The following is a 198415-nucleotide window of genomic DNA, read 5'->3' as shown; positions in this document are numbered from 1 at the left end:
ATATTACTGGCTGTGTTTCGGCACGCTGTTGAGTTCTCAAAGAACACGCGCTCACCGGTTCCAGTCTCCGTTTCCGGAGGCTTTCTCTCGGGGCTGTGTTTGAAGCTTATTTGGTCTTGCTTCCCGGTGTCAAATCGGCCTCTCGGAGGCTCTTTCTCTTCCGGTTTTTTGGCCAGGCCCGTTCCGGTCTGTATTTCCCGGCCCGCTTCGCTCTGACATGGAGAACATTACACGGGCCTGTTTCGATCTCCAAATCGGGGGGTCCTGGTAACCGCCACACGGGCGGCTACCAGGACAAATGCGTTCGTCAGGGCGCGGAGACCCCGACATCGGCCTTCGTCAGCGGCTTCCGCACCGCCGACGAGTTGTACTCATCCGCCCCGACATCGGGCTTGCCTGCGCGCGCCTGCGGATCGAAGTCACGTGTCACATAGGAGTAGGTGCCCGCCGACGCGTCGATGGCCGGGCTACCGGAGGACAGCCGGAACAGTCCGTTGGCGTCCTTCACCAGCTTCGGGTCCACGGACTTGTAGCCGGACGACGGCATGCTGCCGCCGCTCCCGCCCCAGATGACGTTGCCCTCGTACTTCACGGTCGAACCGGAGTGCATGGAGACGACTCCACCGGAGGAACCGCGAATGACGTTGTTCGCGAGCACGCAGTCCTTCGGCTTGAAGTCACCGCCGTCGCTCTCGACCACCGCCCCGGTGCCGATCAGCGTGTTGAACGCGACCGTCACGCGGTCCGGCCGGTCGTGCAGCTTCGAGTCGGGGCCGCTGTCGGCCTCCTTGCCGGAGCCGAACACGATCGCGCGGCCCGTGCTGCTCTCCACGTAGTTGTTGATGACCTTGTGGTCGTTTCCGTGGAAGCGGATGCCGCTGTTGAACAGCAGGTTGCCCTCGACCGTGGTGCGGTTGCCGTGCCGCAGGACGATGTAGCCCTTGCTGTTGCGGATCGTGTTGTAGCGGACGATGTTGTCCGACGACTTGATCGAGATGGCCTCGGCGTCGCCGTCCGCCTTCTCGAACAGGTTGTGCTCGACGATCGCGTTCGCCGACTTCGACTGCTTGTGGCTGTAGCCGAGCCGGATCGACTCGCCGCCGTTCGCGCCGGTGAACTGGTGGTTGTAGAAGTAGTTGTGGTGAATCCACGACCTCTTGGCGATCTCGCTGCCGGGGCCGGTGATCTGCAGGTAGACGCCCTCGTTGGTCCGGTTCTGGAACGTGTTGTGGTCGATCTGGACGTCGTCGGCGCTCACGCTGAGCGAAGCGCCGTCCTTGTTCCCCGAGTACGTGTTGCGGGTGATGCGCGTGGCCTGCGCTTCCGCGGGGACCGAGAGCGTGCTGGTTCCGCTGAAGACGAAGCCCTCGATTGTCACGTCTCGAACGGCCCCGAGTTCGAAGCCGCCGCGGGTGAACACCGTGCCGCCGACGGTCTGCGCGGCGACGGTGATGCCCGACTTGGTGATCTTGATGGGCTGCTCGGCGGCGTGCAGGCCCCTGGCCAGCACGATGCGCTGACCGGCTCGCGCGGTGTCGAGGGCGGCCTGCAGGGAGGACACGCTCGAGACGCTGACGACGGCCGCGTGGGCCGGCACGGCAACGAAGGACGACAGCAGGGCGGCCGCGCCGAGTGCGGCCAGTGATCGGATCATTCGCCAACTCCATTGGAGGCAAGTTGGCGGCGGTACAAGGGAATCTACCGCAAGATTCCGGCAGGTGGGGCAGTCCGATACAAACCAAGGGCCGTATCGAGGGACGGCACGCGGTCCAGTTGTCCGACCTCTGCCACGGGGAACCACTGCGCGAGGTCGGTCGAGCCGCCCACCTCGTTGCGCAGTTCGCCGCCCACGATCCGCACCTCGTACATGATGCGAAGCGCGTGGTAGTCGCGGTCCGGCTCCTCGCGGAACTCGGAGTCGATGCCGAGCAGGCGGAGCACCTCGACGGTGTGGCCGGTCTCCTCCTCGAACTCCCGGATGACCCCGTCGTACGGGTGCTCGCCGTGGTCGATGCCGCCTCCGGGCAGGATCCAACGTTTGCCCTTTGGGCCAATCCAGCGCGCGAGCAGGATCTCGTCGTCCTCGTTGATGCACACCCCGTACGCGGCCACGCGCTGCTTCTTCGCCCTCATGCGACGCAGCGTAACTTGCGATCACGCTCAGAAAAGTGATATCACTTAGATACTACTTCGCTAGGGGTCCTGGATGAGTGCATCCATCGAAACGACGGTCCAGATGCCGGCGCCTGTCGTCCGCGAGAAGCAAGCGCGGGAACTGCCCGGTCTCCCGATGTTCTTCGCTGGGTTGGCGGTGCTCGCTGTGGGCGTGTGGACGATCATCGAGGGGATCAAGGCGACCGACGCTGCCGACGGCGACCCGGCGGCCGGGCTGCTGCTCACCGGAGTGCTGGCGTTCCTGGCCGCCGCGGTGATCTGGAAGGGACTGTTCACAGTCGCACCCGGCGAGGCGCGGGTGCTGCAGTTCCTCGGGCGTTACGTGGGCACGGTGCGCACGGACGGCCTGCGGTGGGCGAACCCGCTCACCACGCGGGAGAGGATCTCGACGCGGATCCGCAACCACGAGACGCAGACGCTGAAGGTCAACGACGCGGACGGCAACCCGATCGAGATCGCGGCTGTGGTCGTGTGGCAGGTCGAGGACACTGCGCGCGCACGGTTCGAGGTCGACGACTTCGTGCGGTTCGTCGGCATCCAGACCGAGACCGCCGTGCGGCACATCGCGAACAGCTACCCGTACGACAACCACGAGGAGACCGGTCTCTCGCTGCGCGAGAACGCGGACGAGATCACTGAGACGCTCGCGATCGAGATCTCGGCACGCGTGCAGTCCGCCGGTGTGAAGGTGATCGAGTCGCGGCTCACCCACCTCGCGTACGCGCCGGAGATCGCCCACGCCATGTTGCAGCGGCAGCAGGCGAGCGCGGTCGTCGCGGCACGGACCCGGATCGTCGAGGGCGCCGTCGGCATGGTCGAGCTCGCGTTGGACCGGCTCGCCGCCCACGACGTCGTGGAACTCGACGAGGAGCGCAAGGCGGCGATGGTGTCGAACCTGCTCGTCGTCCTGTGCGGTGACCGTTCCACCCAGCCCGTGGTGAACACCGGTTCGCTCTACACCTGATGGCCGAGCGTAAAAGCGTTCTGCTCAGGCTTGATCCGGCGGTGCACGACGCGTTGAGCAGGTGGGCGAACGACGAGCTGCGCAGCACCAACGCGCAGATCGAGTTCCTGCTGCGGCGTGCGCTGGCGGAGGCGGGCCGGCTGCCCGATGGGGCAAAGAAAATGCCGCGTCGGGGCAGGCCACCGAAGAATCCAGAGCAGAACGCCGAGGACTGACCGGACGGTCCGTGCGTACGGTGGAAATCGATGACGGATCTCCACACATCTGACGCACGATCGCTTGCGTCGGCTCTGCAGGGGTTGTTGGAGGAGGCCAGGAAACTGGTCTCCGACGGCGCGGAGTCGACGCTGGTCCGGAAGGTCTCCGGGCACATGGGCATTCCGATGGCACAGGTTCCCACCGTGACGGCCAAGTTCATGGCCTGGGAGCACGTCAACGTCCACCGCGGGATCGAGACGTACCTCGCCGAGCACTCTCCCGAGGCGGAGTGGTTCGGCATAGCGGGGAAGCGCGCGTTCCAGTACCTCGTGGACATGTTGAGCGGGGCGGTTCACGACGGCAGCTTCGGGCTCGGGCCCGTCGACTACGCGACGGTGGCCACCGGTCCCGACACCGCGGTCGAGGCGGTACAGCTCGGACTGGTCCTCTCGCGGTCACCGGACGGCGAACCGGTGGTCCTCGCGTTGCAGGGTCCGGGAGAGGACTGCGACTCCCAGTGTTCGTTGCAGGTGCTGGCAGGGTCGAGAGAGATCGCGACGGCCACGCGTGAGGCGGTCGAACGGCAGATCGCGCGGCACAACCTGTTCCAGGGCAAGGTGATGGCGTTCGGACTGAGCGAGCACCGGCGCAATCAGCTCCTCACCTTCCTGCCTCGACCGTCCTTGCGACCCGAGGACGTTGTTCTGCCAGAGGGCGTGCTGGACGCGATCGAGCGCCACGTCGTGCGCACGGCCGAACAAAGCGCACGGCTGACGGCACACGGGCAACACCTGAAACGCGGACTGCTGCTCCACGGACCGCCCGGCACCGGCAAGACCCACACGATCCGGTACCTGACGGGACGGCTGGAGTCCTCGACGGTGATCGTGCTCAGCGGCATCGCGATGTTGAAGCTCCTGAAGGTCGCGACGTCGATGGCGCGGAAGCTCGCGCCGTCCGTGATCGTCGTCGAGGACGTCGACCTGATCGCCGAGGACCGGCGGCACACCGAGTCGGGTAGCCCGGCGTTGTTCGAGCTGCTGAACGAGATGGACGGCATCGGTTCCGAGGCGGACGTGACGTTCGTGCTCACCACGAACCGGGTGGACGTGTTGGAGCAGGCCCTCACCCAGCGGCCCGGCCGGATCGACCTCGCGACGCACGTGCCGTTGCCCGACGCGGGCGCCCGCGAACGGCTGTTGCGGCTCTACGCCTCCGGCACCGATCTCGATCTCCCGGACGCCTCGGCGGTCGTGGCGGCGAGCGAGGGCGTGACGGCGTCGTTCGTGAAGGAACTCGTGCGGCGGGCGACGCTGATCGCGTTGGACGAGCAGCCCGGCGTCGGGCGCGTGCGGCTCGACGAGGCCACGATCTCGGCCGCGCTGGCCGGCCTGACCGCGGAAAAAGAGTCGCTGACGCGCACTCTCCTGGGCGGCTGAACAGGCGTTTCACCAGCATGAAAACGCTGTCATTGAGTTCAGCCGTTCGGGGGTGTTTTGTCTGACTCCTCCACGCGATCGTGTGCGACGGGCGCACCGGGAACGTGGAGGAGTCTTGTCTTTGTTCTCCCGCAAGCGCGCTGGTCTCGGCGTGCTGGGCGTTGCTGTTGTGATCGCGTCGCTGACACCGGCGGGTGGTCTGGCGGCGGGTAAAGAGATCTATTTGGACAGTCGGGCGTCAACGGAGCGGCGGGTCGAGGACCTGCTGCGCAGAATGACGGTCGAGGAGAAGATCGGGCAGATGGCCCAGATCCGCGTCGGGAAGCTGCGTGGTGACTGCAACAACGTCAACGGGCCGTTGGTCGACTCCTGCCTGAAGGCGGTGCTCGCGGACGCGCACGTCGGCTCGATCCTGTCCGGCGGCGGTGACGCGCCGCTCGACAACACGCCCAAGGCGTGGGCCGAGATGAACAACGCGATCCAGCGCTATGCGTTGGAGAACAACAGGTTGAAGATCCCGATCATCTACGGCGCGGACGGCGTGCACGGGCACAACAACGTCATCTCCGCGACGATGTTCCCGCACCAGATCGGGCTCGGCGCGACGTGGGATCCCGGGTTGCAGGAGAAGATCGGTGTGTCGGCGTCGAAGGCGTTGCGCGCCACCGGTGTCTTCTGGAACTTCGCACCGGTTTCCGACATCGCGCGGGACACGCGCTGGGGCCGTTTCTACGAGACCTACGGCGAGGACCCGTTCCTGTCCGGGCAGCTGGCGGCGGCGAACGTGCGCGGGCAGCAGACCAAGGTGGACGACACCGCGCAGCTGACCGCCACGGCGAAGCACTTCGCCGGGTACTCGGCGCCGGCGAACGGGCACGACCGCGCCGCGGCGCAGATCCCGATCCGGCAGCTGCAGGATCTCGTGCTGCCGTCGTTCCAGGCGCAGTTCGACGCGGGCGTGAAGACCGTGATGATCAACTCCGGCTCGATCAACGGCGTGCCGGTGCACGCCTCGAAGTACATGCTGCAGACGCAGCTGCGCGACAAGATGGGCTTCAAGGGCGTCGCGGTCTCGGACTGGCAGGACATGAAGTACCTGGTGGACCGGCACAAGGTCGCGCCCGACTACAAGACCGCGATCGCGATGAGCGTCAACGCCGGTGTGGACATGGCGATGGAACCGTCGAACGCGGCCGAGTTCACGTCGTTGCTGCTGGCGAACGTGCGCGACGGTTCCGTGTCGCGCGGGCGGATCGACCAGGCCGTGCGGCGGGTGCTGAAGCTCAAGTTCGACCTGGGGCTGTTCGAGAAGCCGTACGTGGACCCGGCGAAGGCCGACGGCAACGTGGTGAACGTGGATCGCTCGCTGGCTCGCCAGGCCGCCGCCGAGGGCACCGTGCTGCTGAAGAACGACGGCGTGCTGCCGTTGTCCTCCGCTGCCAAGAAGATCGTCGTGACCGGTGAGACCGCGGACGACGTGCGTCGCCAGCTCGGTGGCTGGACCGTCGAGTGGCAGGGAGTGCCGGACGACTCGCCGTTGCCGCCGGCCGCGACCGTGCTGACCGGTGTGCGCGAGGCCGTTCCCGGTGCGTCTGTCGTGCACGCTCCGACTCAGGCCGCGGCGGTGGCTGAGGCTGACGGCGCGGACGCGGTCGTCGTCGTCCTGGGTGAAAAGCCCGGTGCGGAGGGTCCCGCCGACACGGAGAACCCGGTGCTGACGCCTGAGCAGCAGGCGTGGGTGGACGCGGTGCAGGCGACCGGCAAGCCGGTGGTCGTGGTGCTGCTGACCGCGCGGCCGCAGGTGCTCGGTGCGGCGGCGGACGCGAACGCGCTGGTCGCGGGCTGGTTGCCGGGCAGCGAGGGTGGCCGGGCGATCGCCGACGTGCTGTTCGGCGCGGTGAACCCGAGCGGCAAGCTGCCGGTGTCGTGGCCCAAGGCGCTGGGCGACCCGACGCTGACCTACGACCAGCTGCCGGGCGCGAACACCTCGGCGGGCGCGAAGTACGACCCGCTCTACGCGTTCGGGCACGGGCTGTCCTACACGTCGTTCACGACCTCGGGGACCTCGGTGTCCGTTGATCGGCAGAACGGCGTGGTGAAGTTCACGGTGGCGAACACCGGTGGGCGCGCGGGCACCGCCGTGGTGCCGGTCTACGTGCGGCAGCCGGCCTCCCCCGTGCTGACGCCGGACGCCCGGCTGGTGGGCTTCACGCGGGTGGAACTCGCGGCCGGCCAGTCGAAGCAGGTCGAGGTGTCGTTCAAGCTCTCGCAGCTGGCCCTGACCGTCGGTGACGTGGACGGTGACGGACGGCGTGAGGTCGCCCGCGGCGGCTACGAGGCCGTGGTGGGTGCCGAGAAGGCCACCTTCACGGTGCGCTGAGCTGGCCTGATATCCTTCGTCGTCGTGAACGCGCGGCTCTCCGCCGTGGAGGAGACCTGGCCCTTGTGGCCGGTGCCGACATAGCGCGTCACGAACTCCGGTTTCGACAAGAAGGGTGATGTCGCATGGCGAACATCAAGTCCCAGCTCAAGCGGATCAAGACCAACGAGAAGGCTCGCCTTCGCAACAAGTCGGTCAAGTCGTCCCTGAAGACGGCTGTCCGCAAGTTCCGCGAGGCTGCCGAGGCCGGTGACAAGGCGAAGGCCCTGGAGCTGCTGCAGGACGCGTCCCGCAAGCTCGACAAGGCCGCCAGCAAGGGCGTCATCCACGCCAACCAGGCCGCCAACAAGAAGTCGGCGATGGCACTGCGCGCGAACTCCCTCGAGGGCTGATCTCGCTCGTAGAGCTTCGAGCTTCTGCAAAGGGCTCCATCTCCTCCGGGAGGTGGAGCCCTTTCGCATGCGGGCTCGCGCACGGTAGGCGTAGATCCATGGAATCGCTTCCGCGCATCGACTTCGTCGAGCTGCACGACCTCGACGGCACGCCGGCCGTGTTGCGCACGCTGCACACCGAGTCCATCACGACCATCTACCGGCTGACGGACGCCGCGCGTGAGTACGCACGCCCGTTGGCGCTGGCCCTGCGGTCGGGCGCGGACCACCGGATCGTCGACCTCTGCGCCGGTTCGGGCGGGCCGGTGCCGCTGATCCAGCGGCGGCTGCACGCCGCGGGCGTGCACACCCAGGTCACGCTGACGGACCTGGTGCCGAACGTGCCCCCTTTCGAACGCGTCGCCGCGGCGAACCGGCGACGGCTGCCCGACCCGTGCTGCTCGGTGGACCACGTGCCGTGGCCGGTCGACGCCACGGACTGCCGGTTGGAAGGGACGCGGACCATCTACGGCGCCTTCCACCACTTCCCGCCCGCACTGGCCACGCGCATGCTGCAGAACGCCGTCGACACCCGGCAGCCGATGGTCGTCGTGGACACCAGGCGGTCGTGGCTCTACGTGCTGGTCTTCCCGTTCTTCCTCACGCTGGCCGTGCTGCTGGCGGCGCCGTTCCAGCGCAATCCCCTGCCGCGCTACCTGCTGCGGCTGGCACTGACCTACGTCGTGCCGGTGCTGCCGTTCATGATGTTCTGGGACAGCGTCGTGTCGTTCCTGCGCATGTACGGGCGCGCGGAACTGCGACGGATGGTCGACGGTCTGGACGGCACCGAGTCGTTCGCGTGGACGATCGGCGTCGAACCCGGCTTCACCGGAGCCCAGTACCTGATCGGGATCCCACGCCCGCGGTGATCTCTTGGGATCAGCGGCGGCTGTGCGCGGCCACGATCCGGAGCACGGCACGTTCCAGCGCGTAGTCGGCGTCGGCCGCCACACCCTTCACGTCGGCGTTGAGCCCCGCGACCACCTGCATCGCGTCGGCGAGCCCGGCCTGGTCCCAGCCGCGCGACTGGGCCTGCGCCTTCTTGATCTTCCACGGCGGCATGCCGAGCGGCCCGGCCAGGCTGAACGGGTCGGCGCGCCCCACGGCGGACACCCGCGCGACCGTGCGCACCGCGTCCGCCAGCGCGTCCGCGACCAGCACGTGCGGCACGCCGAGCTGCATGGCCCAGCGCAACGCCTCCATGGCACCCGCCCGGTCACCGACGACGGCCTTCTCCGCGACGGCGAACCCCGTCACCTCGGCCTTGCCCTGGTGGTAGCGGCGGATCTCCTCGACCGTCACCTTGCCATCGGTGTCGGAGACGAGCTGTGACGAGGCAGCGGCGAGCTCGCGCAGGTTCGTGCCCACGGCGTCGATGAGCGTGGCGACGGCCTCCGGGTCGATCTTGCCGCCCGCCCGCCGCACCTCGTTGCGCACGAACGCCTCGCGCTCACCGGACTTGGTGACCTTGGCGCACTCCGTGACCGCGGCACCGGCCTTCTTCAGCTGTCCGGGCAGGTCCTTGGCCGCCTTGCTGCGACCACCGCCCGTGTGCACGACGACGAGCGTGACTCCGTCCGCGGGCGCCTTGACGTAGGAGAGCACCGTGTCGGCGACCTCCTTGCTGATGTCCTGCCCGTTCTGCAGGACGATCACGCGCCCCTCCGCGAACAGCGACGGGCTCACCAGTTCGGCCAGCTCCGGAGCCGTGAGATCAGTCACCTGGACGCGGGTCAGGTCGGCGGTCGAATCGACCTCGCGGGCAGCCTCGAGAGCCGCCCGAACAGCACGTTCGACCAGCAACTCCTCCTCGCCGATGACGAGGTGCAGTGACTCCGGTGCGCTCACGCTCCGCATCTTCCCACGTCCCGAATCGTGGACGATGGTGGCTGACCAACGGACAGGTGCCGTAGGTTGGTAGCCACAACTGAACACCGCTCATCCAGAGGGGCAGAGGGAACGGCCCGACGAAGCCCCGGCAACCGGCGTCACCGCTATGCGCAGAACTGTGCGTAGAAGACGATCACGGTGCCAATTCCGACCCGTTCGATTTCGCGGGAAAGATGAGGAGATACCTCGCGATGACTGCTGTCTCTGTGCCTACGAGCACCAAGTTCGACCTCGGCCCCGCCCGGGCACTGCTGTGCCGTGAGTGCGGAAATGAAACCCCTCTCGCTCCTGAGTACGCCTGTCTCGAGTGTTTCGGGCCGCTGGAAGTGGCCTACGACTTCGGGAAGATCCGGCGCGAGGACATCGAGGCCGGCCCCAGGTCGATCTGGCGCTACCGCGGCCTTCTCCCTGTTCCGTCCACTGTGGAACAGCACCCGAACACCGATCCCGGCGGCACCCGCCTGGTCGAGGCGCACAACCTCGCCAAGGCCCTGGGCGTCCGCAAGATCTGGGTGAAGGACGACACCGGCAACCCCACCCACTCGTTCAAGGACCGCGTCGTCGGCGTCGCGCTCGCCGCCGCCCGTGAACTCGGCTTCAAGGTGCTGGCCTGCCCGTCCACCGGCAACCTGGCCAACGCCGTCGCCGCGGCCGCCGCCCGTGCGGGCTGGAAGTCGGTCGTTCTCGTTCCCTCCAACCTCGAGCGCGCCAAGATCCTCATGAGCGCGGTGTACGAAGGCGACCTGATCGCCGTCGACGGCAACTACGACGACGTGAACCGCCTCGCCCAGGAACTCGCCGCGGAGAACGAGGACTGGGCGTTCGTGAACGTCAACGTCCGCCCGTACTACGCGGAAGGCTCGAAGACGCTCGGCTACGAGGTCGCCGAACAGCTCGGCTGGCGCCTGCCCGACCAGATCGTCGTGCCGATCGCGTCCGGCTCGCAGCTCACCAAGGTCGACAAGGCGTTCCGCGAACTCGGCCAGCTCGACCTGGTCGAAGCCACACCGTACAAGGTGTTCGGCGCGCAGGCCACCGGCTGCTCCCCGATCTCGGCCGCCTTCAAGGCGGGCCACGACGTCATCCGCCCGGTCCGCCCGGACACGATCGCCCGCTCGCTGGCGATCGGCGCCCCGGCCGACGGCCCGTACGTGCTCGACGCCGTGCGCCGCACCAACGGCGCCATCGACGACGTCACCGACGAAGAGGTCGTCGAGGGCATCAAGCTGCTCGCCCGCACCGAGGGCATCTTCGCCGAGACCGCCGGCGGCGTGACCGTCGCGACGGCGAAGAAGCTGTTCGAGTCGGGCCAGCTCGACCCGGACGCCGAGACCGTGCTGCTGATCACCGGCGACGGCCTCAAGACCCTCGACGCGCTCGGCGACACGATCGGCCCGCGCGCGACGGTCCCGCCGTCCGCCGAGGCCGTCATCAAGGCACTGGGTTCACCTCGTTAGTCACCTCCCTTCGGTTCGGGGACGCGCCCGCGTCCCCGAACCGCGTTGTGCTGCGAGGACATTCGTGAGCCTCGGCGTTGCGAAACCTTCCGAGCGCTCGAACGAAGAGGCCCCGGCGCGGTCCGCTCAGGTCCACTGAACGCGGTGGCTCACAGGGAGATCGCGTCCGTCCTGAGCCAGCCCGTGCGCGGAAAGCGTTGCAGGCCGTCCACGACGTGCGGGCCAACCTGCTCCACGTTCGCGCGCCACGCCACGATCCGTTGCGGCCACGGGGCTTCCGCCTTGAGCGCGTTGTAGTGGTAGTCGTGCCAGACGTCCGGCGCGATCCGCAGGCCGTCGTCGAACACGTGCTCAGCAACGAGGTCGTACGCCTCCTCCCGAGTCGCGGCCTTCGTCGGCGGCAACACATGTGTGGTTGTCGCCCGGTATGTGACGGCGCGTGTGCCGTCTTCGAGCGTTTCGCAGATGTAGTAACCGAAATCGGGCTTGAGCTCGTCGTGTGGCCACGGCGTCGCCGAGTAGTTCGTCTGCCACAGCGCCCATGCGAGTCCTGGCGTGCCGCCGGGAATCGGGTAGCGCGCGTTGAACAACCTGACCCAGACCATCTCTTCTCCTTCGTACGATTCGGTTTCCCGGCAACACCGCCAGGTCTCCGTCCTTGTCCGTGCGCAACACCAACGCACCTCCCGTCCGCAACACGTCGAGGACGTGCGGACTCGGATGCCCGTACCTGTTGCCCGTGCCGACGCTCACCAGCGCCACCTGTGGCCGCACCGCCTTGAGGAAGGCGGGCAGCGAGTACCGAGAACCGTGGTGCGGCACCTTGAGCACCTCGGCGTTGAGGTCCCTCTCCCCCAGCAACGCCGCCTGGCCGGCCAGTTCGACGTCGCCGGTGAGCAACACCCGGCCTGCTCTTGTGTGGGCCTTGAGCACGAGCGAGTAGTCGTTCACCGTTGTGTTCTCGTCCTGGGCGACCGGCGGCCGCCTCGGACCCAGCACCTCCAACTCCAGTCCTGGCAGGGCGAACCGCTCGCCCGCCTTCGGCTCCACGACCCGCACGCTCTGAGCGCGGGCTCGTTGGCTGACCTCCCTCCACGCCCACGCGGGCTCCTTGAGCGGCCCGACCGCGACCGCCCCCACCGCACGCCCGGTGAGCACGGCGGCGAGACCGCCGATGTGGTCCGCGTGCAGATGCGTCAGCACCACCAGCGGAATCTTCTTGATTCCCAACGTCTTCAGACACCGGTCGACCGCGCCGGGATCAGGCCCGGTGTCGACCAGAACCGCCGTGTCCGCCGTGTCGGTGGCCAGGACCAGCGCATCGCCCTGGCCCACGTCGCAGCTGACGACCTTCCACCCTTCGGGCGGCCAGACCGGCGCCACGACTCTCATGGGCACCAGCACCACGAACGCGCCGACGAGCACCGCGACGACCAACGTCCGCGTCTTCTTGAAGCGCAGCAACAACACGACCGCGGCAGTGACGGCGGTCAGCGCGATCGCACCGGCCCAGCCGGCGGGCCAGCCGACCGCCGCACCGGGCACGGACGCCGCCTGCCGTCCGACCTGGATCAGCCAGGTCACCGCGGGCCCGGCGACGTGGGTGATGACCTCGGCCGCCCAGGGCGAGAGCGGCGCGACGGCCGCCGCCAGCACACCCAGCACCGTCGCCGGCGCGACCACCGGCCCGGCGACCAGGTTGGCCACCACCGACACCAGGCTCACCTGCCCGGACAGCCCCGCCACCAGCGGAGCCGTGGCGAGACTCGCGGCCATCGGCACGACGATCGCCTCGGCCAGCCCGTTCGGCACACCGCGCCGTTTGAGCGCCCGTGCCCACCGCGGCGCGACGAGCACCAACGCCGCCGTCGCCACCACGGACAACGCGAACCCCGGATCACCACCCAGCGCCGGATCGTGCAGCACCAGGACGAGCACCGCGGTCGCGAGGCTCGGCACCGCGGACCGTTGCCGGCCCAGCACCAGCCCCACCAACGCGACGGCGCCCATGACCGCGGCCCGGAGAACACTCGGTTCCGGCCCTGCCAGGACGACGAACCCGACCAGCGCCGCCAGAGCTGACAGCGCCGCCGGACGTGGGCCGAGCCGCCTCGTCAGGAGGTAGACCGCACCGCAGATGATGGCCAGGTTCGCCCCGCTCACGGCGAGCAGGTGAGACAGGCCCGCCGTGCGGAACTCGTCCACGATGCGCGGCACCATCTGCTCGGTGTCGCCCACCACCAGCGCCGGCAGGAGACCGGCTTCCTCGGCGTCCAGCACTGTGCTGGCTTGCCGCAGGCCGTCACGGAGTTCGTCGGCCCAGCTCTGCCAGGCCGGCGGCGGTTGCGGGTCGCCCGGTGGGCCTCGCACCCGCAGCAGTGCCGACGCCAGGTCGCCACCTCGGGGCGGGGCGAGCGTGCCTTTGACCGTGACCTTCTGGCCTGGCAACAGATCCCGCCACCTGTCCGCCGGGGCCAGCAACACGAGTTGGGCACCGTTCGCGGTCGCTCTGATCACGACGTTCTCCACGCCTGCCTGGGTTCCGCCGAAGCCCGCGGCCCGGATTCCCTTCGGTCTGGTGGTGAGCTCGACGGTGAGAGTGGTGCCGCGGCCTTCGCCGGCGGCCAGGCGAAGCGGATGGGACTCGGCCCGCAGGACGTGTCCGCCCACCCAGGCCGCCGCGAGCGGACCGGAGATCAGGAGGGCTATCGCGCAGGTCCTGGTCCACCACGCTCTTCGCCACGCGATCAGGCCTACGGCTCCTGCGGCCAGGCCGGTGATCGCCGCTGCCTGCCAGCTCACGAAGAGCCCGGCCACGGCGGTGGTCCAGACTGCCGCGGCCGCTGGGACCAGGCGGTAGTCGTGGGTCAGCGGGTGTTTGAGGGACATCGGGGCCTCCCCTGCGCTGTGGGAGGTCTCGGATCAGCGGTGGGGCTGCCCTGACGAGGTTGGGGCAGCTTCGGAGGACGGGGCCGGGAGTGGCGTGGGAGCGCTTGCGGCTGGATCTGGGGGCGTCGGGCCGCGGGGTGGTGCCAGGCGGTCTCGACGCTGGGGTGACGGGTGATGCGGACCGAGGGCATGGCCGGCTCCGATCGATGAGTGGGGCGCCCAGGGATGAGCGGGAATCGGGTGGCGGATCCGGGTGAGGAGTCACGGCAACCGGGTTCGGTGAAGCGGCGGCGGATTCAGGGCCGCAGCACGGTTGCCGCGCACATGCGGCAAGGACGCTGGCGGGAAGCCGGCGGGCGTGGGCTTGGTGGTGCAAGCGGAGCCGGTGGAGCTGGAGGCGGTGGGAAAGCGGCGGTCAGCAGGTGGCGGAAGGCTGTCCTCAGCGGGCGGGATCGGCGGCGAGGCGGGGTCGGGGAGCGGTGGACCGGGAACGCGACGGCCAGTGCGCGGGTGGCGTGGTTGTGGTCGGCTGCGAGGAACGGCGGGCCGGTCAGCTGGCGGTACTGCGCCCTGGTGCGGTGGTAGAGGGCCAGGGCTTGGGCGGCGAGGGTCATGCGTGGACCAGGTCGGCCAGCCTGGCCAGCTTCGATTCGCCGATGCCCTCCACGTCGCGAAGCTGGTCGACCGAGGCGAAGGGGCCTTTGCGGGTGCGGTGGTCGACGATGCGCTGAGCCGTCACCGGGCCCACGCCGGGCAGGGCGTCCAGTTCGGTCGCCGTGGCGGAGTTCAGGTTCAGCTTCGGCTGGGGCGCACCGGCCTGGGCCGCGCCGCCCTGGGGTGGAGGTGGGATCCCCACCGCTATCTGCTCGCCGTCGGTGAGTTTGCGGGCCAGGTTCAGGTTGTGGAGGTCGGTGCCCGGTTTCAGGCCTCCGGCCAGGCGGATGGCGTCGGCCACGCGCGCGCCGGACGGTGCGGTGATCAGGCCTGGGGTGGCCACCTCGCCGACCACGTTCACGACCAGTTCGGGCGCCGGGGCCGAAGTGCTCACCAGTGCCAGGTCCGGGGCCGGTTCGGCGGCGGGACTCTGCCACCAGCTGCCCAGGCCTATCACCGCGCACGCCACGGCCACGCCCAAGGCCAGCAGGCCTCGGCGTGGGAGGCGCGGCAGGGAGAAGCGGCGGCGAGGCGGGCCGTGTTCGTCCGAGTCCGCTGATCGTGCGTAGACCAGGGTCGGGTCGGCTCTCACCTTGTCGGCCAGGGCGGCCAGGCGTTCGGTCGGGAGGGTGTCCTGGTGGGAGCGGGGGAACATGCGAGCGACGTTACGGAGCGGGGTGGGCGGGGAGGTGGGGTTGGCTCCGGGGCTGTGGATTACTCGCGGGTTGTGGACAGGTCGCGATCACTCGGGCCGGGAAGACGGGGAATTGTCGGGGGTCTGTGGAAGACTGTCCGGTCCTCCCGGCAGCACCACGACGCCCAGCACGCCTGGGCCCGTGTGCGCGCCGATCACCGCGCCCACCTCCGAGATCACGCATCCCGTCGAGCCGGGCAGCCGTTCGTCCAGTCGGGTCGCGAGTTCCGCGGCGCGTTCGGGAGCGGCCAGGTGGTGCACGGCCAGTCCGACCGGCCCGTCACCCGCCGCGGCTGCCGCCAGGTCGACCAGGCGGCCCACGGCGCGGCTCATCGTGCGCACCTTCTCCAGCGGCACGATCCGGCCGTCGTCCATGTGCAGCAACGGTTTCACCGCCAGTGCGGTCCCCACCAGCGCCGCCGCCGTGCCGATCCGGCCGCCTCGGCGCAGGTGTTCCAGCGTCTCGAGGCAGAAGAACATCCGGGTCTGGGAAGCGGCCGAGGAAGCGGCCTCCTCCACCTCGGCGTGCGAGCCTCCAGCGGCCACGGCCGCGCACGCGCGCAACACCGAGAACCCGAGCCCCATGCCCGTCGACCGGGAGTCGACGACGCGAATCCGCGAGGGACCGACCTCCTCGGCCGCCAGCCGTGCGGCCTCCCACGTCCCGGACAGCTCACGGGAGAGATGCACGGACACGACCGCATCAGAGGACGACAAGGCCTCGCGGTAGACGGCGGCCATCTCGCCAGGCGTGGGACGGGACGTGGTCACCCGGCGGTGCTCGGCGAGGGCAGCGGCCAGTTCGAAGGGACCGAAGTCGACGCCGTCGAGGCGTCCGGCACCGTCCACCGCCACGTGCAACGGCACGACAGTGATCGCATGGCGCTTCGCGAACCCCTCAGGCAGGTATGCCGTCGAGTCGGTGACGATGGAGATGCGCACGAGCGACGAGCCTACGGGGCTCACTCCTCCGAGGGACTCAACGCCACGGGCGAGATGGTGTCCAAGGAAGAGATCAACTCCGCCATCGCCTTGCCCACCAGCTCGTGCCCTTCCCAGCCCCAGTGCATCCCGTCCGGATTTCCGGCACCGGACCGCACGTGCTCCCCGATCACGGCGGGCAGGTTCAGCAACGGCACATCCGCATCCGCGGCCCACCCCCGCACGGCGGCAACCGCAGCCGCGTGCCCCTGATGGGCGTACGCGTACGTAGCCGCGCGGTGCACCGACGGCACGATCCCGACCGCCGGCATCGTGTACTGAAGATTGCGGACCGACTGATGCATGTCCCGCAGATAGCGCGCGGTCAGCGCAGGAGGCAGCGACGCGCGCGTGTACGGCGCCAACCGCGGCTGCACGGCCTGATAACCCGCACGCACCCACCGCCGCAGCCAGTCCGGCCGCACATAACGCAGCCCCTCGCGCAGATACGTGGGCAACGGCGAGGGCAGCGTGTCCATGCTGCCCACCGCGAACACCAGCACGTCCGTGCGAGGCAGCAACGACCAGATCCGCGGATCCCCGGTCAACGCCCACCAGGCGTCCCGCGCCGTCCACCCGAACCCGGCCGCGAGCTCCGCCGATCCACCCAGCGCCTCGGCACAGATGTTGTGCCACAGGCGTGGATGATCAGCGGGCAACGGCCCGGAAGGCCCGAAGAACGACAGCGAGTCCCCGAGGACGAGCAGTCTCAACGCGTGGTGCCCGCGTTGTACGACGACAGCCGCCACCGGTCGTTGCGGCGGGTGAACACGGTCCAGTGGCAGTTCGAGATGCCGCCGAGCTGCGACCAGTTCGCCACCGGCAGTTCCAGCAAGCGGCCGGTCAACGCGCTGATCAGACCACCGTGCGCGCACAGCAGCACGGTCTCGGAGAACTCCGCGTCCACCTCGTTGACCACCTGGATGGCCCGTTCGGCCACCTCGACGCGCGACTCACCGTCCGGCGGCGCGAAGGTCGGATCGGTGCGCCACACCGTGACCGCACCCGGCCACTCCTGCTCCACCTCGGCCACGTTCAGGCCCTGCCACTTGCCCAGGTGGGTCTCGCGCAGCCGTTCGTCGATCCGCAGCGGAACGTCCGTCGACGAGGTGAAGACGCCAGCGGTGTTGCGCGCCCGTTGCAGGTCGGAGGCCACGACGATCTCCGGTTCGAACCCGGCGAGCACCGGCACGGCGAACCTGGCCTGGTTCAAGCCGGTCTCGGTGAGCGCCGAGTCCAGATGACCCTGCAGACGACCTGTCGCGTTGTAGTCGGTCTCACCGTGCCGCCACAGCACGAGCCTGGTCAGGGCCATCAGCTACCTCATTCAGCCGTGGAGTCCGCGGGAACGTCCGCTTCGAACTCGATGCGCGGGCAGTCCTTCCACAGCCGCTCCAGGCCGTAGAAGCTGCGCTCCTCGACGTGCTGCACGTGCACCACGACGTCGACGAAGTCCAGCAGCACCCACCGGCCCTCGCGGGCCCCTTCGCGGCGCACCGGCTTCGTGCCGGCCTCCCGCAGCTTCTCCTCGATGTTGTCGACGATCGCGCCGACCTGCCGCTCGTTGGGAGCGGACGCGATCACGAACACGTCGGTGATCACGAGCTGGTCGGAGACGTCGAGCACCGTCACGTCGTGCGCCTTCTTGTCGGCCGCTGCGTTCGCCGCGACCAGCGCCAGCCGTCGTGCCTCGTCGGTGGCTGCCACGTCACTCCTCTGACTTCCGGCGAGCGTCGATACGCCCACACGAGTTACTGAGGGTACCGGCGCACGCCAACGGGTACTTCACACCCACGCATGACGAAGGCCACCTCAGCGCCCTGAGGTGGCCTTCGCCGGTGCCGAAGCCTTAGAGCGGGCGGACCTGCTGGGCCTGCGGCCCCTTCTGGCCCTGTCCGACCTCGAACTCGACCTTCTGGTTCTCTTCGAGCGAACGGAAACCCTTGGACTGGATCTCCGAGTAGTGCACGAAGACGTCAGCCGAGCCGTCGTCGGGCGCGATGAAGCCGAAGCCCTTTTCGGCGTTGAACCACTTCACGGTGCCTGTAGCCAAAGTCTTGCCTTCCACGAACCAGCAACAACCCGCTGATTGTTGCTCCCCGAGCGCTCGGATGCACGCAAAATCCACTCGAACGTGGTTACGACTCGGAGTACAGGCCTGTTTTCGCGATGTATTGGACGACACCGTCGGGGACCAGGTACCAAACGGGCTGACCCGATGCGGTACGCGCGCGGCAACCGGTCGAAGAGATCGCCATGGCCGGGACCTCGACGAGCGACACGGACCCCGGCGGCAGGTGCCGGTCGTTCAACGTGTAGCCCGGACGGGTGACGCCGATGAAGTGGGCCAGTTCGAACGCGTCCGCCGCGCGTTTCCACGACAGGATCTGCTCCAGCGCGTCCGCGCCCGTGATGAAGAACAGGTCGGCGTCCGGGTACTGCTTCTTGAGGTCTGAGAGCGTGTCCACGGTGTACGTGGGGCCCTCGCGGTCGATGTCGACCCTGCTGACCGAGAAGCGGGGGTTGGAGGCCGTGGCGATGACCGTCATCAGGTAGCGGTCCTCGGCGGCGGAGACCTCCCGCGACGACTTCTGCCAGGGCTGTCCGGTCGGCACGAAGATCACGCGGTCCAGGTCGAACCTGGCCTGCACTTCGCTGGCGGCCACGAGGTGGCCGTGGTGGACGGGATCGAACGTGCCGCCCATGACGCCGATGCGCATCGAAACAGCGTAGACCGGCGTCGGGCCGCTCCCATGGCCTGACGCCGGTCGTGCTGATCACACCGCACGGCCCAGGGGGAGGACGGGCCGTTCGGGTCGCGGCTCACCCCGAAGCAAAGCCGCGCGCACTGGAGGAACGCGCGGACCGGTCCCCCATTACGCGGATCGGCCCAAGATTTTTTCTCACCAGGCCACGACGAGCCTCAGCGGGCCTCTGACCAGCGATCCCTTGCGGAACTCGACGGGTTCCGCGAGCCGCAGACCGGGCATCCGGCGCAGCAACGTGCCCAGGGCGACCTGCAGTTCCATCCTGGCGAGCTGCGAACCGAGGCAGAAGTGGATGCCGTGGCCGAACTGCATGTGCTGGCCGACCTCGCGTTCCAGGTCCAGCTCGGCGCTGTTGGCGTACATCGCCTCGTCGTGGTTCGCCGACGACACGACCACCAGCAGGGCGTCGCCCTCCTTCACCAGCGCGTTGCCGACCTGGACGTCCTCGGTCGCGATGCGGGGGAAGCCGGCGCCGCTGCCCAGCGGGATGAACCGCAGCAGTTCCTCGATCGCGTTCGGCAGCATCGCGGGGTCGTCTTGGAGGCGCTTCATGGCGTCCGGGTGGTCGAACAGCGTCACTACGCTGTTCGCGAGCATGTTCGCCGTCGTCTCGTGCCCCGCGACCAGCAACGTGATGCCGAACCGGACGAGTTCGTCCTCGCTGAGCCTGTCGTCGTTGTCGCGGGCGGCGACGAGCGCGCCCATCAAGTCGTCCGTGGGGTGCGCACGGCGTTTCGCGACGAGGTCGGTGAAGTAGGCGTGCAGCTTCATCACGCCGTCCATCGCCTCTTCAGGCGTGTAACTACCGACCGTGGTCAGCGCCTGGTTTGACCACTTGCGGAAGTCGGCGCGGTCCTCGAACGGCACGCCGAGCAGTTCGCAGATGATCGTGATCGGGAACGGCATGGTGAAGCCCTCGACCAGGTCACCGGGGTTGTCCAGGCGGTCGAGCAGCTCGTCGGTGATCTGCTGGGCGCGCGGCCGCAACTCCTCGATCCGGCGCACCGTGAACGCCTTGGACACCAACCGGCGCATGCGCGCGTGGTCCGCGCCGTCGTGCGTGAGGATCGATCCGCCTGGCGCGATGAGGGGCTGCATCCGCGGCACGTCCTGGTCGACCGTCCGCGCGCGGCTGAACCGAGGGTCGCCCAGGACGAACTTCGTCTCTTCGTAGGACGTGACGAGCCAACCCTCGCCGCCGTACGGGTACGTCACGCGCGTGACGGGCTCATCACGCCGTAGACGTTCGTAGGTCGGATCGAGGGTCAGGCCGTCAGTTTCGGAGAACGGGTAGGTGGGAGCCATGTCTCCGAACGTAGAGCTACGCCTTCGGGCGTGTGTGTCCTTCGCCCCACACGACCCATTTAGAGGACGTCAGCTCGGTCAGGCCCATCGGGCCGCGGGCGTGCAGCTTCTGCGTGGAGATGCCGATCTCCGCACCCATGCCGAACTCCGCGCCGTCCGTGAAGGCCGTGGAGGCGTTGACGAACACCGCCGCCGCGTCCACACGGGCCGTGAACCTGCGTGCCGCCGCCACGTCGTTCGTGACGATGGCCTCGCTGTGGCCGGAGCCGTACGTCGCGATGTGCTTCACCGCTTCGTCCAGCGAGTTGACGACCTTCGCCGCGATGTCGAGGCTCAGGTACTCGGTGCCCCAGTCGGCGTCGTTGGCCTCTAGAACGCCGTCCTGCTGTGCGAACTGATCGTCGCCGTGGATGGTCACGCTCTCCTGCTGCAACGCCTTGGTGATGCGCGGGACGAACTCGTGCGCGACGTCCTTGTGCACGAGCAGGGACTCCGCCGCGTTGCACACGCTCGTGCGCCGCGTCTTGGCGTTGAGGACGATCGCCTCGGCCATGTCGAGGTCGGCGTTCGCGTCCACGTAGACGTGGCAGTTGCCGACGCCGGTCTCGATCGTGGGAACCGTCGCCTGTTCGACGACGGCGTTGATCAGACCTGAGCCACCGCGCGGAATCACCAGGTCCACCAGGCCGCGAGCGGTGATGAGGTGCGTGACGGACGCGCGGTCGTGGCACGGCAGGAGCTGCACGCAGTCGGCCGGCAGATTCACGCTTTCGAGTGCGTCGCGCAGGACGGCGACGAGCGTGGTGTTGGAGTTCTCGGCGGTCGAGGAACCGCGCAGCAGTGCGGCGTTGCCGGACTTCAGCGCGAGGCCGGCGGCGTCGACCGTGACGTTCGGGCGGCCCTCATAGACCATGCCGACGACGCCCATCGGGACGCGGACCTGCTTGAGCTCCAGCCCGTTCGGGAGGATGCCGCCGGTGATCACCTGGCCGACCGGATCACCAAGGCGCGCAACGGTTTCCAGGCCGGTCGCGATGCTGTCGACGCGATCGTCGCTCAGGGTGAGGCGGTCCAGGATGTTGTCCGGGAGACCTGCTGCTTCGCCTGCTTCGAGGTCCTTCTGGTTGGCCTCGATGATCTCTGGCGCGCGCTTGCGGAGCGCGGCGGCCATCTCGTAGAGCGCGGTGTCCTTGCGCTCGCGGGTGGCGAGGACGAGTTCGTCGGCGGCGACACGGGCGCGGCGAGCTGCCGCGTGCACCTGATCGCGCAGGTCATCAGTCACGTCATACAGCTTACGACCTGCGACAATCACAATTGTCAGAGTGGCCTGGCAAGCTTGGCCCTCATGGACGACATCGCGTTGCGAGAACTGGCGGAGGAACGGCTCCGGGCACTGGCGGGCCCGGAGGCGGTGCTGCGCGAGGACCAGTGGACCGCGATCCACACCCTGGTGGCCCAGCGCCGCCGGGCTCTCGTCGTCCAGCGCACGGGCTGGGGCAAGTCTGCCGTGTACTTCATCGCCACGGCGTTGCTGCGTGAGCTCGGTGAGGGCCCCACGATCATCGTGTCTCCGTTGCTGGCGTTGATGCGCAACCAGATCGACGCGGCGGCACGGGCCGGTGTGCACGCGGTGACGATCAACTCGGCGAACCCCGGCGAGTGGGACGCCGTGCAGGAGCAGGTCGCGGCCGGCGACGTCGACGTGCTCCTGGTGAGTCCGGAACGGCTGAACAACCCTGATTTCCGCGACGCGGTGCTGCCGTCGCTGACGGCGTCGGCCGGTCTGCTCGTCGTCGACGAGGCGCACTGCATCTCGGACTGGGGGCACGACTTCCGGCCGGACTACCGCAGGCTGCGGACGTTGCTGACGGAGCTGCCCTCGGGCGTGCCGGTGCTGGCGACGACGGCGACGGCCAACGACAGGGTGGTCCACGACGTCACCGAGCAGCTGGGGCTCGGCGCCGACGAGGGCACCCTGGTGCTGCGCGGGCCGCTGGACCGCGACAGCCTGCGTCTGTCGGTCGCCCTGCTGCCCACGGCGGAGTCGCGCCTCGGGTGGCTGGCCGAACAGCTCGACCGCATGCCCGGTTCCGGGATCATCTACACGCTCACGGTCGCGGCGGCGGACGACATCGCGGCGTTCCTCGCCTCACGCGGCTTCGCGGTGGCCTCGTACTCGGGCAAGACCGACCCCGCCGAACGGGAACGCGCTGAGGAGGACCTGCTCGGCAACAAGGTCAAGGCGCTCGTCGCCACCTCGGCCCTCGGCATGGGTTTCGACAAACCGGACCTCGGGTTCGTCGTGCACGTCGGCGCCCCGTCCTCCCCGATCGCGTACTACCAGCAGATCGGCCGCGCGGGCCGCGGTGTCGAGCGGGCCGAGGTGGTCCTGCTGCCGGGCCACGAGGACCGCGACATCTGGGCGTACTTCACGTCGCTGGCGTTCCCGCCCGAGGTGGTGGTGCGGCAGGTGCTGTCCGCGCTCGACGGCGCGAGCAAACCGCTCTCCACGGCGGCGCTGGAACCGATGGTCGAGCTGTCGCGCGGCAGGCTCGAGGTGGTGCTGAAGGTGCTGGACGTCGACGGCGCGGTCCGGCGGGTGCGCGGTGGCTGGGAGTCGACGGGCCGGCCGTGGGAGTACGACGGTGAGCGGTACGCGCGCATCGCGCAGGCGCGCAAGGCCGAGCAGCAGGTGATGATCGAGTACCAGCGCACTGACGCGTGCCGGATGAAGTTCCTGCAGGACCAGCTGGACGACCCGACCTCGCACGACTGCGGGCGTTGTGACAACTGCACCGGCGAGCGGTTGTCGGTCGAGGTGTCCGAGGTGGCGGCGGAGGCCGCTCGCGAACGGCTGCTGCGCCCCGGCCTGGACGTGGCGCCGCGCAAGATGTGGCCGACGGGCATGGGCGCGATCGGCGTCCCGCTGTCCGGCAAGATCCCGGCGACCGAGGTGGCGGCGACGGGCCGGGCGCTCGGCCGCCTGACCGACATCGGCTGGGGCAACCGGCTGCGCGACCTGCTCGCCGACGGCGCCGACCGCGGGATCCCGGACGACGTGTTCGCGGCCTGCGTGAAGGTGCTGACGGCGTGGGGCTGGGACGAACGGCCGGTCGGCGTGGTGACGGTCGGCTCGCGCCGGCGCCCTGAGCTGGTCGGCAGTTTCGGCCAGAAGATCGCGTCGATCGGGCGGCTGCCGTTCCTGGGCACCGTGTGGCTCGGTGAGTCGACGCACCGGGCCAACAGCGCGCAACGGCTGGCCGGGCTGGTGCAGGCCGGCGAGGTACCGGACCTGTCCGGTGTGGACGGTCCGGTCCTGCTGGTGGACGACCACATCGACACCGGGTGGACGATGACGGTGGCGGCTCGGATGCTCAGGAAGGAGGGGGTGTCCGCGGTACTGCCGTTCGCGCTGGCGGTGACGAACTGACCCCCTCCGCCGAGGGACTAGCAGTTGTGGATGGCCGAGGTCGCGGACGACACCACCAGGTCCACGCCGGGCAGGGTGATGTGGGCGCCGTTGACCTTGAGGCCGCCGGGGACCGGAACCTGTTCGTTGATCACGATCTTGCCGCCGGGCAACGAGATCGTGGTGTTGGGTGCTGTCGCGACGGGAACGGCGACGCCGGCGACCGTCAGCGCGCCGATGGTGACGTTGCCCGTCGTGGTGCCGCAGGCGCTGCGGGAGGTTGCCACCACGTCTCGCAGGGCCACCAGGCTGATGCCCAGTTCCGCCACGGACGTGCGGGTGGTCGAGGTGCCGGGGGCCAGGGTCGTGGTCACCGACGTGCACAACGCCCAGGCTCCTACCGGGGCTGAGACCGTTGCGGCGCAAGGTGGTGCGGTGGTGGCGGCTTTGGCCGTGCGGACTTCGCCGGTGTCCGGCGTCGGCGCGACGGTGAGGCCCGCCGCCTTGCCGGAGAGGCCGAAGCCTCGGCCTGTCAGGTGGCGCAGGGCGAGCGTGGCAGAGGTGTTGCTCGGCTCGTAGAACTGGTCGCCGGTGAACATCGCTGTCACGGGCACGGTCGCCGCGGCGTTGAGCGGTTGGTCCGGGGAGGCGATCGTGCACTCCGCCAGGCCCGCGGCGTCGGTGGTGTCCACACAGGACTGGGTGCCGCCCAGGGTGAGCTGGATGCCGCGTCCGGCGACCGGGGTGGCGTCGTCCTCGGTCAGTTTGGCGGACAGACGGGCCGGTTCGGCGTTGGCCACCTTGGTGTCGCCCTGGTAGGTCAGGCTGGTTTCTTCTTTGGTCACCGCGAAATCTGTGGCGGCGTTGGACGGGAGGAGGCCCTTGCTGCCGGCGAACGCCGCGGTCAGCTGGTAGGTGCCTGCCGGTTCGCCGGGCGTCAGGGAGCAGGAGGCGACGCCGTCTGCGTTCGTGGTGCCGGTGCAGGTTTCGGCGTTGTTCAGCTTGAACTCCACCGGCTGGGACGCGACCGGGGTGCCGGGGCCGGTCAGGGTGAGGCGGGCGGACGTCGTTGCCGGGTCGTGGAAGTCGCCGGTCAGGGCGCCGGTGTAGGTGAGCGTGGTCGGTTTGCGGGTGACCGCGAACTGGACCTCGGTGCTCGACGGCTGGTGGGTCACGTCGCCGCCGTAGCCGACCGCCAGCGGGTAGGTGCCCGCGGACTCGGCCGGGGTGATCGAGCAGGTCGCCCGGCCGTCGGTGTCGGTGGTGCCGACGCAGGTCTCGTCGGCGTTGAGGCGGAACACCAGCTGGGCCTCCGGCACCGGGCCGGTCGCGGTGGTGAGGCGGGCGGAGAGGGTCACCGGGTCGCCGGTGAACCCGGACGTGGGGCCCGTGTAGGTGATCGTGGTGGATTCGACCAGGTAGCTGATGGTCACGGACGGCTCGTCTGCCGTTTCGCCGGTGGAGAAGTTCGACGTGCCGGCTCCTGCCCGGGCGGAGCCGTTGCCGCCGGAACCGCCGTCCACGGCGACGATCAGCGGGGTCGGCGCCTGGGCACCGGACGCGCCTCCTCCGCCGCCGTACCAGCCACCGCCGCCTCCTCCGCCGCCGCCACCGCCCGCGGTCGCGGGGTTGCCTGGCGCGCCCACTCCGGCGAGGCCGAGGATGCCTGGGAAGCCGGGGAATCCGCCTGGGCCGGGGATGCCGGGCGCGCCGCCGTTGTTGTCACCGCCGTTGCCTCCGTTGTTGCCGGAGAGGCAGCCGATCGCGAAGCAGCGTCCGCCGCCGCCTCCGCCGCCGGGGGCGACGAGGACCTTGTCGCACGACTGTCCTGAACAGATCCGGACGTCGCTCGCGCCACCGCCCGCACCGCCTGCGAACGGGGTGCCGAAGCCGCCGGACGCACCGCCGCCGTAGCCGGGGTCGCCGCCGGTCGCGCCGTTGCCGTCGCCGCCGTTCTGGCCCACGCCGACGACCAGTTGCGTCACGCCCGCGGGAACGGCCAGGTCCGCCTCGGACCGGTGGCCCGGTCTGCCGCTCGGAGCCGAGTCGTCGCCGCCGTCCGCGCCCTTGCCGCCGCGTCCGCCGATCGCGACGACGTGGAGCTTCCTGACGCCCGCGGGGATCGTGTAGGTCTGTTCGCCGCCGGTGGGCTGGAACGTCTTCGAGACGAAGTGGTCGGCGAGTGCCGATGGAGCGAACACGACGCTCGCGCCTACAAGGCCGATGGTGAGCGCCATCGCGAGCCTGGCTCGGGACATCGAGGATGCCTTCCGTGCAGAGGGTCCCCCGACCCGGCGAAAGGGTCTCGCAAAAGTAGTTCGGGATGACACGACCTTCACCCGAAAGCGAGTCGATGTGAGCCGTTTGGCCGTCAGGGCAGGAAACGCAGCACGGCGTCGCGGAACTCCTCGGGCCGCGTGCTGTGGATCCGGTGGCCCGCGTCGATCGTGATCAGCTCGGCGTGCGGGATCTCGGCGGCCATCGCGGCGAGCCGCTCCCCCGGAATGGTGCTGCGCGGACCGCCGCCGATCACCAGGGTTCGGGCCTTGATCGCAGAAAGGCAGTCCCACCACAGGGGATCGGAGGCGCGGAGCTGGGTCAGGACCGGGGACACCATGCCGCGGTCGAACTCGCGCCGGAGCAGGCCCTGCACGGCGAGGAACAGCGAAAGTCCGCGCCTCGGCGACCGGGACGGGCCTGATCGGGGCGGCACGGGCGGGTCTTCCAGGACGAGTGTGCGGACGCGGTCCGGCTCACGACCCGCCAGCAAAGCGGCGACGTGGGCGCCCAGCGAGTGGCCGACGAGGTCGAAGGCGGCGACGCCGAGTGCGTCGAGCACCCCCACGACGTCGCGCTGCACCGAGTCGAGGAGGTAGTCGCCGGTCCACGAGCTTTGGCCGTGTCCGCGCAGGTCCAGGGCGATCACCTCGCGACCGGACGCCACCAGGTCGCGGGTGAGCGAGGACCACGTCGCGGAACTGCTGGCCAGCGCGTGCAACAGCACGACGGCCGGACCGGATCCCTCACGGCGATAGGCGATGCGCACCCCACCGACGTCCACGGTGGGCAGTGAAACCCGTGCTGCCATTGCGAACCGTCCCCCGACGCGGTGTGGCACTGTCAGCGCCATGATTCCGGACGTCGTGCGGTACCGGCAGGCCGACCTCCTCTCCGGTCTGCACCGGCGGTTCGGACCGGTCGTGCGGGTGGGGCCGTACACCTACCTGCTCGGGCCGGAGGCGAATCAGTTCGTGTTCGGCAACTCCGAGCTGTTCGAGGTGGAACAGGCGTTCCAGTCGCTGGTGCCGGTGGACGGGCCCACGTCGCTGATCGTGAGCGACGGCGAGGACCACAAGCGGCGGCGCCGGTTCGTGCAGCCCGCGTTGGCGCACCGGCAGATCGCGAGCTACGTGCCGGTCATGCGCGCCAACGCCGAGGCCACGATCGACGGGTGGCGGCCGGGCGAGACCGTCGACGCGTACAAGGAGTTCCGCAGGGCGATCCGGCGCAGCACGATCCACGCGCTGTTCGGCGAGGAACTGGCGCAGGACTCGGACTTCTTCGGCGCGCACCTGCAGGTGCTGATCAACCTGATCGACCGCAACCCGGCGGTCGTCAAGGTGCTCAGGACGATGAAGTCCCCGACCTGGCGCAACGCGATGAGAGCGCGCCGAGCCGTTGACGCGCGGGTGTACAGGGCGATCGAGGAGACGCGTCAGGGCAAGACGGCCGGTGACGTGCTCACCTCTCTCGTGCAGGGCGACGGGCTGAGCGACCTGGAGGTGCGCGACCAGATCGTCACGCTGATCGCGGCCGGGTACGAGACGACCAGCGGCGCGATGGCGTGGGCGATGTTCAACCTGTTGCGGCACAACGGAGTCTGGGAGCGCGCACAGCAGGACGAGGACTACCTGGCCAACGTCGTCAACGAGACGCTCAGGCTGTACCCACCGGCGGTCGTGTCGGCACGGGTCGCCGCGCAGCCGTTCGAGTTCGCCGGCAAGAAGATCAAGCAGGGCACGTTCCTGCTCTACAGCCCGTACGTCACGCACCGGCTGGCCGAGGTGTTCCCGGACCCGCTGAAGTTCGACCCGGACCGCTGGGAGACCAAGCCGGCGCCGCACGAGTTCCTGCCGTTCGGCGGCGGCCCGCACCGCTGCGTCGGTGCCGGGCTCGCCACGACCGAGCTGACCGTGATGCTGAAAGTGTTGCTGGAGCGACCGAAACCCGAACTGCTCCCCCAGCGCCTCACGCCGACCGGCCTCGCCGCGATGCGCCCCAAGAACGGCCTCAGAATCCGAGTAGCAAGATGACCATCGACGCGAGACAGGCCAACGCGCGCACGTGGTTCCAGATCGTCCACATGCGCAGGTACTCGGGCCAGTAGGCGTCGTCGGTCCGTTCGAGACGGTTGTTCATCGGCACGTTGACGAACATCGTCAGCAGGAACGACCCGACGACGTAGAGCAGGCCTCCGACGATCCGCCCCTGGAAGACCTCAATGCCGCACAGGACGGCGGTGCCGAGGAACACCAGCAGGAACACCGGGTTCTGGATGCGGACGTTGATCCGGCGCATGGCCTCGCGGGCCTGCTCGGCAGGCAGGTCGGCCAGACCGGGCATGACGGCGACGGAGAAGGCGAAGAACACTCCGGCCATCAGACCGGTAGCGGCGGCTGCGATCAGCGTGATTGTCCCCATGGCACTCACTCTGACCTGCGAGCGTCGGACTCTCAATGACAATTCATCGCGCGGGCTTGCTCGTTCGTCCAGAATCAACGCCATGACGGACGCGCTGGGCGAGGCACTGCACCTGTTGAGGATGTCCGGCACCTTCTACTGCCGCAACGAGCTCACCGAGCCGTGGGGCCTGACCATGCCCGACATGGCGGACTGCCTCTGGTTCCACGTCCTCACCAGCGGCCGCTGCGACGTCGAGGTCGACGGTCAGGTCACCTCGCTCGAACCCGGCGACGTGCTGCTCGTCCCCGGCGGTCAGGGCCACCGGCTCTTCCACGGCGACGCCGAGTCGCCGATCGTCACGACGTTGCCGCACGAGTTCGAGACCGACAACTACGCGATCCTGCGACACGGCGGCGACGGTGCCATGACGCACCTCGTGTGTGGCGCGGTCCGCTTCGACCACCCAGCTGCAAAGCACCTCATCAACGTGTTGCCGCACGTGCTGTACGTGCAACGCGCCGACGACATGCGCGCCACGATCGACCTGATGGCCGCCGAGGCCCAGGCCGTGCGGCCCGGCGGCGAAGCGGTCATCACCAGGCTCGCGGACGTGCTGGTGATCCAGACGATCCGCTCGTGGCTCGCCAACGACCCGGCCGCGCGCACGGGCTGGCTCGGCGCGTTGCAGGACCAGCAGATCGGGCAAGCACTCGCGTTGATCCACCGCGATCCCGCCCAGCCGTGGACCGTAGAACGCCTCGCGCACCAGACGGCCATGTCCCGGTCGGCGTTCGCGGCGCGGTTCACCGAACTCGTCGGCGAACCGGCCATGCGCTACGTCACGCGGTGGCGCATGCACGTGGCGATGAACAGGCTGAAAGACCGCGACAGCACGGTCAGCGAGATCGCCCGCGGCCTCGGGTACGAGTCGGAGGCCGCGTTCAGCCGGGCGTTCAAACGGATCGTCGGGGTGTCGCCCGGTCAGGCGCGGGCAGGCTGAAGCAGATCCCAGCGGTTGCCGTAGAGGTCCTCGAACACGGCCACGCGACCGTAGACCTCGTCCCGCGGCTCCTCGCGGAAGTGCACGCCGAAAGCGACCATGCGGGCGTGGTCGCGGTCGAAGTCGTCGGTGTTCAGGAAGAACCCGACGCGGCCACCGGTCTGATCGCCCACTCGTGCCTGCTGCTGACCTGTGTCAGCCTGTGCCAGCAGCAGCGACGCCCCCTCCCCCGCCGAGACCACGACCCAGCGCTTGTCGCCCTGCGGAGTGTCCTCGACCAGCGTGAACCCGAGTCCCTCCACGTAGAAGCGGATCGCCTCGTCGTAGTCGCGGACCACCAACGTCACCAAACCAATAGATCGCACGGCGATGAGTATCGACGATCGGGAAGGTCTACCCGCACATGGCTGACTCACTCGTACTCCTGCATCCCGGTGGATTCGACCCTTCGGCGTTCGGACCGCAGCTCGACGCCCTCGCCGACTTCGCGTTGCACGCGCCCCATCGCGTGGATCAGGCCACTCAGGACCACACCGAGATGGCTCACGAGACCATCGAGTTCCTGGAAAGGACCGGACCCGCCCACCTGCTCGGCTGCAGCGACGGCGCCACGATCGCGCTCCTCACAGCCGTGCTCAGACCTGATCTCGTGCAACGGCTTGTGGTCGTGTGCGGCGTCTACCACCACGACGGCTGGGACCCGGCCACGGAACTCACGCCGATGCACCGCCGTTCGCCCGCCCTGACCGAGACAGACCTGACGAAGCTCCAGAACCGGACGCTGATCATGATCGGCGACGACGACGAAGTGACGTTGGAGCACGCCACGACCATGTACCGGGCGTTGCCGAACGCCGAGTTGGCGGTCGTTCCCGGCACGTCGCACGGGCTGCTGCACGAGAAACCCGCACTGTGCAACGCGATGATCGTCGACTTCCTGACCAATGAACCGGTTGAGACATACGCGCCGATTCGTCGCCGTATGTGATTGGGTGCGTCTATGGCGGTTACATCGCAGACGCATCGACTGCCCGTGCGCACGCTTGTCGCGTCGTCAGCCGGCAACGCGGTCGAGTGGTACGACTGGGGCATTTACACGGCCTTCAGCATCTACTTCGCCACGCAGATCTTCCCGTCCGGCAACGAGGCCGCGGCGCTGCTGAGCACGTTCGCGACGTTCGCCCTCGCCTTCTTCTTCCGGCCACTCGGCGGTTATCTGCTGGGCCGGTTCGCGGACATCAGAGGACGCCGGACCGCGATGCTGCTGACGATCGTGCTGATGTCCGGCGGATCGGTCGCGATCGGGCTGCTGCCGACGTTCGAGCAGGTCGGCTGGCTCTCCCCGGCACTGCTGGTGCTCGCCCGCATCGCCCAGGGCATGGCGCTGGGCGGCGAGGTGTCGAACGCGTCGGCGTATCTGGCGGAGATCGCGCCCGCTACCCACCGCGGCCGGTACTCGTCGTTCTTCTACATCTCGACCGGTGCGGCGGTGCTGATCGCGTCGCTGCTCGGGTTCTTCCTGTCGCGCAACCTCGACAAGGCCGCGATGGCCTCCTACGGGTGGCGCGTGCCGTTCCTGATCGGCGGCGTGCTGGGCCTGATCGGGTTGTGGCTGCGCCGGGAGCTCAAGGAGACGGAGCAGTTCGAGGAGAACAAGGCCAAGGCCGAGAGCCTGCGCAACCCGTTGATGATGACGCTCAAGGAGCATCCCAAAGCCGTCGGGCAGCTCATCGGCATCACGCTGCTCTCGACGCTGAGCTTCTACACGTTCTTCAGCGCACTGACGCCGTTCGCGGTGAAGACCAAGGGCGCCAACGACATCGACGTGTTCCTGGCGCTGTCGATCGGCACGGTCGTGTTCATCGCGCTGCAGTACCCGATGGGGTGGATGGCGGACCGCTACGGCCGCAAACCGCAGATGCTCGTGTGGTCGGCGGCGATGGCGTTGCTGGTGGTGCCGCTGTCGAGCCTGGTCAAACCCGGCCTGACGAACCTCGTGATCGTGTTCGCCGTGGGGCTCGGGCTCTACACGGCGATCACGTCGATCGCGCCCGCGATCATGAGCGAGCTGTTCCCGACCGAACTGCGCGGGCTCGGCATCGGCGCTTGGTACAACCTGACCGTCGCCGTGTTCGGCGGTACCGCCCCGCTGGTCATCCAGGCCGTGGGCGGCACCGTCTTCTTCTGGTACGTCGCGATCAGCGCGGTGATCACGTTCCTCGTCGTCCTCACGTTGCCGGAGACGAAGGGCGTGGAACTCACCTAGCCAGTGGCACCAGGTCATCCGCGTGCACGACCTCGCGGCGCTGCTCTTCGGGCAGGTCGTGGGACTTGCGGCCGATCAACGACGGGAGTTCCGCCGCGTCGTAGCCGACCACGCCGCGGGCCACGACCTCGCCGGCCAGGCTGACCAGTTCCACGACGTCGCCTGCCTCGAAGTCGCCGTCCACACCGGTGATTCCGGCGGCCAGCAACGAACGACGCCTGCCCACGACCGCGGCGACCGCGCCGTCGTCGAGGTGCAGGCGGCCGTTGGCGTCGGTGGCGTAGCCGAGCCAGAAGCGGCGCGCGGTGAGACGCGAACCCGTGGCGGCGAAGGCCGTGCCGACGTCGGCGGTGGTCAACGCGCGGCCGGCCTCAGCCGAACCGGTCAGCAGCACCGGAATGCCCGCCGACGAAGCCAGGCGAGCCGCGGCCAGCTTGGAGGCCATGCCGCCGGTGCCGAGGCCGGACGCGCCAACGGTGCCGGCCTGCACACCGTCCACATCGGACGCCGACGCGACCTCGGAGATGCGCACGGCACCCGGCTTGCGCGGGTCACCCGAGTAGAGCGCGTCCACGTCCGACAGCAGGAACAACGCGTCGGCACCGACGAGGTGGGCCACCAGAGCCGCGAGACGGTCGTTGTCGCCGAAGCGGATCTCTTCGGTGGCAACGGTGTCGTTCTCGTTCACGACCGGAACCGCACCGAGCGCCAGCAGACGCGAGAACGTGCGCTGGGCGTTGCGGTAGTGGGCGCGGCGCACCACGTCGTCAGCGGTCAGCAGAACCTGGCCGACGGTCAACGAGTAGCGGCCGAACGAGTTCGCGTAGGCGTGCGCGAGAGTCAGCTGCCCCACGCTCGCGGCGGCCTGCTGGGTGGCGAGGTCGCGCGGACGGCGGGACAGCTTCAACGGCGCCAGGCCGGCGGCGATCGCACCCGAGGACACGAGCACGACCTGGCTGCCTGCCGCCGCACGAGCGGCGAGGGCGTCGACCAGCGCGTCCAACCGCGCTGGGTCGAGGCCACCTTCTGCCGTGGTCAACGAAGAAGAACCGACCTTGACCACGATGCGGTTCGCCGAGGCGACCGCGGTTCGAGCTTGTGAGACCGCGGGGGCCGTCACTGTGTTACTCCTCGCTGAGATCACCGTAGTCACCGGGCGCGCGGCGGGCCTTCTTCAGGGCCTTGCGCTCATGGGCGCCGATGCGGTCGTTGTTCTCGAGACGGATGTCCGTGCCACGTCCGGTCATCGTCATCGCGATGCCGGCCGGGGTGGTCGGTTCCCAGTCGAAGATCAGGTCGCCGATGGTGACCTGGCAACCGGGGACGGCGCCCATCTTCACGAGCTTGTCCTCGACGCCCAGCCTGTTGAGGCGGTCCGCGAGGTAACCGACGGCTTCGTCGTTGGAGAAGTCGGTCTGGCGGATCCAGCGCTCGGGGCGTTCGCCCTTCACGATGAAGCCACCCTCGACCGAGGGGTCCTCGGTCACGGTGAAGCCCTGGTCGTCCACGGCGGTCGGCCGCAGCACGATTCGGGTCGACTCCTTCTTCGGCTGGGCCGCGCGGTACTCGCGCACGACCTCGCCCAGCTTGAACGTCAGCTCCCGCAGGCCCTGGCGGGACACCGTCGACACCTCGAAGACCGGCAGGCCGCGGGCCTCGATCTCCGGGCGGACGATGTCGGCGAGGTCCTGGGCGTCCGGGATGTCGACCTTGTTGAGGATCACCACGCGCGGACGGTCCTCGAAGTTGCCGCCCAGCGCGGGCGTGTACTCCGAGAGTTCCTTCTCCAGCGCGTCGATGTCCGCGATCGGGTCGCGGCCCGGCTCGTACGTCGCGCAGTCGACGACGTGCGCGAGAACGGCGGTGCGCTCGATGTGGCGCAGGAAGTCGAGGCCGAGGCCCTTGCCCTGCGACGCGCCGGGGATCAGGCCGGGGACGTCCGCCATCGTGAAGATGGTCTCGCCCGCGGTGATCACGCCGAGGTTCGGGACCAGCGTCGTGAACGGGTAGTCGGCGATCTTCGGCTTGGCCGCGGACAGCACCGAGATCAGCGACGACTTGCCGGCCGACGGGAAGCCGAGCAGGCCGACGTCCGCGACGGACTTGAGCTCCAGCACCAGGTCCCGCGTCTCGCCCGGCTCACCGAGCAACGCGAAACCGGGAGCCTTGCGGGCCCTGGACGCGAGGGAGGCGTTGCCCAGACCGCCACGGCCACCGGCCGCCGCGATGAGCTGCGTGCCCTCACCGACGAGGTCCGCGACGATCTCGCCCGACTCGGTCAGCACGACGGTGCCGTCCGGGACGCGCAGGATCAGGTCGTCGCCGTTGGCGCCGTCGCGGTTCGCGCCGGCACCGGCCTTGCCGCTGGTGGCGGAGGCGTGCGGGCGGAAGTGGAAGTCCAGCAGGGTGTGCACCTGCGAGTCGACGACGAGGATGACGTTGCCGCCACTGCCTCCGTTGCCGCCGTCCGGGCCGCCGAGCGGCTTGAACTTCTCGCGGTGCACTGAAGCACACCCGTTGCCCCCGTTGCCGGCGGCAGCGTGGATCACCACCCGGTCTACGAAGCGGGCCACGGAAATACTTCCTCTCAAAGACTTTGGACAAACAACGAGGGGCGGAGCCGGATGACCGGTCCCGCCCCTCGCAGAGGTCTATCTACGTTGCGGAAACGGTCCTCAGACCGCGACCGGAACGATGTTGACGGTCTTGCGACCGCGCTTCGAACCGAACTCCACCGCACCGGGCAGCAGGGCGAACAACGTGTCGTCCTTGCCGATGCCGACGCCGACGCCGGGGTGGAACTTGGTGCCGCGCTGGCGGATCAGGATCTCGCCGGCCTTGACGACCTGACCGCCGTACCGCTTCACACCCAGGTACTGGGCGTTGGAGTCACGGCCGTTGCGGGAACTGGATGCACCCTTTTTGTGTGCCATGAGAAGTCAGGTCCTCACTTACCGGTGATGCCGGTGACCTCGACACGGGTCAGCTTCTGCCTGTGACCCTGCCGCTTGTGGTAACCGGTCTTGTTCTTGAACTTGTGGATGCGAATCTTCGGGCCCTTGGTGTGCTCGACCAGCTTGCCGGTAACCGAGAACTCCGCCAGGGCCGCCGCGTCTGCGGTGACGTTGGTGCCGTCGACCACGAGCAGCGCCTGGAGGGAGATTTCGGTGCCCGGCTCGCCCTCGAGCTTCTCGACCTCGACGATGTCGCCGACAGCGACCTTGTACTGCTTGCCGCCGGTCTTGACGATCGCGTACATCAGGACGGAAGTCTCCTGCTACTCGATGGTGACGGGCCATGCGCCAACCCGTCTGCGAAGGAAAACAGCAGAGGGGGCACACGACAGGACCCGTCGGATGGCGGGCCGTCCACAAGGTTACGGGAGTGGGTACTGCCGGAGCAAACTGGGGTGCCCTGATCACGTTCCCGCAGGCTGTGCGGTCCCTCACAAGCGAAAACCGGGGCCGCCCGCAGGCGACCCCGGTTCTCACTTTCCTCGCGTCAGTCCTCCTGGACCGGCGGTCCCGCGGGCCGCGACACGGCGCGGCGCCTGCGGGTGGTGGTGACCACCGGTGCGGGCATCTGGACCTCGGGCTGCTTGGGCACCTCGACGACGACGATCGGCGCGGGCGCCTCCGCCGCGGGGGCACCGGCGGCGCGCTTGGCCGCACGACGCCGCGGGCGTGCCGCGGGAGGCTCCACAGCGGCCACGGGGGCCGCGGCGACGGGCTCGGGTGCGGAGACCGGCTGCGGGGCCGCCACGGGCTCCTGCTCGGGCTCGACCACCAGCACGGGCCGCTGGGCACCGATGCGTCCCGTCACGAGCGGCCTCGCGACCTCGACCGGCGCCTCTTCGACGACGACCGGTTCGACGAGCTCCTCGGCCGCCTCCTCGATCACCTCGGGCTCGGCGTCGGTGACGACGGGCTCGACCTCGACGGGCGCCGGGTCCTCCGCGACCTCGTGCGGCACGTGACCGTTGAGCGCCTGCTCCTCGACCACGACCGCGTCGACCACGGCCTGCGGCTCCTTGTCGCGGCCGCGGCGACGACGGCGACGACGGCCGTGGGCCTCGTGCTCCTGGTCGGCCGCGACGAAGTCCTCGGAGGTGTCCTCGGGCTCGCCGGGCTCGACGACCTCGGGCTCGACCGGAGCCTCCGGCGCCTCGACGGACGCCTCGACGACCTCGGTGGTCTCGGCCGCCTGCTCGCCGCCACCCTTGTTGCGGCGCGACTTGCGGCCACTGCTCTGCTGCTGCGGCTGCTGCTGGCCGCCACCGTTGCCACCGCCGTGCGAGTGCACGGGCTCGGTGGACACGACGACGCCACGGCCGCGGCAGTGCTCACACGTCTGGCTGAACGCCTCGAGCAGGCCGGTGCCGACGCGCTTGCGCGTCATCTGCACGAGACCCAGCGAGGTGACCTCGGCGACCTGGTGACGCGTGCGGTCGCGGCCGAGGCACTCGGTCAGGCGGCGCAGCACCAGGTCGCGGTTCGACTCCAGGACCATGTCGATGAAGTCGATGACGATGATGCCGCCGATGTCGCGCAGCCGGAGCTGGCGGACGATCTCCTCCGCCGACTCCAGGTTGTTGCGCGTGACGGTCTCTTCGAGGTTGCCGCCGGAACCGGTGAACTTGCCGGTGTTGACGTCGATGACCGTCATCGCCTCGGTGCGGTCGATGATCAGGTAACCGCCCGAGGGCAGCCAGACCTTGCGGTCCAGTGCCTTCATCAGCTGCTCGTCGATGCGGTACTCGACGAACGCGTCGTTGTTGCCGACGTGCTTCTTCAGGCGGTCCTGCAGGTCCGGCGCCACGTGGCGGACGTACGAGTCGATGACCTCCCACGCCTCGTCGCCCTGGACGACGAGCTGGGCGAAGTCCTCGGTGAACAGGTCGCGGACGACCTTCACCAGCAGGTCCGGCTCCTCGTAGAGCAGCGTCGGCGCCTTGGTGGAGGTGCTGTCGGACTTCTCCTTGATGACCTTCCACTGAGCCTGCAGACGCGTGACGTCGCGGCCCAGCTCCTCCTCGGCGATGCCTTCGGAGGCCGTGCGGATGATCACGCCGGCGTCCTCGGGGACGACGCGCTTGAGGATGTCCTTGAGGCGCTTGCGCTCGTTGTCCGGCAGCTTGCGGCTGATGCCCGTGGCACCGCCGCCCGGCACGTAGACGAGGAAGCGGCCGGGCAGGCTGATCTGCGTGGTGAGGCGGGCGCCCTTGTGGCCGACCGGGTCCTTGGTGACCTGGACGAGCACCGAGTCGCCGCTGGAGAGCGCCTGCTCGATCTTGCGGGACTTGCCCTCGAGACCGGCGGCGTCCCAGTCGACCTCACCGGCGTAGAGCACGGCGTTGCGGCCGCGGCCGATGTCGATGAACGCGGCTTCCATGCTCGGCAGCACGTTCTGCACGCGGCCGAGGTAGACGTTGCCCACGATCGAGCCCGAGCCCGACGACGTGACGAAGTGCTCGACCAGCACGCCGTCTTCCAGCACGCCGATCTGGGTGCGGTCGCCGCGCTCGCGGACGACCATCGTGCGGGCCACGGCCTCGCGGCGGGCCAGGAACTCGGCCTCGGTCAGCACCGGGGCACGGCGACGGCCGGCCTCGCGACCGTCACGACGGCGCTGGCGCTTGGCCTCCAGGCGCGTCGAGCCGCGGATGCTGCGCACCTCGCTCTGCGCGGCCTCGGAGTCGGCCTTGTCGTCGCGCGCGTCCCGCGTCTCGCGGACGTGCACGACCGTGTTCGGCGGGTCGTCCTCGGAGGTGACCTCGTCCTCCGCGCCGGTCTTGCGGCGACGGCGGCGCCGGCGACGACGGGTCGAGCTCTCGTCGCCCTCGTCCTCCGCCTCGGCGGCGTCGTCGCTCTCGGCGGGCTCGGAGGCGTCCTCGGCCGCGGCCTCGTCGGTCTCCTCGCCGCCCTCGGCGTCCGTGCCCTTGCCGCGGCCTCGGCCACGACGGCCACGGCGGCGGCGACGGCGGCTGTCCGCCTCGTCGTCACCGTCGACCTCCGCGTCGGCGTCGGTCTCGGCGGCTTCGGCTGCCTCGAGCTCGTCCGCGGCGATCTCGCCGACGGACTTCTCCTCGACGACCGGCTCCTCCTCGACGACGAACGGCGAGGGCGGTGCCTTCGGCCGTTCGATCGGCTGAGGCGGCAGGAACACCGCGCTCGGCGCGGCGAAGATCGGCGCGAGCGCCGGTGCCTCGAACGCCGGGATCGCGGGTGCCTCGTAGTCCTCGGTGACCTCACCGGTGACCACGTCGTCCCAGTCGACGAGCGTTTCGGCGACCTTCAGCGCGACGTCGCGGCTGACGCTCGACTGCGCGCTCTTGGGGACCTCACCGAGGTCCGCCAGCGCAGTCATCACGTCCTTGCTGCTGACGTCCAGCAGTTTCGCCAGAGCGTGGACCCGCAACTTGTCCGGCAGGTCCGCCAGTTCAGGGCGTGCGGCAACCACGCCCTGCCCGCCGGTGACACCGGCAGGCTTGTCCTTGTTCGACATGCAGCTCCTCCACCCCCGGGCGCGTCCCGTGAGGACGCGGCCGCGCAGGGGCCTCTCTTGTCTCTCTCCACCGCTGCTCGCGGCGGGAATCCTTGCCTCGCGCGCAGTGGCGTGGCGCCTCACTGGGCGCACGCTTGCGCAGGTCCCACGACGACGCCGCTGTCAGCGCCGCTCCTCCTGTTTGCGCGTCACGGTTGACGTTCCTGCGCTCGTCAGGACTCTCTGTCCTGCTGGAGCGGGTCCACCAGCCTGCCCTCGCCGTCGAGCCGTCCCTGCGCCATCCGGGTTGCTCTCGCAGGTACCGGGGGCACGAGATCGGCCACGACGCGAAGCGCATTCAGCACGTCGTCGGGTCGCACGGTAGGCGTTACCTGCCGTACAACCGTCATGAGTATCCCACACGGTCGTGACAAAGCGGTGTCATCGTGTCCGGCGTCGCTCGAACGTGGTTCGACCAGCGCTGACACGACGGCTGGCCGCACGTCGAGCATCTTCGTGCCGTTCTTGGTGAGCCGCTCGACCTCGACGGACTCCGCCGCGAGGAAGACGCTCACCGCCTTCGCGAGATCATCGGGCTCGACGCCGTCGAGCTCGATCCGCCATTCGCTCGCGTCGATGCGCTCGGTGAGGTTGCCACCGCGCGCCTGGACGATGTCGACGACGTCGATGCCGGGTGGCAACGCCTCGTCGAGCGCGACCTTGAGCGCCTCCGGGTCGAGCTCCTCGACCACCGACACCTCGACGTACTCCGCCTCGCTCGCGACACCGGTCGGCGCGGCGCCGACCCACGACACCTTCGGGTGAGGGCTGAACCCCTGCGAGTACGCCATGGGTACGCCTGCCCTGCGCAGCGCACGTTCGAACGTGCGAGCGATGTCGCGGTGCGAAGTGAAACGCAGCCTCCCCCGCTTGGTGTAGCGAAGGCGCAGTTTCTGCACGGCGACGGCCGACGGGTTGTTGGGCAGGTTGCGGCTCAGCGGGGCTCCCCTTGGTGTTCCGACGGGTGAGCGGTCCCATCGGCGCAGGCTGTTCGTCCAGTAGGACGGTACCGTGAACCCGATTCAGAACGTTCAGCTTGTCTAGATCGTTGCGCGTGGCTACGGTCCGGCTGACTGGACGCCCTGCCGACTGGAGGTCCCTGGTGCCTCTGCCCCACCGCGCTCGAGCGGCGGCGATGACCGCACTGCTCGTCGCCGGGTGTCTGGCGGCATCCCTGCCCGCCGGCGCGGAACCGGACCCCGCACCCGAGGTCCCCTCCTGCATCCAGCCTGGTCCGCTGCTGCGCTACCTGGTGGTGTTTCCGCAGTCCACGCCCGCTGAGACGGCGAACGCGGAGATCACCGAGGCGTGCGGCCTGACCACCGTCTACTACCCGCAGATCTCGGTCGCGGTGGCCACCTCTCCCGACCCTGGCTTCCTCAAGCTGATCGGCCCGGAGCGGGCCTACAGCGCCCAGGGCGAGAGCATCGCCAAGCGGTCGGTGAAGCGGAAGAAGGACGACACGGAGCTGTTCCGGCCCTCCGGCGTGCGCTCGGCCGAACAATGGGACATGGATCTCATCAAGGCGCCGGCCGCGCACGAGATCACGACGGGTTCCAAGTCCGTCGTCGTGGGCGTCCTGGACTCCGGCGTCGACGCCCGCCACCCCGATCTCGTCGGCGCGCTGGCCCCCGAACTGTCCGCGGGGTGCCTGACCGGCAAGCCCGACACGTCACCGTCCGCGTGGATCCCGACGACCTCCGCCCACGGCACGCACGTCGCCGGCACCATCGCCGCGGCTGACGACGGCCGCGGCACCACGGGCGTCGCACCGGGCGTGCGCATCGCGTCCGTGAAGGTCGTGGACGACGACGGGTTCATCTACCCCGAGTACGCGGTGTGCGGCTTCATGTGGGCCGCCTCGCAGAACATGACGATCACCAACAACAGCTACTTCATCGACCCGTACCTGTTCACGTGCCAGAGCGAGCCGGGTCAGCGCATCATCTACGAGGCCGTGCGGCGTGCCGTGGACTACGCGACCTCGCGCAACGTGCTGACGGTCGCCGCCGCCGGAAACGCCGCCGCGGACCTGTCCCGGCCGGGTCGCGACTCGATGTCGCCGACGAACGGCGAGGCGCAGACGCGGCCGGTGGACTCGACGTGCGTGGTGCTTCCGGCACAGCTCAAGAACGTGGTGGGCGTGTCGGCGGTCGAGTCGACCAAGACCAAGGCCGGGTACAGCTCGTACGGGCTGGGCGCGATCGACGTGACGGCACCGGGTGGCGACCCGCGCACCCCGACCGGCTGCGTGCTGTCGACCGTGCCGTCCGGCTACGACTACTCCTGCGGCACGTCGATGGCGACTCCGCACGCGACCGGGGTGGCGGCGCTGATCGCGTCGACACATCCGGAGACGGACGCGGTGTCGCTGGGCCGCATGCTGAACGCGCAGGCCGAGACGCTGGCCTGTCCCGGCGACTACGACCTGAACGGGACGGGTGTGCAGGACGCGTTCTGCACCGGGTACTCGGAGTACAACTCGTTCTACGGCCACGGACTCGTGGACGCGCTGGCCGCCGTCACGAAGTGATCGTCCACGCCTGTCCGCGCGACGGGCTGGGCGTTGAGGTTCTTCACGTCAAAGGGTGAGCTTCCTGGGTGCGGCACGGAACCGTTGCCGCGCTTGCGGTTCTGGCTGCGGACGCGAGTTCACGCTTCGAGCGGGCGGGCGGACGTTCCTCGGCACGGCGGCGCTGATGGCGGACGGGGTCGAGGCCGCCTTCGATACCGGGCCGATCCAGGTCCGGCCCGCCACGCCGAGCGAACACGACGCGATCGTGCGCGTGTTGAGGCACGGACGGCTCGTGCGCGATCGCGACGCTGGGACGGCCGCAGGTGCTCGTCGAGGTCTCCGAATTCGCCGCGTTGACCCCGGCTCTGGAGCTGCTGCGCGCGGTGACCGACGAGTTCGGCCTGCCTCGCGGCTCACCTGGCCGGGGACGTCGCCGTCGACGTGGGTGCCTCGCTCGGCCGGCCCGCCACCATCACGGCCACGGTCGCGGGACCGGGCGTGATGGTGGGCGGGATCTCGGCCGTTACGGCGTGAGAGCGGGGTTCTTCACCGGCGAGCCGACGCCGACCGGGGAGATCGGCAGCAGCTTGCGGCCCGTCGGACCGACCTCGATGTCCGTGCCCATCGCCGGGCAGACACCGCAGTCGAAGCACGGGGTCCAGCGGCAGTCGTCCTGCTCGCGCTCGTCGAGCGCGTCCTGCCAGTCGGCCCAGAGCCATTCCTTGTCGAGGCCCGAGTCGAGGTGGTCCCAGGGCAGGACCTCCAGTTCCTCGCGCTCGCGGGTGGTGAACCAGGCGAGGTCGACGCCGAGCGGCTCCAGCTGTTCCGCCGCCTTCGCGGTCCAGCGGTCGTAGGAGAAGTGCTCGCTCCAGCCGTCGAACCGGCCGCCGTCGCGCCACACGGCCTCGATGACCTTGCCGATGCGGCGGTCACCGCGGCTGAGCAGGCCTTCGATGAGGCTCGGCTTGCCGTCGTGGTAGCGCATGCCGATGTTGCGGCCGAGGCTGCGGTCGCTGTTCACGGCCTCGCGGAGCTTGCGGAGACGGTCGTCGACGACGTCCGGGTCGCACTGCGCGGCCCACTGGAACGGCGTGTGCGGCTTGGGCACGAACCCGCCGATCGAGATGGTGCAGCGGACGTCGTTGCGGCCGCTGGCCTGCCGGCCCGCGCGGATGACGTTCTTCGCCATCTCCGCGATCTGCAGGACGTCCTCGTCCTCCTCGGTAGGGAGGCCGCACATGAAGTAGAGCTTCACCTGCCGCCAGCCGTTGGAGAACGCGGCCGACACCGTCCGGATGAGGTCCTCTTCGGACACCATCTTGTTGATGACGCGGCGCATCCGCTCACTGCCGCCCTCGGGCGCGAAGGTCAGACCAGAGCGCCTTCCGTTGCGGGACAACTCGTTCGCGAGATCGATGTTGAACGCGTCGACGCGGGTGCTCGGCAGGCTCAGGCCCGTGTTCGTGCCCTCGTAGCGGTCCGCGAGGCCCTTGGTGATCTCGGCGATCTCGCTGTGGTCCGCACTGGACAGCGACAGCAGGCCGACCTCTTCGAAGCCGGTCGCCGCCAGGCCCTTCTGGACCATCGCGCCGATGCCCTCGATGGACCGCTCGCGCACCGGACGGGTGATCATGCCCGCCTGGCAGAAGCGGCAGCCGCGGGTGCAGCCGCGGAAGATCTCGACGCTCATCCGCTCGTGGACGCTCTCGGCGAGCGGCACCAGCGGCTGCTTCGGGTACGGCCACGCGTCGAGGTCCATCGTGGTGCGCTTGAAGACGCGGAACGGGACCCGGTCGCGGTTCGGCACGACGCGCTGGATGCGGCCGTCCGGCAGGTACTCCACGTCGTAGAAGCGCGGGATGTACACGCCGCCGGTCTCGGCGAGCCTGGTCAGCACCTCGTCGCGGCCGCCGGGGCTGCCCTCGGCCTTCCACGCCCTGACGATCTCGGTGATCTCCAGGACGGCCTCTTCGCCGTCGCCCAGCACTGCCGCGTCCACGAACTCCGAGATCGGCTCGGGGTTGAACGCCGCGTGCCCGCCGGCGACCACGATCGGGTCGTCCTCGGTGCGGTCCTTCGCGTGCAGCGGGATGCCGGCGAGGTCCAGCGCCGTCAGCATGTTCGTGTAGCCCAGCTCCGTCGCGAAGCTGATACCCATCAGGTCGAACGCCTTCACCGGGCGATGACCGTCCACCGTGAACTGCGGGACGTCGTGCTCACGCATGAGCTTCTCGAGGTCCGGCCACACGGCGTACGTGCGCTCGGCGAGCACGTCCGGCAGCTCGTTGAGGATCTCGTAAAGGATCATGACGCCCTGGTTGGGCAGCCCGACCTCGTACGCGTCGGGGTACATCAAAGCCCAGCGCACGGACGCCGCGTCCCAGTCCTTGACGGTCGCGTTGAGCTCCCCGCCGACGTACTGCACCGGCTTCGAGATCCGCGGCAGCAGTGGCTCCAACCTGGGGAAAACAGACTCGACACTCACACGACCAGAGTAACGGCCCCCACAGCCACAGGCCGAATCGCGCCTCAGTCCAGCAACAACTTGCCCAATCGGCGCGCCGCGACGACCGTTCCGACGGCCGCCAGCACCGCGAAGTAGGCGACGTGGCCGAGCATGCCCCAGCCGACAACGCCCAGCGTGAGGCCCCTCATCAGCTCGATGGCGTGGTAGAGCGGCGTCCACGTCACCACCGTCTGCAACCAGCCCGGGTAGACCGACAGCGGGTAGAACGTCGTCGAGAAGAGGAACAGCGGCAGCACCGCGAGCTGCACGAGGTCGAAGTCCTGCCACGACCGCATGAACGTCGTCGCCGCCATCCCCACCGCGGCGAACGCGAACGCCACCAGCAGCGCCGCCGGCAACGCCAGCACCGCCCACGGCGAGAAGATCAGCCCCATCCCGAGCATCACGGCCAGGAACCCGGCCGAGTACAGCCCGCCCCTGATGAGCGCCCAGGCGATCTCGCCGATCGCGATGTCCATCGGCCCCATCGGCGTCGTGAGCATCGCGTCGTACAGCTTCACGTACTTGAACTTGAAGAACACGTTGAACGTCGCGTCGTACACGGCCCCGTTCATCGCGCTCGCCGCCAGCAGCGCGGGAGCCACGAACGCCGCGTAGCTGATCGGCCGCCCGTCCGGCCCGGCCACCGCGGTCACCATCTGCCCGAACCCGAGCCCCAGCGACCACAGGAACAACACGGGCTCGAACGCCCCGCCGACCAGCACGAACCACGCACGCCGGTTCACGACCGCGGCCCGTTCGACGAGCATGCTCGCCTTGCCGCCGTAGAGCCCCGGCGGAATCACGCGCCACAACAGCCCCACGCTGGCGGGCACGGCCTTCTCGCGATCGAGGGTCTGCGTCATACCGCCAGCCTCCGGTGGAAGAACTTCACGCCGAGCGCGATGCCCACGGCCGTCAGCGCCGCCAGGTACGCGAGATGTCCCAACGCCGGTAAGAGGTCCATCGTGCCGAACGTCGTGCCTCTGGCGAGCTCGATGCCGTGCCACGCCGGCGTCAGCCACACCACCGGCAACAGCCAGTCCGGCAGCTGACTGACCGGGAAGAACGCCCCGGTGAACAACGTCATCGGCATCATCACGAACCGGAAGATCGTGGTGAAACCGTCCGGCTTGTCCAACGTCGCGCTGTAGGCGACCAGCGGCGCGCTGAACGCCAGCGCCGCCACCGTCGCAACCGGAATCGCCACGAGGATCCCGGGCCCGGCCGCCGCACCGAGAACCACCGCGATCCCCACGAACACAGCGGACCGCACGAACATCTGCGACCCGATCCACAACATCTGCCCGTAGAGCACCTGCGCGGGAGTGATCGGCGTGGCCACCATCCCGACGTACGACTTCTGCCACAGAAACGACGACATGATCGCGTAGGTCGACTCGAACGTGGCCCCTTGCAACGCCGTGACGACGACCAGCGCGGGCGCCAGGTACTCGAGATACGGCACCCCGCCGATCAACGCCGTCGACTGCACCTGCGACCCGAACCCGAGCCCGAGAGCGAGCAGGAACAACACGGGCGTCAGGAAGCTCGACACGACCGTGGCCCGCCAGTTGCGCCGGTACCACGTCCAGTGCTTCTCGAACCCGAACCAGGAGGCCCTGAGCGTCTGCATCAGTCCACCAACGTCCGGCCGGTGAGCCGCAGGAACACGTCCTCCAGCGAACTGCGCCGCACGAGACTCTGCACGGGCTGCACCCCGTTCTCGTGGACTCGTTGGAGGGTCGCCTCCCCGTCCTTCGTGTAGAGCAGCAACCGATCGGGCAGCACCTCGACCCGTTCCGCGAACCTCTCGAGATCCGGCTTCTCCGCCCCGGGCTGGAACCGCAGCTCCAGCACCTCCTTGGTGGAGTACCGGTTGATCAGCTCGCTGGGCGACCCTTCAGCCGCGATCCGCCCACCGTCCATCACGACGAGCCGATCGCACAGTTGCTCGGCCTCGTCCATGTAATGCGTGGTGATGATGAGCGTGACGCCGTCCTGCTTCAACCGGAACAGCCTGTCCCACAACAGATGCCGAGCCTGCGGGTCCAACCCGGTGGTCGGCTCGTCGAGCAACAACAACTCCGGATCGTTGACCAACGACCGCGCAATCGTGAGCCGCCGCTTCATCCCACCGCTGAGCGGCTCGACCTCGTGATCAGCCCGGTCGGCGAGCTGCGCGAACTCCAGCAGTTCCTCGGCCTTCTCCCGGCACTTCTGCCGAGACATCCCGAAGTACCGCCCGTAGATCTGCAGGTTCTGCCGAACCGTCAGTTCCGTGTCCAGGTTGTCGAGCTGAGGCACCACCCCGAGCCGAGCACGAATCTGCGGCCCCTGCGTGGCCGGATCCATCCCCAGCACCTTGAGCTCGCCACCGCTCCGCCCGGAAACGCACGAGATCATCCGCATGGTCGACGACTTCCCCGCCCCGTTGGGCCCGAGAAACCCGAACGCCTCACCTCTGCGCACCTCGACGTCGATGCCGCGCACGGCCTCGAACGACCCGAAGTGCTTGGTCAGAGCCTTGGCCTCAACGAGGTTGTCCACCCACCCGACGTTAACGAACAGGTCTGACAATTCTCGACGCAATTACGATCGCCCCATGCCCACGACGAACCTGCACTGGCTCTCGGAAGCCGACGACCACCTCCGCACCGAGATCCACACAGTCGTGCACGACGTAGTGGCGGCAGGCGGCGCAGTCGGCTACCACGAGCCCCCGACCCACGACCGAATCTCGACCTGGCTGGACACCGTCCTGAAGCAGGTCCGCGACGGCGACGCGGCCTTCGCCACCGCCACAGTGGACGGCGTAGTACGCGCCGTGGGCCTCTGGCGCCGAGGCTCGACCGCCGTCTTCCAGCACCGGGCCGAAGTCCAACAGATCATGGCCCACCCATCGGCCCGCGGACTGGGCCTGGGCAAGCAGGTGATGGAGGGCTTGATCGCCAACGCACGAGCCCAGGGCATCGAGATCCTCTCGCTGGGCGTACGCGGCAACAACCACGGCGCCATCGAGCTGTACGAGGCCTTGGGTTTCCGGGAATGCGGCCGCATGCCGAACGCGATCGCAGTAGGAACCGAACGCTGGGACGACGTGTGGATGTACCTGCCGCTCGGCTACCCGGAGGGCACCACTCTGAACGGCGCGACGGCAGGCGGCCTGGGCGCCAGCCCAAGGCGAGGAGCTTGACCCCCACGCGAAGCCGAAGGCGAGCCGTCCTTACCGTGCGGTCCGGGTGGGGTGGCTTCGTCACGAGTCGTGCCACAGCTCTTGCTGCAGGCAGAAGGGGATGTCAAACGGACACGCTTTTCGTCCGTTTGACATCCCCTTCTGCCTGTGGCCCGCTCTTGGCTCGACTCGTGACGAAGCCACCCCACCAACGCGCCCCTCAAAGCAACGCGCCTCCGCCCAACGCAACAGGCGTGCCATCTACCTACGCATGGCGTAGACCCCGGCTTTTGATCAGATTGGCGGGGTCTGGGGCGGAGCCCCAGGAATCAGCCGCCACATCCCCTCGCACGGCGACCACCTACGGACAACAAACCGCCGCCCGCCAACAAAACAGGGGGACGACCTGCGAAACGCAGGCGCCCCCCCAAACCCAGCAACCTCTCAGAGGTTCGGGAACCAGATCTTGATCTCACGCTCAGCAGACTCGGCCGAGTCCGACCCGTGCACCAGGTTGTACTGAACCTCGGTCCCGAAGTCCCCACGAATCGTGCCAGGCGTGGCCTTCTCGACGGGGTCGGTCCCACCGGCGAGCTGACGGAAGGCCGGGATCGCCCGGACACCCTCCACCACGATCGCAACCAACGGCCCACCGGTGATGAAGTCGACGAGGTCGCCGTAGAACGACTTGCCGTCGTGCTCCGCGTAGTGCTGCTCAGCGGTGGCGCGGTCGGCGGTGCGCAGCTCGAGGGCAGCGAGCTTGAGGCCCTTGCGCTCGATGCGGGCGATCACCTCGCCAACGAGACCACGGGCAACGCCATCGGGCTTAACGAGAACCAGGGTGCGCTCGGACACGACGGTGTGACTCCTTGAAGAACAGGTACGGGATGTGGGCAACAGGGTAGCCACTGGCCCGGCCGGCCCTGTGCCTGACCTCATACCCACGGCATCCGACCTACCTCTGGCATCCGGCGATCTGACCAGCCAGACCCGATGCGCCATAGTTCTGCGTCATGAGCGCAAAGCACACGGGGTCCGCTCTGACCGGCGCCGCAGTCCTCTTCGTCCTCCTGCGCCTCCTGGCCGTGAGCCACTACAACTGGCACACAGCGTTCGCGCTCCTCCACACCCTCGAACTGGACGACGCCCCAGGCCTGTTCCTCGGCACGTTCATGGCCGACGACCGCATCAGCACAGTCCTGCTGATGATCGTCACGCCGGCGACGTTCTTCTTCTACTTCCGCACGCGCAAGGACCCCGAGCGCGCGAACACCACGGCGCTGCTCACGCTGATCGTGCTCATCGCCCTGATGGTGTCCCACACGCTGACGTACCACCGCTGGTGGCTCGCGCTGGGAGCCGTGGCGATCGGCGCGGCCATGGTGCTCGCCATCAGGAACGCGCGGTGGCTGCTCAAGTGGTTCGCCTGGCTGCTGGCCGGGTCGGCGCTGGCGGTCGCCGCCATCGTCAGCACGCCGTGGGTGCCCAAGGAGCGCATCAACGACGCCGAGGAGGTCTACGTGTTCGAGACGAGCCCTGGCTTCCTGAAGGTCCTCGGCGCCCACGACCGCAAGTTCAGGATCCTGCGCACGGAAGACGTCCGGAAGCGCGAAGAGCTGGCCGAACACTGAAAACCGATTCCATAGGCATTAAATAAATAAACAACGCTATTGCCACACGATCTGGAATGCTTCACTCGATCGTGTGATTTCGGGCGTGCCCGTACGACTCCTGCGGGTAAGAAGTAACGACGGCGGTCGCTCTTCGGATGAGCAGTAGGTGCCCATTTAGGGCGATGAGTACGACACGATTCCGCCGAGTAAGCCCGAATTAACCCGGAGTGACTTCTGAAACGCGACTACCGAGCCGCATTCGACGTCCTCGCGCACGCCCTGGCGCAATGTCACATTGATCGGCTGACCGGGACGTTGCGCGTCACGGGCAACGCGGGCGGCGTGTTCCACCTGCGAGACGGCGCGGTGATCGCGGTCGACAGCGCGGGGTCACCCGGAGTGGAGGTGCTGCTGCTGGGCTCGGGCAGGGTCAGTGCGGAGGACTGGGACGCGGCGCTGGTGGAGAGCGTCGAGATGGGGTCGCTGCAGGCGGCGCTCATCGCTCGCGGGCACCTCGGGCTCGACGAGATCCAGGCCGTCGCCACGGCCGCCATGCAGGACGGTGCGTTCGCCGTTGTGGCTGGTGACGTCGAACGATGCGACGTCGAGGACAACGCGGAGGGACCCCTGCTGCCCTCAGCCGACGGTGTCGCGCCGGAGGTGTTGCTGGCGGACACGACCGCACGACTCGACGTGGTCGCCTCGCTGCCACACCCGTTGTCGCCCTACCTGGACCGCGTGGTGGCCGTCGGCGGAGCCGAGCCGTCCACCGCGGAACGACGGGAGATCATCGCGCACGCCACCGGACGACGCAGTGCGCGAGACATCGCTTTCGCGACCGGGCGGAGTCTGCACCCGGTCACCGTCGAGATCTCCCGAATGCTCGGTGAAGAACTGTTGCAAATCGCCCCGCCGGCGACCGCGTTCAGTTTTTCACACTGGGGCCTGCCCTCGTTGCGCCCCCGCGCAGAAACAGGGCAGAGCAGCGGAAAGGAACTGCATTGGACTACGACGCCCTGGCCGCCGAACTGCGGAAGCTTCGAGAAAACGTCGCCGGAGTGACCGACACGGTGTTGGCCGCGTCCGACGGAATTCCCATTCTCACCGACGTGGCGAAGAACGTCGAGCCCGCGCACATCTCCGCACTCGCCGCCGCCGACCTCGGCATCGCACGCCAGGCGGCGGAGGTGATCGGCCTGGGCAAGCTCAACCAGACCGTGGTGTTCGGCAGCAGCGGCTACATGGCCGTGTACGCCGTCAGCAGGACGGCGCTGATGGTCGTGCTCGGGGACAAGGGACTCAACCTCGGGCGTCTTCTCCACGAGTCCCGCCCAGCGATCGAGCGGATCGGCTCGATCATGGCGCCCAACGCACCGTCCACCGAATAAAAATGGTCGCAGCACATGTCCGAATTGGGTTCATTGCTCTCGGCAATGTGGAGACGTGTCCGCATGCGATCGAGGAGCGAGAAACCGGTCACGTCGCCTCGATCACCAGTTGACACAGAAAAGTGGAGTCTGATGAACATCGATATCGCTATGAAAGAGGCCATGTCCATCTCCGGCGCCGTCGGCGTCGCGCTGGTCGACTACGACAGCGGGATGTCGCTCGGCACCAGCGGCGGCGGTGACTGGCTGAACCTGGAGGTCGCGGCGGCCGGAAACACCGAGGTCGTGCGGTCGAAGCTGCGCGTGATGCAGACCCTCGGCCTCAGCGACACCATCGAGGACATCCTGATCACGCTGCACCGGCAGTACCACCTGATCCGGCTGATGAGCGGCATGAAATCCAGAGGCTCGCTCTTCCTGTACCTCGTGCTGGAAAGGGACTCGTCGAACCTCGCGCTGGCCCGCCACCAGCTCAAGCGCATCGAGTCCGAGCTGCAGATCTAGTCCGCGCAAAAATGGGGTGCCGAGGCCGGTAAAAGGCCCCGGCACCCCATTTTGCCGTCAATGCACCAGAACGGGTCCGGCATCCCGCGACACGGTGACCTGCCGCAGCACGAACACCGCCAGCCCCAGAGCCACCGCCACGAGCACGGCCGAGATCCAGAACGCCAGGTGGAAGCCCGAGGTCAGCGCCTCCAGCCGGCCGACGCCCGACGCCAGCAACGACGACGTGTAGGTGGTCGAGGTCGTGGCCAGCACCGCCAGACCCAGTGCCCCGCCCACCTGCGCGGTCGTGTTCACGAGCCCGGACGCGAGGCCCGCCTCGTCGTGGGAGGCACCGGACATCGCCAGCGTCATCAGCGCCGGGAACGACAGGCCCAGCCCGATGCCCAGCGGCGCGACGGCGGGCAGGATGTTCGCGAGGTACGAGCCGTCGACCGGCACCTGCGTGAACACCACCATGCCGACCAGCATGAACAGCAGGCCCACGATCAGCATGTTGCGCTCACCGAACCGGGAGTTCAGGCGCGCCGACAGCGACACCGAGAACACCGCGATCGCACCGGCGACGGGCATGAACGCCAGGCCGATCTGCAACGGCGTGTACTGCAGCACGAGCTGCATGTACAAGGTCCCGAGGAAGAACAGCCCGAACATGCCGGCGACCATGGAGATCTGCACCAGGTTCGCGCCGGTCACGTTGCGGGACTTGAACACCCGCAACGGCAGCAACGGCTTCGCGGCAGTCCGTTGGCGCAGCACGAATCCCACCAGCAACGCCACCGCCACGGCACCCAGCCCCAGCGTGTGGACCGAGCCGAAGCCGTAGTGCTCCGCCTTGACGATCGTGTAGACGCCGAGCATCACCGCGGCGACGATCAACAGCGCACCAAGTACGTCCGCGCCTTCACGCAGGCCAAGACCGACGGAGTCAGGGACCAGTCGCACGGCGGCGACAGCGGCCACGATGCCGATCGGGATGTTCACGAAGAAGATCCAGTGCCACGACATGCCGTCGGTGAGCACACCGCCGAGCAACAGGCCGAGGGACGCGCCCGCCGCCGCGACGAAGCTGAACACGCCGATGGCGCGCCTCTGCTCGTCAGGCTCGGGGAACATCGTCACGACCATGCCCAGCGTCACGGACGTGGCCAGCGCACCGCCCGCGCCCTGCACGAAGCGCGACACGATCAGCATCTCGGCGCTGAGGGACAAGCCGCACAGCAGCGAGGCGACCGTGAAGACGCCGAGGCCGAGCAGGAACACCTTCTTGTGCCCGATCAGGTCGCCCAGGCGACCCGCGAGCAACAGCAGACCGCCGTAGGCGATCAAGTACGCGTTCACGACCCAGGCCAGACCGGCCTGGCCGAACTTGAGGTCTTCTTCGATCGCGGGCAGCGCGACGTTCACGATCGTCTGGTCCAGCACGATCATCAACATCCCTGCGCACAGCACGATCAGCGCGAGCCAGCGCGAATCCGTCTTCGGTCCCCCTGAAGTCATAAGAGGAACCGTAGCAGATAGTTTTGTACGGGACTATCTTCTACCCAACGGCATGACGCAGAGCACGCTTGCGCGGCGGCTTCTCACACGGCACGACAGTGCTCAGGCGACCTTCGACCAGCCTCGTCAGGCCGTTGACCAGGCCCGCACGCTCGTCGTCCGGCAACGAGCCGAGCACGCTGCCCACGACTTCCGTGTACACGTCGTCGGCCTTGGCGACGATCTCGCGCCCCGAGTCGGTCACGACCACAACGCGCGCACGGCGGTCCGTCGGCGACGGCTTGCGCTCGGCGTACCCAGCGGATTCGAGCGCGTCCATCGTCACGACCATGGTCGTCTTGTCGATGTCGACCACGTCGGCGATCTCCGTCTGCGTGCGATCCGCGTCCAGAGCGACAGACAGCACGCAGCGGGCTCGCGGAGTCAGTCCGATCTCCGCGAGCCTCGCCGTCAGCTCTGTCTCCAGCGCGTGCGACGTCCGATGCAGCAGCATCATCAGGTCAGTACACCCCGTCGTGCCCATGAGCACCACGGTACCAAACTAATCTGGAACGAAACTATTTCTTGACGGGACTATCGCTCCAGCACGACCACCGAACGCGCGGCTCCGGCCTTCTTCTCACTGGTCACGGCCTTCCAGTCGCCCGGAGGCAGCGTCACGGCCTGGTCCGTCGGGTACGGGTTGATCACCACGACCAGCCCGCGACGAGCCGGGTCCACGTCCGGCCCGGCCGTGTCGTCGACGTGCATGACGATCACGCCGGAAGCCGCCGCCGGGAACGACACCTTCTGCTGCACCAGATCCGCCGACCCCAGGGAGAACAGGGGCGACGACTGCCGGATCCGCAGCAGCTCCAGGGTCGCGTCCAGCGAGGCCTTCATGTCCGCGGAGGACGGCTTCGGCCCGGCCAGCAGCGGCTTCGCGTACGGCCACTTAGACTCGTTGTCGGCCTTCGGCGGCAGGCCGCGGCCGAAACCGTTGTCGCGCAACGACGGGTCGTAGGCGTTGAACCAGTCCCCCGAGTCGTAGCTGTTGCGGTCCAACGACTTCGAGCGCAGGAACTCGGTGCCCGCGTGCACGAACGGCCGCCCCTGCCCGAGCAACGCCGGTGCCAGCGCCACCGTCTGCATCTTCACGCGGTCGGCGGCGGACGTCTCGGGCTTGAGCTTGTAGGTCAACGCGTCGAACAACGTCTCGTTGTCGTGCGCGTCGACGTACGTGATCGCCTCCAACGGCTGCCCGGTGTACCCGGCGGCAGAGCCGTTGTACTTCACGTCCCGACCGGCGACCACCGGCCCGGCCGTCGACTGGAAGCGGTACGACGCCATGTTGCCCGCCATGCCCAGCTTCACCAGGTCGCTGTAGTTCTCCAGCCGCGCGGCCACGTCACCGTTGGCGGGCGAGGAGTTCACGTCCCCCGCCAGGCCAGAGCCGAGACCCTGCACGCGCGGGTCATCGTCGAACGGCCCGCCGCCGCGCACGGCGTCACGCAGCCGGTCGCTGAACGTGCCGACGCCCGTGCCGGCCATGTTCGCCTGCGTGGCCTGCTCGAACCGGGCGTTGCCGGCGACCTCGCCGAAGTCCCAGCCCTCGCCGTAGACGCCGATCTTGCGCCCGTCCACGCCGTCACGTTCGACGGTCAGCGCATCCAGTGCCGCCCGCACCGCGAGGATGTTGGCCTTCGGGTGGTGGCCCATCAGGTCGAACCGGAAGCCGTCGATCTTGTAGTTGCGCGCCCAGCGCACCACCGAGTCCACGACGAGCTTGCCCATCATGGCGTTCTCGGTCGCGGTGTTCGCGCAGCACGTGGAGTTCGCGATCGAGCCGTCGAGGTTGAGCCGCTGGTAGTAGCCGGGCACGACCTTGTCCAGCACGGACGTCGGTGCGTCGCCGAACGCCGCCGTGTGGTTGTAGACGACGTCCACCACCACGCGGTTGCCGTTGTCGTGCAACGACTTCACCATCTCGCGGTACTGCTTCGAGCGCGCCTGGCCGTTCTGCGCGTCCGCCGTGGCGTACGAGCCCTCAGGCACGTCGTAGTGGAACGGGTCGTAGCCCCAGTTGAAGCCGTCCTTGCCCGCGACCGCGCCGACGCAGGCCTGCTGCTGGTCGGAGTCGGCCGGGAGCGAGGGCAGGTCGCAGGCCGGGGTGGCCTGGTCGGAGCGCTTCTCGGGGATCGTGGCGATGTCGAACGTCGGCAGCAGGTGCACGGTGTCCATGCCCGCCGCGGCCAGCGTCTTGAGGTGCTTCATGCCGGTCGAGTCGCGGTGCGTGAACGCCTTGTAGGTGCCGCGTTCCGCCGCCGGGACGGACTGGTCGTTGATCGAGAAGTCCCGCACGTGCAGTTCGGTGATCGCTCCGCCCATGCCCTTCGCGACGTCCTTCGACCACCCGGCGGGCATCGAACTGCTCGCCTTGAGGTCGGCGAACTGCGAGTGCGTCGAGTTCACCGACAGCGCCACGGAGTACGGGTCGGTGACCACGACCGTGCGCTGCCAGTTGGTGACCTCGAACTGGTAGTACTTGTTCTTCCAGTCACCCGTTCCGGTCCACGAGCCCGAGGCGTCGTCACGCTTGAGCTGCACGACCTTCTTCGGTTCGCCGGAAGGCTGGTCGAACAGGCGCAGCTTGACGTTGGTGGCAGTGGGCGCCCACAACCGGACCGACGCGCGGTCGTGGTCGAACGTCGGCCCGAACGTCAGTTTCGTTGCGGCGGAAGCGAACCGGTCATCGAGCACGCCCGCGATCTGCACGCTCGTGCGGTGCCGGATCGCACCACCCGCGTCGACGTGCACGGCGGAAAGCTTGTCCCGCAACGCCTCGTCCACAAACCCGCGCACGGCGAACACCGGCTTTCCGCGAAGGTGCGGGAACTGGGCCGGCACCTCTTCGGTCGTGGGAGCCATCCGCAGCACCCGTGAGCCGTATTCGAGGCGGTAGCCGTCGGACTGCACGGACGGCACGTCCCAGACGACCTCGTCCTTGGAGATCCAGATCGCCTTGGCCTTGGTCAGGTCGTCATCGGCGGCCGGGCCGACGCTCGACGGCAGCAGGTAGGTCTCGTTGCCCTGCAACTGCCACACCTCGTTGCCCTTCTGCCCCAGGTCGAGGAACTGGTCGGGACCGGGGTCCTTGGCGTCGCCGCGGTGGACGAGGTAGCTCAGGCCCGCCGCGCCGGCCGCGAGCGGCACCGACCAGTAGACGCCGAACTGGTCACGCCCGTCCGGCACCCGTGACTGGTTCCAGCCCGGTGACGGCTCCGCGGAACCCGTCCAGTGGTACATCGTCCAGTCGGTGTAGTCGCCGTCCTGGCGGTTGTAGTGGATCACCGCCCGGTTCTCGGCGGCGGCCTTCGTAGCGTGCACCTTCCCGCCCGCGATCCACGAGTGGCCACTCGTGAACTTGCCGGAAGCCTCCACCGTCGTGCCGCGCACGACGGAGAAGTCGGTGGTGGGCGGGAGTTCCGCGACTCCGTTGGTGAACGGCACGTCAGCCCGGCCGGCAACACGCACCACGGCACCGGACGCGTCGCCGACGTAGTGCACGACCGCCTTGCCCGTGGCCGCCTGCTCGGACGGATGAACGGCCGGGTCGCCCTGCTTCAACCAGATCTCGGGCGTCACGCTCGGGTCCACGAACCGGTCTACCGACGTGTCCTTCTCGTCGCCCTTGTGCGCGATGAGCCCAACGGACTTGGCGCCCGGCTTCAGCTTGATCCACGCGAAGCGCCCGTAGGCGTCCTCCCCCGCGAACGGCAGCGGGGCGTTCCACTCGGTCGGCGTCTCGACGTCACCCCAGGCGTGCAGGCCCCAGCCGTCGTAGTTGTCGCGCGCGTAGTGCACGACCAGCCAGTCCGGGTTCTTCGTGCCGGGGTCGGGGATCGGCGGCGCGGCCACGAGCGACACGAACGCGCCGTCCGCGCCGATCTCACCGGACTTCGCCACCACCCGCAGCTCGACGCGCTTGCCGACGGCCGCACCCGGAAGTGCCGACAGGTCAGCGAAAACGCGGTAGGGAGCGGCGTCGTCGGTGCCGAGCACGGTCCAGTCGCGGGTGCCCTCGACACGGGCGGCGAAGGTGGCGGCGGCGTTGGGCGCGCTGATGCCGTCCGCACGGAGTTCGACGCGCTTGTCCAGCAAGGTTCCGGCGGCCGGTGCCACCAGGACGGGCGCGGGCTTCGACTTCGCGACATCGCTGGTTCCCTTGAGCACCAGGGAGGACAGCGCGGGCACCGTCACCGTGACGCGGCCGTTCTGGACCTGTGCGTTCTCAAAGGCCGAGGACGACACGGGCACGGTGACGGTCGCGGGCGAGGTGCCGGCGTTCGCGACGACGAGGTGTTCGCGGCCGAGGATGCGGCTGAACGCGAAGACGTCACCGTCGGCGTACCGGAGCACCTGGTTACCGTCACGCCACACGGGATCGCGGTCGACCTGCGCGGCCAGGGCCTTGAGCTGCTGGTACAGCGGGTGGGACGTGGTGAAGTTGTCCTGGGCGCCGGTGCGGTCGCTGCCGACGAGCTTCTCCGCCATGTACTCCGGCGTCTTGGAGGCGAACATGTCCTGGCGCGCCAGCTTGTCGCCGCCCGTGCCCGCGAAGCCCTGCTCGTCGCCGTAGTAGACGACCGGGTTGCCGCGCCACAGGTACATCAGGGTGTTGCCGAGCTTGAGGCGCTCCAGCAGTTCCGCGTCCGAGATGCCCGGCTTGTCGTTGCGGATCATCCACGCGACGCGGCCCATGTCGTGGTTGCCGAGGAACGTGGGCAGCGAGGAGGCGTTGGAGTCGGCGTCGGTGTAGCGGTCGTCGTCCAGCAGCACTTCGCCGAGGCGCTGGGAACCCTTGCCGGACAGGAAGCTCAGCGCGCTGCTCTGGAACGGGAAGTCCAGCGTGGCCTGCATCTTGCCGGTGGTCGTGTACTTCGAGGTGTTCTCCGGGGAGGAGTCGAAGACCTCGCCGAAGACGAAGAAGTCCTTCTTGCCCTTGCGGTTCGCGTACTGCTTCACGTGCGGCGCGAGGGCCTGCCAGAACTCGAGGTTGACGTGCTTGACGGTGTCGACGCGGTAGCCGTCGATGTCGAGCGTGTCGATCCAGCTGGTGAAGATGTCCTTCATGCCGTTGACCACGCGCGGGTGCTCGGTCATCAGGTCGTCGAGGCCGGAGAAGTCGCCCTGCTCGCTCGACTCGCCGGAGAACGTCGAGTCGCCGCGGTTGTGGTAGAGCGTGGAGTCGTTGAGCCACAACGGGTACTTCGTCTGGCCGTCCTTGACCGGGGTGTACGGGAAGGACTTCTGGGCGTCGAGCTTGGGGAAGTCCTTCTTGCCCGCGTAGTCCGCGATGTCGAACGGCTTGCCGTCCGCGTCCAGGTACGGCTGCGCGCCCGTGCTCACGTACTGGGTCTTGTTCTCCGCGTACTTGATCACGTCGGCGGTGTGGTTCGCGACGATGTCGAAGAAGACCTTGATGCCACGCCGGTGCGCGTCCTTGATCAGGTCGCGCATCTCCTGCGTGGTGCCGAAGTGCGGGTCCAGCTTGGTGAAGTCGAGCGTCCAGTAGCCGTGGTACCCGGCGCTGTCGCCCTGCACCCAGCGGTTGAGGAACATCGGCGTCATCCAGATCGCCGTGATGCCCATGCCGTCGAGGTAGTCGAGCTTCCCGCGCAGGCCCTTGAGGTCTCCGCCGTGGTAGAAGCCCTTGTCAGCGGGGTTGAAGCCGTTCTCGGCGGCGTTCGAACGACCGCGGTCGTTGCTCGGGTCGCCGTTCGCGAACCGGTCGGGCATCACGAAGTAGAACCGCTCGCCCCGCAGGTCGTCCCGCTTGGGCGGCAACGCGAGTCTCGCGTCCCCGTCGCGCACACCGGGCGCTATGTCCACCACCTCCCCCACGGCCAGGCGTTGCGGTGGTGCGGCAACGGCCTGAACGGGTGTGAGGGGCAGCAGAACCAGTGCAGCGAGCGCGGCGACGACCCGACGCATCGCGACCTCCTTGTCGCAAACTCTTGCAGGGTTGCTGCACGAAACCACGACAAACAGCGGGAAACAATACGTCGGGCCTTGCAAATGTTTGCGATCAGCCTGCTGGACGCTTGTAGGTGATCGCCATCCGCAGCGGATGTGAGCGCCACTCGTTGACCGCCATCCCGGCGATCAGGCCGATGCCGACGACGGACTCCCGGGTCGCGGGAGCGCTGCGGCTCGGCGAGCCGGCGAGCGGTCCCTCGGTGGGCGTCGGCGAGAACTGGGCGATGGCCATCGGCTGGCCCTCGTGCGGCTGCACGGCCAGCAGGACGTGCGGATCCGCCTGCTCGCCCTGGTTCTCGATCGGTTCGAGCGAGAGGTACTCGCCGCGTTCCGCCGCCTCGCCGCACATCTGGCCGGCCCACCGGAAGGCGTCCAGGACGTCCTCGTCCGAGAGCTCTGCGTCCGCCTGGTGCAACGTGACCTTGGTCAGGCGCGTGCCGTGCGCGGTCATCTCGCCGTTGGTGGTGAAGCGGTCGGGAATCATGACCTCGCCCGTCTCGGGGTCGATCATGAGCATGTCGCGGAACCTGGTCTCGGCGAGCGGCGACCGCCCCATGAGGCCGCGGCCGAGCATCTCTCGCAGCTTCGAGTCGCTCGTCCGCCAGAACGTCGTCTCCTCACCGATCTGCAGGCCGACGAAGTCCTTGACCGGCAGGCTCGGCAGCGCGGTGACCAGCGTCTGGCCGACCGCGACCGGGGGCTGCGGCTGGACCTGGAACGGCGGCAGCGAGGCGAACTGCGGATCCACCTGTGCCGTGCGGACCACGTGATGCGCCCACGCCCGTGCGCGCGCCAATGGGTGGTCCGGGAAACGTGCGTCGTGGCGCGGATCGTCGCCCGCGTGGAACGGAAGCACGCCCTGGAGCTCGGGCGCGTACGGGTGCGGCTTGATCCAGTTCTGGAACCCGATCTCGGCGGCCAGGATGGCCTCGCGGGTGCCCGTCATGCCGCGTTCCATCGCGCCGAGCTGCAGCACCGCGCTGCAGTTCGACTTGGGGATGGTGAAGGAGCAGACGAAGCCCTGCCCGTTCGGCTGGTTCGGCAGCGGCATCTTGACGATCCGCAGCAGCGCGGGCACCCCTCCGAGCTGGACGACGTGCGCCTCGATCAGGCAGCCGGTCTCGCCGTGGATCAGGGCGAGGTGGTGCCTGAGCCTCGGCAGGTCGTCCAGCCCGGCGGGCAGATCCGGGACCACGCCGTAGTAGGTCAGTTCGGCCTGGTCACCGCTGGGGTGCTGCCAGGTGTTCTGGTCGAGCTGACGGAAGCCGGAGGTGTCGAACGAGATGGGCACCCACCGACACTACGTCTCGCGTCAGGAGGCCCTGAGCGTTTTGGACCAGAGCGAAGTGCCTGTCGCGTCACGCAGCCACACCGTGAGCTCGTGCTGCGACGCCTTGACCTCGCCGAAGTGCTGGAACCCGTCCAGCGGCGTGGTGTTGGCGGCGGGCGGGGCGTGCACGAACACGGCCTGCGGTCCGAACGTCGGGTCGAGCGCGTTGGGTCCGAACGCGCCGGCGTGCAGCGGGCCGGACACGAACTCCCAGAACGGGTCGAAGTCGCCCACGGCCGCGCGGTCGGGTGAGTAGTGGTGCGCGGCGGTGTAGTGGACGTCCGCGGTGAGCCAGACGGTGTTCTTGACGCGGCGGCGTTTGAGTTCCCTGAGCACCCACGCGATCTCGTGCTCACGGCCGTTGGGCGCGCCCGGCAGGCCGTTCGCGACGCCCTCGATGTCGGTGCCGTCCGGCACGGTCAGGCCGATCGGCAGGTCCGCCGCGATGATCTTCCACGTGGCGGTGCTGCGGCTGAGCCCGTCGACGAGCCACTTCGCCTGCCGGGCACCGAGGATCACGCCCGGCTGGTCCTTGGGCGAGGTGTTCTTGTCCTTGTAGGTGCGCATGTCGAGCACGAAGATCTCGACGTTCCGCCCGTACGCGAACTTCCGGTGGACACGGCCGTCGACCGCGCGCTTCTGGTCGATCGGCATCCACTCGTGGAACGCCTGGAAAGCACGCTGTGCCAACACGTCCACGCGCTTCTCGGTGTACTGCGGGAGTTCCAGGATCTCGCCGGGGTACCAGTTGTTCGTGACCTCGTGGTCGTCCCATTGTGCGAAGACCGGGACCTGGGAGGCGAAGCGCTTCACGTTGTCGTCGAGGAAGTTGTAGGCGAACTGGCCGCGGTACTCGTCGAGCGTCTCGGCCACCTTGGACTTCTCGGGCGTGACGACGTTGCGCCAGATCCGGCCGTCCGGGAGCGTCACGCTCGCCTGCATCGGGCCGTCGGAGTAGACGCTGTCGCCGCTGTGGATGAAGAAGTCCGGCCTGCGGTCGGCCATGGCCTTGAAGATCGGCATGCCGCCGATGTCGGGGTTGATGCCCCAGCCCTGGCCCGCGACGTCACCGGACCACGCGAAGCTGACCTCGTCGCGGCCGATCGGTGCGGTGGTGAAGCTGCCCGTGACCGGTTCGCTGCGGGTGCGTCCGTGCAGGTCCTCGGCCGTGACGCGGTAGTGGACGGGGCGGCCCGGCAGCAGGCTCGAGACCCTGACCTGCCCGGTTCCGCCGGTCTCCGGGGTGAGCAACGGGCCGCGAACGCGCTGGGAGAAGCGGAACCGCGGGTCGTTGGACACCTCGACGAGCATCCGCGAGGGACGGTCGGCGCGCGTCCACACGATGCCGCCGTCCCAGGTGACGTCGCCGGACTGCACGCCGTGGGTGAGGGTCGGGCGGTCGGTCTTCGCGAGGCTGATGCCACTCGGCACGAGCGCGGCGGCCGTGCCGAGTGCGCCTGCCTTGAACAACGTGCGACGGTCGAAGGTCATGCGCGGTTTCTAGTCGCCGGTTCTGGCCAGTTCTGAAACCCGAGGTGAACTTCAGCAGCGCTTGTCGGTCCAGCCACTGACGTAGCCGCCGCCCGGCACGGTCACGCTGGAGACCGCCCGCGTGCACTTGTCGAGCGTGGCCGCACCGGCGCCCCACAACTCCTGCTTGGTGCCGCTGCGGAGGTCGCCGCCGGGGTACTCCTCGCTGCCGTCGATCACCGCGATCCAGTTCGAGACGCGGTAGGTGTGGTTACCGGCGTAGGAGTCCCAGACCCAGGTGTAGGCGAAGTTCTTGCCGCACCCGGCGAACTGCTTGACCGACGCGATGGTCGCGCCCTGGTACTTCACGTAGCCCGTGGTGCCGATCTGCTTGGCGGAGGCACAACCGGGGACGGTCTCGGCGTGGGCGGTGCCGACTCCGACGGACAGCAGCGTCGCGGCCAGTGCGGCGGCGATGGCGAATGGCTTTCTCACAGCCGCGACGCTCGCGCATTGTGGTTATGCGGCGGTAAATCCCTTCAGGTGAGGCGCTTGAGCCAGTCCGTGATGATCTGGCGCGACGCCGGCGTGGCGTGCACCCACGTCTGGTGGTTCTGGTCGGTGTACTTGACCACGAGCCAGCGGCCGTCCTCGAAGTCGATCGTGGTGAGGAAGGTCTTGGCGCGCTGCCTGCCCTCGCCGTTGCGCTTCGCCGCGTACAGCTTCGCCGTGCCCTGGCGGGGCTGGGCGAGAAGCTGGCGCAACGAGATCGACGGCGACGCCTTGCCCGGCTGGTGCACGTTGATCTCGGTCGCGTGCACGTTGATCGACGCACCACGCCCGGCCGGCACGTCCGGCAACTGCATCGCGAGGACCTCCGGCGCGTTGTCCGGCCGGATCGGATGCAACTGCACGAACCCGTTGTCGTGCACGGCAAGCACACCGTGCTGCGAGTTCGCCGCCACGACCACGGGCTTGGTCTCGTTCGGCGTGGCCGCGATCCAGGCCGAGTAGTCGTGCTCCGCCTTGGCGATCAGGTGCAGCGTTCCCCGGACGTCCGGGTGGTCGAGCCCGACCCGGCGCAGCTCACCGATGACATCGCGCTCGATGAGCACGCGTTCGTCCTCGGTCTCACCGGGCGAGTCGACGGAGAGCGCCGGGTGGTACTCCCCGAGCTTCTCCTGCTTCCACAGCACGTCGAAGGCGAGGTCGGACAGTTGGATGGACGACCGAAGCACGTCACCCCCCGATCGTCGGCGGTGCGACCATCGGCATGTCGCCGATGATCTCGTTCGTGTTCTCCTCGGTGATGAGGTAGTCGGCGGACTTGTGCTCCAAGTCGTCCTCGCCCTGGCCCTTCTGGCCCTGACCACCCATCCCGCCCATACCGGCACCGCCCGCGCGACCTGCCGCGCCTGCCGCACCACCCCGACCGGCCGCGTTCGCACCGGTCTCACCCATGCCGCCGAACACACCGGCCTTGCCGCCGGGCTGCTGGGCGGACGTGCCGCTGGCCGTTCCACTGCCTCCGAGGCCGCCGGAGCCGAACTTGCCCGCTCCGCCCGCACCCGCGCCTGCGCCGCCACCGCCACCGCCACCGCCGAACTTGCCTGCTCCGCCGGGACCGCCGATGCCCCCGGGACCGCGACCGGGGCCGGTGCCACCAGGTCCGCCGGGACCGCCGGTGGTGGGGCGGACGGGCACGCCCATGGGAGGGAGGCCCGTGTTGTTCGGCCGTTCGATCACGCTGCCGACCGGGGGCTTGCCGGTGAGGTTGTCACCGACGGAAGGCCTGCCGGTGTTGTTGGTGTTGCTCGTGTTCGTGGTGTCGGACGAACTGGTCGTGGTCTGGTCACCGTTGGTGCTGGGCACGGTCCAGCCTGTGCCGGTCGTGCTCTGCGGCGTGCTCGTCGAGGAACTGCTCGAGGAGCTGGACGACCGCGTGGTCGTGGTGTTGTTGTTCGACGTCTTGTCTTCACCGTTGTCACCGCCGGTGTCGGCGATCTCGACCACGAGGCTGTCGGTCGTGACGCCCGGGAACTCCTTCGGCAGCTCACCGCGGTTGGTGTTGCTGGCGCTCTGGAACTCCTTGTAGACCTCGCGGTTGTGCTTCTCTTCAGCGTTGTAGCTGTTGACCTTGTCCTCGGTGTCCGTGTCCCAAGGGGTCGCGTCGTCCCAAAAGCTCGTGTCCGGCTTGGACGCCGGCATGTCCTTCAGCTGCCCCTTGTTCAGGGTGAACTGGTAGACCTGGTTGGAGATCGAGTGATCGGCCTGCCGCAGGGCGTCCTGCATCTGGATCATGGCTTGATTGATCGGGTTGGCGGCGGTCTGAGCGGCGTTCGCACTCGCTCCGGTCCACGCCTCACCCAGCGTCTCGCCGACCCGCTTGAGCCTGGACTCGATGCCCGCGTAGCCGCGCTCCAACGCCGCGGCGGTGGTCGCCGCAGCCTGCGCCGACCCCGTACCGGGACCGCTGGTCATCTGGGAGTAGATCTGCGCTCCCGAGAACCCCTCGGCTCTGGTGTTGTCCTCGGTGAAGCAACTGGGCGCGGGCCGTGTCATTTCGCACCTGCCTTGATCGTGGTGATGGCGAGATTGGCGAACTCGGTGATAGCGGCACACGGGTCGGCGAACTTCGGACTGCCTTGGTCGCTCTGGAGCGAGATGAGCAACACCTTCTGCTCGGAGACCCCGACGAGCACGGAGCAGTAGCCGTTCTTTCGGCTGTCCGCGACCAGCGCCATGTAGGTCGGGTAGCCCTGGATCGCGGGCAGCGACTCGAACTTCTCGTACGTCGTGTCCTTGTTCGGGAGGATGGTGGAGAGGTTCGTACCCTCCGGCAGAATCGTCACGCTCGGGGCCATCTTCGCCGGAATGCTCAATCCCAACCAGGCACAGGAAGCACCGGGTGAGGTGGTGTTCACCCTTCCAGTCACCCCAGGCAGCCCGAACGCCTCAACCTGAGCCGGAGTGACCGTGCTGCACGGGTCGGCTTCGAAGGCCTTGACGTCGAGCGGGTTCTCGATCTTGGGAGCTCCACCGCTGTCGCTGGTGCTGCTCGGCTGAGTGGCGGTGGTCGGCGTGCCGGTCGTGCCACCGCTGTCGCCGCAGCCGGCCAGCAGTGCGAGTGCTGCGATGCCTACGACGATGGTTCGGATGCGCAACAGCTCAGTCCTTCTACTTGAGGTTGTCCAGGTTGCCCTGCTCGGTCTGCTCGTACTGCCGCAGCGTGGCCTTCAAGTTCTCGATCCGAGTGTCGAGCGTCTGCTGCAACTGCTCGTTGGACAGCTGGTGCCCCTTGCCGGCGGCGCTCGCCCAGTTCGCGTAGACCTGACTCGGCATGTCCTTGCCCGCGCCCTTGACGGCGATCAGGGCTTCGCCGGACTTGTGAGCCAGCGCGAGCTCTTCCTTGACGGACTCGTACTCCTTGATGGCAGCGCGCAGTGTCTCCAGATCGACCTTGGTCCCGCTCATCCCCAGTGCCCTCCCTGCAGAATCGTGCGTCTAGCAGCATAGCGCCAGGTCGCGGGACCCGTCCCGGTTTCAAAGCACGATCGGGTGAACAAGGCGAGGTGTCATCGCGGCATTGCGACGAGCAACGGTACGAAGTGCTGCATGCGTCGTTCTTCACTGCTTTTCGTCAGCGTCGCAATGCTGCTCGCCGCCTGTACCTCCGTCGAGCCGAGGGCGGTTCCGGCGAAGCTCAAGCCGCCGACGCCCGCCATCGGACCTCAGGGGAACTGCGAAGACATCCTCTTGGGTGATCCGGCGTCGTGTGTCGCGTGGACGCCGCCGGAGCCGCACAACTTCTCGTTGGTGTTTCCCATCAATGAGGAGGAAGCGGGAGTTGGGAAGGAGATGCAGTGGGGCCCGTATTACTGGTGCGCTGTCATCACCGATGATGTCGCGGAGAAAGTGTTCGGCACGAGAGCCGTCGTCAGGGTCGTCACCGGTAAGTATTCGTGCGAAATCGCGCAGGGCGGTTACAAGCAGTCCGGTCTCGACAAGAACCTTCAGATTCACCTGGCTCCCTATGAGCCCGGGAATGGCGCGTACGACTGGTTCGTGGAGCCGAACCCGCTCGGTCAGGTCACCGAGGTGAAGGGGCGCAAGGCGGTCCGCACCGACTGGCCGCGGTTTCCCTCGTCCGACCGCGCGTCGTACGTGGTCGAGATCCCCGATCGCGGCTCGGTGTGGAACGTCGAACTCCGGCGTCAGGGAGGCGGGAGGACGGAGTACGACGCCGACTACGAGGACGCCGATCGCCGCATCCTGCTGGCGATCGACGCCCTGATGGCCTACGACCGGACCTGACCGGTCAGGACTGCTGTTCTGCCTGCTGCTGTTGCTGCGCCGGCAACCGGCCCTCGGCCATCCGCTTGAGCAGGTCCTTGCGCAACCACAGCAGATAAGCCCAGACCAGCCCGAAGATCACGCCGATCACCCCCATGGCCGGCAACAGCAGCCAAGTGGCGATCAACAGCACGTGCAGCCCCACGACAGCCCCGATGGCCCAAGGCTTGCGGACGAACGCGCACATCGCGATGAACACCGCGATGAAGCCGAACGCGACCCAGCCGACCAGGGACGTCACGCCGCCGTGCAGTTTGGCGATCACCGGGAGGGCCAGGGCGACGACGATGACCTCGAGGATCAGCGTGCCGGCCATGATGCCCCGGAACGCCTTCATCGGGTCCTTCTTCAGAGGGGCCGGGGTGGTCATGCCGGCTCCTTTCCGAACAGCGCGCGGGCCTCGCCCGCGGTGACGACGGAGCCGGTGACGATGATGCCGCCGCCGGACTGCTCATCCTCGATGAGGTGGATGGCTTCCTCGATGGCGTCGACCAGGCGGGGACGCACTTCGAAGCGGTCCTCGCCGAAGATCGGGACGGCGAGGCCGGCCAGGACGTCCGGGTCCATGGCTCGCGGGGAGGAGTTGGTGGTGATCACCAGTTCCTGCACGACCGGCTCCAGCGCCGCCAGGATGCCTTCGGCGTCCTTGTCGGACATCACGGACACCACGGCCACGAGCTTGCGGAAGCCGAACTCCGACTCCAACGCGCGCGCCAATGCTGCGGCGCCGTGCGGGTTGTGGGCCGCGTCGACGAAGACGTTGGGCGCGGAACGGACTCGCTCGAGGCGGCCCGGCGTGACGACCGAGGCGAAGCCCTCGCGGACCATCTCGATGTCGATCTTGCGCTCGGGGCCCGCGCCGAAGAACGCTTCCACCGCGGCCAGTGCCAGGGCGGCGTTCGCTGCCTGGTGTTCGCCGTGCAGTGGAAGGAAGATGTCCTCGTAGATGCCGCCGAGGCCCTGCAGGGTGATCATCTGGCCGCCTACGGCCACCGCGCGCGACACGACGCCGAACTCGCTGCCGAAGCGGGCGATCATCGCGTCCACCTCGGCCACGCGTTCCAGGATCACCCTCATGACCTCGGGCGTCTGCTCGCCGACGATCGCCACGGCGCCCGGCTTGATGATGCCGGCCTTCTCCACCGCGATGTCCTCGGGACGGTTGCCCAGGTACTCGGTGTGGTCGATGCCGATCGGGGTGAGCACGGCGACGCGGGTGTCCACGATGGACGTCGCGTCCCACGTGCCGCCCATGCCGACCTCGACGACGGCGACGTCGGCCGGCGCTTCCGCGAAGGCCGCGTACGCCATGCCGGTGAGCACCTCGAACTTGCTCATCCGGATCTCGGACTGGGCGTCCACCATGGCGACGTACGGCTCGATGTCGCGGTAGACCTCGACGTAGCGCTCCGGGCTGATCGGCTGGTTGTCCAGGCTGATCCGCTCGGTCGCGAGCTGCAGGTGCGGACTCGTGAACCGGCCGGTGCGCAGGCCGATGCGCGTGAAGAGCGCATCGACCATGCGTGACGTCGACGTCTTGCCGTTCGTGCCCGTCAGCTGCACGACCGGGTACGACGTCTGCGGGTCGCCCAGCACGTGGGCGAGTGCCTTGATCCGGTCCAGCGACGGCTCGAGCTTGGTCTCGGGCCACCGCTGGTTGAGCTCGTTCTCGACGTCGAGGAACTCGTCGAGGTTCGTTTCCACGGTTCTTACGCCTCCGGCAGCGCGGCCAGGCGCTCGTTGATGCGGGCGATCTCGGACTCGGCGGTGGCCTTGCGCTCCTCGATCTTGGCCTTGACGTCGGCGGGCGCCTTGGCGAGGAACGCCTCGTTGCCCAGCTTCTTCGTCGTGCCCTCGAGTTCCTTCTGCGCCACGGCCAGGTCCTTCGCCAGGCGCTTGCGCTCGGCGGCGACGTCGATCGTGCCGGACAGGTCCAGCTCGACCTTCACCGCGCCCTTGGGCAGGCCGACCTCCAGCGTCGCCGAGACGGTGAACTCGTCACCGGGCTCGGTGAGCCGCGTCATCGCGCGCACGGACGGAACCTGGTCGATCAGGCCGACGCAGCACGCGCCGCGGACCTTGCCCGCGACCTTCTGGCCCGGCTTGAGGCCCTGCTCGGAACGGAACCGGCGGATCTCGGTCGCGAGCTTCTTCAGGCCCTCGATCTCCGCCTTCGCGTCAAGATCGCGCTCGGCGCCCGAAACGGACGGCCACTGCGCCACGACGAGCGACTCGCCGCCGGTCAGCGACGTCCACAGCGTCTCGGTGATGAACGGGATCGACGGGTGCAGCAGCCGCAGCAGGACGTCGAGGACGTGGCCCAGGACGGACTGCGTGGCCTCGGCGCGGCCGTCCGCGATCTGGACCTTCGCGATCTCCAGGTACCAGTCGCAGAACTCGTCCCACGTGAAGCTGTACAGCGCCTCGCAGGCACGGGAGAACTGGAACGCCTCGAAGTTGGTGTCCACAGTGGACACCAGGGCGTCGAGCTCGTCGAGGATCCAGCGGTCGGCGGCCGTCAGCTCGGAACGCTCCGGCAGCGGACGGGAGACCGTCGCACCGTTGGCCAGCGCGAAACGCGTGGCGTTCCACAGCTTCGTGGTGAAGCTGCGTGAGCCGACCGCCCGCTCCTCGGCGACGGCCATGTCCGAACCGGGGTTCGTGCCGCGCAGCAGCGTGAACCGGGTGACGTCCGCGCCGTAGCGCTCCATCCAGTCCAGCGGGTCGATGCCGTTGCCCTTGGTCTTCGACATCTTCTTGCCGTACTGGTCGCGGATCAGACCGTGCAGGAAGACGTGGTCGAACGGCTGAACCTCGTCCATCGCGTACAGACCGAACATCATCATCCGGACGACCCAGAAGAACAGGATGTCGTAACCGGTCGAGAGAACGGACGTCGGATAGAACTTCCGAAGGTCCTCGGTGGACTCCGGCCAGCCCAGCGTGGAGAACGGCCACAGACCCGACGAGAACCAGGTGTCGAGGACGTCCTCGTCCTGACGCCAGCCCTCACCGGTGGGCGCCTCGTCGTCCGGTCCGACGCACACGACCTCGCCGTTCGGGCCGTACCAGACCGGAATCCGGTGGCCCCACCACAGCTGGCGCGAGATGCACCAGTCGTGCAGGTTGTCGGTCCAGTCGAAGTACCGCTTGTTCAGCTCGGCCGGGTGGATCTTGGTGCGGCCGTCGCGGACGGCGGCCGACGCGGCGGCGGCGATGTTCTCGACCTTGACCCACCACTGCAGCGACAGGCGCGGCTCGACGACCGTGTCGCACCGCGAGCAGTGCCCGACGGCGTGGACGTACGGCCGCTTCTCCGCGACGATCCGGCCCTCCGCGCGCAACGCGGCGACGATCGCCGGACGCGCCTCGAAGCGGTCGAGCCCCTCGAATGGGCCGTGCGCGGTGATGGTCGCGCGGCCGTCCATGATCGTGAGGTTCGGCAGGCCGTGGCGCTGGCCGATCTCGAAGTCGTTCGGGTCGTGGGCGGGCGTGACCTTGACGGCGCCGGTGCCGAACTTCGGGTCGACGTGCGTGTCGGCGACGATCGGGATGCGCCGGCCGGTCAGCGGCAGCTCGACCTCGGTGCCGATGAGGTGCTGGTAGCGCTCGTCGTCCGGGTGGACGGCGACCGCGGTGTCACCCAGCATCGTCTCGGCGCGCGTGGTCGCGACGACGATCGAGTTCTCGCCCTCGCCGTAGCGGATCGAAACGAGCTCGCCGTCGTCGTCGCTGTGGTCGACCTCGACGTCCGAGAGCGCCGTCTGACAGCGCGGGCACCAGTTGATGATCCGCTCGGCCTGGTAGATCAGGCCGTCGTCGTACATCTTCTTGAAGATCGTCTGGACGGCGCGCGACAGCCCCTCGTCCATGGTGAAGCGCTCACGCGACCAGTCGATGCCGTCGCCGAGGCGCTTCATCTGGTCGAGGATCTTGCCGCCGTACTCCTCTTTCCACTCCCAGACGCGCTCGACGAACTTCTCGCGCCCGAGGTCCTGCCGGGACATGCCCTGCTTGGCCAGGTCGCGCTCGACGGCGTTCTGGGTCGCGATGCCCGCGTGGTCCATGCCGGGCAGCCACAGGACCTCGTAGCCCTGCATGCGGCGGCGCCTCGACAGCGCGTCCATCACGCTGTGGTTCATCGCGTGGCCCATGTGCAGCGAACCGGTGACGTTCGGCGGGGGCAGCACGATCGTGAACGGCGGCTTGTCGCTCTTGACGTCGGCCTCGAAGTAACGCCGGTCGACCCACCGCTGGTACAGCTCCGCCTCTACCTCCGCCGGAGTCCACGCGGCGGGGAGGTCAGGACGCTGGGTTGCGGTGTCGAGTTCAGTCACAGCCGTGAAGTCTACGGAGGCCAGGGTCTCGACTTGAAACGAGATACCTGATAACGCCCCCGCGGCAACCGCAAGCCGGTCGACAGCGTGGTTCGGAGTGACCGAAGATGTGCCCCGAACATCTGGGGGGAACGTTGCAGTACGACATTGATGACCATCCTGATCTGAAGGACGCGGCCTGGATCCGCGCCGCGAACAAACGCGCCAAGCGGGACATCCGCAGGCAACGCCGGAAGGCCAGACGAGGCAGACACAGCGGCAAGGTCGTGTCCGTCATCGCCCTGCTCGTCATCGGCGCGGTGCTGTTCGGGCTCTACAGGGCGGGGAAGTTCGGCGAGGCCTCGCTGCCGGACGTGAAGCTGCCGTACGCGGGGGCGAACGTCGAGGTCCCGTTCGCCGGCACGCCCGCGGAGCAGTGGCCCGACGGCGACAAGGGCATCGTCGCGCCGGACGCCAATCCGGCGTTCGAGCAGGTCCGGCAGGCGCTCATCGCCTCACGCCTCGACCCGGTGATGCTCGGCGAGCACAAACCGGACCGGTTCCTCGCGATGCTGGCGCCGGAGGTGCGCGAGCACGTCGTGAAGGAGATCGCGGGCTGGACCACCCGGCTCAAGCAGGGCACGAAGCTGCTCCCGAACGGCATCAAGGTGTCCGGGAGGATGACTCTCGGGGAGAAGGACGGCTACCCGGCGGTGACGGCGGACTACGTGTTCGCCTACGCGTTCGAGCCGCCGGAGCCGAAGAAGCTCCTCAGTCAGATGGAGATGGTCGCGGCGGTCCGCGAGAAGATCACCTACTCGATCACTCCCGAAGGACTGTGGCCCTCGGACTCGACGGGTTTCCAGTACTCGATCGCGTGCCAGGCGGCGAAGGACGGTTTCCTCGCGCCGCAGTTCACCGAGCCGCCCAAGCACGGTGAGGGCGTCGCCGGTGACGAGAAGAAGTACTTCTCCGTGGACGGACAGGTGCCGACGGAGAACAGCTGCGATTGATCACTCTTTCAGAGGTGCCGGACGAGAGTGACGGCGATCACAATGACCGTCACGGACCGTTCAAACCCCTTGGGGCCCGTGCCGACGGCGCCGCCGCGTTCTTCGGGGGCGCTGGCGGCGCCGACGTCTATCAGCGAAGAATGCAGCCATGAGCAGCAAGCCCCCGCAGAACGACGTCGACGAGTCCGCGCTCGAAGTCAGCACCCCCAAGACCTGGGCAGCGGGTATTCCCGGTGTGCTCGTGTCGCTCGACCGCGCGGTCGAGCAGATGGGTGTCGGGCGCACGGTCAAGACGTTGCGACTGCTCAACCAGCGCGAAGGTTTCGACTGTCCTGGTTGCGCGTGGCCCGAACCACAGGGTCACCGCAAGATGGCGGAGTTCTGCGAGAACGGCGCGAAGGCCGTCGCGGAGGAAGCCACCAAACGACGAATCGGGCCCGAGTTCTTCGCCGAGCACTCGATCGAGAGCCTGCGCACGAAGACCGACTACTGGCTCGGCCAGCAGGGCCGGCTCACCGAACCGATGGTGCTGCGGCCGGGTGCGACGCACTACACACCGATCAGCTGGGACGCGGCGTTCACGCTCGTCGCCGACGAGCTGACAGCGTTGTCGAACCCGGACGAGGCGATCTTCTACACCTCCGGCCGCACCAGCAACGAGGCCGCGTTCCTCTACCAGCTGCTGGTCCGCTCGTTCGGCACCAACAACCTGCCGGACTGCTCGAACATGTGCCACGAGTCGTCCGGCTCGGCGCTGAACGAGACGATCGGCATCGGCAAGGGCTCGGTGTCGATCAAGGACTTCGACCTCGCCGACCTCATCGTGGTCATCGGCCAGAACCCCGGCACGAACCACCCGCGCATGCTCAGCGCGCTGGAGGACGCGAAGAAGAACGGCGCGAAGATCATCGCGATCAACCCGCTGCCGGAAGCGGGCCTGATGCGGTTCAAGAACCCGCAGAACGTGGCGGGCGTCGTCGGCCGCGGCACCGCGCTGAGCGACGAGTTCGTGCAGATCAAGGTCGGTGGCGACCAGGCGCTGTTCCAGGCGATCGGGCACCTGCTGCTGCAGTGGGACAAGCTCGACAAGACGTTCATCGAGGCCAAGACGCACGGCTTCGAGGCCTACGCGGAGAGCCTGCGCGAACTCGACTGGGACGGCGTGCTCACCGCGACCGGCCTGACCCGCGAGCAGATCACCCGCGTGGCCGGGATGTTCGTCGACTCCAAGCGCACGATCGCCTGCTGGGCAATGGGTCTGACGCAGCACAAGCACAGCGTGCCCACGATCCGCGAGGTCACGAACGTCATGTTCCTGCGCGGCATGATCGGCAAGCCGGGCGCGGGCCTGTGCCCGGTGCGCGGCCACTCGAACGTGCAGGGCGACCGCACGATGGGCATCTACGAGAAGATGCCGGAGAAGTTCCTGCTGGCCCTGGAGAACGAGTTCAGCATCTCCGTGCCGCGCAAGCACGGTTTCGACACCGTCGACGCCATCAACGCGATGCGCCAGGGCCGCGGCAAGGTGTTCATCGCGATGGGCGGCAACTTCGTCAGCGCCACCCCGGACACCCCGGTGACCGAGAAGGCGCTGGAGCAGTGCTCGCTGACGACGCACGTCTCCACGAAGCTCAACCGCTCGCACGTGGTCCACGGCCGCACCGCGCTGATCCTGCCCGCCCTGGGCCGCACCGAGAGCGACGTCCAGCACTCGGGCGAGCAGTTCGTCACGGTCGAGGACTCGATGTCGGTCGTCCACCGCTCGCGCGGGCGGCTCAAGCCCGCGTCGGAGCAGCTGCTGTCCGAGGTCTCGATCGTCTGCCGGCTCGCGCGCAAGACGCTCGGCGCCTCGCACCCCGTGGCGTGGGAGGAGTTCGAGAAGGACTACGACGTCGTTCGCGAGCACATCTCCCGTGTCGTGCCGGGCTGCACCGACTACAACACGCGCGTGCGTCAGCCCGACGGTTTCGTGCTGCCGCACCCGCCGCGTGACTCGCAGGAGTTCGCGACGGCGACCGGCAAGGCGAACTTCACGGCGAACGAGCTGACGGTCATCGAGATCCCCGAAGGCCGCCTGATCATGCAGACCCTGCGCAGCCACGACCAGTACAACACCACGATCTACGGCCTGGACGACCGCTACCGCGGCGTGAAGGACGGCCGTCGCGTGGTGTTCGTGAACCCCGACGACATCAAGGAGCTGGGGTTCACCGACGGGCAGATGGTGAACATCGTCTCGGAGTGGAAGGACGACCCGACGGGCGTCGTCGAACGCCGCGCCGAGTCGTTCCGGATCGTCTCCTACTCGACCGCGCGGGGATGCGTGGCCACGTACTTCCCCGAGGCGAACCCGTTGGTGCCGCTGGACTCCAAGGCGGACATCTCGGGAACGCCGACCTCGAAGTCCGTGATCGTGCGTCTCGAGGCTATTTAGCCAGGACCGTGTAGTTGCTGGCACCGCCGTTGGGTCCCAGTTGGACCTCTCCCGCCCGGAAGCCCTTGGCGTACAGGCGGAAGGTCCTCGGGGACCCTTCGGTGTTGACCAGCTGCAGGCCGCTGTCGAGCCACAACGAGTCCATCCACGGACGCTTGCCGAGCCGCGTGTCGACCGCGACGTAGACCAGCGCGTCGCGGTTGATCGTGAAGCGCGCCAACGGGTTCTGCGTCGCCGACTTCGAGTCGTTGGCCGTGCGGATCCACTTCGCTCCCGTCACCTCGTCCGGTACGGCGCTGAACGTGAAGTCGCGGTCGCCGTACTGCGCGACGCCCGTGCGCAGGCCGGTCTGCACCGACCAGTCGCCCGCGTTCCCGGTGTCCGCCACCGACAACCCGCTCAGCTCCAGTTCCGCGGGCTGGTCGCCGACGGTCAGGATCGCGACGGCCGACCGCGTGATCTGACCGGCCGTGCCTCGGACGTTGATGTTCGTCGAGCCGTGCGGGGTGTCCGGCAGCGTCGCCACGGTCATCGTGGACGCCTGACCTGGGTTGATCGTGGCCGGACTGAACTGCACGACCGTCCCGGCCGGCACGTTGTCGGCGTCGAGGCTGATCGGCCCCGGCGAGCCGGTCGAGGCCGCGCTGACGGTGAACGACGCCGTGTCTCCCGGCTTGACCACGCGCGACGCGGGATCGACCGCGATGCTGAAGTCGTTGCCCACCCCGCACTTCTCGGTCGAACCGGTGTTCTGCACGCGCGGCGAGCCCGAGTTGCGGACGCAGAACCCGTTGGTGTTGCGGAAGAGGAAGTCCGTCGGGCTGCTGGTGCCGCGTTCCCAGCCGAAGGTGTCGAACGTCAGGTCGGTGGAGTTGTCGGCGATCACCGCGGGCCGGCCGTCGTTGTTCGTGAACGCGACGGCGCTGTTGAGGAACCTGACGCGGTCGGCGTAACGGATGTACCAGCCGTAGGCGGGCCGGGTGCCGATGCTGTTCGGGTTGTAGTTGGTGCGGTCGTTGCTCGGCGGGTTCGTCGACATCGTGCCGTTGCCACCGGGCACGTTGATCTTCACGTTGTTGAACGTCACGTCACTGATGTGGCCGTCGACGTCGCCCATGATCGTGGGGCTGAACGACGGCGAGGCGCCGTTGATCGTGATGTTGTCGTAGGTGATGTTCTTGATGGTGCCGACGCCCGGACTGTTGCCGCAGCGCTTGCGGGCGCCGACCTTGAGCATGATCGGCGACCGCACGCCGCTGACGGTGATGTCCTTGTAGTGCACGTCGGAGACGACCGAGCCGTCCATCGAGACGAGCCCGAGCCCCGACTTGTTGGAGCCCTGGATCTGGATGCGCTGGAAGTCGTAGCCGGTGAAGTCACCGCACGTCTCCGAGCCGAACATCAACGCGTTGCAGCACCCCGCGCTGAGCTTGGTGTCGTAGACCTTCACGTTGCCGTTGCTGAGCTTTTGACCGAGCGCGTAGTCGCTCTTGAACGCCAGCGCGTCGTCGTTGCCCGCGAAGTCGCCGTTGGTGATCGTGACGTTGGTGGTGCTGATGACGTTCCAGCCGTCGCGGTCGCTCGCGGTGTCGATCGTGAGCCGGTCGGACACGACGTTGCGGCACCCGTTGATCAGCATCGCGAAGTGGCCGCCGCGCCGGAGTTTGATGCCGCTGACCGTGAGGTTCTCGCAGCGCGTCAACGAGATGATCTTGTCGGCCTGCCCGCTGTCCGGGTTGCCGGTGATCAGCGCGCCACCGCCGTCGATGGTGCCGGAGCCTGCAAAGCCGATGTTGGTCAGCCGGTCGCCCCAGATCATGGCGTTGTGGAAGTGGCTGTGGCCGTAGTCCTGGTACTCGTCGTTGGGGTTGGGCTCGGGCTTGTCGTAGCCGCTGCCGCTCGCGCCCATGATCGTGGCGCCGGAGTCGAGCTGGAGCGTGACGTTGCTCTTCATGTGGATCGAGTTGGGCGAGCGGTACGTGCCGGACGGGAACCGCACGGTCCCACCACCCGCCGCGTTCGCCGCGGTGATCGCCCTGTCGATGGCCGCCGTGTCGTTCGCGCTGCCGTTGCCGGCGGCCCCGTAGTCCTTGACGTTGAAGTCCGCCGCCTGAGCGGGTTCCGCCAGCACCGTGATGCCCAGCAGTGCCGCGGTCACCGCCACGCCGAGTCTCCGTAACACGGATGTCCTCCCCGTTGTAACGTCCTGAAAACGTTTACGGCGGCGGGGAGTTCACACGCTACGCCGGTCGAACGCGCCCGAACAGCCTCCAGCGGCGACGGCCCGTCGCGAGTAAGCCTCCGCCTACCCGCTTCTCCGGTTTCGCAGCCTGCTCAGGCGCGCGAACGAGCCTGCGCGCGGCCGCGTCGGCCTCGATCTCAGACTGCCTCATCTTCGCGATAGCAAACGCTTGGTCGTGCGACAACATGACAGATCTCCCTCGGGTGGTTGTTACTCGGGTCCGACCGTGTGGCTCAGGAAGAACCTGACCGCCCGCGAGCCCTCCGGCCGCAGCGACGGATCCAGGCGGCGTTCGTCGTACTTGTCCAGCAGCGCCTGCAACTCCGCCACGTACTCGACAGCCTCAGCCGCGGTGATGAACTTGACGGTGCCCTCGGTGCCGACCGCCTTGCGCCATTCCGCAGGCAGGTGCTCCCACTGCCGCAGGCGCTCCCGCATGCGTTCGAACTCCTGGTCCAGGAACGCCATCGAGGCCGCCTCCGCGGCCATCGCCGCCTCGCCCTCAAGGCCTTCCGTCGAGATCGACTGGCGCTTGTGAACGATCTTCCACGGCTTTTGCCTGCCCGGACCCTCGACCTCGCCGACGAACCCGTACTTGGCCAGCATGTTCAGGTGGTACGAGCAGCTCGCGACGCTTTCACCGAGCGCCTCCGAACACTGGGTGGCGGTGCGCGGGCCCTGCTCCGTGAGCAACTGGAGGAGCTTCCACCGGAACGGGTGGGAGAGGGCCCGGAGCGCCTTGGTGTCAGTGATCGGATTCTCGGTCATGACACGAGGGTACCCACATCAACAAACCTTTAGCAAGGTTCCTTGATATATAAATCCTGATATAAAACCACCCAAGATCCGCCAGGCTGTGCGCATGACCTGGGGGAAGTGGTGGCTGCTGGGGGCGTTCGGCGCGCTGGTGGCGGTGACGTGGATCAACCCGCCGTGGCCCGCCGAGCAGGCGTTGCACAGCTCGTTGACGGCGGTGGCGATCTTGGCGCTGTGGCTGCTGAGACGCAGGCTGGACACCGCGCAGTGGGCGTGGGCGCTGGTTTTCCTTGCGCTGCACACGATCGCGGCGCGGTGGATCTACTCGTTCGTCCCGTACGACGACTGGACGAACGCGGTGTTCGGCGTGCGGCTGTCGGAGGCGTTCTCCTGGGACCGCAACCACTTCGACCGGCTCGTGCACTTCGCGTACGGCGTGTGCCTGACCGCGATCCTGCGGAGGAAGTGGGTGCGGTCGGTGGAGATCGTGCTCGCGACGAGCGCGCTCTACGAACTGCTGGAGTGGGCGATCGCGATGACGCTCGCCCCTGACGTCGCCGAGGCCTACAACGGCCAGCAGGGCGACATGTGGGACGCGCACGCCGACATGGCGCTGGCCGCGTTGGGCGCGCTCGTCACCAGTCTGGTGAGTTGCGCGCTACGGCGGTCACGAGCGGCAGCGACTCGATCACCGGCACCCGCAGCAGCTCCGCCGGAACGTCCGGGTCGCGCACCGGCTCGATGAGCTCGCGCAGCAACGCGCCGACGACGTCGTCCGCGGCCTGGTCGACCTCGTGGATGAGGTCGCGCAACTGGTCCGCGGCCTCGTTGAGCACCCGCGGCCGTTGCGGTTCCTCCAGCATCAACGCCGCGAGCCGCAGCACCCGGCGGCAGGTGCGCAGCCGAAGGCTCCTGCTCGCGGACTCGCGCGTGCCGGCGAGACCCAGCCGGCCGCGCGTGCGTTCGATCCACGGCTCGACCGTCTCGCGCCGCCAGATCGGGCCGGACGCGAGTTCCGCGTCCGGCTCGGGAATGCCGTGCGAGCGTCTCTTGCGCCAGACAGCCACCAGCTGCCGACTGAGCCCCATGGCGTCGGCGATCTCGGCGATTCCGTAGAAGTCCCCCACGCCGCCAACTGTAACCAGAGATGACGCGGAGTGTCATCAAAAATGTCTCAAATGCGTTCGAGAACAGCCCTCGCCGCGTTGTGGCCGCCGATGCCGCTCACGCCGCCACCGCGCCGGGAACCCGCACCGCAGACGAAGACGTTGTCCACATCGGTCTCCACGCCCCACTTGCCGACCTGGTCGTCGCTCTCGGCGAACGGCCAGTCGAGCTCCCCGTGGAAGATGTTGCCACCCGGCAGGCCGAGCTCCTCCTCCAGGTCCAGCGGAGTGCGCGCCTCGATGCACGGGGCGCCCTGGGCGTCGAGCGCCAGGCAGTCCTGGATCGGCTCCACGAGATGCGCGTTGAGCTGGTCGAGGTAGCGCTTCACCAGCTCGTCGCGCAGCTCGGTGTTGCGGCCCTCGAACAACGACGCCGGCAGGTGCAGGCCGAACAACGTCAGCGTCTCGTGGCCCTGCAGCGACGGCCCGAGGATCGACGGGTCGGTCAGCGAGTGGCAGTACATCTCGCCCGGCAGCACCGACGGCACGTGGCCGGCGGCGCTCTCCAGGTAGGCGGTCTCCAGCTGGTCGTAGGACTCGTCGAGGTGGAACGTGCCGGCGAACGCCACCCGCGCGTCGACGCCGGACTTCAGCTCGGGCAGCCTGCGCAGCAACATGTTGATCTTCAACTGGCAGCCCGGCGCGTCGTGGACTTCCAGTCCCCGCAACCGTCCCAGCACCGACGGCGCCACGTTGGACAGCACGAACCGGGCCTCGACAGTCGTGTCGCCGTAGGTCACGGAGGCGGTCTTGCCGTCCGACTCGACGGAGGTGACCTCGGCGCCGGTGATGATCCGCACACCGGCCTCGCGCGCGACCCGTTCCAGCTCGGCGGTGACCCCGCCCATGCCGCCGACCGGGACCTTCCACTCACCGGTGCCGTTGCCGATCACGTGGTAGAGGAAGCACTTGTTGGCGCGCAACGAATGCAGCGACGAGTGCGTGCCGATCAACGCGTCCGTGGCGACGACCCCGCGCACCAGGTTGTTGTCGAACAGCTCCTGCAGCGTCGCGCCGATCGGCCGTTCGAAGACCTGCTCCCACAACCGGCCGCGCACCACCTTGTCGACGTGCACGCGCAGATGTTCCCGTGACACCAACGGTTCCAAAAGAGTCGGCGCCAGCGCCTCCGCCATCAGTTCCAGGTCGGCGTACCAGCGCTGCCACCGCTCCCAGTCCTCCAGCGACCCGCAGACGGCCTCGAACGACGCCACCGTCGCCGCGCCGGGCGAGCGTTCGACCAGCAGCCCGCGCTTGCCGTTCGGCGTGTAGGACGAGGTCGAACGAGACTTCAAAGCCAGCTTCAGCCCCAGATCCGACACGATCCGGTCAGGCAGCAGCGACACGAGGTACGAGAACCGCGAGAGCCGGGCGTCGACGCCCTCCCACGGTGAGGCGCTCACCGCCGCCCCGCCGACGTGCGGCAGCTTCTCCAGCACCCTGACCGATTTCCCCGCTCTGGCGAGGTACGCGGCCGCCACCAGCCCGTTGTGGCCGCCCCCGACGATCACGACGTCGTCCATGCCCCGGAATCCCTCCCACGTAGCCTGGTCGGTGGGGAACATAGCGTTCCGAAGGAGATGTGCACATGGGCCGAGTGACGGTGCGCCGAGCGGTCGAACGCGTGTCGCCGAGCGGTCGGCGCCGCAGGGTGGACGCGCTCGCCGCCGAGGAGCCGCTGGAGCTGCGGGTCAACGGGAAGGCGTTGGCGGTCACGATGCGCACGCCCGGCCACGACGTCGAGCTCGCGCACGGCTTCCTGCTCAGCGAAGGTGTCATCGGGTCGCCGGAGGACGTCTCGATCGCGCGGTTCTGCGAGGGCACCGGGCCGGACGGGATGAACACCTACAACGTGCTGGACGTCGCGCTGGCCGAGGGTGTGCCGCCACCGGACACCGGGGTGGAGCGGAACTTCTACACCACGTCGTCGTGCGGGGTGTGCGGCAAGGGCGCGCTGGACGCGGTGAAGCTCAAGACCCGCTACTCCCCCGCGCTGGACGAGGTCAAGGTCACGCCTGAGGCGTTGACGGGCTTCCCGGACGCGTTGCGGGAACGGCAGAAGGTCTTCGAGAGCACCGGCGGGCTGCACGCGGCCGGGCTGTTCGTCGACGGCGAGTTGCTGGTCGTGCGTGAGGACGTGGGGCGGCACAACGCCGTGGACAAGGTGCTGGGCTGGGCGGTGCTGCAGAACCTGGTGCCGTTGCGCGGCGCGGTGCTGATGGTGTCCGGGCGGGCGTCGTTCGAGCTGGTGCAGAAGGCCGCGATGTCCGGGATTCCGGTGCTGGCGGCGGTGTCGGCGCCGTCGTCGCTCGCCGTCGAGCTGGCCGAGGAGCAGGGCATGACGCTCGTCGGCTTCCTGCGCGGCGACTCGATGAACGTCTACACCGGTGGGGAGCGCGTGGTTGAGACCGCTTGACGGTGTCGTGGTGGTGAGCCTGGAGCAGGCCGTCGCGGTGCCGTACGCGACGCGGTTGCTGGCTGATCTCGGCGCCCGGGTCATCAAGATCGAACGGCCTGGCTCCGGGGACTTCGCGCGCCACTACGACTCGTCGTGCGGCGAGGTGTCGTCGTACTTCGCGTGGACGAACGCCGGCAAGGAGTCGGTGTCCCTCGACATCAACCACCCCGACGGCCGTGAGGTGCTGGAACGGCTCGTGGCGCGCGCCGACGTGCTGTTGTGCAACCTGTCGCCACGGGTGTGGGAGCGGCTCGCGCTGGAGCTGCCCTCGACGTTGATCGTCGGTGAACTGTCCGGCTACGGCTGGGACGGCCCGTACGCGGACCGCAAGGCGTTCGACGCGCTGGTGCAGTCCGAGGCCGGGCTGGTGTCGCTGACCGGGGAGGGCGACGTGATGGCCCGCGCCGGGATCTCGGTCGCGGACATCGCGGCGGGCGTTCAGTTGCAGTCGGCGGTGCTGGCGGCGTTGTTGCAACGCGGCCGGACGGGTGAAGGCGCACGGCTGCGGTTGTCACTCTTCGCGGCGATGGCCGAGTGGATGCACCAGCCGATGCTCTACGCCGCCGGAACGGGTGCGGCGGCCCCGCGGTCGGGCGCGCACCACCCGAGCATCGCACCGTACGGGCCGGTGGCCTGCGCGGACGGCGCCGTGCACCTGGCCGTGCAGAACGACGGGCAGTGGCAGCGCCTGTGCGACCTGATCGGGCTCGCTCCGGAGGAGAGGTTCGCCACAGTGGCGTCCCGCGTGGAGCACCGCGGGGAGCTGCAGAAACTGCTCGAACAGGCGTTTTCGGACCTCACCGCGGCCGAGTTGCTGACCACTTTGGACGCCGCCGACGTGCCGGCCGCGCTGACCCGCCCGATCACCGACCTGCCGTCGCACCCGCAGCTCGACACCTGGGTTGACGTGCGCGTTCCCGGCGGAACGGCCCGGATGCTGCCGCCGCCGGTGGCCGGTTTCGAGTGGTCACCGGGTGCGGTCCCGGCACTCGGCGAGCACAATCAGGACGTGCTGACGTGGTTGGGCTATTCGAGTGAGGAACTGTCTGCCTTACGCGTGCGTTCCGTCCTCTGAGTAGGAAACGAGGAACGGTGCCCACGCGATGAGGTGAGCATGGGGGAACCGAGGTACAGCCGCCGCACCCTCCTGGCGGCGATCGGCGTGGTCATCGCGACAGCCACCGGCGTCGCGACGTACGTGTCGTCGTCGTCCAACGCCGTCGAGCAGCAGATCGCGACCGCGGACCGGGTGAGGACCGCCTCGGCCGCGAAACCGGCGATCCGCTTCGAGCGCGTGTACTCCGTCGCCCGCCACCGCGACGTCACCCTCGCCTTCTACCTCCCGGCCGGCGTGAACCCCCGCGGCCTGCCGATGTCGATCCTGCTGCACGGCCTGAACGGCGACGCCAAGCACGCGGCCGTGGGCAACCTGCCCGACGTCCTGGCCGCCGCCGTCGCCAAGGGCTCGGTGCCCGCGTTCGGCTTCGTCGCGGTCGACGGAGGCAACAACTACTGGCACGAGAACATCCCCGGCGACGACCCGATGGCCATGCTGCTCGACGAGGTCCCGCGCTGGCTCAAGGACCGCGGCTACGGCGAGCCGTTCGCGGTGACGGGGGTGTCGATGGGCGGCTTCGGTTCGCTGCTCTACGCGCGCCGCCGGGCCGAGCGCGGCGACCCGATCGCGGCCGCCGCGGTCATCTCCCCCGGCCTGATCACCACGTGGCCGGAGATGGCGAAGCGGCGGGCGTTCAAGGACGAGGGCGAGTGGACGTCGCTCGACCCGTTGCGCCACATCAGGTCCACCGGCCCGACCGCGCTGGGTGTGTGGATCGGCGACCGCGACAAGTTCATCGAGGGCACCCGCCGGTTCATCCGCGAGGTGCGGCCCGAGGCGAGCGCGGTGAAGGGCGGCGGCCACGACGACGGGCTGTACCGGAAGGTGACGCCCGACGTCGTGCAGTTCCTCGCCAAGTACGCGAAGCGCGCCGTCTAGACCCTCACGGCCGCACGGCCCCAGTGCAGGTACTTCACCCGGTCCTGCTCGTCGCGTCCGCACAGGACGAACACCGCGTGATACCCGTCCTCCTTCTCGACGGCGATCAGCGCGTCGTCGCGGAACCCGGTGAACTCGCGCTCCTCGTCGTCGACGAGAGCCTTGAAGACGTGGTCGAGGGCCACGAACCGCAGCTTCACCCTGCCCCCGTCTCCTTCGGTGACGTGCGCCTCCAGCCCCGCGGACCGGTACACGCCGACGACCTTCTCGACGTCGATCGGCACCGGTGCGAGAGGCGGCACGGGAAAGGCGGACGGCGTGACGCCGGCCAGGTCGCCCAGGACCTTCTGGAAGACGGCGCGCACCAGCGGCAGGCTCTGCCCGCCGTTGGTGAGGACCGCGATCGCGACTCCCGCACTGGGCACCACCCGCAGAAGTGCCTCGAAGCCCAGCGTCGTTCCGTTGTGGCTCACGCCGGTCTGGCCGTTGGCGTAGCGCTGCACGACCCAGCCGAGCCCCTGCTTGCCACCGAGTCCGAAGTTCGGGATCGGCGCCTGGGCTTCCCGCATCGCGTCGAACTCATCGGTGTCCAGGTGCATCCGCGCGAACGCCACCAGGTCGCGTGCGTTCATCGCGAGCACCGACCCCGCCGGGGCGTCCGCCTCGGTCATCAGCTTCTCGGCCGGCTTCGACTCCTTGCCCAGATGCCCCGTGGCGCACGTCTGCGCGGCGTACTCGGCGTGGCTGGTGGCCGCGGTGCGCAGACCGAGCGGCTCGATCAGCCGTTCCCTCAGGACGGTGTTGAAAGGCTTGCCGCGCAACACTTCCACGATCCGGCCGAGCACGACGAACCCGCTGTTGCAGTACGTGTAGAGCTCACCGGGCGCCACCACCTGCCGTGCGTCGGCCATGAGTTCGACGTACTTCTCGATCTTGTTGTCACCGCTCCCGGTGTCGTGCCAGAGATCGCCGTCGAAACCGCCGGTGTGGGTGAGGAGGTGGCGCGGCGTGATGATCCGCGCGGCCTGCTCGTCGGCGAGCCTGAACTCCGGCAGCACGTCCCGCACCGGGCGGTCGAGGTCGAGCAGCCCCTCGTTCACCAGTTGCTGGATGAGCGTCGCCGTCCAGACCTTGGTGATCGACCCGATCTGGAAGATGGAGTCGCTCGTCACCTTCTCGCCGGTGACGTTGTTCAGCACACCTGCTGCCATGTCGACGATTTCGCCGTTGTGCAGCACCGCGACCTGGGCTCCTACGACGCCGTGTTCCGCGATCAGTTCGTCCAGATTGATCATGCTTCTCCCCCAGGAGTTCTCAGATCCGGGCGGCTGCCCGCCCGAAGTGCAGCAAGCCGTTCTTGAGCACCAGCACGGTGTGCGGTTTCTCCACGGCGATCAACGCGTCGTCGCGGAGGCGCGCGAACTCACGCTCCTCGCCGTCGAGCCGGATCAGCACGCGTCCGTGATCTGCTTGCGTGACAACGACTTCGTGGCCCGCGCAACGGTAGGTGCCCGCCACGCGCCCGACGTCCACCGGCTGGGGATCGGCGGGCGGGACCGGCAACTCGGCCCTGCGCACACCCGCAAGTTCGCTGAAGACGTTCTCGATGACGGCGTCGAACACCGCCTGCGCCCGGCCACCACTGGCGGTCAGGGCGATGGCGACCCCGCGTTCCGGCGCGACCCGCAGGTACGCGCTCAGGCCCTTGTTGCCTCCGTTGTGGCCCACCACGGGGCCACCGGAGTAGTCGTGCAACTCCCAGCCGAGGCCCCACCTGGAGCGATAACCGAAGTCCGGCAAAGAGACCTGTGGTTCGCGCATGACCGCGAACGCCGGTGTCGCGAGGTGCATGCGCGCGAACGCGAGCAGGTCCCGGGCGCTCATCGCGAGCGCCGATCCGGCGGGCCAGTCGGACTCCGGTCCCGGATCGGTCACCGGCTGTCCGTCCACGTGCCCGGCGGCGGCGTGCAGTGCCGCGCCCTCCGCGTAGGTCGTCGCGACGGTGAGACCGAGCGGCGCGGCGATCCGTTCCTTCAGGACGGTGTTGAAAGGCTTGCCGCGCAACACTTCCACGATCCGGCCGAGCACGGTGAACCCGCTGTTGCAGTAGGACCACAGCTCGCCCGGCGGGAAGATCTGCTCAGCGTCGGCCAGCCGTGCCACGAACTTCTCGACGGCGTCGTCGCCGGAGCCGGTGTCGTGGAACAGATCGCCGTCGACGCCGGACGTGTGGGTCAGCAGCTGCCGCGGCGTGACCACCGGCCGGAAGCCCGGCAGGACGTCGCGCACCGGGCGGTCGAGGTCGAGCCGGCCCTCGTTCGCGAGCTCCTGGACGAGCGTCGCCGTCCAGACCTTGGTGATCGACGCGATCTGGAAGAGCGAGTCCGGCGTCACCGGCGCGCGCGTGCCGGCGTTCAGCACACCCGCGGCGACGTCGGCGATCTCGCCGTCGGTCAGGACGGCGAGCTGGGCGCCGACGACGCCGTGTTCCTCGACGAGCTCGTCAAGGTTGATCACGTTCCCCCCAAGGAAGTGATGTCTAGCGCGGTGAGAGCGGCACCGTCTTCGACCGCACCCACTTGAGCACCGCGGGCCACTCGCCGTAGCCCGCGTCGATGTTGATGTGCCCGGCACCCGGCAGCACGTCGATCTCGATCCGCAACGCCTCGGCGAGCTGCTTGGCGGCCTGCATCGAGCAGTGCGGGTCGCCCTCGCCCGCGATCAGGCGGGTCTCGGTGGCGGCGCGGCGCAGGCCGGCCGGGTCGAGCGGGGCCGGGAAGAACGACTTGATGGCTGGCTCCGGGTGGTCCAGCTCGGGCGGGGCGACCAGCAGCACGCGGTCGACGTGGGCGATGTTCTCGCGGGCCGCGTGGTGCAGCCACAGGTAGCAGCCGAGCGAGTGCGCGACGACGACCCGTTCGCGATCGGCCGGCAGGGCTTCGAGGTGGGTGTCGAGCTCACCGAGCCAGGTGTCGCGGTCGGGCGCCTCGGGGCTGCTGAAGTGCGGCAGGTCGGCGAGGCCGCCATGCTCGGACACCGTCTGGGCCAGCCAGCGCTGCCAGTGGCCAGGGCCGGAACCGGTGTAGCCGTGGAGCAGGAGCACGTGAGGCAACGACATGCCTCCACCTTAGGACCTCTCAACGACGAAGGGCGCCCGGTCGGTGACCAGGCGCCCTTTCGACTGTGAAGACGAACTCAAGCAGACTTCTCCCGACGCTCCCGGCGCGAGGGCTGCCGGGCCACGATGGTCGGGTTCACGTTCTCCTTCACCGTCTGCTCGGTGATGACGACCTTGGCGACGTCCGTGCGGCTCGGGATGTCGTACATCACGGGCAGCAGGACTTCTTCCATGATCGCCCGGAGGCCACGAGCACCGGTGCCGCGCAGGATCGCCTGGTCGGCGATCGCCTCGAGCGCGGTCTTGGTGAACTCGAGCTCGACGCCGTCCATCTCGAAGAGCTTCTGGTACTGCTTCACCAGGGCGTTCTTCGGCTCGGTGAGGATCATCACGAGCGACGGCTTGTCGAGGTTCGTGACGGAGGCGACCATCGGCAGACGCCCGATGAACTCGGGAATCAGACCGAACTTGATCAGGTCCTCCGGCATGGAGTCGGCGAAGAAGTCCGACGCCTCCACCTCGGCCTTGGAACGGACCTCGGCACCGAAGCCGAGACCGCGCTTGCCGACGCGGTCCTGGATGATCTTCTCCAGGCCTGCGAACGCACCCGCCACGATGAACAGCACGTTCGTCGTGTCGATCTGGATGAACTCCTGGTGCGGGTGCTTGCGGCCGCCCTGCGGAGGCACCGACGCCGTCGTGCCTTCCAGGATCTTCAGCAGCGCCTGCTGAACGCCCTCACCGGAGACGTCGCGCGTGATCGACGGGTTTTCACTCTTCCGAGCGATCTTGTCGACCTCGTCGATGTAGATGATGCCCGTCTCGGCGCGCTTCACGTCGTAGTCAGCGGCCTGGATGAGCTTCAGGAGGATGTTCTCGACGTCCTCACCGACGTACCCGGCCTCCGTCAGCGCCGTCGCGTCGGCGATGGCGAACGGCACGTTCAGCATCTTCGCGAGCGTCTGCGCGAGATAGGTCTTGCCGCACCCGGTCGGGCCGAGCATCAGGATGTTCGACTTCGCCAGCTCGACGCCGTCGTCACGACCCTCGCGCCCGCGGTCGCCCGCCTGGATGCGCTTGTAGTGGTTGTAGACGGCGACGGACAGGGTGCGCTTGGCGTCACTCTGGCCGATGACGTACTGGTCGAGGAACTCGTGGATCTCGGCGGGCTTCGGCAGCTCGTCGAGCTTCACGTCACCGGCTTCGGCCAGCTCCTCCTCGATGATCTCGTTGCAGAGATCGATGCACTCATCGCAGATGTAAACGCCGGGGCCGGCGATGAGCTTCTTCACCTGCTTTTGGCTCTTTCCGCAGAAAGAGCACTTCAGCAAGTCGCCGCCGTCACCGATACGCGCCATGACCGCTGACCTATGTCCCCTCCGGCGCACACCTGCTGTAGTGCGCCTGCTGACTTGCTGTGGCAGTCCCACTGGCTGTGGGTGCTGAGCCCGTTCTCCTGACGGTACCTGGCCGACCCCGTTTCAGGGGAGGACCCGCGGCCCCCCGACGCGCCGATCAGGCCAGATAACCGGTCACATCGGCGTGTCGGGTGGGCGCGCAGTGCCCGAGCTCTGGGGTTTCCCAGAGCATGGGCACCAGGCCCGGGGTCTGGGGTGGCCCCAGAATCACCGGGAGGCGGATGGGCGAGCGCTCTTCGCGAGCACACCTCGCCCGTCCGCCGTCGCTCAGGACTTGGCGGAAAGCTTGCGGTAGGGCAGCACCGTGTCGACGATGCCGTACTCCCTGGCCTCTTCGGCCGTCAGAATGCGGTCGCGCTCGATGCTCTCGCGAACCTCCTCCGCCGTCCGGTTCGTGTGCCGCGCGAGGGTGGATTCCATCAGGCGGCGCACGCGCTGGATCTCGTTCGACTGGATCTCCAGGTCGGACACCTGACCGTACGCGCCCTCCATCGAAGGCTGGTGGATCAGGATTCGCGCGTTGGGCAGTGCGTGGCGCTTACCGGGCGTGCCAGCGGCCAGCAGCACGGCCGCGGCGGAGGCCGCCTGGCCGAGGCAGTACGTCTGGATGTCCGGGCGGACGAACTGCATCGTGTCGTAGATGGCCATCAACGAGGTGAACGAGCCACCCGGCGAGTTGATGTACATCAGGATGTCGCGGTCGGGGTCCTCGGACTCGAGCACCAGCAGCTGCGCCATGACGTCGTTCGCCGAAGCGTCGTCAACCTGCACGCCGAGGAAGATGATGCGCTCCTCGAAGAGCTTGTTGTACGGGTTCGACTCCTTCATGCCATAGCTGGTGCGCTCGACGAACGACGGCAGCACGTACCGCGACTGAGGCATGTGGAACTGGCTCACTTGAGGTCTCCTAGCTGACGTCAGTTGTTCGAGTCGCCGACGGGCTGAGCCCTGGTGACGACCTTGTCGACGAAGCCGTACTCGAGCGCTTCCTGCGCCGTGAACCAGCGGTCGCGGTCGGAGTCGCGGGTGATGGTCTCGAGCGTCTGGCCGGTGTGCTCGGCGATGAGCTCGGCCATCTCGCGCTTGGTGCGCGTCAGCATGTCCGCCTGGATCGCGATGTCCGCGGCCGTACCGCCGACACCGGCCGACGGCTGGTGCATGAGGATCCGGGCGTGCGGAAGCGCGTGGCGCTTGCCGGGTGCGCCGGCCGAGAGCAGGAACTGCCCCATCGAGGCGGCGAGGCCCATCGCGTACGTGGCCACGTCCGGCTGGATGAGCTGCATCGTGTCGAAGATGGCCATGCCCGCCGTGACGGAACCACCCGGCGAGTTGATGTAAAGCGTGATGTCCTTCTCGGGGTCCTCTGCGGCGAGAAGCAGCAACTGAGCGGTGATCTGGTTCGCGATGCCCTCTTCGACCTGTGAACCCAGGACGATGATCCGCTCGCGGAGCAGCCGCTCGTACACCGAGTCGTTGAGGTTCATCCCGGCGGTGGCCGACCGCATCTCGGGGGTCGGGAAGGAGTGCTGCGTCACGTCTGCCTGCCTAACTCCAGGTGGAACGAATCTGGATGTCAAAACTCTCTGCGATCGACCTTAACGAAGACGGGCGGCGTCAGATGCCCGACACCGCCCGCGTTCGCTAAGGGCTTTACTTCTCCGAGTCCTCTTCGGACTTGGTCTCGCCGAAGAGCTCGTCGAGGTCCAGCTTCTGACCGGTCGAGTCGCTCACCTCAGCCTGGCGCACGACGCTCGCGAGCGCCTTGCCCCGGCGGACGTCGGCGAAGATCGCGCCGAGCTGACCGGACTGCTGCGCGCGCTTGACGTACTCGTCAGGCGAGATGCCGAAGCGCTGCGCCTGGTAGATGATCCGCTCGGTCAGCTCGCCGTCGGACACCGTGACCTGCTCGGCGTCGGCGATCGAGTCGAGCACGAGCTGCGTCTTGACGGCCTGCTCGGCGGCGGTGCGGAGCTCGGCGTCGAACTCCTCCTCCGACTGGCCCTGCTCGGTCAGCCAGGCGGCGAACTTCGCGTCGTCGTGGTCGAAGGCGTGCACGGCGTCGTGCTTGCGCGCGTCGATCTCGCCCTGGACGATGCCCTCGGGCAGCGGGACCTCGGTGGTCTCCAGCAGCGCCTCGAGGACCTTGTCGCGAGCCTGCACGCCCTGCTGCATCTTCTTGACGCGGCTCAGGCGGGTCTGCAGGTCGGCCTTGAGCTCGTCGAGCGTGTCGAACTCGCTGGCGAGCTGCGCGAACTCGTCGTCGAGCTCGGGGAGCTGACGCTCCTTCACGCTGCTCAGCACCACGGTGACCTCGGCCTCGCGGCCCTCGTGCTCACCGGCGACGAGCGTCGTGGCGAAGGTCTTGGTCTCGCCGTCGGAGGCGCCGACGAGGGCGTCGTCGATGCCCTCGACGAGCTGGCCGGAACCGACCTCGTAGGACAGGCCGCTGGTGCGCGCCTCCTCGACCTCTTCGCCGTCGACGGTGGCGGACAGGTCGACGATGACGAAGTCACCGGTCTCGACCGGGCGGGAGACGCCGGTCAGCGTGCCGAAGCGGGCGCGCAGCTCGTCGAGCTGGGTGGCCACGTCCTCGTCGGTGACCTCCTGCTCGTCGACCGTCACGGCGAGCTCGCCGAACGCGGGCACGGTGATCTCGGGACGAACGTCGACCTCGGCGGTGAACTCGAGCGTCTGACCGTCCTCGATCTTGGTGACCTCGAAGTCGGGACGGCCGAGCGTGCGCACCTCGCCTGCGTTGACGGCTTCCAGGTACTTGGCCGGGATGGCCTCCTGGATGACCTCGTCCAGGACCGGGGCGCGGCCGATGCGGTTCTCCAGAACCTTCGCGGGGGCCTTACCCGGACGGAAGCCGGGGATGCGGACCTGCTTCGCGAGCTTCCGGTACGCCTGGTCGAAGTTCGACTTGAGCTCGTCGAACGGCACCTCGACGTTGATCCGGACCCTCGTCGGGCTCAGGTGCTCGACGGTGCTCTTCAACGTGGACTCCTCGTAACGAACAAAGAACGTGCAAGACAGCCGGTACCACCACCTGGGCGCCCGGATTTCCAGCGAGTCTAGGCGAGACCCGTGCTGTGACCGCCGCCACCCCGGCGAGCACGGCCGCCCAGCGCTGTCGGCACCGTTCGCTAACGTCGCCTCCAGACGGCGGATTCGCGCCGTTATGGGGGCTTCACCCGACTTCCGGGAGCTGGACGTGCACCGTTCTTTCACCAGATTCCTCGCCGTGACCGCCGCGGGCGCCGCGCTCGCCGCCGCCGCGGTGGCACCCGCGTCGGCCGGCACCCCGGTCTTCCCGCAGATCGCCACGGCGTCCGCCTACGCGCTCACCGTCAACGGTCAGACCGAGGGTTTCAGCCGCACCTGGCTGCCCGGCGCCGAGCCGATCTCGTTCTGGGCGGACGAGGTCGTGGTCGGCCGCACCCCGCTGCATCCCGGCTGGGGCGTGCACCTGGCGGACGAGGACGCGGCGCCGCAGTTGCCCGAAAGCGGTGTGGCCCTCTACGCCGGCGTCGGCGAGGGCACGAACGTGATGGCCGAACGCGTCGCCTCGATCGCGCTCACGGACTCACGGGGCCCGTTCCTGGCGTTCGGCGAGATCAACCGCAGGGCGAGGTGCAACATCGACCCGGACGGCTACAACGCGATCGGCGACACGTCGAAGCTGGCCCTCTACCTCCGCGACGCGGCGGGCGAGATGGTGAAGGCCCCGTCCAACGGCTTGGGCGTGCACACCCTGACGAACGTCGACGCGGGTGACTCGGCGACCCCGGACGGCGCGCAACGGACCACCACGATCGAACTCCGCGGCGGGCAGCGCGCGTCGATCCTCGAAACGTGGCGCGCCGAGTTCCCCCACACCTACGAGTGGGCGGACGGCATCCGCCTCACCGTGACCCAGCAACTCGGCACCGAGCCGCCGGTCGTCTACAGCTTCCTGCTCGGCGGCGGAGCCTGCGGGGCCTGATCCACCACCCACAACGCCGGCACCTCCCCGCGGAGGTGCCGGCGTTGTTTTGTTCGCCTGGCGAAAGGCTTAACCGAAAAGAGTCGCCCAGCTACCGCCCGTCAAAGCGCCCGTCTCAATTTCACTCGTTCGGCCGAAACAGCCTTTCCAGACCGATCAAGATGACTCCATAAGCACCAATCGACCCGGCGCGGCTGACAGGTAGCGTTACTGCTCCCGCACCATCCGTAACAGGACCACGGGAACGAACGAGAAAAAGTCGTCGCACCGTTTTACCCCGAGGATCCGCCTGATGGAGACACGCCAGCTTCTCGCGTTCACGACCGTGGTTCAGACAGGGAGCTTCACCAAGGCCGCTGCCACGCTCAACTGCTCGCAGCCGACCATCACCACCCGCATCAAGGCGTTGGAGGAGGCCCTCGGGGTCGTCCTTTTCCGACGCCTTCCCAGAGGTATCCAGATGACCTCCGCGGGCGTGGAACTACTGCCGTTCGCGCGAAACATCATCAACCTCACCGAAAAGGCCCGAAAAGCCATCACGATGAACGGTGAGCCCCACGGCAAACTCGTCATCGGTTCCGCACAGAGTTTGACCGACTACCGTCTGCTACCGCTCATCGAATACATGTGCTGGCGCTACCCGTCGGTCCAACTCTCGCTGCACTCCCGCAACGCGCTGAACAACCTGAACTCGGTGCGCGACGGCCAACTGGACTGCGCGTTCTTCATCGGCGCGATCGAACCCCGCGAGGGTCTCGAGACCACGGTCCTGTGCCCGGAGCCCCTGGTGATGATCGCGGGCCCGAACCACATGCTCACCCAGCGCCAGTCGCTGTCCGAGGACGACCTCACGAGCAGCACGTTGATCCGCGCCGAGAACGGCGCCTCGTACCACGAGCTCTTCGAGCACTCCCTGGGCTACGACGACACCCGTGCCCCCGTGCTGGAACTGGACTCGGTGGACGCCGCCAAACGCGCGGTCGCGTCCGGACTGGGAATCGCGCTCATGCCGGAGGTCACCGTGTCCGCCGAACTCGCCGACGGCAGGTTGGTCCGCTTGCCCTGGTCCTCGACGTTCCGCGTCTACACGCAGTTCGGCTGGCGCCAGGACAACTCGACGAACCCGGCGGTGACGGCCCTGGTGTCCGCGGCAGCCCAGGTGGTGAGCGACCAGGTCGCCTCACTCACCTGACGCGTGGGGTGGGGTGATCCACACCCCACCTACACCGGTCCGGTGCTCCCCCGCACCACCAGTTCCGGCAGCACGTCCTCGACATCGGTCGGCGACGCCCCGTCGATCACGGCCACCAGCGCCCGTGCCGCCCGAGCGCCGAACGCGAAGGTGTCCCTGGACAACGCGGTCAACCGCCCGTGCTGGCACAGCACCGAGTCGTCCCAGGCCACGATCGACAGTTCGGCCGGCACGGCGACCCCGAGCGACGCGGCCACCTCGGCCCCGGCCACCGCCATCACGTCGTTGTCGTAGACGATCGCCGTAGGCCGGGCATCCATCGCCAGAAGTTCACGCGTGGCCCGCGCTCCAGTCTCGGCCGTGTAGTCCCCGGCCACCACCACACCGTCCACAACGGACGAAGCGAACGCCGCGTCCCGCCGGACGGTGTGCAGCAACGAGGCCAGCCCGGCCACCCGGGCGATCCGCTGATGCCCCAACGACTTCAGGTACTCGACGACCGAGGTCATGGCCGCGTAGTCGTCGGCCCACACCGAGGCCAGCTCCCCGTGATGCCCTGCGCCGCCCACCACCACGGCCGGCAGCCCCAGCGCGGACATCAGCTCGACCCGGGGATCCGACACCAGGAGATCCACCAGGAACACCCCGTCGACCCGGTGCTCGGCCCACCACCGCTGGTACAGCGCGATCTCGGCCTCGCGGGAATCCACCACCTGCAACAGCAGCGCGCAGGACATCTCCGACTGCATCCCGGCGATCAGCTGGAAGAAGAACGCCTCGTCCCCCAGCGCGCGGGGCGGCCGCACCAGCACCAGCCCCACGGCGTCGGCGGACGCGGAGGACAACGCCCGAGCGGTGACCGAAGGCCGGTACCCCAGGGTCGACGCGACCTCCAGCACCCGCGACCGGGTCAGCTCCGACACCCCGGACCGGCCGTTCAACGCCAAAGACACAGCGCCCTTGGACACCCCTGCCGCCGCCGCGATGTCCTTGATCGTTGGCCTCTTCACCGCACCCGCACCCTGTCCAGAACGAGACAACAAGACGTTCGGAGGCTAGCCGGAGATAAACCGGTTTAGCTAGGGTCCGCGACCAAGGAGGTGGGTGTCATTGGCTTCCTCCTCAGCTCAAGGCTGAGAAGTCCTGTCGGGCTCACGCCCGTCAGTTCCTGTTTCCTCACCCTCGGGAGGGAGGTTGCGACGGTTGCCTCGCCAGCGAATGCCGGGTCGGTCTGACACCATCTCCACAGGCTGCGACCGCCAGCCCGGCGGCCAGAACGTTCTTCGCGGCGTTCACGTCCCGGTCGTGGACCGCGCCACATCGGCACGTCCACTCCCGCACGCTCAACGGCAGGGAGTCGACCCGCAGGCCGCAGGCCGAACAGGTCTTGCTCGACGGGAACCACCGATCGACCGCGATCACTTCACGGCCGCGCCAGACAGCCTTGTACTCCACCATGGATCGCAGTTGCGACCACGAGGCATCGGCGATGAGGCGCGCCAGACGGCCGCTGCGGAGCATGCCGGAGACGTTGAGATCCTCGATCACGATCGTTTGGTTCTCACGAACGAGCCGAGTGCTCAACTTGTGCAGGAAGTCCCGCCTCCGATCGGCGGTGCGAGCACACAGGCGCGCGACCTTGCGGCGTGCCTTCTCGCGGTTGGCCGATCCCTTCCGCCTGCGGGCGAGCACGCGCCGCGCCCTGGCCAGTCGTTCCTGATCCTTTTGCTGATGTCGCGGGTTGGCGATCCGCTCCCCTGTCGACAGCGTCACCAACGCCGTGACACCCACGTCCACGCCCACCGCGGTTGCAGACGGCGGGTGGTGATCCACGCTGGTCTCCACCAGGAGAGACACGAACCACCGTCCAGCGGTGTCCCTGCTGACGGTGACGGTCGAGGGCTCCGCTTCCTCGGGCAAGGGCCGGGACCACACGATCGCCAGCGGTTCGTTCATCTTCGCCAGCACGAGCCTGCCGTCGCGCCAACGAAACGCCGACCGCGTGTACTCCGCCGACGCGCGAGACTTCTTGCGCGACTTGAAACGCGGATGACGAGCACGCCCTGCGAAGAAGTTTCCGAACGCGCCCTGCAAGTGCCGCAGCGTTTGTTGCAGCGGAACGCTGGACACCTCGCCGAGGAAGGCCAGCTCCTCGCACCGCTTCCACTCAGTCAACATGGCCGATGTCTGGCCATAGGTGACACGCCGCTGCCCACGACTCCATGCCTCAACTCGGGCAGCCAATGCCTTGTTGTAAACCAGACGCACGCATCCGAACGTGCGCAACAGCTCCACTGCCTGCGCACAGGTCGGGTAGAAGCGGTATTTGAACGCCCGCCTCACCAGCGTCTTGCTCATGGTTCACATTCTGGCAAGCGATCATCTGCAGCTGACTCCGCGGGTGTACGTCCCAGTGCCCGGCCCGGCACGTACGCGCGGGTCCCCTTCTCCCTGCCCTACGGCAGGACCACCCGGCGATTGGAGCTTCAATGAAGAGGCGCACGTTCCTCGCGGGCCTGGCGGCGGTGCCCGTGGCGGGATGCGGACTGTCCGGCACGTCCAGCACGTCCACGAGCGGAACCGGCCAGGTCACGGGCGAGATCACGTTCCAGACCTGGTCCCTCAAGCCCAAGTACACCGACTACGTCAGCGGTGTCATCGACGCTTTCCAGAAGCAGCACCAGGGCACCTCGGTGAAGTGGGTCGACCAGCCCGCGGACGGGTACCTGGCCAAGGTCATGGCGGACGCGAGCGCGGGGAGTCTTCCCGACGTGATCAACGTACCGCCGGACCTGAGCTTCCCGCTCGCCAAGGCCGGCCAACTGGTCGACCTCGACGAGTCGCTCAAGGAGGCCAAGCCGGAGTACCTCGGCAACGCCTGGCAGGCGTTCGAGATCCCCGGCAAGGGCGGCTGCTACGGCTTCCCCTGGTACCTCAACACCGGCCCGATCTTCTACAACAAGGCCCTGTTCAGCCAGGCGGGCCTGGACCCGAACAAGCCGCCCACGAACTTCAAGGAACTCGAAGAGCAGGCGTTGAAGCTCGCTGAGAAGAAGATCGCGATCCTCGGCCAGACCCCGAGCATCGCCGACTTCGGGCTCTACGGCGTGAAGCTGTTCGAGAACGACAAGTTCACCTTCAACGAGCCCAAGGGCATCGAGTTCGTCGAGAGCTACAAGCGGATGTACGACGCGGGCGCGCTGATTCCCGAGGCGCTCACGCAGAACTACACCGGCGCCGGCACGAAGTTCATGGCGCAGCAGACGGCGCTCAACCCCGGCAGCGCGTACGACCTCGGCAAGTTCAAGACCGACGCGCCCGGTCTCTACGCGAACATCGGCATCACCACGCCCATCACGAACACGGGCAGCGCCAACATGTTCCTGCACGGCGTGAGCGTGCCGAAGAGCAGCAAGAACCAGGCGACGGCGCTGGCGTTCGGCAGGTTCGTCACCAACGCCGAGAACCAGGTGAAGTTCGCCAAGCTCGCGTCGATCTTCCCGAGCACGAGCAAGGGCGGGGACGACCCGTACTTCACCACGGAGGACGGCACCGACGAGGCGCGCGTGCGGGTGGCCGCGGCCAAGCAGCTCAAGACCGCGGTGAACTACACGCCCGTGCAGTTCAGCGACCAGATGCGTGAGGCGCTTCTGCAGCAGCTGGCCGATGCCATGCTCGGCAAGAAGTCGCCGAAGCAGGCGCTGGACGACGCCGTCAACGAGTGCAACCGGCTCCTCAAGTAGGCGAACGATGACTCATCGCCCGTACACGCCGTGGCTGTTCCTGGCCCCAGGACTGGCCGTCTGCCTGCTGTTCGTCATCTTCCCGTTCCTGAACATGATCGTGCTCGCGTTCACGGACGCGAGTGCGTTGGGCGGCGGCCAGTTCACCGGCGTGGACAACTTCGTGCGGATGTTCCAGGACCCGAAGTTCTGGGCGGCCGCGCGCAACAGCGGTCTCTACATGGTGGGCGTGGTCCCGCCGCTGGTGCTGTTGCCGCTGCTGGTCGCGATGCTCGCGCAGAGGATGGTGCCGGGCATCGGGATCTTCCGGACGGCGTTCTTCACGCCGGTGATCGCGTCCACGGTCGTCGTCGGGCTCATCTGGACGTGGCTGCTCGACAGCCGCGGCCTGGTGAACAGCATGGTGGAGGCGTTGGGCGGCAACAGGATCCCGTTCCTGACCGACTCGACGCTGCTGCTGATCAGTTCGATGGTGGTGACGGTCTGGCGCGGCCTGGGCTACTACATGGTGATCTACCTGGCCGCGCTCGCGAACGTGCCGAAGGACCTGCACGAGGCCGCGATGGTCGACGGCGCGGGACCGGTCAGGAGGTTCTGGTCGGTCACCGTGCCGAGTCTGCGGCCGACGATGGTGCTGGTCGCGGCGCTGAGCGCGGTCAACGGGTTCCGCGTGTTCTCCGAGATCTACCTGCTGTCGGGCGGATCCGGTGGTCCTGGCGGGGCGAGCACCACGCTGGTGATGCTCATCCAGTCCGTCGGCCGCGGTCTCACCGGTGAGGTCGGGTACGCCTCGGCGCTGAGCGTCGTGCTGTTCGTGATCCTGCTGGGTCTGCTGCTGGTCACCCTCAAGCTCAACCGCAGGGAGGACCAGCTGTGAAGCGCGCGCACTTCTACCTGGCACTGCGCTATCTCGGGCTGCTCGGCATCCTCGCGATCAGCATCGGGCCGTTCCTCTGGCAGTTCGCCACGAGCGTCAAAGGGCCCAACGAGGACGTGTTCGTCCCCGACTTCATCCCGGACGACCCGACGTTCGGCAACTACGCGGCCGTCGCCGACGTGGTGCCCGTCTGGACGTTCGCGCTCAACTCGCTCGGCGTCGCCAGCGTCAACGTCATCACGAACTGCCTCGGCGCGGCCATGGCCGGCTACGCGTTGGCACGGCTGAAGTTCCGCGGCCGCAGGTTCGCCGCGGTGATCTTCGCCAGCAGCATCCTGGTGCCGTTCGAGGCGATCATGATCTCGCTGTTCCTGGTGATGCGCGGATTCGGGCTCACCAACACCCTCACCGGCGTCGTGCTGCCCGGCGCGATCGCCGCCCTCAACGTCCTGTTGCTGCGCAACGCGTTCCTCGCGCTCCCCGCCGAAGTCGAGGAGGCCGCGGTCATCGACGGCGCCAACGCCTGGCAGCGCTTCACCCGGCTCGGGTTGCCGTCGGTGAAGGGCACGCTGGTCGTGGTCGCGCTGTTCTCGTTCATGTTCAGCTGGGACGACTTCCTGTGGCCGCTCATCGTGCTGAGCGACCAGGAGAAGTACACGCTCACCATCGGCCTGGCGTACCTCCAGGGCACGTTCGTGCAGAACCAGCGGCTGGTGGCGGCGGGCACGATCATCGCCGTCGTGCCGCTGATCCTGTTGTTCCTGTTGCTGCAGAAGCACTTCTTCCGCGGAGTGGGAGAAGGCGCGATCAAGGGCTGACACCCCGAGGAGCTCAACCTTGCGTTTCGGCGTGAACTACACCCCGTCCCAGGGCTGGTTTCACCACTGGCTCGACTTCTCCCTCGACGACGTCAAAGCCGACTTCGAGTCCATCGCGGCTCTCGGCCTCGACCACGTGCGGGTCTTCCCGCTGTGGCCGGTGTTCCAGCCCAACCGCGGACTGGTCCGTCCCCAGGCCGTCGACCAGCTCTCCCGGATGCTCGACGCGGCTCACGAGACAGGTCTCGACGTCCAGGTCGACGTCCTGCAAGGGCATCTGTCGAGCTTCGACTTCTACCCGTCGTGGGTGCAGACCTGGCACCGCCGCAACATCTTCACCGACCCGGACGTCATCAGCGGGCAGAAGTTCTACGTCCGCACACTCGCCGAGGCGTTGCGGGACAAGCCGAACTTCCTCGGCTTCACCCTGGGCAACGAGGTCAACCTGCTGACCGAGTCGAACCCGTGCGCGCCCGAGCAGGCCGGCGAGTGGATCGACGCGTTGCTCGCCGAGTGCGAGAAGGCCGCACCGGGCCACCCGCACGTCCACTCCGAGTACGACGCCGTCTGGTACGAGAGCGAGCACGCGTTCCTTCCGGAGCACGCGGCCAACAAGGGTGCGATGACGACCGTGCACTCGTGGGTCTTCAACGGCACCGCGCAGCGCTACGGATCGCTCAGTCCGGAGAGCGTCCACCACGCCGAGTACCTGATCGAGCTGGCGAAGGCGCACGCCCAGGATCCGCAACGGCCCGTGTGGCTGCAGGAGGTCGGCGCCGCCCAGCCCGAGATCACCGCCGGGCAGGCACCGCAGTTCGCTGAGCAAACGCTTGCGAACGCACTGACCTGCTCGAACCTGTGGGGCGTCACGTGGTGGTGCTCACACGACGTCGACCGTGCGTTGGTGGACTTCCCCGAACGCGAGTACGAGTTGGGGTTGTTGACGACGGAACGCAAGGTCAAGCCGCTCGGCGAGGCGATCGCCCGGATCGTGCGCGAGGCAGCGCACGTGCCGGTCGAGCGCACGCCGATCAAGCTGCACGGCGACCGGCCCTCGTGGGGTCCGGGCGGCGCTTTCTTCGACGAGTGGATGAGCCTCGCGCGGCAGGGCGTGCGGGCTTCGATCGAGCTGGGGTGAACACGTGCACGACGAACGCGCGCTGCTGGAAGAACGACTCAACCGCACGCTGAAGGAACGCATCCGCCCGGCCGTCTACGGCGAGACCGCACCGCTGGAACTGGCCGTCTGGACCGTGCCGGACGAGCCCGTCCCGGTCGGCGAGGCCCTGGCCGCCACCTACGAACCGGCTGCTGTCGGCGACGCGTGGGGTGCGCCGTGGAGCACGAGCTGGTTCCGGTTGACCGGCAGCGTCCCGGAGTCCTGGCAGGGCAAGCAGGTCGAGGTCGTGCTGGACCTCGGCTTCACCCACCCCGGCCCCGGTTTCCAGTCCGAGGGCCTCGCGTACACGGCCGATGGCCTGCCCATCAAGGGCATCGAGCCGCGCAACACCTACCTGCCCGTCGACGGTCGCGAGGTCCTCTTCTACCTCGAAGCCGCGGGCAACCCGACGATCCTCGACTTCCACCCGTTCCTGCCGACCGCGCTGGGCGACAAGGCGACGGCGGGCACCGAGCCGTTGTACAAGATCCTCAAGGCCGAGCTCGCGGTGTTCCAGCCGCAGGTGTGGCACCTGATGCTCGACATCGAGGTGCTCCAAAGTCTGATGAAGGAGCTGCCGGACCACGACCCGCGCCGGCACAAGGTCCTGCACGCGCTGGACCGGGCGATGGACGCGCTGGACCTCAACGAGGTCGCCGCCACCGCCGACCTCGCGCGGGCGGAGCTGGCCGGCGTGCTGGCGTTGCCCGCTACCGCCTCCGCGCACAAGGTCTCCGCGATCGGCCACGCGCACATCGACTCCGCCTGGCTGTGGCCGTTGCGCGAGACGGTCCGCAAGTGCGCGCGCACGTTCTCGAACGTCACCAAGCTGATGGACGAGTACCCGGACTTCTACTTCGCGTGCTCGCAGGCGCAGCAGTACGAGTGGATGAAGGACCACCACCCGCACGTGTGGGACCGCGTCCGCGAGAAGGTCCGCAGTGGACAGTTCGTGCCGGTCGGCGGCATGTGGGTCGAGTCGGACACGAACATGCCCGGCGGCGAGGCGATGGCCCGTCAGCTCGTGCACGGCAAGCGGTTCTTCCTGGACAACTTCGGCGTCGAGACCGAGGAGGTGTGGCTGCCCGACTCGTTCGGCTACAGCGCCGCGCTCCCCCAGCTGATCAAGCTGTCGGGCTCGCGCTGGTTCCTCACCCAGAAGCTGTCGTGGAACCAGATCAACAAGTTCCCGCACCACACGTTCTGGTGGGAGGGCATCGACGGCACGCGGATCTTCACGCACTTCCCGCCCGTCGACACCTACAACTCGTCTTTGAGCGGCGAGGAACTGGCACGGGCGTCACGCCAGTTCGCCGAGCACGCCAAGGCATCGCGGTCCTTGGTCCCGTTCGGCTATGGCGACGGCGGCGGTGGCCCGACCCGCGAGATGATGGAGACCGCGCACCGCGTCGCGAACCTCGAAGGCTCGCCGACCGTGCGCGTGGAGCCGCCGCGGGAGTTCTTCCAGGCCGCGCAGGACGAGTACCCGGACGCGCCGGTGTGGGCGGGCGAGCTGTACCTGGAGAAGCACCGCGCCACCTACACCACGCAGGCCAAGACCAAGCAGGGCAACCGCCGCAGCGAACACCTGCTGCGCGAGGCCGAGCACTGGTCGACCGCGGCCGCCCTGGCCGGCGCCGAGTACCCGTACGACGAGCTCGACCGGTTGTGGAAGACCGTGCTGCTGCACCAGTTCCACGACATCCTGCCGGGCAGCTCGATCGCCTGGGTGCACCGCGAGGCCGAGGCCACCTACGCCCGCGTGGCGTCCGAACTGAAGGCGCTGACCACCCAGGCCATCGACGCGCTGAAGGGCGACGGCGACGACGAGCTGACGTTCGACGTGCTCGGCGGCGGCACCCCTCGCCCGTTCGTCGCACCTGCCGACGGCGTGCTGGACAACGGCCGGCTGCGCGTCACGATCGACGCCGACGGCATCGTCCTGTCCATTCTGGACCTCGAAGAGGACCGCGAAGTCCTGCCGCCGCACGGTTTCGCCGGAATGCCGCAGCTGCACCGCGACAACCCGAACCAGTGGGACGCCTGGGACATCGACCCGTTCTACCGCAACTGGAAGGCCGACCTGATCCCGTCCGAACGCGTCGACACCTCCGACGGCGTCGTGGTGCGGGCGAAGTTCGGCAACTCCGTCCTCACCCAGACCATCCGGTTGCGCGAGGGCGCCAAGCAGGTCGACTTCGACACCGAGGTCGACTGGCAGGAACGGGAGAAGCTGCTCAAGATCGCGTTCCCGGTGGACCTGCGCGCCGAGGTCTCCACGGCGGAGACCCAGTTCGGCCACCTGCACCGCCCGGTGCACACGAACACCTCGTGGGAGGCCGCGAAGTTCGAGATCTGCGCGCACCGCTACCTGCACGTCGGCGAACCCGGCTACGGCGTCGCGGTGGTCAACGACTCGACCTACGGCCACGAGGTCACCCGCACCACCCGTGAAGACGGCGGAACCACCACGACCGTGCGCCTGTCCCTGCTGCGCGCACCGAGGTTCCCCGACCCCGAGACCGACCAGGGCGAGCACCGCTTCCGCTACGCCCTCGTGGTCGGCGCGGGCATCCCGGAGGCCATCGACGCCGGGTACCGCATCAACCTGCCGCCGCAGGCCGTCCGCGGCTCTCGTGTGCCAGAACCCCTGGTGCGCACGGACAACCCCGCGGTCAGGGTCGAGGCCGTGAAGCTGGCCGACGACCGGTCGGGCGACGTGATCGTCCGGCTCTACGAGGCGCACGGCGGCCGTGCCCGCGCCTCGATCAGCACCTCCTTCGCCCACACCCGGATCCAGGAAACCGACCTGCTCGAACGGCCCCTGGCCGAGACGTCGGCAGAGGTGGTACTGCGCCCGTTCCAAGTGATCACCCTGCGATTCACGAGGTAACGCATGAAGAAGCTGTTCCTGGCCCTGCTGCTGGTGGCGCTCGCCGCGCCACCGGCCCAGGCGGCCACCCAGAAGCGCACCGTCGTCTACTACCAGACCCAGTACAGCAACGGCGCGACCGGAACGTACGTCTCGCCCAAGCCCCTGCTCGACCGCAACACCGGCGTCACGGACGTCCTGGTCGCCGCGATCCACCTGAACGACAACAGGATCGTGCACCTCAACGACCACCCGCCGTCGCACTCCCGCTACACCCAGATGTGGACGGACCTCGCCGCGATGCAGGCCCGCGGCGTCAACGTGATCGGCATGGTGGGCGGTGCCGCACAGGGCTCGTTCCAACGGCTCGACACGCAGTTCGACACCTACTACCCGTTGCTGCGCGACACGATCCGCACCTACAAGCTCAACGGCGTCGACCTCGACGTCGAGGAGCGCATGTCGATCGCGGGCATCCGGCGCGTGATCGACCAGCTGAAGACCGACTTCGGCGCGAACTTCATCGTCACGCTCTCCCCGGTGGCGAGCGCGCTGTGGGGTGGCGGCAACCTCTCCGGCTTCAACTACGAGGACCTGTACCGCAGCCACGGTTCGAAGATCGCGTGGTTCAACGGCCAGTTCTACAACGGCTGGGGCAACGCGGGCAGCACCTCGAACTACGACCAGATCATCAACCGGCGGCTGATCCCGGCCAACAAGGTCGTGCTCGGCACGCTCACCAGTTCGGCCAACGGCGGGTCGGGCTACGTGAGCATGACGACGCTCGGCAACACCGTGCGCAGTCTCAAGACCAAGTACACCAACTTCGGTGGTGTGGCGGGCTGGGAGTACTTCAACTCGCTGCCCGGCGGCACCGCGGCGCCCTGGCAGTGGGCGGCGGACGTGACGGCCATGCAGAAGTAGGCCTAGTCGAAGCGGAAGGTGGCTGTCTCGAGGTTGTCGAGCATCCACTGCCTCCGCACGAGTGGTGCGCCGGTCTCCCTGCGCAGCAGGGGAAGCCGGCGCACCATTTCCTCGAGCAGCACGCGTTTCTCCAGCCGCGCGAGTCCGGCGCCCAGGCAGTGGTGGGGCCCGTGGCCGAACGTCATGATCCGCGTCCTGCGCCGGATGTCGAACGTGTCCGGGTCGGCGTAGCGCGCGGGGTCGCGGTTGGCGGCGCTCAACCAGCCGCTGACCCACTCCCCCGCCTTGATCTCCTGACCGCCGATGGTGACGTCTCGCGTCACCTGCCTGCGTGGACCGGGGAAGACCGGATACCAGCGCATCGTCTCCTCGATCGCGCCCGGGATCAGCGACGGGTCCTCGCGCAGCTCGTCCCAGCAGCCGAACTCGGTCAGGAACAGCACGGCGTTCGGGATGGTCGCCGCGGTCGTGTCCACGCCGGCACCGAGCAGCATCGCGCAGTAGCCGACGAGGTCCCAGTCCGACATGGGCCTGCCGTCGACGAGGTAGCCGGAGGCCTGCACCGCCAGCAGTTCGGCGATCAGGCCGTCGCCCGGCTCCACCCGCTGCCGTTCGAGCTCGGCGGCGAAGAACTCCGCCATCTCGGCCTGCCTCGGCACGGTATTGGTCGTGACGGCGTCCTGGTACCACTTCTCCAGCCACTCGGTCATCCGCGCCTCCGCGCTGAGGTCGAGGCCGAGCAGGTGGCAGATCACCCTGGTGGGCAACGGCTTGCCGAGGGCGGTGACCACGTCGAAACCGCCGGGGTCGAGGCCGTCGACCAACTCGGTGGCGATGGCGCGGATCAGGGTCTCCAGCCGGGACATCACCCGCGGGCTGAACGGGTCGGCGACCGCCGCCCTCAGGTCGCGATGACGTTGCCCGTCCGCGGCCCACATGCCGCTGAGAACGGCGTTGGCGAGCGGCCTCGTCTCGTCGGTGAGGCCATAACCCGACGAGAAGCACTCGACGTCGGAGAGCACGCGCTGGACGTCCGCGAGGGAGAAGACGTGCCACGAGCCGAGTGCCTCGTCGTAGTGGACCTCGGTGGCGGGGTCGAAGAACTTCGCAGGTCGCGTGGGTAAGTGGGCGACAGTCATGCCCTCGATCGTGGCCCCTTACCCCGGCCGCGGGGATCCGCTGATCCAGCTATCCGAGTGCGACGTAAGGGGTCCGACGCCGATGCCTTAGGTGATCGTCCGATGTAAGGGGTCACCCCTCAGGAGCAATCTCATCGTTGTCAGCGAGCGAGAGAAACGCACTGAGGAGTGAGTTCAAGATGGAGTGGACGCCCGAGGCGATCAAGGCGGAGATGGACTACCGGCAGGCAGCCCTGCGGGAGGACGCCCGCCGTGTCCAGGAGTACTACCGCAACGGCGGGAAGCCGCGGTCGTGGTGGCACCGCATGACACACCGGCACGAGCCTGAGGTACCCAACGGTCACCAGGCCGCCTGATGCCGGGGGTAGCCGTGGGGGTGTGGTTCCTCTCGTCCAGGAACCACACCCCCACGGCTTCTTCATGTTCTAGGCCTTGGGCAGCCAGGCCTTCACCTTGTCGGCGTTGGCGTCCGCCCACTTCTTGGCGGCGTCCTCCGGCTTCATCTTGTCCTCGGCGATGTACTTCGCGACCGTGTTCTGGTCCTCGTTGGTCCACTTGAAGTTCTTGACCAGCTGGAAGGCCGGGCCGTTGGCGTCGGCGAACTTCTTGGACACGAGCTTGTCCAGGTCGTAGTCCGGGTAGTCGCAGGCGATCTTCTCGGCGTCGGCGTCACAGCCCGCCTTGTACTCGGGCAGCTTCACCTTCTCGAGCTTGATCTCGTTGAGCAGCCACTGCGGCGAGTAGAAGTAGCCGATGACCCACTTCTTGTCCTTCTCCGCCTGGCGGAAGGCCTGGATCAGCGCGGTCTCACTGCCGCCGTAGACGACCTTGTAGTTGAGGTTCAGGTTCTTCACCAGAGCCTCGTCGTTGGTCACGAACGACGGGTCGCCGTCGAGCAACTGGCCCTTGTCGCCGGACTCGGACGTCTTGAACTGGTCGGCGTACTTGTTGAGGTTGTTCCAGTCGAGGATGTCGGGGTGCTCCTTGGCGAGCCACGGCGGCACGTACCAGCCGATCTGGCCCTTCACGCCCGTGGACCCCGCGCTGACGGCGGTCTTCTGCTCGTCGATGTACTTCTTGCGCAGGTCGTCGTGGCCCCAGTTCTCGACCACGGCGTCGACCTCACCGGTGCCGAAGCCCTGCCAGGCCACCTCTTCCTTGAGCTCCTTCTTGGTGACCTTGCACTTGAGCTCCTTCTCGGCCACGTACGCGAGAACGGCCGCGTTCGCCTCGTAACCGACCCACGGGTTGATCGCGAGGTTGAACGTGCCGCAGTCGCCGGTCGCACCCGAGGAGGTGTCACCGACCTTGGCGCCACCGCAACCAGCAAGGGCGAGTGCTCCCACGAGCACTGCTCCCAGCACGCTGTGCCTAGCCACTTTCCAGACCTCCTAGTTGGTCCACCGCTTGGCGGCCGCCTGGGTGAGGCGGTCGAGCATGACGCCCAGCACGACGATCGCGAGACCTGCCGCGAGCCCCTTGCCGTACAACTGGCCCTGCGAGAACCCGGCCACGACGTCGTAACCGAGCGCGCCGGCGCCGACGAGACCGCCGACGACGACCATCGAGAGCACGTAGATCAGGCCCTGGTTGGCGGCGAGGGTCAACGCCCCGCGCGCCATGGGAAGCTGCACCTTCACGATCGTCTGCCACGAGCTCGACCCGAGCGCCGTGGACGCCTCGACGGTCGCGGGCGACACCGCGCGGATGCCGTCCGCGATGATCTTGATGGCCACCGGCGCCGCGAACACCACGGCCGCGATGATCGCGGTGAACCGGGACGCGGAGAACAACGCCAGGAAGGGCACCAGGTAGACGAACGCGGGCATCACCTGCGCCGCGTCGAGGATCGGCCGGATGAACCGGTCGGCCCGCCTGCTGCGTCCCATCCAGACACCGACCGCGATTCCCAGCAGCATCACCAGGATCGTGGCGACCAGGGTGGACGCCAGCGTGATCATCGAGTCCTGCCACAGGCCCGTCGCGATCAGCGCGGCGATGCACACGGCGGAAACGATCGCCGGCCGCAGGCCGCCGATCATGAACGACAGCGCGACGATCACCAGCGCCACCAGGAACCACGGCGACTCGGCCAGCAGCGCCTGCAGCGGGTTGATCAACGCGAACGTGACGAAGTCCTTGAAGCCGTCGGTGATCACCGGCAGCGAGTCCTGCGCCCACTCCGTCACGGCGGTCGCGCCCTTGCGGATCGCACTGCCGATCTCCACGTCCGACTGGAACTCCGCCGCCCACAGGTAGGTGTAGGAGAGGTAGACGCAGACGCCCGTGACGCCGAGGCCGCCGAACAGCGCCCAGCGCGGGAGCCTGCGACGCTCGCTCGCGGCGGCCGTGGTGACGCGGTCCAGCACGATCGCCAGCACCACGATCGCGAGACCCGCGTTGAACGCGGTGCCGACGTCGAGGGTCTGCAACGCCTTCACGACGGTCTTGCCGAGACCCGGCGCGTCGATCAGGGCGGCGATCGTGACCATGGACAACGCGGCCATGATCGTCTGGTTGACGCCGAGCACGATGGTCTTGCGCGCGGACGGCAGCAGCACCTTCACCAGCGTCTGCTTCTGCGTCGCGCCAAGGGACTCGCTCGCCTCGACGGTGGTGCGCGGCACCGAGCGGATGGCGTGCGCGGTGATCCGGATCGCCGGCGGCGCGGCGTAGATCAGCGTCGCGATCGTGGCCGACGCCGGGCCGATCAGGAAGAACAACGTCAGCGGCGCCAGGTAGACGAACGTCGGCATCGTCTGCATGAAGTCGAGCACCGGCGTCAGGATCCGGTGTGCCCGATCGGACAGTCCCGCCCAGATTCCCAGCGGAATGCCGATGAGCAACGAGATCACGACCGCGGCGAGCGTCAGGGAGAGCGTGTCCATGCTCTCCTGCCACAAGCCCTGCAGGCCGAGGAACACGAAGCCCGCGACGGCGAGCAGCGCGACCCGCCAACCGGCGACCGCGAGGCTGACGAACCCGGCGATCGCGACCACGCCGAGCCAGCCGATCACCGGCACGGGCCGGCCGAACGACGGCTGCGCGATCAGGGCCTGGATGAAGGTCACGAACTCGTCGATGACGAGCCGGATCTCGTTGAAGAAGTACAGGAACACGGGGTTCGAGTTCCTGGACGCGCCGACGGCGTCGTTGATCTCGTTGACCCACCGGTGCAGCGGGGTGAGGTCGGCGGCGCCGAGCGCCAGCGTCCCGACGTTGCGGAACACCAGCCACAGCACCAGCCAGGCCAGCACGATGCCGGCGAAGATCAGCGCCTTCTTGTGTTGCAACAGTCGGGGCAGTTGCCTTGGGGCGGCGACGGCAACCATGTTCACGCCTCCCCGGCCACGACCCCGAGGATCTCCTCGTCCGCGACCACACCGAGCAGTTCGCCGTCCCGCACGACCTTCACCGGCTTGTTGGCGCCGAGGACGCTGCGCACGGCTTCGCGCACAACGGTTTCCGGCGACAGTTCAGGCCCGTCGAGCTCGTCGTCGGGACGCGGCGGGCGCATGATCCACTTCAGCGTCAGCACGTGCGCCTTGGGCACGTCCCGCACGAAGTCGCGCACGTAGTCGTCCGCGGGAGCGCCGACCAGCTCGTCGCCGGTGCCGACCTGCACGACCTTGCCGTCGCGCATGATCAGGATGCGGTCACCGAGCTTGAGCGCCTCGCTCAGGTCGTGGGTGATGAACACCATCGTCTTGCCGACCTCGCGGTGCAGCCTGATGACCTCGGACTGCATGTCGCGCCGGATCAACGGGTCGAGCGCGGAGAACGGCTCGTCGAAGAACAGGACGTCGGGATCGCCGGCGAGTGCGCGCGCGAGACCGACGCGTTGCTGCATACCGCCCGAGAGCTGATCCGGATAGGACTTCTCGTTTCCGGACAGTCCGACCAGATCGATCACTTCCTGCGAGCGCTCCGCACGTTTCGCCCGAGGTACCCCGCGGATTTCCAGTCCGTAACCGACGTTGTCGGCGACTGTCCGATGAGGAAGCAGACCGAAGTGCTGGAACACCATGGAGAACTTGTTCCTGCGCAGGTCACGCAAACGCTTGGGGTCCGCCTCGAGAATGTTCTCGCCCTCGAACATGATCGAGCCCGCGGTCGGTTCCACCAGCCGCGTGAGACAGCGGACCAGTGTGGACTTTCCCGATCCAGAAAGTCCCATGACCACGAACATCTCACCGGGAGCGACGTCGAAGTCGACTCCCCGTACTGCGGCAACGGAACCTGTGCGGTCCATCAGCTCCTGCCGCGACAACGCCTTGAGCTCGTCCGAGGCCACCAGTTGAGATGCGTTGGGGCCAAACACCTTCCACAGGTCCCTGACCGAAATCACGGGATCCACGCCAAACCACTCCGACCTGTTGCGGACTGCGCACACCGTTTCTCGATGCGCGACAGCATTGACCTTCGCACGGGTACGGTCAAGGGCTGATACATATCTGATCCTTTGTGGACAACCAATCATCCCATGACTTGACTGCGTCTGATCGATCGGGAAAAGCTGAACTGAGCGGTCTCCTGCATCGCTCTTCCCCCCGACGAGGAGCTGTTCGTGCAAGCCCCCAGAATCGCTCTGGCAATGACGTTCGTGTTGACAATTGCCGGTTGCGGCGGTGGATCGACGGCGTCACCCCGCTCCAGTTCGGCAGCACCGACAGAGCCCTGCGACTCCGTCACCATCGCGGTCAACCCGTGGGTCGGCTATGAGGCGAACGCGGCCGTGGTCGCGTACCTCGCCGAGAAGCGGCTCGGCTGCAAGGTGACGAAGAAGGAAGTCGACGAACAGACGGCCTGGCAGGGCCTCGACTCCGGCGAGATCGACGTGATCCTGGAGAACTGGGGTCACGAGGACCTGAAGCAGAAGTACATCGAGGAGAAGCGCACCGCCGTGCGCGTGGGTCCGTCCGGCAACAAGGGCGTGATCGGCTGGTACGTGCCGCCGTGGATGAAGAAAGAGTTCCCGGACATCACGAACTGGCAGAACCTCAACAAGTACGCGGAGAAGTTCAAGACCCCGCAGTCCGAGGGCAAGGGTCAGGTGCTCGACGGCGACCCGTCGTTCGTGACCAACGACGAGGCTCTGGTGAAGAACCTGAACCTCAACTACAAGGTCGTCTACGCGGGCAGCGAGCAGGCGTCGATCAAGGCGTTCCGCCAGGCCGAGGAGAAGAAGACGCCGCTGATCGGCTACTTCTTCGAGCCGCAGTGGCTGCACCTCGACATCGAACTGGTCAAGATCGAACTGCCCGAGTACAAGGCGGGCTGCGACGCGGACGCGGCCCAGGTCGCCTGCGACTACCCGCGCTACGAGCTCGACAAGATCGCCGCCAAGAAGTTCATGGACAAGGGCGGCCCCGCTGCCCGGCTGATCCAGAACTTCCAGTGGAGCAACGACGAGCAGGACACGGTCGCGTCGTTCATCGCGAAGTACAAGATGTCGCCCGACGAGGCGGCGAAGCGGTGGGTCGAGGCGAACCCCGACCGGGTCGAGGACTGGCTGACGAAGGCCAAGCCGTAACTATTGGCACTAACTCTTGCCGCGCGACCACCACTTCTCGTCGGGGCCGGAGATGTCCTCGACGCTGAGCCTGCGCACGGACCCCGCTCGCTTGAGCCGGGCCACCAGCTGATCCTGTCTCTGCGCGAGCCGGCGGTAGATCTCCACGGCGGAGGTCTCCTGCCGGCTTCGCTGTCTTTCGACAGTTCGCCAGTTTCCGAGGAACTCGAGCGTGAGGTCGGCCACGGCCTGCCCGCCGTGCGCGGTCAGCGTGTCGGCGGGTGAGGCGAACCGTCCCGCGTGGAACGCCAGGTTCCTGGTGACGTAGAGCCACTCCAGCAGCGCGGCGGCGGTGTCCTCCTGCTCGCGCAACCAGCCCGCGAGGACCTTCGAGTCCGCGAGCCTGGCGCGCCAGAGTTCCGCGAGGTCCTGCACGAGACCGCCCTCGCTCTCGGCGAGCGCGGTGATGGCCTTCTGGGCGGCGTCGAGCCGTTCGTCCGGCCGGTTGTGGACGATCAACACCTCCAGCCAGGCGTCCACCGACTTCAGGTGGTGCTTCACGCCGGTGGTCGGCACGTGCTCGTCGAGCGGTTTGCGCAGCTCGGTGTCGTGGTTGGTGACCACGACGTGCAGGCTGACGAGGTGCTGCCGCAACATCTGCAGCGCGCAGGCCTTGGCCAGCCAGGCGATCTTGCTCGGGTCGAGCCCCGTCGCCTCCAGCGCACTCCACGCGAGCCCGGCGCTCGCCATCGGCGCGTCGACCTGCCGTGCCAGGTTCGCCACCCGCATCGCGCTGCGCAGTTCGGCAGGCCAGTACGCGGTGAGCGGATAGGCGTTGCCGACCGTGCGCTGGTGCTCGGTGCCGCGGGTGACCCGCCCGCCGGGCGCGCTGACCTGCCAGACCGGCGCGATGGTCAGTTCGGTGAGCCGCTCCCCCGCCGCGTACTGGTCGAGCACCTCGCTGAGGATCCGGCGGCCCCTGCGCGCGGCCGTGTGCACGTCCGCGGCCTCGACCGGCACGCGCACCAGCACCGACGACCCGGTGACCGCGTCCTTGAGGAAGTCGTCCTTGGGCAACCTGTTGCGGTGCAACGGCTCCTGCCGCACATCGGGTAGCAGCTCGTCCAGGTGCCTGAGCACTCGCGCGCCCCGCACCACGAACGCGACGACGTGCCGTTGCTCGCGGGGCCACAGCACCTCGGCCAGGTCGCCGGGCTTCTTGAGCCACCGCAGCAGGTCCGTGCGGAGCTGCCTGCCGTCCCGTCCGTGCATCGCGACGACGACGGCGATCTCAGCGATCATCCTGGTGCGCAACGGAAGCCCGACGCCGTTCCACAGTGGAGCGATCCACTCCTTCGCGGCCTTCTCGAGCGCCTCCGGGTCGAGCTTCGCGGCCGCGGCGGCCGTCACCTGAGGATCGAGCCGCTGCCCGTCCGCCACGATGGCCGCGTCGACGTCCTTCAGGACCTTGCGCGCCTCGGCGAGCTTCGTGGCGCCACCGTGGACGTACGCCGGGCGCGCCGCGTCCATGCACGCCAGCGAGGTGGTGATGATGCGGCGCAACAGGTTCCACCGCGGCTGGTCCTCCGCCGCGTGACTCTCCAGGGCCGTCCTGGCGCGCGTGACGGCGAGAACGGCGCTGTTGAGGCCCGCGACGTGCTCACCGAGGTGCGCGTCGGGGTCCAGTGCGCGCAGCACACCCTGCAGCAACGCCCGCTGCTCGCGGTCGAGCCCGGCGTCGTCGAACGCCTGCCGGAGCCGGTCGTCGAGGTACTGATAGCGCACGTGACGCACCATAGAGGGCATGGACAACCGGAAAGCGGTCTTCGCGGGCATCGACGGCCAGGCACTGGCGGGCCGGCTCGAACTGCCCGCCGGCGACATCACCGCCACCGCCGTGTTCGCGCACTGCTTCACCTGCGGCAAGGACTCGGTGGCGGCCACCCGGATCTCTCGCCGGCTCGCCGAACGCGGCGTGGCGGTGCTGCGGTTCGACTTCACCGGCCTCGGACAGTCCGGCGGCGACTTCGCCAACACCACGTTCACGTCCAACGTCGACGACCTCGTGTGCGCGGCGAACCACCTCCGCGACACCATCGGGGCACCGAGCGTCCTCATCGGACATTCACTGGGTGGCGCGGCCGTGCTGGCCGCGGCACGTCAGGTGCCGGAGGTGAAGGCCGTCGTCACGATCGGAGCGCCCGCCGACACCACCCACGTCGAGCACCTGCTCGGCCCGTCCAAGGAGAAGATCGAGGCGCACGGCGTCGCCGAGGTGCTGCTGGCCGGGCGGCCGTTCCGGATCAGCAACGACTTCCTGCTCGACATCAACCAGCAGAACCAGACCGCGTGCATCGCGGGCCTCGACCGCGCGCTGCTCGTCATGCACTCCCCGCAGGACGACACGGTCGGGGTGGACAACGCCAGGCTGATCTTCGACTCGGCCCGCCACCCGAAGTCGTTCGTCTCGCTCGACGGCGCCGACCACCTGCTGACCGACCGCGCGGACGCCGCGTACGTGGCGGAGGTTCTGGCCGCGTGGGCAAGCCGCTACCTGGTGAAATGAGCCAAAAGCCCCCGGCGAGGTTCCTTCGCCGAGGGCGTTCGACAACCGATCGGGGCGACAGGATTTGAACCTGCGACCCCCCGCTCCCAAAGCGGGTGCGCTACCAAGCTGCGCCACGCCCCGGTTGCAACCAGCTTACCGCCACCCGCTAAGGTATTAATCGCAGCCCCTCGCGGGGCCGCGAATGCGGGCGTAGCTCAATGGTAGAGCCCTAGTCTTCCAAACTAGCTACGCGGGTTCGATTCCCGTCGCCCGCTCTGACGAAGGCCCGAGTGCAGCCGCACTCGGGCCTTTCTCGTGAGCCAGGTCACGCCGATGCGACACCGATCTGAGTACGACGGTGCTTCGGGGTGTCGATCTCGTCCACCACGGCCACGGCGAAGTCCTCGTAGGTCAGTTCGTCCGCCGGATCAACCGGGGCCAGGCGGTAGGTGCCCGTGGACGTGCCGCCGAAGTTGCCGGACGGGCTCATCACCAGCCAGTCCGCCTCGGACTCGGCCAGCACCTCGACGCCCGCCGCGTGCCCCAGGCAGAACGGCTTGTACTCGTCCGGGAAGTCCGGGCCGTCGACGACCCGCACACCCGGCGAGGTCTCCAGCAACGTGTAGATGCCGACCACGATGATCCGCCCGACGCCCGATGCCACGAGCGCGCCGGCGGCCTCGCGGTAGAACTCCGCCGCGTCGCGCGAGAGGTCGGCCACCGAGCTCACCGCGACGTCGTGGCCCGCCGCCACCTCGGCCGCGGCCTGCACACCGGGGTCGCGCCCGATCCTGGTCACCGCGTGGCCGCGGGCCTCCGCGACGGCCGCGATCTCCTTGCCGGCCTTGCCGGACGCTCCGAAAACAACGATCTTCGCCATGAGCGCGAAGGTAGGGTGCGGGTGTCCGGTTTCCGCAACGATATCGGGGGTGAGCAGGTGGAATGCACGCATGGGGACCTGCCGTACCGCATCGGTGACAAGTGGACCGCGCACGTGTTGCGGGCGTTGCAGGACGGGCGGCGGCGGTTCACCGAACTCCGCGCCGCACTGCCGGGGGTGACGCCCAAGGTGCTCACCGAGACGTTGCGGGCGATGGAGCGCGAGGGCACGGTTTCGCGCGAGGCGTTCGAGGAGAACCCGCCGCGGGTCGAGTACGAGCTGACCGAGCAGGGCCGCAAGGTCCTCGGGCTGCTCGACCTGTGTTGTGACTGGGCCCGAGAGAACCTGGTGAAGACGTGAGGCTGCAACAGATCGTCGTCGACAGCAACGACCCGTCCCGGCTCGTCCGGTTCTGGGCCGAACTGCTCGGCGGCGAGCCGGTGAACCGCGAGCACGGGTGGGCGCACGTCGAACCGCCCGGTGGCGTGCGGATGTCGTTCCAGCCGGTGCCGGAGCGCAAGGACGTGAAGAACCGGCTGCACCTCGACATCGAGGTCGACGACATCGAGGCGGCGGTCGTGAAGGCGGTCAGTCTCGGCGGCACCCGTGAAGGTGTGGTCGTCACGGACGAACAGGGCAGCTTCCAGGTCATGCGCGACCTGGAGGGCAACGAGTTCTGCTTCGTCCACTGAGGAACTAGTGAACTGCCCGCCAGAGCGCCTCACCGAAGCGGATCGCGAGGATCAGCAGCAGCACACCGAACGCGAAACTGATGAGGCACCGCACGACGATCAGCAGCTTGGTGCCTTTCACGCCGCCATGATTCAACGTCGGCGGGCATGAACGACAGGGTCCATCGGTACCAATACGATGCGGGCGTGACCGACTGCCTGTTCTGCCGGATCGTCGCGGGCGAGATCCCGGCGACCCTGGTGACGGAGACCGACACGACGCTCGCGTTCCGCGACATCGACCCCAAGGCGCCCACGCACGTCCTGGTGATCCCCAAGGAGCACCACACGGCGATCGGCGACGTCGACCCGGTGCTCGCGGGGCAGATCCTCGCGACCGCGCACCAGGTCGCGAAGGCCGAGGGGATCGACGAGTCCGGCTACCGGCTCGTCTTCAACACCGGCAAGGACGGCGGCCAGACCGTCTTCCACGTGCACTGCCACGTCCTCGGCGGGCGCGGGCTCACCTGGCCGCCGGGATAGCCATCTCCCGCACGAACCGGGCGTCGACCGGCTCGCCGTGACCGGGCACGACGATCCGCGGGTCCAGTTCGAGCATCAGGTCCAGGACGTGGCGCCAGTTCGACGGCGTCGCGTCCGGGCCGGCCTGAGCGGGAGCGCCCTGTTCCACCAGGTCACCGGCGAACACGACGCCGGCGTCCGGCACGTGCACGACCACGTCGTGCGAGGTGTGCGCGGGGCCGAAGTGGTGCAGGTCGACCCGGCGGCCGCCGACGTCGAGCGTGACGGTGTCGCGGAAGGTGTGCGTGGGCGCGACGAGCGTGCCCTCGAACGGGTCGTCGTAGTGCTTGGCGCGGTCGTCGAGCAGGGTGTCGTCGACGACGCAGTCCTCGTGCGCCCACACCTCGCACGGCAGGAACGCCTCGGTGGCCAGCACGTGGTCGAAGTGGTTGTGCGTCAACACGATCCGCGACGGACGGACCTGCCGCGCGAGCGCCGGGTCCATGCCGGAGTCCACGAGCAGCGAGTCACCCGATCCGACGACGAGACCGAGTGTCAGGTCCAGCTCGGTGTGCCGGCGGACGAAGATCCCGTCCGCGATCTCGATCACCGCAGCACCCCGTCGACCAGCACGGGCACGGCGTCGCTCACGCCGATCCGCACGGCCAGGTCCACGTCCGCGGCGTGACCGTTCTCGATCAGCTCGCGACCGGAGCCGCACTCCCGGACGGCGGTCTCGACGTCGGTGTTGCGGAACGCCGTGGCCGCGAGCTGCGCCTCGGGCGAGGCCTTGCCCTCCAGCGCCGCGAGCACCGCACCCGCACCCAGGTAGTCCTCGATGCACGGCCGCAACGGTCCGAACTCGCGCGGACCCGAGTTGAGGATGTCGAGGCCCCACCGCTCGCCGCCCGGGAGCACGCCGATGGTCTCCCCCAGCTCCTGGGCGCGCCTGGCCACGGCCGAGGCGTTGCGCAGGCAGGCCGCGAGGACGTGGGCCCCGGTCTCGGCGGCGAGGAAGCAGAGGTTCGACCCGTTCGGCGACGGCAACTCGACCAATCCCGTAGCGCTGACGAGTGACGCTGGTCGCAGCGTCTTGCCCGACGCCGGCTTCCACCGGGACGGCCGCACCTGGCCTCCGTTGCCGACCACCAGGTCGACGGACGTCGTGAACGACAGCACGTCCACGACTATCAGCACGTCACAGTCCCGCAGAGCGCCGACGCCCTCGGGCCCCCATTCCAGCCTCAGCTGGTACCCCTCCTGGCTGAACACACCCACCAGCGTGTCAGACTCCGTGACGTGCGCGTTTATCTGGCAGCAGACCACGCTGGCTTCGAACTGAAGTCCCACCTGTCCACGGCTCTCACCGAGCAGGGCTACGAGGTCGTCGACGTCGGCGCCCACGAGTACGACGCTCTGGACGACTACGTGTCGTTCTGCGTCGACGCCGCGGAGAAGGTCGTCGCGGACCCCGGCAGCCTCGGCGTCGTGATCGGCGGCTCCGGCAACGGCGAGCAGATCGCCGCGAACAAGGTGAAGGGCGCCCGCGCCGCGTTGGCGTGGAACGTCGACACCGCGCAGCTCGCCCGCCAGCACAACGACGCCCTTCTGGTCGGCATCGGTGCTCGCCAGCACACGGCCGAGGAAGCGACCGAGATCGTGTCGGCGTTCCTCAAGACGCCGTTCTCGGGCGAGCCGCGGCACCAGCGCCGCATCGACCAGGTCAGCGCATACGAAGACCGTGCCTGAGGGCCACACGCTGCACCGCCTCGCGCGGCTGCACCAGCGCCGGTACGCGGGTAAGCCCGTGACCGTCACCAGTCCGCAGGGACGCTTCGCGGCGTCCCTTGTGGACGGTCGCAAGCTGGTTCGTGCCGAGGCGCACGGCAAGCACCTGTTCCACGTCTACGGCCCGGACGCGATCGTGCACGTCCACCTCGGCCTGTACGGCACTTTCACCGAGTCACCGCTGCCCGTGCTGGTCCCTGTCGGCCAAGTGCGCATGCGGATGGCCGGCGCGACGCACTGGACCGACCTGCGCGGCCCGACTGCGTGCGAGGTGTTGAACTCCGACGAGGTCAAGCTCATCCGGGAGCGCCTCGGGCCCGACCCGTTGCGCCGCGACGCCGACCCCGACCGCGCCTACGAGCGGATCATCCGGTCGAAGCAGTCGCTGGCCGTGCTGCTGATGGACCAGAAGATCCTCGCGGGCGTCGGCAACGTCTACCGCGCCGAGGTGCTGTTCCGGCACAACGTGAACCCGCTACTGGTCGGCAACAAGGTCAGCCGCGAGCTGTGGGACGCGATCTGGGCGGACCTGGTCGTGCTGATGAAGGACGGCGTGAAGGTCGGCCAGATCAACACCGTCCGTGCCGAGCACATGCCCCGTGCCATGGGCCGCGCGCCACGCGTGGATCGGCACGGCGGTGAGGTGTACGTCTACCGCCGTGCCGGGGAGCCGTGCCTGGTCTGCGGCACCGAGGTGCTGACCACGGAACTGGCGGCGCGCAACCTCTTCTGGTGCCCCGCCTGCCAGCCCTAGAAGTCGAAGCCGCCCATGTCGCCGAAGTCGAACCCACCGGCGTCGCCGACGTCGGCACCGCCCATGTCGCCCATGTCCCCCATGCCGGCGTCGCCCATGCCCATGTCACCCATGCCGTAGTCGCCGACCCCGTGCATGCCGGAGAACATGGCGTCCATCAGCAGGAACGTGCCCACGCCCCATGCGCCGGCCACGAGCGCGGGCTTCCACCACGGCTCGGAGTACCAGCCACGAGGCACCGGACGTCCGGCGACCATGCCACCGGGGTAGTAGTAGGGCGTGCCCGAACCGGAGTGCGGGGACGCGGCGTACTGGTGCCCCTCGACGGCGACCTGGCGGTCCTCGCTGACGGCGCCCGCCTGCTTCTGGCTCGCGCTCTCGGGCAGCGCGGGGCCGGGGTCCATGCCCATGGCCTCACGCGCGGCGCGCACGTAGTGCAGGCCTTCCATCGCGGTCTCGGTGACCAGCCGTGCCTGCGGGATCGTGCGGGCCTGCTCCATCTGCGAGCCGGCGGCGGTGAAGCGCTCGGACGCGTCGGCCATCGCCTGCGTCGACGCGGCGTTGCTGCCGGTGAGGCTCATCACCTGCCCGCCCAGCCGCTCGACCCAGCGGCGTGCTTCCGCCTTGGCGTCGTCGAGCTCCCGCGCTTTGCGCGCGTTGCTCTGACTGACCAGGTAGAACACCCCTGCGATCAGCAGTACCAGCACAACAATCCACACCACGGCGGCCACGGCTTTACCTCCCACACCAGGTGAACCGTCAACGAGCAACCGCGGCCATGAGTTCCGTCAGAACACCTCGGGGCAATGCGGCTCACGTGCGCCGAGGAACGCCATCGACAACGCGTCCACGTGACCGGGCGTGTGCTCGACCACGCGGTGTGCGCGCTTGAGCACAGAAAGCCGTACCCCACCGAGAAAAGCACTGCCGAGCGACGCGATGTCCAGCGACACGTCCGCAGGGTCCTCGGTGCGCGTGACCGTGGCCTCGCCCCCCTTGGCCGTGAAGCGCCAACGGCCGGAGTTCCACGGGCAGAAAGAGTCCTCGACCTCCAGCACGGTGTCCACATCGGACGAGTAGTGGCGCAGCGGCAGAGCCCGGTCGATGTCGACGATCCGCAGCCACAACGCGTCGCCGGCCTCGCGGCAGACCTTCCGCGGGTTGTCGACCATGTGCAGGATCGGGTCGTCCCAGGCGGTGTAGAAGGAGATCTTCTCCGCGAGATCCATGTCCAGCAGGAACCGGTAGAGGTCGGCGTACGCCTGCTCGGTCTCGCAGACCAGTTCGCGCACGTGCAGTTCGGTCGAACCACTCTCCGCCTTGACCCGGAACACCACGTAGCCCTCGGGATGCAGGCAGTAGCGGTACGAGGAGAGTCCACCGCGATCGATCTCGCGGTCGGCCAGGTGCACGTCCCAGGTGTGCTCGACCCTGCTCAGCCAGCCGACCCGTGTGCCGCGCACCCGTTCGTGGATCTCGCGCATGACCGGCAGGGCTTCTTCTCGCGACACCTGACGGATCCGTGCGTCGCTGACGTGCACACCGGGATGGAACGGCATACGCGTCGGCATCGTCAGCATGGCGATGCTGGTCGCGTATTCGCCATAGCCGAACCGGCGGTAGATGCTGCCCTCCGACGCCCACAGCATCGCGATCGGCTCGCCGGTGTCGTGCATGCCGTGCAGCTGCGTCTTCATCATCAACGACGCCACGCCGCGACGCCGGTGACCGGGCTTCACCGACACCACGGTCACCGCGCCGGCCGGTGCCTGGCGGCCACCAGGAACGGTGATCTCGCGAGTGAGCACCCCGGCGGTGCCGATCATCTCGTCACCGTCGAGGACAGCGTGCGCGCGGTCCTTCTCCAGGACCTTGAGCCACTTGCTGTCCTCCCCCATCACGTCGCTCAGAAACGCCCACGCCATCACCCGCTGGAACTCGGGGAGGTCGGAGTCGGTGATGGTCCTGATGCTCAGCGCCGAGTCAGCCATGGCAGCAGTGATACGCCGCCATGGCGTCATCCGCAGCCCAATTAGCGCTGGACCGACTTGACCTCGCAGAACTCGTCCAGCCCGAACCGGCCGAACTCCCGCCCGTTGCCCGACTGCCGGTACCCGCCGAACGGCGCGCTCGTGTTGAACGCGGCGGCGTTGATGTCGACCTGCCCCGTCCGCAGGCGCCGGGCGACCCGGAGTGCCCGGTCGGTGTCCGCGGAGAACACACCGCCCGCCAGCCCGTAGATGGTGGAGTTCGCGATCCGCACGGCGTCGTCCTCGTCGGCGTACGGCATGACCGACAGCACCGGCCCGAAGATCTCCTCCTGCGCGATCGTCATCTCCGGCGTCACGCCACCGAACACCGTCGGCGCGACGTAGAACCCCTGCGGCAACGGAGCTTCCGGCCCACCGGCGGCCAGCGTCGCGCCTTCCTCGACACCCTTGCGGATGTACCCGACGACACGATCGCGCTGCGCCCTCGACACCGCCGGCCCGATGCGCGTGGACGGCTCACTCGGATCGGCCGAGGTGTACTTCTTCGCAGCCTGAGCGGCCAACTCGACGGCCTCGTCATGCCGGTCCGCGGGCACCAACAGCCGAGTCCACGCGCTGCACGCCTGCCCGTTGTTCATGAACGCGTTGGCGACCGCGATCTTCACCGCCCGCCCGAAATCAGCGTCGTCGAGCACGATGCACGCCGACTTGCCGCCCAACTCGAGAGCAACCCGCTTGACCGTCTCGGCGGCGACGGCGGACACCCGGCGCCCGGCCTTCGTCGACCCGGTGAACGACACCATGTCGACGTCCGGATGCGCGGCCAACGCCTCACCCACGACAGGCCCGGTGCCGTGCACCAGCGAGAAGACGTTCTCGGGAACAGCGGCCGTGATGATCTCGGCGAGCAGATCGGCCGTTCCCGGCGCGAGCTCGCTCGGCTTGAGCACCACGGTGTTCCCGGCGGCCAACGCCGGCACCACCTTCGCGACCATCTGCTGCAACGGGAAGTTCCACGGCGTGATGGCCGCGACCACCCCGATCGGCTCGCGGAAGACCAGCGAGTTGCCGATCTCCTCGGGCTCGAAGTAGCCGCGCTCCAGCACGTCCGCGACCCCCTCAGCGATGGCGACGGGGTTCGCGACCTGCACCTTCTGACTGAAGGTGAGAGGCGTGCCCATCTCCCGCGTCATGGTCGCCGCGAGCTCGCCGGCCCGCTCACGCAGGCCGTCGATGATCGCCCGGACCACCTTCGCCCGCTCGTCCACCGAGGTCTCCGACCACGCGGGGAAGGCGGCCACCGCAGCCGCCACGGCCACGTCGACGTCGGCCGGCGTGCCCTCGGCGAGCGTGCCGATGACTTCCTCGGTGGCGGGGTTGACGACCTCGATCACGGGAGCCCTCCAGGCGGTTGTGACACTTGCGGCGCTGACAGCAGTCAGCCTGTCACATCCGCCGACGACGGTCACGCCGACCGGAGGGTGGCGTGGCAAGCGCGACGGTGGTGGATGCCGGGGTTGGAGGGGTTAGGAGGGCGGTGGGTTGGAGGGCGATGGGGTTGGAGAGCGGCGGGAGCCGGAGGACGACGGGAGCCGGAGGTGGCGCGGCGAACCAGACGGGCGGCGGATGCCGGGTGAGCCGGAGTGTGGCGGGGCAGGAGGGTGGAGCCCGTGGTGCTGCCGACCCAACTGGTCGCCATGAACTCCTGTCGAGCCCGTTAGCGGCGGAGGCCGGAGGTGACGTGCCTCGTGAACGAAGGCGCACACCGCAGGTGCCGTGTCAGCAGAACGTGCGTCGGCGACCCCGGCCTGCCGAGACCAGGGCAGGCAATCGCGGACAAGGTCAGGCACCGCCGGCGCCACCGCCGACGACCTGCGTCGACAGCCTCGGTCGCACGAACCAAGCTCAAGCACCGCCAGCACCCTCAGGCAGACGCCATCGCACCCCCAAGCCGCCGCTCACGCAGCACCCGCAGATGCACCGCCGCCCAAGTCCGATACGGCCGCCACGCCTCGGACACCTCGGCCAACGGCCGCCCGTACCGCTCAGCAACCTCATCACTCAGCCGGGACTCGTTGTGCGGCACGGCGTCCGGAGCGTTCGCCCCGCGCAGCACGACCAGCTCGGCCGCGAACGGCCCCAGCCCCTTGACCTGTTGCACCGCCAGCACCGCGGCCGCGGGTTTCAGAGCACGCAACGCCACCGCGTCCAAGGCCCCGTCCAGCGCGGCCTCGGCCACCGCGCGCAGGTACTCGGGCTTGCGGCCGGGCAGGTCGAGGTCGAGCCCCAGCAACTCCGCCGGTGCCGGGAACACGCCGTCCCGCAGCAGCGAAGCCTTCAACACGGCAGCCTGGGACACGCGGATCCGCTGCGACAGCACCGACCAGGCCGCCGCCTCGTACGGCGAGTAGAAGCCGCACGGCCGCAAGCCGGGTAAGGAAGCCTGCGCCGACGCGATCACCGGATCGCGCAGACCGACGTCCGGCCAGGCACGGCCGTCCACGTCCAGCGACAGGAAGCGGCAGACCTGCGCAGCCGCCAGGTCCAGGTCGCCCTCGCCGGACAGCTCCAGAACGGCAGAGGCGCCGCGCTGGGTCACGGAGACCGATGCGCGGCGCCACTCACCTTCGACGAGGAACGTCGCCTGCAGAGCCTCGCCCGCGAGCGCGGGCAACGCGGACGGCGTGAAGCCCTCCCAGAACTCCCTGGACGTCGCCAACGACCAGGGGCCCTGAACTGCGACTTCGACGCGGTGATCTGTCATGTCAGGAGACGCTAGCCAGCACCCCCGACAGAAAACTCAGCTGAACACCCCCGAAGGGCTCAGCTGAAGTCCAGGTCACCCGTCCGAGTGCGCTTCAGCTCGAAGAAGTACGGGTACGAGGCCAGCAGCCGGGCGCCGTCGAAGATCGTGCCGGCCTCCTCGCCGCGCGGGATCTTCGTCAGCACCGGACCGAAGAACGCGACGCCGTCGATGTGGATGGTCGGCGTGCCGACGTCCATGCCGACCGGGTCCATGCCGCGGTGGTGCGACGCCCGCAGCTCCTCGTCGTACTCGGTCGAGGTGGCGGCCTCCGCGAGCTCGGCCGGAAGGCCGGCGTCCTCGAGGGCCAGCGGGATGACCTCGTCGAAGTCCTTGATGCCCTCGTTGTGGATGCGGGTGCCCAGCGCGGTGTACAGCTTCGGCAGCACCTCGTTGCCGAACTTCTGCTCCGCCGCGATGGCCACGCGAACCGGTCCGAAGCCCTTGGTCATGAGCTCCTTGTACTGCTCGGGCAGGTCGCGGCCCTCGTTCAGCACGGACAGGCTCATCACGTGGAAGCTCAGGTCGATGTCGCGGACCTTCTCCACCTCGAGGATCCACCGCGAGGTGATCCAGGCGAACGGGCAAAGAGGGTCGAAGTAGAAGTCGACCTTCGCCTTGTCGGTCATGCGTGCCCCTTCAGTGACGGTCGGTGGCGTTATCGCCCCATCAGCCCAACCAGATCACCCTGTCATCTCTTCCCGTACGCCGGTTCCGTGATTGGATGCGGGAGTCATAACCATTCCCGACGACGTCAGCGCGTAACCACACGCGCGGCAGACGAGGTGACCAGTGGCCGCGCCCAACCTCACCCGCGACCAGGCTCAGGACCGTGCTGAGCTGCTGGAAGTGGAGTCCTACCGGATCGAGCTGGACCTGACCGACGGCGGCGGAAAGCCGGGTTCGGACACGTTCCGCTCCACCACCACCGTGGTGTTCCGCAGCCGGACTCCGGGTGCTTCCTCGTGGATCGACATCGTGGCGGCCACCGTGCACCGCGCTGTGCTCAACGGCAGCGAGCTCGACGTCTCCGGCTACCGCGAGGAGGACGGCGTCAAGCTGCCGGACCTCGCGGAGACCAACGAGCTCACCATCGAGGCCGACTGCCGGTACATGAACACCGGCGAGGGCCTGCACCGGTTCGTCGACCCGGTCGACGGCGGTGTCTACCTGTACTCGCAGTTCGAGACCGCGGACGCCAAGCGCATGTTCGCGTGCTTCGACCAGCCCGACCTCAAGTCCGTCTACTCCATGAAGGTGACGGCGCCGCACGACTGGAAGGTCATCTCGAACGGCGAGATCATCGCCACCGAGGACGGCGAGGGCGGTTCGGACGTGCACACGTTCGCCACCACCAAGCCGATGTCGACCTACATCGTGGCCCTGGTCGCCGGGCCTTACGCCGAGTGGCGTGACGAGTTCGTCGAAGGTGACTTCAAGATCCCGCTCGGCATCTACTGCCGCGCCTCGCTCGCTCCTCACATGGACCACGAGCGGCTGTTCACGGAGACCAAACAGGGCTTCGGGTTCTTCCACAAGGCGTTCGGCGTGCAGTACCCGTTCGGCAAGTACGACCAGTGCTTCGTGCCGGAGTTCAACGCGGGCGCGATGGAGAACGCCGGCTGCGTCACGTTCCTCGAGGACTACGTCTTCCGCAGCCGCGTCACCCGCTACCTCTACGAGCGCCGCGCCGAGACCGTGCTGCACGAGATGGCGCACATGTGGTTCGGCGACCTGGTCACCATGCGCTGGTGGGACGACCTGTGGCTGAACGAGTCGTTCGCCACCTGGGCGTCCGTGCTCGCGCAGGCGGAGGCCACCGAGTACCGCCAGGCCTGGACGACGTTCGCGAAGATCGAGAAGTCGTGGGCGTACCGGCAAGACCAGCTGCCCTCCACGCACCCGGTCGCCGCCGACATCTCCGACGTGCAGGCGGTCGAGGTCAACTTCGACGGCATCACCTACGCCAAGGGCGCCTCGGTGCTCAAGCAGCTCGTCGCGTACGTCGGGCTGGAGAACTTCCTGGCGGGCCTGCGGGTCTACTTCGGCAAGCACGCCTGGGGCAACGCCACGCTCGCGGACCTGCTGGGCGCGCTGGAGGAGGCGTCCGGCCGCGACCTGTCGTGGTGGAGCGCGCAGTGGCTGGAGACGACGGGCCTGAACCTGTTGCGCCCCAAGTTCACCGTGGACGCACAGGGCAGGTTCACCGAGTTCGCCGTGTTGCAGGGCGGCGCGCGTCCGGGTGCCGGCGAACTGCGCACGCACCGCATCGCGATCGGTGTCTACGACGACGACGGCACGGGCAAGCTCGTCCGCACGCACCGCCACGAGCTGGACGTGACGGGCGACCGCACCGAGGTTCCCGAACTGGTCGGCGTGCACCGCGGCAAGATCGTGCTGGTCAACGACGACGACCTGACGTACTGCACGATGCGCCTCGACCCGGACTCGCTGGCCGGGCTGATCGACCACATCTCCGACATCGCCGAGCCGCTCCCGCGCACGCTGTGCTGGTCGGCCGCGTGGGAGATGACCCGCGAGGCCGAGCTGAAGGCTCGCGACTTCGTGAACCTGGTGCTCGGCGGGCTGCACTCCGAGTCCGAGGTCGGTGTGGTGCAACGGCTTCTGCTGCAGGCGCAGACCTCGTTGTCGTCCTACGCGGACAACTCGTGGCGCGCGGAGGGCTGGCGCCGGTTCGTGGCCAAGGCGCTGGAACTGGCGCAGGCGGCCGAGCCGGGCTCCGACCACCAGCTGGCGTTCGTGAACGCGCTGACCTCGTCGGTGCTCGACGACTCCACTGTGGACGTTCTGCGCGGCTGGTACGACGGCTCGGCCGTGCTGGAAGGCCTGGACGTGGACACGGACCTGCGCTGGCGCCTGCTGCAGGCACTCGTCGCGCACGGCAAGGCGGACCTGCCGGAGATCACCGCCGAGGAGGAGCGCGACCCGACCTCCACCGGTCACCGCCGCGCGCAGTCGACCCGTGCGCTGCGTCCGACGATCGCGGCCAAGGACGAGGCGTGGGACCGGGCCGTGAACGACGACGACCTGCCCAACGCGGTCAGCGAGGCGATCATCGCGGGCATCTCGCACCCCGGCCAGAAGGAGCTGCTCGCGCCGTACGTCGAGCGCTACTTCGGCGACGTGAAGGGCGTGTGGGACCGCCGCACCTCCGAGCGCGCGCAGTCGATGGTCGTGGGCATGTTCCCGGCGTGGTCGATCGCGAAGTCCACTGTGGAGGCCGCTGACGCGTGGCTGGCGGACGAGCACCCGCCCGCCCTGCGCCGGCTGGTGTCCGAGGGCCGCGCCGGCATCGTGCGGGCCCTTGCGGCACAGGAGTTCGACCGCTCGTAAGCTGGAACCGGCGAGGGCCCCGTAATGCGTTCGCGCGTTGCGGGGCTTTCCCATAGCGTCGGGCGGCTGTCCTGGGGAGGTCCGGTGAGAGTTCGCTACGAGGTCGTGCGCTGGTGGCTCGAGGACGGGGAGTTCGTCGACGAGGTCCTGGCACGGGTCGTGGACGTCGACGGGCTGTTCGCCGATCCCGTGCCGCCCGAGCGCGAACGGCTGGTGCTGCGCGGATGCACGGTCACACCGGACGAGCTCACCGGAGACTTCCACCTCGGTGTCTCGGGCTCGCAGTGGTGGCTCCTGGGCGACCTGGTCGTGCACGCCGAACTGCCCGGCGGTGATCTCCTCGCCAGTGCCTGCGTGAGCCAGCTGATCGACGGCGGCGACTTCGGCACTCCCCCGGCGTACACCCTGTACAAGGACCTGCGGGAGACCGGCACATGTCGTGTCGTGGAAGGGTTTCCCCGCTCGTTCGAGAGCGTCTGGCCGCCGGTGACGCTGATCGGCTGCGACAACCCCGGCCGCATTCGGCCCTCGGCTCCCGTCGACGAGCAGGGACCGTGGGTGGGGTTGCGCGCCCTGGACCGCGGCGGCCGGATCGTGGCGCACGCCGGGGTCGCGCTGGACGTCGCGTCGGTGTCCCCTTCCGCTGCCGGTGAAGGACTTTTCGACGTCGTGCTCGACCAGTCCCGCTACGGCGACGACTGGATGGTGGCCGAACGGCCCACCCCTGCCGCCCGCGGCGCCTGGCGAGTCTGGATGGAAGGCGTTCCGGCGGAACGGAACCTGTGGGCGCCGCTGAGCCCCGAGGGCCGCATGTGGTGGAACGAAATCGCCGCCAAGGCACCCCGCACGCACCCCACGGCCGGCGTGCACCACGTCGACGGCAGGCACGCCACGGACGAGTTCGGCCTGCACCTGGCGCTGAGCGAGGCACTGGTCGGGCCCGGCCGGTTCCTGGGCAGCGTCTACGCCATCACCGGCATGTACGAGGAGTGGTGGTTCGTGCCGGGCATCACGCTCGTGTGGCACGAACCCGGCGTGGCGTTCGAGGCGATGCCCGACTACTTCCTCGGACTGCTGAAGAACCTGCGGCGCAACGGAGTCGACGTCGTGCTGGAATCGTCCACAGAGGACCTGGCGGACCGGCTCGACCGGTGCGTGGAACTCGGCTCGTTCGTCGACCGCTGGATCGCCGGCTGGGCCAGGGCGCAGGAGGTGGAGCCGCACGACCTGCTGGACAACTGGCACGTCTGGGCCGATCTGCCCGGCCGGGAGGAGGAACGGATCCTCGCGGGGGACGCGAACGTGGTGCAGCACGCGGAAGACGTCGAACTCCAGTCCGTGCCGACCTGGCTGACGGTGGCGACGGACTCGCCGGACGAGGTGACCCACGTGGTCGAGCAGGCCGGACTGGTCGCCCGCGCACCGGAGACGTTCATGCGGCGCGGCCTCTTCGACCACCCCGCACCGAAACCCCCCGACGGCTACTCGGTGCGGGTGATGCCGGGGGACGTGATCGAGGTCGTGGTGACGTTCGACGGCGAGGAGGCGGCGAGCGGGCTGATCGCGGTCGTGGGCGAAGACGCCGTGCCCCACCGCATCGAGACGAAGCCGGCGCATCGGCGGCGCGGGCTGGGCAGCGTCGTGATGGGCGCCCTGGTCCAGGAGGCGGTCAAGGCCGGCGCGAGTGACGGACTGCTGTTCGCGACGGAGGAAGGCCTGCACCTGTACCGGAAACTGGGCTGGGAAACGATTTCCGACGTCGTGATCGCGGCGAACGACAAGGGGGAAGCATGATCGGCGAACTGGTGGAGCGCTGGCACCGCGGCTGGATCGCGGCCGACGGACTGACGTCGGAGTACCGCGACGGCTACCTGGTGGTCCACGTCAACCGGCCGCACCGGGTGTTCGAGTGGATCGCCACGGACGACGCGGAAGCCGGTGCGCTGGCCGGAGTCGTGGCCGCGGAACGGGAACCGAGCTGGCTGAGCGTCCCCACGCACGCGCCGGGCAAGGTGATCGCGGAGATCGAGGCGGCCGGACTGGTCGTCGCACGCCCGGACGAGACGTTCATGCGCCGCGCGCTCGCCGGCCACCCGGCACCCGAACCGCCCGCCGGCTACCAGCTGGAGATCACCAGGGATCCGGTGATCAAGGTCCAGGTGCTGGCGGACGGCGAGGTGGCCGCCAGCGGGTTGATGGCCGTGGTCGGCGAAGACGCTGTCGCACACCGCATCGAGACCGCGGAGGAGCATCGGCGGCGCGGCCTCGGCAGCGTCGTGATGGGCACTTTGGTCCGGGAGGCCGCACGGGACGGGGCGACGACCGGGTTGCTGTTCTCCTCCACCGACGGCATCCACCTCTACCGCAGCCTCGGCTGGGAGAAGATCTCCGACCTGGTGGTGGCCCGCAACGAGGTCAGCGCGTGAAAAACGCCCCCGGCGAGGTGCCGGGGGCGTTCGAAAGCAAGATCAGGAACGCGGCGCGCTGCCTGCCTGGTCGGTCAGCATGCGCAGGCCCGACACGAGGCCGCCCGCGAGGTCGCCCTCCTTGAAGGACGCCACCATGCTCATCACCGCGAGCTTGGCACCGCGGTCGGCGAGACGGCGGTGGGACTCCTCGCCCGTCACGATCTCGACGACGCGCTCGCCCGGCGACACGGCCACGAGAACGTGGTGCGTCGGGCGCTCGGTGGCGCCGTGCAGCTCCTGCGCGCGCTCGTGAGCGTTCGCGCCGAGCTCGCCCAGGTACACGCTGAAGTCGAGGCCGGTGGAGCGGCTGGAGAGCGTCAGCGCCTCGTCCAGCTGCGCGAGTTGGGACGGCGTGAACGGCAGCTCTGGCGCATGCGGCTCGTACATCTTCGCCGCGGACACCCGGCCGCTGTTCGTCACGACGGCACCGACGGGCAGCGTCGACGGGTCGACGGCCTCGATCGCCTTACCAGTTGCCACGTGCGCCTCCCTTGGCGGTCGAGTCCGAGGCACCGGACTCGGCGGCGCTGTGGTGCTCAGCGCTCAACCCTGCCGGGTTCGCACTCCACCACACCGGGGCGTAGCCCCACTCCTGGCCGGGCCGGTACCGGGGAATCCGGGTGGCCTTTGGCCTCACCGTCAGCAGCGTGATCACGCCGTAGATCGCCAGCGGGATCAACGCGAAGACGAGAACGGTCTCCACGATGGTCACGGCGGGTACGGTAGCCGAACTCAGCCGCGCGCGAGCGGCCGGGCCAGCAAGATCGCGGTGAATCCCACGATCGAGCCCGCCACGACGTAGACGGTGCCCAGCGACGTCGCCTCGGCGAGTGGCCCGGCGAGACCCGCGCCCAACGGCGACAAACCCCAGGCGAGCACCCGATAAGCGCTGGTCACGCGGCCCATCATCGGACCTGGCGTGAGCCGTTGCCGCCGGGTCGCGGACAGCACGTTCCAGCCCGCGGACGCCACGCCGAACAGCACGCACGCGAGCACCGCCACCACCAGCCACGGCGTGAGGCCGAACAACGCGAACGCGGCGCCGAGCAACGCCAGGAACCCGACCATGACCCGTCCGGCACCCCACCGCGCCGCGAGCCGCAGGGACAGCCGGACGCCTAGCAGAGCACCGGCCGCCATGCACACGACGAGAACAGGAACCACCGGTTCGGCGAGGCCGAGTACCTGGATGGAGTAGAGCGCCAGCATGGCGTTGATCGCGGCCGCACAGACAGCTGTGATTGCAACGGCAACTACCAGTGACCGCAGGCCAGGAGTCCGCGCGAGGAACCGCGCGCCCTCGGCCAGCTGTCCGCGAAGATCACTGCTCGAACGTTCCGGAGCGACGTCCGGCACGCGCGACACGAGCACCGCGGCGACGACGAACGAGAGCGCGTCGAGCGCGAAACAGGCCGCCGGCGCCCACCAGAACAGCACCGCGGCGGCCAGCGGCCCCGCCAGGTCCATGCCGATCGTCTCGACCGTCACGAACCGGCCGTTGGCCGCCTCCAGCTCGTCCTGGCCCGCGAGCTCGACCAGCAGCACCTGGGACGCCGAGTCCGCGAACGTCTCCGCGGAGGTCAGCACGAAAGCCGTGGCGCACAAGACGACGACCGTCGCGTGTCCGGTGTGGACTGCCAGAGCGAGCACTCCGGTCACCCCGGCGCGCAGCCAATGTGCCACCACGACAACGGTTCTCGGTCTCCAGCGGTCCACAAGGGCGCCCGCGGGCAGCGCTACGAGCAACCAGGGCAGAGTGAGCGCGACGGCCACAGCGGACACCGCGAGCGGGCTGCGGGTGCTGGCGGCGGTGAACAGGGGCAACGCGACGATGCGCACGCCGTCGCCCACGAGCGACACCGCCCAGGCACCGGTGAGCGCTCGGAAACCCCGTCCATGCACGCCTTTTGCACTATGACGCATGTCACGTTCCATCAGATTGAACGCTACAGAGCGTGTCCATACCCGCCAGTAAGGGCAATGAGTGCTCTCGTGCGGCGCAGCGGTTACACCCGGTCAGGCCTCACCCGGTCGGCGGCGAACGGGTGCCGGTTTGGGGTCTTGTTCCCGGATCACCCACCTCTTAGCTTTTCACCTATACGGGTCTTGCGCACCCGCCCCGAGCGAGCTGGAGGACACAAAATGTTCACGATGACCCGCCCCCAGGCCGTGACCTTCACTCTTCCGAGCTACAAGGACGATTCAGTGCGTATCACGGCCAGTGACTCCGTCCGGATCACCATGACCGACTCCGTTCGGATCACCGCGAGCGATTCGGTCAGGATCACGGCCCGCGACTCCGTCCGCATCACGATGGCAGACTCGGTGCGCATCACGGCGAGCGATTCGGTCAGGATCACGTGCGCCGACTCCGTCCGCATCACCGCGCACGACGACTCCGTTCGGATCACCGCTCAGCAGGATTCGGTGAGGATCACTGCGCGTGAGGACTCCGTCCGGATCACCATGGACGACTCCGTGCGCATCACGGCGCACGACGACTCCGTGCGCATCACCGCTCAGGACTCGGTCCGCATCACGATGGACGACTCCGTCCGCATCACCGCGCACGACGATTCCGTCCGCATCACCATGGACGACAGCGTGCGCATCACGGCCCACGACGACTCCGTGCGCATCACCGCTCAGCAGGACAGCGTCCGCATCACCGCACGCGAAGACTCCGTGCGCATCACGATGGACGACTCGGTCCGCATCACCGCGCTCGACGACTCCGTGCGCATCACGGCGCGCCAGAACGAGTTCTCCCTCGCGGCCTGACCAGAACGACCAGCCTCAGGCAGCAGGTTCGCCCAGGTACGGCAACCACTGCGGATCAGCCTCGGCCACGCCGGCGAGCAGTCGCCAGTGCGGGCCGCGTGGCGCCGCGGGAACGACGCGCAGCCGCCAGCCCAGTTCGGACAGCAACTTGTCCGCCTTGCGGTGGTTGCACTTCGCACAGCAGGCGACGCAGTTGGTCCAGGTGTGAGGTCCGCCACGCGAGCGCGGCACGACGTGGTCGATCGTCTCGGCCCGCCCGCCGCAGTAGGCGCAGCGATAACGGTCGCGGTGCATGAGCCCGGCACGGGTCATCGGCACGCGACCGCGATAAGGCACGCGAACGTAGGAGCTCAGCCGGATCACGGACGGCACGAGCACCTCGGACTTCGACGAGTGCAGCACCAGCCCGGAGGCGTCTCCGTGCACGACTTCGGCTTTCCCGCACACCACCAGGACGACCGCGCGGCGCAGTGACAACGCCGTGAGCGGCTCGAACGTGGCGTTCAGCAGCAGGACCTTGCGTCTTCCCCAGGGGAAAACCGCCGGCGTCGGACCGGGACCTCCCCCATCTCGATCCCCATCCGGCACGACCCGGAGCTCGGGCTGATTTCGGCATGGGGGGACCGTCGGCGCCGTCTCGCCTGGTAGCGAGGTGCCGATAGGGGTCGGTTGTCGGTCTGGCACGCGACCACCTCCACCGGTTCAGCCATAGGAGACCACACTTACCAGGAAAAAATCACGTGTGATAAGTGACGCGTCACGGATGTGTGATCAAACCTGGGGTGAACCAACTCCCTATCGGAAGTCGTTTTCAAGAGCCCGGTACGCTTGACAAGGTGACAGAGGCTCCTTCCACTCCACTGCCTGCGACGATCACCTACCCGATCGCCGAGCGGCTAAACATCGCCGAGCAGATTCACGGGCGCGACGTCGCCGATCCGTACAGGTGGCTCGAAGACACCGCGGACCCCCGCACCGCGGAGTGGTCGCAGGCACAGGACGTGCTCGCGCGCTCCTGGTTGGACGCGATGCCCGGCCGCGCACGCCTGGGCGAGCGCCTGAAGGAGCTGATGCGCACGGGGTCGGTGTCCACGCCGACCTGGCGCGCGGGCAGGGCGTTCTTCAGCCGCCGCGGTCCCGAGCAGGACCACCCCGTCGTCGTGGTGCGCGAGACCGACGGCACCGAACGCGTGCTGCTCGACGTCAGCGCGCTCGACCCGTCCGGCCGGACCACCCTGGACGGCTGGTCCCCCAGCCTCGAAGGCACGCGCCTCGCGTACCAGGTGTCGATCGGCGGCAACGAGCACTCGCTGCTGCACGTGATCGACGTCGAGTCCGGCGAGCTCATCGAGGGGCCTATCGACCGGTGCCGCTACTCCTCGATCGGCTGGCTGCCCGGCGGCGAGGAGTTCTTCTACGTCCGCCAGCTCGACCCGGCGCTGCTGCCCGAGGACGAGAAGCTGTTCCATCGCCGCGTGTGGCGTCACCGCGTCGGCACGGACCCCGCCACGGACCTCAACGTGCACGGCGACGATCAGGCGCACACCTTCTACTACTCACTCACCGTGTCGCAGGACGGCCGTTGGCTGGTCGTGAGCGGTGCGCCCAGCACGATGAAGCACGACTCCGTGTGGATCGCGGACCTGCACGGCGACGGCGCGCTCAAGCCGGTGATCCTGACCGAGGCCGGCGTGCAGTGCTCGGCCTTCGTCGCCCGCGACGGCAGGCTCTACCTGCACACCAACCACGGCGCGCCCCGGCAGCGGCTCTGCGTCGCCGATCCCGCGAACCCCACCGAGTGGACCGAGCTGATCAGCGAGGAACCGGACTCGGTCCTGGACGGCGTGCGCTGGCTCAACGGCGATCTCGTCATCCTGCGCACCCGGCACGCGGTGTCCGAACTGCACCTGCACGACGCCGCGACCGGCGCGCACGTCCAGGAGATCCCGCTGCCCGGCACGGGTTCGTTGCACGGCATGTCCGTTGTGGACGCTCAGACGGACCACGACCAGGACACGCTGTGGTTCGGGTGGACGGACTTCGTGACGCCGCAGTCCGTCTTCCGGTTCTCGAAGACCACGGGTGAGACGGTGCTGCACGAGGCCGCACCAGGTCGCGTCGAGCTGCCGACCGTGACGACGCAGCAGATCGCGTACCAGTCCAAGGACGGCACGACGGTCCACATGTTCGTCGTCAGCGGAGAGCAGAAGCCCGACCTGCCCCGTCCCGCGCTGCTCACCGGCTACGGCGGCTTCGCGATCGGCCGCGGCCCCGGCTACAGCGCCACCACGCTGGCGTGGGTCGAGGCGGGCGGCGTGTGGGTGCACGTGTCGTTGCGCGGCGGCGACGAGGAAGGCGAGGACTGGCACGTCGCCGGTATGCGCGCCAACAAGCAGAACGTGTTCGACGACTTCCACGCCGCCGCAGAACGTCTGGTGCGCGACGGGTGGACGACACCGCAGCAGCTGTCGATCATGGGAGGGTCCAACGGTGGCCTGCTCGTGGGCGCCGCGCTGACCCAGCGCCCCGAGCTCTACGCGGCGGTGGTGTGCTCAGCGCCACTGCTCGACATGGTGCGCTACGAGAAGTTCCTGCTCGGACGGTTGTGGGCCGACGAGTACGGCAGCGCAAGCGTTTCCGAGGAGCTGGGCTGGCTGCTCTCCTACTCGCCTTATCACCGAGTGGTAACGGACGTTGAGTACCCTTCGGTCTTGTTCACGGTGTTCGAGTCGGATTCTCGTGTGGACCCCAACCACGCCAGGAAGATGTGCGCGGCACTGCAGCACGCTTCGTCCAGTGATCCGACCAAGCACCCCGTGCTGATCCGCCGCGAGACCGAGGTCGGTCACGCGGGCCGGTCCGTCAGCCGGACGGTGTCTCTCGCCGTGGACCAGCTGACGTTTCTCGCGAATGCCACCGGCATGGAGTTGTAGGAGGGCACGACCACGTGACCAGTCCCGTGGATGACATCGAGAACAAGACCGCGCAGGCGGTCGGCTTCTTCGAGAAGTACGGCCCCGACATCATCGCGGGCGGCATCAAGATCGTCGTGATCCTGATCGCCGCCTTCATCCTCCGGGCCATGCTGCGCAAGGTCATCGACCGGATCACGACGCCCGGCAAGGAAGGCAAGAAGCCGGGCCTGCTCAAGCCGTTGCGGGAACGCGCGCCCCAGGCGCTCGGGAACCTCATCTCCGAGCGCCGGGAGCAGCGCGCCCGCACGATCGGCTCGGTGCTGAAGTCGATCGTCACGATCCTGATCTTCGGAATCGCGTTCCTCGAGGTCCTGATCGTCGTGAAGCTCGACATCACGCCGGTGCTGACCTCGGCGGGCATCCTGGGCGTCGCGATCGGTTTCGGCGCCCAGAACCTGGTGAAGGACTTCCTGGCCGGCATGTTCATGCTGCTGGAGGACCAGTACGGCGTCGGCGACGTCGTGGACCTCGGTCCGGCGACCGGCACCGTCGAGGCGGTCGCGCTGCGCACCACCACGATCCGGGACACCGGAGGCACGGTCTGGTACGTCCGCAACGGCGAGATCCTGCGCGTCGGCAACTCGTCGCAGGGCTTCGCGGTCGCGGTCGTCGACCTGCCGCTGAGCTACGGCGCGAACCTCGCGGAGGCCACCCAGGTGCTGGAGCGCCGGGCCGGCGAGGTGGCGGAGAAGGACCCGCTCAAGACGGACATCACGGCCAAGCCCGAGGTGCTGGGCGTGGAGAAGTTCACGCCGGAGGGAATCACCCTGCGGGTCACCGTGAAGACGCGTCCCGGCCGTCAGTGGGCGGTCCAGCGCAACCTGCGCGCGCAGCTCATGCCGGCGCTGGAAGAGGCGGGCTTCACCGCCAAGTGAGTTAGAACACCCATTCGAGACGGTGATCATCAGGCGTCCTGCCAGTTCACACGCCTATGGCAGAGCCAACAGCCGGGGCGGCCTGCACGCGGTGGCTGTCGTGAGTCAGGATGGGTGTGTGGGAAACCCCGTGAGCTTCTTCGAACAGGTCGGTGGCGAGGAGACGTTCCACCGCATCGTCGCGCGCTTCTACAAAGAGGTGAAGGCCGACGAGATCCTCCTCCCGCTGTACCCCGAAGAAGACCTCGGACCTGCGGAGGAGCGGCTGCGGCTGTTCCTCATGCAGTACTGGGGCGGCCCCCACACCTACTCGGACAACCGGGGCCACCCGAGGCTGCGGATGCGGCACGCACCGTTCAAGATCGGACCGATCGAGCGGGACGCGTGGCTGCGCTGCATGAGGATCGCCGTCGACGAGGCCGGCCTCGACGAGGCTCACCGCAAGCAGCTCTGGGACTACATGGAGATGGCCGCGAACAGCTTGATGAACAGCTTTTCCTGAGCGCCCATCACCCGTTCGGGTCCTTTAGCAGCGAGACGAATGGCAGGATGACCCCCCGTGCGACGTTCCTCCGACCTCAGCCCCGAGATCGCCGAAGAGTCCGTCTGGTGGCGTGACGCCGTCTTCTACCAGGTCTACGTGCGCTCCTTCGCCGACTCCAACGGCGACGGCGTCGGCGACCTCGACGGCATCCGGTCCCGCCTCGGCTACCTGGAACTGCTCGGGGTCGACGCGCTCTGGCTCACCCCGTTCTACCGCTCGCCGATGGCCGACCACGGCTACGACGTCGCCGACCCGCGCGACGTGGACCCGATGTTCGGCGACCTGGCCGCGTTCGACCGGCTGGTGGCGGACGCGCACGAGCACAACATCCGCGTGACGGTCGACCTGGTCCCGAACCACACCAGCGACCTGCACGTGTGGTTCCAGGAGGCGCTGCAGGCCGGCCCCGGCAGCATGGAGCGCGCCCGCTACATCTTCCGCGAGGGCCGCGGCTTCGACGGCTCGCAGCCGCCGAACAACTGGACGTCCGTCTTCGGCGGTCCCGCGTGGACCCGCGTGCCGGACGGCCAGTGGTACCTGCACCTGTTCGCGCCGGAGCAGCCCGACCTCAACTGGGACCACCCGGAGGTTCGCGCCGACCTGGAGCAGACGCTGCGGTTCTGGCTGGACCGCGGGGTCGACGGCTTCCGCATCGACGTGGCGCACGGCATGGCCAAGCCCGACGGCCTGCCGGACATGGAGATCCGCCCGCAGGCCCCCGGTGTGCTGTCCGACGACGCGCACGACCCGCGCTTCGACAACGACGGCGTGCACGAGATCCACCGCATGATCCGCAAGGTCATGGACGGCTACCCCGGCACCATGGCCGTCGGCGAGATCTGGGTGCGCGACGACGAGCGCTTCGCCGCCTACGTCCGTCCCGACGAACTGCACCTGGGCTTCAACTTCCGGCTGGTCGAGGCCGGCTTCGACGCCGACGCGGTCCGTTCGGCCATCGAGCACTCGCTCGCCGCCGTCGCGCTGAGCGGCACCCCCGCGACCTGGACGCTGTCGAACCACGACGTGGTCCGCCACGTGACGCGGTACGGCGGCGGCGCGCTGGGCGAGCAGCGGGCCCGCGCGATGACGCTGGTCGAGCTGGCGCTGCCGGGCGTGATCTACCTCTACAACGGCGAAGAGCTCGGCCTGCCGAACGTGGAGCTGCCGGACTGGGCCCTGCAGGACCCGACCTGGGAGCGCTCCGGCCACACCGAGCGCGGCCGGGACGGCTGCCGCGTGCCGATCCCGTGGGAGGGCACCAGTCCGCCGTTCGGGTTCTCCACGGCCGTGAACACCTGGCTGCCGCAGCCGAACGAGTGGGACCACCTCACGGCCGAGGCGCAGCTGGAAGACCCGGGCTCGATGCTCTCGCTCTACCGCGAGGCGCTGGAGCACCGGAAGTCCAACGCGGGCTTCGCCGGTGAGGAACTGGAGTGGTACGGCGCACCGGCCGGCTGCTTCGCGTTCCGGCGCAAGGGTGGCGGGCTGATCTGCGCCCTGAACACCTCGGGCGCCTCCGTGCCGCTGCCTCCCGGTCAGGTGCTGCTGTCGTCCGGTCCGATGGACGGCGACCAGCTGCCCCCGGACACCGCGGTCTGGCTCGCCTGAGGACTTTCCCCGCTGCGGGCGTGCTTCACGCCCGCAGCTTGTCCTCCACGGCCAGCAGCGCACCGAAGACGAGCACGAGCGCGGCCACCTGAGCGATCGCGAGCCACAGCCCGATCGGCACGGTCGCGAGCGAGGCGATGGTCGCGATCACGCGCCACTTCACCGTGCCGATCCGCAGCAACGCCCGGAAGACCACCTGCCCGATCAGGAAGAGCGCCGCTCCACCGCCCAGCGCGAGCGCGCCGCTGAGGTAGAGGTGCTCCGTGGCGTGGCCGATGGTCTTCTTCACCCCGACCGCCACCACGACGACGCCGAGCAGCATCGGCGCGTGCGCCCAGCCGAACGCCGACAGCGCCGCTCTGGCCCGCTCCGGCGCCGGCATGGCGGCGAGGCTGTGCTCGGCGCGGGTGTCCTGCGCGCGGCCGAAGTAGCACCACCAGAGCTGGTAGACGAGCGTGAGGCCGAGCAGCGCGGCGATGACGAGCTCGAGGTTGAGCGGCAGGCCGGCCGCGCCGATGCCGATCGCGATGATCGACTCGCCGAGCGCGACGATGACGACGAGCCCGTGCCGTTCGACGAAGTGCGCCGGCCGGATGCGGAACTCGCCGTGCCTGCGGTTCACGTACGGCGAAACGATCATCAGCACGACCGCGGCCGTCCAGGCCGCCGCGCGCCAGGTGCTGGGCAGGAAGCCACCGACGAACACGAGGGCGGCGGACCCGAGGTTGAACGGCGCCAGCCGTGCCATCGCCGCGGCCGACCCCGGACCGCCCGCCGAGATGAACAGACCGGAGTGCACCAGGTTGACGATCAGGTAGCCGACGCCGAACGCCGGCCCGGCCGCCTCGAACGCGTTCGGGATCGCGAGCGCGATCACCAGGAACCCGCCCATGCCGACCATGAGCAGCAACCGCCGCACCGTGGTGTCCGGCGCGACGGAGTTCGTGAGCCAGACGTACCCGAAGTACATCCACAGGATCACGAACAGCATGATCACGACGTGCCCGAAACCGACCGGCGACGTGTCGTCGGCGAGCTTGCGGGTCAGCTGCGTGATGGTGAAGACGAAGACCAGGTCGAAGAAGAGTTCCAGGGTGGAGACCCGGTACTCGGCTTCCTGCTGCGGTTCGGCGGACACGCGCGACATCGTGCCACGCGCATCCGCTTGCTGCGCCACGAATTCCGCAGCGACGAACCTGGAGCTAACTCCAGGTCAGACGAGCAGCGGCAGCATCGAGTGACGCCGCCGCACGACCGCGCCGTAGCGGGCGTCGATCCTCAGCCACGAGTCGGTCGCGGTCACCCGCACCTCGCCGTCCTCTCCGAGGAAACCCATGCCCGACAACGCGAACAGGACCCGCAGCGCGATCTTCACGTCCAGTCCGGACCCGCTGACCGTGAGCACCGTCTGGTCCAGCAACGAGGCCGGCGGAGTGCCCTGCGGCCCGGTGTTCTCCCTGGCCACCTCGACGCCCTCGTCCGCGAGGGTCGCGACGACCTCGACCGGCAGCCGGTCGACCATCAGCCAGCCCTCGGCGGGCGGCAGGGCCGAGCGCCACATCAGGTCCTTGGCCGGGCCGGGGTCGATGCGTTCGTCGCGCATGACCGCGAGGCCCGTCAGCAGCTCCGACCCGGACACCGTGACGTCCGCCGGAGTCGCCTGTCCCGCAACGGTTCGCGTGGCGAGCGTGTCGAACGGCGTGGCCACCCACGCGTCGAGCCGCTCCTCGTCGCGGTTGCGCAGCCGCACGACGGACTGCGCGTCGAGCCGCACCGCCCGCGCGGCGAACGCCCCGAGGTCGTCTCTCTCGGCCGCGTCGGCCAACACCAGTTCAGGCACCGTTTCCCCCTGCCCGCCACCCGGCGAGAAAGTCGCGCTCGGCCTCGGTCAGCCGGCGCGGTCGTGCAGTCGTCACGTTGTAGGGCGCCATGAGCGTCTCCGCCTTGACCACCACCGGGCTGTTCACGTCGCGGCTGCCGCGCACCACGTAGTCGAGCGTCAGCGACGCGGACTTCAGTTCCCGCACCGACATCTCCACCAGGACGTCCTCGCCGGTGAACACGATCGGCGCGAGGTACTCGACCACGAGCTTCGCCACGACCATGCCCTCGGCCAGTTCCTTGACCCCGTGGCGGGCCGCCTCGGTGAACAACAGCTCGATGCGGGCCTCTTCGAGCAACGTCACCGTGTTCGCGTGGTTGACGTGGCCGAACGCATCCATGTCCGACCATCGCGGCCGCACACCAGTGACGAAGACACCCATGCAGGGACCCTACCGAACGGCAGCCGCCCGAACCTTCACAGGACCTCCACACCAACCGATTGAAAATCGATAGGCAGCTCTCGATACTCGATTTATGACTCGCGCACTGGTGTTCTTCCTGCAGGCACTGCTCGCCATCGCGGTCCTCGGCGGCCTGTTCGCGCAGGTGGTGGTGATTCCGACGACCGCGGCGGACGAGGTCGAGCTGTTTCCGCCCTACGAGTCCGTGCGGCTTCCGTTCGTGGTGTCGGCCATCGTCTTCATCGCGTGCCTTCAGGTCCTGGCGGTGGCGTTGGGCGGAATGCTGCAGCGGGCGGGAGACGGCACCGTGTTCGAGTCCGGCGCGCTCGCGTGGACGAACATCGCGATCGGCGCCATCGCCAGCGGGGGCCTGGTGCTCGCCTGGCTGTTCGTCTTCATCACGTTCGCCGACATCCCCTCGCCCGCGGACGGCATGGAGACCCTGGGCCTGTGGATGGGATCCGCCGTCGGCACGGTCGCGGCGGTCGGAGTGGCGTTGCTGGTCGTCGTCGGACGGCACTGGCTGCGGCGCGCGATCATGCAGCGCGCCGAGCTGGACCAGGTCGTCTGACCTGACGACAACGCCGGGGCGCCACGGACTTCCGTGACGCCCCGTCGTTCTTGCGTTCCGGTCTTACCTGACCATGCTCCGCACCTGGCGGGCGGCGACGGACAGGGTGGCCAGGTCCAGCTGGTGGACCCGGTTGATCTCCTCCAGCGCGCCACGCGAGCGAGCCAGGCGGGAAGCGTTGGCCTGCTCCCACTTGGCGATCTTCTCGGTCGCCGTGTCGCCCTCGTCGCTCGCCCTGAGGACGTCGACGGAGATGGCCCGCAGCGACGAGTAGAAGTCGTCGCGGAGAGCCAGCCGGGCCAGGGCGTGCCAGCGGTTGCCGCGCTCCAGGCTCGTCACCGAGTCCAGCATGTGGTCGATGTCGAGGTGGTCGGACAGCGAGAAGTACAGCTCGGCCGTCTCCCGGTGCGTGCGCTCCGGGCCCGCGCCGCCGGTCGGGCCGAACTCGCGTTCGGCGAGCTCGGCGATCTCGGTGACGTCGAGCAGGCCGTACATGTAGAGCAGCGCCGCGACCTTGCGGGCGAGCTCGGCGGGAACGCCCTGTTCGACGTACCGGTCGGCCTTGCCCGCGACGACGTCCAGTTCCTTGCCCTGCAACAGGTCGAAGGCGAACGGGCTGAGGTCTGCGACCACGCCGCGGAAGCGGTTGATCGTCGAGCCCACCGGCAGCGGCTGCGGGCGGTTGGAGAGCAGCCAGCGGGACGCGCGGTCCAGCAGGCGGCGGGTCTCCAGGACCATGCTGTCCTGGACCTCCGTCGGCACCACGTTGTCGAGCGCCTGGATCTCGCGCCAGATCGACGGCAGGTCGAAGACCTCGGTGACCACGGCGTAGGAGCGGACCGCGTCGGTCGCCGACGCGCTCATCTCCTCGGCCAGGCGGAAGGCGTAGGACACGCCGCCGCCGTCGACCACCTCGTTGACGACGACCGTGGTGATGATCTCCTTGGCCAGCGGGTGGTTCGGGATGGCCGCGCCGAAGCGTTCGCGCAACAAGGTCGGGAAGTAGTCCGGCAGCTTGTTCTTGAACGTGTCGATCGTCGGGATCTCGCTCGCCAGCAGCTCTTCCTTCAGCGTGAGCTTGGTGAAGGCGAGCAGCGTGGAGAGCTCCGGCGAGGTGAGGCCCTGGCCGTTCTTCTCCAGCGCCTTGAACTCCGCCACGCTCGGCATCGCCTCCAGCTTGCGGTTGAGAGCGCCGCGAGCTTCGAGGTCGGCCGTGAGACGCGCGTGCACCGACAGCATCGGGGCGGCGTGCGCCCGGCTGACGCCGAGGACGTTGTTCTGCGAGTAGTTGTCCGCCAGCACGAGCTCGCCGACCTCGTCGGTCATCTCGCCGAGAACCTCGTTGCGCTGCAACTGTTCCAGCGACCCCTCCCGGACCAGGTGGTCCAGCAGGATCTTGATGTTGACCTCGTGGTCGGAGCAGTCGACGCCGGCGGAGTTGTCGAGCGCGTCGGTGTTGACCTTGCCGCCGGTGCGCGCGAACTCGATGCGGCCGCGCTGGGTCAGGCCCAGGTTGCCGCCCTCGCCGACGACCTTGACCCGCAGGTCGGCGCCGTCGACGCGGATCGAGTCGTTCGCCTTGTCGCCGACGTCGGCGTGCGACTCGGTCGACGCCTTGACGTACGTGCCGATGCCGCCGTTCCAGAGCAGGTCGACCGGCGAGAGCAGGATCGCCTTCTTGAGCTCCGGCGGCGACAGCTTGACCACGCCCTCCGGCAGGCCCAGCGCGACGCGGGCCTGCTCGGAGATCGGGATCGACTTGGCCGTGAGCGGGAAGATGCCGCCACCCTCGCTGATCAGCGAGCGGTCGTAGTCGTCCCAGGACGAGCGCGGCACGTTGAACAGCCGCACGCGCTCGGCGAACGACGTGTCCGCGACCGGGTTCGGGTCGATGAAGATGTGCCGGTGGTCGAACGCGGCCACGAGCCGGATGTGCTCGGACAGCATCATGCCGTTGCCGAACACGTCACCGGACATGTCGCCGATGCCGACGACGGTGAACTCCTCGGTCTGCGTGTCCACGCCGAGCTCGCGGAACGAGCGCTTCACGCTCTCCCACGCGCCCTTGGCCGTGATGCCCATGGCCTTGTGGTCGTAGCCGACGGAGCCACCGGAGGCGAACGCGTCGCCCAGCCAGAAGCCGTAGCTCTGGCTCACGCCGTTGGCGATGTCGGAGAACGTCGCGGTGCCCTTGTCCGCGGCCACGACGAGGTACGTGTCGTCAGCGTCGTAGCGCACGACCTGCGGCGCGGGCACGACCTCGTTGTTGATCAGGTTGTCGGTGAGGTCGAGCAGGCCCGAGATGAACATCTTGTAGCAGGCGATGCCCTCGGACATGAAGTTCTCGCGGTCGATGCCGGGGTCGCCCGTCGGGGCGATCGGCTTCTTGACGACGAAGCCGCCCTTCGCGCCGACCGGCACGATCACCGCGTTCTTCACGGCCTGCGCCTTGACCAGGCCGAGCACCTCCGTGCGGAAGTCCTCGCGGCGGTCGGACCAGCGCAGACCACCGCGCGCGACGCTGCCGAAGCGCAGGTGCACGCCCTCGATCCGCGGCGAGTACACGAAGATCTCGAACTTAGGCCGCGGCGCGGGCAGGTCCGGGATGGCCTGCGGGTCGAGCTTGACCGACAGGTACGGCCGGGCGTTGCCGTCCGCGTCGCGGAAGAAGTAGTTCGTCCGCAGCGTGGCGTTGATCAGCGTGAGCAGGCTGCGCAGGATGCGGTCCGCGTCGAGGCTCGTCACGTCGTCGATGAGCTTGCCGGTCTCGACGACCATCGTCTCGGTGTGCGCGGCACGGGTCGTGTCGTCGAGCGCCGGGTTGAACCGGGCCTCGAACAACGCGACCAGCGCGATCGCCACGGACGTGTGGCTGAGCACGGCGTCCTCGATGTAGTCCTGCGAGTACGGCGTGCCCGCCTGACGCAGGTACTTCGCGTACGCGCGCAGCATCGCGGCCTGCTGCCAGGTGAGCCCGGCCTGCAGCACCAGCGAGTTGAACCTGTCGACCTCGGCCTCACCGCGCCAGACGGCGGCGAACGCGTCCTGGAACCGCACGCGCACCTGGTCGAGGTCGGACTCGGACAGCTGGGCGAGCGCGGCCTTGTCGATGCGCAGGCCGAAGTCGTAGATCCAGCACTGCACGCCGTCTTCGCGGGCGATCTCGTACGGCCGCTCGTCGACCACGATGACGCCCATGCGCTGCAGCATCGGCAGCACGTCCGACAGGGTGATGCCTTCACCGGTCAGGAACAGCTTGAAGCGCCGCTCGCCCGCCTCGGCGTCCTCCGGCACGTAGAAGACCATGTCGAGGTCGCCCTCGACGAGCGCCTCGATGCGCCGGTAGTCCTCCAGGCCGATCGCGGCGTTGAAGTCCTCCTTGTAGGCCTCCGGGAAGACCGCGGCGAACCGCTGGCCCTGCTCCGTGGCCGACTCGGCACCGAGTTCGCCGCTGTCGCCCGTCACGGCCTCGACCATGCGGTCGTCCCAGCTGCGGATGGCCTCGGCCAGCTTGCCCTGGATCGCGTGAACGTCCGGCTCCAGCGTGCGCGACGGCTCCGTGTGCACCATGAAGTGCACGCGGGCCAGCGCGGACTCGCCGATGCGCGCGCTGTACTCGAGGTTCAGGCCACCGAGCTCGGCGAGCAGCACCTCCTGCATCGCGAGGCGGCTCGTCGTCGTGTAGCGGTCGCGCGGCAGGTAGACCAGGCACGAGAAGAAGCGGCCGAACGGATCGCGGCGCAGGAACAACCGCAGCCGCCGGCGTTCCGCGAGCGCGATGACGCCCGTGGTCGTCTGGTAGAGCGTGTCCGCGTCGACCGAGAACAGCTCGGTGCGGGGGTAGTTCTGGATCACCTCGAGCATCCGCTGCCCCGAGTAGGACTGCAGCGGGAAGCCGGCGCGGTGGATGACCTGGCGCACGCGGCGCTCGATCACCGGGATGTCGAGCACGTCCTCGTGCAGCGCGGTGGTGCTGAGGATGCCCAGGAACCGGTGCTCGCCGGAGACGTTGCCCTCGCCGTCGAACGTCTTCACGCCCACGTAGTAGGGGTAGACGCTGCGGTGCACGCTGCTCTGTGCGCTCGCCTGCGTCAGCACCAGCAACTCGGGGCTGAGCGCCTGCTCGCCGTTGTCCGGCCCGGCGGTGAGGCTGCGCGCCGCGAGGCTGTCCTGGCGCAGCACGCCGAGCCCACTCGCGAGCACGGCCCGCAGCGCGGGTTCGCCGTCCTCCCGCACCAGCTCGTACTGCCGGTAGCCCATGAACGTGAAGTGCCCGTCCGCGAGCCACTTGAGCAGCTTCGAGCCGTCCGTGGTGGCCTCGGACGAGTCCTTCTCCAGCTCCTCGGCCAGCTGCAGCGCCGTCGTCACCATGCGGTCGGTGTCCTCGACGACCTCGCGGACGTCGGTCAGCACCGTCAGCAGGCGGGTCTCGAGCTCGCGGGCACGATCGGGGTCGGTGATGAGGTCGACCTCGACGTTCATCCACGACTCGGCCAGCGCGTCCGAGGGCGGATCGGCCGGATCGGCCGTCGGCAGCACCTCGATGCGCTCACCGGTGACCGGGTCACGCCGCACGACGACGATCGGGTGCACGACGCGCTGCACCTGCACACCACCACGCGTGAGCTCGGACGCGACCGAATCCACCAGGTACGGCATGTCGTCCGTGACGACCTGCACCACGGTGACGGGACACTGCCACCCGTCGGTCCCGCGGGTGGGGTTCAGAATGCGCACCGCGGCGCGTCCGGGAACGCGGCTCTCGGCGAGCTGGTAGTTCGACCGCACCGCTCCGACCAGGTCCACCGGGTCGTCGTCGTTGACTTCCTCAGCGGGCACGTGCCGGTAGAAAAGGCGGATCAGGTCAGCGAGTTCGGGGGCATTGGCGGCGGCCCGTTCGATCAGCTCGTCACGGACCTGCTCAGGACTGGCCGGTCGACTGTCATCGCCCGCGGCGGGGGCCGCGGAGACGTCGTCGGTTCGGGTCGGGGCTCCAGTCGAGGTCATCTTCAGGCGACTCCACGCTATCCGGCACCTCTGTGTGCCGGGTCCGACCCCACCCTAGATGGGGTGGCGGCCGTCACCGGCAACGGGAGGGGCACTGACGGACCACTGAATCGTGGGCTGAATCGAGTCACATCATCAGTGGCGACAAGGCTTTTCGCATCGTGCGACGCGCCGGGACACCAGCCGGATCCGGCAACCTCCACCAGACCCGGCACCCGGCCGATCCGCAGCATTCATCCGATCATGGGTGTGACCACCACCGAACCGCGGGAGATCACCGATCCGCCCGCTCCAGGTAGCCGTCCCGACGCTCCCGCGCCTCGTCCCCCGCCACCGGCCGGGCGGGGTTGGGCAAGGCTTGAGGTGTGGTGCTGGCCACCATCACGCCCCCGGCAACGTCCAGCCCGCTGGCCCGTCCGGACGAACGCGGCGAATGGGACCGGTGGTCTCGCTGTCGGGCGCAGCACCCACCGGTGCGATCGGCCCGGTCTTCTCCTGCTCGGACTCCGCGGGCGGCTTCGAGAGGAAGTAGGACTCCTGATTCGGCTGGGGGGTGCCGAACGACGGCGTGCTGTTGAAGGCGAGGTCCGTGCCCGGCCGGCTTTCGGGCTCCACCGGGGTCAGCGGAGACCCGAAGGACTGGCCGGGCCGGAAGGAGATGTCCGAACCGGCCTGAAGATCCGCCGGCTGCGTGCCGAACGGCGGGGTCGAGCCGAACAACGCGCTCGAGGAAGCCGCGGCCTCTGCCGGCGGCTCCTGCTGGGAGCCGAAGGACTGGCCAGGCCGGAACGACGTGTCCGAACCGGACGAGGTGTCCGCCGCCGAGTCCTGCTGCGAACCGAACGACAGACCGGTCCGGAACGACGCCTCCGCACCGGACGGGGAGTCCTGCGGAGCGCCGAACGACAGACCCGACGGAAACGACGTCTCCGCACCGGACGAGGCGTCCACCGCCGGATCCTGCTGCGAACCGAACGACAGACCCGTCCGGAACGACGCCTCCGCACCGGGCGAGGTGTCCGCCGCCGGGTCCTGCCGGGTGTCGAACCGGCCAGGCCGGAACAAGGCGTCCGAGCCGGGCTGGGTCTCCGGCGCTGACTCGTGCCGGGCACCGAACGACTCGTCCTGCCGAAACAACGCCTCCGAACCGGGCGAGGTGTCCGCCGCGGGGTTCTGCCGGTCGCCGGGCGGGACGTCCGCTGCCTGGTCGTGCCGCGCGCCGAACGACAGCCCCGTCCGGAACAACGCCTCCGAACCGGGCGGGTCCGCGGCCGCCGGCTCCTGGGAGCCGAAGGGCCGGCCCGGCTGGAAGAGCGCGTCCGAGGACGACGGGGACTCCGCTGACCGTCCCAGCTGCGGGCTGAAGGGGCTGCCTTGGCTGAAAGGGGTGTCCGAGCCGGCTTGAGAGTCCGTCGCGCCCTCTGCCGAGGGGCGTTGTGCGCCGAACGACTCTCCTGCCCCGAAGAGGGCGTCCGCGGTGGCGGACGGCTCGGCCTCGGCGGAGCGTTCGGGAGTGGCTTCCGGTTGTGGTTCGTCAGCTGACCAGTGCGGAGCGGCCAGGTCTGCCGCTTCGACCTGCTCCTCGTCGGAGCGACGGCCTGTCTCGTAGGCGACCAGTGCCTCGGCCAGCAGGTCGGCGAGGCTCAGGTCGCTCGGCCTGCGGCGGCTGCTGGGGCGGCCGCTTCGATCGCCAGAGTCGTTCGTGGCGGCGCGAGGTGCGTCGGCTGGGGCCGGCGTGGCCGGGTCGGGCTGGGCGACCGCGCGGAAACCTGTCTCGGTCGGCGCCTCGGAGTCTGCCGAGCCGGAGCCTGACTGGGCGCCGAAGGCCTGGGTGCCGAAACTGGACTGCGTGCCGAAAGCGGATTGCGTGCCGAAGCTGGTCTGGGTGCCGAACGTCGGCCGGGACTGCTCGGCCTGCGACTGCACCGGCACCGGGGTCGTGGGGATGTCCGAGGCGTCGTCGTCCACGTCCGCCGAGCTCAGGAACGTGGTCGACATCAGGTCCGGCTCCGGGGCCTGCGGGATCTCGGCCGGGGTCGGCACGGACGGGATCGGGTCCGGGATGGGCGGGAGCGGCTTGGGCTCGGGTTCCTCGTCCGGGTGTTCCGCGGGAGCCGGTGGGGTGGGGATGGAGATGACGGGCTTCGGCTTCGGGGTGCTGAAGTCGAGACCGCTGAAGTCCAGGTCGGGGAGCTTGCGCTCGTCCGGGTCCTCGGCGGCGGCCGGGAAGCCCGCTGCCGGGGTGTGCAGCGGGTAGGACGGCTCGTCGAGGTGCGGGCCGAAGTCCGGTGCCGCCGGTGGGCGGGAGAACGCCGCGGACAGGCCTGAGCGGGTCGGGCCGTCCGGGGTGTCCTGGTCCGCGAAGTAGTCCGGGCGGGCCGGGCCGGGCGAGTCCGCGAAGAAATTCCGGGGCTGCGCGGATTCTGCCGCCGGGTCGGTCTGGCGCAGGCTCGACGGGGGTTCCACGCGCCACGACGGGGTGTCGGACTGGGACTCGGCGTCGCGGGCCCGGCGACGGCCTCCTGCTCGCAGACCCTGGGCCTTGAGCATGTCCAGCACGCTTTCCGACTGGGAGTTCGACGCCTCGTCGCGCGCGGCGGCCTCGGCGCGGGCCGTTTCCTCGCGGGCGGCGGCTTCTCTGGCCGTCTCCTCGCGTTCCACGGCCAGGCGGGCGACCTCCTGGTGCGCCGCTTCCTGACGGGCGACGTCCCGGCGGACCGCTTCCTGGCGGGCTGCCTCGCGGCGGGCCTCCTCCTGGCGCACGGCGTCCTGACGGGCCGTCTCCTGCCGGGCCAGTTCCTGTCGCGCCGCTTCCTGGCGAACGGCTTCCTGCCTGGCGGCTTCCTGGCGCGCGGCCTCTTCGCGGGCCGCTTGCTGGCGCGCGGCCTCCTGGCGGGCCGCTTCTTCGCGAGCAGCCTCCTGGCGCGCGGCCTCCTCGGCGGCCTGGGCCTCGCGTTCGGCCTGGGCTCGCTGTTCGGCGCGGGCCTGGCGTTCCGCCTCGATCTGGCGGCGGGCCTCGCGCTGCAGCTCCATGAGCTGCTGCTCGACCTTGCGCTTGCGTTCCTGCTCGACGGTGAGCTGCGGCTGCGGCTCTGGATCAGGAAGTGCTGGGGTGATGGGGATTTCGGCGATCGTGGTGGGCCGGTCGTCGTCGATCTCACCGGCGGCCACGCGAGCGGCGCGGCGGCGGCCGCTCACCATGGCTCCCGCGGACGCGATCAGGCCGGAGGCGGGGACGGTGCGGTCAGAGGAGGAAGAAGAGGACGGCAGGGATTCGGGTGGCAGTTCCACTTGTTCCGGAGTCTTGTCATCGGGCTCGCCGAACGGCTGGACCATGCGCCACCGGTCGGCGGCGTGTTGTCGTGCCGCGGACAAACCTTCCACGGTCATGTCTTCGGCAGCGCGGCGGACGCGCTTGACCTTCAGCCCATCGCCCTTGCGGACCTGGACCTGACGCCACTGCCGAAGTTGTTGCTTCAGTGCGGCGGTCAGCACGCCGTCGGTGACCACCTGCATGCCCTCGATCGGGCGGAGCACGCTCGCCAGCTGCTGGTGCAGGTCGGCCGGCTGGCGGTGGACACCGGAGAACTCGGCGGCGAGCCGGGCGCGCACCGCGTAGACGGCGCGGGCGCGGCGGCGTTCGGCGGCGTGGGCTGAGCGCAGGTTCTTCAGCGCGTCGGCCAGTTCGCCGGACACCTCGTGCACGTGGGCCAGCGCGAGCAGGCTTTCGGCCAGCAACGTGTCGAGCTGGTGGCGTTCGGCGCTCGCCGCGGCCTCCCGCAGCATTTCGCGGGCCAGCGCGACCCTGCCCGCGGGCAGGTGCACGCGCGTGGCCAGAGCCAGGCGCAACCACCCCGTCGTGGACGCCGACGGCGCGCGCACCGGCAGGTCGAGCATCGGGCTGCCGACGTCGCTTGCGTCGAGCAGGCGGTTCGCGTCCATCAGCGAGAGCACCAGTTCCAGCGTGAGCCGTCCGACGCCCTGGCCGCTGTCCGCGGACGGATCGGAGAACCTGCTCAGCAGATCGAGGCCTTCTCGTGCGGCACCGATGGCGGCGGCGAGATCGCCCCACCGCCGGTGCTGCGCGGCCTGCACCGCGCGGATCAGGCCGCGCAGCAGCAGACGCGTGTCGTCGTCGAGCGTCGTGTCGGCGACGTAGAGCTGGTCCGCCTCGGCGAGAGCCCGCGTGGGCTCGTCGCCGCGGCCGACCGTGACGAGGCATTCGCTGGCCTGCACCAGCGCCGAGGCCCGCAGTTCCGCGGGCACGTCCGGCGCTTCGAGCACCGGCGTGACCGCGGCGAACCCCGTGAGGGGCGCTCCCACGGACCGCGCGCACGCCGCGAGTTCGACTCGCAGCAGCCACGCGGTCTCGTGTTCACCGGCGGCCTCGGCCGCCTTCAGCGCGTCGATCGCCCGATCGGCGATGCGGACGCCGCGGCCCACGCGGTTGCCCGCGAAGACCACGAGCGACTCCGCCCGCAGGCGGTCGGCTTCGTCGCGGCGGGTGGCTGCGAGCGCTACCGCGCGCTCGCCGAGCACCAGAGCGAGCTCCGGTGCCCGCCAACGCAGCATCCAGGCGGGCACGACCAGCGTGCTCACCTCGACGTTCGCCTGCGCCTCGCCCCTCGCCGCCACGACGTCGCCGTTGCCCTCTCAGTCCCGTGTCAGCTTGCGGTACGTGACACGGTGCGGCCTCGCGGCGTCGGCACCCAGGCGCTCGAGCTTGTTCTTCTCGTAGCCCTCGAAGTTGCCCTCGAACCAGTACCACTTCGACGGGTCCTCGTCCGTGCCCTCCCACGCGAGGATGTGCGTGGCGACGCGGTCGAGGAACCACCGGTCGTGGGAGATGACCACGGCGCAGCCGGGGAACTGCTCGAGAGCGTTCTCCAGCGAGCCGAGGGTCTCGACGTCCAGGTCGTTGGTCGGCTCGTCCAGCAGGATCAGGTTGCCGCCGAGCTTGAGCGTGAGCGCGAGGTTGAGGCGGTTGCGCTCACCACCCGACAGCACCCCAGCGGGCTTCTGCTGGTCCGGACCCTTGAAGCCGAACGCGCTGACGTACGCGCGCGACGGCATCTCGACGTTGCCGACGTGGATGTAGTCGAGTCCGCCGGACACGACCTCCCACACGTTCTTCTTCGGGTCGATGCCGCCGCGGTTCTGGTCGACGTAGGACAGCAGGACCGTCTCGCCGACCTTCACGCCACCGTCGTCGGGCTGCTCGAGACCGACGATGGTCTTGAACAGCGTCGTCTTGCCGACGCCGTTCGGACCGATGACGCCCACGATGCCGTTGCGCGGCAACGTGAACGACAGACCGTCGATCAGGACCCTGTCGCCGAAGCCCTTCTTGAGCTTGTCGACCTCGACCACGACGTTGCCCAGACGCGGGCCCGGCGGGATCTGGATCTCCTCGAAGTCGAGCTTGCGGGTCTTCTCCGCCTCGGCCGCCATCTCCTCGTAGCGGTCGAGACGCGCCTTCGACTTGGCCTGGCGGGCCTTGGCGCCGGAGCGCACCCACTCCAGCTCGTCCTTGAGACGCTTCTGGAGCTTCTGGTCCTTCTTGCCCGAGATCGCGAGGCGCTCGGCCTTCTTCTCCAGGTACGTCGAGTAGTTGCCCTCGTACGGGTGGGTCTTGCCGCGGTCGATCTCGAGGATCCACTCGGCCAGGTTGTCGAGGAAGTACCTGTCGTGGGTCACGGCGAGCACGGCGCCGGAGTACTGCGCGAGGTGCTGTTCCAGCCACAGGACGCTCTCCGCGTCCAGGTGGTTGGTGGGCTCGTCGAGCAGCAGCAGGTCGGGCTTGCTCAGCAGCAGCTTGCACAGCGCGACGCGGCGGCGCTCACCACCGGAGAGCTTGGTGACGTCGGCGTCCGGCGGCGGGCACCGCAGGGCGTCCATCGCCTGGTCGAGCTGCGAGTCGATGTCCCACGCGTTGGCGTGGTCGAGCTCCTCCTGGAGCTTGCCCATCTCCTCCATCAGCTCGTCGGAGTAGTCGGTCGCCATCAGCTCGGCGATCTCGTTGAAGCGGTCCAGCTTCACCTTGATCTCGCCCAGGCCCTCCTGGACGTTGCCGAGGACGGTCTTCTCCTCGTTGAGCGGCGGCTCCTGCTGCAGGATGCCCACCGTGTAGCCGGGGGCAAGGTAGGCCTCGCCGTTTCCGGGTGTGTCCAACCCCGCCATGATCTTGAGCACGCTCGACTTGCCGGCGCCGTTGGGACCGACCACACCGATCTTCGCGCCGGGGTAGAACATGATCGTGACGTCATCGAGGATGACCTTGTCACCGTGCGCCTTGCGCACCTTTTTCATGGTGTAGATGAACTCGGCCATGGTCGCGATCGTAGAGCGGTGCTCAGAGGCTCCTGACCTCGGTCGCCGACAAGCGGGCGCTCACCCCCGGAACGAGCGTCACGCGACTCGGTGACCAGCCCGTTCCGTTCGAACGTGAACGACTCTCGGCGATCGGTCCTCAGCGGCCCCGATCTACGAGCTTCCCTCCTTCTTCGTGGATCGCAGTACGTACATCTTCTCCGGCGGCACCGCCGGATCGGGCGGGTTCCCGAAGTCCGGCACGGGGTTGCCCCGAACGGCTCAGAACGGAACGGGGACCTCGGCGAGATCTTCGGCGGCCCGCGGTTCAACGAGCGGGGCGGAGCCCAGTGACTGCACCCGGCTCAAGTCCAGCCCGACGTGCAACGCGTCGAGGCTGAACGCCTGCCGTTTCACGTCGTCCTTCTCGTAATGACGAATGCGCAGCTTGCCCTGGACGATCACGGGATCACCCTTGGACAGCGTCGTCTTCACGCTGTCGGCGAGCTTGCGCCAGCACGAGACACCCAGCCACAACGTCTCGCCGTCCTCCCAGTCGCCCAGCGCCGTGTTGTACCGGCGCTCGGTCGAGTTGATGCGGAAGAACGCGTTCGTCCTGCCGTCCTCGCCGTGCTTGTAGGTGATCTCGCTGACGACTGTGCCAACAACGGTGATCACGGTGGAATTCCAGGACATCGGGCTTGCCTCCAGGTCGCGGGGTTCTGGTCCAGGTTGCTCTGGAGGCGGGCGGTGCGGCCGGGGTGGCGGCGGATCTGTGGACAACTCGCGGGTTGTGGACAGGTCGAGATCTTGAACGGCCTCGAACCGCGAAATTGTCAGGGGTCTCTGCTAGTGGCGTGGCCCGGAATGTCGGCTGGGTGATTCACGCTCAGCAGGCCGCCTCGCGGCGCCTGACCGCGAATTCGCCCGGCAACATTCCGGGCCACGCCACTAGTGCCACGCTGGAGCGAGCCGAGTGAGTGAGCGCCCACTCATTGACATGAGTGAGGACTCACTCATACAGTTGCGGACGTGTCAGAGGAACCACGCCGCCGCCGCGCCCCCGCGATGAGCCCGGAAGATCGCCGCGAAGCGATCGTCCAGGCCACGCTGCCGCTCGTCGTGAAGGCCGGCGCGAACGTCACCACCAGCCAGATCGCCGCCGCGGCCGGCATCGCGGAAGGCACCGTGTTCCGCGTCTTCAAGGACAAGGCCGAGCTGCTCGACGCGTGCATCCAACGCGCGCTGCACTCCGACGAGGAAGTCGCGAGCCTGGAAGCGATCCCGGCGGACGTACCGCTCGAAGAACGGCTCACCGCGGGAGTCGCGATGTTCAGCGGCTACCTCGACCGCATGTGGGGTGTCATCGGCGCGCTGCGCGAGTCCGGCTATCAGCCGCGCGACGAGGACCACAAGAAGCACAAGGGACCGCCGATCGGCATGCAGCAGCTGTCCGACGCCGTCGCCGGCCTGTTCGGCGACGCGGACCTGCGCGTCAGTCCCGACCTAGCCGGACGGATGCTGCTCGGCGCCGTCTTCACGAACCGCATGGGCTCGGGCTTCGGTCAGATCGCCGCCGAACCCGCCGCCATCGTGGAGCTGTTCCTGCACGGAGCACTCAAACCAGGGGGAGCAAATGACTGAGCTCATGATCGAAGCCCACGAGGTGAGCAAGAAGTTCGGTGACGTGACCGCTCTCGACAGCGTGAGCGTCACCGCGAAGAAGGGCTCCGTGCTGGGCCTCCTCGGCCACAACGGCGCCGGCAAGACCACGCTGGTCAACCTCCTCACCACGATGCTGCCGCCGTCGGGCGGCAGCGCGAGGGTCGCGGGGTTCGACGTCGTGAAGCAGGCACACGAGGTCCGCAGCCGCATCGGCCTGACCGGCCAGTTCGCCGCCGTCGACGAGCAGCTCAGCGGTCACGACAACCTCGTGCTGATCGCCCGCCTGCTCGGCGCCAGCCGCAGGCAGGCCCACCAGCGCGCGGACGACCTGCTGGAGCAGTTCGACCTCACCGACGCCGCCAAGCGCAACGCCAAGACCTACTCCGGCGGCATGCGGCGGCGCCTCGACCTGGCCGCGTCACTGGTCGGCAACCCCGAGGTACTGTTCCTGGACGAGCCGACCACCGGCCTCGACCCGGCCAGCCGCCTCGCGATGTGGGAGATCGTCGAGAAGCTCGTCGCGGACGGCACGACGGTGCTGCTCACGACCCAGTACCTCGACGAGGCCGACCGGCTCGCGGACTCGATCACCGTGCTGTCCCACGGCAAGGTCGTCGCGTCCGGCACGAGTTCCGAGCTCAAGGCCCAGGTCGGTCAGCGCACGGTGACCGTCACGCTCGACTCGGTGTCCGAAGTGGACATCGCGTTGACGGCCATCAACTCCGTGGGGCTTCATCCCGTCGCGGAGGGCCTCACGCTCACGACCCCCGTCAGCGGGTCACGTGACCTTGCGACGGTCGTGCGCGCGTTGGACGACAACGGCTTGGAGGCGCACGAAATCGGCCTCAAGGAGCCCACGCTGGACGACGTCTACCTCACTCTCGCCGCGAACTAGGGGGCAATCATGGCGACCTTGACCTGGCACGGCAGCAGTTACCCGACGCAAGTCCTCGTGCTGACCGGCCGTTCACTGCGCGCGCTGCTGCGCACGCCCGCACTCGTCTTCTTCAGCATCCTGCAGCCGTTGATCATGCTGACGCTGTTCAGCCAGATCTTCGGCAGCATCACGTCCACGGCGAACTTCCCGCCGGGCATGAGTTACATCAACTACCTGCTGCCCGCGATCCTCGTGAACACCGCGATGCAGTCCTCTCTCGCGTCCGGCATCGGGCTCGTGCAGGACATGTCGAACGGTGTGCTCGCACGGTTCCGTTCGCTGCCGATCCGTCCGAGCACGGTTCTGTTGGCACGCAACCTGTCCGACGCGGTCCGCACCGCGTTCCAGCTGGTGCTGATGATCCTGTTCGGCGTGCTGGTGTTCGGCTTCCGCCCGGACGGCGGCATGGTCGGCACCCTCGCCGCGCTGGGTCTCGCTCTGGTCGTCGGATGGGCGCTGAGCTGGGTGTTCATCGCGATCGCCGCATGGGTCCGCAAGGCGGAGCTCATGCAGACCGTGGGCTTCCTGGCGATGTTCCCGCTGATGTTCGCGTCCAGCGCGTTCGTGCCGGTGGGCGGCCTGCCGGGCTGGCTGCAGGCGATCGCGAAGATCAACCCGCTGACCTACGCGGTCGACGCCGCCCGCAGCCTGGCGCTCGCCCACCCCGTCACGGGCGTGCTCGGCGCACTGGTCACGAGCGGCTCGATCGCGGTGATCGGCGCGTTCTTCGCGGTCCGCGGATTCCGCCGCCCGCTGTCCGTCTAGTCCTTACCCGCCATCTTCCGCAGCATCGCGTTGTAGGCCTCGAGGTCGGCGTCCCCATCGGCGTCGGCCTTGCGGTCGTACCGCTTCGCGTCCCGGCCGTCCTGCCGCGCCCACTGCGTGAGCAGGGCGACCATGACCACCAGCAACGGGATCTCCCCCGCCGCCCACGCGATGCCGCCGCCGAGTCGTTGGTCCTCCAGCAGGTTCTGCACCCACGGCAGCGCCAGGCCGCGGTAGAACTGCTCGCCGATGACGGTCGCGGAGCTCATCAGCACCACGCCGAAGAACGCGTGGAACGGGATAGACGCGAACAACAGTCCCAACCGGCCGAGCGGCGGCAGCTTGTTCGGGGACGGGTCCACGCCGATCACGGGCCAGTAGAAGACGTAGCCCGCGAGGATGAAGTGCGCGTTCATCGCGAGGTGCGCCCAGTGGAACGGCAGCGCGGCCTCGAAGAGTCCCGAGAAGTACAGCGCGTAGAAGGACCCGACGAACAAACCCAGTGCCACGAAGGGATTCGTCAACAACCGTGCGACCGGTGAGTGCACGAAGGCCAGCACCCACTCTCGCGGACCCGGCACCTCCTTGTTGACCGGCAGCGCGCGCAACGCCAGCGTGACCGGTCCACCCAGGACGAACAGGATCGGCGTCAGCATGGACAGCACCATGTGCGCTTCCATGTGCACGCTGAACATCGCCGGCGAGTACCGGCCCATGCCCGACGACGTCGCGAACAGCAGCGAGAAACACCCGCACAGCCACGCGACCGTGCGTCCCACCGGCCATTTGTCGCCGCGCTTGGTCAGCCTGCGCACGCCCAGCACGTAGAAGAGGGCGAGGGCGAGCGCCGCGGTGCCGTAGATCAGGTCGAAGCGCCAGTCGAACAGGATGGCCGCGAGCGTCGGCGGGCCGTCGAGGTCGTAGCCGATCGCGATCTCCGTGCGGCTGGGCAGCTCGGTGCTGCCGCCGGGCGGAGGGGTGCGGGCCAGCGCCACGGCCAGGCCGATCGTGAACATCATCAGCAGGACTTCGAGGCCGGCGAGCTTGAGCAGCGCGTGCGGCTTGCCGTCGACCACGCCCTTCACGCCGCGTTCGCGCTGGAAGTAGCCGAACACGCCGAGCAGCAGCAGGCACGCCAGCTTGCCGAGCGTCAGCCAGCCGTAGGTGGACGTCACGAGGTCCACCGGCGTGATCCGCACGAGCGCGTTCACCACACCCGAGACGGCCATGACGATCCAGCAGACCAGCGCGATCTTCGAGAACCTCGTCGCGGCGAGGGGAAGGTGTGCGCCGCCACGCCTGCCGTGCGCGAGCAACGCGATCAAGCCACCCACCCACAGCACGGCGGCCACGAGGTGGAACAACAGGCTGTTCGTCGCCATGTCGTGCGACCCACCCGACGACGAGTGGCCCGTGACGGCGACCGGCACCAACGCGAAGATCGCCCCGAACAGCAGGACCGTCGTCCATCCCCACGACAGCACCAGACGGCAGCCCAGTGCGAGCAACGCCACGATGATCGCCGTGAACAGCCACGCCTTCGACTGCTCCAGCAGCATCGCCGTCGCGATCATCTGGCTGAAGGTGAACGAGCTCACCGGCCGGTCGATCGCGGCCGCCGTGGTGAACGGCACCGACAGCAGGGCACCGACCAGCCACACCAGTGCGAACCAGCCGGCGGTGCGCATCGCGGCATAACCGTCCGCTGCGAGAGTGCCGGACTTCTGCGGTGGTACGAGGAACGCCGCCAACAACAACGAGCCGATGGTCACCACCGCACCCGTCTCGGTCAGCACGCGCACGATCTGCACCCCTACCGGAGGGTTGCTCTCGATCGAGCTGAGCGCGACGGCGGCGAGGGACGCCACCGCGAAGCCGATGACGACGAGGGGCACCAAACCCGTCTTGGTGGAGCGTTCGATTGGCACGCCTGGAGCCTACGACCCTCTAGTGTTGCGCCGTGTGAGACGTTCTCTCCCCCTCCTGCTCGTGCTGCTCTCAGTGGCCGGCTGCGCGTACTCGATCCAGGGCGAACCCGTCGCCGCGCCGCTGCCGCCCCTGGCCATCGCGACGCAGCGCAAGACCGCGGGAGTGGACCCGTGCGCGCTGGTGACGGAGAAGGACCTCAAGCCGCTCGGCACGCTCAAGTTCAAGCCGGTGCCGCGCGCCGAACTGGCGAATTCGTGCCTCTACGCGCTCAACGAGGGCCCGTACGTGCTGGTGGCGGTCCCGTACCGGTCGTTCGACGAGTCGAAGAAGTCGCAGGCGGCAGGCCGTGAGATCGACACGGCCAAGCACGCCACCTGGCTCAGCTGCACCCGGCCGGCCGCGGACAAGGACATGGTGTGCACGGCCACCATCGCCGTGACGCGCGACGAGTCGTTGATGGTCGCGATCGGCATGGCCAGTGGCGCCACCGAGAGCAGGGTGACCACCGCGCTGGAGCCGATCAGGCGGGAAGCGCTCAAACGGATGCCGCCTGCCTAGCGGCCCTCCTGGCCAGCCACGTCGCCGGAATGATCAGCGCCGTGACGAGCGCCACGAACCCGAGCGACAGCACGAGAGAACTGACGTGCGCGAGCCCGCCCACGATCGGCGGTCCGGCGAGGAAGCCCGTGTAGGCGATCGTCGTGACGAGGCCCAGTTGACGTTCGCCGCCGCTGCCGTCCGCGCGTTTGCCGGTCTCGCTCGCCAGGTCCATGACCACCGGGAACGAGAACGCGAGTCCCAGCCCGGCCAGGCCGAACCCGGCGTACCCGGCCGCCGGCAACGGGACCACGACCGCGAGCGCCAGACCCGTTGCGGCGAGGCCACCACCCGCGGCGAGCAGGCGGTGCGGGCCGAGGCGGCGTTGGATCGGTTCGCCGAACCACCGTGCGAGCGCCATCGCGACCGAGAAGCCCGCATAGGCGTATGCACCGGCCGCGTCGCCCATTCCTCGCTCACGCACCATGAACAACGCCGACCAGTCCGCCGCCGCCCCTTCCGCGATGGCACTGCACAGCGCGACGCTCGCCAACAGCCAGAGGACCGGGCTCTTGAGCACGTTGGCGCGTTCGGCGACTTCTTCCCTATGACGCTCCCCTACTCCGCCGGGGATGCTCTTTGCGATGACCGCCGTGATGATGAGACCGACGAACGCAGCCACGAGGAAGTGCTTCATGGGCGTCCATTGCGCCTGAGCGGCGGCGGCGCTGCCCAACGACCCGATGAGACCGCCAACGCTGAAGCCCGCGTGGAACTGCGGCATCAACGGTCGTTGCAGGGCGCGAACGACGACGACCGCGGCGATGTTCATCGACACGTCCATCATCGCGATGCTCGCGCCCAGTGCGACCAGCGTCAGTCCGAACTGCAGCGGTGACTCCGACAAGGCGAGCACGGGTAGAAGCAGCGGACTGAGGAGGCTGCTCGCTATCAGGACTCCACGCGACCCGTAGACCGCGCAGATCCGTGCCGCCAACGGCGCCGTGAACGCCAGGCCGGCACTCGCCCCGAGCAGCGCCAGACCAAGGCTGCCCACCTCCGCGCCGATCTGCCCGGCGAGCGCGGGCACGCGGGACGCCCAGGTGCCGAAGACGGCGCCGTTCAACAGGAAGACGACGAACGTCGCCAGCCGCGGAGACATGCGATCCAGCATGACTGAAGCGCTTCAGCGGCGCCAGCGATTTGGGTCCGATCTCTCGCATACGATGCGTCCGTGGACTCCGACCGCCGACGCAGGCCGACGCTGGACACCGTCGCCGCGGCCGTAGGGGTCTCCAGGGCAACGGTGTCGAACGCGTACAACAGGCCGGACCAGCTGTCGTCGACGTTGCGCGAACGCATCCTCGAAACGGCGCGGTCCCTCGGCTACGCGGGCCCCGACCCGGTCGCCCGCTCACTGGCGACGCGTTCGTCCGCGGCCGTGGGTTTCATGCTGCCGCAGGGCCTGTCCGGCGCGTTCTCGGATCCGGCGCTGTCGATCGTGCTCGACGGCCTGGCCCAGACGGTCGACGGCCATGACCACAGCCTCGTGCTGATGCCCGGCGACTCCACGGGCGGCCCGCGCCCCTCGATCGTGTCGCGCGCACAGGCGGACGTGATGGTCGCCTACTCACTGCCGGACTCGGCGCCGGCCCTGGACGCCGTCGCCGCCCGAGGACTGCCGCTCGTCGTGATCGACCAGCCGGTGCTGCCGGGCTCGGCGCGAGTGGAGGTGCAGGACTACACCGGCACCTCGGCGGCCGCCGCACACCTCTTGGCGCTGGGGCACCGGCGGTTCGGCGTCCTGACGTTCGCGCTGCACCCGGACGGAGTATCCGGACCGGTCGCGCACGAGCGCCGTTCGGCCGTGCCGTTCCGAGTGAGCCGCGACCGCCTGGGCGGCTACCTGGACACTTTGGCAAAAGCCGGGGTGGAACCGGACAATGTTCCGGTGTGGGAGGCGCGCGGCAGTGATCGCGAGCTCGGACGTCTAGGCGCGCGGTGGTTGCTCACCCGCACGCCGCGCCCGAGCGCTTTGCTGTGCGCGTCGGACCAACTGGCGTTCGGCGCCCTCCAAGCGGCCCGCGATCTGACGTTGACCGTCCCGGGAGACATTTCGGTCGTCGGCTTCGACGACGTCCCCGAAGCGGCCTACAGCGACCCGCCGTTGACTACTGTGCGTCAACCCCTGGCCGACAAGGGCCGCCGAGCCGGCGAACTGGCACTGAAATTACTGGCCGGCGGAAGACCGCCACGGCCAACGAGACTCGATGTTTCCCTCGTGGAGAGAGCCTCAACGGCCCCACGGACGTGATCCCCGTCACGTTTAGACAGTTTTCGTCACCCTTTTGGACGTAGGGCGGAAACGGTCGATCGACTCCGGACGATGTGTCCGGTGGGGGCACCGGTGACCACGCGTTGTGGTCACTTTCGCACCCCTCCAGCCTCTGTAGCTCAGTGGAGAGAGCGAGGGACTTCTAATCCCGAGGTCGCAGGTTCGAATCCTGCCAGGGGCGCTGGAACGAGACAGGGCCGCTGACCTGCTAGAACAGGTCAGCGGCCTTCTTCTTTGATCAAGCTCAGAGTTGATCTCCGAGGCCTTCGTGGTGCGGCGCATGGTGCGAACTGTCGCTACGGTCGCACCATGACCGGTCGGAAGGCAGGCCCCAAGACCCGGCAGCGCGGCAGGATCGAGGAGCTGCCCAGCGGCTCCCTACGCGTGGTCGTCTACGCGGGCCAAGACGCGCTCACGGGCAAGCGGAACTATCGCCACGAGGTCATCCCCGGCAACTCGCAGGAGTCGTGGAATGAGGCTGAGAGGGCCAAGACGCGCATCCTCAACGAGGTCGATGAGCAACGCGCGCCCAAGACCAAGGCCATCGTTGACGTCCTGCTGACTCGCTACCTGGAAAACCTGGACGTCGACGTCAGCACGATGAACGGCTACGTCCGCAAGAACCGGCTCCACATCAGCCCACTGCTGGGCAAGCTTCAAGTCGGCAAGCTGGACGGCGAGACCTTCGATTCGTTCTACAAAGTCCTGCGGACCTGCCGCTTGCACTGCGGTGGCAAGGGCAAATTCATCGAGCATCGAACCAAGACGCAGCACGAGTGCGACAAACGCTGCAAGCCGCACGTGTGCACCGGCTTGGCCAAGTCGACCATTCGGCAGATCCACTTCATTCTCAGCGGCGCGCTCCAGGCCGCGAAGCGGTGGAAGTGGATCACGATCAATCCGCTCGAACAGTCGAAGCCGCCAAGCCCACCCAAGCCGAAGCCAAACCCGCCGAACGCCGCAGCTGCCGCCGCGCTCATCAACGAAGCGTTCCGCGACCTCGACTGGGGCATGTTCGTCTGGCTGTCGATGGTCACCGGCGCTCGCCGGGGCGAACTGTGCGCGTTGAAGTTCGAAGACCTGGACCTCGACACCGGAATCCTCACCGTCGCCCGCAGCATCGGCCAAGAAGGCGGCGAGACGTGGGAGAAGGACACCAAGGATCACCAACAGCGTCGAATCGCGTTGGACGAGGAAACCCTCGTCCTCTTCCGCGCTTACAAGCTGATCTGCGAAGAGAAGGCGCAGGAGTTCGGAGTGAGACTGGTCCTCGGGGCTCGGATCTTCTCGAACTCCCCGGACCACAGCACGTACCTCAAGCCAGACTCCGTGACCCAGCGATACGGCCGGATGTGCGCCCGTCTCGGACTGGAAACGCACCTGCACGAGCTTCGCCACTACTCGGCGACCGAACTGATTGCCAGCGGCGTGGACGTCCGCACGGTGGCGGGCCGTCTGGGCCACAGCGGAGGCGGCACCACCACGTTGCGCGTCTATGCCGCGTGGTTCTCAGAGGCCGATCAGCGCGCCGCTACAAGCCTTGGCGGCCGCATGCCGACGGCTCCCGTTTCTATCGACCAGGACGGCAGCGCAACCACCACGATCGAGCCCAAGTTGAGCGGGCCGTATCAAAAGATTGCGGCTGACCTTCGCGGCGCAATCACCTGCGGAGCGCTCGCACCTGGCACCCCTCTTCCACCGGTTGTCGAGCTAGCCAATCGCTACGGCGTCGCCCCTGCGACGGCTCACCGCGCGATCGCCGAACTGAGCGCGAGCGGTCTCGTGCGCGTCAGTCGCGGCAAGCGCGCCGTTGTACTTGCGCCGGGCGAAGAACCTGCTGTGGCCGACGTCGTGAGCATCAAGCGCAAGCGGAAGGTCGATTGACCTAGCCAACCAGCGCAGCAAGCCGTTTCTGCTGCCGCTGTGAACCAACCTGAGCCGCGAGCAGTCGCGCACGTTCAACGTGTGCGGCTGCTTCGTCGTTCGCGCCGTTCGCGGTGAGTACCTGAACGAGGTCGACTCGAAGCGTCGTCTCCGCACGAGCGAAAGTCGGATCGAGACGCGCCAAGACGTCCGAAAGCACCTCGATTGCGTCCAGATCTCCGAGTCGAGCGAGCGCGTTCCCCCGCCACCGCGCAAGGTGCGTCGGATCGAACACCAGGTAGGGCGTCTCCGATCCGTCAACCTGCGCCGGCATCGCCCGCAACGCGTCATCGAAGGCGATCAGGCAGTGCGCACGATTACCGCTCGCTGCGCACGCTTCGCCGTAGCCCGCAGACAGCCATGAATAGAGCAGGCGCGGCACCCGACCACGGGCAAGTTCGAGCGCGTGCCGCGTCAACTCCACAGCGGCATCCGCTTCACCGATGTCGAGCAGAACCACGGCCTGCCCGGCACACGCGTACGCCTCAAGCTCGACCGACCGGGCTTCTCGCGCGGCTGTCTTCGCGGTGTCGTAGCGGTTCCAGGAATCGTTGACCAATCCCTGGTCGAGCGACTGCCACCCGGCAAGCGCAGCCGCATCTACCAAGAGTTCGGCCAACGCTGCACGAATCTGTTGATCGAGCACGTCTCGAAGTGCGCGCTCCGTGTGATCGATCTGCGCGCACAACTCGCCGCGCAAGGCGGATGCACCCAACTTCCGGTCTATGACCCGAGTGATGTCGAGCTTCTGCCGCATCAACCCGACGGTGTCCATATCGAGAGCACGACCGGCCGCGAACCTCGCTCGCAAGGCGAGTTCATCCTCCGTGGCAGTGTGAGTGACCTGTTCGACCGACTCCAGCAGACGTTCGATCGGCACACCCAACATCTCTTCGAGAAGGCGCCCGGTCGCGGCCGTGACGGGTCCCAGGTCGCGGCCGTCATCTCGTTTGCCAGATGCCAGGCGGCGCACGTGTCGGGGGCTGATCGTGCCTTTCAGACCGTGGTCGCGTGCGAACACCTCAGCAGCTTCGCTGAACTCTTCCGCGGTCTGCCTGCGCTGCCGCAGCAGCTCACCGAACAGCGTGAGTGCCCGTTCCTGTCCGTCTGCCGAGCCCATCGGTCGACCTCTCGTGCGCCAATGTCAGCGTTGCTTAGTTCAGGTCCAATCATGGCACCCTAGGTCAATACCAGGTCATTTACACACAGAACCCCTGAGTGAACGCTGATGTCTGCGGTTCCGAGGTGATGATGATCTGAGGTGATGAGCGGTGAAGTCGAACGAAGACTGGTGGGCCAAAGCCGCCCTGGCCGAAACGCTGATGCAGGCTCACGAGGCACTTAGCCGCGCACGTCCACGGCCGGGCACTCGTGATCCACGCGTGTGGCGTGACTACCACCTGCGCAGCGCGGCGATCTACACCGAAGTCGCTCAGATCGACCGGGGTCACTTCCACGAAGCGACGGCGTGGGCCACGTGCGAGCGCCAACGCGGCGAAGAGTTCGACCAGAAGATCAGGTCCAAGAAGTCGGACAACGCAGCCGCTTCATCCTCTGTGGACAAGGCGAGCTGACGAGATGGCGCAGAAACTCACCGCAGGCAAAGCAAGCCTGGAAGTACGCGCGTTGAGCAGGACCGTACTGGGATGGCGCCACATCCGAGGCTGGTCCCTTGCGGAGTTGGGCGAACTGGTCGGCTTCTCAGCGGCGACCCTTTCCCAGATCACCAGAGCCGTGATACGTCCATCTCCCAGCGATGTCCTGAGGATCGGCACTGCGTGCCGCGCACCGGACGACGAGATCGAACTTTGCGTTCGGGTGGCACAACGGGCGGACGACCCTCAGATGTGGGATCGGATCAACGGTGACGCCTGGGCCCGTCTGGTGTGGACACCTTGGGACGTCATGGCGGAAGCCAACGAACTCCTGATCGTGGCGACTGACGTCGTGCCAGAGCTGTTCCGCATCAACGCCTATCACGAGGTGCTGTGCAAGTCAGGCGCAGCAACCAACGGCCTTGATCTCGATCTACAACAGGGCGTTCTGGCTCGGCTGGACATGGACGCCAAGGAAGCAGCGCGACCAGGTAGCCACGGGCCACTACACGTGCGACTTCTTGTGACTGAGGCTGTTCTCACGAGCAGCATTGGCGGAGCCCGAATCATGACCGAGCAGCTTGGGCACCTCGAAGACCTAGCCGGACGAACGGGATTCGACCTTGGCGTAGTGAACAGCGACGCAGGGCCGTACTTCGGCATGCACCAGTCGTTCGCCGTCATGCGGTTCCGGGCACCACGTTTCGAGGACGTCGTCCTCACCCGCACCCTGCACGGGGGCGACATCTGGCTTGAGTCTGCTGCTGAATGTGCCCCTTACGAACGCGCTCTTCTCGTGCTCAACGACGTCGTCAGGTCACAGGAAGACTCTTCTCACTGGCTCAGTCGCGCGTCGCTCGCTCTGCAATAACCGTTGTCCGAAAACAACTCTGCACGGCTCCAGCACACGAACACTGCCCAGGCGGGAACCCAGACATGCCAAAGAGAGTCTCTACTGCACGCGGCCGCGAGTTCGGGGAAGGAGTTCGAGCGGCCGTCGAAGGCGCCGAAATCACCTCACGTGAGATCGCTGAAATCGTGGGCTGTCACGAGTCCAAGGTCTCAGGCGTCTTGAACGGCAAGGGTGGTGTCACTCAGGTCGAGGTCGCTCTACTGCTAGGTGTCTGTCGCATCGAGGCTCCCGAAGTGGCGCACTTGATGGATCTGTTCCCCATGCGACATCACGGCGGTGGTTGGTGGCAGGAGCACGGCACTTGCCCGCCCATCAAGCTGCGCACGGCCTTCGAGAACCTGAAGGTGGCCAAGACACTCGTCAGCTGGCACGCGAACATGGTGCCGTTCTTCCTTCAGACAGCCGACTACATCCGTGAGGTACTCCGAGCGTCTGCCACGATCCCCGCTGAAGAATTCGAAGAACGCGCGAAGGCGCACCTCGCGATGCAACAGGCGCTGCCACGCAACGCGAAGCGCCTGTTCTTCGTCCATGAGTCAGCGTTGCGCCTGCAAGTCGGTTGTTCTGAGGTGTACGCGTGGCAGATGCAGCATCTCGCCGTCACGGCGAACCAGTCGAACACCACGATCAGGATCGTCCCCGCAGCACGCGGCGCACATGCTGGCATGGCTGGGCCGTTCACTCTGTTGACCTTCGAGAAGTACGAACCGCTCGTGTGGGTGGACACGGAGAACTCCAGTCTGTTCGCCGAAACGACAGATGCGGTCAAGGGCTACAACACAGTCGTTGAGGCGCTCACGGACACGAGCCTGAGTGAGGCCGACTCCAAGGCACTGATCGCGGAGTTGTCCGAGATGGCATGGGGCCGCGCGGACGAAAGCGCAGGGTTGCAGGCGCCTCCGGCAGGACAAGTCCCACCCGTGCCGTAGCGGCACGCCCTCAAACTGCCAGCCTTGGCGCCCTCCGTCACACGCCCCCGCCAAAGCTGGCATCCAAAGCCGTCGCGGTACCCGATTTCACGTCATCGGGTACCGCGATGGCCGTATGTGACGGGTGGACCCGTCACACGTCACACCCGTCACGGCGGACCGTTCGTGCAGGTGAAGCGCCGTCCTGGACCCGTCACGGGGCTTGTGACGGCGTGACGGGTCCGTGGGACGAGGTGTGACGGGTCAGTGCTCACCGTCGATCACCTCGCCCTCCAGGACAGCGGCGTCCCGCAAACGCTCGGCAGCGGCGAGTAGATCAGCGACGGCGTAGCCGCGTATCTGCTTCACACCGTCAGCCGTCGCCACCCGGTCCCGAGTCGACCGGCAACCCAACTCCACCATGTCGCGCCCGAACATCGTCATCTCCAGTCCCAAAGCCTCTACAAGCTCAGACGTGGGAACGAAGTCACGGCCGTCATCCCCTTCCCCGAGGTAGTCCACAACGGACGCCAGTGGCTCAGGCAGTTCGACGTCCGCCGCACGCACGGCCTCCGCTGCCACCGGAACACTGCTCCCGATCGCCTTCGCAACGGCCGCGTGATCGAGCATCGGCTGTGCCTCTTGCCCTGCCGCATGTCCGGTCAACGTCCTTTCCACTTCACGCAGGCCGCGACCGCGCTCGCACAACTCCCTCCAGTCCTCGTTCGGCATGTAGAACGTGCGCACGGTCAGCGCCAGCACGTCGGCGCCAGCCTCCGTCTCGCCGTCCGGCCGCAGGATGCCCACGCCCTTGTGCGACGGCAGCAGGCGACTGCTGTCATAGCCGCGGGTGTTCATCTGCTCTCCCAGGACGATGTTGCTGTCCCGCCAATCGATGACGCGCAACGCGAACCGTGAGCCGAGTACCGCGCGCAGCTTGGACGGAATGGTCTTGCTGTCGGGACGCTGCGTGGCGAGCACCAGGACCAGCCCGGCAGCCGGCGCCTTCTTGGCGAGCCACGTCAGCAACTCGCCGATATACTCCCCCGCCATGAGCTTCTTCCCTTGCACCTCAACAGGTGTGCGGTCTTCGAGCGGTAGCTGAACCTCATCGATGAAGACAGCCGTGATGGGCATGTCCAGCGCTCGATCACGTGACATGTCCGGCGTGACCTTCGACTCCGGGCACGTGAGGTCGTCCAACTCCTGCATCCGCCGGTAGCGCCCCTGGACCTCGCCCACGAGTTCCACGAGCCATTCGATCAGAGCCAAGACGTGTTCGGTGTCGTCGCCGGACATGAACCGGTGCGCCACCTGCGCCGCTGAAATCCAGTCCTTTCCTGCCTTGAAGTCAGCGACGTACAGCCGAACATGCGGGTCCAAGATCAAGGCCGCGGCGACCAGTCGAGCCGCCATCGTCTTGCCCTGCCTAGGGATTGCGCCGATCAGCAACGACGTCCACACCAACGGCAGATCGATCCGCCGATCACGAGCGTCCCGCCCGAAGGGCAGCGGCCGCCACGCGTCCCACCTCTGCACCGCAAGCAACGGCGTCCGCAGCGGAGGCGCCGAGTACGGGTCCTCGTCCGCAACCCACATCGCCACCCGGCCGGCGTGGCCACCGTTTCCGCGGACTCGTTCCACGATGAGCTGAACCTCATCGACCGCCAGCGCGGAGGCGAGAGCATCCCGGTTCTTCACGACGTCGGCCGCCTTGCGGGTGGCCGGAAGGTCCACGGTGATGGCCCACCCGTCCCCTTGCCTAGTCGCCCGCTCGACCAGACGCAGAGTCTCGTCCTTCCCGATCAGCTTCGCGTCCCGGAACGCGTCCACGAGCACCTGAGGGTCCATCGTCCACGTCAACGTGCGCGGTCCGGCGAGCACCGCCTTACGCCCTGGGCTGCCATCCTTCCGCCTACCGAGGACAGCGAGCGCCACAGCGACGACACCGCCGCCGATCCACAGCGCCCGGTGACCGTAGACGAGATCGGCGACAGCACCGACGATCGCCACGCCTGCGACCACTGCCCCGGTGACCTTCCACCGGAAGAGCGTCAGTTCACGGATGTCTCCGAACTTGTCCGCGAGCTTCTCCGACTGCTCGGCCGCCTCCCGGTAGTCCCGCACGGTGACCCACGACCGCCACCACCGGACGGCGACCACCAAGCCGCGCACCACAGCTCCGAGGAACCGGAACGGTGAACGCAGCAGGGCCACGACGAGATCCTTCGCGGCCTGCACCGCGTGAACTCGATCCTTCGCCCACAGCGGCACGCGCGGTGAACGCTTCCACCAGTTCATGAACCGGCGCACCCACGTGACGCGTGACGCCCTCAGACCGTCGTTCACGAACTCGCCTTCGAGCACCGCACGCGCCGGCAGACGCCGGTCCGTGACGGCCAACTCCTGATCATCCGCGCTCATGGCCGTCACCACCTTCGGCGACCTCTGCGGCGAGCACCGAAGCAAGATGCGACGAGAGCCCACGCGAGCACCCGGTGACCTGGCGAACCCACGCGGGGCTCACCACAACTTCAGGTGTCCACACTTCGCGGGCCTTGGCTAGATAGTCCGCAGAGGACACGCGTGCAGACGTTTTCCTGTTGGAACGCTTGGCCTTCGGCGGCTCAAGCTTCACCGCTACAGCGACCGGAGGCTTTGGCGCGATGACCGGTGCCGTCCGCTGTTCCGCCTCCGTGAACGCTGCGCTCACAGCCTCCGTGAGCTTGTCTCGCAGATCCGTAACTGCCTCCGCCGCGACGAACACCACGAGCGGCGGAACGGAGTGCAGCACCACACCGGACACCGAACCCGCCGCCCATGAGTGCCATGTGTTCATGACGTACGTTGCGGCGAGCGTGAACCACTTCGCGCGACGAGTCCACGAGCCCGTGCGCACTCGATACCGCGCGGTCACCTGCTCCGCCCGAAGGATCGCCAGCAGCACCAACGACACCGTGGGATCGAGCAACCACGCTGCGAGCCACGGCAACGACCACGCCGGCGTGCCTGCTGCCGCGAAGCTCTGCACGTTGGTCATCGTGAAGCCGAGACCAAGCACGATCCCCGCCCAGCACAGCCGATCGACCTCCGCCCGGACCCGTTCCACACGAAGCGCGACCACGTCCGGATGGGTCGCGTAGGCCCTCAGCTCCGCGGCCTCCGCTGCGTCGGCGGCGAGCTGCTGCGCTGCCGGGGCGGCGGGCAGCCGCCCGAAGGCGGCCACCCCTTCCCGAACCCGAGTGACCGCGCTCATCGCCGATCACCCTTGCCATGCGGACTGTCGTAGGACGTGATCGTGAGGGCACGGGTCAACGTGTACGCAGCGAACAGCGCGGGGAGGCCCAGCACCACGAGCAACAACACGGTGTCGCCCCGGTGCGTGATCACCACCCACTGAACACCGACGATGACGCCGGCCATCACGAGCACCCGCCCGGTGAGCGAGAGCAAGCGGGCACCCGTACGTGCTGCGCTCGCAGCAGCCTTCGCCCTACGGGCGCTTGCTCGCCAGATCCACAGCACCACAACAACCGCACCCAGTACCGCGAGAATCTGCGTGGGAGTCAGGTTGATCGTCATGACGGCTCACCGCCTTCACGGCGAGCACGCCACACGCGGTAGAGCGCGCGTCGATCGTCCTGCGACAGCCCACCCCACACACCGACCGTCTCCGCACCGGCCGTGCGCAACTCCAGTTCCAAACACACTTTGCGGATGGGGCAGCCCGCGCACAGCCGCGCGGCCAACTCCCGATCGGTCAACTTCTCGTTCTGCCACTCCGGTTCTTCCTCGTTCGCCCACAGCCACATGCAGGCGCCGTCACGCGTCACGATCTCCAGCAACACGTCATCCGGGACCTTGGCGTAGCGGTCGAGCTCGGCCGCGATCACCTCGTAGTAGTTCTCCGGGTTCACCACGCACCCCCGGCCTTGGCCTCGAACTCACGAGCAGACCGGCGCTCGGCCGTCATCCGAGCGACATCAACGACGCTGCCCGACTCCGACGCCTGCCGAACGATCTCCTCAACTGCACGAGCAGGGACCACGTAGCGAGTGCGCAGGCGCACCGCCGGAAACGCGTCCTCCCGGATCGCCCTGTAGATGGTCGCGACGTCCACGCGCAGGATGCGAGCGGCTTCCGCGACTGTGTAGAAGATCGGCGGGTTACTTCCCGCCGTACTTGACGTAGTCATCAGATATAGCCCTTTCAAGAGAACTGATTTCTTCCCCGAAAGCGCTGACATTGGCGTCGAAAACTGCCGATTCGCCGCCGATGTCAGCGCTAAGCCCGCTTTAGAGCGAGATCGCGCGCTAACGTCGGCGCTGAAGGCGGAGCCCGGAGGCGTACGTGACAGAGGACTGGTCGGCAGTCGCGGAGGCAATGAATGCCCGCGCGGCAGAGCTGGCTTTGAAACAGAAGGAACTCGCGACGAGATCCGGGGTGTCCCTCGCGATCGTTCGCGAGATGCAGCAGGGCAAGATTCAGCGGCGCCGGAACCCCCGCACCCTTGAAGCTCTGTCGATCGCTCTCGACTGGCACCCGCAGCACCTGAGCGCTGTGCTGCAAGGGAAAACGCCACCCGAGACCGAGACCGCGGAGCCGGCCGCGACGGACCCGCTCGTGCCGCTGCTGAACACCATCATTCGCGAGCTGCGCGGACTCCGCGCACAAGTCGGCACACTCACGAGCCGCATTGACGAGGAGTCGCGCCGAAAGGACTAGTTGGATTTCGCTTGGGGGTTTCGGCGTCGCTGTCATGTGACCAGCAGACAGCCGGAAAGGGTGTCAAAATAATTGGCAGCGACTAACAGGAGGGTTGTTAGAACGAGTTAAGTCCGCAGGTCACGGCCGTTGGGGAACGGGGGGAACGTGGCGGGAAAGAGACGCGGCAACAGGCCGCAAACACGACTGCAAGCAGTCCGCGAGGACCTCGGCCACACGCAAGACCACGTAGTGCGCTACTTCCTCGCACGCGCACCACAGCTCGGTCTCACGGTGGCGTCGGAGTCGTCACTCCGGATCATGGTGTCCCGATGGGAAAACGGACACGTAGAGGTCACCGAGCCGGCGTACCAACGCCTGCTCCGCGAGCTGTACGGACGGTCCAATGAGGAGCTTGGGCTCCCGACCGAACTGATCAACCAGAGCGCAGAGGAACTCCGCGACCGTCTGATCGTCGCGAGGAGCATCGACCCTGCGACGCTCGACCTGTTCCAGCAACAGGTCCAGACGCTGCGCAACTCAGACAAGCGCTTCGGCGCCGTAGTCGTTCTGGACCAGTTGAACAGCCTCGTCCGCCAGATCGAGGAGTACCGCACGTTCAGCGTGAGCACGCGTCACCGCGAACGGCTCGCTGCCATCCTCACCGACGCACGAACGCTCGCAGGATGGACCGCCCTCGACCGGGGCTCGCAGCTCGACGCGTGGAAGTACCACGAGGATGCGAAGATCTCGGCGCGCGAGGCAGACTCGCCGTACCTACTCGCACACGCAGCCGCGCAACAAGCCGTGATCCTGCTCGACATCGGCGAACCAGACGCAGCAGTCGAGCTACTGGAGTTCGCAAGAGCCGCTGCCGCGAACCGCGCACCGTCGCTACTCCGCACGTGGCTCGCCGCCGCACACGGCGAGGGACTCGCCGCAGCCGGCCGCCGCGACGAATCCCTACAAGCCTTCGACGAAGCAAACACCCTGCTACCAGCAAATCCGGTCGATCCCGAGATGCCCTTCCTGCTCCTAAACGATGGGCACCTAGCCCGGTGGCGAGGTAGCGCCCTGCTCCGTCTCGGAGATCAGGAGGCAATCAACCAGCTTGAGGCAGCAGCACAAGACCTTGCGAGGTCTCAACGGTCAGCTGTACGTGGGCAGACTGGCATGTACGTGGACCTGGCATTCGCATACGCAGCTGCTGGAGATGGCCGCAACGCACTAATATACGCGCGCAAAGCCCGCCCGCTCGCCGCAAATATTAAGTCTACCCGCCAAATCAAACGCCTTGCCAACCTTGAACTACCCCTTCTCCGCCCCAATGCCGACCGCACGTGACGCCAAGAAATAGAGCAGCGGTACTATCGCACCTGAGCCGAGAATCTCTCCTCGGCGCACGAGGTCGAGAACCCGGCTAAATGGAATCCATTCGATCCGCGCAGCTTCTTCAGCATCGGTAGGCTCGCCGACCTTCTCAGAGGAACGCCAAATGTAAGCGTCAACAGGTGCGTCAATAATTCCAGGAAGAGGCTGGAATGTACCAATGTGCTCGGGTTGACCAAGGGGGCGCCAGCCAGTTTCTTCTACAGCTTCACGAACAGCCGTATCAACGGGATCCTCACCGTCTTCAACTAGACCACCGATCAGTTCATAACCCCATTGATCGACAGCGAACCTATAACGCCAAAGCGTTAGAACCTCGTCTCGCTCGTTGACAAGCAACGCCACAGCTACATGGTCAAGGCGCACAACATGATGCTCGAACCTGCTTCCATCAGGTGGCTCGACTTCCACCAAGTCGACCTGCACCCAGCGGTTCTCATAGACAGCACGCTTGCCATGAACTGTCCACTTCAAATCATCCGCAAATTCCGTCACGGCGACAGTCTAGACGCGACCCGCAACTATATCCACCGCAAGGTTAATAACCCGTTCGTCACGCCTATCTGCTTCCAGAGTTCCGATTTCGTATACCAATCCACCCAAAGCAATTTCATGACCCGTCATCAAACAGGCCAGATCACCTCCAATACCTATGCGACCCAAAATCTCATCAACAGAAACCTGGTCCCCCTCCCCTGCGATCAACGATGAAAACATATTAAGCCAGCCAACTGCAACATAGAAGTTTGCCAGAAGTGACTTAGCCACGCGAGCTAACGGATGGCTCGCGCCAGCAATTTCGTAGATGACTTTAAAGGATTCGAGCAAACTACTATAAGCCTTGTCCGCCTGTCCGCAGTCCAAGAAGGCCATTCCGAGATTTCCTTGCGCTCGCGCAAATTCCAGGCTGTAAGTTGGCCTGACCCTAGAAAGCACATCGATACCAGTCTCAACAAGACTGATTCCAAATTCGTGCACACCGTACTCAATGAGAAGTCGGCCATGAAAACTCAACGCGCGTGCCATCGACACAGAATCAAACCCCTTGGATTCTGCGATCGTTTGCGCTATCCTAGCGCGCTTGACAGATGATAGATAGTCGCCTTGGCGCTTTTCGGCTTCACCTAGATGAATGTTCGCAGCGACCACGAATGACCAAGCAGATGGATCATTTTCCGCAACCTCAATTGCTTCTTGAGCATAGGCGGCCACGAGTGCTGGCCCCTGACCGCGTTGGATGCCTAGCGCCGCAAGATCCACCAGCGTCTCAGCTAGCCGATAGTAGTCATCATTGGCTCGGAAAATAGGGACGGCCATATTGAAGTACTCAAAAGCTTCATCAAAGCTCTCTTGAGCCTGAAACGCGCTTCCGATTGCACCATATCCAATTGCCAAAGACCACGAATTATGACCGAGGGCAGCGACCTTCTCACTAATACTTTGACGATAGAGTTCAATCGCCTTATCAATCCGACCTTGCTCAAGATCAATCCACGCAAGGTTATGAAGAATACTTCCCCGAAGGCCTTGCGCTTCGATACCCTGTTGCCCCTCAAGAAGAAGCAGTGCGCGGTTCAATATTTGCAAGGCCGCGGCATCTTGCCCGCGAGACTGCAGGTAAGGCGCCAGACGATTGAAAAAGAACCCTGATATTTCGCCTGACGAAGCAAACTCAGCAGCCAGTGAATGACCGAGATGCAATGCGTGCGGAAACAGGATATCCATGATTGAGCGAGAGTCAGTAGATCCAGTTCGCTCTGGCATCTGATCTACAATCAACAAAACTGCAGAGGTCAAGCTGCTCCGCAGTTCCTGTCGAGAAAGTTTCGATCGCACTACTTCCCGAACCAGGCCGTGTGCCGACACAAGAGTACCTTCGCGCTCGACAAGAGAGTACGAACGCAACTCAGCAATCGCGTCCTCAAGCTCAAGCTGATCCGAAGGAACATCAATCGACACACCAACGTTAGGCGGAATCAACGGGATCAGGCGAACCGGAGCATCAGCAAGCGAAGCAAATACATTTAGCAGAGTCCGACTTGAGTTACCGAGCCCCTGTATTGCCTCGGCAATCGACTCAGCCACTGTCACGTGTGCTGAAACTTTCCCTCTGTCGAGTAGATCCAGCTTTCTTTCATTTAGAAGACTTACGTATGCACTAACCGTCATTCCAGTCGCAGCTATGTAGCTAGCAGCCTGCGCAACGAAGAGCGCCAGCCCAGATGTCAGCTCCGCAAGCTTCTCGCACTCATCCGAAGTTACTGTTCCGCCGATGAAATCTGAAATTAGAGAATAGGTCTCTATAGCTGTAAATCCACCCACGGGGATCGTGCGGCTAGCACCAATTCTATATCCGCCTCGCGTGGTTACAATAACGTGCCCGCCGTTTGTCGGCATATATTCTTCAACAGATACATCGGCCACATCGTCGTATACAATTACGTAACTACGTGCGTCATTCAGCCCGAGAACAACCCTACGAGCAAAATCGGGCGCTGATTCGTCGCTACCTCGACTGATCCCAAGATGCGCACCCACTACCGCAAGGTCCTCATACATTACCGAGGCATCACTCGCGCGAACCCACCATCTAAATGCATATGAAGACGAGTTCTCCGTAAGCCACGATAGTGCGATCTGGGTCTTTCCACTGCCCGAAAGCCCGGTCAGAATAACCTTCCCAGATCTTTCAAGTATGCCCGATACCGACGACTCAATCTTATCTCGACGAACGACCAAATGGGCCGACAGAGGAAAGTTTCCGCGACCGAAGACTTCAGCGGCGATCGTGCCGTGCTCATTTTCATGATCTATCTTCCACTGATAGATCAATGTCGCTGGGTAGTCATCCGGGTTGTTGTCGATAGTTTTATGATGCACCGGACAGAGAATTATGCAGTTTTCGTAAGTGTCAGCATCGATACTAGAATCATACCTGGCGCCATCAGCGCTATGCGCGTGTATATGAGCTATCTCCCCGATTGTCACCCACTTTGCGCCATCCTTACGAATAAGCGATTCATGACAGTCAGGAAAAGCACAAACTCCTCCCGAACGCGACCACAACACGTTGCAGTCAGGCATAGGCGGGCGGCGACTTGAATCTGACTTTTTCTTAGAGCCATTACCGCCCGTAGGTGACATGGATACTCCTCTCGACTGCGCCGACTTGCCGATACTACCTAGCATCTGACGTCCTCAACGACAGATCGACATCAATGGCGTGTCGCGCCAACCCGGCATACCGAATCTCCCTTAGTTCCAGTGCTCGCTATTTTTTGCGGCGGCGCAATATTACTGCTCGCATAACCGGCTCCAGAAACGGCATGAAGAGCCCCGACAGACCGAACGTAGGTAGAATTTTTGGCATCTCGCTAACCATCTTGTCGAGCTTCTCTTTCGCATCTTGATTAATGATATCTGTATCAATAAGAGGAAATTCTGCATTCGGATCGCGATCACCAGAAACAAGCAGTTCAACCTCCCACGTTTCACCTACTTTCAGTAGCGTCGGTGCGATCTCGACGCAACTGACAGTATCGCGAAGGTGGGCAGAGACACTTCCCACTCCGTACACCTTGAAGATGTTCTTGTGCCCATTCCAGCCAAGCGATCCGTAGATCGGACATTCAAAGTCAATTCGAATCGACTGGCCTGCGTCAAAGTTTCCACTAGATACGTCTTTAGGCCCCACATTTGCCAGCCTCAACGTGACTAAATGAGGGTTATCAATGGACTGCTCTTTATAGACGACCTTTAGGTTGTATCGATCGTTTTCCACCGGAAGGAGACTTGTGAACTTATACTGAAACAAGAGTTTCGCTCTTCGGGTTCCCCAGCGGCGCGTAACTATGATGGTTACAATTATTGCGATAACCGCAGCTATGCTCGAAAAAGTCGCAATGAGGTCGCTCCGGCTCCAGTCGGTCATCGGAGTAGTGTGCACGACCCTGCGACCGGGGGGAACGGCCATATGATCTTGCCAGGTTGGCTGCTCGCTAGCTCTTCAAGACACGGGGAGTTGGTGTCAGGAAGACTGCGCTACTCCAGACAAGCCGTGGTGCGAGTCATGGTGCGAACTGTGGCCGCCTCGTGACTTTATGGCCGCATGGTGCGGGCTTGATGCATACGATAAGTGCTGGTAGACGCCCTTTCTTGCCGCAGGAGGGGCACTTCTAATCCCGAGGTCGCAGGTTCGAATCCTGCCAGGGGCGCTGGAACCAGTGGGTGGAGAGGGTCTGCCGTCACGACGGCAGACCCTCTCCGCGTCTAGACCCCCGCCACCTCGTGTTCTCGCAGCTTCTTCTCGCGCATGGCTTTGACGCTCTCGTGCGCGCCTCGCATCAACTCCGCGTCCAGCCGGCTGTCCTCCAACGCCTCGAAGCACATGAACGGCGCGAGCCTGAGCAGTCTCTTCAGGAAGTCGCGAAGAACCTCACGATCGTTCACGCCGCTGCGCTCCAGCCCGCCCCACACCCGCAGGATCGCCTTGACCAGGTACGGGCTCCCACCCAGCGCTTTGCGGCGGGCGTAGATCTGGTCGAACGCGGCTTCTCCCAGGATCGTCAGCGCCGCGTAGGGCTCCTGCTCGCTCGGGTCGTGGACGAGGTGCGCCCGCCACCACAGCCGGCCGAACACGTGACGGGTGATGTCGGATGCCAGTACGCGGTCAGGTTTCGGGGTCGGATACCGCCAGTAGGCGACATCGGGGAGGAGCACGAGGGAGAGGAACGCCCAGACGTCTCCGGCTGCCGCCTCTGCCGGTACCAGTCCCATCTCGCTGTGCAACATCTCCGCCAGTGCCAGATCGAACCTGGCTCGGGCGGACTGATCGGTCTCACCTGGATAACCCGCCTCCGTGGCCAGTCCGACCACCTTGGCGCGCAATGCGGTGAGGTCTGCTGAGCCGATGCGGTCCCCACCTGTCGCCACGAACACGGCGGAGAGATGGGTCGTGTCATGGCGACCGGTGAGTTCGGGCAACTCCAGATCGCGGTACTCGTTGTAGAGGGCCTTGGCGTGCCAAGGCAGGAGGCGGGGGTACAGGCGGCTCATCACGCCTCCTCGAAGATGCTCACGGCGGCCTGGATCTCGGACGCGAAGAGGCTCGGGGCCTGGTCACGTCGGCGGCGAAGATGCTGAACCGACGTGTTGGGGAAGAGATTGGACAGCAGGTTCTGCAGCGTCGCGCCCAGGCTGTCCTCCGCGTAGTCGCTCTCGTCGCTGAAGTCCGGGTCCGCCAACGCGTGCTCGATCATGGTTCTGGCGATGTCGGCATACGCCGCGGACAGGTACACCTTGTCGATCGCCCTCGGTGACGCCGCGTTCTGGAAGGCGGCCACCACCGCCTTCTTCTGTTCGTTGACGAGCAGGAGCAAGGCACCCATCGTGGCGGTGTTCAGCTCTTCGCTGAGCTGCACGTGCCACGCGGCATCGGTGGGGAGCGGCGTGGGCGCGAAGTCGACCACGGCGATGGGGAACTGCGGTGCGTCGCCCTGGAGGTGCAGAGTGCGCTTGTTCGTCCACAGCACCGAGCCGCCACGGCGTGGAGCCGCGATCGCGCCCGTCTCCTGCGCTTCTGCGAGGACCAGCTGCGTGTCGAGCGTGAGCACGCCTCCCAACTGCGTACCGGACAGTTCGATGTCCAGTACGACGTTGTGCGCTCCTCCTCCGGACAAGGAGACCCTCTGGGCCGTCCCGCGCAGACCTGATCCTGTCGCCGTCCACACGACCACGAGCGAAAGCCGGGCGTCCGGTGACAGCCCAGTCGACGAGTACACGGCGTCCAGGTCGACGTGAACCTCATTCCTGAGACGGAGGCTCATCTGGTAATCCCAGTCCGGCAAGGCCTCCGGCAGATCGACGCCCTCGTCGTCGATGACGAGGACCCACTGCTGTGCTTTGACCGCCTCATCGCCCGGTGTGCGGTACGGAAGTGCCCTGCGACTCACCTCGCCACCTCCGCACGCCTCACCGCGATGCCGATCTCCGTCACCGTGTCAGGCGCGGGAACGACCAGCAGCCGCCAGATGTCCGGGCCTCCGGAGACGACGATCTCGTTCGTGCGATCGAGCAGTCCCCGTTCGCTCTCCCAGCCGAAGAACTCCGGTCGAGCCGCGCCGATGGGCGGATCCGTCTCCCGCACACCGTTGCCCGGCAACAGGATCGACAGCTGGGGCGAGACCTGCTGCGTGCCGGGCACTGGCAAACGGAACTCCTGCACCAGGACCACGTGTCCGTCACGGCTCTCGTAGTAGGGCTCAGCGACGTACTGCACCTTCGGACGCACTGCCGGCGGCTGTGGTCGAGGTGCGGCAGGGAGCGTGCCTGCCAGGGATTCCCAGCCGGTCCGTGCTTCCTGCGCCGACACGTCCGGCAAAGGCCCGGTTCGATCGTCAGGGACCTCATGGCCGCCAGGCTGCCGGTCGCCGTCCCGAACAGGCGCGTCAGGCACAGGGTTCGAGGCCGGCGAGAGAGATTCGGCAACGAACACATCGCGCGCTTCCGTTTCCCACTCGACGTCCTCGTCCTCGGCCGGAGCCATCGGGTTCGCCTTCGGCTTCCCGAACCGGACGCCTCCACCGATGCCCCATGATCCGGTCACCAGGCTGGAGAACTCCCTGCTCGCAGCACCTAGTGGCACCTCCGCGCCAGGCGACTTGACCTTGTCGTTGATCGCGACGAGTGCGTCGAGCTTCTCCTTCAAACGTGTGAAGGCGACCCTCACGAAGGTTTTGTCGCGGCCCTCCAACGATTGCCACGCCCAGGCGTCGTGTGTGGGCGGCTCAGACAAGGCGAACGTCGCGTCCATCTCCTCGGTCACACGGAACACACCGGCATAAGACAGGTACTCCGCGGCCGGTTTCGGACCTTGGTGGTAGGTGACGACGAGTTCAGCGGTTCGCATCAGACAGACGTGGTGAACGGTCTTTTCGATGCCCATCCCGGTGGCGGCCGGTGTGGGTTCCAACGGCAGTGCGGGCCGCTTCTCCAGCCCGAGTCTGCCGAGCACGCGCCTCGGATTGAACGACTCGAGCACCTGGCCCTTCTCCGCCGAGCACATGTTCTCGTAGGCCTCGACGAAGAGGTCGATCGGTCGGGTTTCCCTGGGGTCCGGGACGGTGACCTCAGAACCCTGATGCCGCACGGAGAACGTCATCGGTGGCCGCCCGTCCGCGTGGGACAGCATCTTCGGCCACAGATTCCATAGGATGGCGTCGGCCAGGTAGTTCGTCGCCTCGTGCGGTTCGCGGTCACCGAGTTCGGGGTCGATCACCACGATGCTGGTCCCGGTCTCGCCTGCCTCAAAGGCGCGCAGACCGAGCCTGTAGGCCATCATCTCCGCGTCCGGGCCGGTCAGCGGCTCGACGACATCGGCCTCCCTGTTCCCCCACCAATGACGCCCGGTGTAGCGCGTCGCCTTGGGGCCCTTGCCCTTGACGTGGCTCTGCCAGAGAGCGCACCCGATGAGCCGGGTTTCGAAGCCGCCCTCGACGCGACACCGGGTGTGCACAAGCACAGATCCGGATTTCGCGATCAGGTAGAAGATGCCCTTGCCGAAGCCGTAGGTGCCACCTCCGAGGGCGGTGTCCCGCGGCTCGCCGATGTTGCGCACGAAGGAGACGAAGTCGTGGTCCTGGGTGACCGCGCTGTCCGCACGGGTCGGTCCTCCCAACCCGCTGGTGCCCCGGTCCGAGATCGTCAGGATGTCGATCGTCGACGCCGACAAAGACGCTCTGAGCGGCAGATGTTCGGTCTGAGGCGCGTCCCGCAGGAGTTCCTCACGCCAGACGGGGGCGTGTGCGGCGCCGACCGTCTGGTAGTCGATCCGGTAGTCGACCGTGTGCCCAGGAATCCTTGCGTCCCAACTGTTCTGAGCGGACTCCCGCACCAGAACCGTCAAGAGGTCCAGCTCCGGACGACCGAGCTGGTTGCGGATCCCTTCGGCGGCACTCGCGCCATCGGGCGGGAAGGGCTGCGAGTACCACGCGGCGTTGTTCATCAATTCCCCCGAAGGATCTCGGCCAGGCGATCATCGATCTGCGACTTGTCCAACGGCTGCGTCGCGACGGTGTCCAGGTCAATGGTGTAGTGGACGTCTCTGACGGACTCGGGAATCGCCTCGGAGCGAACGCGCGGGAACGAGTCGTCGATCTCGTACCACCGCTCCTCGTGAACGGTGAACCGAACATCCCGGTAGAGGTCCGCGTCCGCCGGCCGATAGCCCACCATCGCCAACTTGGCGAAGAAACCGCTCTCGTCGTCGGCGAGACGCCGAATCTGGTCGAGCAGATCCGACAGTCCCATGCCCTGCCCCTGCGACCGGGAAAGCCTGAACCACACGAGATCGAGGTCGCCTCCCTCGGGGACCTCCAGCTGCGCGGCACCGTGGACGCGAAATCTGCGCTCCTCCAGAGCCAGCGACGACTTGACCTCGATGGCATGCCCGTCCGCGAGGAAGTCGTGCCGAGCGCCACTAGGTCCGAACCACCAGTCGGTGGCGGTCGGCCACGACTCCAACAGCCTCTTGAGCACGAGGAGCTCGCCGAACAATCCGGCGAGTTGTTCGGGCCCGAGCTCCGAGGACGACTTCTGAAACAAGGACCGCCACCGGTTGAGCACCGAGTACAGCGCCTTCAACGGTCGGTCCGGCTTCGTCTCAACGGTCTGAAGCACGTCCACGCACAGACTCGTGAACACGTCGTTGAGATCGGTTCGCGCACAACACAAATCGGCGTACCGAACGTACGACGCCTCGTCTTCGAGAGGTCGTTCCCTCAGGCGCAGTGCCGATCCGTCTCCGCTCGTCCGCACATGTTGCGTCGAGGACAACGGCACGAGCAGATGGCGGAGTCCTTCATGATCCACGGCCGCGCAGAGACTCCCGCTGTCCGAAACGGACGGAAGTCGGGACGTCCGAAGCCTGTTCGGGGCGGAGGCCACCTCTTGTTCGAGCTTGTTCCAGTGCTCGTCCAACAGGCTTCGGAGATGGTCGGCCATCACCTCTCCTCTTCGTACAGGCTGGTGAGGTCTTCCTCCTCAATGTCGACCTTTGACAGGTCCGCGCTGACGTACGTCCACTTGACGGCGTTGTCCTGACCGCTCGGCTTGGGGAACACCAACCCGACGCCGATGGCGTCCTCTTCCAGGCCAAGCGGATCACGATGCGTCTTCTGAGGTTCGGAGTTCTTGTCGATCGCGTAGAGAACGAGAAGCCCGGTCGACGGCAGCTGGGAACGACGCAGTGCCTCGATCTCTCCCTCGCTCAGGCCGCTCTTGCTCTTGGGCGTCCGCAGGTCGATGGCCGCGTCCCTGCGGCTCATCAAGGTCTTGATGTCGACGGTTCCGTCGGTGACGGCTCCCGGCAGCCGAGCGCGGGTGTTCTGCCCGGTCTCGACACCGGACGCGAACTCGAACGACCTGGTGTCCGGCCTGCCCAACGGGTTACCGACGATCGCGACGTTCCACCGACGCAAGGCCGCGGCCGCGGTCACCCGCTTCTTGATGTAGGCGGAGATCAAGCCCGCGTCGCATTCCTGAGACCTCTCGTGGAACTCGTAGGTCTCCAGGAAGTCCAGAATCCGCTCATGATCGACATCGCGGAACAGGAACCGTCCAGCGGGCACATCGGGATCCTGGAGCGCCCCGTCGGCGATCGAGCCCGCGATGAGACTTCTGGCAGCCTGCTGGTTGTTCAACAACCACTTGGTGTCCGTCTTGAAGTACCTGGTCTGGACGCGCTGCCCCCCGTAGGCGAACTCGGCCTTGACCGCGTCCTTCATCTTCGCCGCCGCGGTGACCCTCAGCTTTGGATGGGTCCTGAGCCGCACAGCGAACTGCAGCGGTGTCTTGTCCTCGACCATGTAGACGTCGACGTCACGCCGCATCTCGTTCTCCACCGTGGCGAGGTGGCGGAACCAGTCGCGAAGCTCGACGGTCATCCAGATCCGGGGCAGATCCGCGTAGCCGTTGCGGTATCCGAACCAACGTCCCATCTGCAGCAGCGTGTCGTATGCCGAGACGGCCCGCACGAAGTAGCTCACCGCGAGGCCTTCGAGAGTGAGGCCACGGGACAACGTGTTCCCGCCGACCGCGATGGCGGTGACCGGTCCACCTTCGTAGTCGAGCCTGTCCTTGCTGCTCGAGTTGTCCATGACGATCCGACAGGACAGGATCGCCTCGGCCAGCATCGGCTCGAGTTCGCTGAACTCCAGCGTGCGCTCACCGAAATCCGCGGCGTCGACCCTTCCGGTCTCCTTCTCCCAGATCTCGCGGAACTCGTCGAGCAGATCACGATCACCTGCTTCGACGGCCTGCAGGCACTTCTCCCGCAGCGCTCGAAGCGGCGGACCGAAGCTGTTGTGCACCGAGGTGTTCACACTCGTGTGGATCAGCATGGTGCAGTGGGCCTTGCCGGTGCCGCGCACACGCCGAGCCGCCGTGGTGAGCCAGAAGTACAGAATCGCCTGACGAAGACTTCCGGAGATCGTGGGCATGAAACCGTCGACGTCCGTCTTCGAGGCTGGCCGAACGAGGTGCACCTCGTCATCGGGCACGTCGCGGATCATGTCGTGCCCGTCGAAGACGTCTTCGGGGTCATCTCCGTCCAACGTGTCCCGACCGAACAGCACCTCGGTCCCGAAGTGCCCCTCCGGTTGGGGGAGGTTGACGATGAAGTCCTTGGGGTAGAGGTCTTCGGGCACCGACGGATCGATCAGGAGGTTCGCGAACGGAGTGGCCGTGTAGCCGACGTACGCGGACTTCGGCAGCCGGTTGAGGATCCGACAGATCAACGGGTTGATCGTGCCCGTCGCGACGGTGGCCTGGTCCGCCTCGTCGTCGATGATCAGCGCGGGACTGTCGCGCAGGTGTTCCTTCGCGGAGGCGAGCCACTGGTCGAACTTCTCCAACACGGCCCGGTTCTTCTTGATGACGCACAGGACATGCTGCTTGTTGGCCGTGGCGAAGTACGCGGTGGCGTTCGCGGGCGGGGAGAAGTCCTTGTCCGGGTCGGTGAGCTGCATCCAACCCGACGGGTTGGGCGTGACCAACTGCTGCTCCAACCGCAACTGCGTCTGCCTGCGCAAACCGTTGTGGATACCCGCCAGCACGATGAACAACTTGTATCCGCGGTCCGCGGCTTTGGCCATGACAGCGGTAAAGTTGGTGGTTTTACCTGATTGAACGTATCCGACGACCAACCCGCGAGTGGAGAACGTCTTTTCCTTCGGATGACTGAGCATCGACACGACCTTGGTCGACGCCGCGTCGAGATTCTCGATCGACGAGTCGGACCACCCGTCTTTGGCCAGCAGGCCCTTGATGGCAGGCCAGCACTTGTCCTTGGGACGGGGCCCGGTGTACCAGGTGAAGCGATTGCCGAGGACGACCGACCTCGGCTCCTCACGCTCCTTGATCTTGATCGTGTCCTGCTCGTGACGATCCCTGACCTGCTGCAACAAGTCTTGACCAACGCTCAGGATCTCCATCTTTTTGATCGCCTCGTCCGGCGTCCCGGACTCGAGCAAATCCAAGAAGACGTCGTACACCTGATCGACCTTGGACGACACAGATCCTCCACCAGTGCGGGCAGAACGCGTTTCCGGAGATGCTTTTGAGCGAATACGCTCCAGACCTCTCGTCTGCCAAGTAACACTTACGATCGCACAAGCCGACCCATTCGTTACTCGAATCGCCACCATCCGGCGGAACTGTCCTCATATGGAGTACGAGTGGACACCGTCCGCGATCTCGCGCCACGCCGGCGAGGCATGGTAGAAGCAACACCCCTTGGCCGGCTAGCATGTGAACACAGGTTCGATCGGCTGGTCGAACCGCCCCGGGTCGCAGTGACCTCACCGGCTACGCAGAGTTGGAGCTCGATGTCCGATCGGTCCAGAGCCAGAGCGAAGACACCACCGCTCAAGGTGATCGATCTGTTCGCGGGGTGTGGTGGTCTGTCCGAGGGGTTCCGCGAGTCGGAACGCTTCACCCCGGTCGCCGCTGTCGAGAAGGACCTCTACGCCGCGGCGACGTATGCGGCCAACTTCGGCGAGGACCACATCTACCAGGGCGACATCGCGGAATGGGTGAAGGGCGATCTGCCCGAGGCCGACGTCGTCGTGGGGGGTCCGCCGTGCCAGGGCTTCTCCAACCTCGGCGCCAAGCGTGAGGACGACGAGCGCAACGACCTGTGGGAACGCTACGTCGACACGCTGCTCAAGGTGAGGCCGAAGGCCTTCCTCCTCGAGAACGTCGACCAGTTCCTGAAGACGAAGCAGTTCGCGGCGCTGCGCAGGCTGACCCAGCGCGATGGCGCACTGAGCGACTACCGCATCGACTTCGGCATCCTCCGGGCCACCGACTACAACTCGTTCCAGCACCGCCGCAGGGCGATCGTGATCGGGACGCACCGCGACATCGAGCAGATCCAGCTCCCGAACGAACAAACCGCGCCTGAGCTGTGGCCAACGGTCAAAGACGCCATCAGCGACCTCGATCAAGCGGTACCCGAGTCGCGGGTCGACCTGCCGTCCGGACGCCAGTACGAGGTCTTCGGCCGCGTGGTCCCCGGCAAGTACACGGCGAGCGAGCTGCACATCACTCGGAACTACCAACAGTTGTCGAAGGACCGGTTCGAAGCGATCCCGGAAGGCGGGAACCGGTTCGACCTCCCCGACCACCTGAAGGCCCCGTGCTGGATCAAGCACACGACCGGGTCAGGCGATGTGATGGGACGGCTGCGATGGGACAAGCCGTCGGTCACGATCCGGACCGAGTTCTTCAAGCCCGAGAAGGGCCGCTACATCCACCCGTCCGAGAACCGCGCGCTGACCCACCACGAGGCCGCCAGACTGCAGGGCTTCCCTGACACCTTCGAGTGGTGCGGCCCCAAGCTCGAGATCGCGCGCCAGATCGGCAACGCGGTACCTGTGCAGTTGGCCCAGTACCTGGCAAGGCACATCGCGAACGGTTTGGCCGACCGACCGGCCGAGTGACCGACATGACCATCGAACGTCCGACGAAGGCGGCGAACGCGGGCGTCCGCCGCAGCATGCAGAGCAACAAGGGCCGCGACACCAAGCCGGAGTTGGCGATCCGCAAGCTGCTGCACGCACGCGGCCTGCGCTATCGCGTCTCCTACCGACCGCTGCCGGGGGTTCGGCGCACGGCGGACATCGTGTTCACGCGCCTCAAGGTTGCCGTGTTCGTCGACGGCTGCTTCTGGCACGGCTGCGAAGAGCACCACACCGTCGCCGCGACCAACGCGAGCTACTGGGCCGAGAAGGTCCGCCGGAATCGCGAGCGCGACCGGGAGACAGATCAACTGCTGCGCGACGCCGGCTGGTTGCCGGTCCGCATCTGGGAACACCAGGACCCCGGCACCGCGGTGGAACACATATCGGCGCTCGTGGGCTCGTATGAGCAGAGCATGCCTTCGAGTGGCCCCTGAATAATCGGGGCGTGGACAAGACTCGGTTGGGCATCGGACTGGTGGTCGTCGTGCTGCTCCTGCAGACGCTGGCGACCCTCGTGTGGGGTGCCGACGCGACGCTGACCGGCATCGCCCTCGCCTTCAACGCCGTGGCCGCGGTGTCGGCGTTTCTGTTCGTGCGGCGGGGTGGGCAGGCGGCCTGGGTGGTGGCCGGGTGGTGTGCCGGGTTCTTCGGGTGGCACGTGCTGGGGCTCGGTGAGCTGGCCGGCTGGTGGACGACCGGGCTGGACTCGGCGTTCGTCGTCGGGGGTGGGTTCCAGGTGTCGGTCGCCTACCAGGCGGTGCTGGCCACGGCTGCCGGGTTTGCCGTGCACCTGTTGTTGCCTCGTCAGCGCCAGGTTTCGGAGACGTAGGCGTCGAAGCTGGTGGCCGGGCGGTTCAGGAGGCGGGCCACGTCGTCGGTCGGGGTGGCCAGGTGGCCGGCGCGCATGGTCTCGAACATGCCGTTCAGCTCGGTGGCGACCTCTTCTGGGGCTCCTTGGGCTAGCAGGGCTTCGCGGTATTCGGCTGGGGTGAGGTTCACCAGTTCGATGTGGCGGTTGGTGGCTGCGGCGATCTTGGCCACCGCGGTGGCGAAGGTGATCGTTTCCGGGCCGGTGAGGTCGTAGGTCTTGGCCTGGTGGTCGTCGGTGGTCAGGGCCAGGGCGGCTACCTCTGCGATGTCCTGGACGTCCACGAACGGTTCCGGGGTGTCGTCGACGGGCAGGGAGAGGCGGCCTGCCTCGATCTCCGGTTGCCAGATCTGCTCGGAGAAGTTCTGGTTGAAGTTGTTGGCTCGCAGGACGGTCCAGGCCAGGTCGCTCTCGCGGACGGCCTTCTCGGCCGCGTGCATGCTCTGGAAGACGTCCGGCGGGGTCTTGTCGAGGCCTCGGCCGGAGAGCAGGACCAGGCGGTGGACGCCGGAGGCCGCTGCCTGCTCGACGAACGAGGCTGCCAGGGACGGGTCTTCCGGGGCGATCAGGTAGATGGCGGTGGTGCCGTGCAGGAACGGCTTCCAGGTCGACTGGTCGTTCCAGTCGAAACCGGTGGCGCGGGAGGCTTTGCGAGGGGTCAGACCGGCGGCTTCGAGGGTGCGGACCACTCGGCGGCCCGTCTTGCCGGTTGCGCCCAGGACCAGGATCTCTGTCATGGCATGAAGCCAACCCGGTCGTCTAAGCAGAGGGCATGGGTGAGAGTTCATCGACGATGTTCGATCGTTCGGGCCGTATCGTGGGAGGCATGGAGCCGTTCGACGAACTGCTGCGCGGGGTGCGCGCGGATGGCGCTGGGGTGCGCCGGACCGAGATCGACGGAACGCGGGTGTTGCCGGGGCTCACGTTGTACGCGGTGGCGTCTGGGGAGATCAGCGTGCGCGGGCAGACGGCGAAGGCCGGGGACATCCTCGTGGTGCAGGAGTCCGTTGCGGCGCAAGGGCGTGCGTCGGTGGTGAGCGGGACGTACGAGGTCAGCACGGCCGTGGCGCGGCGGCTCACGTCGGTGTTGCCGGACGCGTTGGTGGCGCCGGGCGAGGACGGGTGCGCGGAGTTCTACGCCGGTATCGGCACCGATGGGCCGAGTGTCGTGGCGGATCGGTTGCTCGACTGGTTGATGGTGTGCGCGCTCAAGGAGTGGTTCGACCGCGAGCACGGCGACGGGTGGCTGGGCGCTCAGGCGGACGCTGTGGTCGGGCCGGTTCTCAAGGCGATGCACGCGGAGCCTCAACGGGCGTGGACGCTGGCCCTCCTGGCCAAGGAGGCCGGGGTGGCGCGGACGACGCTGGCCGGCAGGTTCGCGAAGCTGGTCGGGGCGCCGCCGCTGACGTACCTCACGGAGTGGCGCATGGCCCTGGCGGCTGACCTGCTGGCCGAGTCGGCGGCGACGGTGGCCTCGGTGGCGCGCAAGGTCGGGTACGCGGACGCGTTCGGGTTCAGCGCCGCGTTCAAACGGGTGCACGGCTTCAGCCCGAGCGCCTGTCGCACCCGGTGCGCCGAGAGCGCGTGACGTCGAGGCAGCACTGGACGAAGTCGGCGGCGGCTTCACCGGCGTCCGGCAGCCATGCCACGGCCACGTCGCTGGGACTCACGCCCGTCACCGGCACGTAGACGACGTCCGGGCGTGCGTAGAAGTGAGGCGTGGACGCCGGAACGAGCGCAATGCCGTAGCCGCCGGCGATCGCGCCGAGGAACTCGTCGGGGTGCTCCGTCACGGCGCCGACGCGGACCTCGCGACCGTCCCTTTCGGACAACGCCAGCCAGTGCTCGCGCCAGGTCCCCTTCAGCGACGGGGCGACGATGACCGGGTCGTCCCACAGCTCGCGGAACGGGATCGACGCGCGCCTGGCCAGCGGATGCGCGGAAGGCAGTGCCACGCAACGGGATTCGCTGAACAACGTCCGCACGCAGAACGTCTCGTCGCCGGGAAAGGGCAGGCGCAGCAACGCGACCGGCACCTCCGCCGCCGCGAGGCCCGCCGACGGATCCGACCACGGCGCCTGCCTCAGGTCTACCCGCCAGCCGGGGTGCAGCCTGCCGAACGCGGCGACGATGTCCTGCGTCGCGTCGTTCGCGGCGCTGGCCAGGAAACCGACGCGCAGGACGCGGGCGGCACTTCGGGTACCGCTCACCGCCGCGTCCCAGCCCGCGAGCACCGGCGGCACGCGCGCGGCGAGGGCGTGGCCGGCGTCGGTCAGCTTCATGCCGGTGCTGGACCGCGTGAACAGCCGCACGCCCAGTTGCGATTCCAGGTGCTTGAGTTGCTTGGTCAGCGATGGTTGTGACACGAAGAGACGGTGCGCCGCGCGCGTGAGGTTGCCCTCCTCGGCGATGGCAGCGAAATATCTCAGCAGCCTCGTGTCCACGTCCATGCGGTCAGGTTATGGAGACCGACATCAACCACAAGTGAGCACACCGGGAACCTTCACGGATATGGCCACCCGTTCGGCGTGCACACCTTGCCGTCCTGCGGGATGAACGTGCCCTGGGACACCCCGTTGGTGATGCGGACGATCTCGTCGTTGGACACGCTGAACGTCTGCTGCATCATCACCGGCGCCGGGCCGCCCGCGACGCCGCACGGCTGGTGGCCCTGCCCGAACGCGTGCCCGACCTCGTGGTTGACCATGTACGTGCGGTAGGCGGTCAGGTCCGGCAGGAACGCGACAGCGCCGCGGATCCAACGGGCAGCGCTGAGGAACACGAAGTTGCCGTCACGGCACGAGACGTCGACCGGGATCTCGAAGCCGCACACGCCCCGTGCGGTCTGCTGGGACGTGAGCCGGACACGGACCGACGCGGCACCGGAGACGCGCTGCACCGAACGCGCGCCACGAGCCGTCCAGCCACGCGGGTCGCCGAGAGTGGCGTCCACGAACGCCGCGAAGGCCTGTTCGTCGACGGTGATGCCGTCCTCGATCTCCACGGCGTAGGTGCGCAACGGACCCGTGCCGACGACCGGTCCGTTTCCCGGAACGACGTGGAACGTGCCCGCGCCCGACACCGGGAACTCGGGGCCGTCCGGCAGGTCCGAACTGGACGCGTAGACGCGGGGTGGTGGTGGCGGAGGCGAGGCGGGCGAGGGCGCGACCTCGACGGGCGTGGCGCTCGACGGCGTGGTGGGAGCGGCCGCGGGGGACGTCTCTCCTGCCAGCTGCGTCGTCGTCAGCATGATCGCGGTCAGCGCGACCGCCGCCAGAGCCAGGTGCACCTTCATGGCGGCAACGCTCGCCGGAACTGATGAAGAACCTGTTTACGTCCCGCTTGACTGTCGTGAAGGCCTGCATACTTCGCACTGTGTGTGCCCACATTCTCGTCGCCGAGGACAACGTTCACCAGGCTGAACTCGTCCGCCGGTACCTCGAGCACGACGGGCATTCCGTGGTGGTCGTCCACGACGGACGGGCGGCGATCGACGAGACGCGGCGCCGCAACCCCGATCTGCTGGTGCTGGACGTGATGATGCCGCTGGTCGACGGCATCGACGTGATGCGCGCGATCCGGACCGAGTCGGACGTGCCGATCGTGCTGCTCACCGCGCGCTCCACTGAGGACGACGTGCTGCTCGGGTTCGACCTGGGCGCGGACGACTACATCACCAAACCGTTCCGGCCACGGCAGATGGTCGCGCGGGTGCGGACGATCCTGCGGCGCACCGGCCGTGCGCGCGAGACGAGCGCCACGGTGCTCAAGGTCGGCGATCTGACCGTCGACCCGATCCGGCACGAGGTGCGCATCAAGGACGAACTGGTGAGCCTCACGCCCGCCGAGTTCCGGTTGCTCGCGAAGATGGCCGCGCAGCCGCAACGGGTGTTCACGCGCGAACAGTTGCTGGAGGACGGGTTCATCACCGCACGCACGGTCGACGTGCACATGATGAAGCTGCGCCGCAAGATCGAGCACGACTCGCGCCGGCCGGAACGACTTCTCACCGTCTACGGCATCGGATACAAGCTCGTATGAAAAGCCTCCTAGTCCGGTTCTTCCTGTTCTCGCTGGTGATCGCGGCCTGCTCGATCGCGGTCACGGCGTGGCTCGCGAGCCAGGCGACGACCGGCGCGATCCGGCAGGAACAGGGCGAGGCGCTCGAAACGGACGCCCAGATCGTCGACGAGCTCGTGGGTTACGCGGCCAAGCACAAGAACTGGGCGGATGCGAAGTCCACAGTGGACGAGATCGCGCGGAAGTACGGCCGCCGAGTGGCACTGACCGATCGCAACGGCAAGAAGCTGTTCGACACCGGCGACCAGAACGCACCCCAGCTGCCCATCACGCCACGGGCTTTGGTGGATCCGTTGAACGTCAACGGAAGGATCGACCCGCGGGCGGTCGGTCCGTTCAAGCTCACCGACGAGGAGTTCCGCACGCTGCACGCCTACGCCGACCAGTTGGAGAGGTGCAACACCTACGTCAAGGTCGTGGACGCGCCCAACGGCCGGCCGCGCCTGTCCAACGACGAACCCGGTCGGCTCTCGATCTGGGACGACTGCCAGGTCGGCGACCGGCTCTACACGCTCACGGTGACGGAGAAGGCCGCGTACGGCCAGCTCCAGGCCCTGTTCACGGAATGCCTGGCCCGGCTCGACCCGGTGACGGCGTCGAGCACGCGAGGCAAGAAACCGGGCCCGGCGACGTTCGACTGGGAGATCACGACCGTCCAGGACGCGTCACCGGAGGTGGTGGGGTGCATGGACAGCTCACGGCGCGAGCAGTTGCGCCCGTTCGTCGCCGAGCCCGTGCAGCTCTTCCTCACCTCACCGACCGGCGCCGAGCCGCAGTCGATCGACCTGTCGACGACCGGCGCCACCCGGATCACGCTGGTGGCACTGGGAATCCTCACGATCGCCGGCTTCGCCTCGTGGGTCACGGCGACGCAGCTGGTGCGGCCGATCCGCGCCCTCACCGCAGCCACCAAACGCACAGCCGAAGGCGATCGCACCGCACGAGTGGACGGCGGCGCGGGCGAGATCGGTGAGCTGGCCAAGTCGTTCAACGCCATGTCCGAGAAGCTCGCCGAGACCGAACGGCAGCGGCAGGCCATGGTCAGCGACGTCGCGCACGAGCTGCGCACGCCGTTGGGCAACATCACCGGCTGGCTGGAGGCGACGCAGGACGGGCTGGCCGAACCGGACCCGCACCTGATCGACATGCTGCTGGAGGAATCCCTTCTGCTGCAACGACTCGTGGACGACCTGCACGACCTCGCCCAGGCCGACGCGGGGACGCTGCGGCTGCACCCCGAACCGATCGCGCTCGACGACGTCGTGGACCAGGTCGTCAACGCGCAGCAGAACCGCGAGATCCTGCTGCGCGCGGAGACCACGCCGGTGCACATCAGCGCGGATCCGGTGCGGCTGCGGCAGGCACTCGGCAACCTCGTCGCGAACGCCGTGCGCTACACACCGCCGGGTGGCGAGGTCGTCGTGAAGCTGTTCCAGTGGCAGGATAGAGCGATCCTGGAGGTCACGGACACCGGCACCGGCATAGCGCCCGGTGACTTGCCGCACGTGTTCGACAGGTTCTGGCGCGCGGACAAGTCCCGCAGCCGCCGCACGGGTGGCAGCGGGCTCGGGCTCGCGATCACGCGGCACCTGGTGGAGGCGCACGGCGGTTCGGTGTCGGTGACGAGCACTCCGGGCGAGGGCTCGACGTTCCGGATCAGCCTCCCTCAGGCATGAGACCCAGCAGGTCCATGTTGATCGTCCCGGCCGCCTGGGCTCCCTGCGCGGCGGCGACGATCACGATGGCCGTGGGATCCGTGACGTTGCCTGCCGCGTAGACGCCGGGCACGCTCGTGCGGCCCTTGGCGTCCGTGCGCACGAACGGGCCTGCCATGGTCTCCGCGGTTTCCGCACCCAACGCGAGCAGGAACTCGTCGCGCGGTTTGACCGGTGCGGAGTAGACGAGCGCGTCGGCCGGGATGCGGTCCGAGCCGGAGATCACCGCGACGAGCCGGTCGTCCTCGACCTCGATGCCGTCGACCGAGGGCACGTGGGTGACGTCGTCCGACCACTGCCGGACCAGCTTGACCTTCATCTCCTCGCCGAACACCGCGAGCTTCTGGTCGCGGACCTCGTAGCCGTGGCAGTACGGGCAGCCGAAGACGTCGCGGCCCCAGCGTTCGCGCAGGTTGTCGGGCACCTCGTCGATCATGCCGGTCGCGAACAGCAGACGCTGGGCGTGCACCGTGCGCTCGGCCAGTTCGACCGCGAACCCGTCGTCGGTCTTGCTCACGCCGCGCACGTCGTCGTTGACGATCTCTCCGCCGTAGCCCTCGACCTCGGCCCGTCCGTGCTTGAGGAGGTCCAACGGCGAGAGGCCGTCGCGAGAGAGGTAGTTGTGCATGTGCGCGGCCGGCGCGTTGCGCGGTTCGGCACCGTCGACCACGAGCACGCTGCGGCGCGCCCTGGTCAGCATCAGAGCGGCGCTCAGTCCGGCCGCTCCCCCACCAATGATCACCACTTCGTATGTCATGACCCAACAGTGCGGTCGACAGCCCAGTTTTGGCAAAGTAAGTTGCTGTTATGGCAACAACCGTGGGGCAACGGCTCGCCGCGCTGCGGGCCGAGCACGAACTGACGCTGGCGTCGTTGTCCGAGATGACGGGCATCTCGAAGTCGACGCTGTCACGGCTGGAGACCGACCAGCGCAAGCCGACGCTGGAGCTGCTGCTGCCGTTGTCGCGGACCTACCAGGTGACGCTGGACGACCTGGTCGGCGCGCCGGAGGTGGGCGACCCGCGCGTGCAGATGAAGCCGCGCGAGCTCGACCACGGCCGCGTCGGCATCCCGCTGACCAGGTCGATCGGCCCGCTGCAGGCGTGGAAGATGATCCTCTCCGACGCCGAGCTGCACGAACCGCGCGTGCACGAGGGCTACGAGTGGTTCTACGTGCTGAGCGGGCAGGTCCGGCTGCGGATCGGCGACAAGGAGGTCGTGCTGCGCGCGGGCGAGGTGGCCGAGTTCGACTGTCGCCAGCCGCACGCGCTGAGCAGCGCCGACGGGCGGCCGGCCGAGATCATCAGCCTGTTCGGCAAGCAGGGGGAACGCATCCACACCCGCGCGGCGCCGCCCAACAGGTCATAGTGGAGGCATGTGCCGAAACATCCGGGTGCTCCACAACTTCGAACCGCCCGCCACGTCCGACGAGGTGCACGCCGCCGCGCTGCAGTACGTGCGGAAGGTGGGCGGCGCGGCCAAACCGTCCGCGGCGAACCAGGCCGCGTACGACAAGGCGGTCGCGGCTGTAGCCGCGGCGACGCGGGAATTGCTCGACGCGCTGGTGACGACCGCGCCGCCCAAGGACCGCGAGGTCGAGGCGGCCAAGGCGAAGGCCAGGTCCGCGGAGCGCTACGGACGCTAGCGCGCGACGCGCGTGTCGAGGTACATGCAGATCAGCTTGGCCGCGACGCCCGCGGAGCCGACGATGAAGGCCTGGTCAGGGCCGAGCGTGACAGCGATGGCCCACAGCAGCAGTGCGATCAGCACGAGGATGACCGTCACCTGCGCCGCGTGCGGCCAGGTGCCGGGGTGGGTCAGCCACCCCGCAGACAGCCGTGGCTGCGGAACCTCCACGTCACCCGCTCTATCGGGTGAACGCTCCGCCTTTACCGCCATCGTGCTCCCTCGCCGTGATTCCTCCTGATGAACCCATTCTGCTGAGTTGATCTTCTACGGAGTGTTACTTCCGCCGGTCATGCGGTGAGCGTTGGGTGAGCGTCGGCGAACGGCAGACGAACGGTCATCCCCGTGATCGGTTGCCGGTCCGTCACCGTCCGTTTACCGATTGCGATCCAGGTCGCAACTCTATGTGTCACCTACACGGGTGACAGTTCGACGCTCAGTGAACAACTACGCCGTTCGGAGCAGCGCCGTTTTTGTCAGACCCCTCGGATAACGTCAGGTGAAGCTCGCGGTACGAGGGGAGAAAACGTTGCCGGACAACAACGTCAGCGTCACCGCACTGTCGTTCACCGAGTACGTCATGAGCGGTCAGCGTGGACGCATCAACATCGTGTCGGAACAGCGGGGGATGTACCTGGCCTCCGATACCAGGGTGTGCGGGTTCTACAACCCGATCCGCGACGCCATGCGACGAGCGGTCAACTCGACGGAGCCGGAGATCGAGCTCAAGAAGGCGATCATGAACGCCAACCGCACGGGCCAGCCGCGGGCGTTCGAGGAGATCGCCGACGGCTTCCTGCCCTGGCTCGCGTCGTTCAAGGCGACCGGGGTGCCGGTGGAGGGCGCCGCCTACCGCGCCGGTGAGCTGACCTTGAAGGTGCGGCCGCACCTGGGGCTGCGCAAGAAGGACGGCACGACGTACGCGGTGCTCGTGCACGCCAAGGAACTGCCGCTGACCAGGGAGGCGGCCAACGTCGGGCTGCGGATCCTGCAGCACACGGTCGCGGACACGCTGCCCGGCGCGATCCCGCTCGTGCTCGACGTGCGGCGCGGCAAGGCGTACCAGATGCCGGCGCGCACGAACCTCGGGAAGCTCGACGTGCTGATCGCGGCCGAGGCCATGGGGTACGTGACGCACTGGAAGCTGTCCGGCCTGTTCGAGTCCGTCCAGGTCGGCTAGGGGGAAGGGAGTTGCGGCCCGCGGGGGGGCGGGCCGCAACGTCGACGCAGAAGCCGGTAGCGCTGCCGGCTGCTGGGCCAGGGCAGGCACCCCGGCGTGTTCTGGGCACAACCTGCCTGTACGGGTTGCTCGTTCAAAACACAGTGTTTCCCGGTGACTACGAGGAACTGCTTTCGGCGTTCGGCAGCGGTGTCTTCGATCATGTCGTTGGCGCACCGGCACGGACGACCCGGACCGGTGGAGGATCACCTGGCGCGACGCCGAGTTCTCCGAGCGGGAGAGCTACGACAGGCCGCCACCGCGTTCCTCTTCGAGCTGCTCACCGGCAAGATCCGGAGCAGGCTCATCGAGTTCACGCCGGCTCGCAACCCCGGTTTCCGGCCTGCCTAACAGGTCTTGAGCAGCCCGGCCAGGGCGTCGTACTCGGCCTGGTCCACGGTCAGCTTGTAGCTGATCTTCACCGAGATCCAGTGCTGCGCGTACGTGCACCCGTACGTCGCGACCGGCGGCTTCCACTTCGCCGGGTCCTGGTCGCCCTTGGAACGGTTGGACTTCGCGGTCACCGCCAGCAGCTGGATGCCGCCGAGGTCGTTGGCGAACGCCTTGCGCTCGTCGTCGGTCCACTTGTCGGCGCCGGAGCGCCAGGCTTCGGCGAGCGGCACGGTGTGGTCGATGTCGACCTCGCCGGCCTCCTTGATCACCACGCCGTCGTAGGCGCTGTTCCAGGTGCCGGAGACCGCCTTGCAGTCCTTGTCGGTCTTCACGTCCGCGCCCTGCTTCTGCAGCACGATCTCCCTGGTGTCACAGGAGTTTCCCTGCGAGGCCCAGTGCGGGAAGCGATCACGGCTGTAGCCGGCCATCTTGCCCTCGGGCGCGATCTTCAACGCGGCGAGGTCCGACGAACCGGTCGGAACGGGCGCGGGGGTGTTGGGCGGATTCTCCTGGGACGACTGGAGATTCGTGAGGTACCAACCCACTGCCACGAGCAGCACGAAGACCACCAGTGACGTCACCGCCGCGCGATTCATGCGGCAATGATCGACCATGCGGATCACGGACCGGTCACCCGGCCCGCGATCCGCGTGTCGCCACTACGGACGAGAGGTGAGGTAACCGCCCATGTGCTTGAAGTACTCGTGCGCCTTGAGCTCGGTGCCATCGGCGGTACGAACCTTCTTGACCAGCAACGCCTTGCTCTTGCCGCGCCTCGCCTCGGCTCCGGCGACGATGGTCACGCCGTCGCCCTCGCGGTAGAAGATCCGGCCGGGAGTGCCGCCGTAGACCTCGGCGGACACGTCGGCCTCGATGATCTCGAGGCGCTGACCGCGGTGGAAGCAGTACGCGCTCGGGTACGGCGCACACTGCGCGCGCACCAGCCGGTCCAGTTCCTCGGCGGTCCAGGTGAAGTCGATCCGGAGGTCTTCCTCGGCGCGCTTGTGGAAGAACGAGGCCTGCGAACGGTCCTGCTTCTGGAATTCCGTGCGGCCGGACGCGATCTCGGCGAGGCCGTCGACGGTGATCGGGCCGAACAGCTCCAGCGTCTTCTCGAAGAGGACCGCGGTCGTGTCGCGCGGGCCGACCGGAACCGAGCGCTGCAGCACGATGTCGCCGGCGTCGAGCGTGTCGTCCATCATGTGCGCCGTCACGCCGACCTCCTTCTCGTCGTTGAGAAGCGCCCAGATCAACGGCGAGAAGCCCGCGTACTTCGGCAGCAACGAGTCGTGCACGTTCAACGTGCCGTGCTTGGGCAGCGCGAAGACCTGCGGCGGGATCCAGGTCCGCCAGTTGCAGGCGACGATCACGTCCGGCTCGGCGGCCTTGAGCGCGTCGAGCAGTTCCTGGTCCTCCGGGCGTTCGCGGACGAGGACCTCGACGCCGTTCTCGCGGGCCAGTTCCTCGACCGAATCGCTCCAGACCTTCTCGTACGCGCCCTCACCCTTGGGGTGGGTCACCACCAGGACGACCTCGTGCTCGGACGCCAAAAGTGCCTGCAGGGTGCGATGACCCCAGGTCTGGAACCCGAACATGACGACCCTCATGGGGGTGTCCTCCTTCACGTGGTTGCGATACGGTCAGGCTAACCTAACTGACGGCTTGCGGAGATAGCTTAGGCTGCCCTAAGTTCGGTGCTCATGCATCCGATCTACGACATCGTCGGTATCGGGTTCGGTCCCTCGAACCTGGCGCTCGCCATCGCTCTGACCGAGCACAACGAGCAGGCCGAAACCCCTGTCACCGCGGTGTTCCTGGAACGCCAGCAGGCGTTCGGCTGGCATCGGGGCATGCTCCTTGACGACGCCACCATGCAGGTCTCGTTCCTCAAGGACCTGGTCACCATGCGGAACCCGACCAGTCGTTTCTCGTTCCTGTGCTACCTCCAGGACCGCGGCCGGCTGATCGACTTCGTCAACCACAAGAACCTGTTCCCGCTGCGCGTCGAGTTCCACGACTACTTCGAGTGGGCCGCGGCCCAGGTCGACGACGTGGTGGCCTACGGCGCCGAAGCCGTTGGCGTGGAAGCGATCCACGACGACCTGTTCGAGGTGACAACGGCCACGGGTGACGTGTACCACGCCCGCAACCTCGTCTTCGCCACCGGACTGCGCCCGGCCGTGCCCGAGGGCATCGCGCTCTCGGACCGCGTGTGGCACAACAGCGAGTTCCTCCACCGCGTCGGCTCGTTGAAGAACCCGAAGCGTTGCGTCGTCGTGGGCGCCGGGCAGAGCGCCGCGGAGGCCGTGGCGTACCTGCACCGCGAGTTCCCCGGCGCCGAGGTGTGCTCGGTGTTCTCCCGCTACGGCTACAGCCCCGCGGACGACAGCTCGTTCGCGAACCGGATCTTCGACCCCGAGGCCGTCGACCACTACTACGACGCCCCGGACGCCGTGAAGCAGCGGTTGATGGACTACCACCGCAACACCAACTACTCCGTGGTCGACATCGACCTGATCACGCAGCTCTACCGCACCGAGTACCAGGAGAAGGTGCTGGGCACCGAGCGCCTGAAGATGATGAAGATGACGCGGCTCGTCGCGGTCGAGGAGTCCGCGGACGGCGCGCGTGCGGTGATCCAGTCACTCGTCACCGGCGAGCAGGAGTTCCTCGACACCGACCTCGTGCTGCTCGCGACGGGTTACGGCGAGGCGGCGCCGGTCCTCGGTTCGCTGAACGAGACCTGCGCACGGGACGAGGCCGGCCGTCTGGTCGTCGGCCGCGACTACCGCGTGCGGACGTCCTTGCGTGGCGGCGTCTACCTGCAGGGCGGCACCGAGCACTCGCACGGCATCACGTCGTCGCTCCTGTCCAACGTCGCGGTGCGCTCGGGTGAGATCCTGGCGTCCGTGCTGACCAACACCCCAGTGCCGGTCCTCGCGACCGCGTGAAACTGGATCTCAAGCTGACGGGCTGCCGGGCCATCACGATGGACCCGGCACGCCCCGCCGCGCACACGATCGGCATCTGGCAGGGCCGCATCGCCGGGCTGGACGAGCAGGTCGAGAACCTGCCCGCGGCCGAGACCGTCGACCTCGGCAACGCCGTGGTGCTGCCCGGTTTCATCGACGCCCACACGCACCTGGCGTGGAACGGCCGCCGCACCACCGACATCACCGGCCTGACGACGGTCGCCCAGATCCTCGACCGCCTCACCACCACATCCGGCACGGGCTGGATCGAGGCGTCCGGCTACGACCGCCGGATCATGGACCGCCCGCTCACCGCGCTGGACCTCGACCGGATCAGCGACGGCAGGCCCGTGTACGTCGCCGACCTGTCCGGCCACGCGTGCGTCGTGAACTCCTTGGTGCTCAAGCAACTCCCGGAGATCACCAGCGACGGCTGGCTGACCGAGAACGAACAGCTGGCCGCGCGGACGTTGCGACTGCCGTACTCACTCGACGAGATCACCGCCGAACTGCACACGAGCGCTCAGCAAGTGCTGTCCGAGGGCGTCACCATGTGCGCGGAGGCGGGCATCGGCGCGGGCCTGATCGCCAGCAGCCCAGTAGAAGCAGCCGCCTACCAACGCGCCCAGCTCCCGATCCGCGTACAGCTGATGGTGTCCGCCCACGTCCTGCACGACGTCACCGCCGACCAGAACGACAGAATCCCCCGCGCGATCGACCTGGGCCTGCACACCGGTTTCGGCAGCGACATGCTGTCGTTGGGCGCCCTGAAGCTGTGGACCGACGGCGGCATGATGGCGCGCACGGCCGCGTTGTCCGAGCCGTACCAAGGCAGCGACAGCTCGGGCCAGCTCGCCGAGTCCGAGGAGTTCATGCGGGCGGCGATCATCGACGGCCACCACGCCGGCTGGCAGCTCGCGATTCACGCGATCGGCGACCGAGCGATCGACTTCACCTTGGACGCGGTCCAAGAAGCGCAACGCCAACGCCCCCGCCCGAACGCCAGACACCGCATCGAACACTGCGGTCTCGTTCGCCCCGAACAACTCGACCGGATCGCGACCCTGGGCATGGTCCCCGTGATCCAGCCGACGTTCCTCCACGCGTATGGCGATGACTACAGCGAGATCATGGGTGAGACGCGAGCACCGTGGATGTACCGCGGCCGCTCGTTCCTGGACCACGGCATCACCGTCGCGGGGAGCTCGGACCGCCCGGTCGCGGACGGAGCCCCGTTGCGCGCCATCGAGTTCATGGTGCACCGGCGGTCGTCCAGCGGCCGCGCGATCGGACCGGCCGAGGCGATCACCGTCGAGGAGGCGATCCACGCGTACACGCTCGGCGGCGCCTACGCGTGCCACAAAGAGGACTCACTGGGCAGCCTCACGCCGGGCAAACTCGCGGACCTCGTGGTGCTCGGCGACGACCCGCGCACGAGCGACGCGATCGCGGAGATCCCGGTGCTCGCCACCATGGTCGGCGGCTCGTTCAGCTTTCGGCGAGCTTCTTGATCGCGGCCAGTCGCTGGTCCCACTGGGAGGCGAGCGAGGACATCCACGTGGCGGTGGCGTCGAGCGCGCCGGACCGGACGGAGAAGTTGTTCTCCCGGCCCACGCGCACGGACGCCACCAGCTCGGCCTTCTCCAGCACGACCAGGTGCTTCACGATGGCCTGACGGCTCACCGGCAACTCACCGGCGAGCGTCGACGCCGACACGGGCCCCTTGGCCGCCACGAGGTCGAGCACCCGCCGTCGCATCGGATCCGCGAGCGCGGCCAGCACGTCGTCGACCTGACTCACCAGCACACCCCTTCTGCAACCCGTCGGTTGCAGAACAGGCTACTGCAGGCGGAAGGTCGCGGCCAACGTCGTGAGGCGGTCGATGATGTCCGCGTAGACGTTCGTGCGGCGAACCCAGTTCTCACTGCCGGACGCGGCGGACGGCGGCGCACCGAGCGGCGTGACGGCGTCCGTGACGCCGTACTCCAGCCGGTACGCGAGCACCGCGATCGCCGACTCGAGCCAGAACGACGGGTCCGGCGTGGGAATCTCCCCAAGCCCGACCCGGAACCACACGGGCATGCGCGCGTACTGCCCGAGCGCCTCGGAGATGCGCCGCTCGGCCGCGTCCTTGATCTCGCCGCGAGCCTTGTCCCCGGCCAGCACGGCCTCGGTGCGCCACTCCTCCCCCACGGCGTCCTCATCGGCCTCCAGCCGCTCGGCCGCCCGCTGCGCACTGGCCTCGTTCGCGTTGATCAGCCATTCCATCTGGCGAACCTCGTGCGACAACGCGTCCCGCTCGAACCGCGGCACCCGCCCACCGTCCAGTTTGGACCGGGCCTCGTCCCGCCGAGCCTTGAGCCCGTCGAACTCCAGCACCTCGGCCCTGAGGTCGACCCGCGCCGGATCAGCGAGGATCTCCTGCTCGGCGTCCCACGCCTTCCGCAACGCCTCGACCAGCGGCTCGATCTCCCCCGCGACCGCGTCAAGATCGACGAGCGGCCCGTCGCCGGCACCGGACAACCGCCGCTCCAGCACAGTCAACCGAGCCGTCACGCGCTCCAGTTCCGCGGACAGCTGACCGACATGGCTGATCAACGTGGCGACCTGCGGCTCGACCACGTCAAGCCGTTCCTTCTCCGTGGGCACGCGACCAGCGAACCGGACACCGAGGACGCGCAACAGCGGGTACCCGACGAATACACGCATTAGAGGAGCGGTTCCGCCCGGCCGTGGCAGCCACCCTCACGCACCGTCACAACACTGGGTGAACCCGGACAAAACGAGGTATTAATAGAAAATGGCGACCTCCGTTACTGAGACCGAACGCAAGTACGAGGCACCATCGGACGCGAGTCTGCCGGACCTCACAGAGATCACCGGCGTGGCGACCGGCCCGGAAGAGTTCGACCTCGAAGCCACCTACTTCGACACCGACGACTACCGCCTGGCCCGCGCCGGCGTGACCCTGCGCAGGCGCGTGGGCGGCAACGACGAGGGCTGGCACCTCAAACTCCCAGCAGGCGAAGACTCGAGGCAAGAACTCCGAGTCCCCCTGGGCAAAGCCGTGAAGAAGCCCCCGAAGGACCTCTCCTCCTTGGTGCGGGCCCACACCAGAGGCCAAACCCTCACCCCAGTGGCCGAAATCCGCACCAACCGCCGCCGCTGGCAACTGACCAACAACACCGGCGACATGCTCGCCGAGGTGGTCGACGACGTCGTCACCGCCCAAACCATGGGCTCCTCGACGACAACCACCTCGTGGCGAGAAATCGAAGTAGAGCTGGGCGAAAGCGGCGACCGCAAACTCCTCGACACCGTAGAACGCCACCTGGGCGACGCGGGCATAGTCCCGTCTTCGTCAAAATCCAAGCTCTCCCAGGTGATCGGCGTAAAACGAGACCAGGGCCCCACCCTGGGCAAAAAACCAACAGCAGGCGACGTCCTGCTCGCCTACCTGTACGACCAACGCGCCGCGCTCCAAAACCAGGACCCCCGAGTCCGCCGCAACGAGGACGACGCAGTCCACCAACTCCGAGTGGCCACCCGCCGAATGCGCTCAGCACTACAAGCCTTCGGCAAGATCGTCGACCGCGAAGAAACCCGCACCCTCACCGACGAACTCAAGTGGCTGGCCACAGTCCTGGGAACCTCACGGGACCTGGAAGTACTCCGCACGCGCTTCGAGAACGCCCTCCACGCCCTCCCACCAGAACTGGCACTAGGCGACGTAGCGGCACGAATGACCCGCTACTTCGCCCCGCTGGAAGCCAAGGCGCACAAGGACTCCGTAGCAGCGCTAGACAGCGAGCGCTACTTCACCCTCCTCAACACCATCGACACCCTGCTGACCACACCGCCACTAACCCCCTTGGCGTCAGGCAAGGCAAAGGAAGTCCTCCCACGCCTGGTGGAAAAGGCCCGCCACCGCCTGGACGTCCGCGTAGAGGAAGCCCTGAAGGTCAACGACAGCGACGAACCGCTGCACGAGGCCCGCAAGGCAGCAAAACGCCTCCGCTACTCGGCAGAAGTAGCCGAGCCCGCACTGGGCAAGCACGCCAAGGCCCTCCGCAAGCGAGCAAAGGACGTCCAAACCCTCCTGGGCGACCACCAGGACTCAGTGGTCGCACGCCCAGTCCTACTAGAGCTGGGCAGGGGCGACGAAAACGGCTTCACCTTCGGCCTCCTGTACGGCCAAGAAGTAGAGCTGGCCCACAAAACAGAAGCAGCACTCCCAGCCCTATGGCACAAGCTGAGCAAGGAACACCTCTAGGAGCCCCACCCAACGCGATGCCGAAGGCGAGCCGTCCTTAGCAAACGGGCTGGGCGGTGGGTCCCGTCACGAGTCGCGCCACAGCTCTTGCTGCACCTGAGGGGTGAGGTCAAGTCGACACGCTTTTCGTCGACTTGACCTCACCCACACGTGGGGCCCCCGCTTTGTGCGGCTCGGGGCGGGGGCCACCGCCAACGCGACCCTCATAACAGCCGGCAGC

178 protein-coding genes, 3 tRNA genes and 1 riboswitch are annotated in these 198415 nt (G+C 67.7%); of the genes, 76 read left to right on the top strand and 105 right to left on the bottom strand.

Translation table 11 applies throughout. The features are described from left to right. Positions 1-307: 307 nt before the first annotated feature. Positions 308-1654: a polysaccharide lyase 6 family protein gene (locus tag ACIQF0_RS44155; protein WP_401040409.1), complete on the bottom strand. Its 1347-nt coding sequence runs from the start codon at positions 1652-1654 to the stop codon at positions 308-310. Between the two features lie 44 nt (positions 1655-1698). Then, positions 1699-2133: an NUDIX hydrolase gene (locus ACIQF0_RS44150; RefSeq protein WP_401040407.1), complete on the bottom strand. Its 435-nt coding sequence runs from the start codon at positions 2131-2133 to the stop codon at positions 1699-1701. 73 nt (positions 2134-2206) lie between these two features. On the opposite strand from ACIQF0_RS44150, the gene ACIQF0_RS44145 reads away from it, so the two are divergent. The 6 genes from ACIQF0_RS44145 to ACIQF0_RS44120 all read left to right on the top strand — a co-directional run bounded on the left by ACIQF0_RS44145 (position 2207) and on the right by ACIQF0_RS44120 (position 8456). Further along, positions 2207-3139, top strand: a complete 933-nt coding sequence (locus tag ACIQF0_RS44145; protein WP_401040404.1) for an SPFH domain-containing protein — start codon at positions 2207-2209, stop codon at positions 3137-3139. Beyond that, the gene (locus ACIQF0_RS44140) at positions 3139-3354 is read left to right on the top strand and encodes a hypothetical protein (protein WP_319981647.1); all 216 of its coding nucleotides are present in this window, start codon (positions 3139-3141) and stop codon (positions 3352-3354) included. Before ACIQF0_RS44145 ends, ACIQF0_RS44140 begins: the two co-directional genes overlap by 1 nt. A gap of 30 nt (positions 3355-3384) precedes the next feature. Then, the gene (locus tag ACIQF0_RS44135; RefSeq protein WP_401040401.1) at positions 3385-4776 is read left to right on the top strand and encodes an AAA family ATPase; all 1392 of its coding nucleotides are present in this window, start codon (positions 3385-3387) and stop codon (positions 4774-4776) included. A 115-nt stretch (positions 4777-4891) separates the two neighbouring features. Next, positions 4892-7156 (top strand): glycoside hydrolase family 3 N-terminal domain-containing protein, encoded by a 2265-nt coding sequence (locus ACIQF0_RS44130; RefSeq protein ID WP_401040399.1) that lies wholly within the window; start codon positions 4892-4894, stop codon positions 7154-7156. Positions 7157-7281: 125 nt separating this feature from the next. Beyond that, positions 7282-7548 carry a 30S ribosomal protein S20 gene (rpsT, locus tag ACIQF0_RS44125; protein ID WP_093605645.1) on the top strand — a complete coding sequence of 89 codons (267 nt, stop codon included), beginning with the start codon at positions 7282-7284 and terminating at the stop codon, positions 7546-7548. A gap of 98 nt (positions 7549-7646) precedes the next feature. Continuing rightward, positions 7647-8456, top strand: coding sequence for a hypothetical protein (locus ACIQF0_RS44120; RefSeq protein ID WP_401040397.1), 810 nt, complete (start codon positions 7647-7649; stop codon positions 8454-8456). Positions 8457-8466: 10 nt separating this feature from the next. Here ACIQF0_RS44120 and holA read toward each other — a convergent pair whose 3' ends face one another. After that, positions 8467-9444: a DNA polymerase III subunit delta gene (gene holA, locus ACIQF0_RS44115; protein WP_401040394.1), complete on the bottom strand. Its 978-nt coding sequence runs from the start codon at positions 9442-9444 to the stop codon at positions 8467-8469. A 78-nt stretch (positions 9445-9522) separates the two neighbouring features. Continuing rightward, positions 9523-9657, top strand: a riboswitch (SAM riboswitch). Between the two features lie 11 nt (positions 9658-9668). Between holA and thrC the strand changes: the two genes are divergently transcribed. Next, positions 9669-10934, top strand: a complete 1266-nt coding sequence (gene thrC, locus ACIQF0_RS44110) for a threonine synthase (protein WP_401040391.1) — start codon at positions 9669-9671, stop codon at positions 10932-10934. Between the two features lie 149 nt (positions 10935-11083). Here the strand turns inward: thrC and ACIQF0_RS44105 are convergent, their stop codons facing one another. From ACIQF0_RS44105 to ACIQF0_RS44055, 11 genes are all read right to left on the bottom strand, one after another. Next, positions 11084-11281, bottom strand: a complete 198-nt coding sequence (locus ACIQF0_RS44105; protein WP_401040389.1) for a hypothetical protein — start codon at positions 11279-11281, stop codon at positions 11084-11086. A gap of 4 nt (positions 11282-11285) precedes the next feature. Next, a complete protein-coding gene (locus tag ACIQF0_RS44100; protein WP_401040386.1) occupies positions 11286-13823 on the bottom strand; it encodes a DNA internalization-related competence protein ComEC/Rec2 in 2538 nt (845 codons plus the stop codon). 610 nt (positions 13824-14433) lie between these two features. Next, positions 14434-15132 carry a helix-hairpin-helix domain-containing protein gene (locus ACIQF0_RS44095; protein ID WP_401040384.1) on the bottom strand — a complete coding sequence of 233 codons (699 nt, stop codon included), beginning with the start codon at positions 15130-15132 and terminating at the stop codon, positions 14434-14436. An 87-nt stretch (positions 15133-15219) separates the two neighbouring features. Then, positions 15220-16113, bottom strand: coding sequence for a DegV family protein (locus ACIQF0_RS44090; protein WP_401040383.1), 894 nt, complete (start codon positions 16111-16113; stop codon positions 15220-15222). Positions 16114-16133: 20 nt separating this feature from the next. Then, entirely contained in the window at positions 16134-16865 is a 732-nt protein-coding gene (octT, locus tag ACIQF0_RS44085; protein WP_360048898.1) for a diglucosylglycerate octanoyltransferase, read from the bottom strand. Then, a complete protein-coding gene (locus tag ACIQF0_RS44080; RefSeq protein ID WP_360048899.1) occupies positions 16862-17467 on the bottom strand; it encodes a histidine phosphatase family protein in 606 nt (201 codons plus the stop codon). The genes octT and ACIQF0_RS44080 overlap by 4 nt, the downstream gene beginning before the upstream one ends. A gap of 8 nt (positions 17468-17475) precedes the next feature. Beyond that, positions 17476-17859, bottom strand: a complete 384-nt coding sequence (gene rsfS, locus ACIQF0_RS44075; protein ID WP_030468098.1) for a ribosome silencing factor — start codon at positions 17857-17859, stop codon at positions 17476-17478. Positions 17860-18001: 142 nt separating this feature from the next. Then, entirely contained in the window at positions 18002-18205 is a 204-nt protein-coding gene (locus ACIQF0_RS44070) for a cold-shock protein (RefSeq protein ID WP_030468099.1), read from the bottom strand. Between the two features lie 85 nt (positions 18206-18290). Continuing rightward, positions 18291-18872 carry a nicotinate-nucleotide adenylyltransferase gene (nadD, locus tag ACIQF0_RS44065; RefSeq protein WP_319981660.1) on the bottom strand — a complete coding sequence of 194 codons (582 nt, stop codon included), beginning with the start codon at positions 18870-18872 and terminating at the stop codon, positions 18291-18293. A gap of 183 nt (positions 18873-19055) precedes the next feature. Continuing rightward, positions 19056-20225: a cytochrome P450 gene (locus ACIQF0_RS44060; RefSeq protein WP_401040378.1), complete on the bottom strand. Its 1170-nt coding sequence runs from the start codon at positions 20223-20225 to the stop codon at positions 19056-19058. A gap of 16 nt (positions 20226-20241) precedes the next feature. Next, on the bottom strand, positions 20242-21540 hold the full coding sequence (locus tag ACIQF0_RS44055; protein WP_401040414.1) for a glutamate-5-semialdehyde dehydrogenase: 1299 nt from the start codon (positions 21538-21540) through the stop codon (positions 20242-20244). A gap of 30 nt (positions 21541-21570) precedes the next feature. Here ACIQF0_RS44055 and ACIQF0_RS44050 point away from each other — a divergent pair, with 30 nt between their 5' ends. Further along, on the top strand, positions 21571-23655 hold the full coding sequence (locus ACIQF0_RS44050) for a RecQ family ATP-dependent DNA helicase (RefSeq protein WP_401040376.1): 2085 nt from the start codon (positions 21571-21573) through the stop codon (positions 23653-23655). A 17-nt stretch (positions 23656-23672) separates the two neighbouring features. Here ACIQF0_RS44050 and ACIQF0_RS44045 read toward each other — a convergent pair whose 3' ends face one another. Next, positions 23673-25892: a choice-of-anchor P family protein gene (locus ACIQF0_RS44045; protein WP_401040374.1), complete on the bottom strand. Its 2220-nt coding sequence runs from the start codon at positions 25890-25892 to the stop codon at positions 23673-23675. 113 nt (positions 25893-26005) lie between these two features. Continuing rightward, complete coding sequence (locus ACIQF0_RS44040; protein WP_401040371.1) at positions 26006-26722, bottom strand: alpha/beta fold hydrolase; 717 nt, start codon at positions 26720-26722, stop codon at positions 26006-26008. Positions 26723-26762: 40 nt separating this feature from the next. Here ACIQF0_RS44040 and ACIQF0_RS44035 point away from each other — a divergent pair, with 40 nt between their 5' ends. Continuing rightward, positions 26763-27947: a cytochrome P450 gene (locus tag ACIQF0_RS44035; RefSeq protein WP_401040369.1), complete on the top strand. Its 1185-nt coding sequence runs from the start codon at positions 26763-26765 to the stop codon at positions 27945-27947. On the opposite strand, the gene ACIQF0_RS44030 is transcribed toward ACIQF0_RS44035, so the two are convergent. Further along, positions 27925-28335 (bottom strand): DUF1772 domain-containing protein, encoded by a 411-nt coding sequence (locus ACIQF0_RS44030; RefSeq protein WP_401040366.1) that lies wholly within the window; start codon positions 28333-28335, stop codon positions 27925-27927. The two genes, ACIQF0_RS44035 and ACIQF0_RS44030, sit on opposite strands and share 23 nt — an antisense overlap. 82 nt (positions 28336-28417) lie before the next feature. Between ACIQF0_RS44030 and ACIQF0_RS44025 the strand changes: the two genes are divergently transcribed. Then, positions 28418-29317: an AraC family transcriptional regulator gene (locus ACIQF0_RS44025; protein ID WP_401040364.1), complete on the top strand. Its 900-nt coding sequence runs from the start codon at positions 28418-28420 to the stop codon at positions 29315-29317. Here the strand turns inward: ACIQF0_RS44025 and ACIQF0_RS44020 are convergent. Further along, positions 29299-29682 (bottom strand): VOC family protein, encoded by a 384-nt coding sequence (locus tag ACIQF0_RS44020; RefSeq protein WP_401040362.1) that lies wholly within the window; start codon positions 29680-29682, stop codon positions 29299-29301. The genes ACIQF0_RS44025 and ACIQF0_RS44020 overlap by 19 nt on opposite strands. 38 nt (positions 29683-29720) lie before the next feature. Between ACIQF0_RS44020 and ACIQF0_RS44015 the strand changes: the two genes are divergently transcribed. Together ACIQF0_RS44015 and ACIQF0_RS44010 are read left to right on the top strand one after the other, a co-directional pair. Further along, positions 29721-30305 carry an alpha/beta fold hydrolase gene (locus ACIQF0_RS44015; RefSeq protein WP_401040359.1) on the top strand — a complete coding sequence of 195 codons (585 nt, stop codon included), beginning with the start codon at positions 29721-29723 and terminating at the stop codon, positions 30303-30305. A gap of 12 nt (positions 30306-30317) precedes the next feature. Beyond that, positions 30318-31583, top strand: coding sequence for an MFS transporter (locus ACIQF0_RS44010; RefSeq protein ID WP_401040357.1), 1266 nt, complete (start codon positions 30318-30320; stop codon positions 31581-31583). Here the strand turns inward: ACIQF0_RS44010 and proB are convergent. The 6 genes from proB to ACIQF0_RS43980 all read right to left on the bottom strand — a co-directional run bounded on the left by proB (position 31576) and on the right by ACIQF0_RS43980 (position 39025). Next, complete coding sequence (gene proB, locus ACIQF0_RS44005) at positions 31576-32703, bottom strand: glutamate 5-kinase (RefSeq protein WP_360048918.1); 1128 nt, start codon at positions 32701-32703, stop codon at positions 31576-31578. The genes ACIQF0_RS44010 and proB overlap by 8 nt on opposite strands. Positions 32704-32707: 4 nt before the next feature. Further along, entirely contained in the window at positions 32708-34156 is a 1449-nt protein-coding gene (obgE, locus tag ACIQF0_RS44000) for a GTPase ObgE (protein WP_401040353.1), read from the bottom strand. 102 nt (positions 34157-34258) lie between these two features. Next, complete coding sequence (gene rpmA / locus ACIQF0_RS43995) at positions 34259-34516, bottom strand: 50S ribosomal protein L27 (protein ID WP_090071165.1); 258 nt, start codon at positions 34514-34516, stop codon at positions 34259-34261. Positions 34517-34530: 14 nt separating this feature from the next. Next, positions 34531-34842, bottom strand: coding sequence for a 50S ribosomal protein L21 (gene rplU / locus ACIQF0_RS43990; RefSeq protein ID WP_360048921.1), 312 nt, complete (start codon positions 34840-34842; stop codon positions 34531-34533). Between the two features lie 242 nt (positions 34843-35084). Next, positions 35085-38087, bottom strand: a complete 3003-nt coding sequence (locus tag ACIQF0_RS43985; RefSeq protein ID WP_401040349.1) for a translation initiation factor IF-2 N-terminal domain-containing protein — start codon at positions 38085-38087, stop codon at positions 35085-35087. A gap of 212 nt (positions 38088-38299) precedes the next feature. Then, positions 38300-39025: a TIGR03936 family radical SAM-associated protein gene (locus ACIQF0_RS43980; protein ID WP_360048923.1), complete on the bottom strand. Its 726-nt coding sequence runs from the start codon at positions 39023-39025 to the stop codon at positions 38300-38302. A 236-nt stretch (positions 39026-39261) separates the two neighbouring features. Here ACIQF0_RS43980 and ACIQF0_RS43975 point away from each other — a divergent pair, with 236 nt between their 5' ends. After that, positions 39262-40659 carry a S8 family peptidase gene (locus ACIQF0_RS43975; protein ID WP_401040346.1) on the top strand — a complete coding sequence of 466 codons (1398 nt, stop codon included), beginning with the start codon at positions 39262-39264 and terminating at the stop codon, positions 40657-40659. Positions 40660-41164: 505 nt separating this feature from the next. Here ACIQF0_RS43975 and ACIQF0_RS43970 read toward each other — a convergent pair. The 4 genes from ACIQF0_RS43970 to ACIQF0_RS43955 are packed head-to-tail and all read right to left on the bottom strand — an operon-like array spanning position 41165 to position 45697. Further along, entirely contained in the window at positions 41165-43126 is a 1962-nt protein-coding gene (locus tag ACIQF0_RS43970) for a TIGR03960 family B12-binding radical SAM protein (RefSeq protein WP_360048926.1), read from the bottom strand. Between the two features lie 44 nt (positions 43127-43170). Beyond that, complete coding sequence (locus tag ACIQF0_RS43965) at positions 43171-44013, bottom strand: ABC transporter permease (RefSeq protein ID WP_401040343.1); 843 nt, start codon at positions 44011-44013, stop codon at positions 43171-43173. Further along, positions 44010-44783 (bottom strand): ABC transporter permease, encoded by a 774-nt coding sequence (locus ACIQF0_RS43960; protein WP_401040340.1) that lies wholly within the window; start codon positions 44781-44783, stop codon positions 44010-44012. Before ACIQF0_RS43960 ends, ACIQF0_RS43965 begins: the two co-directional genes overlap by 4 nt. After that, complete coding sequence (locus ACIQF0_RS43955; RefSeq protein ID WP_401040339.1) at positions 44783-45697, bottom strand: ABC transporter ATP-binding protein; 915 nt, start codon at positions 45695-45697, stop codon at positions 44783-44785. The genes ACIQF0_RS43960 and ACIQF0_RS43955 overlap by 1 nt, the downstream gene beginning before the upstream one ends. A 55-nt stretch (positions 45698-45752) precedes the next feature. Between ACIQF0_RS43955 and ACIQF0_RS43950 the strand changes: the two genes are divergently transcribed. After that, a complete protein-coding gene (locus ACIQF0_RS43950; RefSeq protein ID WP_401040336.1) occupies positions 45753-46343 on the top strand; it encodes a GNAT family N-acetyltransferase in 591 nt (196 codons plus the stop codon). Positions 46344-46766: 423 nt separating this feature from the next. On the opposite strand, the gene ndk is transcribed toward ACIQF0_RS43950, so the two are convergent. Next, positions 46767-47177 carry a nucleoside-diphosphate kinase gene (ndk, locus tag ACIQF0_RS43945; protein WP_330270318.1) on the bottom strand — a complete coding sequence of 137 codons (411 nt, stop codon included), beginning with the start codon at positions 47175-47177 and terminating at the stop codon, positions 46767-46769. A 158-nt stretch (positions 47178-47335) separates the two neighbouring features. On the opposite strand from ndk, the gene ACIQF0_RS43940 reads away from it, so the two are divergent. The 4 genes from ACIQF0_RS43940 to ACIQF0_RS43925 all read left to right on the top strand — a co-directional run bounded on the left by ACIQF0_RS43940 (position 47336) and on the right by ACIQF0_RS43925 (position 49827). Then, positions 47336-47953, top strand: a complete 618-nt coding sequence (locus ACIQF0_RS43940; RefSeq protein WP_401040332.1) for a hypothetical protein — start codon at positions 47336-47338, stop codon at positions 47951-47953. A 324-nt stretch (positions 47954-48277) separates the two neighbouring features. Beyond that, positions 48278-48997: a hypothetical protein gene (locus ACIQF0_RS43935; protein WP_401040330.1), complete on the top strand. Its 720-nt coding sequence runs from the start codon at positions 48278-48280 to the stop codon at positions 48995-48997. Next, positions 48994-49323, top strand: a complete 330-nt coding sequence (locus ACIQF0_RS43930; protein ID WP_360046189.1) for a roadblock/LC7 domain-containing protein — start codon at positions 48994-48996, stop codon at positions 49321-49323. Before ACIQF0_RS43935 ends, ACIQF0_RS43930 begins: the two co-directional genes overlap by 4 nt. A 132-nt stretch (positions 49324-49455) precedes the next feature. Next, complete coding sequence (locus tag ACIQF0_RS43925; protein ID WP_360046187.1) at positions 49456-49827, top strand: hypothetical protein; 372 nt, start codon at positions 49456-49458, stop codon at positions 49825-49827. Between the two features lie 57 nt (positions 49828-49884). Here the strand turns inward: ACIQF0_RS43925 and ACIQF0_RS43920 are convergent, their stop codons facing one another. The 10 genes from ACIQF0_RS43920 to ACIQF0_RS43875 form a co-directional block, all read right to left on the bottom strand. Continuing rightward, positions 49885-51327 (bottom strand): DHA2 family efflux MFS transporter permease subunit, encoded by a 1443-nt coding sequence (locus tag ACIQF0_RS43920; RefSeq protein WP_401040327.1) that lies wholly within the window; start codon positions 51325-51327, stop codon positions 49885-49887. A gap of 40 nt (positions 51328-51367) precedes the next feature. Next, positions 51368-51850, bottom strand: coding sequence for a MarR family winged helix-turn-helix transcriptional regulator (locus ACIQF0_RS43915; RefSeq protein WP_401040325.1), 483 nt, complete (start codon positions 51848-51850; stop codon positions 51368-51370). A 50-nt stretch (positions 51851-51900) separates the two neighbouring features. Next, positions 51901-57300: a pullulanase-type alpha-1,6-glucosidase gene (gene pulA / locus ACIQF0_RS43910; protein WP_401040323.1), complete on the bottom strand. Its 5400-nt coding sequence runs from the start codon at positions 57298-57300 to the stop codon at positions 51901-51903. A 94-nt stretch (positions 57301-57394) separates the two neighbouring features. Next, complete coding sequence (locus tag ACIQF0_RS43905) at positions 57395-58636, bottom strand: hypothetical protein (RefSeq protein ID WP_401040321.1); 1242 nt, start codon at positions 58634-58636, stop codon at positions 57395-57397. Between the two features lie 21 nt (positions 58637-58657). Then, entirely contained in the window at positions 58658-60166 is a 1509-nt protein-coding gene (locus tag ACIQF0_RS43900) for an alkaline phosphatase D family protein (protein WP_401040318.1), read from the bottom strand. A 51-nt stretch (positions 60167-60217) separates the two neighbouring features. Next, a complete protein-coding gene (locus ACIQF0_RS43895) occupies positions 60218-60640 on the bottom strand; it encodes a hypothetical protein (protein WP_401040316.1) in 423 nt (140 codons plus the stop codon). A gap of 44 nt (positions 60641-60684) precedes the next feature. Next, positions 60685-61383 (bottom strand): ESX secretion-associated protein EspG, encoded by a 699-nt coding sequence (locus ACIQF0_RS43890; protein WP_360046173.1) that lies wholly within the window; start codon positions 61381-61383, stop codon positions 60685-60687. Between the two features lies 1 nt (position 61384). Then, on the bottom strand, positions 61385-62707 hold the full coding sequence (locus tag ACIQF0_RS43885) for a hypothetical protein (RefSeq protein ID WP_401040314.1): 1323 nt from the start codon (positions 62705-62707) through the stop codon (positions 61385-61387). Continuing rightward, positions 62704-63309: a DUF3558 domain-containing protein gene (locus ACIQF0_RS43880; RefSeq protein WP_401040312.1), complete on the bottom strand. Its 606-nt coding sequence runs from the start codon at positions 63307-63309 to the stop codon at positions 62704-62706. Before ACIQF0_RS43880 ends, ACIQF0_RS43885 begins: the two co-directional genes overlap by 4 nt. A gap of 13 nt (positions 63310-63322) precedes the next feature. Then, positions 63323-63619 carry a PE domain-containing protein gene (locus ACIQF0_RS43875; protein ID WP_401040309.1) on the bottom strand — a complete coding sequence of 99 codons (297 nt, stop codon included), beginning with the start codon at positions 63617-63619 and terminating at the stop codon, positions 63323-63325. A gap of 84 nt (positions 63620-63703) precedes the next feature. Between ACIQF0_RS43875 and ACIQF0_RS43870 the strand changes: the two genes are divergently transcribed. Beyond that, complete coding sequence (locus ACIQF0_RS43870; protein WP_401040306.1) at positions 63704-64459, top strand: hypothetical protein; 756 nt, start codon at positions 63704-63706, stop codon at positions 64457-64459. A gap of 4 nt (positions 64460-64463) precedes the next feature. Here the strand turns inward: ACIQF0_RS43870 and ACIQF0_RS43865 are convergent, their stop codons facing one another. Genes ACIQF0_RS43865 through ACIQF0_RS43855 form a run of 3 tightly spaced genes read right to left on the bottom strand, consistent with a single transcriptional unit; the run spans position 64464 to position 68835 of the window. Next, positions 64464-64868, bottom strand: coding sequence for a DUF4233 domain-containing protein (locus ACIQF0_RS43865; RefSeq protein ID WP_401040304.1), 405 nt, complete (start codon positions 64866-64868; stop codon positions 64464-64466). Continuing rightward, on the bottom strand, positions 64865-66202 hold the full coding sequence (locus tag ACIQF0_RS43860; protein WP_401040302.1) for a bifunctional folylpolyglutamate synthase/dihydrofolate synthase: 1338 nt from the start codon (positions 66200-66202) through the stop codon (positions 64865-64867). Before ACIQF0_RS43860 ends, ACIQF0_RS43865 begins: the two co-directional genes overlap by 4 nt. Before the next feature lie 5 nt (positions 66203-66207). Next, positions 66208-68835 (bottom strand): valine--tRNA ligase, encoded by a 2628-nt coding sequence (locus tag ACIQF0_RS43855; protein ID WP_401040300.1) that lies wholly within the window; start codon positions 68833-68835, stop codon positions 66208-66210. A 134-nt stretch (positions 68836-68969) separates the two neighbouring features. On the opposite strand from ACIQF0_RS43855, the gene ACIQF0_RS43850 reads away from it, so the two are divergent. Then, the gene (locus ACIQF0_RS43850) at positions 68970-69827 is read left to right on the top strand and encodes a hypothetical protein (RefSeq protein WP_401040298.1); all 858 of its coding nucleotides are present in this window, start codon (positions 68970-68972) and stop codon (positions 69825-69827) included. 148 nt (positions 69828-69975) lie between these two features. After that, complete coding sequence (locus tag ACIQF0_RS43845) at positions 69976-72261, top strand: FdhF/YdeP family oxidoreductase (protein WP_401040295.1); 2286 nt, start codon at positions 69976-69978, stop codon at positions 72259-72261. On the opposite strand, the gene ACIQF0_RS43840 is transcribed toward ACIQF0_RS43845, so the two are convergent. Both ACIQF0_RS43840 and ACIQF0_RS43835 read right to left on the bottom strand, forming a co-directional pair. After that, positions 72254-74443: a glycosyl hydrolase family 28 protein gene (locus tag ACIQF0_RS43840; protein ID WP_401040292.1), complete on the bottom strand. Its 2190-nt coding sequence runs from the start codon at positions 74441-74443 to the stop codon at positions 72254-72256. The two genes, ACIQF0_RS43845 and ACIQF0_RS43840, sit on opposite strands and share 8 nt — an antisense overlap. A gap of 270 nt (positions 74444-74713) precedes the next feature. Beyond that, on the bottom strand, positions 74714-75271 hold the full coding sequence (locus tag ACIQF0_RS43835) for an ArsR/SmtB family transcription factor (RefSeq protein ID WP_401040290.1): 558 nt from the start codon (positions 75269-75271) through the stop codon (positions 74714-74716). A gap of 94 nt (positions 75272-75365) precedes the next feature. On the opposite strand from ACIQF0_RS43835, the gene ACIQF0_RS43830 reads away from it, so the two are divergent. After that, positions 75366-76004, top strand: a complete 639-nt coding sequence (locus ACIQF0_RS43830; protein WP_401040287.1) for a DUF2238 domain-containing protein — start codon at positions 75366-75368, stop codon at positions 76002-76004. On the opposite strand, the gene ACIQF0_RS43825 is transcribed toward ACIQF0_RS43830, so the two are convergent. Both ACIQF0_RS43825 and ACIQF0_RS43820 read right to left on the bottom strand, forming a co-directional pair. Further along, the gene (locus ACIQF0_RS43825) at positions 75895-76386 is read right to left on the bottom strand and encodes a hypothetical protein (protein WP_143139052.1); all 492 of its coding nucleotides are present in this window, start codon (positions 76384-76386) and stop codon (positions 75895-75897) included. The two genes, ACIQF0_RS43830 and ACIQF0_RS43825, sit on opposite strands and share 110 nt — an antisense overlap. Before the next feature lie 47 nt (positions 76387-76433). Continuing rightward, positions 76434-77948, bottom strand: a complete 1515-nt coding sequence (locus ACIQF0_RS43820) for a phytoene desaturase family protein (protein ID WP_401040284.1) — start codon at positions 77946-77948, stop codon at positions 76434-76436. Positions 77949-78013: 65 nt separating this feature from the next. On the opposite strand from ACIQF0_RS43820, the gene fdhD reads away from it, so the two are divergent. Genes fdhD through ACIQF0_RS43805 form a run of 3 tightly spaced genes read left to right on the top strand, consistent with a single transcriptional unit; the run spans position 78014 to position 80879 of the window. Next, positions 78014-78841: a formate dehydrogenase accessory sulfurtransferase FdhD gene (gene fdhD / locus ACIQF0_RS43815; RefSeq protein WP_401040281.1), complete on the top strand. Its 828-nt coding sequence runs from the start codon at positions 78014-78016 to the stop codon at positions 78839-78841. Then, positions 78828-79958, top strand: a complete 1131-nt coding sequence (locus ACIQF0_RS43810) for a CaiB/BaiF CoA transferase family protein (RefSeq protein WP_401040279.1) — start codon at positions 78828-78830, stop codon at positions 79956-79958. Before fdhD ends, ACIQF0_RS43810 begins: the two co-directional genes overlap by 14 nt. Before the next feature lie 39 nt (positions 79959-79997). Continuing rightward, positions 79998-80879 carry an alpha/beta hydrolase gene (locus ACIQF0_RS43805; RefSeq protein WP_401040276.1) on the top strand — a complete coding sequence of 294 codons (882 nt, stop codon included), beginning with the start codon at positions 79998-80000 and terminating at the stop codon, positions 80877-80879. Here the strand turns inward: ACIQF0_RS43805 and ACIQF0_RS43800 are convergent. The 7 genes from ACIQF0_RS43800 to tig form a co-directional block, all read right to left on the bottom strand. Further along, positions 80876-82174: a serine hydrolase domain-containing protein gene (locus ACIQF0_RS43800; RefSeq protein ID WP_401040273.1), complete on the bottom strand. Its 1299-nt coding sequence runs from the start codon at positions 82172-82174 to the stop codon at positions 80876-80878. The two genes, ACIQF0_RS43805 and ACIQF0_RS43800, sit on opposite strands and share 4 nt — an antisense overlap. 19 nt (positions 82175-82193) lie before the next feature. Further along, positions 82194-83396 carry a serine hydrolase domain-containing protein gene (locus tag ACIQF0_RS43795; RefSeq protein WP_401040270.1) on the bottom strand — a complete coding sequence of 401 codons (1203 nt, stop codon included), beginning with the start codon at positions 83394-83396 and terminating at the stop codon, positions 82194-82196. Positions 83397-83418: 22 nt separating this feature from the next. Beyond that, positions 83419-83997, bottom strand: coding sequence for an alpha/beta hydrolase (locus tag ACIQF0_RS43790; RefSeq protein WP_360046138.1), 579 nt, complete (start codon positions 83995-83997; stop codon positions 83419-83421). Positions 83998-84074: 77 nt separating this feature from the next. Beyond that, positions 84075-85355 carry an ATP-dependent Clp protease ATP-binding subunit ClpX gene (clpX, locus tag ACIQF0_RS43785; RefSeq protein ID WP_093605708.1) on the bottom strand — a complete coding sequence of 427 codons (1281 nt, stop codon included), beginning with the start codon at positions 85353-85355 and terminating at the stop codon, positions 84075-84077. A 327-nt stretch (positions 85356-85682) separates the two neighbouring features. Further along, complete coding sequence (locus tag ACIQF0_RS43780) at positions 85683-86297, bottom strand: ATP-dependent Clp protease proteolytic subunit (protein WP_090071479.1); 615 nt, start codon at positions 86295-86297, stop codon at positions 85683-85685. A gap of 35 nt (positions 86298-86332) precedes the next feature. Next, on the bottom strand, positions 86333-86920 hold the full coding sequence (locus ACIQF0_RS43775) for an ATP-dependent Clp protease proteolytic subunit (RefSeq protein WP_189160236.1): 588 nt from the start codon (positions 86918-86920) through the stop codon (positions 86333-86335). A 145-nt stretch (positions 86921-87065) separates the two neighbouring features. After that, positions 87066-88412: a trigger factor gene (gene tig, locus ACIQF0_RS43770; RefSeq protein ID WP_360046136.1), complete on the bottom strand. Its 1347-nt coding sequence runs from the start codon at positions 88410-88412 to the stop codon at positions 87066-87068. A gap of 217 nt (positions 88413-88629) precedes the next feature. Between tig and ACIQF0_RS43765 the strand changes: the two genes are divergently transcribed. Beyond that, a complete protein-coding gene (locus tag ACIQF0_RS43765; protein ID WP_401040265.1) occupies positions 88630-89400 on the top strand; it encodes a hypothetical protein in 771 nt (256 codons plus the stop codon). Positions 89401-89692: 292 nt separating this feature from the next. Beyond that, positions 89693-90592: a LysR family transcriptional regulator gene (locus ACIQF0_RS43760; protein WP_360046132.1), complete on the top strand. Its 900-nt coding sequence runs from the start codon at positions 89693-89695 to the stop codon at positions 90590-90592. Positions 90593-90621: 29 nt separating this feature from the next. Here ACIQF0_RS43760 and ACIQF0_RS43755 read toward each other — a convergent pair whose 3' ends face one another. After that, positions 90622-91602 carry a LacI family DNA-binding transcriptional regulator gene (locus tag ACIQF0_RS43755; protein ID WP_401040262.1) on the bottom strand — a complete coding sequence of 327 codons (981 nt, stop codon included), beginning with the start codon at positions 91600-91602 and terminating at the stop codon, positions 90622-90624. Positions 91603-91768: 166 nt separating this feature from the next. Next, positions 91769-92950, bottom strand: a complete 1182-nt coding sequence (locus tag ACIQF0_RS43750; protein ID WP_401040259.1) for an RNA-guided endonuclease InsQ/TnpB family protein — start codon at positions 92948-92950, stop codon at positions 91769-91771. Positions 92951-93081: 131 nt separating this feature from the next. On the opposite strand from ACIQF0_RS43750, the gene ACIQF0_RS43745 reads away from it, so the two are divergent. The 6 genes from ACIQF0_RS43745 to ACIQF0_RS43720 are packed head-to-tail and all read left to right on the top strand — an operon-like array spanning position 93082 to position 100985. Next, positions 93082-94335: an ABC transporter substrate-binding protein gene (locus ACIQF0_RS43745; protein ID WP_401040257.1), complete on the top strand. Its 1254-nt coding sequence runs from the start codon at positions 93082-93084 to the stop codon at positions 94333-94335. A 7-nt stretch (positions 94336-94342) separates the two neighbouring features. Next, the gene (locus tag ACIQF0_RS43740; protein WP_401040254.1) at positions 94343-95212 is read left to right on the top strand and encodes a carbohydrate ABC transporter permease; all 870 of its coding nucleotides are present in this window, start codon (positions 94343-94345) and stop codon (positions 95210-95212) included. After that, the gene (locus ACIQF0_RS43735) at positions 95209-96030 is read left to right on the top strand and encodes a carbohydrate ABC transporter permease (RefSeq protein ID WP_401040251.1); all 822 of its coding nucleotides are present in this window, start codon (positions 95209-95211) and stop codon (positions 96028-96030) included. The genes ACIQF0_RS43740 and ACIQF0_RS43735 overlap by 4 nt, the downstream gene beginning before the upstream one ends. Before the next feature lie 19 nt (positions 96031-96049). Continuing rightward, the gene (locus ACIQF0_RS43730) at positions 96050-97168 is read left to right on the top strand and encodes a glycosyl hydrolase (protein ID WP_401040249.1); all 1119 of its coding nucleotides are present in this window, start codon (positions 96050-96052) and stop codon (positions 97166-97168) included. A gap of 4 nt (positions 97169-97172) precedes the next feature. After that, the gene (locus tag ACIQF0_RS43725; RefSeq protein ID WP_401040246.1) at positions 97173-100082 is read left to right on the top strand and encodes an alpha-mannosidase; all 2910 of its coding nucleotides are present in this window, start codon (positions 97173-97175) and stop codon (positions 100080-100082) included. A 3-nt stretch (positions 100083-100085) separates the two neighbouring features. Then, a complete protein-coding gene (locus ACIQF0_RS43720; RefSeq protein WP_401040244.1) occupies positions 100086-100985 on the top strand; it encodes a chitinase in 900 nt (299 codons plus the stop codon). Positions 100986-100987: 2 nt separating this feature from the next. Here ACIQF0_RS43720 and ACIQF0_RS43715 read toward each other — a convergent pair whose 3' ends face one another. Continuing rightward, positions 100988-102124, bottom strand: coding sequence for a cytochrome P450 (locus tag ACIQF0_RS43715; RefSeq protein WP_401040242.1), 1137 nt, complete (start codon positions 102122-102124; stop codon positions 100988-100990). A 179-nt stretch (positions 102125-102303) separates the two neighbouring features. Here ACIQF0_RS43715 and ACIQF0_RS43710 point away from each other — a divergent pair, with 179 nt between their 5' ends. Next, on the top strand, positions 102304-102480 hold the full coding sequence (locus ACIQF0_RS43710; RefSeq protein ID WP_319981727.1) for a hypothetical protein: 177 nt from the start codon (positions 102304-102306) through the stop codon (positions 102478-102480). Positions 102481-102549: 69 nt separating this feature from the next. On the opposite strand, the gene ACIQF0_RS43705 is transcribed toward ACIQF0_RS43710, so the two are convergent. The 3 genes from ACIQF0_RS43705 to ACIQF0_RS43695 are packed head-to-tail and all read right to left on the bottom strand — an operon-like array spanning position 102550 to position 106418. Continuing rightward, complete coding sequence (locus tag ACIQF0_RS43705) at positions 102550-103503, bottom strand: ABC transporter substrate-binding protein (RefSeq protein ID WP_330270360.1); 954 nt, start codon at positions 103501-103503, stop codon at positions 102550-102552. A 12-nt stretch (positions 103504-103515) separates the two neighbouring features. After that, positions 103516-105456 (bottom strand): ABC transporter permease, encoded by a 1941-nt coding sequence (locus ACIQF0_RS43700; protein WP_401040412.1) that lies wholly within the window; start codon positions 105454-105456, stop codon positions 103516-103518. A gap of 2 nt (positions 105457-105458) precedes the next feature. Further along, on the bottom strand, positions 105459-106418 hold the full coding sequence (locus ACIQF0_RS43695; protein ID WP_401040238.1) for a glycine betaine/L-proline ABC transporter ATP-binding protein: 960 nt from the start codon (positions 106416-106418) through the stop codon (positions 105459-105461). Between the two features lie 300 nt (positions 106419-106718). Between ACIQF0_RS43695 and ACIQF0_RS43690 the strand changes: the two genes are divergently transcribed. Then, positions 106719-107657 (top strand): ABC transporter substrate-binding protein, encoded by a 939-nt coding sequence (locus tag ACIQF0_RS43690; RefSeq protein WP_401040236.1) that lies wholly within the window; start codon positions 106719-106721, stop codon positions 107655-107657. A gap of 9 nt (positions 107658-107666) precedes the next feature. On the opposite strand, the gene ACIQF0_RS43685 is transcribed toward ACIQF0_RS43690, so the two are convergent. Continuing rightward, positions 107667-109421, bottom strand: coding sequence for a hypothetical protein (locus tag ACIQF0_RS43685; RefSeq protein ID WP_401040234.1), 1755 nt, complete (start codon positions 109419-109421; stop codon positions 107667-107669). 19 nt (positions 109422-109440) lie between these two features. Here ACIQF0_RS43685 and ACIQF0_RS43680 point away from each other — a divergent pair, with 19 nt between their 5' ends. Then, positions 109441-110202, top strand: coding sequence for an alpha/beta hydrolase (locus ACIQF0_RS43680; RefSeq protein ID WP_360046104.1), 762 nt, complete (start codon positions 109441-109443; stop codon positions 110200-110202). Between the two features lie 49 nt (positions 110203-110251). Here ACIQF0_RS43680 and ACIQF0_RS43675 read toward each other — a convergent pair. After that, positions 110252-110325 (bottom strand) — tRNA-Pro (locus ACIQF0_RS43675). 63 nt (positions 110326-110388) lie between these two features. Between ACIQF0_RS43675 and ACIQF0_RS43670 the strand changes: the two genes are divergently transcribed. Continuing rightward, a tRNA-Gly gene (locus ACIQF0_RS43670) sits at positions 110389-110459 on the top strand. Positions 110460-110509: 50 nt separating this feature from the next. Here ACIQF0_RS43670 and ACIQF0_RS43665 read toward each other — a convergent pair. Next, positions 110510-111064, bottom strand: a complete 555-nt coding sequence (locus tag ACIQF0_RS43665; protein ID WP_401040232.1) for an NAD(P)-dependent oxidoreductase — start codon at positions 111062-111064, stop codon at positions 110510-110512. A 57-nt stretch (positions 111065-111121) separates the two neighbouring features. Here ACIQF0_RS43665 and ACIQF0_RS43660 point away from each other — a divergent pair, with 57 nt between their 5' ends. From ACIQF0_RS43660 to ACIQF0_RS43650, 3 genes are all read left to right on the top strand, one after another. Further along, on the top strand, positions 111122-111424 hold the full coding sequence (locus ACIQF0_RS43660) for a winged helix-turn-helix transcriptional regulator (protein ID WP_401040230.1): 303 nt from the start codon (positions 111122-111124) through the stop codon (positions 111422-111424). After that, positions 111421-111756, top strand: coding sequence for a VOC family protein (locus tag ACIQF0_RS43655; RefSeq protein ID WP_401040228.1), 336 nt, complete (start codon positions 111421-111423; stop codon positions 111754-111756). Before ACIQF0_RS43660 ends, ACIQF0_RS43655 begins: the two co-directional genes overlap by 4 nt. A gap of 147 nt (positions 111757-111903) precedes the next feature. Further along, positions 111904-112278, top strand: coding sequence for a histidine triad nucleotide-binding protein (locus ACIQF0_RS43650; protein WP_401040226.1), 375 nt, complete (start codon positions 111904-111906; stop codon positions 112276-112278). Here the strand turns inward: ACIQF0_RS43650 and ACIQF0_RS43645 are convergent. Next, complete coding sequence (locus ACIQF0_RS43645) at positions 112259-112867, bottom strand: MBL fold metallo-hydrolase (RefSeq protein WP_401040223.1); 609 nt, start codon at positions 112865-112867, stop codon at positions 112259-112261. The genes ACIQF0_RS43650 and ACIQF0_RS43645 overlap by 20 nt on opposite strands. Further along, positions 112864-113535, bottom strand: a complete 672-nt coding sequence (locus ACIQF0_RS43640) for a 2-phosphosulfolactate phosphatase (RefSeq protein WP_401040220.1) — start codon at positions 113533-113535, stop codon at positions 112864-112866. Before ACIQF0_RS43640 ends, ACIQF0_RS43645 begins: the two co-directional genes overlap by 4 nt. Positions 113536-113556: 21 nt before the next feature. On the opposite strand from ACIQF0_RS43640, the gene ACIQF0_RS43635 reads away from it, so the two are divergent. Both ACIQF0_RS43635 and ACIQF0_RS43630 read left to right on the top strand, forming a co-directional pair. Beyond that, positions 113557-114006: a ribose-5-phosphate isomerase gene (locus ACIQF0_RS43635; RefSeq protein WP_090071281.1), complete on the top strand. Its 450-nt coding sequence runs from the start codon at positions 113557-113559 to the stop codon at positions 114004-114006. Then, positions 113999-114799, top strand: a complete 801-nt coding sequence (locus ACIQF0_RS43630; protein WP_401040217.1) for an Fpg/Nei family DNA glycosylase — start codon at positions 113999-114001, stop codon at positions 114797-114799. Before ACIQF0_RS43635 ends, ACIQF0_RS43630 begins: the two co-directional genes overlap by 8 nt. On the opposite strand, the gene ACIQF0_RS43625 is transcribed toward ACIQF0_RS43630, so the two are convergent. The 5 genes from ACIQF0_RS43625 to ACIQF0_RS43605 all read right to left on the bottom strand — a co-directional run bounded on the left by ACIQF0_RS43625 (position 114796) and on the right by ACIQF0_RS43605 (position 120222). Further along, positions 114796-115530, bottom strand: coding sequence for a hypothetical protein (locus ACIQF0_RS43625; RefSeq protein ID WP_401040215.1), 735 nt, complete (start codon positions 115528-115530; stop codon positions 114796-114798). The two genes, ACIQF0_RS43630 and ACIQF0_RS43625, sit on opposite strands and share 4 nt — an antisense overlap. A gap of 57 nt (positions 115531-115587) precedes the next feature. Then, entirely contained in the window at positions 115588-116790 is a 1203-nt protein-coding gene (locus ACIQF0_RS43620; RefSeq protein WP_401040212.1) for a GNAT family N-acetyltransferase, read from the bottom strand. A gap of 41 nt (positions 116791-116831) precedes the next feature. Beyond that, positions 116832-118184 (bottom strand): aldehyde dehydrogenase family protein, encoded by a 1353-nt coding sequence (locus ACIQF0_RS43615; RefSeq protein ID WP_401040210.1) that lies wholly within the window; start codon positions 118182-118184, stop codon positions 116832-116834. Between the two features lie 530 nt (positions 118185-118714). Further along, positions 118715-119554, bottom strand: a complete 840-nt coding sequence (locus ACIQF0_RS43610) for a DNA-3-methyladenine glycosylase family protein (protein WP_401040207.1) — start codon at positions 119552-119554, stop codon at positions 118715-118717. A gap of 59 nt (positions 119555-119613) precedes the next feature. Beyond that, entirely contained in the window at positions 119614-120222 is a 609-nt protein-coding gene (locus tag ACIQF0_RS43605) for a DsbA family protein (protein ID WP_401040205.1), read from the bottom strand. A gap of 163 nt (positions 120223-120385) precedes the next feature. Between ACIQF0_RS43605 and pepN the strand changes: the two genes are divergently transcribed. The 3 genes from pepN (at position 120386) to ACIQF0_RS43590 (ending at position 125373) form a co-directional block, all read left to right on the top strand. After that, positions 120386-122947, top strand: coding sequence for an aminopeptidase N (gene pepN, locus ACIQF0_RS43600; protein WP_401040201.1), 2562 nt, complete (start codon positions 120386-120388; stop codon positions 122945-122947). A gap of 84 nt (positions 122948-123031) precedes the next feature. Beyond that, complete coding sequence (locus ACIQF0_RS43595) at positions 123032-124741, top strand: GNAT family N-acetyltransferase (RefSeq protein WP_401040198.1); 1710 nt, start codon at positions 123032-123034, stop codon at positions 124739-124741. Then, a complete protein-coding gene (locus ACIQF0_RS43590) occupies positions 124738-125373 on the top strand; it encodes a GNAT family N-acetyltransferase (protein ID WP_401040195.1) in 636 nt (211 codons plus the stop codon). Before ACIQF0_RS43595 ends, ACIQF0_RS43590 begins: the two co-directional genes overlap by 4 nt. A 42-nt stretch (positions 125374-125415) precedes the next feature. Here ACIQF0_RS43590 and ACIQF0_RS43585 read toward each other — a convergent pair whose 3' ends face one another. From ACIQF0_RS43585 to ACIQF0_RS43575, 3 genes are read right to left on the bottom strand one after another with little or no spacing between them, the layout of a single operon-like run. Continuing rightward, the gene (locus ACIQF0_RS43585; RefSeq protein ID WP_360046073.1) at positions 125416-125895 is read right to left on the bottom strand and encodes a DUF5130 family protein; all 480 of its coding nucleotides are present in this window, start codon (positions 125893-125895) and stop codon (positions 125416-125418) included. Next, complete coding sequence (locus tag ACIQF0_RS43580; RefSeq protein WP_090010263.1) at positions 125882-126127, bottom strand: hypothetical protein; 246 nt, start codon at positions 126125-126127, stop codon at positions 125882-125884. Before ACIQF0_RS43580 ends, ACIQF0_RS43585 begins: the two co-directional genes overlap by 14 nt. A gap of 20 nt (positions 126128-126147) precedes the next feature. Continuing rightward, the gene (locus ACIQF0_RS43575; protein ID WP_401040190.1) at positions 126148-127317 is read right to left on the bottom strand and encodes an MFS transporter; all 1170 of its coding nucleotides are present in this window, start codon (positions 127315-127317) and stop codon (positions 126148-126150) included. A gap of 339 nt (positions 127318-127656) precedes the next feature. Here ACIQF0_RS43575 and ACIQF0_RS43570 point away from each other — a divergent pair, with 339 nt between their 5' ends. Next, positions 127657-128196, top strand: coding sequence for a DUF2345 domain-containing protein (locus ACIQF0_RS43570; protein ID WP_401040188.1), 540 nt, complete (start codon positions 127657-127659; stop codon positions 128194-128196). Between the two features lie 15 nt (positions 128197-128211). On the opposite strand, the gene ACIQF0_RS43565 is transcribed toward ACIQF0_RS43570, so the two are convergent. Beyond that, positions 128212-128880 carry an HNH endonuclease gene (locus tag ACIQF0_RS43565; RefSeq protein ID WP_396425581.1) on the bottom strand — a complete coding sequence of 223 codons (669 nt, stop codon included), beginning with the start codon at positions 128878-128880 and terminating at the stop codon, positions 128212-128214. Positions 128881-129032: 152 nt separating this feature from the next. On the opposite strand from ACIQF0_RS43565, the gene ACIQF0_RS43560 reads away from it, so the two are divergent. The 4 genes from ACIQF0_RS43560 to ACIQF0_RS43545 all read left to right on the top strand — a co-directional run bounded on the left by ACIQF0_RS43560 (position 129033) and on the right by ACIQF0_RS43545 (position 134198). Continuing rightward, positions 129033-131129: a prolyl oligopeptidase family protein gene (locus tag ACIQF0_RS43560; protein WP_401040184.1), complete on the top strand. Its 2097-nt coding sequence runs from the start codon at positions 129033-129035 to the stop codon at positions 131127-131129. A 35-nt stretch (positions 131130-131164) separates the two neighbouring features. After that, positions 131165-132046 carry a mechanosensitive ion channel family protein gene (locus ACIQF0_RS43555; protein WP_396425627.1) on the top strand — a complete coding sequence of 294 codons (882 nt, stop codon included), beginning with the start codon at positions 131165-131167 and terminating at the stop codon, positions 132044-132046. Positions 132047-132164: 118 nt separating this feature from the next. Next, positions 132165-132548, top strand: coding sequence for a globin (locus ACIQF0_RS43550; protein WP_360046066.1), 384 nt, complete (start codon positions 132165-132167; stop codon positions 132546-132548). A gap of 57 nt (positions 132549-132605) precedes the next feature. Next, entirely contained in the window at positions 132606-134198 is a 1593-nt protein-coding gene (locus ACIQF0_RS43545; protein ID WP_360046064.1) for a glycoside hydrolase family 13 protein, read from the top strand. 25 nt (positions 134199-134223) lie between these two features. On the opposite strand, the gene ACIQF0_RS43540 is transcribed toward ACIQF0_RS43545, so the two are convergent. The 3 genes from ACIQF0_RS43540 to ACIQF0_RS43530 form a co-directional block, all read right to left on the bottom strand. After that, positions 134224-135336 (bottom strand): low temperature requirement protein A, encoded by a 1113-nt coding sequence (locus ACIQF0_RS43540; RefSeq protein ID WP_401040181.1) that lies wholly within the window; start codon positions 135334-135336, stop codon positions 134224-134226. A gap of 75 nt (positions 135337-135411) precedes the next feature. Further along, on the bottom strand, positions 135412-136038 hold the full coding sequence (locus ACIQF0_RS43535; protein ID WP_401040179.1) for a hypothetical protein: 627 nt from the start codon (positions 136036-136038) through the stop codon (positions 135412-135414). Continuing rightward, a complete protein-coding gene (locus ACIQF0_RS43530) occupies positions 136031-136462 on the bottom strand; it encodes a thioesterase family protein (protein ID WP_319981759.1) in 432 nt (143 codons plus the stop codon). The genes ACIQF0_RS43535 and ACIQF0_RS43530 overlap by 8 nt, the downstream gene beginning before the upstream one ends. Before the next feature lie 94 nt (positions 136463-136556). Between ACIQF0_RS43530 and ACIQF0_RS43525 the strand changes: the two genes are divergently transcribed. Then, positions 136557-137054, top strand: a complete 498-nt coding sequence (locus ACIQF0_RS43525; protein ID WP_401040176.1) for a DUF2975 domain-containing protein — start codon at positions 136557-136559, stop codon at positions 137052-137054. 63 nt (positions 137055-137117) lie between these two features. On the opposite strand, the gene ACIQF0_RS43520 is transcribed toward ACIQF0_RS43525, so the two are convergent. From ACIQF0_RS43520 to ACIQF0_RS43505, 4 genes are all read right to left on the bottom strand, one after another. Next, positions 137118-142061, bottom strand: a complete 4944-nt coding sequence (locus ACIQF0_RS43520; protein ID WP_401040173.1) for an NAD-glutamate dehydrogenase — start codon at positions 142059-142061, stop codon at positions 137118-137120. Between the two features lie 381 nt (positions 142062-142442). Continuing rightward, on the bottom strand, positions 142443-146696 hold the full coding sequence (locus ACIQF0_RS43515) for a hypothetical protein (protein WP_401040170.1): 4254 nt from the start codon (positions 146694-146696) through the stop codon (positions 142443-142445). A gap of 18 nt (positions 146697-146714) precedes the next feature. After that, positions 146715-148391 (bottom strand): energy-dependent translational throttle protein EttA, encoded by a 1677-nt coding sequence (gene ettA, locus ACIQF0_RS43510; RefSeq protein ID WP_360046042.1) that lies wholly within the window; start codon positions 148389-148391, stop codon positions 146715-146717. Positions 148392-148652: 261 nt separating this feature from the next. Next, a complete protein-coding gene (locus ACIQF0_RS43505) occupies positions 148653-149048 on the bottom strand; it encodes a single-stranded DNA-binding protein (RefSeq protein WP_401040167.1) in 396 nt (131 codons plus the stop codon). Positions 149049-149402: 354 nt separating this feature from the next. Between ACIQF0_RS43505 and ACIQF0_RS43500 the strand changes: the two genes are divergently transcribed. Genes ACIQF0_RS43500 through ACIQF0_RS43490 form a run of 3 tightly spaced genes read left to right on the top strand, consistent with a single transcriptional unit; the run spans position 149403 to position 151737 of the window. Continuing rightward, positions 149403-150014 (top strand): TetR/AcrR family transcriptional regulator, encoded by a 612-nt coding sequence (locus ACIQF0_RS43500; protein ID WP_360046038.1) that lies wholly within the window; start codon positions 149403-149405, stop codon positions 150012-150014. Further along, complete coding sequence (locus ACIQF0_RS43495; protein ID WP_401040164.1) at positions 150007-150930, top strand: ATP-binding cassette domain-containing protein; 924 nt, start codon at positions 150007-150009, stop codon at positions 150928-150930. The genes ACIQF0_RS43500 and ACIQF0_RS43495 overlap by 8 nt, the downstream gene beginning before the upstream one ends. A gap of 9 nt (positions 150931-150939) precedes the next feature. Then, positions 150940-151737 (top strand): ABC transporter permease, encoded by a 798-nt coding sequence (locus ACIQF0_RS43490; RefSeq protein ID WP_360046034.1) that lies wholly within the window; start codon positions 150940-150942, stop codon positions 151735-151737. Here the strand turns inward: ACIQF0_RS43490 and ACIQF0_RS43485 are convergent. Next, positions 151734-153665: a cytochrome c oxidase assembly protein gene (locus tag ACIQF0_RS43485; protein ID WP_401040161.1), complete on the bottom strand. Its 1932-nt coding sequence runs from the start codon at positions 153663-153665 to the stop codon at positions 151734-151736. The genes ACIQF0_RS43490 and ACIQF0_RS43485 overlap by 4 nt on opposite strands. Before the next feature lie 34 nt (positions 153666-153699). Here ACIQF0_RS43485 and ACIQF0_RS43480 point away from each other — a divergent pair, with 34 nt between their 5' ends. Further along, entirely contained in the window at positions 153700-154224 is a 525-nt protein-coding gene (locus tag ACIQF0_RS43480; protein ID WP_401040158.1) for a hypothetical protein, read from the top strand. Here the strand turns inward: ACIQF0_RS43480 and ACIQF0_RS43475 are convergent. After that, the gene (locus tag ACIQF0_RS43475) at positions 154202-155365 is read right to left on the bottom strand and encodes an MFS transporter (protein WP_401040156.1); all 1164 of its coding nucleotides are present in this window, start codon (positions 155363-155365) and stop codon (positions 154202-154204) included. The genes ACIQF0_RS43480 and ACIQF0_RS43475 overlap by 23 nt on opposite strands. 72 nt (positions 155366-155437) lie before the next feature. On the opposite strand from ACIQF0_RS43475, the gene ACIQF0_RS43470 reads away from it, so the two are divergent. The 3 genes from ACIQF0_RS43470 (at position 155438) to ACIQF0_RS43460 (ending at position 158422) form a co-directional block, all read left to right on the top strand. Next, a complete protein-coding gene (locus ACIQF0_RS43470; protein WP_360046026.1) occupies positions 155438-156517 on the top strand; it encodes a LacI family DNA-binding transcriptional regulator in 1080 nt (359 codons plus the stop codon). Between the two features lie 129 nt (positions 156518-156646). Beyond that, a tRNA-Arg gene (locus ACIQF0_RS43465) sits at positions 156647-156719 on the top strand. Positions 156720-156847: 128 nt separating this feature from the next. Next, entirely contained in the window at positions 156848-158422 is a 1575-nt protein-coding gene (locus tag ACIQF0_RS43460) for a tyrosine-type recombinase/integrase (RefSeq protein WP_401040153.1), read from the top strand. 1 nt (position 158423) lies between these two features. Here the strand turns inward: ACIQF0_RS43460 and ACIQF0_RS43455 are convergent, their stop codons facing one another. Then, a complete protein-coding gene (locus ACIQF0_RS43455) occupies positions 158424-159581 on the bottom strand; it encodes a hypothetical protein (RefSeq protein WP_401040150.1) in 1158 nt (385 codons plus the stop codon). A 151-nt stretch (positions 159582-159732) separates the two neighbouring features. Between ACIQF0_RS43455 and ACIQF0_RS43450 the strand changes: the two genes are divergently transcribed. From ACIQF0_RS43450 to ACIQF0_RS43440, 3 genes are all read left to right on the top strand, one after another. Then, positions 159733-160035, top strand: coding sequence for an AMED_5909 family protein (locus ACIQF0_RS43450; RefSeq protein WP_401040147.1), 303 nt, complete (start codon positions 159733-159735; stop codon positions 160033-160035). A 4-nt stretch (positions 160036-160039) separates the two neighbouring features. Further along, a complete protein-coding gene (locus tag ACIQF0_RS43445) occupies positions 160040-160927 on the top strand; it encodes a Scr1 family TA system antitoxin-like transcriptional regulator (protein WP_401040145.1) in 888 nt (295 codons plus the stop codon). 65 nt (positions 160928-160992) lie between these two features. After that, positions 160993-161898: a helix-turn-helix domain-containing protein gene (locus tag ACIQF0_RS43440; RefSeq protein WP_401040143.1), complete on the top strand. Its 906-nt coding sequence runs from the start codon at positions 160993-160995 to the stop codon at positions 161896-161898. Positions 161899-162141: 243 nt separating this feature from the next. Here ACIQF0_RS43440 and ACIQF0_RS43435 read toward each other — a convergent pair whose 3' ends face one another. From ACIQF0_RS43435 to ACIQF0_RS43415, 5 genes are read right to left on the bottom strand one after another with little or no spacing between them, the layout of a single operon-like run. Continuing rightward, positions 162142-164301 (bottom strand): FtsK/SpoIIIE domain-containing protein, encoded by a 2160-nt coding sequence (locus tag ACIQF0_RS43435; protein ID WP_401040141.1) that lies wholly within the window; start codon positions 164299-164301, stop codon positions 162142-162144. After that, positions 164288-165133, bottom strand: a complete 846-nt coding sequence (locus tag ACIQF0_RS43430; RefSeq protein ID WP_401040139.1) for a hypothetical protein — start codon at positions 165131-165133, stop codon at positions 164288-164290. The genes ACIQF0_RS43435 and ACIQF0_RS43430 overlap by 14 nt, the downstream gene beginning before the upstream one ends. Continuing rightward, the gene (locus ACIQF0_RS43425) at positions 165130-165459 is read right to left on the bottom strand and encodes a hypothetical protein (protein ID WP_401040136.1); all 330 of its coding nucleotides are present in this window, start codon (positions 165457-165459) and stop codon (positions 165130-165132) included. The genes ACIQF0_RS43430 and ACIQF0_RS43425 overlap by 4 nt, the downstream gene beginning before the upstream one ends. Beyond that, the gene (locus ACIQF0_RS43420; protein ID WP_401040134.1) at positions 165456-165794 is read right to left on the bottom strand and encodes a WhiB family transcriptional regulator; all 339 of its coding nucleotides are present in this window, start codon (positions 165792-165794) and stop codon (positions 165456-165458) included. The genes ACIQF0_RS43425 and ACIQF0_RS43420 overlap by 4 nt, the downstream gene beginning before the upstream one ends. Next, positions 165791-166072, bottom strand: coding sequence for a helix-turn-helix domain-containing protein (locus tag ACIQF0_RS43415; protein ID WP_401040132.1), 282 nt, complete (start codon positions 166070-166072; stop codon positions 165791-165793). Before ACIQF0_RS43415 ends, ACIQF0_RS43420 begins: the two co-directional genes overlap by 4 nt. Before the next feature lie 155 nt (positions 166073-166227). Here ACIQF0_RS43415 and ACIQF0_RS43410 point away from each other — a divergent pair, with 155 nt between their 5' ends. After that, positions 166228-166602 (top strand): helix-turn-helix domain-containing protein, encoded by a 375-nt coding sequence (locus ACIQF0_RS43410; protein ID WP_401040129.1) that lies wholly within the window; start codon positions 166228-166230, stop codon positions 166600-166602. A gap of 231 nt (positions 166603-166833) precedes the next feature. After that, positions 166834-167925, top strand: a complete 1092-nt coding sequence (locus ACIQF0_RS43405; protein WP_401040126.1) for a tetratricopeptide repeat protein — start codon at positions 166834-166836, stop codon at positions 167923-167925. On the opposite strand, the gene ACIQF0_RS43400 is transcribed toward ACIQF0_RS43405, so the two are convergent. The 8 genes from ACIQF0_RS43400 to ACIQF0_RS43365 form a co-directional block, all read right to left on the bottom strand. Beyond that, positions 167890-168465, bottom strand: coding sequence for an NUDIX hydrolase (locus tag ACIQF0_RS43400; RefSeq protein ID WP_401040123.1), 576 nt, complete (start codon positions 168463-168465; stop codon positions 167890-167892). The genes ACIQF0_RS43405 and ACIQF0_RS43400 overlap by 36 nt on opposite strands. 9 nt (positions 168466-168474) lie before the next feature. Beyond that, entirely contained in the window at positions 168475-170850 is a 2376-nt protein-coding gene (locus ACIQF0_RS43395) for a tetratricopeptide repeat protein (protein ID WP_401040120.1), read from the bottom strand. A 391-nt stretch (positions 170851-171241) separates the two neighbouring features. Further along, positions 171242-171901 carry a hypothetical protein gene (locus tag ACIQF0_RS43390; protein ID WP_401040118.1) on the bottom strand — a complete coding sequence of 220 codons (660 nt, stop codon included), beginning with the start codon at positions 171899-171901 and terminating at the stop codon, positions 171242-171244. Positions 171902-172239: 338 nt separating this feature from the next. Beyond that, complete coding sequence (locus ACIQF0_RS43385) at positions 172240-173025, bottom strand: DUF6339 family protein (protein WP_401040115.1); 786 nt, start codon at positions 173023-173025, stop codon at positions 172240-172242. After that, the gene (locus tag ACIQF0_RS43380) at positions 173025-173921 is read right to left on the bottom strand and encodes a hypothetical protein (RefSeq protein ID WP_401040114.1); all 897 of its coding nucleotides are present in this window, start codon (positions 173919-173921) and stop codon (positions 173025-173027) included. The genes ACIQF0_RS43385 and ACIQF0_RS43380 overlap by 1 nt, the downstream gene beginning before the upstream one ends. Beyond that, positions 173918-175972, bottom strand: a complete 2055-nt coding sequence (locus tag ACIQF0_RS43375; RefSeq protein ID WP_401040112.1) for a hypothetical protein — start codon at positions 175970-175972, stop codon at positions 173918-173920. The genes ACIQF0_RS43380 and ACIQF0_RS43375 overlap by 4 nt, the downstream gene beginning before the upstream one ends. Then, on the bottom strand, positions 175972-176970 hold the full coding sequence (locus tag ACIQF0_RS43370; protein WP_401040110.1) for a PD-(D/E)XK motif protein: 999 nt from the start codon (positions 176968-176970) through the stop codon (positions 175972-175974). Before ACIQF0_RS43370 ends, ACIQF0_RS43375 begins: the two co-directional genes overlap by 1 nt. Further along, positions 176970-179519, bottom strand: a complete 2550-nt coding sequence (locus ACIQF0_RS43365; protein ID WP_401040107.1) for a Z1 domain-containing protein — start codon at positions 179517-179519, stop codon at positions 176970-176972. The genes ACIQF0_RS43370 and ACIQF0_RS43365 overlap by 1 nt, the downstream gene beginning before the upstream one ends. Positions 179520-179897: 378 nt before the next feature. Between ACIQF0_RS43365 and ACIQF0_RS43360 the strand changes: the two genes are divergently transcribed. From ACIQF0_RS43360 to ACIQF0_RS43350, 3 genes are read left to right on the top strand one after another with little or no spacing between them, the layout of a single operon-like run. Continuing rightward, positions 179898-180968: a DNA cytosine methyltransferase gene (locus tag ACIQF0_RS43360; protein WP_401040104.1), complete on the top strand. Its 1071-nt coding sequence runs from the start codon at positions 179898-179900 to the stop codon at positions 180966-180968. A 5-nt stretch (positions 180969-180973) separates the two neighbouring features. Beyond that, positions 180974-181423 (top strand): very short patch repair endonuclease, encoded by a 450-nt coding sequence (locus ACIQF0_RS43355; protein ID WP_401040101.1) that lies wholly within the window; start codon positions 180974-180976, stop codon positions 181421-181423. A gap of 11 nt (positions 181424-181434) precedes the next feature. Continuing rightward, positions 181435-181818 (top strand): hypothetical protein, encoded by a 384-nt coding sequence (locus ACIQF0_RS43350; protein WP_401040098.1) that lies wholly within the window; start codon positions 181435-181437, stop codon positions 181816-181818. Here ACIQF0_RS43350 and ACIQF0_RS43345 read toward each other — a convergent pair. Continuing rightward, positions 181794-182594, bottom strand: a complete 801-nt coding sequence (locus ACIQF0_RS43345; RefSeq protein WP_401040096.1) for an NAD(P)H-binding protein — start codon at positions 182592-182594, stop codon at positions 181794-181796. The two genes, ACIQF0_RS43350 and ACIQF0_RS43345, sit on opposite strands and share 25 nt — an antisense overlap. A gap of 89 nt (positions 182595-182683) precedes the next feature. On the opposite strand from ACIQF0_RS43345, the gene ACIQF0_RS43340 reads away from it, so the two are divergent. Then, complete coding sequence (locus ACIQF0_RS43340; protein WP_401040093.1) at positions 182684-183445, top strand: AraC family transcriptional regulator; 762 nt, start codon at positions 182684-182686, stop codon at positions 183443-183445. On the opposite strand, the gene ACIQF0_RS43335 is transcribed toward ACIQF0_RS43340, so the two are convergent. Then, positions 183402-184307: a LysR family transcriptional regulator gene (locus ACIQF0_RS43335; RefSeq protein WP_401040091.1), complete on the bottom strand. Its 906-nt coding sequence runs from the start codon at positions 184305-184307 to the stop codon at positions 183402-183404. The genes ACIQF0_RS43340 and ACIQF0_RS43335 overlap by 44 nt on opposite strands. Before the next feature lie 53 nt (positions 184308-184360). Continuing rightward, positions 184361-185152 (bottom strand): DUF3152 domain-containing protein, encoded by a 792-nt coding sequence (locus tag ACIQF0_RS43330; RefSeq protein ID WP_401040088.1) that lies wholly within the window; start codon positions 185150-185152, stop codon positions 184361-184363. A gap of 80 nt (positions 185153-185232) precedes the next feature. Between ACIQF0_RS43330 and ACIQF0_RS43325 the strand changes: the two genes are divergently transcribed. Then, positions 185233-185898, top strand: a complete 666-nt coding sequence (locus ACIQF0_RS43325; RefSeq protein ID WP_401040085.1) for a response regulator — start codon at positions 185233-185235, stop codon at positions 185896-185898. Further along, positions 185895-187613: a sensor histidine kinase gene (locus ACIQF0_RS43320; protein WP_401040083.1), complete on the top strand. Its 1719-nt coding sequence runs from the start codon at positions 185895-185897 to the stop codon at positions 187611-187613. The genes ACIQF0_RS43325 and ACIQF0_RS43320 overlap by 4 nt, the downstream gene beginning before the upstream one ends. Here the strand turns inward: ACIQF0_RS43320 and ACIQF0_RS43315 are convergent. Next, the gene (locus ACIQF0_RS43315; RefSeq protein WP_401040080.1) at positions 187594-188409 is read right to left on the bottom strand and encodes an NAD(P)/FAD-dependent oxidoreductase; all 816 of its coding nucleotides are present in this window, start codon (positions 188407-188409) and stop codon (positions 187594-187596) included. The two genes, ACIQF0_RS43320 and ACIQF0_RS43315, sit on opposite strands and share 20 nt — an antisense overlap. Before the next feature lie 50 nt (positions 188410-188459). Here ACIQF0_RS43315 and ACIQF0_RS43310 point away from each other — a divergent pair, with 50 nt between their 5' ends. Both ACIQF0_RS43310 and ACIQF0_RS43305 read left to right on the top strand, forming a co-directional pair. Continuing rightward, entirely contained in the window at positions 188460-189020 is a 561-nt protein-coding gene (locus ACIQF0_RS43310; protein ID WP_319981779.1) for a cupin domain-containing protein, read from the top strand. Between the two features lie 7 nt (positions 189021-189027). Next, positions 189028-189297, top strand: a complete 270-nt coding sequence (locus tag ACIQF0_RS43305) for a DUF2277 domain-containing protein (RefSeq protein WP_360049306.1) — start codon at positions 189028-189030, stop codon at positions 189295-189297. On the opposite strand, the gene ACIQF0_RS43300 is transcribed toward ACIQF0_RS43305, so the two are convergent. Continuing rightward, positions 189294-189509 (bottom strand): hypothetical protein, encoded by a 216-nt coding sequence (locus ACIQF0_RS43300; protein WP_360049304.1) that lies wholly within the window; start codon positions 189507-189509, stop codon positions 189294-189296. The genes ACIQF0_RS43305 and ACIQF0_RS43300 overlap by 4 nt on opposite strands. 358 nt (positions 189510-189867) lie before the next feature. On the opposite strand from ACIQF0_RS43300, the gene ACIQF0_RS43295 reads away from it, so the two are divergent. Then, a complete protein-coding gene (locus ACIQF0_RS43295; RefSeq protein WP_401040075.1) occupies positions 189868-190518 on the top strand; it encodes a hypothetical protein in 651 nt (216 codons plus the stop codon). A 201-nt stretch (positions 190519-190719) separates the two neighbouring features. After that, complete coding sequence (locus ACIQF0_RS43290; RefSeq protein ID WP_401040072.1) at positions 190720-190908, top strand: hypothetical protein; 189 nt, start codon at positions 190720-190722, stop codon at positions 190906-190908. On the opposite strand, the gene ACIQF0_RS43285 is transcribed toward ACIQF0_RS43290, so the two are convergent. After that, complete coding sequence (locus ACIQF0_RS43285; RefSeq protein WP_401040069.1) at positions 190905-191546, bottom strand: HNH endonuclease family protein; 642 nt, start codon at positions 191544-191546, stop codon at positions 190905-190907. The two genes, ACIQF0_RS43290 and ACIQF0_RS43285, sit on opposite strands and share 4 nt — an antisense overlap. A gap of 63 nt (positions 191547-191609) precedes the next feature. Further along, positions 191610-192557, bottom strand: a complete 948-nt coding sequence (locus ACIQF0_RS43280) for a methionyl-tRNA formyltransferase (protein ID WP_360049298.1) — start codon at positions 192555-192557, stop codon at positions 191610-191612. A gap of 93 nt (positions 192558-192650) precedes the next feature. Between ACIQF0_RS43280 and ACIQF0_RS43275 the strand changes: the two genes are divergently transcribed. Together ACIQF0_RS43275 and ACIQF0_RS43270 are read left to right on the top strand one after the other, a co-directional pair. After that, positions 192651-193901, top strand: a complete 1251-nt coding sequence (locus ACIQF0_RS43275; RefSeq protein WP_401040065.1) for a lysine N(6)-hydroxylase/L-ornithine N(5)-oxygenase family protein — start codon at positions 192651-192653, stop codon at positions 193899-193901. Then, positions 193898-195433 (top strand): amidohydrolase, encoded by a 1536-nt coding sequence (locus ACIQF0_RS43270; protein WP_401040062.1) that lies wholly within the window; start codon positions 193898-193900, stop codon positions 195431-195433. Before ACIQF0_RS43275 ends, ACIQF0_RS43270 begins: the two co-directional genes overlap by 4 nt. On the opposite strand, the gene ACIQF0_RS43265 is transcribed toward ACIQF0_RS43270, so the two are convergent. Together ACIQF0_RS43265 and ACIQF0_RS43260 are read right to left on the bottom strand one after the other, a co-directional pair. Then, the gene (locus ACIQF0_RS43265) at positions 195411-195722 is read right to left on the bottom strand and encodes an ArsR/SmtB family transcription factor (protein WP_401040059.1); all 312 of its coding nucleotides are present in this window, start codon (positions 195720-195722) and stop codon (positions 195411-195413) included. The two genes, ACIQF0_RS43270 and ACIQF0_RS43265, sit on opposite strands and share 23 nt — an antisense overlap. A 39-nt stretch (positions 195723-195761) precedes the next feature. After that, complete coding sequence (locus ACIQF0_RS43260) at positions 195762-196631, bottom strand: hypothetical protein (RefSeq protein ID WP_401040056.1); 870 nt, start codon at positions 196629-196631, stop codon at positions 195762-195764. 91 nt (positions 196632-196722) lie between these two features. Here ACIQF0_RS43260 and ACIQF0_RS43255 point away from each other — a divergent pair, with 91 nt between their 5' ends. Further along, positions 196723-198195, top strand: coding sequence for a CHAD domain-containing protein (locus ACIQF0_RS43255; protein ID WP_401040054.1), 1473 nt, complete (start codon positions 196723-196725; stop codon positions 198193-198195). Positions 198196-198415 lie beyond the last annotated feature (220 nt).

This window comes from Lentzea sp. NPDC092896 (genome assembly GCF_044754905.1).
In the GTDB taxonomy this organism is placed as follows: domain Bacteria; phylum Actinomycetota; class Actinomycetes; order Mycobacteriales; family Pseudonocardiaceae; genus Lentzea.
Note: the sequence above shows the minus strand (reverse complement) of the source record. Positions and strands in the feature narration are given on the sequence as shown.

What these genes read in the sequence shown, in the direction of transcription:
- ACIQF0_RS44155 (WP_401040409.1), bottom strand. Translation starts at nt 1,654, where the DNA reads ATGATCCGATCACTGGCCGCACTCGGCGCGGCCGCCCTGCTGTCGTCC.
- ACIQF0_RS44150 (WP_401040407.1), bottom strand. Translation starts at nt 2,133, where the DNA reads ATGAGGGCGAAGAAGCAGCGCGTGGCCGCGTACGGGGTGTGCATCAAC.
- ACIQF0_RS44145 (WP_401040404.1), top strand. Translation starts at nt 2,207, where the DNA reads ATGAGTGCATCCATCGAAACGACGGTCCAGATGCCGGCGCCTGTCGTC.
- ACIQF0_RS44140 (WP_319981647.1), top strand. Translation starts at nt 3,139, where the DNA reads ATGGCCGAGCGTAAAAGCGTTCTGCTCAGGCTTGATCCGGCGGTGCAC.
- ACIQF0_RS44135 (WP_401040401.1), top strand. Translation starts at nt 3,385, where the DNA reads ATGACGGATCTCCACACATCTGACGCACGATCGCTTGCGTCGGCTCTG.
- rpsT (WP_093605645.1), top strand. Translation starts at nt 7,282, where the DNA reads ATGGCGAACATCAAGTCCCAGCTCAAGCGGATCAAGACCAACGAGAAG.
- ACIQF0_RS44120 (WP_401040397.1), top strand. Translation starts at nt 7,647, where the DNA reads ATGGAATCGCTTCCGCGCATCGACTTCGTCGAGCTGCACGACCTCGAC.
- holA (WP_401040394.1), bottom strand. Translation starts at nt 9,444, where the DNA reads ATGCGGAGCGTGAGCGCACCGGAGTCACTGCACCTCGTCATCGGCGAG.
- thrC (WP_401040391.1), top strand. Translation starts at nt 9,669, where the DNA reads ATGACTGCTGTCTCTGTGCCTACGAGCACCAAGTTCGACCTCGGCCCC.
- ACIQF0_RS44100 (WP_401040386.1), bottom strand. Translation starts at nt 13,823, where the DNA reads ATGTCCCTCAAACACCCGCTGACCCACGACTACCGCCTGGTCCCAGCG.
- ACIQF0_RS44095 (WP_401040384.1), bottom strand. Translation starts at nt 15,132, where the DNA reads ATGTTCCCCCGCTCCCACCAGGACACCCTCCCGACCGAACGCCTGGCC.
- ACIQF0_RS44080 (WP_360048899.1), bottom strand. Translation starts at nt 17,467, where the DNA reads ATGGCCCTGACCAGGCTCGTGCTGTGGCGGCACGGTGAGACCGACTAC.
- nadD (WP_319981660.1), bottom strand. Translation starts at nt 18,872, where the DNA reads ATGCGCATCGGCGTCATGGGCGGCACGTTCGATCCCGTCCACCACGGC.
- ACIQF0_RS44060 (WP_401040378.1), bottom strand. Translation starts at nt 20,225, where the DNA reads ATGGCTCCCACCTACCCGTTCTCCGAAACTGACGGCCTGACCCTCGAT.
- ACIQF0_RS44050 (WP_401040376.1), top strand. Translation starts at nt 21,571, where the DNA reads ATGGACGACATCGCGTTGCGAGAACTGGCGGAGGAACGGCTCCGGGCA.
- ACIQF0_RS44045 (WP_401040374.1), bottom strand. Translation starts at nt 25,892, where the DNA reads ATGTCCCGAGCCAGGCTCGCGATGGCGCTCACCATCGGCCTTGTAGGC.
- ACIQF0_RS44040 (WP_401040371.1), bottom strand. Translation starts at nt 26,722, where the DNA reads ATGGCAGCACGGGTTTCACTGCCCACCGTGGACGTCGGTGGGGTGCGC.
- ACIQF0_RS44035 (WP_401040369.1), top strand. Translation starts at nt 26,763, where the DNA reads ATGATTCCGGACGTCGTGCGGTACCGGCAGGCCGACCTCCTCTCCGGT.
- ACIQF0_RS44030 (WP_401040366.1), bottom strand. Translation starts at nt 28,335, where the DNA reads ATGGGGACAATCACGCTGATCGCAGCCGCCGCTACCGGTCTGATGGCC.
- ACIQF0_RS44025 (WP_401040364.1), top strand. Translation starts at nt 28,418, where the DNA reads ATGACGGACGCGCTGGGCGAGGCACTGCACCTGTTGAGGATGTCCGGC.
- ACIQF0_RS44015 (WP_401040359.1), top strand. Translation starts at nt 29,721, where the DNA reads ATGGCTGACTCACTCGTACTCCTGCATCCCGGTGGATTCGACCCTTCG.
- ACIQF0_RS44010 (WP_401040357.1), top strand. Translation starts at nt 30,318, where the DNA reads ATGGCGGTTACATCGCAGACGCATCGACTGCCCGTGCGCACGCTTGTC.
- rpmA (WP_090071165.1), bottom strand. Translation starts at nt 34,516, where the DNA reads ATGGCACACAAAAAGGGTGCATCCAGTTCCCGCAACGGCCGTGACTCC.
- rplU (WP_360048921.1), bottom strand. Translation starts at nt 34,842, where the DNA reads ATGTACGCGATCGTCAAGACCGGCGGCAAGCAGTACAAGGTCGCTGTC.
- ACIQF0_RS43985 (WP_401040349.1), bottom strand. Translation starts at nt 38,087, where the DNA reads ATGTCGAACAAGGACAAGCCTGCCGGTGTCACCGGCGGGCAGGGCGTG.
- ACIQF0_RS43975 (WP_401040346.1), top strand. Translation starts at nt 39,262, where the DNA reads ATGACCGCACTGCTCGTCGCCGGGTGTCTGGCGGCATCCCTGCCCGCC.
- ACIQF0_RS43965 (WP_401040343.1), bottom strand. Translation starts at nt 44,013, where the DNA reads ATGACGCAGACCCTCGATCGCGAGAAGGCCGTGCCCGCCAGCGTGGGG.
- ACIQF0_RS43960 (WP_401040340.1), bottom strand. Translation starts at nt 44,783, where the DNA reads ATGCAGACGCTCAGGGCCTCCTGGTTCGGGTTCGAGAAGCACTGGACG.
- ACIQF0_RS43950 (WP_401040336.1), top strand. Translation starts at nt 45,753, where the DNA reads ATGCCCACGACGAACCTGCACTGGCTCTCGGAAGCCGACGACCACCTC.
- ACIQF0_RS43940 (WP_401040332.1), top strand. Translation starts at nt 47,336, where the DNA reads ATGAGCGCAAAGCACACGGGGTCCGCTCTGACCGGCGCCGCAGTCCTC.
- ACIQF0_RS43925 (WP_360046187.1), top strand. Translation starts at nt 49,456, where the DNA reads ATGAACATCGATATCGCTATGAAAGAGGCCATGTCCATCTCCGGCGCC.
- ACIQF0_RS43920 (WP_401040327.1), bottom strand. Translation starts at nt 51,327, where the DNA reads ATGACTTCAGGGGGACCGAAGACGGATTCGCGCTGGCTCGCGCTGATC.
- ACIQF0_RS43915 (WP_401040325.1), bottom strand. Translation starts at nt 51,850, where the DNA reads ATGGGCACGACGGGGTGTACTGACCTGATGATGCTGCTGCATCGGACG.
- pulA (WP_401040323.1), bottom strand. Translation starts at nt 57,300, where the DNA reads ATGCGTCGGGTCGTCGCCGCGCTCGCTGCACTGGTTCTGCTGCCCCTC.
- ACIQF0_RS43900 (WP_401040318.1), bottom strand. Translation starts at nt 60,166, where the DNA reads ATGACCTTCGACCGTCGCACGTTGTTCAAGGCAGGCGCACTCGGCACG.
- ACIQF0_RS43885 (WP_401040314.1), bottom strand. Translation starts at nt 62,707, where the DNA reads ATGACACGGCCCGCGCCCAGTTGCTTCACCGAGGACAACACCAGAGCC.
- ACIQF0_RS43875 (WP_401040309.1), bottom strand. Translation starts at nt 63,619, where the DNA reads ATGAGCGGGACCAAGGTCGATCTGGAGACACTGCGCGCTGCCATCAAG.
- ACIQF0_RS43865 (WP_401040304.1), bottom strand. Translation starts at nt 64,868, where the DNA reads ATGACCACCCCGGCCCCTCTGAAGAAGGACCCGATGAAGGCGTTCCGG.
- ACIQF0_RS43845 (WP_401040295.1), top strand. Translation starts at nt 69,976, where the DNA reads ATGAGCAGCAAGCCCCCGCAGAACGACGTCGACGAGTCCGCGCTCGAA.
- ACIQF0_RS43835 (WP_401040290.1), bottom strand. Translation starts at nt 75,271, where the DNA reads ATGACCGAGAATCCGATCACTGACACCAAGGCGCTCCGGGCCCTCTCC.
- ACIQF0_RS43830 (WP_401040287.1), top strand. Translation starts at nt 75,366, where the DNA reads ATGACCTGGGGGAAGTGGTGGCTGCTGGGGGCGTTCGGCGCGCTGGTG.
- ACIQF0_RS43820 (WP_401040284.1), bottom strand. Translation starts at nt 77,948, where the DNA reads ATGGACGACGTCGTGATCGTCGGGGGCGGCCACAACGGGCTGGTGGCG.
- fdhD (WP_401040281.1), top strand. Translation starts at nt 78,014, where the DNA reads ATGGGCCGAGTGACGGTGCGCCGAGCGGTCGAACGCGTGTCGCCGAGC.
- ACIQF0_RS43805 (WP_401040276.1), top strand. Translation starts at nt 79,998, where the DNA reads ATGGGGGAACCGAGGTACAGCCGCCGCACCCTCCTGGCGGCGATCGGC.
- ACIQF0_RS43800 (WP_401040273.1), bottom strand. Translation starts at nt 82,174, where the DNA reads ATGATCAATCTGGACGAACTGATCGCGGAACACGGCGTCGTAGGAGCC.
- ACIQF0_RS43790 (WP_360046138.1), bottom strand. Translation starts at nt 83,997, where the DNA reads ATGTCGTTGCCTCACGTGCTCCTGCTCCACGGCTACACCGGTTCCGGC.
- clpX (WP_093605708.1), bottom strand. Translation starts at nt 85,355, where the DNA reads ATGGCGCGTATCGGTGACGGCGGCGACTTGCTGAAGTGCTCTTTCTGC.
- ACIQF0_RS43780 (WP_090071479.1), bottom strand. Translation starts at nt 86,297, where the DNA reads ATGCCTCAGTCGCGGTACGTGCTGCCGTCGTTCGTCGAGCGCACCAGC.
- ACIQF0_RS43775 (WP_189160236.1), bottom strand. Translation starts at nt 86,920, where the DNA reads ATGCGGTCGGCCACCGCCGGGATGAACCTCAACGACTCGGTGTACGAG.
- ACIQF0_RS43760 (WP_360046132.1), top strand. Translation starts at nt 89,693, where the DNA reads ATGGAGACACGCCAGCTTCTCGCGTTCACGACCGTGGTTCAGACAGGG.
- ACIQF0_RS43750 (WP_401040259.1), bottom strand. Translation starts at nt 92,950, where the DNA reads ATGAGCAAGACGCTGGTGAGGCGGGCGTTCAAATACCGCTTCTACCCG.
- ACIQF0_RS43745 (WP_401040257.1), top strand. Translation starts at nt 93,082, where the DNA reads ATGAAGAGGCGCACGTTCCTCGCGGGCCTGGCGGCGGTGCCCGTGGCG.
- ACIQF0_RS43740 (WP_401040254.1), top strand. Translation starts at nt 94,343, where the DNA reads ATGACTCATCGCCCGTACACGCCGTGGCTGTTCCTGGCCCCAGGACTG.
- ACIQF0_RS43720 (WP_401040244.1), top strand. Translation starts at nt 100,086, where the DNA reads ATGAAGAAGCTGTTCCTGGCCCTGCTGCTGGTGGCGCTCGCCGCGCCA.
- ACIQF0_RS43715 (WP_401040242.1), bottom strand. Translation starts at nt 102,124, where the DNA reads ATGACTGTCGCCCACTTACCCACGCGACCTGCGAAGTTCTTCGACCCC.
- ACIQF0_RS43710 (WP_319981727.1), top strand. Translation starts at nt 102,304, where the DNA reads ATGGAGTGGACGCCCGAGGCGATCAAGGCGGAGATGGACTACCGGCAG.
- ACIQF0_RS43700 (WP_401040412.1), bottom strand. Translation starts at nt 105,456, where the DNA reads ATGGTTGCCGTCGCCGCCCCAAGGCAACTGCCCCGACTGTTGCAACAC.
- ACIQF0_RS43690 (WP_401040236.1), top strand. Translation starts at nt 106,719, where the DNA reads ATGACGTTCGTGTTGACAATTGCCGGTTGCGGCGGTGGATCGACGGCG.
- ACIQF0_RS43680 (WP_360046104.1), top strand. Translation starts at nt 109,441, where the DNA reads ATGGACAACCGGAAAGCGGTCTTCGCGGGCATCGACGGCCAGGCACTG.
- ACIQF0_RS43665 (WP_401040232.1), bottom strand. Translation starts at nt 111,064, where the DNA reads ATGGCGAAGATCGTTGTTTTCGGAGCGTCCGGCAAGGCCGGCAAGGAG.
- ACIQF0_RS43650 (WP_401040226.1), top strand. Translation starts at nt 111,904, where the DNA reads ATGAACGACAGGGTCCATCGGTACCAATACGATGCGGGCGTGACCGAC.
- ACIQF0_RS43620 (WP_401040212.1), bottom strand. Translation starts at nt 116,790, where the DNA reads ATGGCTGACTCGGCGCTGAGCATCAGGACCATCACCGACTCCGACCTC.
- ACIQF0_RS43610 (WP_401040207.1), bottom strand. Translation starts at nt 119,554, where the DNA reads ATGACAGATCACCGCGTCGAAGTCGCAGTTCAGGGCCCCTGGTCGTTG.
- ACIQF0_RS43605 (WP_401040205.1), bottom strand. Translation starts at nt 120,222, where the DNA reads ATGACCGACAAGGCGAAGGTCGACTTCTACTTCGACCCTCTTTGCCCG.
- ACIQF0_RS43590 (WP_401040195.1), top strand. Translation starts at nt 124,738, where the DNA reads ATGATCGGCGAACTGGTGGAGCGCTGGCACCGCGGCTGGATCGCGGCC.
- ACIQF0_RS43570 (WP_401040188.1), top strand. Translation starts at nt 127,657, where the DNA reads ATGACCGACTCCGTTCGGATCACCGCGAGCGATTCGGTCAGGATCACG.
- ACIQF0_RS43530 (WP_319981759.1), bottom strand. Translation starts at nt 136,462, where the DNA reads ATGGGTGTCTTCGTCACTGGTGTGCGGCCGCGATGGTCGGACATGGAT.
- ACIQF0_RS43525 (WP_401040176.1), top strand. Translation starts at nt 136,557, where the DNA reads ATGACTCGCGCACTGGTGTTCTTCCTGCAGGCACTGCTCGCCATCGCG.
- ACIQF0_RS43520 (WP_401040173.1), bottom strand. Translation starts at nt 142,061, where the DNA reads ATGACCTCGACTGGAGCCCCGACCCGAACCGACGACGTCTCCGCGGCC.
- ettA (WP_360046042.1), bottom strand. Translation starts at nt 148,391, where the DNA reads ATGGCCGAGTTCATCTACACCATGAAAAAGGTGCGCAAGGCGCACGGT.
- ACIQF0_RS43495 (WP_401040164.1), top strand. Translation starts at nt 150,007, where the DNA reads ATGACTGAGCTCATGATCGAAGCCCACGAGGTGAGCAAGAAGTTCGGT.
- ACIQF0_RS43490 (WP_360046034.1), top strand. Translation starts at nt 150,940, where the DNA reads ATGGCGACCTTGACCTGGCACGGCAGCAGTTACCCGACGCAAGTCCTC.
- ACIQF0_RS43475 (WP_401040156.1), bottom strand. Translation starts at nt 155,365, where the DNA reads ATGTCTCCGCGGCTGGCGACGTTCGTCGTCTTCCTGTTGAACGGCGCC.
- ACIQF0_RS43460 (WP_401040153.1), top strand. Translation starts at nt 156,848, where the DNA reads ATGACCGGTCGGAAGGCAGGCCCCAAGACCCGGCAGCGCGGCAGGATC.
- ACIQF0_RS43455 (WP_401040150.1), bottom strand. Translation starts at nt 159,581, where the DNA reads ATGGGCTCGGCAGACGGACAGGAACGGGCACTCACGCTGTTCGGTGAG.
- ACIQF0_RS43445 (WP_401040145.1), top strand. Translation starts at nt 160,040, where the DNA reads ATGGCGCAGAAACTCACCGCAGGCAAAGCAAGCCTGGAAGTACGCGCG.
- ACIQF0_RS43440 (WP_401040143.1), top strand. Translation starts at nt 160,993, where the DNA reads ATGCCAAAGAGAGTCTCTACTGCACGCGGCCGCGAGTTCGGGGAAGGA.
- ACIQF0_RS43435 (WP_401040141.1), bottom strand. Translation starts at nt 164,301, where the DNA reads ATGAGCGCGGATGATCAGGAGTTGGCCGTCACGGACCGGCGTCTGCCG.
- ACIQF0_RS43430 (WP_401040139.1), bottom strand. Translation starts at nt 165,133, where the DNA reads ATGAGCGCGGTCACTCGGGTTCGGGAAGGGGTGGCCGCCTTCGGGCGG.
- ACIQF0_RS43425 (WP_401040136.1), bottom strand. Translation starts at nt 165,459, where the DNA reads ATGACGATCAACCTGACTCCCACGCAGATTCTCGCGGTACTGGGTGCG.
- ACIQF0_RS43415 (WP_401040132.1), bottom strand. Translation starts at nt 166,072, where the DNA reads ATGACTACGTCAAGTACGGCGGGAAGTAACCCGCCGATCTTCTACACA.
- ACIQF0_RS43390 (WP_401040118.1), bottom strand. Translation starts at nt 171,901, where the DNA reads ATGACCGACTGGAGCCGGAGCGACCTCATTGCGACTTTTTCGAGCATA.
- ACIQF0_RS43385 (WP_401040115.1), bottom strand. Translation starts at nt 173,025, where the DNA reads ATGAGCCGCCTGTACCCCCGCCTCCTGCCTTGGCACGCCAAGGCCCTC.
- ACIQF0_RS43375 (WP_401040112.1), bottom strand. Translation starts at nt 175,972, where the DNA reads ATGAACAACGCCGCGTGGTACTCGCAGCCCTTCCCGCCCGATGGCGCG.
- ACIQF0_RS43370 (WP_401040110.1), bottom strand. Translation starts at nt 176,970, where the DNA reads ATGGCCGACCATCTCCGAAGCCTGTTGGACGAGCACTGGAACAAGCTC.
- ACIQF0_RS43355 (WP_401040101.1), top strand. Translation starts at nt 180,974, where the DNA reads ATGACCATCGAACGTCCGACGAAGGCGGCGAACGCGGGCGTCCGCCGC.
- ACIQF0_RS43345 (WP_401040096.1), bottom strand. Translation starts at nt 182,594, where the DNA reads ATGACAGAGATCCTGGTCCTGGGCGCAACCGGCAAGACGGGCCGCCGA.
- ACIQF0_RS43340 (WP_401040093.1), top strand. Translation starts at nt 182,684, where the DNA reads ATGGAGCCGTTCGACGAACTGCTGCGCGGGGTGCGCGCGGATGGCGCT.
- ACIQF0_RS43335 (WP_401040091.1), bottom strand. Translation starts at nt 184,307, where the DNA reads ATGGACGTGGACACGAGGCTGCTGAGATATTTCGCTGCCATCGCCGAG.
- ACIQF0_RS43330 (WP_401040088.1), bottom strand. Translation starts at nt 185,152, where the DNA reads ATGAAGGTGCACCTGGCTCTGGCGGCGGTCGCGCTGACCGCGATCATG.
- ACIQF0_RS43320 (WP_401040083.1), top strand. Translation starts at nt 185,895, where the DNA reads ATGAAAAGCCTCCTAGTCCGGTTCTTCCTGTTCTCGCTGGTGATCGCG.
- ACIQF0_RS43315 (WP_401040080.1), bottom strand. Translation starts at nt 188,409, where the DNA reads ATGACATACGAAGTGGTGATCATTGGTGGGGGAGCGGCCGGACTGAGC.
- ACIQF0_RS43310 (WP_319981779.1), top strand. Translation starts at nt 188,460, where the DNA reads ATGGCAACAACCGTGGGGCAACGGCTCGCCGCGCTGCGGGCCGAGCAC.
- ACIQF0_RS43305 (WP_360049306.1), top strand. Translation starts at nt 189,028, where the DNA reads ATGTGCCGAAACATCCGGGTGCTCCACAACTTCGAACCGCCCGCCACG.
- ACIQF0_RS43290 (WP_401040072.1), top strand. Translation starts at nt 190,720, where the DNA reads ATGTCGTTGGCGCACCGGCACGGACGACCCGGACCGGTGGAGGATCAC.
- ACIQF0_RS43285 (WP_401040069.1), bottom strand. Translation starts at nt 191,546, where the DNA reads ATGAATCGCGCGGCGGTGACGTCACTGGTGGTCTTCGTGCTGCTCGTG.
- ACIQF0_RS43280 (WP_360049298.1), bottom strand. Translation starts at nt 192,557, where the DNA reads ATGAGGGTCGTCATGTTCGGGTTCCAGACCTGGGGTCATCGCACCCTG.
- ACIQF0_RS43275 (WP_401040065.1), top strand. Translation starts at nt 192,651, where the DNA reads ATGCATCCGATCTACGACATCGTCGGTATCGGGTTCGGTCCCTCGAAC.
- ACIQF0_RS43260 (WP_401040056.1), bottom strand. Translation starts at nt 196,631, where the DNA reads ATGCGTGTATTCGTCGGGTACCCGCTGTTGCGCGTCCTCGGTGTCCGG.
- ACIQF0_RS43255 (WP_401040054.1), top strand. Translation starts at nt 196,723, where the DNA reads ATGGCGACCTCCGTTACTGAGACCGAACGCAAGTACGAGGCACCATCG.